The following is a 230,686-nucleotide window of genomic DNA, read 5'->3' on the forward strand; positions in this document are numbered from 1 at the left end:
CATTCTGCCTGGGTAAAAAGCAAAGGTAGTACCCACAAAACAGAAGGTACAACCCGACAAAAGGCAGCCATCTTTTGGGTTGCACCTAGTTGCACCTTTGTAACCACTGGGTTTATTCTCGCGCCTGCTTTGCAGCGCATAAACACAATAGGACTCCAGATGGCCACTACAACACTTGGCGTTAAACTAGACGATGCAACCCGCGACCGCCTCAAGCAGGCCGCGCACGCCATCGACCGCACTCCTCACTGGCTGATCAAGCAGGCGATCTTCAACTATCTGGAGCAGCTCGAAAACGGCCTTTCGCCAACCGAGATGTCAGCTGTCAGCGCCGCCGCACTGGGTGATGAGTCCCCGGAATTGCTGAGCGAACAAAGCCTGCAGTGCTTCCTCGAATTTGCCGAGCACATCCTGCCGCAATCGGTTCTGCGCGCCTCGATCACCGCCGCCTACCGCCGCCCTGAAGAAGAAGTGGTGCCGGTATTGCTGGAACAGGCTCGCCTGTCCAAAGAAATGGCCGATGGCTCACAGAAGCTGGCGCTGAAAATCGCTGAAAAACTGCGCAACCAGAAGAGCGCTGGCGGCCGCCAGGGCCTGGTTCAAGGCCTGCTGCAAGAATTCTCGCTGTCGTCGCAGGAAGGTGTAGCCCTGATGTGTCTGGCTGAAGCGCTGTTGCGCATCCCGGACAAAGGCACCCGCGACGCCCTGATTCGCGACAAGATCAGCAACGGTAACTGGAGCACCCACCTCGGCCAGAGCCCGTCGATGTTCGTCAACGCCGCTTCGTGGGGCCTGTTGATCACCGGCAAACTGGTGTCGACACACAACGAAGCCGGCATGAGCTCGACCCTCAATCGCCTGATCGGCAAGAGCGGCGAGCCGGTGATCCGCAAAGGCGTGGACATGGCGATGCGCCTGATGGGCGAGCAGTTCGTCACCGGCGAAACCATTGCCGAAGCACTGGCCAATGCAACCAAGCTCGAAGACAAAGGCTTCCGTTATTCCTACGACATGCTCGGTGAAGCCGCGCTCACCGAAGAAGACGCCAAGCGTTATCTGGCCTCTTACGAGCAAGCCATTCACGCCATCGGTAAAGCCTCGCACGGTCGCGGCATTTACGAAGGCCCGGGCATCTCGATCAAGCTGTCGGCGATTCACCCGCGTTACAGCCGCGCCCAATACGAGCGCGTGATGGACGAGTTGTACCCGACACTGCTGAGCCTGACTCAACTGGCCAAGCAGTACGACATCGGCATCAACATCGACGCCGAAGAAGCAGACCGTCTGGAGCTGTCGCTCGACCTGCTCGAGCGCCTGTGTTTCGAGCCGTCGCTGAGTGGCTGGAACGGTATCGGCTTTGTGATTCAGGCCTACCAAAAGCGCTGCCCGTTCGTTATCGATTACCTGATTGATCTGGCCAAGCGCAGCCGTCATCGCCTGATGATTCGTCTGGTTAAAGGGGCTTACTGGGACAGCGAGATCAAGCTGGCGCAGGTCAATGGCCTCGAAGGTTATCCGGTTTACACCCGCAAGCCTTACACCGATGTTTCCTACATTGCCTGCGCGCGCAAACTGCTCGCCGTGCCGGAAGCCATCTACCCGCAATTCGCAACACACAACGCCCACAGCCTTTCGGCGATCTATCATCTGGCCGGCCAGAACTACTACCCGGGCCAATATGAATTCCAGTGCCTGCACGGCATGGGTGAGCCACTTTACGAGCAGGTTGTCGGCAAGATCAGCGACGGCAAACTGAACCGTCCGTGCCGTATTTATGCACCGGTTGGCAGCCACGAAACTCTGCTGGCATATCTGGTGCGTCGCCTGCTGGAAAACGGCGCCAACACTTCGTTCGTCAACCGCATTGCCGACCAGAGCATCTCGCTCAAAGAGCTGGTGCTGGACCCGGTCACCCAGATCGAGCAGATGGCTGCACACGAAGGCGGCCTCGGCCTGCCGCACCCGCGCATCCCGCTGCCGCGTGATCTGTACGGTGACAAACGCGCCAACTCTAGCGGTCTGGACATGGCCAACGAACACCGCCTTGCCTCGCTGTCTTCGGCGCTGCTGAGCAGCACCAACAACGCCTACATCGCGCAGCCGATGCTGGGTTGTGAAGCCTCGACTGCCAGCGCCGCGCAAGCGATCAAGAACCCGGCCGAACACCGCGACATCGTCGGTCAGGTCATTGAAGCCAGCGTTGAAGATGCACACAACGCCGTGCTGTGCGCCGTGTCGAGCGGCCAGATCTGGCAATCGACCCAGCCTGCCGAGCGCGCCGCCGTGCTTGAACGCGCAGCCGATCAGATGGAAGCAGAAATGCAACAACTGATGGGCCTGCTGGTGCGCGAGTCCGGCAAGACCTTCAACAACGCGATTGCCGAAGTTCGCGAAGCCGTCGACTTCCTGCGTTACTACGCGGTGCAGGCGCGTGATTTCTTCGCCAACGACAGCCACCGCCCGCTGGGCCCGGTTGTGTGCATCAGCCCGTGGAACTTCCCGCTGGCAATTTTCAGCGGCCAGGTGGCGGCAGCATTGGCAGCCGGTAACACCGTGCTCGCCAAGCCAGCCGAACAAACTCCGCTGATCGCCGCACAGGCGGTGCGCATTCTGCGTGAAGCCGGCGTACCGGAAGGTGCAGTCCAACTGCTGCCGGGCCAAGGCGAGACTGTTGGCGCGGCATTGATTGCCGACGAACGTGTTCGCGGCGTGATGTTCACCGGCTCCACCGAAGTTGCGCGGATTATTGCGCGCAACCTCGCCGGCCGCCTGGACGCTCATGGCCGGGCGATTCCGCTGATCGCAGAAACCGGCGGTCAGAACGCAATGATCGTCGACTCCTCGGCGCTCACGGAACAGGTAGTCATCGACGTTGTTACATCGGCATTCGACAGCGCCGGTCAGCGCTGCTCGGCGATGCGCGTTCTGTGTGTACAGGACGACGTGGCCGATCGCGTGCTGGAAATGCTTAAAGGCGCCATGGCGGAATACACCATGGGCAACCCTGAGCATCTCAACACTGACATTGGCCCGGTGATTGATGCCGAAGCCAAGGGCAACATCGAGCGTCACATTCAGGGCATGCGCGACAAAGGTCGCAAGGTATTCCAGTTGGCTCGCGTGGCCGGCGATGTGATGCAGCGCGGTACTTTTGTTACCCCGACCCTGATCGAACTCGAAAGCTTCGCCGAGCTTGAGCGTGAAATTTTTGGCCCGGTACTGCACGTCGTGCGTTACCAGCGCAACGAACTGCCTGCCCTGCTCGACCAGATCAACGCCAGCGGTTATGGCCTGACGCTGGGCGTGCACACGCGCATCGACGAGACCATCAGCCAGGTTGTCAGCACCGCCAAGGTCGGCAACATGTACGTTAACCGCAACATTGTTGGCGCCGTGGTTGGCGTGCAGCCGTTCGGTGGCGAAGGCCTGTCTGGCACCGGCCCGAAAGCGGGCGGACCGCTGTATCTGTATCGCCTGCTGTCGCAGCGCCCACAAGATGCACTGGTGCAGCAACTGCGCAGCGATGCCCCAGACGCAACGCCAGCGCAACTGCCGGCCACCCAGAGCAAGGCCTTTGCTGCGCTGTGCGAATGGGCTGCCAAGGAGCGTCCTGAGCTGGCAATCCAGGCCGAGAAACTTGCAGCACTGGCGCAAAGCGGTATCAGCCAACTGCTGCCTGGCCCGACCGGTGAGCGTAACTCGTATAGCCTGATCGCCCGCGAGCACGTGCTGTGCCTGGCCGATGACGAGCAAGACCTGCTGTTGCAACTGGCGGCGGTACTGGCCGTGGGCAGCATTGCTCTGTGGCCGGAAAACCACAGCGAACTGCACGCCAAGTTGCCGAAAGAGGTGCAGCAACGCATTCAGCTGATCACCGACTGGACCACCTGCGATAACGCGTTCGACTCGATTATCCACCACGGAGACTCCGACCAACTGCGCGAAGTCTGCCTGCAAGCAGCCCAGCGTCCGGGTGCAATCATTGGAGTTAACGGCCTCAACAAAGGCGAGACCGACATTCCGATGGAGCGTCTGCTGGTCGAGCACTCGTTGAGCGTCAACACCGCAGCAGCAGGCGGCAACGCCAGCCTGATGACCATCGGCTAAACCGCGCAACACAGCGTGTGCGGACACAATCTGCACACGCAATCTCCCGCAAAGCTGCAACGCTGAACGGGAGTTTCCTGAAGGCACTTTGCTGCCAGGCGCTAACTCATCAGGTCGGCGCAGAAGCCCGAGCGCCTCGTCTTCGTAACCGAAGGCGCGGCGCTCGCTTCACATCTGCATCCCGCAATTAGCCCTCAGGCGCCCAGCACAATCAGCCGAATCTGTTCCTCGTCCGGCCAAACCCTGCCTCGAAAAAAGCCCTGCGCGCTCACACACTGTTTATTGCAATGATTAGCTTGAAGGCTACGCGCGTTTCTGGGCGATCCAGATGGTGTGCCGTGTGCCGCGATTACCGTGGGCATAGACCTGCACCGGCTCGACACTGAAACCGGCGCGGCTGACCATTTCAGTAAACTTGCGATCCGCCGATGAAGACCACACTGCCAACATGCCTCCCGCGCGCAATGCACGATGGCACTGATGCAGACCGGCGGCCGAGTACAGCCAACTGTTGGACTTCTGCGTCAGACCTTCGGGGCCGTTATCCACATCGAGCATGATTGCGTCGTAGGCAGCGTTCTGGCTTTTCAGCACCTCGGCGACATCGCCTTGAATCAGCCGGGTGCGCGGATCATTCAACGGGTAGGAGGACTTGGCGCCCAGCGGCCCGCGATTCCACTCGACCACACCCGGCACCAACTCGGCCACAGCCACTTCGGCATCTGCGCGTAAATGCGCCAGCGCCGAAGCCAGTGTGAAACCCATGCCGAGCCCGCCGATCAGTACGCGGGCATTGGCGCGTGAGGCAATTTTCTTGCAGGGGATGGCGGCCAGCGCGTCTTCAGAGCCATGCATGCGCGTGTTCATCAATTGGCCGCCATCGCCACCGGCAATTTTGATGACAAAATCATCGCCGTATTCAAACAGGCACAGCGCACCTTGCGTGCCAGGGATTTCAGCGGTATCCAGCAGCACAAAACGCTTCATGGCAGGCTCTTATAACAGTGGGATCGACCCGAAGCGCGCACCATACAGCAGCGTCGCCAGCGCTGCACAGGTTAGCCGATGAATATCAGACGGTGACCGGCTCGACCCCGTGAATCCAGTCGCGGGCCTGCTGCAACTGGCTCAGCTCAAAATGGCGAACCTCTCCCGGAATCATTGGCTTGACCATTTTACTCAGCCAGCCAATCCACTTCTGGTCTGCGACCACCGCCACCTGAGAAAAATGCTTGAGGTGTTTGGGCGCGAACTTGAAGTCCTCCCAAAGCGCCGACGGTTCGATCGAACCAATACTGCGCACAATCTCGATCAGCTTGATTGTGCCGTACTGATCAATCAGCGCCTCCATCTGCTGGGCGACCTGATCGAAATCGGCGCGGCTGAAATCGCCATCCAGGGTGAACTCAAGGATATTGCTGTTCTCTACGTGCGTGAGGGTCAGCATGGCTGTGTCTCCTTATCCATGGGCGCCTGAGCAAACGGCTCGGCGGCGCTAAGACTGAATAACGGGCTGTGTGCTTTTAAGGTTTGCAGAGCAAGCACAACCCGTTAACTTTGACCACATAGACAACGTGTAGTTTGCTTTATAGAGAGTAGAACCCGCCCACGCCCCGAACAATCCAGCCGGAGAATTGCCCGCATGGCTATCGCCCAGTTGATCAGCGCAGCTGAACTTGAGCAGTTGCTTGATGATAAAAACCGCAAAGTAATTGTCATCGATTGCCGCTTCGCCCTGGAAGACCCTGCCTATGGTCTTGCCAGTTTTCAGCAGGAGCATATTGCCACGGCCCATTTTGCCGATCTGGAGCAGGATCTGTCCGGACCGGTCAGCAAGGGCGTTACCGGTCGCCATCCGCTGCCGGACCCGGCAACACTGAGTGCAAAGCTGCAAGCCTGGGGTGTGGATGACGACTCGCAGATTGTGCTGTACGACGATGGCCCAGGTGCATTTGCAGCACGCGCTTGGTGGTTGTTGGCATGGCTGGGCAAACGCAGCGGCGTGGCGTTACTCGACGGCGGTTTACGCGCCTGGCGTGAGGCAGGCTTGCCGCTGACTGCTGAAGTGAAGCGCGTCGAGCCTGGCAATTTCATTGCCCGCCCGGATAACCAACTGCTGATCAGCGCAGCGCAGTTGCAGCATCGCCTGCAAGACACCCAATTGACGCTGTTGGACGCCCGCGCCCTGCCGCGCTTTCGTGGTGAAGTCGAACCGCTCGATCCGGTTGCCGGGCATATCCCTGGCGCGCAGTGCGCGACCTTCACCGAAAACCTCGATGCACAAGGCCGTTTTCTGGCGCCGGCGCAATTGCAAGAGCGCTTCGCGACATTGCTCGGCAGCCGGCCTGCCAGTGATCTGGTTGCCTATTGCGGTTCCGGTGTAACGGCATGCCACAACTTGTTCGCCCTGTGCCTGGCAGGCTACCCGCTTGCGCCGCTCTACGCCGGCTCCTGGAGCGAGTGGATCACCCAACCAGAGCGTCCCGTGGCAGTGGGTGATTAAAGGGCTTACAGGCGCTTGTGCTGGCATATAGACATGCCGACTTTACCCGTCGTGCTAAGCACGATGCGCTATATAGGCAATAACCTAAAGCTGAAAACAATTTAAAAACAGTCCTTTACAGCACAAAGGTCGCACTACACTTGAGAATGAGTGGCTAACCCCACTCCCGGTGGGGCAATAGTAAAAGAATCAAAAGCTGCCACGCGCCCTGCTCCACCGGTCCATTTTCTCGAGGTTGATATGGGTATTGCAGCGAGTGAACTCTGTCAGCACGTAATCCGGCCAACCCTGATCTATCTTGGCCGTCACTGTGCCGCCGCCGAAGCCCTGCTGTTAGGCGCGGCGGCTTGTCAGTCGGGGCTGGGAACCGCACTCGACTGCCGCCACGGCCACGGCTTGTATCGCATTGCCGAGCGCAGCCATCAAGAGTTGTGGGACCGCCATCTGGCCCATGATCCCGATCTGGCCAGCCAGATTCGCGGCCTTGCCAGCCAGCATGCCTTTCTTGCCTCGCCGCATATCGAGCTCACAGTCAACCTGCGCTACGCCACAGCCATTGCCTGGATGATGATTGAGGTCAAGCGCAACGACTTACCCGATGCGGCCGACTTGCTGGGTCTTGCACGAATTTGGCGCGAGGTATTTCACCCGCACGGCAGGCAACGCGACTTTATGGATGCCTGGCAACGTTGCGTGGGCAATGTGCAAACGCCGTTATCCGCCGCGTGAACCACTGGAAAGATCAGAGAACAAGTGTTCACATTTTCGTAGATGACGGCACTTTGCCTCTATTATTCCCGAGGATTGCTACAAAACAGAACACGTCTAAATCTTGGCAAGCACCGCTAAAGGCTGGTAGTTTTGCCGCCCCTGCTTCCATCTGGAGTCATCCGTGAGCAATAAAATCCTAAAAAGCACTCTCGCACTCGCCATTTCAGCTGTCTCGAGCTACAGCCTGGCCAGCGGTTTCGCCATCAACGAACAAAGCATCAGTTCGTTGGGTATGTCCAACGCCGGCCGTGCTTCCAGCGCAAGCGATGCCAGCACTGTTTATGGCAACCCGGCTGGTATGGCGCTGATCGAGCGCGAGCAGGTTACCGCAGGCGCCGCTGTTATTTTTGCCAAGGCCGATATCACCAATGCAAGCGGCTTCCCTGGCGGCAGCAACGATGGCGACATGGTTCCGACCGTTGCCATTCCGATGGGCTACTATGTTAAGCCGATCGACGAAAACTGGGCATTCGGTCTGGGCGTATATGTCCCGTTCGGCCTGGCGACTGACTATGAAAACGGCTTTGCCGGTCGCTACTACGGTGACAAGAGCGAAGTGAACGTCATCACCATTCAGCCAACTGTCAGCTACCGCTTCAACGATCAGCTGTCGATCGGTTTTGGTCCGACGATCAACCGTATCGAAGGTGAACTGACGTCAGAGGTGCCAAACCTTGCACCGGCAGGCGCTCCAGATGGCGAAGTTGATATCAAAGGCGATGACGTCGGCTACGGTTACAACTTCGGCCTGATGTACGAAATCACCCCGTCGACCCGTCTTGGCGTTACCTACCACTCGAAGGTTGAGTACAGCCTCGAAGGTCACACCACTGTCAGCGGTGTTGGTGCAGTGGGCACCTCAGCAGGTCGTTACGGCGCATCTCTCGATGTGACTACGCCTGAAGCGGTCGACTTCTCCCTCACTCATCAGTTGAACAACGGCTGGACCGTACACGCAGGCGCGACCTGGACTCGCTGGAGCCGCTTCGACAAGCTGGTGGTTGAGAACGATCAAGTGGGCGGCGCCTACGGCGGTGCTTTGACCACAATCACCGAAGAAGAAAACTGGCATGACACCTGGGCAGTTGCTGCAGGCGCTGAATACCAGTTGAACAAGCAGTGGGTATTGCGCACCGGTATCGCATTGGATCAGGCACCGACCAACAACACCGACCTGTCCCCGCGCATCCCAACTGGCGACCGCACGATTTACAGCATCGGCGCAGGCTGGAGCCCGAACGACGACATCACAGTTGACGTCGCGTACTCCTACCTCAACGAAGAAGATGTACACATCGATCGCGTAAGCGCTACTAAAGGCTCGTACAGCGCCACGTACCGTAACAGCGCACACGCGCTGGGCGCTCAGGTTACTTACCGCTTCTAATCGAAACGGTTAGCCAGCCACTTTGGCGGTCAGAACAAGCACAATAATCGTGCCGCCAGAGTTAACCGTTTTGCCTACTCCTGCGTACTGGCAATCGCCTTCTCGACCGCAGCAATCAACTGCGGATCATCCGGCTTGATACTGCTGGGAAAGCTCGCCACAACCTTGCCCTTACGGTCGACCACATACTTGGTGAAGTTCCAGCGCGGCGCCTGACTCTGCTCGGCAAGGCCCTTGAACAAGGCGACTGCATGCTCGCCCATGACCTGCTGCGGCTGGGTCATATCGAATGTCACCCCGTAATTCACAAAGCACACCTTGGCGGTTTCCTTCGCATCAGCAGACTCCTGTTTGAAGTCATCCGAGGGCACGCCCAGCACTTTAAGGCCTTGCTCGGCATAGCGCTGTTGCAACGCCTCAAGCCCTTTGAACTGCGGGGTATAACCGCAGAAGCTGGCCGTATTGACCACCACCAATGGCTGACCGCCGAAGGTCTTGCACAGGTCGATGGTGTCTTTACTGCGCAAACGCGGCAGTTCGCCCTGCAACAGTTGCGGGCAGCTATCGGCATAACTCATCGAGCTTACGCCAACGGCCAAAGTTGCTACGACCAGCCATGCCTGTGTTTTCATCGACCACGCTCCTGCCATTAATAGCCCCGCACATGGCGAAGCCCTTCTAAACATAATAGAGCACCAGGCCGATAAACAGAGCCTGCTGAGCGTGAACTTAGCGGACTGACTCCAGGCGCTGAGCGGCACGCTGCTGCCAACTCAGGTAACCAACCAGAGCGATGATGACCACCAGAAATATCTCGCTGGTGCCCACCGTACCCAGACCCAGCCCACCTTTGGCGACCGAGTGAGACAGCCAGTCGCCGCAGGATGCACCAAACGGGCGAGTCAGGATGTAGGCAATCCAGAATGTCGCAACCGAGTTAAGGCCGAACAGGTAGTGGGCAATCGCAACCACGCCGATAGCCGCCGCAAACAACAGCGCCGACACGGCATAACCAAGGCCCATTTCCTCACCCAACAAGTCACCAGCTGCGGTGCCAAGCGCGAACGTCACCAGAATCGCCAACCAATAGAAATACTCGCGCCGGCCTCGGTAAATGCTCAGAATCGACAAGCTTTTTTCGCTGGCGTACCAGCAACTAAAGGTGACCAGCAATGCCACGCTGAACAGCACCGTGGTGGTGACCAGAGATACGCCGTAGGTATCCACTAAACTGTCACAAATAAGCGTGCCGACGATACTCACCAGCACCACCGCCAGCCAATATTTCCAAGGCACGTAACGGTCTGCACGCAGCTGAATGGCGATGGCCAAAACCAGCACCGCACTCATCAGTACAGAGGTCAGCGGCAGGCCGAAATGCAGTTTGAAGATCAGGTAATCCGCACCTGTTTCACCCACTGTGGTCGACAAGATCTTGATGATCCAGAAGATCAGGGTGACCGCAGGGACTTTGTTCAGCAGGCTGTTAGCGGACGCGTTTGCATGGCTCATGATGGGCTCACGACAGTCAAAAAGTGGGTTGATCCAACTGCGTCAAACGATGGCCTCCGGCAAAACGCCAACGCCCATCGTGCAGTTCATACACAGCCAATGTATTCGCCCTCAGGTGAATTTTATGTGCTGAGAATGTGAACGATTGCTGGTTGGCAACGTGGCTGCGCACCTCTTCAACCGGCAAGAATGAGCGCAACCGCCAGCACCCGGCCAACGGTTGCTGGCGTTCTTAGTGGCTCATTTGCGGCTGTAGGGCTTTTGGCCGGGCAGTCAGCCAACCCAGCCCCAGAATCACGCTCAGGCAGGCGAGATAGGCCAGCACTTGCACGCCTGAAGGCTGCGCGGTGTAGCCGATCAGGGTGTGCAGCAACTTACCGGTGATGCTGTGCTCGCTCAGCAGTGCAGAAGTGTCCCACAGCGTGTCGCCAAGGGCTGGCAACCAGTCTGCCGCCACCAGAAACCCGGCACACTGGCTGGCCATACCGGCAGCCATCAGGATTACCAAGGCATTGGTTACCTTGAACAAATGGCGCATGGCCATGCGCATCAGCCCGAAGTAGATCGCCACGCCAACTGCAATCCCGGCGGTGATACCCAGCAGCCCGCCCGCCATCATTGGCCAGGCCTGCCCCGGCTCGCTCACCGCGATGCCATACAAGAACAGCACGGTTTCCGAGCCTTCACGCAATATCGCCAGCGCCACAACAATTGCCATGGCGGCGAGGGATTTATTGCCGGTGACAACCGCCTGCCCCATCTCATTCAACTGGGCAGACATTTCCCGGCCATGCTGGCCCATCCAGATGCTGTGCCAGCCAAGCATGACCACCGCGATCAGCATCACCAGGGCATTGAATACTTCCTGGCCCATGCCGCTGGCCAGCTCACTGAGCGCATCGGCAAACAACGCCAGTAACCCGGCGCCGCCGATCCCGGCAAGCACACCGCCGCCAACCCAACGGCCGCGGCTAGCAACGCCGCGTGTGGCCGCCAACACGATCGAGACAACCAGTGCGGCTTCTACAATTTCACGAAACACGATCAACGCGGTAGAGAGCATGGGTCAGGCACCGATTACTGGACGATCAATTGCGTCTTCGACGCCGCTTCGTGGTACTCGTCATAAAAGCTGTAAGTACCGGCCTTGAGCGGGCCGATAAAGAAGCTCACGGTCTTGCCGCCTTTGGCCAACTTGCCGCCCTTGAAGTCATCGCTGATGAATTCGGCCGTGGTCGTGTCCTGATTGGTCAGGGTGATCTTGACTTTGGTGTCTGCCGGGATAGTCAGCGGAGCGGGTGAAAACTGGTGATTCTTTACCGTCAGTTCGTACGCGCTGTCCTGCGCGAAGGCGCTGGATGCAGCGACACTCAACAAGGCGCAGGTGGTGATGACTGACGAGTTAATGAGACGTTTAAACTTCATGATTAGCATTCCTATTAAGTGAATGCGCGCAATATGACCGTGCCGGTGTGAAAGATTCGTTGATTAGTCGTCAAGAAAGCGCAAACAAGGCGCGGCAAAACGCAGAAAGGTACGACGAGTTGAGCTACTCAAAACTCAGTGCAGTGGCTGAACGCCCTTCATAGAAGCGCAGGAGTTGGGGCGTGAAGCGCGTGTACACCTCGGCGGGCAACCAACGTTGGTGCAGCGCCATGAAGGCTTGATTGTTGCGGGTAGCCTCGCGAACGGCTTGATCAATCCGCTTGGCCATTTCCAGCCCCCACGGAGTACGCGGGCAGTAAACTCCAACTGGCAGTAATTCCTTGCTCTCTTTCAGCGGCACACTGATCAACGGGTCACTGAGCGTATAGTTGCTGGCCACTTCGCTGTAGGCCATCGGGTAGTCGAAGGCATAATCGAGCCGGTGGTAGCTGACCATCAGCAACAGGTTTTCGCCGGACAGGCTGCCGGTCAATTCTTGCAGGGTTCCGCTGTCACGCGCTTTGATCAATTGCGCGCTGATGTCATCCGGGTATTGGCGGGCAGTGGCAATAGCGCCACGCAGATAAGGGTTGGCAAACAGCCAGTCGAGGCTTACCTCGCCGTTCTCCAAAAGCAGTTGATTCAGGGTTGGCTGACGCACCAACAGATGCATCGGCGTGGATAACAGATACGGAATGAAATATCCCTGCTTATCGCGTGCCGGGGTTTGCAGCAGGCCATTGCTGCACAGCTGCAATTGTTTGCGCAGGCTCTGGCGCATGCGCAGCAAAGACATCACCTGATAACGCACCTGCACTTCGGGCATTTGCGCATCGATAAGCTGGGTGGCTTCGTACAAAGCACCGGATACAGGCTTGCCCCCTTCAACATTGAAGATGCCGGGCATCGGCACAATCGCCCAGTTCAGCGACTGCGGTTGCGGCTGCGCCTGCAAGGGCTGGCAACTCAAAACGATACCCAACAGAAAGGCTAGCGGTAACCGCATCAAGCGAGTGCTCTGAATTATTATTGTGGACTATTGGGGGATGCACTCAGCAGCTAAATGGCCAAGGCGACTAATACCCCACATTCTATCAATTCAAGCACAGCGCCAGCGGTATCACCCGTCATTCCTGCAATTCGCCGGATCATTGCGCGCCGCAGTACCAATAAGACAAAACCAGCGACCAGCAGCCCAACCCCACCCGCAACGCCAAACAGCAGCACCAGCACAGCGGCGTTGAGCAGCAACACCCGCGTCATCATCGTGCCCGGCAAATTCGCCGCCAGCGCCGCGCCCAAGCCATTGGCTCGCACATACGGCGTGGTCATGAACAACAATGGCATGGCGCAGCGGGCAATCCAGGGTGCAAGCAGTAACCACATGCCATGCCCCGCCTCGATCAGCGCCACCAGTGCAGCGAACTTGAGCAACAGCACCACCACCAGCACGGCTACGGCTACCGGACCGCTGCGCGGGTCTTTCATGATGCTCAGGGTTCGCTCGCGATCGCCCAGCCCGCCAACCCAGGCATCAGCGCAATCGGCCAGCCCATCGAGATGCAAGGCGCCGCTGATTGCCACCCACACCGCTAATAACAGAGCGGCCTGGAGCAAACTGTGGGTGTTCGCCAAGCACCATTGCAGGAGCACCAGCAAGGCGCCGATGAGCAACCCAACCAGCGGATACCAAAGCAGCGAACGGCCCAGTTGCTGATCACTCGGCATCGCTTGTAAACGTACCGGCAGGCGCGTGAGAAACTGCACGGCGATCAGTAGAGGCAAGCTCAGACCAGACACAAGCGGCCCTCCGTGTTGCGTTGCAGGTGCACACACTCGCCATGGCCAACCACCACTTGCAGCAACTGCTCACGCGGCAAGCCACGGGCGAACGCAGAGAGCAGACGGATTACCCCGCCATGCGTCACAAGCAAAACGCGCTCTCCGTCAAAGCGTGCTTGCAGGCGATCCAGGGCGCCGAACACGCGCGCAGAAAACTCTGCAACGGGCTCACCGCCTGGCGGTGTATAGGCATAGGGATCGGCCCAGAACTGCCCGAGTTGCTGCTCATGGGTAAGCATCAAATCGGCAGGGCTGCGCCCTTCCCATTCGCCAAAATGCAGTTCTTGTAAATCTGCCTCAATACTCAAGGGCGCACCGCTGCTTTGCGCCAGCGCTTCGGCGAATAAACGACAGCGCTGCAAGGGCGAACTGACCAGTCGATCCCAACGCGGCAGTTGGCTGGCAGTGGCGTGCATCTGCTCCCAGCCCAGCGCTGTGAGTGCATCATCAATGCTGCCGCGCAGCCCGCCACCGCGTTCGGTTTCACCGTGGCGCAGCAAGTCGATCAGCAGATTCATCAGCTGCGATTCGCCACAGCGGCCTGATCAAAGGTGGCCATTTGGCCATGGAGTTTACAGGCCATTTGCAGCAGAGGCGTGGCCAGTGCCGCACCACTGCCCTCGCCCAGTCGCAGCCCCAATTGCAGCAAAGGCGTGGCTTCAAGTGCTTGCAATACCCGGGCATGGCCGGGCTCTGCACCTTGATGAGCAAACAGTAACCACGCCCGGCACGATGGATTGAGACGCACGGCAAGCAAGGCGGCAACGCTGCAAATAAAGCCATCGACCAGCACAGTGATTCCGCCTTGTGCGGCGGCGAGATACGCCCCGACTAACGCCGCAATCTCAAACCCGCCCAGGCACTGCAAAATCGCTAACGGATCGTCCAACTGCGGGCGATGCAGCGCCAGCGCAGCTTCGATCACTGCAATCTTGTGCAGCACGCCAGCGTGATCCAACCCAGCGCCCGGGCCGGTTAAATCTGCCACGGGGCAATCCAGTAACGCGCAGGCCAGCGCCGTGGCCGAGGTGGTATTGGCGATGCCCATTTCGCCGCCGATGAACAGCTGAGATTTCGGCACATCAGCTTGCAGTACGGCGTCACGTCCAGCAGCCAATGCCGCGCGGCACTGCTCCGTAGTCATGGCGCGGGTTTGGGCGAAATTTGCCGTGCCCTTGCCCAGCGCCAGATGCTTCACGCCCGCCAGTTCAGGCAACGCTGTAGCGGTGCCCAGATCAATCACCTGCATGTACGCGCCAAGGCTGCGCGCCAGCACGCTGATCGCCGCACCGCCATTAACAAAGTTTGCCAGCATCTGGCCGGTAACGGCTTGCGGGTACGCCGATACGCCTTCAGCGGCAATACCGTGATCACCGGCAAATACACAGATCGAAACCGCATCAACCTGCGGCAGCTCAAGGCCCTGCATACCGGCGAGTTCAATTGCCAGTTGCTCCAGCTGGCCGAGCGAGCCGCTGGGTTTGGTCAGTACCTGCTGGCGGGCTTGAGCCTGTGCACGCGCGGCCTGATCAATTGCTTTCGCTGGTTGTTGCCACCACGCCTGACTACTCATAACTGCCCTTTTAAAACCATCGGTAAACCTGCCACACAAAACACCACGCGCTCGCTGCGCTCGGCCAGCGCCTGATGCAACCAGCCGGCTTCATCCACAAAACGCCGGCTGAGTTGGCCCATCGGTACCACGCCCAGACCGGTCTCGTTACTCACCAAAATAATCCGCCCGGGCAAATCGGCCAGCGTCGCCAGCAGCGCATCACGCTCGCTTGCCAGACGCTGCGGATCATCAAGCAGCAACAAATTACTCAGCCACAACGTCAGGCAATCGACCAGCAGGCAACGCTGCTCAGCGGCGTTTTCACGCAGCACACGGGCCAGCTCCAGCGGCTCCTCACATAATTGCCAATGGCCGGGGCGACGTTCGCGATGATGACGAATACGCTCACTCATCTCGCCATCCAGCGCCTCGCTGGTGGCGATATAAGTCACCTGCAGCCCGCTCTCAGATGCCAGCTTTTCAGCCAATTTGCTCTTACCGGAACGGGCGCCGCCGAGAATCAAATCAACCATGGACAGCACTCGCTGCAGGCAGGCCGCAAAGTGCGCGCAGTTTTGCAGTATCCAAGTGATCAACGACCATGTCCGCCAGCCGCTCGATATCGCGCTCGCGCAGAGCGTGGTAATCAACCGCCTCGACCTCACGCAAACCAGCCCAACCGAGCAACGCCGTGGTAGCAGCAGTGGACTCAAACAAGCCGTGAAGATAGGTGCCCAACACGTTTCCATCGGCGCTGATGGCGCCATCGGTGCGGCCGTCATCCAGGTTCACGGCGGGTTGCAAAAGCCCGGCGCCCGTGGTCACTCCCGCATGAATTTCATAACCGCTGACAGCGGCACTTTCGAGGCACAGGCGGCCCTGCACATTGCGCAGTTGCTTGTGCTCGCGCAGCACCGTGTCGATTTCAAGCAAGCCCAAACCCTGACTACTGCCAGCCGTGCCTTCGATGGCATCGAGGTCATCAATCGACTGACCAAGCATCTGCATGCCACCACAAATGCCGATGACTTTTCCGCCATAACGCAGATGCTTGCTGAGCGCTTGATCCCAGCCCTGCTCGCGCAAGAAATGCAGGTCGGCACGCACGCTTTTCGAGCCCGGCAAAATAATCAGATCTGCCGGCGGAATGGCCTGACCGGGGCCGACAAATACCAACTCGACTTGCGGATGCAAGCGCAGCGGGTCGAAATCGGTGTGGTTGCTGATGCGCGGCAGCACCGGCACAACCACCTTGAGTTGCTCGCAGGCTTTGACGCTTTGACGTTGGTCGATTGCGTCTTCGGCTTCAAGATGAAAATCCATCAGGTACGGCAGCACGCCCAACACCGGCTTGCCGGTGCGTGCCTCCAACCAGTCGAGGCCGGGCTGCAGCAAGGCAATGTCGCCACGAAAGCGATTGATCACAAACCCCTTTACCCGCGCCTGCTCGCTCGGTGAAAGCAACTCTAGCGTGCCCACCAGATGCGCAAATACGCCGCCCTTGTCGATGTCTGCAATGATGATGACCGGGCAATCCACAGCCTCGGCAAAACCCATGTTGGCGATATCACCGGCGCGTAAATTAATCTCGGCAGGCGAACCGGCGCCCTCCACCATGACCACCTGATAAGCCGCGCTGAGGCGTTGGTGAGATTCGAGCACGGCATTCATCGCGACCTTCTTGTAATCGTGATAAGCCACCGCATCCATGTTGCTCAGCGCCCGCCCATGGATAATCACCTGGGCGCCAACATCACTATTGGGCTTGAGCAGAATCGGATTCATGTCGGTGTGCGTGGCCAGCTTCGCGGCCTGTGCCTGTACAGCCTGCGCACGGCCAATCTCGCCGCCGTCGGCAGTCACCGCACTGTTCAACGCCATGTTTTGCGGTTTGAACGGCACGACGCTAACGCCCTCGCGCACCAGCCAGCGACACAACGCCGTTACCAGCGTGCTCTTGCCAGCATCCGAAGTTGTGCCCTGCACCATCAGGGTATGAGCTGTTTGGATCATCTTAATCTCTGCTGAAATTCGCTTAAGCCACGTGCCAGCCGCTGCCAGCCGGGTTCATCGGCAGGCAAGCCAAAACGGATAGCTGGAGGTGTATTGAAGAGCCGCACCAGCACGCCGCGCTCGGCCAGAAACCCATGCAACTGCTCGGCATCGGCCAACTCGACCCGCTGAAACAATGCGCAGCCGCCGCTTGGTTCGAGGCCGTTAACCGTTAGCAGTTGCTGCAAACGCGCGCTGTCGATCAACAGCCGCTGACGTTGCAGGTGCTGAGCAGGTCTGTCGGCCAGCACGCTGCTGGCTATCTGCCGCGTAGGCCCGCTGATGGTCCAGGGTCCGAGTATCGCATCGAGCGCCGCCAGCACTTTGGGCTCCGCCAACACAAAGCCCAAACGCGCACCGGCCAAGCCAAAGAACTTGCCCAGCGAACGGAGCACGATCAAGCCGGGCTTCGCTGTTTGCGCCGCCACACTCAGCTCGGGGGTGCAGTCGATAAAGGCCTCATCGACCACCAGCCAGCCGCCCCGCCCGGCAAGCTGTCGATGCCAGCCCAACAACTGCTGCGGTGAATAGAAGGTTCCGGTCGGATTGCCCGGATTGATCAGCACCAGCACATCGACTTGCCCGACATAAGCGTCGATTGCCGATGCTTCGATTTCGTTAACCTGATGGCCTTCACGCAGCCAGGCGGCGGGATGCTCGGCGTACGCAGGCGAGACAATCGCCACCTGCTGGTTCTTACGCAAGCGTGGCAGCGCTTGGATTGCCGCCTGCGAACCGGCCACTGGCAATAGTTGCGGCGCGCTGTAAAACGCGCAAGCCGCCGCCTCAAGGCCGTCATCCAGCTCGGGTAAACGACGCCATGCATCAGCGCTGACCGTCGCCAGTTTTGGCGTATACGGGGCAATACCGGTCGACAAGTCCAGCCACAGCGAAAGCGCAATGTTGTACTTCTGCGCAGCTTCGCGCAGCCGGCCGCCATGCTCAAGCAAGGGTCAGCTCGACGCCAAGTACGATAAGCAACCACAACAGCACCCCGGCCCAGACGCGATTCATTGCTCGTTCGATATCACGTGCCCGCGGCTGCGGACCGTCGCCCAACTCGGGCCGCTCATGCAACTCGCCGTGGTAATAAGCCGGCCCGCCCAAGGTGACATTAAGCGCTCCCGCACCGGCAGCCATTACCGGCCCGGCATTGGGGCTGTCCCACAGTGGCGCCTGGGTTCGCCAGCAGTGCAGCGCCTGCCGCGTGCGCCCGCACAGCGCGTAAGTCAGGGCCACCAGCCGCGCGGGAATATAGTTGAGCAGGTCATCTATCTTGGCCGCGGCCCAACCGAAACGCTCGAAGCGCTCGGTGCGATAACCCCACATCGCATCGAGGGTATTGCTCAGCCGGCACAACACCACGCCGGGAGCGCCCGCAACAAGAAACCAGAACAGGCTGGCAAACACCGCGTCACTGCCGTTTTCAAGTACAGACTCAGTACCTGCACGGGCCACCCCGGTCGCGTCCAGCTCACGGGTATTGCGGCTGACCATATAACCGACACGCTCACGCGCCAGCGACAGATCACCCAGACGCAATGCTTTAACCACTGCATGCGCATGCTCGCCAAGGCTTTTCAGGCCGAGGGCGAAATACAGGGCGAAAATCTCCACACACCAGCCAAACGCCGGGACCTGCGCAAGCAGGCCGACCACCAGCGTAATCGGCAGTACAGCGATGCACCACGCGCTCACGCCATGGCTGCGCCAACCGCCACCCGACTGATTGAAGCGCTGCTCGATACGCTCCGCCATCTGGCCGAAAGCGACCAGCGGATGCCAGCCCTTTGGCTCACCGAATACTGCATCCAGCGCGACACCTGCTGCGCTCGCAAGGAACAGGCTCATGGGCATCGCGCCCGACTATTTGACGCAGACAAGGCGTTCATTACTGGTGATTTCCCCATTGATTATTAAACAGTAGCTCACTCAGCGGCCGGGTCTTTGCCCAACCTTCCTGGACCAGCATTGGCTTACTGTAGAACTCGGCAACCGGCCCCAGACACAGAACCCCAAGGGGTTTGCTGCCAGTCGGCATGCCTAGCAATTGCGCCATTGCCTGTGGTTCAAACAGTGAGACCCAACCCATGCCAAGATTCTCGGCACGTGCTGCCAGCCATAGATTTTGAATGGCGCACGACATGGATGCCAGATCCATTTCCGGCAATGTCCTGCGGCCAAACACGTGAGTTTCACGTCCATCCATCAATGCGACAACCAAAACTTCGGCGCAGTCGGCAATTCCCTCCACCTTGAGGCGCATGAATTCATCGCTGCGCTCCCCTAACGCCTGCGCGGTACGCAGCCTTTCCTCCTCAACCAGCGCCTGAATCTTCCCCCGCAACGCGCGGTCGGTAATGCGGATAAACCGCCACGGCTGCATCAACCCAACACTCGGCGCCTGATGAGCCGCCTCCAGCAGATTCGCCAGAATTGCCGGGGGCACTTCGCCGCCGACAAAGTGGCGCATGTCACGCCGCTCGGCAATCACCCGATAGACCGCGTCGCGCTCTTGCTCGGTGAAGTGTTGATCGCTCATGTTGGCTCCCTTCAACTCACCGTCATGGCCGCAATAAAGCGGCAGCAGCCGCAGGATTGGACGGCATATAGAAGTGGATATACGAGGCGCACAGGCGGCCCTCGCGATACACCGGTTCTGCCGTGCGTTTGTAGTTCGGGCATTCACCCAAGGCCAGCGGTTGCAGTGCAGTGTGCATGCTGGAGTGGTGAAAGGTGTGGCCGCGCAATACACCTTCCGGCAGTTCGACCGATTGCAACGCCAAAGCCGTCAGGCGCTTTTGTAAGGATGCCTGCCCTTGGAGAATCCCGAGCATGGCGGCGCCATGACCGTCCTTGTCGGTCAGCCTTTCAAGTAAATAAAGCATGCCGCCGCACTCGGCGAGTATTGGCTTGCCTGCCGCGTGATGGCTTTTTATGGCTTGCGCCATAGACTGATTGGCGGCTAGTTGCGGCAGATGCAACTCGGGATAACCGCCCGGCAAATACAGGCTGTCGACCTCGGGCAGATACTGATCAGTGACCGGCGAGAACAGGCACAACTCGGCGCCCATCGCCTGCAACAGATCGAGATTAGCCTGATAAATAAAGGCGAACGAGCTGTCGCGGGCGACGCCAATTCTGACCCCTGCCAACAGCGGCTGAATATCTCTCGGTGGCGGCGCCGCAAAGCTGACCGCGGGCGGCAACTCGACCGACGCGCTGGCTTGCAGGGCATCGGCGGCGGCATCGAGTCGTGCATCGAGATCGTCCAGTTCATCGGCCTGAACCAGGCCCAGATGCCGACTCGGCAATCCAAAGCCGACACTGCGCGGCAAGCCGCCGTACCAGCGAATCGATGTTGGCAGAGCGTCGCGCAAAATCTCGCCGTGACGGGCACTGCCCAGACGATTGGCCAGCACCCCGGAGAATGGCAAATCTGCCTGATACGTCGCCAGACCATGTGCCAGCGCGGCGAAGGTTTGCGCCATGGCCGAGGCATCAATCACCGCCATCACCGGCACGTCGAAATGTCGCGCCAAGTCCGCGGCCGAAGGGTTGCCATCGAACAAGCCCATGACGCCTTCGATCAAAATCAGATCAGCTTCCTCCGCAGCCTCCCACAACAGGCGACGGCTTTCGGCTTCGCCGACCATCCACAGGTCCAGCTGATAGACCGGCTGGCCAGAGGCGCGAGCCAGAACCATCGGATCGAGAAAGTCAGGCCCGCATTTGAACACCCGCACGCGCTTGCCGGCGCGGCTGTATAACCGCGCCAGCGCAGCAGTGACGGTCGTCTTGCCCTGCCCCGAGGCTGGCGCTGCGACCAACAGAGCCGGACACTTGCGAATACTCATAGCTTGTCACCTTCTCCTGTTATGGCGCCGACGTAGAATGCTCAAGGCCCTCGTCTCGCCGCTAAGCCGCCTAGTATTCGACTCCGGGCTGGGCCTTCACACCGTTTTTGTAAGCGTGTTTGATCAAGCCCATTTCAGTCACGGTATCAGCCGCTTCGATCATCGCCGGCGGTGCGCCGCGACCGGTTACAACAACGTGCTGCAACATCGGCCGGGCTTCAATATCGGCAAGCACTTCGCTCAATTCCAGATACCCGTACTTGAGCGCGATATTCAGCTCATCAAGCACCACCAAGCCAATCTCCGGGTCGCTCATTAGCTCTACAGCAATTGCCCAGGCTGCCTTGGCCATGCTGATATCACGCTGGCGATCCTGGGTTTCCCAGGTAAAGCCGCCGCCCATCACGTGGTACCGGACCTCTTGCGGAAAGCGCCGGAAGAACGCCTCCTCGCCAGTAGTCGCCGAACCCTTGATGAACTGCACGATACCGACCTTGATCCCGTGACCCAGCGCACGGGCAACCATGCCGAATGCCGAACTGCTTTTGCCTTTGCCGTTGCCGGTATGCACCAGCAACAAGCCATATTCGTCCTGCGCCTGAGCAATGCGCTCATCAATCAGGGCTTTTTTTCGCTCCATGCGCGCCTTGTGTCGGGCGTCGCGTTCTGCAGATTCACTCATGACTTCACCTCACTCTTTTGCTTGAAGTGGCTGCCCTGCCCGATCAACACAAACAACAGCGCCGCAACGCCGATGTACCAGGCCAGCGTGCCCAGATAACGCGGCAAGTAAACGCTGAAACGCTCCAACAACATGCTCAACGTCGGATCTGCATAGCGGCCGGAGAAAAACAGAAATCCGCCGCCCGAAAACAGGTAGCAGACTGATGCACTGATAATCACCGTAACGGCCAACAGCAGCAGGCTGGAAAATTTGTACTGATGCATGCGCGCGTACAGGCGCCCGCCAAACCACAGCGAGGCATAGGCTGGAACCAGCATCCAGTATGCCGGGGACATGCACCAGTCGCTGACGCCAGCCCACTCAATTGCCGCAAAGTCGAGCAAGGACGCCTCAATAAACAACGCCGGAAAAACCCAGCGAGGCTTAAGCAGAACACCCGCCAGAAAGAACACGGCCCACGAGGCGCTGGGCAAATTCACGGTCGCAAAATGATGGCCCCGGGTAATTGCCATTAACACCGCCAGCGCCAGGCCGATCAGCAATTGATTGCGTGTGCTCAGGTTCATCGTTAACTCCTTGAATCGCTTGGCAGCAAAACGGCTGCGCCGCCGTTAAGGCGCGCAACCGTTTGCACAGGGTTACAGGGCTTGGTAACGCACGGTGAAATACACCGCCTGGCCCGGCTGGTTATAGCCGTCAGCCGTCTCGTAATCGGCATTAAACAGATTGGCGATGCGACTTTGCAGGCGCCATTCTTCTGTGAGGCGATACTCGCCGCGCAGGTCGACATCTGCGTAGCCGGATAGCTCGGTGGTGTTGGCCAGATCGTCATAACGCTGACCTTCCGCGTGCAAGCTGGCACCCACACTGAAGTCGCCAAAACGACGATCCAGATCCAGGTTGAACAGTTGCTTGGCCCGGCGTGCGAGTTCGTTGCCGTCATTGGCACCGCCAGAGCTGTCTTCCGGGTCCATCAACGTGTAGTTGGCATTCCAGTCAACGCCCATCCACTGGCTGGCAAGTACCAACTCGACGCCGCGAATCGTCGCCTCGGCAACGTTTGCCGGGCCTTGAATCGAGGAGTCGTAGGCAATCAGGTCATCAATGCGCGTGCGGAACGCATTAACTTGCCACTGGCCCCAGCTGTGCTCCCCGACCAGGCCGAATTCCAGGCTTTCGGAGGTTTCCGCATCGAGGTCAGGGTTGCCGTAGTTGGGGTAGTACAGTTCATTGAAGGTCGGTGCCTTAAACGCCGTGCCGAAGCTGACAGTGCTGCGCAGCCAGTCGGTCAGTGCGTAGCCGTACGCAATGTTGCCGGTGTCGTGGCGGCCAAACTGCTGGTTATCGTCCTGGCGCAGCGACAGTTGCCAGTCGTGGCGACCCACATTGCCCAGGTATTGCACGAACACGCCGTTGTTATCGCGCGAGTCTTCGGCATAAGCGGTGCTGCCATTGACCTCATCAAGCTGATAATCGACGCCAACTGTCAGGGTCTGGCCAGCGGCGACGGCAAAGTCGTTCTGCCAGCTCAGGCTGTCGCGACGGGTGTCGAAACGCGAGTAGAACGCGGCGTCCTGATAGGCGTCGGATTTGTCTTCGCTGCGCCCGGCTTGCAAGGTGACCTGCCAGGGTTCCAGTGGTGAAAACCGCGCCCGCGTACCAAGCACACGGGTTTCGCCGTCGGCATTGGCATTGAAGCCCGAAGTCCGCGCACGGTTCACCGAGTCGTAATCGTTGTGCGACTTGGCCTGCAGAATGTTCGCGTCCAACTCCAGCCCGTTGTCGAAACGGTAACCACCGCTCAACGAACCGGCGAGATTGCGATAGCCGTCGTCATCACTTTCATAGCCGCTGGTGCCGACCGACTTGACGTTGATGCCGTCGGTGTCCGAGCTGCTCATGCTCAGGTTGTACCAGCCCTTATCGGTGCCGCCCGCTACCCCGGCGCTGCCGGTATAGGTGTCATGTGTGCCGATACCCGCCGAGAAAAACGGTTTGGGGCTACCGTCGGTGCCTTTGCGGGTAAAAATCTGGATAACCCCGCCAATCGCCTCGGAGCCATAAAGGCTTGAGCGTGGCCCGCGAACAACTTCAATGCGATCAATCAGCTCAATCGGCAGGTCTTGCAACGCCGCTCCGCCCGAAGTGGCTGAGCCCACTTTTACGCCGTCGATCATGACCAGAACGTGGTCAGACTCGGTGCCGCGCATAAACAGCGAAGTGCTTTTGCCGGGGCCACCATTGTTGACCAAATTGACGCCGGGCACGCGCTTGAGCAACTCGGGCACCGAGTTGACCTGGCTTTGTTCGATTTTCTTGCGATCAAACACCGTGATCGCCGCCAGATTTTGCTCGGCCGTTTGCGGGGTGCGCGTGGCGGTGATGACGAGGGGTTCGAGTTCGCTGCTGTCGGCAGCGTGAACCTGTGTTACAGCGGCGCACAGCAAGGCAACTGCTGGCGTGAAAAGGGACTTACTCATTTCTAGGTATGCTCCGTCGCTCTCACCCGTGCGACATAGGCTTAGGGAGACATACGGAGAACAGACGCGCACGCGCAACAACACAGGGCCGCACGTACGCCAGACAAAGCCCTCCGCTATGCCGTGAACTGCGACAGGCCGGTCTCCGGGCTTACGAGTTGTCTGCTGAGGATCAGCACACCAGCGAACGCACCTTCCCATGCTGAGCACAGTGGTTGAAAAAGCGTTGGCTTGACTCGTCTACCGTTGCGGGGGCAGCGTCGGAATTGTCAGATCGATATCTGGCGCACCGACTTCCCTGTTTCACCCCTGACTAAATGTCGGGGCACCTGAAGCAAGGCGCGCAGAGTAGTGGCTTGATGCCAGAAGGTCAATTGCTACGATTAATGCCGCGGCATGAAACCGGCGGGCTTGGTCGCTAACCACTCGACGAAGGTTCGCAGGCGCTCATCCGTTAACAGCGCCTCACGGCTGTGATACGTCAGCGCCAGTTGCTTCTCGCTGAACAGCCGGTGAATCTGGTTATGGCAGGCCCGGCAGACCCAAAGCGTGGCGCTGATGCACTGTTGCTTGCTGAAGCGTTTTTGCACATACGCTTTGTCATGCAGGGCTTTGGGGATCAGATGATGGCGCGTCAATGCCGCCGCCCGCTGGCACAATTCGCAGACATCGGGTTGCGGGGGCAGGCGAATCGGTTCGGGCATGATCGGACGCAGGTTTGCTCAGCGCTTGCGGCACAGCGTCAGGCCGTCGCCAATCGGCAGCAACGACAGATCAATTCGCGTATCGAGTTTAAGTGCGCTGTTGAGCATCTGGATCGCCCGCGTATCGGCGCTCTCAGCATATATCTCAAGCACCCGGCCGCTCCACAGGGTGTTATCGAACAGCAACAACCCACCCTGACGCAGAAGCCGCAGACCGTGTTCGAGATACGCCGGGTAATTGGCTTTGTCGGCATCGACAAAAACCAGATCAAATGTGTCATCGGCAAGTTGCGCCAGCGTCTCCAAGGCCGGAGCCAGGCGCTGTTCGATGCGCGAATCTACTCCCGCCTCCTGCCAATAACGCTCGGCGATGCGGTTGTAGTCCGCAGCCAGATCGCAACAAATCATCTGCCCGTCAGCCGGCATTGCCTGCGCCATGCACAATGCGCTGTAACCGGTGAACGTGCCGACTTCGACGATGCGCTTAGCGCCGGTGAGCTGCACCAGCAACGCCATGAACTGACCTTGCTCGGGCGCGATTTGCCAGCGCGCAGTGGGCATTTGCGCGGTCTCGTCGCGCAGACGCTTTAACAGCGGCGTCTCGCGCAGGGAGACATCAAGCAGGTAGTTATAGAGTGAATCGTCGAGATTCAAGGTTCGATTGGTCATATCGCAAAACCCGTTCTATCAAGGGTTGTGAGCAATATCCGCAGTGAACACGCGCTTGGCGTTGAGGTAGGCGCGCTGCCAGTAAACATTGCTCAGGCTATCAAGACGCACGGTACCACCACTTGAAGGCGCATGCACAAAGCGCCCTTCGCCGACATAAATACCGGCATGGCTGACCTTGTTGCCGCCAGCGGTCGCGAAGAACACCAGATCGCCACTTTGCAGGGCATTGCGCGAAACACTCGGGCCACGCAGATTGATCAGTTGCGAGGTGGTACGCGGCAACTGGATACCCGCAGCATCGCGGTAGACGAAGCCGATAAGGCCGCTGCAGTCAAAACCGCCTTGCGGGGTGTTGCCACCGTAAACATAAGGCGTGCCGACCAGGCCGATGGCGCGCATCAGCACATCATCTGCATTGCCGTTGAAACTGTGGCTGACAATAGGCTGAACCGGTTGGGGAGCCGGCGCCTGGCTGGCGCAACCGGCCAGCAAAGCGAGAACAAGTAATAGGGCGTTACGGGTCGTTGCTACCATGCGAGTTCGATCCTGAGCCTTGCAAAATTACTGAGTCGAGCTAAGAGCGATGCGACACACGTGACCGAGAGGCTAGTACAGGCTGTTCGCGATTGCCACGATCGGTCTTGCTGCTGGCTACGCGAGAGGCCGCACTGGCCCCGCCGAGAAAGCGCTTGGCACCGATGTAATGGCGGCTCCAATACGCGCTGTCCAGCTTGGAAATACGGATTGTCTTGCCGGTACGCGGAGCATGAATGAAGCGCCCGCCGCCGATATACAGCCCCATGTGGCTGACCCGACCGCCACCGTTGTGGTTGAAGAACACCACATCCCCTGCCCGCAGGCTGGAGCGCGCAACAGTTGGCGCTTTGGTCGAGTGCAGCATTTGCTGGGTCGTGCGCGGCAAGTGAATGTTCGCCTCGCTGCCAAACAGATACACGATCAGGCCGCTGCAATCGAACCCGCGATGAACACTGGTGCCGCCCCAGCGATACGGAATCCCTAACAACTCACGGGCGCGATCAACAATGGCATCGGCCTTGGGCAACTCAACCTTGGCCGCTCGGGCTGCCGGGGCTGCATGAGCCTGGAATGCGGTGCTCACGGTCAAAGAGAGCAACAACAATGATTTTATTAAAAAGTGACGCATAAACTTAACAACCTGAATCTGGCAGCATACCAACGACGACGCTGCAAAAATTTAATGTGATCGCGGCTCACCACCTAAGACCGCACCTTGTTGAAAGATAAAAGCGGCCAAACACAAATGAAAAAAGGCGCCTAAGCGCCTTTGAAAAACACTACCGAACGGAGGACTGTTCTGTGGAAGCCATTGCCAGAACTCGTTTGGCTTCAAGATAATTTCGCTTCCAATAACTGTCCTTCAGGCTGTCGATCCGCACACCGTTGCGTCGGCTTGCGGAGTGGATGAATTGATCATCCCCCAAGTAAATACCAGCGTGGCTGACACGGCCCCGGCCATTGGTGCTGAAAAACACCACATCGCCCGGTTCAAGCTCACTGCGCTTAACGACAGGTGCATCTACTTGAATCATTTCACGCGTCGAGCGCGGCAACTGCAGGCCCGCCTCTTCTTCAAACAGATAACCGATAAAGCCACTGCAGTCGAAGCCGGTTTGCACCGAGCTACCGCCCCAGCGATAACGAGTACCCAGAAGTGAACGACCGTGAGAGAGAATGCTGTCTGCCAGTTCAGGCAGTTTGTAGGCTGTTTCATCACTGAATGATGGAACGTTTTCCGGTTCTGGCAGCGAGTCCAAGTCAATTGCAACCGTCGGGGCTTTGACTGCCTCCGTCATTGGCGGTTGCTGAGGCGCCTGGCTTGCACAAGCAGCCAGGAGGACAGTGAGTGCAATCGGCACGAGGGGCGATAGGCGTTTTAGCATAGGGCGCGTACGTGTCAAAATTCAGATATTCGCGAAACTATGCCTTCTATAGCGCCCATTTGCAAATTCTATTGAACTAAATGTGACTTACCAGTGCCGGCAGAACATCTAAGGCAGTTCCTTGCAGGTGAACATCAACGGTTTCGCTAAGCGCCGTTACGGTCGGATTGACCTCTACGGTGAAGCCTCCGGCGAAGCGCGTACGCAGGATTGGCTCGGTAATATAGCCGAAGCTTGCCGTGGTGCCGACACTCATTACCAGGTCAAAACCCTGCATCATTTGCTCCTGCAATTGCGCTAATGCGCGCGTTGGCAGCATTTCCTCAAACAGCACCACCGGCGGGCGTAAAATCCCACCACAGTGTTTGCACAACGGCGGTAACGGCCTTTGCAGATGCTCGGCCAGTTGCGCATCGACCTCACCACAGGCCTGACAGAACAGCGGCGCTATTTCGCCGTGAATTTCAATCAATCGCTCGTCAGGGCTGCCCGCTACCCGGTGATAACCGTCAATATTCTGGGTCAGCACCCAGCATTCGGGCTTCAACTGCTGCAGTTTTGCCAGCGCATAATGCCCGGCATTGGGCTCTGCCTGCATACAGGCGCGCGCCAGTTCAGCCAGATATTTCCAGCACAGCGCCGGATCACGCCTGAGCATTGGCCCGGACAATGCCGTCTCGATGGCCAGCCCTTCAGCCGTTTTACCGTTGTACAGCCCGCCAAGGCCGCGATACGTCGGCAAACCGGAATCAGCCGACAAGCCTGCCCCGGTGATGACCAGAATCCGTTTGGCCGCCCTGATGGCGCTGACAACTTGCTCGACAGACGATTGCACGGCCGCTCCAGACTCAGTGATTAACCGTGTGCGCGAGCATGACAGACAACTGGCACAGCGGCCGCCCGCTTTGTTCCTGCCAACTGTTGAAGAGTGCCTGCACCGCTGCCAGCTCTTTGAGGCTGGTGGGCGCTTTATCCACGACTTTCTGCGCCTTGAGCGCCGCCACCATGTCATCCGTCGGCACAAAGGTGTCTTTACCGACCATACGCAGAAAACGCGGCGCCGATAAGCCGCCCAATTGCGTGCCCTGCTTGGCCAGGTATTTCCACAATCCCACGATGTCGCTGCTCGGCCAGTCGGCGATCAGCGCGCCAAAATTGCCACGACGCTGGCGCTCATCGAGAATGAACTGGGCATTGCGCGGCACGCTCTTGAGTTTGCCGAGGTGGCGAATGATGCGCGCATCCTGCATCAGGTTTTCCAGCCGCTCCGCCCCCATCAGCACCACTTTTTCGGGGTCGAAGCCGAAGAACACCTGCTCGAAAGCAGGCCATTTGGCGTCCACAAGGCTGTGTTTAAGCCCAGCGCGGAATATCCTCAGGCTCATGGTCGACAGATAACGGTCATCACTCAGCTCACGCAGGTACTGTTCGCTCTGCGGCTGCGGCAGGCGCGCTTCCAGCGCCCGGCTTGAGCCAAAGCGGTTCAGGCAGTATTCGTGGAGCCATTGGTAGTCGTGCATTGCATGCTCTGTTGCCAACAAATCAGCAGCAGAGCATGCCTGAGCAGGCGCAGGCTGAAAAGGTCAATCGAGGGTTCAGAGCTTGTTGAACAGGTTCAGGCCACTGATTTTCACGTAGCTCTGCTGCGCTGCTTCGAGAATGATCGACTGGAACGACAGGCGTGACAGCGCCTCGGCGTAATCCAGCTCACGCAGGTCTGCCTGCACCGACTTGTTGACCAGCGAGACATCGTCATTATCAGTCTGGGTAGATTCAATAGTGTTCAGGCGCGCACCGATCTTGCCTCGCGTGAGGTCGATAGTGGTCATGCCGTTGTCGAGATTGGTAATGGCCAGTGCCACGGCATCGCGGGTCTGGCGGTTGCCGGCCTCCGAGTCCGGCGCGGACTCCAGCGCTTTACGCAAATCAGCGATGGTGTTGAGAATACTCACCTTGTTCGGCGGCGGGCTCGCCGGATTGGCATCCGGACCGGCTACCACAAAACTTGCACCGCCAGGCGGTGTGCCATTAACGAACAGCGACGTACCGGCATATTTGACCTGCGTATCCTTGCCCTCTTCCAGCACACCATTGGTCACTTCACCGGTATCAAGATTAGTGATGGAGTACTTGGTCGGGTCAGTCGGATCAAAATCCAACTGAATACCGGCCGCTGGGAAATTGGCAAACGCGACCTCATCCTCAATCAGCATACCGCTGACGGTCGAGGCAGGCGCCGCCGGTGTTGAGTTGTCGGTAAGCGACAGGCGACCAGCGTTGACGGCACTCTGGAAGATCGCCAGACCGTTATCGCTGATCGGAACATTCAGTGAGGCAGAAATCTGCAGCGTGCGCTGGCCTTCATCGCCGGTATAGCTGTAGCTGCCATCCGGATTGCGCACGAACGGCTGGCTCTTGCCCTGAAAACCGGCAAACAGGTATTCACCACGGGCGTTGCGCGTATTCATCAAGCCCAGCAGTTCATCCTCACGCTGGCCCAACTCGGCAGAAATAGACTGCCGGTCAGCCTGGCTCAATGCGCCGTTACCGGCCTGAACGGCCAGTTCACGCACGCGCTGCATGATCGTGTTGACCGAGTTCAGGGTGACCTCTTCCTGCGTCAGGCTGCTGTTGGCCGCCGTCAGGTTGCTGCTGTACTGGCCCAGCACATTCTGCTGCTGCTCAAGTTGCAGCAGGCGCACCGATGCCACCGGATCATCGGCCGGGGTCAGAATCCGGTTACCGGTACTGATCTGCTCTTGCGTGCGAGTGGCGTCGGCATAATTGCGCTGCAGCCCGGAAACCCCGTTGTTAAACGCCTGAATAGTGGAAATACGCATAGGGCCTCCTTAAGCAGTTTTGGGTAATTAGCGGAACGTGCCAATCAGGGTATCGAACAACGAGCGCGCAACTTGAATCACCTGCGCCGAGGCGTTGTAGTACTGCTCGAACTTGATCAGGTTGGCCGCCTCTTCATCGAGGTTGACCGCCGACAGCGAATCGCGGTTATCGGTGGCCTGCTTGAGAATCGCGGTGGTTGCCTCGCTATCCTGACGCGCCTGCGCCGTCAGCGTGCCGACCCGCTCCACTGTGTCGCCGTAGCTGTCGGTGAAACTGGAGCCGGTGGCAATTCCGGTTACGGTCGGGTCAACCCCGATCACCTGTTTGTTTTGCAGATCGACCAGTTGCAGCGCGTTGCGGTTATCCGAAACGCCGGTGGCATTGAATGCCAATGTGAAGGTGTCGCCCTGCTGCGGCCTGCCGCTGATGGTGAACTCAATGGTCTGGCCGCCCGAGGTCAGCGTGTAGGTATTCACCTGCCCCGGCACGAAACTGCCGCCACCCTTGAGCGTAAGCGTGTCTGGCGCGGCCACCGTGAAGCCGGTTGTTGCGTCGTAGCTCAACTCTTTGCTGAAACCTTGCAACGCAGCGATATCTAGCGCGCTGCCGTTGGACACCAACGTCGGCTGGGACATAACGCCCGTGCCGCGGTTATCACCGATGATGTTGCCGTTGGCATCAAGCGAGCCGTTAATCGAGCGGATCGGCGCGGCGAACGCCAGTTGGTCCGGCTGATCCAGTGTGACTTCGATCGTACCGGCAGCGCGACGCGTTGGCTGCAACTGGAACACGTCACCCTTCTGCACGGCAGACGGGTCAATTTGTACATTGAAGCCTTGATCGCGACCGGCGCTGTCGGTGAACGTCAGGCTGACCTCAGTGCTCGGCGCCGGCAGTGCAGTAACCTGCACATCGATCTTGGCGCCGTCACTGATACGCCGCGCCGTATAATTGGTGCCATCGAACTCCAGCCGATAATCGCTGGTGGTCAACGACTCGGTGTCGCCGATGTACAACGCAGGCGACGCCGTACCGGTATTGCCCGACGCACTTTTGACCCTTAAGGCTGCCAGATCGGCCGTGTTGTAGTCGCCAAACAGCGACGACCCGGCCTGCCCTTTAAGGTCGACACCCTGGCCCAACTGCGAATTGATCTGGTCACTGATCGACAGCGCCAGACGCCCGAGCGAGTTCAGCGTCGGGTCTAGCGTTTCAGAGCGATAGCGCACCAACCCGCCGAGTTCACCGCCGCTGATCAAACTGGTCACGCCCTGGCGGGAGGTGCCGCTGACAAACTCGATCTCGAAACGGCTCGGGTCTTCCTTGCCGGCAGTCGCTTCAAGCCGGTTGGCGCTGCTGCCAACAACCAGCGGCTGGCCAGTGCCAATAAATATATTCACCGTGTTGTCGTCTTGCGGCACGGTGGTAACGCCAACATAGGTTGCCAACTGACGCACGGCTTCCTCACGCGCATCAAGCAAATCGTTGGGCTGCTGGCCGTTGGCGGCTGATTTGGCAATTGCATCGTTGAGGCTGGCGATCGAGCCGGCCAGGCGGTTGACCTGATCGGTCACCGCACTCATCTGAGTGTTGATGAAGCTGTTCTGCTCGGTGATCCGGTCGCTCACGGTATTGAAGCGCCGCGCCAGCCCCTCGGCCTGAGACAGCACCAATTGCCGAGCCGGGATATTCGACGGGTCTTCGGCCGCTGTTTGCAGCGCTGAAAAGAAATTCTGCATGGCCGGCGAGATACCGGTTGTGGAGCCTGCCAGCAATGAATCGAGCTGTTCGATCTGGGCTTTATAGGCTTCCACATCGCTGCTCAGCGAGGTGCTGCTGCGCACCTGATTGGTCAGAAACTCACTGTAGCTGCGGCGCACGTCGGTCAGGGTCGTGCCCGAACCGATGAAACCGGCGCCGGTGTATTGCGGCGTGCGGGCGCCCTGCACCGTGCTCTGACGGGTAAAACCTGGCGTGTTTACGTTGGTAATATTGTGCCCGGTGACCGCCAGCGAAGTCTTGTTCGAGGACAGCCCGGACAGGCCAATATTCAGTAGGTCAGCCATGGCTTAACTCATCCCTGCGTTGAAAGATTGCCCGCGGCGGCAATGGTTTGATAGGTCGCCATCTTGCGCGCGATCTGCGACACCTTACGGGCGTAGTTCGGGTCGGTGGCATAACCGGCCTGTTGCAGTTTTTGCACGAAACGCTCGGGGTTGGCCGTCGAGTTCAACGCCCCTTCGTAGCGGCCATTGTTCTGCAAAAAGCTCACGTAATCGTCGAAGCTCTGGGCAAACGAGTCATAGGCGCGGAACGATGCGGGCTCTTTGACCGCCACCCCGTTTTCATATTCGGTGGTCATGACCTTGGCCGAATCACCGCCCCAACTGTTGTGGCTCTTGATGCCGAACAGATTGTGACTGGTCGAGCCATCTTGCTGACGGATGATTGACTTGCCCCAACCGGTTTCAAGCGCCGCCTGAGCCACCAGATAACGCGCTTCGACGCCAATCTTGGCAGCCGCTTTTTCCGCCATCGGCATCATGGTCGCGATGAAGTCGGCCGGTGACGAGAACACTGATTTCTTCGAGGCAGCGCTTTCAGGCTCCTGACCGTTAATGCTCAGGCCTTTGTCTGGCGGCGCTGCGTAAGCACTGGCAGCCACCCAATCCTGCTTGGCCAATGGCTGGCCGACGCTGTCTGCGCTCGGCGTGATGCCGGCCATCAGGCGATCACTCAATTTGCTCGGTAACGACAGGCGACGGCGGTTCAGCAGCGCCGAATCATCACGAGAGGCGTCGGTTTTGCTCGATGTCGTGGCCACTACCTGAGCGCCGCTAACAGCAGCCGTACCGGTAACAGCCGCTGCATCCGTAACCTCGGTAACCGCCTTGGCAAATGGATTAGGGCGATCGCTGCCGCTCTTCATTCCAGCCATCTGCCGCGCCAGCACTTCAGCCAAACCGATGCCATTCTGGTTGTTCGACAGGCTCACCGAGAGCTGCTGGTCGTACATATCCTGATAGGTTTTGCTTTCGCTGCTGTTCATGAAATTGCCTTCACCAAAGCCTGCGTTAGCGGCACGCATGGCTTTGAGCATTTCATTGAGAAACAGCGACTCGAACTCTTTGGCCACTTTCTCGATATTGGCCTGACTGTCGCCACCAACCTTGAGGTTGTTCAGGCGATTGAGATCAGTGAACGCGCCAGTGTCCGGGCCAGCGGTGCTGGCGCCGAGGAGTCCGGCCTGCAGTCGAGATTCCATGAGCCTAACCTGCTTAAATCACGATCAGGTCGGCTTGCAACGCACCGGCCTGCTTCAACGCTTCAAGAATGGCCATCAGGTCGGATGGCGCTGCGCCCACCTGATTAACCGCACGTACAATTTCATCCAGCGTGGTGCCAGGGCCAAACTTGAACATCGGTTTGGTTTCTTGCGTGGCATCGACCCGCGAGCGCGGCACAACGGCCGTCTGGCCACCGGACAAGGCATTCGGCTGGCTGACAATCGGGTCTTCGGTAATGGTTACGGTCAAGCTGCCATGCGTGACTGCCGCAGGCTGCACGCGCACATTCTGGCCAATAACAATGGTGCCGGTACGCGAGTTGATGATGACCTTGGCCACGGCCTGACCCGGTTTGACCTCGATATTTTCCAGCACCGACAAATAGTCGACGCGCTGGCTGGTATCCAGCGGCGCACTGACCCGCACCGACCCGCCATCAATTGCCTGCGCCACACCTGGCCCGAGCAGATCGTTGATCTGGTCGACAATATGCTTGGCGGTGGTGAAATCCGGGCGATTGAGGTTGAGTGTCAGCGTGTTGCCCTGATCAAAACCGCTCGGCACAGTCCGCTCGACCGTAGCGCCGCCCGGAATACGCCCGGCGGATGGCACGTTCACAGTGATTTTCGATCCGTCGCCACCTTCGGCGTCAAAGCCGCCGACCACCAGATTGCCCTGCGCGATGGCGTAAACATTGCCATCGATACCTTTAAGCGGCGCCATCAACAGGCTACCGCCGCGCAAACTTTTCGAGTTACCAATCGAAGACACAGTGATGTCGATCGTCTGCCCCGGCTTGGCGAATGCAGGCAGGTCAGCATGAATGGAAACCGCCGCGACGTTCTTCAACTGCACGTTGCCACCGGCCGGCACCTTGATGCCGAACTGGGCCAACATATTGTTGAAGGTCTGCACCGTGAATGGCGTCTGGGTGGTCTGGTCGCCCGTGCCATTCAGGCCCACAACCAAACCGTAGCCGATCAGCTGGTTAGTGCGCACGCCCTGAATAGTGGCGATATCCTTGAGCCGTTCAGCTTGCGCCATTGCAGCCAGCGACAGGGCCAAAACACCGAGCAACCATTTCGACAAGGTATTCATCGGCAACCTCAAAATGGCCACAGCGGGCTTATGAAAAACTGATCAAGCCAACCGGGTTGGCTGGCATCGGCGAAGGCGCCGGTACCGGAATAAGTGATGCGCGCATCAGCAACCCGGGTCGAGGAAATGGTGTTATCGGTGGCCACGTCGTCCGAGCGCACCAAGCCGGCAATGCGTACCAGCTCATCGCCGGTATTGAGCGTCAGCCACTTTTCGCCGCGTACAGAGAGAATCCCGTTCGGCAGCACTTCGGCGACGGTAACGGTGATCGAGCCGCTCAAGCTGTTGCTCTGGTCCGCCTGACTGTCACCTTTGGTCGCCCGGTTGCCGCCGTATTCGGCGCCCAAGGTCAGGCTGTTATCCGAGAACGGGTTAGAGCCGCTGACGGTGCCGCCAAACAGCGAGGTCAGGCCAAGCTTGGTGCTGCTGTCTTTTTTGATCTGCGAGCCGGCATTTTTGCTGGCCTGGGTTTTCTCGTTGAGCGTGATGGTGATGATGTCGCCCACGCGGTAAGCCTTGCGGTCACCGTACAGATTGTTCTCGAAACCTGACTGATAGATCGAGCCATTGTTCTGCGCCGCCGGCAGTGGCGTGCGCGGCAAAACCGGCGCGTAATACGGGTCGTTAGCCTTGGGCGGTGGCGAAATACAACCACTCAGGGCGACCGCGCTTAACGCTGCGAATATCAAATTTAACCGGTTCATTACTGCATCCTCGCGGCGCGTTCAATCAGTGTGTCTGGCGAAGCCAATCAGCATTAAAGGTTCTGGGAAACAAAGCTCAGCATCTGGTCTGCGGTGGAAATCACTTTCGAGTTCATCTCGTAAGCACGCTGAGTGGTGATCATGTTCACCAACTCCTCAACCACGCTGACGTTGGAGTTCTCCAAGGTGTTCTGCAATGTGGTGCCCAAGCCGTTCAAGCCCGGAGTCCCCACCTGCGGCGCACCACTTGAAGAGGTTTCCAGGAACAGGTTGTTGCCCATTGCCTGCAAACCAGCCGGGTTGATGAAGTCGGCAATCTGCAAGTTGCCCACGACCTGCTGCTGCGGGCTGTCTGGGGTGGTTATCGAAACCGTGCCGTCTTCACCCACGGTGAAGGTGCTGACGTTATTCGGCAGAACAATCGCCGGCTCAAGCGCAAAACCGTTGGAGGTAACGATCTGGCCATCCGAATCCAGGTGAAAGGTGCCGTCACGGGTGTAAGACACCGTGCCATCGGGCTGCAATACCTGAAAGAAGCCGCGACCGTTAACCGCCAGATCCAGCGGCTGATCGGTGGTTTGCAGGCTGCCAGCGGTAAAGTTTTTCTGGGTGCCGACAATGCGCACACCGGTGCCCAGCTGGAGGCCGGAAGGAAGTTGGCTGTCCTGGCTGGACTGACCGCCAGGTTGCCGGCGGATCTGGTACAGCAAGTCCTCGAACTCGGCGCGATCACGCTTGAAGCCTGTGGTCGAAACGTTGGCCAGGTTGTTGGAAATGGTGGTCAGGTTCATGTCCTGTGCGGACAAACCTGTCTTGCTGACCCACAAAGCCGGAAGCATATCGAATCTCCTCTAGCGACGTTTTCACGGCGCTATGTACTGTTGATTAGCTAAGTTGCAAAACCCGCGCCATCGACGAAGCATTGTCTTCGGCGGTGCGCATCATCTTCACTTGCAGTTCGAATTGACGGGACAGAGACAGGATGGCGGTCATCTCTTCCACCGCGTTGACGTTGCTGGACTCAAGGAAGCCCGACGTCACGCTGACAGCGCCATCCGCCAGCAGCGGCTGCGCGCCTTTGTAATGGATCATGCCGTCAGTGCCCTTCTCCATCTGCTTGAGATCCGGGTTAACCAGCTTCAGGCGGTCGACTTCAGCCAGCACACTTGGTCCCTCGCCCAAGGCACGGATACTGATAGTGCCGTCTTGGCCGATCTCGACTTTTTGCTCTGGCGGCACGGCAATCGGTCCGGCATTGCCCATCACCGGCAAACCGTTGCCGGTGCGCAATACGCCCAGCGCATCGACGTTCAGGCTGGCGGTGCGCACATACGCTTCGCTGCCATCCGGCGCCTGCACCGCCAACCAGCCGTCACCGCCCACGGCTACATCCAGGTCGCGCCCAGTTTCCTGCAACGAGCCGGGGGTGAAGTCGGTGCCTGGCCGCTCGCTCATGGCAAAAACACGGGATGGAAAAGTGTCGCCAAACATCGGCATCGAACGCGCCTGCTCGAAATCGCGGCGAAAGCCACTGGTCGAGATGTTCGCCAAATTGTTGGCGTGGGCACGTTGTGCAAGGGTGTTGTTTTGGGCTCCAGTCATGGAGACGTACAGCATCTTGTCCATGTTCTTCTCCGAGATAGGCTTGCCGCCTGCTGCTCTATACAAGCAATACAGCAAAGGCTGTGCCAACCCTCGAATAAAAACAATAAACCACTGATTTACAACGATTTTATAAACAAAAAAAGACGCCAAAAGGCGTCTTTTAAAATGGCTGTCGGCGATCGTTTGCCGCTACCGGCAACGCGCTTTGCCAAGCCGGCACCGCCCGGCTCAGGTGACCCAAGCCGGACGGGAGCCGAGACTATCAACGCAGGTTGATGATGGTCTGGGTGACTGCACTTTCGGTTTCGATGGTTTTGGCATTGGCCTGATAGTTACGCTGCGCAACGATCAGGTTAACCAACTGATCAGACAGCTCCACGTTGGAGTCTTCCAGCGCGCCGGCCTGCAACGAACCCAGCGTGCCGCTGCCCGGCGGATTACGCACCGGCTCACCCGACTCGGACGACTGCACCCACTGCGTCTTGCCGATTGGCGACAATCCTTGCACATTCGCAAAGTTGGCCAGTACCACCTGCCCCTGCACCTTCGATTGCCCGTTGGTGTAGCGCGCGAATATCTGCCCGGTCTCATCAATCTGCAAGCCAGCCAGCTCGCCTGTGGTGTAGCCGTTCTGGCTGACACTGTTGACCGCGAACGAGCTGGAGAACTGGGTTGAGCCGCGCATGTCGAACTTGAACCCAGTCGCCGCAGCGGTCGAACCATTGGCTACAAATGTGCCGGAACCGGCAGGCTGCTCAACAGCCGGCGTCCAGCTGCCCGGACCAAAGTCCAGCACGCCTGGAGTGGTGGTGGTTACCGAGGCCGGTGTTGCCACCGGTGTGCCAGGCGCTGGGCCGACCAGCGTATCGGTTGGCACCGCACTGACCAGATTACCCGCGGCATCAAAAGACACGTCAAACGAGTACGGCACGCCCGGATTAGCCGCATCCAAGTCTGGACGCTGGCCATCCACCAGCACCGACATGGTCCACTGGTTGGAAGTACCCTTGGTGAAGTACTGCGTCATCACGTGGGCGTTGCCCTGTGAGTCGTAGATATTGGTCGAGGTCGACGAGTTGTAAGTCGTCGGGTCGGCCGGATTGAACGGCGAGTTGGTCGGCGTGGTGCTGGTCGAGTTGAGGTTGAAAACCTGGCCGACTTCACTGGTCGGCTTCGGCGCCTGACTGGCCGTCTGCACCTGCAGGTTACCAACCACACCCGGCTGCAGAACGCCGTTGGCATCAACGGTGTAGCCCTGCAAGTTGTTGCCGGTGTTATCGACAATAAAGCCATTGGTATCGGTACCGAAATAGCCGGCACGGGTGTAGCTCAACGCACCGTTATTACTGACCTGAAAGAAACCGTTGCCGTTAATGGCAAGGTCCAGCGCGTTCTGGGTGTAATTGATGTTGCCCTGATTGAACAGCTGCGCAACGTTGCTCAGCAGCACGCCGCTGCCGGTGGCATTCTTACCCGTACCCAAAACCGATGAGGCATACACATCGGCAAACTCGGCCCGCGACTGCTTGAAGCCTGCGGTGCCGGCGTTGGCGATGTTGTTGCCCGTGATATTGAGGTCACTGGTTGCCGCGCGCAGGCCGCTGAGACCAATATTAAACGCCATGCAATACTCCTTTGCCGGCAAAACCGGCGATTAAATACCTGGATTACTCACCAATGACCTGCACTGAAGACAGAGCAACGCTGCCCAGCCCCGCGAGGTTGAGCATCAATTCGCTGCCACCCAAGGTGACGCTGTCGACGTTCGCCGGCAGCATCGTGTAGAGCCCCTGATTACCGTCTGGGTAACTTGCCTGCGCCTCGAACTTGTATTTGCCGGGCGGCATCAAATTGCCGTCGCTGTCCTTGCCATCCCAAATGAAGCTGACATTGCCAGCCTCTTGCGCCCCCATGTTGATCCGGCCCACCGCCGCACCCGTAGAGTCGGTGATGTTGACGAACACGTTACTGCTGCTGACCGGCAACAACAGGCTGGCCTTGAAGCTCTGGCTGGTATCGACCACCGCGCTGTCGGTCGGCACAATCACCTTGCGCCCCACCAGAGACGAGGCCTGCAAGGCCTGCGAAGACTGGTAGCCGGAAACCAGCGAATCGACGCTGCCGTTAAGTTGCTGGATCCCTTCTACCTGGCTGAACTGCGCCAGCTGGGCGATGAACTCGCCGTTACCTTGCGGCTCCAGCGGGTTCTGGTTATTCAGTTGCGCCACCAGAAGGTTAAGGAACTGGTCCTTGCCCAACTCCTCGCCGCTGCCGGATTGCTGCTTGACCGAGTACTGGTCAAGCACCGAAGCGCTAACACCACTTGTGCTATCAATGCTCATGGACTTCCCTCACGGATGGCTCACTGACCCAGGGTCAGGACCTTCTGCAACATTTGTTTGGCGGTATTCATCATTTCGGCGTTGGTCTGAAAAGCCCGGCTGGCAGAGATCATGTCGGCCATTTCTTCAACCACATTGACGTTCGGGTAGTAGACGTAGCCGTCTTTATCCGCCGCCGGATGGTTCGGCTCGTAACGCGGCATCAAGGTGCTTTGATCTTCGACAATACCCAGCACCTGCACACCACGACCGGCTTCATCCTGCTCGGCGAACAGCGAGCCACGGTCACCGCCTGCCGCCTGCTGGCCGAGCACGGTGGCAAACACCGGGTGGCGCGCGCGATAGGTCTGATCCAGGCTTGAGGACACGGTTTCGGCGTTGGCGATGTTGCTCGAAATGGTATTGAGGCGCGTGCTCTGAGCACTCATACCGGTACCGGCAATATTGAATACGCTTGCTAGTGACATGGCATCAGGCTCCTTTATTCGCCGCGCAGGGCGCTGACGAGCCCTTTGAATTTACTGTTGAGCAAGGTAAAGCTGGCCTGGAAATCCACCGCGTTCTGCGCGTAGTTGGATTGCTCAAGCTGCTCATCGACGGTGTTCTGATCCAGCGAAGGGCTAAGCGGTGTGCGGTACTTTAGGCTCTCAGTGCTGAACGACACCGTGTCGGCGGCAATGTGCCGGCTGTTGGTCACGTTGAGGCCGCTCATGGCGTTCTTGTTGGCGCCCGCCTGCTCGGCGAGTACCGAGGCAAAGTCGAGATCACGCGCCTTGTAGTTAGGCGTGTCAGCGTTAGCCATGTTGTTGGCCAGCACTTCTGCACGCTGAGCGCGGAAGCCCAGTGCTTTTTCGTGGATGCCGAGAGCGCTTTCGAAGCTGATGCTCATACTCAGGAACCTTTGCCGTTAGCCTTGCCAGTTGATCTGTGCAAGTCATATAGCAAACCCTGTGCCAGTATTAAAAACCCATATAAATCAGCATCTTGGATATTTAAAGCAGCAAATAAAGAGGCAAAGCGGCAAGGCTTTTCCGCATGCGGCAAGCAGATTCGCCAACCTTGCCGCCCATCACATCGAAGCAAAACCAATCCAAACCGCCCCCAAACCAACCCAAACCGGAGGATGGATAGCCCCATCGGGGCAATCCGTCAGGCGATATCGGCAACAACACATAAATCACCCAAGGAGGCATCACGGCGCACGCCCCGAATTCCGAGCCATACACCCCGCATCGAGCATAATCAGCCGCAACCGACAGATCGCCATGACGGATTAGCCTGCGGCTTATTCATCCTCCGGTTTGGTCCGCCGTGGTCCGCCGTTGGCGGGGCGCAGGATTTACGTTGGCGCAGCGATCACCACACATCCGGAGGATGGATAGCCCCTACGGGGCAATCCGTCGGGCGATATTGGCGGCAATGCATGGTTCACGCGAAGGGGTATCACGGCGCACGCCCGCATTTCGAGCCATGCACCCTGCCCCCAGCAATATCCAGCCGCAACCGGTAGATCGCTATGACGGATTAGCCTGCGGTTTATCCATCCTCCGTCGTGGTCCGCCGTGGTCCGCCGCGGGTGGGGCGCAAAATTTACGCTGGAGCAGCGCTCACCACACAACCGGAGGATGGATAGCCCCAACGGGGCAATCCGTCGGGCGATATTGGCGTCAATGCATGGTTCACGTGAAGGAGGCATCACGGCGCACGCCCCGAATTCCGAGCCATACACCTCGCATCGAGCACAATCAGCCGCAACCGACAGATCGCTATGACGGATTAGCCTGCGGCTTATCCATCCTCCGTCTTGGTCAGCCGTAGTCCGTCATGGTCCGCCGTGGGTGGGGCGCAGGATTTACGCTGTTGCAGCGTTCGTCGCACAACCGGAGGATGGATAGCCCCTGCGGGGCAATCCGTCGGCCGATATTGGCGGCAATACATGGTTCACGCGAAGGGTGCATCACAGGTCTCGCATCAAGCAAAACCCGTGCATACCCCGAATACAAAAATGACGGATTAACCAGCGGTTAATCCGTCATTCATCAAACATCAGCAAAGCACCGGGTGTAACGGGCGAATCACTTAACCTTATAAATGATGCCCGGGCTGCACTGCACCATCTGGAACAATTCCGGCAGGCCGTTAAGCGCCTCCGATGCGCCCAACACCAGATAACCGCCCGGCTTCAATGTGGCGTGCATGCGGGTGAGGATGTCGCGTTTTACCTCGGCCGAGAAGTAAATCAGCACGTTGCGGCAAAACACGATGTCGAACTTGCCCAACCCGGCGTAGCTGTCGAGCAGGTTTAACGGGCGAAACTCGACACGGCTTTTGATTGCCGGCTTAACCTGCCAGCGACCTGGCGCCTTCACATCGAAATAACGATTGAGCCGGTCTGGCGACAAGCCACGGCCAATGGCCAGGCTGTCGTACTCGCCGGTCTTGCAGTTTGCCAGCATCGACGGCGACAGGTCGGTCGCGACAATCTGCACGCCGCCGCGCAACTGACCGATGTTGCTCTTCTCGAATTCATCGATGCTCATCGACAGCGAATAGGGCTCCTGCCCCGACGAACAGGCGGCCGACCAGATGCGCAAACGCTGGCCGGGGAACGTCTTGATCATCTCGGGCAACAGACGCTTCTTCAGCACTTCGAAGGGGTACGTATCTCGAAACCACAGCGTTTCGTTAGTGGTCATGGCATCCACAACCTGCTCGCGCAAACCACTGCGTGGAGCGCTCTGCATGCGCTGAACCAACTCACCGAGCGTTGTGATGCCGTGCTGGGCCATCAACTTGTTCAGCCGGCTGGACACCAGATACTGCTTGTTGGCACCCAACAGAATGCCGCAAGCCTTTTCCAGAAAAGCCCGGAACTGATCAAAATCCAAATTACCTGAAGACAATCGTCAGCCCTGCTTAATATGAAAGTCTTGGCGACTTTACATGAGTTGTATAACAAATGACCAATATCCGGCAGCGTACTGCCGCCGGATGCTCGAGCCAGCTTACGCGGGCTCGACGGCACCATTGATGCGCTCGACGACTCGCATCGCCAGATCATCGGGGCGGAACTTGGCCAGGAAATCATCCGCGCCAACCTTCTTGACCATTGCCTGGTTGAAGACACCAGACAACGAGGTGTGCAGCAGAATGTGCAAACCAGCCAAACGGCTGTCCTCACGAATAGCCGCAGTCAGGGTGTAGCCGTCCATTTCCGGCATTTCGATGTCGGATATCAGCATCAACAATTCATCGCTGGGCGAGCGGCCTTGATCGAGCATGCCGCGCAGATAATCCAGCGCCTGACGCCCATCATTCAGGGCCGTGACCTCAACACCCACAGTCTGCAGACAACGCATGACCTGCTTGCGCGCCACCGATGAGTCATCGACGATCAACACATGCTTGTTCACCGCAAGGTCCTGGGTCTGCTGATCGACAACCCCGACCGAGATAACCTCGGATGTCGGCGACACTTCAGCCAGAACCTTTTCGACGTCAATGATCTCGACCAGATTATTCTCCAGCTGCGTCACTGCCGTCAGGTAATGGTCGCGGCCGGTTCCCTTGGGTGGTGGATGAATCGCTTCCCAGTTCATGTTGACGATGCGTTCTACCGCACCGACCAGAAACCCCTGAACCTTGGTGTTGTATTCGGTGATGATCACAAAGCTGCTTTCAAGGTCTGCCAGCGCACGTTTGCCGGTTGCCATCGACAGGTCAATAATCGGAATCGTGCCGCCACGAATATTCGCAACGCCACGCACCACAGGGTTCGAGCGCGGCATGCAGGTGAGTTTCGGGCACTGCAGCACCTCTTTCACCTTGAACACGTTAATCCCGTAGATCTGCTTGCCGTTAAGGCGAAACAGCAACAGCTCCAGGCGATTCTGGCCGACCAGCTGCGTGCGCTGGTTGACTGAATCCATGATACCGACCATACCCAAACTCCTTTGCCTGAGTAACCAACATTGCGCTCAGTCGTGCAGACGGCACGGGGCTTGCTTTTGACTTCGCATGAATGCAAAAACGACGACATACTGGCGCCGATCACTTCAAGGCCGCTACCTGACAGGCGCATTAATTGGCGCGCTGAGCCTTTCAGCACAGGCAACAACCTTGTCTGACCAGCTTATCGGCGCGACCCGCGAGTTTCTTGAGCTGTCCGTGAGCGACTATTTACAGCGCAGCTCTATCAGCGGCCGTCATGAGATCGAGATCAAGCGCATAGACCCGCGTTTGCGCCTGCCGACCTGCGACAATGATTTGACTGTCACCCTCGAAAGCCCCAGCGAGCCCGTGGGCCGTGTCACCATGCGCGTGCGCTGTGACAGCACAGCCCGTTGGACGGTGTTTGTACCGGGCGAGGTACATCTGTATCGCGACGTGGTGATCGCCCAGCGCCCACTTAAACGACGAGCGGTATTAAGTTCGGCAGATATTGCACTGGCCGAACGCGACATCGGCAGCCTCAATCAAGGCTATCTGACCTCGCTTAATCAGGCGCTCGGCAAAAAACTGACGCGCACCCTGCGCCCGGATCAAGTGCTTACACCGGCCACAATCGAACTGGCAGAAGCGGTCCGGCGCGGCGATCAAGTCACCATCACCGCCAGCTCGGGTGGCATTCAGGTCAGAATGCCCGGAGAAGCGTTGTCTGATGGCGCAGTCGGCCGCCAGATCAACGTGCGTAATGTGCGCTCGAGTCGGGTGGTCAAGGCACGCGTAACCGGGCCGGGACAGGTTGAGGTCAACATGTAAGTGGCGCGCGTCTGGTTAATGGAGGTGCAGGCTGTCGGTTAAGCGCTTGCTGGATTAAACTGCGCGACAGGCATCACCCGAAATACCGGCTTCGCCTTGCCAATGAGATTTTTTATCAAAAAGGCTAAAGTTTTTGCGAATGAGACCGAAATACTGTGTAAGCGTCCATTCACTGCCTGAGGTTTCGAACTATGGTCATCGACTTAAATCGCCCAATCAACGCACCTACTCCGGGTAATACCGGCCGTACCGGCGCAGCCAAATCTGGCACTGATACGATTAAAGACCCGGCCACCAGCGCTGCCGAAACCGGCAAGGCCGCAGGCGGCGAGTCCGTCAAGCTCAGCAGTGAAGCCCAGCACATGCAAAAAGCCACGGAAGACCTGAAATCAACGCCGGTTGTCGACAGCGAGCGTGTAGCCAAACTCAAGCAAGCCATTGCCGACGGCAGCTACCAAATAGACAATCAGCGAGTTGCCAGCAAACTGCTGAACCTAGAATCCCAGCGCTAGCCCACGGGCGGCCCTGGTGTGTTGGACGCCTGACAGCCGGAAACACAGGCAGTTACTGCCTGCGCGACCGTCTGCAACTACCTAGAGCCTGTGATGCACGACACCAAACTGTTGCAGTTGATTCACGCCGACATAATCACTGCCGAGCAACTTGCCGAATTGATCGACCGCGAGTTCACGGCCCTTGGCGAGCGTGACCTGAAACAACTCGACAGCCTTCTGAGCGCGAAAACGCCGCTGCTGGCGCTGCTCGATCAGAATGCCAAGGCCCGTAGCCAATTGTTACTGGAACTGGGCCTGACGGCAGATCGCGCCGGCCTGCAAAGCGTCGCCGCCAACAGTGGCGTCGGTGCTGACTTGCTGACACAAAGCGAAGCCCTGTCCCTGTTGCTCGAACGTTGCCAAGCTGGCAATCTTCGCAACGGCCGTTTGATCCGCACCAGCCAGGCATCGACCCGATCAATGCTCGGCATCCTGCGCGGCAACGACAGCGCCCCAACGCTCTACGACAGCACCGGTGGCACCTCTCGCACCGGGCAGCAACGACCACTGAGCCAAGCTTAAATAATAAGACGCCGCCGACCTGATGCACTCGCTGCGTCCGACCACGGCATGTCATGGAGAATTATCTAGCGTGTCCAGCCCTTTCCAAGATGCAGACGGCCCGCAGCCACCGAAGCTGCTTAAAGCCCATGCAGAGATCGTCGCCAACTTGCGCCTCCTGCAAGACAGCAATCAGCCGTTGGTACTCAGCTTCAATGGTCGCAACCAGCGCTTCCAGAGTTTCATTGTGGAGGTCGACAGTGACAACGGACGCCTGGTCCTGGACGAGCTAGTGCCCAACGATGGCGAGCGTTTCCTCAAAAACGGCGAGCAATATGCGGTTCAGGCGTTTCATGATGGCGTGCGCATCGCCTGGGAATGTAACCGCGCAACCCAAATCACCGATAAGGGAGACTCGCGCTGCTACATCGCCCCTTTGCCGCTGGAAATAAGCTACTACCAGCGCCGCAGCGCCTATCGCGCACCACTCAAGCAATCGGACGTAGTCGAGATTGAACTGGCGGGAAACAAACTGCGCAAAGCCCTCAATGGGGGACTTCAGGATATCTCGGCGACGGGCTGCAAGCTGAAGATCAAGGGCGATGTCAGCGAGTCACTGCAATCCGGCCAGGTGTATGAAAAGTTCACCGCCAAACTGCCGTTTGGCGCGATCACCACGGCGGTGGAACTGCGCCATATCAGCTATGACGAAAAACTTGATACGACCATCGTTGGCGCCCGCTTCTACCGGATGGAAGGATTGATTCAGCGCAATATCGAGCGTTTCGTCTACCAACTCCAGCGTGAGGCACGCCGCTTCGAAAGCGAAAGCTTTCTCTGAGCAGACTCACACCTCGATGCGAATCCCCAGGCTTGCCAAGCGTGGCAAGTCTTCCGGGCGATCGACATCCCATAACGGGTCCAGCAGATGATGCGCCCAACCGAGCTGGCGCAAACGCTGGCAGGTTTTGCGTAAAACCTTCTCTGTGCCCCAAGGCATATCACTGAACAGCAGCGGATCGAGCTGGCGCAAGCCGAGCAACACATAACCGCCATCTTCGGCCGGGCCAATCACCGCAGGATTCTTGCTCAGCGCGGAACAGGCTTGTTGCAGGTATTCGCCATCCAGCGCGGGGCAGTCATTGCCGATCAGCATGACCGCGTCGCTACCGGCGAGCCCCAAGGCAGCAATGGTTCGCATACGCTCGCCAAGATCACCGGCCGGCTGCTCCACCAGCGTCCAGCCATGCTCATCGGCAAGCTCCTGAACGCTTTCATCCGGGCCGTCGTCCAGCCAGATAAAACGGTCACTGAAACCCTCTGCCGGCAGGCGCATCGCCCGCTCCAGCATCAGGCGCTGCAAGTCGCATGAACCCTCAGGCCCCAACGCCGGGATCAACCGGGTCTTTACGCGCCCGGGAATGGGCGAGCGTGCGAGCATGTGCAGTGAAATCGACAAACTCATGAGCGAGAACCTCGCTGATAGTCGCGCGCTAATTGATCGGGATTAGCGCCGCAATAATAGGCCAAACGCAGCCTCCACATTAGCCATACAGTACGCCAAACTCCGTTGGTCTCCCAACGCCGGCTTGAGGTCAGCAAGGCCGGACGCAAGCAGACTGGGCGCTGCAGACGCTTCATGCGGCGACTCAGTTCGATGTCTTCCATCAGGGCAATATCGGCAAAACCGGCATGTTGCGCAAACGCCTCGCGCTTGATGAATATCGCCTGATCACCGCTGGCGACACCGGTCAGCCGCGAGCGCAGATTGATCATCGTCGCAATCAGGCGCAAAGACGGCCCGGCGCCGGAGAGCCGCACATCAAATCGCCCCCAAAGCGGACGTTCACGCAGGGTATCAAGCAAACGTTGCAATGCGGCTGCACTCACACGCGTATCGGCGTGAACAAACCACAGGTACTCGCCGCTGGCAGCCGCCGCACCGGCATTCATCTGCCGGGCGCGGCCAGGCGCACTTTGCAGCAATTTATCGACCAGTGGCGCGACCCGCTCAGGGGTGCCATCGGTGCTGCCGCCATCGACCACGATGATCTCGGCACCGGCGCTGCGTAACGGCGCCAGGTCGTTCAGCAGCAGCGGCAACGCCTCTCGCTCATTACGCGCAGGAATCACGATACTGAGCAGCTCAGCCATTATTAATCCCGCTTATCAGGGTTGGCGGGCGCATCGTTCTCGGTTCCAACCGAGTTGGCGCCGTCAATCGCCTCACCCTGCGACAGCGTACCGGCGAGAGGCGTGCCTGCCGCTGGAATGCTCACTTGCGGTTCTGCCGAGCCGGGCTCTTCTGGCTCAGAGGAAGCGTCAGCTTGCTGTTCATCGGTCTCGCCAAGGGGAATGTCGGTGTAAAGATCCTGAATACTGGCGCTGTCTATCTGGGTGGTGCCAGCCGCCCAGACCTCGCTCACCTCAGGCTCTACAACGGCCAGATCCACGCTGGCCAAATGCACGTTACCGACATCGGTTGCCGCGCCGATAACCACCTCGGCGGCCGCAGCAGCCTCGGCTTCGAAGATCGCCGCAGCGGCTTCATCTGCTTCGCGCTGTGCGCAAATCTCTTCAGGCTCATCGCACATTTGCTCCTGCACGAAGTGCTCGTCGATACGCGGGTCGAGCGCGGCAACCAACGGCGAACTGGAGATGGCATCGGGCATGGCAATGTGGTGCAACGGCGCTTCCTGTACCTGATGATCGTTGGTGACGTTCTTGCACTTAACCCGCCAGAACAACAGCAGGCCACAGCCGACAAAGAATGCGTAAAGCATATTTGGGCCGTAGAAGCGCATTAGTACGCCTACCAGCAGCGGGCCAATCGCCGCTCCCAGGCCGAATGTCACCAGCAGCATTACGGTGAGCGAAACCCGACGCTCGTTCTCGACGTGATCGTTAGCAAACGCCACAGCCAACGGATAAAGACAGAACAGCAACATGCTCACGGCAAAGCCGGCGGCAAACAGGCCCCAAATAGGTAACTGCGCAAAAATCGCCAACGGCAGCGCGGCGATAGCCAAAAGCCCCGAGCAGGTACGAATCAATTTAACCCGGTCAATCCGGTCCGAAAGCCAACCCAGCGGCCACTGAACGATAAGCCCGGCAAAAATACAGCAGCCCATGAACATACCGATTTGCTCGGTCGTGAGGCCATAGCGCGCGCCGTATAAAGGTGCGAGACCATAGAACGAGCCAATCATCAAACCGGCAACCGCAATCGTCAGCAAAGACAGCGGCAAACGCTTAAGGAAGAAGCGCATCTCGATAGGCGCCGGATGCAGCGCGGCCGGGTGGAGTTTTTGCGTGAGCGCGACCGGCACCAGACACAAGGCAAAACACAGAGCGATGATCATTAAGAGATCAGTGCCCAAACCGGGGTGCACGACCAGCACCAACTGACCAAAAATAAGCCCCATATAGGAGGCGCCCATGTAACAGGCGAAAACCTGGCCACGCTGCTGGGTATCGGCCTGCTCATTGAGCCAGCTCTCGACCACCATGTACTGGCACATCATGCACACACCCACCAGCAAACGCAGGGCGATCCATATCGGCAGGGAATCCGTCAGGCCGTGCACCAATACAGCTGCTGTCACCACGCCCGCGCAGGCAACATAGGCGCGGATATGCCCGACCCGGGCAATCAGGTGATGGCCAAGTTTGCCGCCCACCACCAGACCCAGATAGTTGGCCGCCATCAAGGCACCCACCCAAAAACCATCGGCTGTTTCTGCAAGGCGCAAGCCCAAATACGTACTTAGCAAGCCCGAACCGAAAAGCATCAACAGACTGGCGAAATACAATGAACTAAACGACTTCAAAATCAGGGTCATGGCCGCTGAAAAACTCCTAAGTAGCAGCTGCGCGAGCAACAGGGCTCAAACACAGAGATGGGCACGCATGTGCAGGCGATATGAGGATAGACGCAGCGTAAGGATGCGAGGTTACGTGAAAGCGCGCAGCCTAACGAATTAGCGGTTCAAACGCCGTATAAATCTGAAAAATCACCTCACAACAGGGATTCATCATGAAAAAAGCCAGTTGCAGAGTGTGCAACTGGCTTTTTTGAAGCGGTCAGGTGACTGAACCAATGACGCTAATCAGGCATGAGCCGCCAGTACGCGGCGCTCCCAAGGCGTGATCTCTTCAAAGAAGCTGGTCAGCTCCATGTTTTTGGTGGCGATGTAGCCTTCGACAAACTCGGCGCCAAAAGTTTCGACAGCCAACTGACTATTCTGCAGGCGTTCAATAGCCGACTGCATATTGTTCGGCAGCTTCATCTCGCGCGGCACATCGAAGTCGCCCTGAATCGGCGGGGTCGGCTGCAACTCGCGCTCAAGACCGTGCAGGCCCGCCGCCAAGCTGGCAGCCAGCGCCAGATACGGGTTGGCGTCAGCACCGGCCAGACGGTTCTCGACCCGTCGCGCAACCGGCGAACTTGCCGGAATACGCAAGCCTGCCGCGCGGTTGTCTTCCGACCAGCACGCATTGTTGGGCGATGCATAGGGGTGGAACAGGCGCTGATAGGAGTTCACGTGAGGCGCAAACAGCAAGGTGAAATCGGCCATCGCAGCCTGCTGGCCGCCAATAAAGTGATAGAACGCCGGTGTAGCCTCACCATTAGCAGCGGTAAAGATATTCTTGCCGGTGCCCTGCTCGACCACGCTCTGGTGAATGTGCATCGAGCTGCCCGGCGTGTTGGCCAACGGCTTGGCCATGCACACCACGGTCAGGCCGTGCTTGAGGGCAACCTCTTTAAGCAGGTGCTTGAACAGGAACGTCTGGTCGGCGAGCAGGAGCGGATCACCGTGCAGCAGGTTGATCTCGAACTGACTAACACCCATCTCATGCATAAAGGTGTCACGCGGCAGGCCTACCGCCTCCATGCATTTATACACTTCGCTGAAGAACGGTCGCAGGCCACTGTTCGAGCTGACGCTGAACGCGCTGCCGCCATCTTCACGGCGGCCATCAAGACCAACCGGCGGCTGAAACGGTTTTTGCGGATCCGGGTTGGCGGCAAAGATGAAAAACTCAAGCTCGGTAGCGACCACGGGCTGCCAGCCGTGCGCGGCATAACGCGCCACTATTTTCTTCAGCAGTCCACGGGTCGAAAGGCCTGAGCTGTTGCCATCAAACTCATCCGCATCACAGATGGCGAAGGCACGCGGCGTGTCACTCCAAGGCAGGCGATGAATTTGCCCGGCCACTGCATTGAGGGCCAGATCGCTGTCATCACTGCCATAAAACTTGGCTTCGGGGTATCCACCCATCATGCACTGCAGCAATACGCCGCGTGCCAATTGCAAACGACGGCCTTCGAGAAAGCCATCGGCGGTCATCACCTTCCCGCGCGGAACACCATTGAGGTCAGGGGTTACGCATTCAATTTCATCAACGCCGCGAAGTAGTTCTTCCAGTGCAGGGCGGCTAGCGGTGCTCATGTTTTCTTATCCTTATTTGCGCGAAAAACGGGGGTTTAGAGACTGCGCGTACAAAATACGCACCAGCTGTTCAAGATATCAAGCACATACACCGTACTTTTGCGGGTTGTGTGCGCTGCGAGATCAATTTCATCAATTAATTCGATATTTAAAACCTATCTTAAAAATCCCACAAGCGCTTAAAAAAACGCCTCAAAAAACCCATAGAAGGCCGCGCTAGAGCGGCCATAACCAACTATTAAAAACATTGATAATTACCATGCTCACTCGTGTCTTCTTGATCAAATTCTTTTAAGTGAAACTAAACCCATCAACTTACATCGCCCCCACGAGGAGCAACACAATGAAAAAGCAAATCCTAGCTAGCGTGATCCTGGCCACCCTTACCACCAGCGCTTTTGCCTTGCCACTGACTACCCCAACAGTGGACTCCGCCACCATCAGCATCGCGGCTGACGGCGCAGACCATGTTGGCGTCAACCGTGTTGCCGAAGACGGTTTCGACCGCACCAGCATTAACCGTATTGCCGAAGATGGCTTTGATCGTACCGGCGCTAACCGCGTAGCCGAAGACGGTTTTGACCGCACCGGCGTCAATCGCGTCGCTGAAGATGGCTTCGACCGTACCGGCGCTAACCGCGTAGCCGAAGATGGTTTTGACCGCACTGGCGCTAATCGCGTCGCTGAAGATGGCTTCGACCGCACCGGCGCTAACCGCGTTGCCGAAGATGGTTTTGACCGCACTGGCGCTAATCGCGTCGCTGAAGATGGCTTCGACCGCACCGGCGCTAACCGCGTTGCTGAAGACGGCTTTGACCGCACTGGCGCCAACCGCGTAGCCGAAGACGGTTTCGACCGCACTAGCGTGAACCGCGTTGCTGAAGATGGTTTCGACCGCACTGGCGCTAACCGCGTAGCTGAAGACGGTTTCGACCGCACTGGCGCTAACCGCGTAGCCGAAGACGGCTTTGACCGTACCGGCGTCAACCGCGTTGCCGAAGACGGTTTCGACCGCACTGGCGTTAACCGCGTTGCCGAAGACGGTTTCGACCGTACCGGCGCTAACCGCATCAGCTAAGCAGTACCCAGGCTCCTCGCCATTACCCAGGCGTGCTGTTAGCCAGATTAAAAAGGCGCCCTACCCGGCGCCTTTTTTACGTCTGCATGAATCTGCTTTTAACCCTTAGCGATTACCTTGAATGGCCTCACGATAACGGTCTGGCTTGCATATACGCCAAAATGACTTAATAAATGAAGTGTCCCCACTCAAGGTGAACACCATGACTTTTGTCGCACAGTTTTCCGAAGAGCAATTGCCGCTCGAGCGCATGCAGGAACAAGAAGTGTGTTTCGAGTGTGGCGGCAAGCTGTCCAACAGCGCCGTTTACTACAACGGGTTCGCCAATCATCACCATCAAAAATCGATCCTGCTCCACCCCGGTTGCGCGGCGGTGATGGGCCAGCGACTGATAACCGATGGCTACCCCAATCGCCGCAAAAGCTGATTGAGTAACACCGCTAAAAGCGTTGCCGGAACGGATTGCACAAGCGCCCCGTCCCGACAGTTCGGTCCGACAGTTCAGTCGAAGTTATGAGACCGAGCGCAGGCGTCGTGCTTCAATGATATTCGGCAACTGCGAGATGCGCCCAAGCAAGCGACCCAAGGCATCCAACCCCGGAATCTCGACGGTAATCGACATGGTCGCGGTGTTGTCGTTTTTGTTGGACTGGGTGTTAACCGCCAACACATTGAGCTTCTCGTTGAGCAGAATCTGCGTGACGTCACGCAGCAACCCCGAGCGGTCGTATGCCTTGATGACCACATCCACCGGATAGGTTTGTACCGGCACCGGGCCCCATGTCACCTGAATGATCCGCTCCGGCTCGCGCCCGGCCAGTTGCAGCACCGAGGCACAGTCCTGACGGTGGATACTGACGCCACGCCCCTGAGTGATGTAGCCCACAATCGGATCGCCCGGCAATGGCTGACAGCATCCCGCCATCTGTGTAAGCAGGTTGCCGACGCCCTGAATCTGAATATCGCCGCGTTTGCCCGGCTTGAAGCCCAGCGCTTTACGTGGAATAAGCTCCAGTTGCTCGCTGCGCTCCGGCTCGACCATCTGCTGGGCAAGGTGCATCACATGCACCACGCGCACATCACCTGCCCCGAGTGATGCGAACAGGTCTTCGGCGGTCTTCAGATTGGCTTTCTCAGCCAACTTCTCAAAGTCGACAGAGGGCAAGCCCAGCCGGCCCAACTCACGCTCAAGCATGGCTTTACCCGCCGCCACGTTCTGGTCGCGGTCCTGCATCTTGAACCAGTGAACGATCTTCGCCCGCGCCCGTGACGTGGTCACATAGCCGAGGTTGGAGTTCAACCAGTCACGGCTTGGCGTGCCATGCTTGCTGGTGATGATTTCGACTTGCTCGCCGGTCTGCAGGCTGTAAGTGAGCGGCACAATGCGCCCGTTGATCTTTGCGCCCCGGCAGTTATGGCCAATCTCGGTGTGCACCCGATAAGCGAAGTCCAGCGGCGTGGCGCCTTTGGGCAAATCGATTGCGTGGCCATCCGGGGTGAATACATACACCCGGTCGGGTTCGATATCCACGCGCAACTGCTCAGCCAACCCGCCGATATCACCCAGTTCTTCATGCCACTCGAGCACCTGACGCAGCCAAGAGATTTTCTCTTCGTAATGGTTGGAGCTCGAGTTGACGTCGGTGCCCTTGTAGCGCCAGTGCGCACAAACACCCAGCTCAGCCTCTTCGTGCATGGCGTGGGTACGAATCTGTACCTCCAGCACCTTGCCTTCCGGGCCAAGCACGGCGGTGTGCAGCGAGCGGTAACCGTTCTCTTTGGGGTTGGCGATGTAGTCGTCAAACTCCTTGGGAATGTGCCGCCACAGGGTGTGCACGATACCCAGCGCGGTGTAGCAATCGCGCACGGCGGGCACCAGCACACGAACTGCACGGACATCGTATATCTGACTGAACTGCAGGCCTTTGCGCTGCATCTTCCGCCAGATGGAATAGATATGCTTGGCACGCCCGCTGATATCGGCCTCGATGCCGGTATCGGTCAACTCCGAGCGCAGCTGGCTCATGACCTCGTTAATGTAATGCTCGCGGTCGAGGCGGCGCTCATGCAGCAGAGTTGCGATCTGCTTGTACTGTTCCGGCTCAAGGTAGCGGAACGACAAGTCCTCCAGTTCCCACTTGATATGGCCGATGCCGAGGCGGTGCGCGAGCGGCGCATAGATGTCGAACACTTCACGGGCAACACGCTGGCGCTTCTCGTCGTCAGCTTGCTTGACGGCGCGAATGGCGCAGGTGCGTTCGGCCAGTTTGATCAGTGCCACGCGCACATCATCGACCATTGCGATGAGCATTTTGCGCAGGTTCTCGACCTGAGCCTGCGAGCCCAGAACCAATGAATCACGCGGGTTCATACTGGCGCTGATGGCGGCCATGCGCAGCACGCCGTCGATCAGTTTGGAAACCACCGGCCCGAAACGCTGATGAACATCGGCCAGGCTGAAAGTGCCCTCGCGAACACCCCGGTAGATGAGTGCAGCGACCAGGGAGTCCTGATCTAGGCGCAGGTCGGCGAGAATTTCGGCAATCTCCAGCCCCACGCGGAAACTCGACGCGCCCTCGGCCCAGAGATTCTGCGCCGCGTTGGCTTGCTGTTCAGCTTCGCGAGCAAACACGCAGGCCTCACGCAAAGCATTGCGGTCAAGTGCCGGATCAACGCTCAGCACGTGATCCAGCCAGGCCTCAAGGTTGATGCTGCCGTCTTCGTTGATCGGCTGATGCGCTCTCACTTGAACCATGTCACTTACCTTCCCTACGGTGTACATCTGTTACACCGAGTCATACCCAGCCTTCTTCGGGCCGGTGGTTAAACCACGTCAGACGGATCCTTCACGTCCGTGAACGTCATAAGCTGTGATCAATCAATATAGGCCCTTGCAAGGCCAGCGCAATCACAAAACGGCCACAACTTATAACTGTATTTACCGCACTTACCGGGTTTAATCGCTGCTCAATCCACAACAGCGCTTAACCCTTTACAAATAACGCCATCGCCTCGACATGCGCCGTTTGCGGGAACATGTCGAGAATGCCGGCACGCTCCAGTCGATAGCCCTGCGCCTGCAACTCAAGGCTGTCGCGGGCCAGCGTCGTCGGGTTGCACGACACATAAACCACCCGCTGCGCACCCAGACTCGCCATCTGCTTGACCACCTGATACGCGCCATCACGCGGCGGATCGAGCAGCACGGCAGCAAAACCACCGGAGGCCCAATCAGCCGCTGCCAATGGCTCGGACAAATCCGCGCAATGCACCTCAACGTTTTCCAACTGATTGCTGCGGGCATTCTCGCGAGCCCGCTCAACCATGCCTTCAACGCCTTCAACCGCCACAACCTGATCGGCGAAACGCGCCAACGGCAAGGCAAAATTACCCAGACCGCAGTACAGATCCAGCACCCGCTCACCGGCTTTAGGCGCGAGCCAGGCTAATGCCTGAGCGACCATTGCCTGATTCACCTGTTCATTGACCTGAACAAAGTCACCTGGCCGATAGGCGAGTTCGACATTCCACTCGGACAATGCAAACGCCAATTGGTGCTCAGGATTTAACGGCGCCGGATCACCCGCGCCTTGCAACCAGAGCTGCGCATCGTGAGCGGCGCAAAAATCCTGCAACCGCGCCGTGTCGGCATCGCTTAACGCCTGGGTGTGGCGCACCAGAACCGCGCAGGCGGTGCCACTGAATAACTCGACATGACCAATCGACTGCGGCTTTTCAAGGGCCGACAGCGTCTCGGGCAGCGCACGCAAAATTGGCTGCAAGGGCTGTACCAGTACCGGACAGTCGTCTATCGAAATGATGTCCTGACTGGAAGCCGCGCGAAAACCCACACTCAACTGACGACTTTTACTGTCCATGCGCACGGCAATCCGGCAGCGCCGGCGATAGCCAAACTCGGCGCCAGACAACGGCTCGGCCCACGTTTGCGGTGCGAGGCCTTCAGCCAGGCGACTGAATTGCTCGGCCAACAGGCGCTGCTTGAGCGCCAACTGATCGGCGTGGCTCATGTGCTGCACGCTGCAACCGCCGCAGGTTTTAGCGTACTGACACGGCTCGTCGCGGCGCTCGGCACTGGCCTGCAACACCCGCTCGGTACGCGCCTCGACGACCTGACTGCGCGCGCCGACAACCCGCGCCTCAACCTGTTCGCCAGGCAACGCGCCGGAAACAAACCAAGTGCGGCCCTCGATAAAGGCAATGCCACGGCCATCGTTGGCCAGCCGCTCAACCGCCAGCTTCTGCTTTTTGCCCACAGGGACTTGTGGCGCACGCGTGCCGCCGCTCGGCTGGAAGCGCAGGCCCGAGGTTTTCTTGGCCATCAGGCGTGCGGCGTGTCGTACACGCCCGTCGAAAGATAACGGTCGCCACGGTCACAGATAATCGCCACCATCACCGCGTTTTCTACCTGCTTCGACAACTCCAGCATCGCGGCTACGGCGCCACCGGACGAGACGCCACAGAAAATACCTTCTTCACGGGCCAAGCGGCGCATGACGTTCTCGGCTTCGAGCTGGGTCATGTCGACAATTTGATCAACCCGCTCAGACTGGAAAATCTTCGGCAGGTATTCTTCCGGCCAGCGGCGGATGCCCGGAATGGCGGAGCCTTCCTGCGGCTGCAAGCCAATAATCTGCACGTTGGGGTTTTGCTCTTTGAGGTAATGCGAAACCCCCATGATCGTGCCGGTGGTGCCCATCGAGCTGATGAAATGCGTCACCTGCCCCTGGGTTTGCCGCCAGATTTCCGGGCCGGTGCCGGTGTAATGCGCTTGTGGGTTATCGGTGTTGCCGAACTGGTCGAGCACCTTGCCACGGCCGCCGCGCTGCAGGCTTTCAGCCAGATCCCGCGCACCTTCCATACCGTCTTCGCGCGATACCAGAATCAGCTCGGCGCCATAGGCCGTCATGGCCGCCTTGCGCTCGGCTGTCGAGTTGTCCGGCATGATCAGGATCATCTTGTAACCCTTGATCGCCGCCGCCATCGCCAGCGCAATACCGGTGTTACCGGAGGTCGCCTCAATCAGCGTATCGCCCGGCTGAATATCGCCGCGCAACTCCGCTCGGGTAATCATTGAAAGCGCCGGACGGTCTTTTACCGAGCCCGCCGGGTTATTGCCTTCAAGCTTGACCAGCAACGTATTGGAGGTTTCCCCTGGCAAGCGCTGCAAGCGCACCAGCGGGGTCTCACCGATACAATCGGCGATAGTCGGAAACTGCAAAGTCATGGCGTCAATCGAGTCCGGGCAACAACAGGGGCGCCTATAATACCGGCAAACAGCGCCAGCCGATAATCGACTAAAGCCCTGCCCTGCATTTCAGCCAGATTTGCGGACGATTAACCGGCAGATCGCGCGTTAATACCGCGCGCCATGAAACACCCGAATACGCTTTTGGCCACGCTGTATAGGGTCATCAAGCAAGAAAGTGGTTTAATCACGCTCTGGCGGCCACCAGTACGCCACCACTCATTTCAAGGAACGTTAGCGTGTTCAACGACCTCGGCATTAAAGGCCGCGTCCTCATGCTCACCCTGCTACCAACCAGCCTGTTGGCGTTGGTTCTGGGCGGGTATTTCACTTGGCTGCAGCTGTCCAGCTTGCAGGAGCAACTGCAGCAGCGCGGCCAGATGATCAGCGAGCAGTTGGCCACACTGGCCGCGCCAGCACTCAAAAGCACTGACCGGGCCCTGCTCCAGCGCGTCGCCAATCACGGCCTTGACCAACCCGATGTGCGCTCCATCAGCTTTCAAGGCATGGACCGCTCACCGCTGGCACATGCCGGACCGAATATGCTCGGCCCTTCCCCGTTCGCGGGCGAAGCGATTCTGGGTGAGGTCAACCTGGAAGACACCACGCGCATCATGTACCCGGTGTTCGACTTCCACATGAGCCTGAGTGGCGACAACAATGCCGAGCGCAAACACGACCAGCTCGGCTGGGTCGAGCTGGAAATGTCGCGCCACAGCACGCTGATTGCCGGTTACCGCAGCCTGCTCACCACCCTGCTGTTGACCCTGGCCGGTTTGCTGGTAACCGCCATGTTGGCGTTCCGCATGAGCCGCACGATTAACGAGCCGCTGTTGCTGATCAAGCAACGGGTTGCCCAGCTTAAAGAAGGCAAGCTCGACACACGCTTGCCGTTGCTCGGCAGTCACGAATTGGACGAGCTGGCGTCGGGCATCAACCGCATGGCCGAGGCCCTGCAAAATGCTCAGGAGGAAATGCAGCACAGCATCGACCAGGCCACGGAAGATGTGCGCCAGAACCTCGAAACCATCGAAATCCAGAACATCGAACTGGATTTCGCGCGCAAGGAAGCACTGGAAGCCAGCCGCATCAAATCCGAATTTCTGGCCAACATGAGCCATGAAATTCGCACGCCACTGAATGGCATTCTGGGCTTCACCAACCTGCTGCTGAAAAGTGAACTGACCCCACGCCAATACGATTACCTTGGCACCATCGAAAAGTCAGCCGACAGCCTGCTGAGCATCATTAACGAGATTCTCGACTTCTCGAAGATCGAAGCCGGCAAACTGGTGCTGGAAAACATGCCGTTCAACCTGCGCGACCTGCTGCAGGAAACCCTGACCATTCTGGCGCCCACGGCGCACGAGAAGCAGCTCGAATTGCTGAGCCTGGTGTATCGCGATGCGCCAATGTCGGTGGTCGGCGACCCGCTTCGCCTCAAGCAGGTGTTGATCAATCTGGTCAGCAATGCGATCAAGTTCACCCGTGAAGGCAGCATCGTGATTCGGGCCATGCTCGAAGATGAAACCCAGGACCGGGCGCAACTGCGGATCAGCGTACAAGACACCGGCATCGGCCTCAGTGAAGAAGACCTGCGCGCACTGTTTCAGGCATTCAGTCAGGCGGACAACTCGATGTCCCGCCAAGCTGGCGGCAGCGGTCTGGGACTGGTGATCTCGAAGCGCCTGATCGAGCAGATGGGCGGCGAAATTGGCGTCGACAGCACGCCGGGGCAAGGCTCCGAATTCTGGATCAGCATCAACCTGCCCAAAGCCCGCAACGACATCGAAGACCTGCCCCGACCGCTGCTGCAAGGCCGCCGCGTGGCCATGATGGAAAGCCGCGAGCTGGCGCGTCAGGCCCTGCAACATCAGCTCGAAGATTGCGCGCTGGTCGCCGAAGCCTACGCCACGCCAGACCTGCTGCTGGACGCCGTCGCCAGCTCGCAACACAGCGCGGAGCCCATCGGACTGGCCGTGATTGGCGCCAGCACGCTGGAACTGCCGCCCGAGCAACTGGATAAATGCATCCGCGCACTCGAGCAGTTGTCCTGCAACAGCATCGTGCTTTGTCCGACCACCGAGCTTGCGATCTACCAGCAGATTCTGCAGTCAACGCAAACCCAGTTGCAGGCAAAACCGGCCTGCACGCGCAAGCTGCAACGCGCAATGATCGAACTGATCAGCCCGCGCCAGCCCATCAGTGAACAACCAACACTGGCACCAAGCCGCGCCCCGCTGGTGCTCTGCGTCGATGACAACCCGGCCAACTTGTTGCTGGTAAAGACCCTGCTGAGTGACATGGGCGCCAACGTTGCCACGGCCGGCAATGGCTTTGATGCAATCAAGCTGACCAAGCAGAACGTCTACGACCTGATCCTCATGGACGTGCAAATGCCCGGCCTGGATGGTCGCCAAACCACCGAACAGATTCGCCAGTGGGAACAGGATCATCAGCGCCAGCCGCTGCCGATCGTGGCACTCACCGCACATGCGATGTCCAACGAGAAGCGCGCCCTGCTGCAATGCGGCATGGACGACTACCTGACCAAACCGGTGAGCGAGCGCCAACTGGCGCAAGTGGTGCTCAAGTGGACCGGTTTGGGCCTGCGCCAATATGCAACAGAACCGTCGCCGGAACCTGTGGTCTCAATTGCCAGCGCCAGAGTGCTCGACAACGAGGAAGGTCTGCGCCTGGCTGCGGGCAAAGCGGACTTGGCTGCTGACATGTTGAGCATGCTGATCGCGGGGCTGCCCGCTGATAAACAGGCGATTCGCCAAGCGCGCAAGGATGCCGACCGCAATGAGCTGCTTGAGCGCGTGCATCGCCTGCACGGCGCCACGCGGTACTGCGGCGTGCCGCAATTGCGCGCGGCCTGTCAGCGCAGCGAAACTTTTCTCAAACAGGAAAATCCCGAGGTCGACAGCGCACTGGACGCACTTGAGGCGGCCATAGAAACACTGGCCAGGGAAGTCTCGGCGGTGCAGCAGTAGCCCGGATCTGAAACCAAGGAGCTGAGATGCGCATCATTTTGTTTAGCTGCAAGCCCTATGACACCGAAAGCTTTGCCAGCGCCGAAATGCCGGCTGCCTGGCACGTGCAAATGCAGGAGGCGCGCCTTTCGGCCGAAACAGCTGCACTGGCTGAGGGCTACGACGTGGTTTGCGCATTTATTAATGATGACCTCAGCGCACCGGTTCTGGAACGCCTGGCCGCTGGCGGTACACGCCTGATTGCCTTGCGTTCGGCGGGTTTCAACCATGTCGACCTGCACGCGGCCAGCCAGCTAGGCCTGCCAGTTGTGCGTGTGCCCGCCTACTCGCCCTATGCGGTTGCCGAACATGCGGTCGCGTTAATCATGACGCTCAACCGGCGCACTCACCGCGCATTCAACCGCACCCGTGAAGGCGACTTCTCGCTGCATGGCCTCACCGGCTTTGACTTGCACGGCAAAACTGTCGGGATAATCGGCTGCGGCAAGATCGGCCTGTCACTTGCCCGGATCATGCGCGGCTTTGGCTGCGCGGTTCTGCTCTACGACCCTTATCCGGTCAGCGGCTTGAGTGAACTGGGCGCCCGCCAGGTGAGCTTGGAAACACTGATCAGCAGCAGCGACATCATGAGCCTGCATTGCCCGCTCACCGAAGGCACGCATCACCTGATCAATGCCGATCGCCTGGCGCAGATGAAAACCGGCGCCATGCTGATCAACACCGGCCGCGGCGCGCTGATCGACACAGTCGCCGTGATTAGCGCCCTGAAAAGCGGCCAGCTCGGTTATCTCGGCCTGGATGTGTACGAAGAAGAGGCCGATGTGTTCTTCGAGGACTATTCGGATCGGCCCTTGCAGGATGACGTGCTGGCGCGACTGCTGACCTTCCCCAATGTGATTTTGACCGCGCATCAGGCTTTTCTGACCCGTGAGGCATTGTCGGGCATTGCCCAAACCACGTTCGACAACATCGAGGCTTGGGCCAAAGGCACACCAATCAATCAGGTTGAGCCCTGCGCGTGATAGCATTTGCTTCCAGCTGGAGGAACCATGGCCGAACACGATTTTCGCTACAACCTGCTCAACCCTGAGCACACCCTGATTGAATGCAAAGCACTCGCTGCTGGTCGTTATCAAGTAACCGGCAACGGAGGCTCGATTCACAACGGCGACACCTTGCAAGTCACCCTCAAAGGCAGCCGTGATCTGAGCATGCGCCTGACGGTGGAGAAAGTCCGTCACCTGATCACCCCGCCCGGCCAATGGGTCGCCGTCGCCAAAGGCCCGGCCTTCAAAGAACTGGCGATCCATAACTGGCAGGTCACCTGCGACAGCTGTGGCAAACAGCTAGACTTTGAATTTGCCGTGGATACCGCGCTTGGCAAACAAGCCGAAGCAGGCGCTGCCGAAGCGCGGATTAGCGAGCTGGGTTGGCTGCGTCGCGACGCCAAACACCTTTGCCCGAAATGTCAGAAGGAATGACGATGAAAGCACTCATAGCTACAAGTCTACTCAGTGTCAGCCTCATTGGATGCTCAGCCATGCCCGTGACTCTGGAAACCGACAAGACCTATCAAGTTGAATGGATCGGCGAACGTCCGCTGATCGACAACAGCCACCTGACGATTACCCTCGGCGCCGACGGCCGTGCTTACGGCAGCGCCGGCTGCAACCACTGGTTCTCGGGTTATAACCGCAATGGCGAAGCCATCAACTTCGTTCAGGCCGGCAGTACCCGTAAAATGTGCCCGCCTGCATTGATGGAGCAAGAGACTCGCTTCCTCAAGGCACTGGCTGAGGTGCAGCGCTGGGACTTCTCCGAGAACGACCAGCTGCGTTTGTGGCCCGCCCAAGGCAAGCCTATTCGCCTGTGGCCGGTTAACGACTGATCCACGCCAGAATCTGCGCGCCGGCTCTGCTTGCAGCCGGGCGCAGGTTTTGCCTCACGCGCTAACGTTCAAACAACTCCAGTTGCTCATGCCGGCCGCGCAAATCCTGCAGCCGCACCCCCACGCCGAGCAATCGCACCGGCTTATTGCCTCGCGCATAGGCGCCACTCAACAACAGCTGATAGCTATCCAGTGATCGCTGCGCCCCGGCCTGCTCCAGCGTGGTTTGGGTGAAGTCATGGAATTTGACCTTCACAAACGGTTTATCCGGTCGATAGCTGGAGTCCAAACGCGCCATGCGCTTTTCCAGTTCAGCCAACAACTCCGGCAATTGCTCAAGGCACGCCTTTAAGTCTGGCAGGTCTTGCAGGTAGGTATTCTCGACGCTCACAGACTGGCGGCGGCTGTCGGTTTGCACAGGGCGATCATCAATCCCGCGCGCCAGCCCCCAGAGCCGCTCACCAAAACTGCCGAACTCGCGCACCAAGCCGAGCTTGTCCCAGGCACGTAAATCGGCACAGGTCGAAATGCCCTGACGAGCGAGTTTCTCGGCGGTGACCTTGCCGACACCGTGCAGTTTGCTCACCGCTAACTCAGCGACGAAGGCATCCACCTCGGGCGGTGTTATCACAAATAAACCATCGGGCTTGCGCCAGTCGCTGGCGATCTTGGCGAGAAATTTGTTCGGCGCCACACCCGCCGACACGGTGATGTGCAAGGTCTGCGAAACGCGCCGGCGAATGTCCGCGGCGATGCGCGTTGCACTGCCGGAAAAAAGCTCGCAGTCAGTGACATCGAGAAATGCTTCATCTAGCGACAGCGGCTCGATAATGTCGGTGTAATCACGAAAGATTGCATGGATCTCCCGCGATACCGCTTTATAAACATCGAAGCGCGGCTTGACGATATACAAGTCCGGACACAGCTTCAGTGCATGCCCGGTGGCCATTGCCGAGCGCACACCATAGGCCCGTGCCTCATAATTGCAGGTCGCAATGACTCCGCGCCGGTCTGCTGCGCCGCCGACAGCCAGCGGTTTGCTCGCCAGGTTTGGATCATCACGCATCTCTACCGCGGCGTAGAAACAGTCGCAGTCGATGTGGATGATTTTTCGTTGCTTCGCGACCAATTAGTCCAGCCACCCAAGAATATGCACGCCGATAGATGCCAACCAAGCCGTGTCTGCGGCCTGTGTGACCGGCAAGGCGCAAATGCACCAGTCTTTACAGCAGCTGATAATACCAACTCTCAAGCGCCATGAGACCTTGAATGACGACCTTGAGGGTGCGCTTGGGCTGGCCAAACCCTGAGCGTGCGCCGCCGTGGCGGAAAACCATCAAGACTGGTTTGGCTCTGCCACGCGGTGTGTCGATCAGCCGTGCTTGGCCAGCGACTCGAGCCATTGGCTGTCGAATTGGGTTTGATCAATCGGCAGGTTCAACGCCTGCATCGCAGTTTTATGCTGATCGATTTCAGCGAGCATCTGCACGTGATCGCTGGAGTTACCGTCCAGACGGTGCATTTGGCTGACGCCCAAATGATAGAAACGCAGCAGCTTGAAACTCAGCGGATCGCCCGCCGCAACGCCGGCTTTCACGTCGTGCATGACATTGGTAATGCGCAGCAGGCTACGCTTGAGTTGCCAGCCATAGACTGCCGACGCCATCCACGGCTGCGACCAGAACACCTGGCGCACCAACGCGATAGTCAGCAGCAAGGCGACAATGACCCCGCCCAGATTCCAATAGAAGTTGTCGCCTCCCGGCTGACCGAACAGCTGCACCGACAGAGTTGAGAATGCCAGGGCAAGCAGCACAAACAACAGCGCAATGCTCCAAGTGCTGCGCCGGGTCTGCTGGCGGTAAACCAGCGGGTCGATTTCCTTGATTGTGAATAGCACCTGCAGCGCACCTTAGTTAATCAGCGTTGATTCGAGCGGGCATTATCACCCGCTCAGTCGCTCACCGGTACTACGCACGCGCAAATTCAATCGCGCAGATACACGCATTTGCGCCTCTCTCAACCTTGCTCAGAGCACAAAACTCAGCACCAGGTTGAACACCAATGCCGCGACAAACCCCAAGGGCGCAGCGCGGAACAGCAGCTTCGGAAAGAACTCGGCACGGCTTTTTTCGGTCGGGCACGAGCCCAGCAGCAAGCTGCCACCGGATGAGAATGGCGAGATAGAGGTTGCCTGCGCGCCGACCACAATGCAGATAAAGATCAACAAAGGATCAATCCCCAGAGACGCTGCAATCGGCGGCACAATCGGGAACAGCGCCGGGGTTACCACGCCCAGCGTGCTGGCAAACAGCGACATCAAAGCTGCCACCACACCAAAGGCGACTGGCACCAACACCGGCGGAATCGAGGTACCAATCCAGGAGGCCAGCAGATCAATCGTGCCCGCCTTGATCGCAATGGCGATGAGCATGCCGACGCCACAAATCATCACCAGTGTCGACCACGGCACAGCCGCCATCGCTTTGCGCTCATCGCCCAGTTTCAGCAGCAAGGCGATGACCGAGAACACACTGGCAATCAGGCCAATGTCCATCTTCGAGTTGATGAAGGTGACTGTCTGGTTGTCTGGAAAAACAATGTGGGCGATTGGCGCCAGCAGCACCAGCGCCATCATCAGCAACGTGAGTTGCAGCGTGACTCTTTGCTCTCTGTTCAGCGGGGTTGGCGGGGTAATGGTGTACGTGGAGCTTTGCATCGACTTCTTATGACCGGTAAACAACATAAAGCCGGTAATCACCAGCAATGGAATGGCCACGGTGCTGGCGAAGATGCCGAAACTGTTAATGAAGGCGGTGTTTTCTGGAATACCCGAATTGACCATCAGGGTGCGGAAAATAATCCCGCTCTGGCTCGATACAAAGTTGGCGCCACCCAGCGCCCCGTAGTTCACCGCCATCGCCCCGAGAATCAAGCTCATGCGGGTGCGCTCGCACAGTAACAAGGTGATTGGCGCCATAAAGGCCAGCACCGTGTAGTAACCAGCGCCCAATGCAGCGATCAACGCCGAGGTAATGAATACTGCGTAAGGCAGCAGGTGCGGGAACCGCCGGCAACTGTAGAGCAGATGCTCAGCTAGCTTTTCCAACGTGCCGTTGACGATGGCAAAGCTGTAGAAAAGGCAGACCGAAAAGATGATAAAGAACATCTTAAGTGGCCACATCATGATCACATCGGAAGGGCTCAGGCCCATCGCGAAGCAGCCGATCAAGTACGCAAATGCAATGGCAAACAAACCAATATTGATCTTGGTCTTGTAGCCCAAAGCTATCGAAATCACGATCGCCGCAATCACCAACAAACTCATCATTGTTCTAGTCGCCTTTTATTGTTCTGTTGCGTCAGCTTGTTGCTGAAATTTAAATAGCTGTGCCGGGTTTTCCAGCAACACCTGGCGGCGCTCAGCAGGATCGGGCAGCAATGCAGTGATCTCGGCAAACTGCGCGACATAATCGGTTTCATGTTCATGGCGGGTATGTGGCCAGTCGCTTCCCCAGAGGAAGCGGTCAACACCGCCACAAGTCGAACGCAATACGCTGACCGACTGCTGCGCCTGTGCACGCGAGGCTTTGCAGCGGTAGGCAGCAGAGAGTTTGATATACAGCTGCGGGCTGCTTGCCAGCAGTTGCATGAATGCTTGATGCGCTGGCAGTTCGGGGTCGATTTGCCCTTCGGGCAGGCCGAAATGATCAATCACCACAGTGACGCCGCTGGCCAGAATTGCCGGCAAAATAGGCGCAAGATCGACCATCGGCCGCTGAATTTCCACTTGCCATTGGCGCCGTGCAAGTCGCGCAAAAAAATCCTGCCACAGCGCACTGCTGTAATCGGCGAGCGGCTTGCCCAGCAGATTCAACCTTACACCGACCACACCGCACGCCTGCATCGCGTCCAACTGCACCTCACTGATGCCCGGTTCAACCACCGCAATCGCGCGCAAACGCTGCGGATACTTGCGCAGCGCCGCGCACAGAAAACTATTGTCAGTCCCGAGAAAACTGGGCTGCACCAGCACCCCGTGAGACAACCCAACGGAGTCTAGCTGGCGCAGATAATCCTCAATCCACGCATCATAGTCGGGGCTGTAACGGCGCCCGTCGGCGAGCGGCAGGTCGCGGCTGAAAATATGCGCGTGGGTGTCAATCCCGGTCAGGGGCGGCAGATGTGAAGTGATCATATAGCAACACTCTGGCTGATTTATTGGTAAGCGCACTGCTCAGAGCACACCTTTTATACAGTCACGAATTCATATATATGTTTATATGACCATATATTCAGAGCTACAGCCTGTCAACCAATGCACCCCGCCATCGGTCGGTGCTAAAGTATGAAAAATTGATTGTCTGGATCTCTATATGCCTTCTTCAAGCTTTAGCTCAGACCAACGCTTGCCGCTGTATCAGCAGCTTCGAGATGAAATGCTGGCCAAGATTGCAGCCGGGGAATGGCGGCCGGGCGAACCGATTCCAACCGAGCAAGAACTGACCAAGAGTTACGGGGTGGCCATTGGCACCATCAGAAAAGCGGTCGACACTCTGGTTGCCGATGGACTGCTGCAACGCAGTCAGGGCCGCGGCACCTTTGTCCGGCGCCCAGATTTCACCTCTTCGCTGTTGCGGTTTTTCCGCCAGGTAAATAGTCAGGGCGAAAAGCAGATTCCCGACAGCCAGATTCTGGCGCGGCAGTTGCTGACGCCCACCGAACAGGTGCGCAAGGCCTTGCAACTTGAGGCAGAGGAGTCGGTGGTGTACCTGCAACGCACCCGCACACTGGATTCGCGCGCAGTGTTCAGCGAGGACATCTGGTTACCCGCTTCGCGTTTCGGCAAGTTGCTTGAGCTGGACCTTGCGGCATTCGGCAACCTGCTTTATCCGTTTTACGAGCAGGAATGCGGGCAAATGATCGCCTCGGCGCAGGAAACCCTCAGCGTCGAGCCGGCAAACAGCAGCGCAGCGGCGCTCCTCGGCATCGCCGACAACGCGCCAGTGGTGGTGATAGAACGGATCGCCCTGAGCTATGACCGCAGCCCACTGGAGTACCGCATCTCGCGCGGAGCGGCCGATACCTTTCGCTATCAGGTCGAGATTTCCTAGACCGCTCCAGTGGCAAGAGGGAGTTACTGAGCTTGAGCGGCCGGCGTTGCAGCAGCAGGCGCTTGAGTATCGCTCTCGGGTTTATCCATATAGGCGCGGATAACCAGGATCACGATCAGGAAAAAGGCCGCCATGGGCAATAACTTGCTCGGCGCGGGCAACTCGACTCCGCAAGCGGGGCAATGCGTCTGCCCGCGCCCTACTTTGGCGCCACACCCTTTACATTTTGCTTGCATCAATATTGTCTCCTTTAAAACCAACGCCGTTTTACCCGATACCGGCCCAAGCGTCACGCACTGGCGATTTACTTGACTGCAACAGCAGGGCTAGCAGGCATACGCCTAAGCCAGCACGACCTTTAATCTTAGCCACTCGCGAATGACCGTTTTATGACCTATAAACTGCACCGAAACCCAGCGCTGGCAGGGGCCCAAGCAATTCGGAGCAATCCATATTGACGCTAAGCGATTGAAGATAAAATAGTTTTTCCAACGTTAGCGGTTGACAGCAAGCCTCAGAAGCATAGAATGGCGACCGCGGGATGGAGCAGTCTGGTAGCTCGTCGGGCTCATAACCCGAAGGTCGTCGGTTCAAATCCGGCTCCCGCAACCAGATTCATGCATGAGGCCTCGACAGTGAAAACTGCCGGGGCCTTTTGCTATCTGCGATATACACAAACAGAGTCTCCCCCTACTTCAAGCGCACATCGATAAACCTGGCTCTCACGCTTCTCTTTCTAGCGGGCTGCGCACTGGCGCTGGCACCTGCACTGAATCCTTACCCAACCAAGCCCACTCAAACGCAGGCCTTCTGGCTGATAAACAGGGGCTTTCCCATATAAAAGTTGACAGCCGGGTTAAAGACGCTAGAATGGCGGCCGCGGGATGGAGCAGTCTGGTAGCTCGTCGGGCTCATAACCCGAAGGTCGTCGGTTCAAATCCGGCTCCCGCAACCAGATTCATGCATAAGGCCTCGACAGTGAAAGCTGCCGGGGCCTTTTGCTGTGCGGCGCATTTCAGTTGCCGCCATGCGGTTCACTTTTCCAAACTGCAGCTCTCCTGTAGCACTCGGGGCATGTCACCTATTTGCTACGTGCCAGTACGCGAAATGCACTCCGGCGTCGTCTGGAAATATATCTCCAGCACCGCTCAGCAAGCGCAAATACATCGCTTAACGCCTGACCTGTGCGCTAAATAATTGAAGATAAAACAGTTTTTTCCGCCCTCACGGTTGACACACACACTCAGAAGCATAGAATGGCGGCCGCGGGATGGAGCAGTCTGGTAGCTCGTCGGGCTCATAACCCGAAGGTCGTCGGTTCAAATCCGGCTCCCGCAACCAGATTCATGCATGAGGCCTCGACAGTGAAAACTGCCGGGGCCTTTTGCTGTGTGGGCTATTTTATTCGCGCGTGTTTGTCGGCTATGTTTTCGCTTTAGCGGATAACAAAAGCGCATCGCGCCCGAAGCAGAACATCGACAAAAGAGTCGGGCCTGTGTTTTTCGCCCAGCAAAAAGGCCGCACACGGCGACCTTTGCAAAACAGCCAATTACGCCTCAGCCACCTGTGGCATTCATGAAGCGCACCACCTGAATGTCGTTGTCATGGGTGAACTCATGGCGCTCTGGCTTGCGCTGTAGCCCTGCCCCCACCGCGTCGAGCAACGGCTGATCGTTCTCGGGATAACGGCGCAGCAGAGCGCGCAGATCAACCGAGTTCTCATGGCCCAAACACAGGAGCAGCCGCCCTTCTACGGTCAGGCGCACACGGTTGCAGGTGGCGCAGAAGTTATGCGAGTGCGGCGAGATAAAGCCAATACGGCTTTGCGCAAACCCTTCAAGGCGAATGTAACGTGCAGGGCCGCCACTTTGCTCGGCGCTGTCGATAATCGAGTAGCGCTCGGCAATCAGGTCTCGCACCTGATCACTGGCAAAGAAGCTCTCGCCGCGCGAGCGCCCGACATCGCCCAGCGGCATTTCCTCGATAAAGGTGATATCAAGGTCTCGGGCCAGGGCAAACTCAACCAGGTCGAGTACTTCATCTTCATTGCGTCCGGCCATGGCCACAGTGTTCAGCTTGATTCGCTCAAAGCCGGCCTGGCGCGCAGCCTCAATGCCATCGAGCACCTGCTGGAGATCGCCAGTGCGGGTGATCGCGTGAAATTTATCGGCCTGCAAACTATCCAGGCTGATATTCAGTCGCTTGACCCCGGCGTCTGCCAACGGCTTCGCCAGCTTGACCAACTGCGAACCATTGGTGGTCATCACCAGTTCGCGCAAACCTGGCAGTGCTGCGATTTGCTCGCAAAGCCCGACGATGCCCCGGCGTACCAGAGGCTCTCCACCGGTCAGGCGGATCTTCTTTACGCCTTGCCCGACAAACAGTGCGGCCAGACGATAAAGTTCTTCCAGAGAAAGGATTTGCTCACGCGGCAGAAACGTCATTTCTTCCGCCATGCAATAGACACAGCGAAAATCACAGCGATCAGTCACCGACATTCGCAAGTAGTCGATATGCCGACCAAATCCATCCTGCATCGAACCGTGCATCTGTGACTCCTGTTAATGACTCATGCGCACACGCCCTGAGGGTCTGTTATTTCGCTGAACAAGGCAACATCCATGTCGCCGACTTTGAAGGTTATTGCACCAAAGGAGAATCCGCTCCTTCAAGCAAAATACCTTGTATGTCTGCCTGCCCAATCAAACCCTTGATGTACTGCACCAGCGCCACCTGCCAAACACGCTGATCAAGCTCGGTGCGAATCGAGCCGACAACTGCAGTATAGGGCAGTAACTCACCTTCGATTCGTTGATCGATCCAGACCACATGGTAACCATAGCGGCTCTCGATTGGTTGCGCAGCCAAGCCCAGCGGCAAACGAAACAGTTGCCGCTCAAACTCAGGCACGGTCTGGCCTTTACTGATCTGGCCCAGCGCGCCGCCTTGTTGCTTTGACGGACAATCGGAATGAGCCAATGCCAGTTCAGCGAAGCGTTTTTTATCGCTTTGCAGTTGCACAATCAAGGCATCCGCCTGCTCACGCGCCTTGCTGCATGCCATCGCATCTTCCGGGTCGGCCGCGAGCAATATATGCCGCGCTGCTATCAGAGGCGCACTGGAATAACGCTTACGGTTTTTATCGAAGTACTGCTGACAGGCCGCCTCATCAGCACGCGGCAATTCAATCTCCCGTTCGATCAGCGCGCTGATTTGCGCCTCCTCTTCGCTCTCCGCCCCTTGCCTCATTACCTTTAAGTTGAGCGCATTGACGCGCTGGCGGAGCAACTCTCGAATCACCAGCGCCTGGCTTGCCAAGAACACCGCCTCATTGCGCGTGGGAGCGGCGTGGTATTGCAGCTCCAACGCAATCTGCTCTTGCTCGATAACAATGCCGTTGACCTTGATCCGCGGCCATTCCTGCTCGCTGCTGGCGATCAACTCTACCGGCGCAGCACTGGGTTCAACTGCAGCCGGAACAAATGTCTGGACGCCGGCCCCTTGGGCAACCGCAGCGTTGCTGCCGTTGCACGAGCCGCTATGCCCATTGTGAGGTTGTTGAATACTCATCAGCCACTCCTCAGCCTTTCTGGCGAACGATTTGATAACGACGACCCAAGTACCAGATTGGCGCGCTGACCATGTGCACCAGACGGGTAAAGGGGAACAGTACGAACAAGGTCATGCCGAGGAATACGTGCAGCTTGTAGACCAAGCCGACGCCGGCAATATTTTCCGCCGCCACCATGGGTTGCAATGTGACCAAGGCTTGCGCCCAGTTACCCAGCAGAATCATCACCGAGCCATCGAGGTGAGCGGTCGAGGCAAAGATGGTGCCGAGACCGAGCAGCAACTGCGCCAGCAGCACCAGCAGAATCATCACATCCGAGAAGCTCGACGAAGCGCGCACCCGAGGGTCAGTGAGACGGCGATGGATCAGCATGAGCAAACCGACCAGGCAGATCACACCGAATATGCCACCCGAGACCATTGCCAGCAGTTGCTTGTTTTCAGTGCTGATCACATGGTGATACAGCGCAGGCGGTGTCAGCAGTCCGACAAAATGTCCGGCCAGTACAAACAGAACCCCGACATGGAACATGTTGCTGGCCATGCGCATGCCTTTGTTACTGAGCATTTGGCTTGAACCGGTCTTCCAGGTGTACTGCGAAAGGTCAAACCGCGCCCAACTGCCAATCAGGCAAATAGCCAGCGCAACGTAGGGATAAACCCCGAATAACAGCAAGTTTGTGTTAGACATCCTGCACCTCCCGAAACTGTGGCTCGCGCTTATCGTCCGTATTGAAATCGACCCAATGCATGGGCACCGGCAGCTCTTCGCGAGCTTTGCCGGGCGCGGTGGTCTGGCTTGGGCAACGGTCTTGTTGCTCGGCCTGAAGGAAGTCGACGGCCTCCTCCTCCCAGACCTTGTCCAGTGCTTCGAGCGAGTCGTCGCGTACTTCTGCGGCAACCTGTTCACGCACTTCGGCAACAGCCGCGCTGGGCTCTGCCCCCGCAATCTGCAGCAGTGCCCGCATGCAACTGGCGTAGCTGCTCTCACGCTCATCAAGGCGCGCGGCCAGCAATGCCAGTAAATGCGCGACATCGGCCAGCCCTTCACGGGCTTTCAAGTCTTCACAGGTCGACAGATATTCGAGATACAACGGGATGTAATCGGGCAACTCCTTGACCCCGATATCAAACCCGTCGGCCTCGTACTGCGCCATCATGTCGACCATGGCCTGGCCGCGGTCACGCGACTCGCCATGCACATGTTCAAACAACAAAAGAGACAGTGAACGACCCCGACCAAACAGCGCGCTGTAATGCTCCTGGCTGTCCATCAGGTCGCCGCCGGTGATGTCTTCCAGTAACACCTGCACCGCCGCACGTTGCTGCGGGCTGATCTCACGCGATGCGTTAATGGCGGCGCTCAACTCAGTGCGCGCCTCGACCAGTTGCTCGGTCGGGTAATCCAGCAGCAGGGAAATCACTTTGAGAATTTGCATGCTCAATCCTCCCAGATCTGCACGGTTTTCAGGATGTCGCGCTGGGTGGCCTTTTTAGCGCCAAACATGTTGGTATCCGAACTGCCATTGCAGCCACTGCCGAAGCTGAAACCACAGCCCGAGCGCTCGGCGAATGCGTCGCTCATGGCCTCTTCGCGGTGCGCACTCGGGATCACGTAGCGATCCTCGTAATTGGCGATGGCCAGATAGCGGTACATATCTTCGACCTGCAATTCCGTCAGGCCCACGTCTTCCAACACTTTCAGGTCGCGCACACCGTCTACTTGCTGCGCACGCTTATAGGCACGCATGGCCAGCAAACGCTTGAGCGCCAGCTTCACCGGTTTTTCGTCACCGGCAGTCAGCAGATTGGCCAGATAACGCAGCGGAATGCGCAGGCTATCGACGTCCGGCAGCACACCATCCATGCTGATGTGACCGGCTTGTGCGGCGTTCTGGATCGGCGACAGTGGCGGCACATACCAGACCATCGGCAAGGTGCGATATTCCGGGTGCAGCGGCAGCGCCAACTGCCAGTCGACAGCAAGCTTGTAAACCGGCGACTTCTGCGCCGCTTCGATCACTGACATCGCCACTCCATCGGCCAGCGCCTGCTTGATCACAGCCGGATCGTTCGGGTCGAGAAAGATCTCCAACTGCTTCTGATACAGGTCCTGCTCACTGGCAGTACTCGCCACTTCGGCGATACGGTCTGCGTCATACAACAACACGCCGAGATAACGGATACGCCCGACGCAGGTTTCGGAGCACACGGTAGGCATACCCGCTTCAATACGCGGATAACAGAAGATGCACTTCTCGGACTTACCGCTTTTCCAGTTGTAGTAAATCTTCTTGTAAGGGCAACCGCTGATGCACATGCGCCAGCCACGGCATTTTTCCTGATCGATCAGGACGATGCCGTCTTCTTCACGCTTGTAGATCGCACCACTCGGGCACGAAGCAGCGCAGGCGGGATTCAGGCAGTGCTCGCACAGGCGCGGCAGGTACATCATGAAAGTATTTTCATACTCGCCATAGATATCCGCCTGGATATTGTCGAAGTTGCGGTCCTTGCGGCGCTTGGCGAACTCGGTGCCGAGAATTTCTTCCCAGTTCGGCCCCCATTCAATCTTTTCCATGCGCTTGCCGCTGATCAACGAGCGTGGCCGGGCAATCGGCTGATGTTGACCTAGCGGCGCGGTGTGCAGGTGCTGATAGTCAAAGTCGAATGGCTCGTAGTAATCATCAATCACCGGCAAATCGGGGTTGGCAAAAATGTTCGCCAACACTCGAAATTTACCGCCAATTTTTGGGTTGATCGAACCATCGGCGTTACGAATCCAGCCGCCTTTCCACTTGTCCTGGTTTTCCCACTCTTTGGGGTAACCAATGCCGGGTTTGGTTTCGACGTTATTGAACCAGGCGTATTCCATCCCTTCACGGCTGGTCCAAACGTTCTTACAGGTCACCGAACAGGTGTGGCAACCGATGCATTTGTCCAGGTTCAGGACCATGCCAACTTGTGAGCGAATCTTCATGGCAACTTCCCTCAAATATTCTGTGGCAGTGGTTGTGGCAAAGCGTCGTCACCCAAACCGCCAACATCGGTGCCATCGAGCCAGTCAACCTTGTGCATCTTGCGCACCACGACGAATTCGTCGCGGTTACAGCCCACCGTGCCGTAATAGTTAAAGCCGTACGATTGCTGCGCATAACCGCCAATCATGTGGGTCGGTTTGAGCACCACACGGGTGACCGAGTTATGGTGGCCGCCACGGGTTTTAGTGGTTTCCGCGCCGGGCAGATTCACGATCCGTTCCTGGGCGTGGTACATCATCACCATGCCGTCTTTAACCCGCTGGCTGACCACTGCACGCGCGGTCAAGGCGCCGTTGGCGTTAAAGCATTCGACCCAATCGTTGTCTTCAATCCCGGCGCTTTTCGCATCGTTCTCAGACAGCCAGATAATCGGTCCGCCACGGCTCAGCGTGAGCATCAACAAGTTATCTGTGTACGTGCTGTGAATGCCCCATTTCTGGTGCGGCGTGATCCAGTTGAGAACGATTTCTTTGTTGCCGTTGGGCCGCTGATCCTTCACCACTTCAATCGTGCGGGTGTTGACTGGCGGCCGATAACTCATCATCTGCTCGCCGAAAGCCTCCATCCACGGATGGTCCTGATAGAACTGCTGACGCCCGGTAATCGTGCGCCACGGGATGAACTCGTGAACGTTGGTGTAACCAGCGTTGTAGCTGACGTTCTCGTCTTCCAGCCCCGACCACGTCGGGCTGGAAATAATCTTGCGCGGCTGCGCTTGAATATCGCGGAAGCGGATCGCTTCGTGCGCCTTTGGCTTGGCCAAATGGGTGTGATCGAGACCGGTGAACTCCGACAGCGCAGCCCACGCCTTAACGGCCACATGACCATTGGTTTCTGGCGCCAGCGAGAGGATGACTTCGGCTGCATCAATTGCCGTTTGAATCTGCGGGCGACCTTTGCTGACGCCTTCATCGGTGACCTTGTGATTCAAGCTGCCGAGGAAATCGACCTCATGCTGGGTGTTCCAGCTAATGCCCTTACCGCCATTACCCAACTTGTCGAGTAACGGGCCGAGCGAGGTGAATTGCTTGTAGATATTCGGGTAGTCGCGCTCAACCACCATCATGTTCGGGCAGTTCTTGCCCGGCACCGGATCTTCACCGGCGGTTTTCCAATCGGTGCCGCCATACGGCTGAGCCAACTCTCCCGGGGTATCGTGAAGCAGCGGCACGGTGACCAGATCCTGCTCGACACCCAAATGGCCCTCGGCCATTTTCGAGAAATGCTTGGCGATGCCTTTGTATATTTCCCAGTCGGAACGCGACTCCCAGGCCGGATCAATTGCCGCGGACAGCGGGTGAATGAACGGGTGCATGTCGGACGTGTTCATGTCGTCCTTCTCGTACCAGGTGGCCGTTGGCAGAACGATGTCTGAGTAAACACAGGTTGATGACATGCGGAAATCGAGAGTCGTGACCAAATCGATCTTGCCGATTGCACCCTCCTCGACCCACTCGACTTCCTTGGGAATAGCGCCGCCGGTTTTGCCGATGTCTTCGTTCATCACACCGTTCTTGGTACCGAGGAAATACTTGAGCATGTACTCATGGCCCTTGCCGGAAGAACCCAGCAAGTTAGAGCGCCAAATGAACATATTGCGCGGGAAGTTATCGGGATTATCCGGCTGCTCACAGGCAAAGCGCAGGCTGCCATCTTTCAGCGACTGAGTGACGTAATCGACCGGCGACAACCCTGCAGCCGCCGCATCACGGGTGATCTGCAACGGGTTACGGTTAAGCTGCGGCGCGCTTGGCAACCAGCCGCCACGCTCGGCCTGAATGTTGTAGTCGAGCGCGTGCTCTGGGAACTTCGACTTGTCGGCCATTGGCGAGAGCACGTCGTGCATGTTGAGCTTCTCGTGGCGCCACTGCGAACTGTGGTTGTAGAAGAAACTGGTGCCGTTCATTTGGCGTGGCGGACGGCTCCAGTCCAGTCCAAATGCCAACGGTAACCAGCCACACTGCGGCCGCAGTTTTTCCTGCCCGACATAATGCGCCCAACCGCCGCCAGTCTGGCCCACACAGCCGCAGAGCATGAGCATGTTGATCAGCCCGCGGTAGTTCATGTCCATGTGATACCAGTGGTTCATCGCCGCTCCGACGATGATCATGGAGCGACCTTTGGTCTTGTCGGCGTTATCCGCAAATTCGCGGGCAATCTGAATCGCTTTCTCGCGGCTGACACCAGTAATCTGCTCTTGCCAAGCCGGGGTGCCCGGCACGGTGGCATCGTCATAGCTGCAGGCCACATTGCTGCCGCCGATCCCGCGGTCGATGCCCAGATTAGCGGCCATCAAGTCAAACACGCTGGCCACTTTGGCTGTGCTGCCATCGGCAAGGGTGATGCTGCGAGTCGGCACGCGACGTAGCTGGATCTCTTCGCCTTGAACATGCTGAAAGTAGTCGTGGGTCTGGCCGCCGAAATACGGAAACGCCACGTCACTGGACTCTCCGCTGTCTATCAGGCTGAGCGTGAGATCGACCTCACGGCCGGCGCCACCCTCACGCGCCTCAATGTTCCACTTGCCCTTCTCACCCCAGCGATAACCAATCGAGCCTTGCGGTGAAACCAGCTCGCCACTGGCATCAATGGCGATTGTTTTCCACTCGGGGTTATTCTCCTGACCGAGGTTATCGGCCAGATCAGAGGCGCGCAGGAAACGCCCGGCGCTGTAGCCTTCATCACGTGACTCCAGCAGAACCAGCACCGGCAAGTCGGTGTAGCGTTTGGCGTAATCAGTGAAATAAGCGCTGGGCTTTTCCAGGTGAAATTCTTTGAAGATCACATGGGCAAACGACTGCGCCAGTGCCGCATCCGTGCCCTGCTTCGGGTTCAGCCACTGATCGGTCAGCTTGGCGACTTCGGCATAGTCCGGCGTAATTGCCACGGTCTTGGTGCCTTTGTAACGAACCTCGGTAAAGAAGTGCGCATCGGGCGTACGTGTCTGCGGTACGTTAGAGCCCCAGGCAATGATGTAGTTGGAGTTGTACCAGTCAGCCGATTCCGGCACGTCGGTTTGCTCACCCCACACCTGCGGTGAGGCCGGTGGCAAATCGCAGTACCAGTCGTAGAAGCTCAGGCACACACCGCCGATCATCGACAGATAACGCGCGCCTGCGGCGTAGCTGACCATCGACATCGCCGGAATGGGCGAGAAGCCAACCACGCGATCCGGGCCATATTGCTTGGTGGTGTATACGTTGGCAGCGGCGATGATTTTATTGACTTCATCCCAATGCGAACGGATGAAACCGCCCATGCCGCGCTTGCTTTTGTAGCTCTCAGCCTTGACCGGGTCTTCAACAATGCTCTGCCACGCCTCAACCGGCGCCATCGTTGCGCGGGCTTCGCGCCAGAGTTTGAGCAGCGGCTTGCGCACCTTCGGATACTTGAGGCGGTTGGCGCTGTATATGTACCAGCTGTAACTGGCGCCTCGCGGGCAACCACGTGGCTCGTGGTTAGGCAAGTCATTGCGCGTACGCGGATAATCGGTCTGCTGGGTTTCCCAGGTGATCAATCCATTCTTGACGTAAATCTTCCACGAACAAGAACCGGTGCAGTTAACCCCGTGCGTTGAGCGTACGATTTTGTCGTACTGCCAACGGGCGCGATAAACGTTTTCCCAGTCCCGGGACTCCTTGCGCGTTTCGCCGTGTCCATTGGCGAACTCACCCTGCTTGCGTTTAAAAAAGCGCAGCTGATCGAGTATATGGCTCATTTATCAATCCTCTCAGGTTTGGCGCCAGCTCTTACCTAACGCCCGCATGACTAACGGTTAGGTATTAACAAGGCGTCTCTGCGCCTTTGCGTGCGTACCACCACCAAGTCACGCCAATGCAACTCAGGTAGTAAGTAATGAAGATGTACATGGCCACTTCCGGGCCGCCGGCATCCGCCATTGCAGTGGCGAAAGCGATGGGGATGAAGAAGCCGCCGAAGGCACCAATCGCCGAGGTGAAGCCGACCACAGCAGCAGACTCCATACCCGCCTGCTGCTTGGCCTGTGCTTGCGCCTCCTGATCCTTGCCCGCACTCCAGCGTTGATGCAGCGTGCGGAAAATCACCGGAATCATGCGAAAGGTTGAGCCATTGCCAATGCCGGTGGTGATGAACAGCAGCATGAACATGCTCAGAAAGCCGTAGAAACTCCCAGGGTTATCGCCCTGAGGCAGGAAATGCAGGACGCCGAAAATCGAGCCGATCATCACCACGAAATTCCACAGGGTGACGCGGGCGCCGCCAAGGCGATCAGCCACCCAGCCGCCCAAAGGACGCACAGCCGCGCCTACAAACGGCCCGAGGAAGGCGAATTTAAGGGCGTCGACGTCTGGAAATGAGGTTTTGATCAGCATCGGAAATGCTGCGGCAAAGCCGATAAACGAGCCGAATGTGGCGAGGTATAACCAGCACATCAGCCAGTTATCCTTACGCTTGAAAATCACCGCCTGTTCGCTGAATGACGCCTTGGCGCTGGTCAGGTCGTTCATGCCGAACCACGCGGCAATCGCCAGCAACGCAATCAGCGGCACCCACACATAACCGGCGTTTTGCAGCCACAGTTGAGTGCCATCTTTTAACTCTTGCGGCGCACCGGCAATGCCGCCAAACAAGCTGACGCCGATTACCAGCGGCACGGTGAACTGCATCACCGACACACCCAGGTTACCCAAACCGGCGTTCAACCCCAGCGCGGTGCCCTGCTGCGCTTTAGGGTAAAAGAAGCTGATATTGGACATCGACGAGGCGAAGTTGCCGCCACCAAAACCACACAGCAGCGCGATCAGCACAAACACACTGTAAGGCGTATCCGGGTTCTGTACCGCAATGCCCATCCAGATGGCCGGAAGCAACAGCGAGGCGGTGCTGATGGCGGTCCAGCGACGCCCACCAAACACCGGCACCATAAACGAGTAGAACACCCGCAAGGTGGCACCCGAAAGCGCTGGCAGAGCCGTCAGCCAGAACAGCTGGTCAGTACCAAAGTTGAAACCGATGGCGTTGAGCCGCACGATCACCGTGCTCCAGACCATCCAGACGGCAAACGCCAGCAATAGCGCGGGAATCGAGATCCACAGATTACGCGTGGCCACACGCTTACCAATGCGCTCCCAAAACTCTGGGTCTTCTGGACGCCAGTCATCAATCACAGGCCCCACTTTGCTCGGCGCGGGCTTCGGTGTTGGGGTGTTATTGGGTGTACTCATTGCGAGTCTCCTGAACCTTGACTATCAAATCCGTTGATTGGCTGCGTCGCTTTGATCGCGCCCCATGACAGGTGCCCGGCGCACTTCGCTCAGATACATCCAGATCAACGAGACCCAGACCACGCCGTACATGAGCATGAAGCACGAGGAGCGCACGCCGGTGAGGTCAACCAGCGCGCCAAACATGATTGGCAAAATGAAACCGCCCAGACCGCCGGCTAAACCGACGATTCCGCTGACAGCGCCCATCTCTTTGGGGTAGTCGTTGGCGATGTACTTGAAGACCGACGCCTTGCCGAAGGCGAAGGCAATACCGAGGACAAACATCAGCAGCGTGAACAGCCACGCGCTGAGGCCGATGTGAAAACTGACAGTGCCATCGACGGTCGCAACGGTGAGGTCGGTTGGCGGATACGAGAGCACAAACAGGCACACCCAACTAACCCACAACACCCACCAGGTAACGCTGTGCGCGCCCCACTTATCCGACATCCAGCCGCCAGCTGCGCGCAGGATTCCGCCCGGCAGCGAGAAACAAGCAGCGAACAAGGCCGCCCGTTGCAGGCTGAAGCCGTATTCGTTGACATAAAACTCGGTCATCCATAAGGCCAGCGCCACATAGCCGCCGAAAACGATCGAGTAATACTGGCAGTAGCGCCACACACGCGGGTCTTTCAGGGTGCGCAGCTGCTCGCGTAGCGGCACGCTGGCTGGCGCGTGATGGGCCTTGTTGTCATAGCTGAGAAACCAGAACAGCAAGGCGGTGATGAACATGATGGCCGAATAGACTTTCGGCACCATTTGCCAGCTGGCAGCGGCAATGATCGCCGGGGCTAAAAACTTGGTCAGGGCTGCGCCCGCATTACCGGCGCCGAAAATACCCATGGCGAAACCTTGCCGGGACGGTTCGAACCATTTGGCGACATAGGCGATACCCACGGAAAACGAACCGCCAGCGAGGCCCACAAACAAACCCAAGAGCAAAAACTGCCAATACTCAGTGGCGTGACCGACCATATAAATGGGCAAAACACACACCAGCATCAGCACAAAGAACACCACCCGACCGCCAAAACGATCAGCCAGTAAACCAAGGGGTAAACGCGACAAGGAGCCAGTCAGCACGGGGGTAGAAGCCAGCAAACCGAACTGGGTTTCGCTCAGGTGGAGCATTTCTTTGACGGGCACACCCAACACCGCGAACATCATCCACACCATGAAACACATGGTGAACGCGAAGGTGCTCATTCCGAGAACTAGGTTTTGCTGGGTCTTGAAGCTTGGCATCGGCTTATCTGCATAAGTGACAATGCCTGCAGACTAAATAACGCAGTGGCTATATTGATGATCCATATCAATAGGCCATCTTCTGAAAAAGGCCACGGTATTGGCATGTACTTCTAAAGAGGTAGTCCAAATAATTTAAAAATATGAGCTAATTCATAAGGTTAAATACATACAACAGCACTTGCGGGCTGTTTCCCCCGCCACCGACTATTAAGAGGTAGGCCGCATGGCCCCTTGGTTCAGAAGCTCTTTACCAGCCAAAGCGGGCCTGGCTGTAGTGATTATTTCGGCGCTTGCGCTGTGCAGCGCCTTGAGTGCGGTGGTGATTGCCAATAACAGTGAAAACGACGCCGCGGCGATTAACGTTGCAGGCTCCTTGCGCATGGCCACGTATCGCCTCAACTGGCAGATAGAGGCGCAGGCGCCCGATAGCGCCTTAAGTGAACTGGCTGCCGATATGCAGCAGCGCCTTGAAAGCCCAGAACTGCTGCGCGTGGTTGGCGGGCAGCAGCACTCGGCTATCAGCACCGCCTATCAGGCGATTCACAGGCAATGGCAAAGCGTCATGCTGCCGGCGGTGCAACAGGGCGACGGCGCAACATTCATGCAAGAGTCCCGGGTATTCGTTGAGGCGCTTGAACAGTTCGTATCGCAACTGCAGCAGCAAAGTGAAAACCGGCAAAACTGGCAGCAAGGGATTCAGGGCACAGCGCTGATCATTACCGTATTAATCTTGATGGTCGGCTTGTACCAACTGCAAAGCCTGGTGATTCATCCACTCAAGCAACTTGTAGACACGGCCAGGCGTTTCAGTGCGGGCGACTTGGACGCCCGCATTGCCTATCGTTCAGACGATGAGTTGGGCCAGATGGCGCGAAGTTTCAACGCCATGGCCGAAGCGATCAAACAATCCCACTTAACCCTTGAAAGCCGCATCAGCGAGAAAACCCGCGACCTTGAGCAGAGCAACTCCGCGCTGCAAATGCTCTATCAAAGCAGCCGCAGTATTGCCAGCTCGCCGGCCAGCGCCGAGCAACTCGACAACTTGGTGAATGGTTTTCAGCAACGCCTGCCGCACCTGCACCTGACCCTGTGCCTGAATGGCAGCTCCGGCGCGGGACGTTCGCAACTCATCGTGCTGCATGGTGATCGTCAGCGCGAAATCTGCCTCGACAACAGCTGCGCCAATTGCGAGCGCCATCAACACCCCTCGGTCAAAACCTTTGCCATCACCTCGCAAGGAAACAGCCTGGGCGAATTGCGCGCCATATTCAGCGACGGGCACCCGTTACGCGACTGGGAAAGTGAGTTGATCGGCGCTTTGGCTAACCTCATCGGCACGTCACTGTCACTTGAGCAACAGCGCGAGCAAGAGAACCGTTTACTGCTGCTGGCTGAGCGCACCACCATTGCCCGGGAACTGCATGATTCGCTGGCGCAGGCGCTTTCTTATATGAAGCTACAGGTCAGCCGAATGAGTACGCTGATTCGCCGTGGAGAGCCGACCGAGCAATTGGCTGAGGTCAACGATGAGCTACGCGATGGCCTGAATAGTGCCTACCGGCAGCTGCGCGAACTGCTCACCACCTTCCGCTTGCAAATCCAGGGTGGATTGCAGGATGCCTTGCAGCAAACTGTCGATGAGTTTGCCCAGCGCGGCAGCATGCAGGTGATTCTCGATCAACAGAACCTGAGTTTCAGCCTCTGCGCCAGTGAGCAGATTCACCTGCTGCAGATCGTTCGCGAAGCGCTTTCAAACTGCGCACGCCATGCAGCTGCCGACCATGCATGGGTGACTATCAGTCAGTTGGGCGAGTCTGTCAGGCTGCTGATCGAGGACGATGGTTGTAGCATCAATCACGATTTTGATACACGCCAGCATCATGGCATCAGCATCATGCGTGAGCGCGCCCGCAGCATCGGTGGAACCTTGCAGATCAGCCGCAGGCAACCCACTGGCACACGAATCGAGATGGAGTTCAAAGCGATGTTTTTCAGCGACCTAGCCGACACGAGCCGCACATGAGCCAGAAGCCTTATACCTTGTTACTGGTCGATGACCACCCGATGATGCGCCGCGGTTTGCGCCAACTTATCGAGCTGGAAGATGACCTCAGCGTTATCGGCGAAGCCAGCGATGGTCTTGAGGCGTTAGCGCTCGCCGAGCAGCTCAAACCTGACCTTATTTTGCTTGATAACAACATGCCGAATCTCAACGGCATCGAGACGCTGAAGCAGTTGCGCCTTAACCAATGTCAGGCAAAAGTGCTGATGTTTACTGTGTCCGACGCTCAGGAGGATGTCAGCGATGCGATGCGTTATGAGGCCGACGGTTTCTTGCTCAAGGACATGGAGCCCGAGCAATTGATCGAACAACTGCGGGAGGCCCTCAAAGGCCATCTGGTCATTAGCCCTGCCCTGACCCAGACACTGGCCAGCGCGCTGCGCCCTGCCAATGCTGACGCTACACCAAGCCTGACGGATCGCGAGCAGCAAGTTCTGCGCATGATCGCCAAAGGACTAAGCAATAAAATGCTTGGCAACAAGCTGGGGATTACCGAGGGCACGGTGAAGGTTCATGTAAAGAACCTGTTGCATAAGCTTGGTCTGCGCTCGCGGGTTGAGGCGGCTGTCTGGGCCTTGGAACACCTCAAATAAACGGCCTTACCAGGCAAACATCATGCTCTTGGCCAAGACCACAATGCAGATCATTTGCGTGAGTACGCTCAGGTGAATGATCCGCGAGCGTTTCGGGGTGCTTCGTCCGGTGCGCATCAGCCACACCACCACGATAAAGTGGCCCAGAATACTCAGGGCGAAGAGTATTTTCAGGCTCAGTAAAAAGCTGAAGCTGCTGGCGAACGGATGGGCCAACACCGCCCGATAATTCCACGCCAGTGCAAGCCCTGCGCCGTACAAAGCCAACACCACCCAATGCATCACCTTTCGCGCCCGGGCGCCCAGCGCCGTGCTCAACTGCGCACGCGCCTCAGCCGGTAATTGACTGCTGGCGTGGCTAAGAATCATCACCTCAAAAAACACCCCGCCAATAAAAAAAGCGGCAGCGCACAAATGAATAATCTTGATCAGTAAATAACTCACGGCGACTCCTTAGCCCGGATGGCCGTCAGCGCGCCCTTTGCACAACATCGGGCCGTAACACCAGACGTACTGAGCAAAGGCCAGCGACCAAAACAGTGCGCCAACACTAAGCGCCGGCATGTACCAACCGCCAACCCCAAACACCCGCGCAACGGCGCCAAGGTTGAGGCATACAAATGCCAGCCAGAAGCCCTTCGGCAGCACCAACGGGCGCCCTGTATGGCCCAGCGAAACACGCGACAACATGGCCAAGATCAAGCCGCCGATGCAGCCGACCGTCAATGCATGCAACGCAGGGCTTGGGCTAGACAATACGTTGAAATGCCACAGGGCCATTCCCGCGCAGGCCACAATCAGCCAGCCATAAGCGAGATGCAGAGACCACAGCAAAGCGACCTTGAACACACCCACATCGAACCAACGCACCAGCCGGATTAAATGCGCCAGCGCCAACAGCAAGAACAATTGGCCAATCCAGCCGTGCGGCTGCAGGCCAACTCCGCCAGCTTCAAGTAGCGCAATCAGCAGCATGCCAATCAGCAAACACCAATCCAGCCAGGGCCAGGGCGACAATGGCTCTTTCCGGCCGAGGCCCTTTTGGGTGAAGAACGGTATGACCCGCCCGCCGATCAGGGTAATCAATGCAGCCACCAACCAGGCAGCCGCCAGTACGCCACGGCGCTGCAACTCCGGACTCTGCAGGATTACACCGCTGAGGTTGAGCGCTTCAGCCAGCATGAGTAATGAAAGAATCAGCACTATCGGATAATTGCGCACCTGGCGAACCGCCCATAACAGGCGAGCCATATTCACCGTGACCAGCAGCAAAAACAGCAGGTTCAGTACCAGCAACAACGGAGCTGGCATCGCTAGAAACCAGCTTAAGCGCGCCAGCAGCCAGACCATGATCAGCAATAAAAGCGGCTTGCCACTCAGGCTCGGCTGGCCGGTCCAGGTTTGCACGGCCGTGAGCAGAAAACCGGCGATGATGGCACTGGTAAAACCAAACAGCATTTCGTGTTGATGCCACGCAAGCCAGCCCCCCACAGGCTGCCAATGCAAAAAAGTGCCTTTGAATGCAGCGATCCACAGCGGCACCGCAATGACCGCAAACACACTGCCCAGCAGGAAGAAACCACGAAACGCCAGGCGCAGTAGCGGCGCAATTGCCAGTGCTCTACGCTTATCCAGAATCTGCATGATTGTTCTTGCTCCTTAGAAGCGTCGCAGCCTTTAGTCATCGTCTACTGTGCGACAAGCGCGCAAGCCGAGTCGTGATATGGATCATAGCCGCTCAAGTAAAACCAATTACTATTTGAGTGGATGGCCATTTCAGCAATCCTTAAGCTTGAGCCATTATCATAAGGACTTCATTAACCTGTTTGAGTCGAGATCATGACCTGGAAAAACACTGAAAATCGCTACGGAAGCCTCTCGATAAGTTTGCACTGGCTAATGCTGGTACTGATTGCGGCGGTGTATGCGTGCATTGAGCTGAAGGGTAACTTCCCCAAAGGCAGCGAGACGCGTGACCTGCTCAAAGAGTGGCACTTCATGCTTGGGCTTTCAGTGTTTGCCTTGGTCTGGCTGCGTATCCTGGCGCGAATTATTGCACCGACACCGAAAATTCAACCGGCGATTCCACAGTGGCAAGCCATACCGGCAAAGCTTATGCATCTGGCGTTGTATGCACTGATGCTCGGTGCGCCGTTTGCGGGCTGGTTGATCTTGAGTGCCGCAGGCAAACCCATCCCGTTTTTCGGCATGGAACTGCCGCCATTGGTGGGTAAAAATCCGGACCTCGCCAAAGAGATCAAATACTGGCATGAGTTGGCCGGCACCACCGGCTATTGGCTGATTGGCCTGCACGCGCTCGCCGGCCTGTTCCACCACTATGTCAGCCGCGACAACACCCTGACACGCATGCTGCCAGAGCGCAAAAGCTCATAAAGGCGCAAAGCCGCGACTCTTAAGAAAGCGCCCGAACAACTCGGCCTGGGAAGCCACGCCGAGTTTGCGGTACAGATGCCGCCGGTGAATCTTCACCGTCTCCGGGCTGATATTCAGCTGCCGCGCAATCGCCTTCCCGGCAAAGCCGCGCAAGATCAGTTGCGCCACCTGCTGCTCACGCGGACTCAACGCCTCCTGCCCCTCCAGCTCCCCTAGCAACTCAGGCACACTTTCCGATACATCGGCCAACACCAGATTGCCCGCTGCCTCCTTGATGAATGCGCCGAGCAACGGTTGCACGTGGCTTAGCTGCTGTTTCAGGCCACGCGGGCTGCGACAACCGTAAAAGCCCAGCGATAACACCAGCACCACCGATTCCATGCTGTAGCACAGCATCAGCTCGTCTTGCAGGGCGATGCTCGCGTAATAGTGGCGGTAGTAATCGGAATGGCGAAAGCCTTCCGGCATCAACTGATCCAGCGTAACCAGACCGTCTTGCGGAAAACGAATGGCGTGGTGATAGAGCGGGTCCAGCAAATACATGCCGTCGATATAAGGGTCGATGACCGCCTTGCGGTTCTCTTCACCCAGATTATCCACCAGGCAGATGGGTGCCCGATCAGGGCGGAACAAGAACAGCGCAAAGCTGCAGTTGGCAAAAGCCTCTGCCATCACGCTTGGCAGCACCTCAAAGACACGCCCCTGGCGCACGGCGGCAACCAGAGGCGTGAATGGGCTTAGGTCAGATGAATTAGTCATCTGCTAAGCATGTCAGCCAGCCGAGATATCGTCCAGATGACCTTGCAAGGATTCAATCAATGCCAGCTGATGCGGTTGCACATTTTGCCCACCCCAGCGACTGACGTCTTCGGCGGCCGGGTCGACGACTGCTGTTTTGATTCCGGACAACGTCTCCAGAACCGCCTGCGCGCAAAACGGTACATAGCCTTCCGAATAACCACCTTCGTGAGTCATGACCAGACGACCCGCACATAGACGCTCGGCGGCCTCGATCAACTGACCGGTCATCCACGCGTAATCAAGGCTGGTCAGCAACATGGTGCCCAGTGGATCGAATGCAGCGGCATCGAAGCCACACGCCACCACGATCATGTCCGGCTGGAAACGCTCCAGCGCCGGCAACACCAGCTTCTCGAATGCGGCGCGGTATGCCCCGCCACCACAGCCAGGCGGCAATGGAATATTCAGGTTATAGCCAAAGCCATCACCCTCGCCGCGATCACAGGCATCACCACTGTCCACCGGATAGTTGTGCTCGTGATGCAGGGAAATCGTCAGCACCTCGGCGTTGTCGTAAAACGCCTGCTCGGTGCCGTTGCCGTGGTGCACATCCCAATCGACAACCGCTACCCGCTTGACCAGACCTTCCGCACGCACGGTTTCGATTGCCACCGGAATATTGCCGAGCAAGCAGAAACCACGGCCACGATCACGTTCGGCGTGATGGCTTGGCGGACGAGTCAGGGCGTAAGCGTTATCCGCCTCGCCTTTCAAGACATGGCGCATGGCATCAATCGCCAGCCCAGCAGAGTGGCTGGCAATCTCAAAGGCATCCTGACGGAACGGCGCGCAATCGCCGGCATCGCCGAAGTTCTTCTTGCTCTCGGCTTGCAGCCAGTCGAGATAGCGCTGAGTGTGAAAGCGCGCCAGATCTTCCATCCGTGCCGGAGTGCTGCGCGGTTGCTGCAACTGCTCAAGCAAACCACTGACTTCGAGCAGGTTGCGAATCCGCCGCTTGGTTTCAGGATGCTCGGCTGCTGCCAATGGCTGGATAAAACCACCCGGCTTGTCGAACGGACCGCAAGGGCCCGGATCGTGCCAAAAACAGATTTCCTTGCTGAAAAACGCTGTGCGTCGCATAAGCCGCTCCTTAAGCCATCACGATAAATAGAACAGTGCTAAGCCCGGCGGCAATCAGCACATAAGGCAGTTGTGTCAGTGCATGCTGCAGCGCGGTACAGCCGCTGCCCTTGGCCGACAACACCGTAGCATCGCCATAGAAACAGGCGTGGCTGCCAAAGGCGCCTGCCGATACGATCGCGCCAATGGTCAACGGCATGCTGGCATCCAGCGCACCGGCCAGCGGCAGAATGATCGGGAACGCAACAGCGAACGTGCCCCAGAACGAGCCGGTGGTGAACGTGATCAGGCTCAGAGTGAGGAACGCTACGGCGGGCAGCCAGTTACCCGTCATCAGCGGCTCCAGCCCCTGAATAACGAAGTCTGTCAGGCCCAGTTGCTCATTGATGTCCTGCAACACGAACGAAGACACCACGATGCCGAGCGGCATCAACATGCTCTGAAAACCCTTTTGCACCGCGTCGAACAGCTGCTCATGGGTGGCAAGGCGCTGCGCTGCGTAAAGCATAATAGTCAGCAGCAATGCGCATACCGTGCCCTTGAGCGCATCGACATCGAAAAACAGGGTGAAGCCAATCAACGAGGCCAGAGGTAGGAAGAAGTTGATCAGACGCGGCGTGGCCTGCGAGGCGGGAATATCAAGATCGGAATCTTCAATAACCGCTTTGCCTTCAGCAGTCAGGCGCTCAGCGGTACGCATCGGACCCAACGCCGGAATCAGGCCGATGGCAACCAGTGGCACCATCAACAAGGCAATCCAGGCGTAGAACATGTAAGGCACCGCCTCCATGTACAAGGCCAGCCCCTGCCCTTTTTCCGCAACACCGTTGCCTTCAAGCAGGCCGGCACTGTAGATCGCCCACGTTGAGAGGGGCACCAATACACACATCGGAGCGGCAGTTGAGTCGACCACATAAGCCAGCATGGGCCGGGAGATCTTGAAGCGGTCGCACAGCTTGCGCATCGAGGCGCTTACGGCCAAGGCGTTGAGGTAGTCGTCAATGAAGATCACCAAACCCAGGCCCCAGGCACTGAGCAAGGTCATGCGACGACCTTTGACGCGATCACCCAGCCAATTGCTGAATGCTTGCGTGGCGCCCGACAAACCCAGCAGCGCGATCAGGCTGCCGAGAAATCCGCAGACCAGAATGATCCAGCCAATGGTCGGATTACCCATGACCTTGAGGCCAGTGTCGGCAAACTGCACCATAAAGTCCGTGCCGCCGAGCATCAGATACCCGAACAGGCAGCCACCGACCAACGCCTCTAGTGTGCGGCGCATGGTCAACGCCAGCACCAGCACCATAAAGGTTGGCAGCAAGCTCAGCCAGCCGGCATGCGCCGCCTCACCTTTGTCGAGCGGGCCAAGCCACAGCGTTATAAGTACGGTAACGATGAGCAACGCCCAGCCGAGATATCCGCGTGAGGGAAGTTCTGGCGTTTGTACGCCACTGTCTGCCAATCCTGCCATGAGGGATGACCTCTGATTTATGGTTATTTGGAGGTTTTAGCGAGACTAGGGCGATTTGCCAGCAAGACCAATAACCCCAGGGGGTTATGCGCAATACCGCAAAAATGTGTCAGTTAAGCGAGCAACAGCCAATTTAGCGCCTGAATACCCGCCCTGAAGCGCTTGCATCAGCAAAAAACTCGACACATAGCCCTTCTCTTACGCGCGCTTCGCCGCTAAAATTGCGCACTTTTTGATCAACGGACGCTCTCTGTGTCCGCCGCTCGTAGCCAGAGGTTCGCCGCATGTCCACCACCGCTCCTAAAGTCGGATTCGTTTCACTGGGTTGCCCAAAGGCACTGGTGGACTCCGAACGTATCCTGACCCAGTTGCGCATGGAAGGTTACGAAGTCGTGCCGACTTACGAAGACGCCGACGTCGTGGTGGTAAACACCTGCGGCTTCATCGACAGCGCCAAGGCCGAATCGCTTGAAGTGATCGGCGAAGCCATTGCCGAAAACGGCAAAGTAATCGTCACCGGCTGCATGGGCGTCGAAGAAGGCTCGATCCGTGACGTGCACCCAAGCGTGCTGTCTGTCACTGGCCCGCAGCAGTACGAGCAAGTGGTTAATGCCGTGCATGAAGTCGTACCACCGCGCCAGGATCACAATCCGTTAATCGACCTGGTGCCGCCACAGGGCATCAAGCTGACGCCGCGCCATTACGCCTACCTGAAAATATCCGAAGGCTGTAACCACACGTGCAGCTTCTGCATCATTCCATCCATGCGCGGCAGGCTGGTCAGCCGCCCGGTGGGTGACGTACTGAGCGAGGCCGAGCGCTTGGTTAAAGCCGGCGTTAAAGAGCTGCTGGTAATCTCGCAAGACACCAGTGCCTACGGCGTTGACGTGAAGTACAAGACCGACTTCTGGAACGGCCAGCCGGTGAAAACCCGCATGACCGAGATGTGCGAAGCGCTGTCGAGCATGGGCGTCTGGGTGCGTCTGCATTACGTGTACCCGTACCCGCACGTGGACGAGCTGATTCCGCTGATGGCCGCCGGTAAGATCCTGCCGTACCTGGATATCCCGTTCCAGCACGCCAGCCCGAAAGTGCTCAAAGCCATGAAGCGTCCGGCGTTTGAAGACAAGACCCTGGCGCGCATCAAGAAATGGCGTGAAATCTGCCCTGAGCTGACCATTCGCTCGACCTTCATCGTCGGCTTCCCCGGCGAAACCGAAGAGGACTTCCAGTACCTGCTCGACTGGCTGACCGAAGCTCAGCTGGATCGCGTCGGCTGCTTCCAGTATTCGCCGGTTGAAGGCGCTTCCGCCAACCTGCTCGACAACCACGTACCTGCAGACGTCATGCAGGATCGCTGGGACCGCTTCATGGCGCACCAGCAAGCGATCAGCGCGGCGCGCCTGCAACTGAAAGTCGGCAAGGAAATGGAAGTATTGATCGACGAGGTTGATGATCAGGGCGCCGTAGCTCGCTGCTACGCCGATGCCCCGGAAATCGACGGCAGCGTATTCCTCAACACCACAGACGTGAAACCGGGCGACAAAGTCCGCGTAGTCATCGTCGACGCCGACGAATACGACATGTGGGGCGAGCTGGTCTGAGCTGATAACAGGCCATAGTTAATCAGCGATGGTCTGGTTTTATGCCGGAGGTTGGAATCCGCGATGCGGCTTCCAACATGGTGATTTGACGGGTTCACTCGACGGCCTCGACGCCGGTGAAATCGCCCGACGGATTGCGTTGCTTCGCGCCGCTATCCATCCTCCGTTCGGTCGAGATATGCGCCGAATTTTCGAATGGTGGCCGCCGGAGGTTGGAATCCGCACCGCGGCTTCCGACATGGCGGTCTAACTGATTCACTCGGCTGCATCGGCGCCTGCGTAATCGCTCGACGGATTGCGTTGCTGCTCGGTTTTTAAACGCTGGCGCTAAGCCGGAATGGTTGGTGTTCTTTGGTCACCTTTTCGCCTTTACGGCGAGTGACTTTCTCTTTGTTTGCGCAAAGAGAAGAGTAACCAAAGAGAAAACGCACCCGGCATGCGGGTTTTGCTGCGCAAAACTTCCCTCACTCCGGCGCCGTTCCGTTGGTCGCCATCAAGGGACGTCCCTGTCCCTTGATGGCTCATTTGGCGTCCTTGCCAAATGCCCAACTCCACACCACCTCCACTCAGCCTCCTGACGGGCCAGATGACCGAGTTGTTTGGGAAAAATTCGCTGTGCAGGATTACAAGCAAAGCTGTACCTGCTCACCTGAATTCCTGCAACTCTCGTACGCGATAGCCCAGACACCGCCAACGCCCCTTGCCAGCAGGCCAAATGTAATCGTTGTGCAGTGGGTTGAGCAGCATGGATGCTGCGAGAGTCGCGCTGGGCCAAGGACGGCCCATCGCGGCGTGCCCACGGAGCAACGATGGAATGCGGGAAGCCGAGCGCAGCGAGGCCCAATGGAGGGGCATAGAATTTTGGGTTACTTTTGCTTCGCTTGGCAAAAGTGACTCGCCGTAAGGGCGAAAAAGTGACCAGAGAACGCCCAAAAATCAGGCTTAGCGTCAGCGTTTACGACCGAAAATACACACCCCAATCATACGGAGGATGGATAGCGGCGCGCAGCAACGCAATCCGTCGAGCAATTTCACAGGCGCCGATGCCGCCGAGTGAACCCATCGAATCGCCATGTCGGAAGCCGCGATGCGGATTCCAACCTCCGAAAAAACCCACCATTCGAAATTCTGCGCAAAACCCAATCACACGGAGGATGGATAGCGGCGCGAAGCAACGCAATCCGTCAGGCGATTTCACAGGCGCCGATGCCGCCGAGAGAACCCGTCGAATCGTCATGTCGGAAGCCGCGATGCGGATTCCAACCTCCGGCAGAAAGTAAAATCACAACCCAACTGTCGCAAACGCTGGCAACGGCTCACCGCGCTCTGCGAAAGCAGCTATCTGCTCAATCAACGGCTCCAACTCAAACCCCTGCGCCTTGAGCCACGCGTCGTCGTAATACGTACTGGCATAACGCTCTCCGCCGTCACATAAAATGGCCACGATCGAACCCGACTGACCACTGGCAACCATCCGCTCGGCGACAATTAGCGAGCCGATCAAATTGGTTCCGCTCGAACCACCCACCCGACGCCCAAGGCGCTGCGCCAGATAATGCATGGCCGCCAGCGACCAGGCATCCGGCACTTTACCCATCGCATCGATCACAGAGGGTAAAAAAGAGGCCTCAACGCGCGGCCGGCCAATGCCTTCAATTCGCGAACCACAATCCAGCGTCAGGCTGCTATCTGCGGTGCGATACGCATCAAAGAACACCGAGCGCTCGGCGTCGGCACAAAATACCCGAGTGCAGTGCTGTCGGTAGCGTACATACCGAACCAGCGTTGCAAGCGTACCGCCAGTGCCGGGGCTGGAAACCAACCATGTCGGCTCGGGATGGCGCTCAAACCGTAGCTGTTGGAATATCGACTCGGCGATGTTGTTGTTGGCCCGCCAGTCCGTCGCGCGTTCGGCGTAGGTGAACTGATCCATGAAATGGCCGCCGGTTTCCCGGGCCAGTCGCTCGGACTCGCTGTAGATCTGCATCGGGTCATCGACCAGATGGCATTGGCCGCCATAGAAGCTGATCTGATCGATCTTGGCTTTGGACGTGCTGGCTGGCATGACCGCAATAAACGGCAAGCCCAAGAGCCGTGCGAAATACGCTTCCGATACCGCGGTTGAGCCACTCGACGCCTCGATAACCGGCGCATCCGGCTTGAGCCAGCCGTTACACAGTGCATACAGAAACAGCGAGCGGGCCAGACGATGCTTAAGGCTGCCAGTGGGATGGCTGGACTCGTCCTTGAAGTACAGTTCGATTCCGGGCAACCCCGCCATCGCCAGCGGAATCAAATGGGTATCGGCGCTGCGCTGAAAATCCGCTTCGATAATGCGGATGGCCTCCCGGGCCCACTCTCTGCAATCCATCTTTAGTTCCTCAGTCCAGAACGCCAGCCGGAACCGGCGGTGTACTGCGCCACTGGCTCAGCGCAACACCCGCGAATACCAGCACGGCAGCACACATTTGCGTCACGTTAAGGCTCTCGCCAAGGAGCAGCATGGCAAATATGAGGGTGAACACCGGAATCAGATTGATGAACCCGGACGCCTGACTCGCAGGCAACCGGCTCACCCCAAAGTTGTAGAGGCCATAGGCGCCAACGGTGACAATAATCCCCAGATACAACAGCGCACCGATGCCCTGAGCGGATACTTGCTCGGGAAAAGGAGCCTGTGCCACCGCCAGCGGCAGGAAAAACAGCGCGCCGATGAAAGCCTGCATGGCCGTGAGGATGAATGCCGAATAACGGCCGCTAAGGTGCTTGAGCAGCAAGGTGTAACCCATTGCGCAGACCATCGCCAGAAACTCGTAGAAGTTTCCCAGCAGCGGATTGCTGGCATGCTCATCGGCACTGCCCGCCAAACTCAGCCATACGGCCCCCACTACCGCAACAATGAAGCCTGCCAGCGTGGTGCGCGTAATGCGCTCACGCAGGAAGGCGTAGGCGCCTACAGCAACCAGCAAAGGCAGCAAGGCAGTGATCATGCCGGCTTGCGACGCGCTGGTGTTCTGCAGCGCCAGTGCCTCGAAAATGAAGTACAAGCAGGGTTCGCACGCCGCCAGACCGAGCAGGTATTTCCAGTCGCCTTTACGGTATTCGATGCGTCCACGCCAGCGCCAGGCAAGCAGAAAGATCAAACTACCGAGCAGCATCCGCGCAAAGATGACCCACATTGTCGGAAGCTCGGCAAAAGCCAACTTGAGGGCGATAAACGAGCTGCCCCACAAGGCCATCGCGACCAACAAGCAGAATACTGCCACCCCTCTACCCTGCGCACCCATGTCTGACCCCGGCAAAATACGCCAGTGTAATAGAGCGAATGGAGGCTGCACAGGTACAGTCACGCACAGGAACTGTGCGCAAGAACCAAGAAAAACTAGAGATGAATAAACACCGGAGGATGGATAGCGGCGCGCAGCAACGCAATCCGTCGGGCCATTTCACAGGCGCCGATGCCGCCGAGTGAACCAGTTAAATCGCCATGTCGGAAGCCGCGATGCGGATTCCAACCCCCGGCCACAAGCACACGATGAGGCAGGAATAAAAGACCGGAGGATGGATAGCGGCGCGAAGGAACGCAATCCGTCGGGCCATTTCACAGGCGCAGATGCCGTCGAGTGAATCAGTCAGACCGTCATGTCAGAAGCCGCAAGCGGATTCCAACCTCCAGCGACAAACATTCGATGAGGCAGGAATAAAAGACCGGAGGATGGATAGCGGCTCAGCAACGCAATCCGTCGAGCCATTTCACAGGCGCCGATGCCGCCGAGTGAATCAGTTGGATCGCCATGTCGGAAGCCGCGATGCGGATTCCAACCTCCGGCGCAAACACACAATGAGGCAGAAATAAAAGACCGGAGGATGGATAGCGGCGCGCAGCAACGCAATCCGTCGAGCCATTTCGCAGGCGCCGATGACGCCGAGTGAATGAGTTAGATCGCCATGTCGGAAGCCGCAAGCGGATTCCAACCTCCGGCCCTCAAAGACTCACTGTTCCCAGGGCTTCCCGCGGGTCTGCTCGCTGATGGACAGCTTTTGCTGCATGGCAGCCTTGGCCAGCATGTGTGCGCTGACGGGCGCGGTGATAAACAGAAACAGGGTAATCAGCAGCTCATGCAAACTGATGCCTTGCTCTTGACCGGCAAAGTAGATCATCGAGGCGATGACCATTCCGCCCACGCCAAGGGTTGTGGCTTTTGTCGGGCCGTGCAAGCGCATGAAAAAGTCAGGCAGGCGGTAAAGCCCGATAGCGCCGACCAGGCTAAATACGCTGCCGAGCAACAGAAAGATTGCGACCAAAATTTCCATCCAGGTACTCATACGCACACCTCCCTATTCAATGATGTCGCCGCGCAGCAGGTATTTAGCCACGGCCACGGTGCCGATGAAGCCCATAACGGCAATCAGCAGTGCAGCTTCAAAATAAAGATCGCTGCCCAGCCAAACCCCAAATAACACCAACAAGGCAATCGAATTGATGTAGAGCGTGTCCAACGCGAGAATCCGGTCTGGCAAATCCGGCCCTTTGATCAGCCGCGCCAACGTCAATATCAGGGCGATACCAAGCATCAGCAGGCACAGCGCAATTACGTAGTCGAGCATGTGAACACCTCCAACAGCGGCGCTTCATAGCGACTTTTAATTTCAGCAATCAACTGCTCATCGTCCGCCACATCGAGCGTGTGCACCAACAAGGTTTTACGGTCGTCGCTGAGATCGGCGGAAACAGTGCCAGGCGTCAGCGAGATGATGCTGGCGAGCATGGTCAGCGCCAACTCGTCTTCAAGCAGCATGGGAATCTCGACAAATGCCGGACGCAGTTTCGAGGTCGGCCCCAGAATCAATTTGGCCACTTGCAGGTTGGCGACAACGATGTCGCCGAGCACCAAGAAGAAAAACCGGAACAGGCGGAACGGCCGATAGATCCGCGGCGGGGTAATCCAGAAAACCTGAGTCACCAACGGAATCAACCAGCCCAATATGGCCCCAAGCAGCAAATGGCCGAAGGTCATGTCATTCATCAACAGCATCCATACGCCCATCAAGCACAGGCTGAGGAGTGGATGCGGGAGGAATCGCCGCGCTTTCATGCGCCACCTCCTGGCTGAACCAACTGGTAATAGAGCGACAGGTTGTGCAGTTGAGCAACCGTTGCACGGATGTAATCAAGCAGCGGCGCGGCAACAGCAACCAGTACGGGACTGAGCAGCAACAGACACGCGCAGGCAAACAGGCGACCGTAATCCAGCTCGGCGCTGTCGAGTTGGCTAACCCCAACCCGCCAAAACAGCATACTGCCCGCGCGGCTGAGGGCGATCATGGTCATCAGCCCGCCAATGAGCACCGTCGGCCACAGGAACAACCCCTGCAAATCGGGATCGACCGAGCGCAGCAACAGTATCTTGCCAAGGAAGCCTGAGAACGGCGGCAAGCCGGCGATGCTGATCGCACCGATAAAGAACAGGCTGCCAAGCAGATAAGGATTTTGCAGCTCAGCACCCTGAATCAACTCGGTGGTTTTCACCCCACGCTGACGCGAAATCAAGTCGGCCAACAGGAACAAGCCTGCCGAAATCCAGGTGCTGTGAACCAGGTAATAAAGCGCAGCGGTAAGCGAGTCAGGGGTGCCGAGCGCAATGCCTGCGAGCAAGGTGCCGACCGAGACTACCACCAGATAGGCGATCAACCGGTGCAGATTACGCGCAGCCAGTGCGCCAATTGCGCCGAGGCCGATAGTCAGCAATGCCAATGGCCAGAGCCAGTCCTGCGCCATGTTGGCGAGCGGGCCTGCGTCATCGCCGAAGATCAGCGTATAGACGCGCAAAATCGAATACAGCCCCACTTTGGTCATGACCGCAAACAGCGCGGCAACCGGCGCACTGGCTGCAGCGTACGCACGCGGCAACCAGAAATACAGCGGCAGGAACGCCGCTTTCAAGCCAAACACCACCAGCAACAGCATGCCAGCCGCGCCAAGCAACGGCGCTTCTTGCGGCCCGGCTTCTGCTACACGCAGCGCCATGTCGGCCATGTTCAGGGTGCCGGTAATGCCGTACAGCACGCCCACGGCGATGAGGAAGAACGAGGACCCCACCAGGTTAAGTACGACATAGTGCAGACCCGACTTGACCCGCTCGGCCCCACCGCCGTGCAGCAACAGCGAGTAGGAGGCGATCAGCAGAATCTCGAAGAACACGAACAGGTTGAACAGGTCGCCGGTGAGGAATGCACCGTTGATGCCCATCAACTGAAACTGGAACAACGCATGAAAGTTACGCCCGCGCTCATCATCGCCGCGCATGGCATAAAACATGGCAAAGAAGCTCAGCACCGCCGTGACCACCAGCATCAGCGCGCTAAGCCGATCGAGCATCAGAATGATGCCGAACGGCGCCGGCCAGTTGCCCAGCGAGTAAACGGTCAGGTCGCCGCTGTTGGCTTCGGCCAACAACCAGAAACTCAGCACCACCAGCACACTCACCACGGCAAACGAGATCATTCGCTTAACCGGCATACTCAGACGCGCACCGAACAACAACAGGCTGCCAGCAAACATCGGCAGCAGAATAGGCACAATTACCGCATGATTCATTTGCCAGGCTCCTGGCCGTCTACATGGTCGGATTCCGTTTCACCGACGCTGCGAAGTGCCAGCACCACAACGAACGCGGTCATGGCGAAACCAATCACAATGGCCGTCAGCACCAACGCTTGCGGCAAGGGGTCGGCATAATCGGCGCCTTCGCTGATGACGGTGGTCACGCCTGTTTGCAGGCGCCCCATGGCAAACAGAAACAGGTTCACCGCGTAGGAGATCAGCGTTAAGCCCATGACGACCGGGAATGTGCGGCCGCGCAGGAGCAGGTAAATACCGCTGCTGGTGAGGATGCCCAGTGCACTGGCAAATATGGCTTCCATCAAAGTACCTCTTTTCCAGGCTTGTCCTGAGTCAGCTTGCCCAGGTTAGCGAGTATCAACAGGGTGGCCCCGACTACGGTCAGGTAGACGCCAAGATCAAACAGCATGGCGGTCGCCAACTCCACCTCACCCACCAACGGGATGTGGAAGTGGCCGAACGCCGTGGTCAAAAATGGTTTGCCGAATACCCAACTGCCCAGACCGGTCAGGCCAGCCAGCAATACGCCGGCGCCCGCCATGCGGTGATAGTTGAGCGGCAGGCGCGACTGGGTCCACTGCACGCCGCTGGCGACGTACTGCAAAATCAGTGCAACCGAAGTTACCAGGCCTGCGATGAAGCCGCCGCCCGGCAAATTGTGCCCGCGCAGGAAGATGAATACCGAGATCAGCAGCGCCATCGGCAACAGGACCCGCGACAATGTCGCCAGAATCAGCGGATGCCGATCACGTGCCCAATTGCGGCCATCGGCATCGGCAATCGGCTGGATCAGTTTGAGGCCATCAAGCATGGCGTAGATGCCGACACCGGCAATCGCCAGAACGCTGATTTCGCCCAGCGTATCGAAGCCACGGAAGTCGACCAGAATCACGTTGACCACGTTGCTGCCGCCGCCACCGGACATACTGTTGGCGAGGAAGAAACCAGCGATGCTGTCATACGGCCGCGTGAGTACCGCAAAGGCGAGCATGGCAACGGTTACACCGCCGCCAATGGCCAGCACAAAGTCACGCAGGCCGCGGATACTGCTCGACTCGACGCGGGTCACGGCTGGCAGGAAGAACAGCGCCAGCATCAGCAAGACCACTGTCACGACTTCGACAGAAAGCTGGGTCAGGGCCAGATCGGGCGCCGAATAGCGCGCGAATGCCAAGGCAACCATCAAGCCGACCACACTGAGCATCAGCAACGAAACCAGGCGTTGGCGATGGAAGATCACGGTGACCAGCGCCGCCAGCGCCATGATGCCCAGTCCAAGTGCGGTAATGCCGTCAATCGGGCTGAGCGCAACCGGCCCCTGCAGCGTCGGCAAACTGCCCAGGCCGATCACCAGCACGATCATGCCGCTGGCCAGCAATAGCGAAATGTAGCGTTGCAATGAGCCGTTTTCGAGACCGCCGGTAATGCCCCGGCAAAAGCCGACGAAGCCTCTCATGCAATCTTCAAATACATCCTTGGCATCCATGCTGGGTAAGCCTGCATACCAGCGAAACAGCGGCTGCCGGAAGGTGTACACCAGAATACCGAACAGCAAGGCGACGAAACTCATCATCAAGGGCAGGTTCAAACCATGCCAGATGGCCAGGCTGTATTCCGGTAACTCACCGCCAAGCGAGGCCGAAGCGGCAGCAGCCAGTAACGGCGCCACAGTGTATGCCGGCGCAATGCCCACCAGCAGACACAGGAACACCAGAATCTCGACCGGCACTTTCATATAGCGCGGCGGTTCGTGCGGCGGATATTTGGGCAGGTTGATCGGCTCGCCGTTGAAGAACACGTCGTGAATAAACCGCAGCGAGTAAGCCACCGAGAACACTGCCGCCAAGGTCGCCAGCGCGGGCACCGCCCAATCGAAGCTGCCCAACTTGTGCTGGTTGAGGGTTTGGCTGAAGAACATCTCTTTGCTGAGGAAGCCATTGAGCAACGGCACCCCGGCCATCGCCAGCGCGGCCACCATCGCCAGCATTGCGGTGTGCGGCATGTATTTCCACATGCCGTTAATCCGGCGCATGTCGCGGCTGCCGGTTTCATGGTCGATGATGCCGGCCGCCATGAACAACGACGCCTTGAAGGTCGCGTGGTTGATGATATGGAATATGCCGGCGACCGCGCCAAGGCGCGTATCGAGGCCGAACAGCATGGTAATCAGGCCCAGATGGCTGATGGTCGAATACGCCAGCAATCCCTTCAGGTCATGCTGGAAAAGCGCCATGCATGCGCCCACCAACATGGTGGTGAGGCCGGTAAACGTGACGATGTAGAACCACCAGTCGGTGCCCGCCAGCACCGGATACAGCCGCGCCAGCAGAAATACACCGGCCTTGACCATAGTGGCCGAGTGCAGATACGCCGACACCGGCGTCGGCGCGGCCATGGCATGCGGTAACCAGAAGTGGAACGGGAACTGCGCGGACTTGGTGAACACCCCAAGTAAAATCAGGATCAGCGCCACCGGATACAATTCATGCGCGCGAATCGCGTAGCCGGCAGCCAGCACTTGAGACAACTCGAAACTGCCGGCGATATGCCCAAGCAGGAGCACGCCTGCAAGCAACGCCAGGCCGCCACCACCGGTGATGGTCAACGCCATGCGTGCGCCACGACGGGCATCCGAGCGGTTGTTCCAGTAACTGATGAGCAAGAATGATGAAAGGCTGGTGAGCTCCCAGAACACCATCATTAACAGCAGGTTTTCCGACAGCACCACACCGAGCATGGCGCCCATGAACAGCAGCAGAAAGGCGAAGAAGCGCCCCATCGGCTCTTTTTTCGCCAGGTAATAGCGCGCGTAGAGAATCACCAGCAAGCCAATGCCGAGAATCAGCAAGGCGAACAGGAAGCCAAGGCCGTCAAGGCGCAGGCTGAGATTAAGCCCCAACTCCGGCAGCCACTGAACCTTGGCCCGCAGAATTTCGCCTGAGAACACCCGCGACTGTTCGGAGAGCAACATGACCAGCGCGATCAGCGGCGCGATTGCCGTGGCAACTGCGCATGCAGAACGCCCCAGTCGTTCTGCAAGTAGCGGCAGGATCACCCCAAGAAATGGCAAGGCGATTATCAGCGCGAGCGCCATAGACGAAACCCCTTAAACACACCCGGCACAAAAAATTCGCCGGGCCAATAGACTTCAAAAACTCCACACTGATAGCGTCAGCTAAAAACTGTTGAGCCATCCGTTGCAGTTCGAACAAGACTGTCTGCACTTGACGCACAGAGCTAAACCTTTGCTACAGCACAATAATTTATAGATTATTCGCGGCTATGAGCACCGCGTCATGAATAGAATTATTACTAAAAGCTATTGGCCCACACCTTGGGCCAATTCACACTTGAATATAGGGCCTGCACATTACCAGCCGATATGGTGCGCGGCACTATACCGCGAACAGCCGCTTAAATTTAACTGCTGCGGCATTTACGTCAATTTCTGACCTGCCGGCCACAACCAAACAGCACGCATGAAAAAGCCGGATCACCGAAGCAGCCGCTGAAAAAGCTAACGCGCGCATGAGCAGCTGGGCAAAAGTTGCAGATGGCAACTTCGCCCAGCCAATCTTCTACGACGTACGATCTCAGCGCTTGCTCAAGATTGATCCGGCTTCAGGTTGCTTAATGCGTGACGCGGCTGTTGCCGTTAACGCTCATGATTCGGACGCGTTCGCCGACGCGGAAGATTTCGTTCTCTTCAACTTCCTGCACATAAGCACGCATGCTGCCATCGTCTTCACGCACGGTGATTTCCACACCCTGCGTACGGGTCAAGCCCTCTTCTGCTGCCGCGCCCAAAAGGCCGCCCGCCACTGCACCGATCACCGCAGCCACTGCGCTGCCGGTACCGTGGCCAATGCTGCTGGCTGCAACACCGCCAGCGATAGCACCGGCACCGGAGCCGATTGGTGTCTTGGTGCCCTCAATCTTCACCGGACGTAACGACTCGATCGTGCCCAGCCGAACGGTTTGCACTGCCCGCGCTTCGTCACGCGAATAAGTGTCACCGGTCAGGCTCGAGGCGCAGCCGCCGAGCGTTAAGGCCACGGCAGCGAATGAAGCGATGATAAAACTGGAATTGCGCATAGGTATAACTCCCGTGGGTTTCTACTATTAGAACGCGCCAGCGAGCAAAATGTCACGCAACGCCACATAAACGCCAGTGCGCCTATCGGTTAACGAGCCGACCGGGCCATGCGCCATACACGGGCAACATCGGCTGCCCGGGCAGTTAATTCAGAAGCCGCCTGGGCGCAGGCCTGCTCCAGTGTAATCGGCCCGGGGGCCAGGCTGAATGCAGCGTCGATACCCACCGGGTACATCCGCTGATAACCCTCGCCAAGGCTTCCGGCCAGCGCAATCACCGGCACACCGGCTGCCTGCGCCACGCGTGCAACGCCCACCGGGGTTTTGCCATGCAGGCTCTGCGCATCCAGGCGCCCTTCTCCGGTAATCACCAGATCAGCGCCCTGAACGGCCTCAGCCAAACCCGACAACTCGGCAACCAATTCGATACCCGGCCTGAAGCCTGCCCGCAGGAACGCCTTGGCGGCAAAACCAAGCCCACCGGCCGCCCCTACGCCCGGCACCTGACTGAAGTCTTGGCCCAAGGTTGCCGCCACCACATTTGCCATGGATTGCAATGCCGCGTCCAAGCTGGCGACTTGCTCGGGGCTCGCACCTTTCTGCGGGCCAAACACGGCGGAAGCGCCGCGCGGACCACACAGTGGATTATCCACATCGGCGGCAACGTCGACCTGCACCCCGAGCAAACGCGAATCGAGGCCAGCCATGTCAATCTGATACAACTGGGCGAGCGCTGCGCCACCGGCAGCCAACTCAGCCCCATCGCGATCGAGCAGGCGCATGCCCAACGCTTGCAGCAAACCAGCGCCGCCGTCGTTGGTTGCGCTACCGCCCAAACCAAGAATGATGCGCTTGGCGCCACCGTCCAGTGCTTCGCGAATCAACTCACCGGTGCCGTAACTGCTGGTGACCGTCGCATCACGCTGGCCACTCGGCACCCAATGCAGGCCACTGGCTGCGGCCATTTCAATAACCGCCGTGTTACCAGCAAGCCAACCCCAATGCGCCTGAACCGGCGCGCCGAGCGGGCCGCGAACCTGACACTCGCGGCGCTCGCCGCCTGTGGCTGCCAACAAGGCATCAACCGTACCTTCGCCGCCATCAGCCATTGGCAGCAGGCAAATTTCAGCATCCGGATAAACCGACGCCCAGCCTTTGGCAATCGCCTCGGCCACTTCCAGCGCGCTCAGACTTTCCTTGAATGAGTCCGGTGCAATCACAATCTTCATAAAACCTCTCACGTGCAAATGGCGCCACGCAGGCGCCATAAGTTGGCAGGATCAGAGCAGCACGAAGCTGAGCAGCCAGACGGTCAACATGCCGACGACACCTTGCACCAAAGTCGCCATGGTCTGCGCGCGGTAAGCGGTTGATACCTTCATGCGACTGAACTGGCTCACGACCCAGAAGAAGCTGTCGTTGGCGTGCGACACGGTCATTGCACCCGCGCCGATTGCCATGACGGTGAGTACGCGGCCCATTTCGCTGTCCAGCCCCAGATTACCCAGCAGCGGGGCCACCATTGCCGAGGTCGTGACCAGCGCGACGGTTGAGGAGCCCTGCGCAGTTTTCAAAGCGGCAGCCACGAGGAAGGGCATAAACAAGCCAATGCCCAGCGCCGACAGGCTTTCGCCCAGATAGCTGCCCAGCGGGGTGATTTTCAGCATGGCGCCAAACGCACCACCGGCGCCGGTAATCAACAGGATCGGCGCAGCCGCCTTGAGGCCTTCCGCTACCTGATCGTGGAACTGCTGACGCTTGCCCTCGCCCTTGAGCAGGGTGCAGGCCAGTGCCAAACCAACCAGCAAGGCAACAACTGGCTGACCGAGGAAGTTGAGCAGCGTGAATAAGCCGCCCTCGCCCACGGGCTTGCTTGGAAATGCCGCAACCGAGCCCAGGCAGATCAGCACAATCGGCAGAAAAATCGGCGCAAACGCCTGCCAGGCAGTTGGCAGCGTGCCGTAACTGGCTTTGAGCTGATCAAAGTCGATATCGTCCGCCAGCAGTTCGCTTGGCGCTTCTTCGAGCAGATCATCGTCGGAGCACTTGAGAAAACGATTAGCCCAGAGCATGCCAGCGAGCGCCGTCACCATCGCCACGAACAAGCCAACAGCAATGACTAATCCGAGGGACGACTCAAGGCCCAGATTACCGGCAGCGGCAATCGGCCCCGGCGTTGGCGGTACAAAGGTGTGGGTCGCGTACAAACCGGTCGCAAGCGCCACGCTCATGGCGACCACGGATATTTTCATCCGCGCGGCCAGCGCATTTTTCAGCGAGTTGAGAATCACATAACCGGAGTCACAGAACACCGGGATAGACACCAGATAACCGATGATGCTCATGGTCAGCGTGGGGAAGCGCTCGCCGAGGATGCGAATAACCGTTTCAGCCATGGTAATAGCCGCGCCACTGCGCTCGAGAATCACACCAATGATGGTGCCCAGCACAATGACGATACCGATGTAGCCGAGAATCCCGCCAAAACCTGCGGTGATGGTTTTGACGATTTCAACTGCCGGCACCTGATAGGCAAAACCTGCGAGGAACGCCGCCGCCAATAACGCCAGAAATGGGTGCAGTTTGAGGCGGGTTGTCGAGAGCACAATAAATGCAATCAATGCCACCAGAATTAGAACCAGTACCATGCAAGTCTCCTCGTTGTTGTTATGGGGTTGCCACTCAAGCGCAGCATTGTCGCCCAGACACGCCACACGACGCCCTGTGCACAGGCACTATCGGCACGCTGTCGACCCCGGGCGAAACTGTGCAGACGCACACGCCCGTAATCAGCCTTGCGGTGTCAGTAGCCCCAACCCCAACGATAACTGTAGCCGTTGATCGAAACGAGCAAGCTCGATTCCACTCAACTCCGCGATCCGCTCAAGGCGGTAACGCAAGGTATTGCGATGAATCCCCAGCGCCTGTGCGCACACCTGCGCCTGGCCATCATGGCGGCACCACACACTCAGCGTAGTCATCAAAACACCTGTGCGATCCTGCGCCTGTAATTGCTGCAGCGGCTGTAGCCAGCCTTTGAGCAACCAACTGTTGCGCTGCGAATGCAGCAGTGTGGCCAATCGGTGTTCAGACAACTCCAACAAGCGCTGGCCAGGCAATTGTTCAGCACTGAAAGCCTTTAGCGCCTGCAGTGCCTGGCTTGCCTGACGCAACTCATCCAGATTGCTTACCGGATCACTGACCAGCAGGCGCGCGACGCCCCACTCGCGCTCATCGGCCTGCGCCAACCACGCACGGTCATCGCGCCGGGCACTGTACGGCCGACACCAAAGGACCTCGGTTGCAGACAACGGCGCGCACAGGCAATCACTGATACTGCGTAACGCCGTGAGAATCCGCGCCTGCCCCGCTGCGACCTGATGCGTGGCGTTGAGCTCAAGGACACAGACCTGGCTTGGCCAGTGCAAACTCAGTTGCAGCCGGTCGGCCTCAACCTGCAGGCTGGGCAGGCTTACTTGCGGATCAAACAAGTGGCGCAACCACGCCTCCAGCTGATGACGCTGCCAATCCCGCTCGGCATGCAACTGACGCTGCTCAACCAGCATTTCTGCGGCCATGCGCAGCAGCTCGGCATAGGGCCGGACGATAGCCGGCTCACCGGTAATGCCCAGCACGCCAATTAACTGATCGCCCTGCACCAGCGGTACGTTGACGCCCGGCCTGACGCCGCGCAAACAGGCCGCGGCCTGTTCATCAACTTCAACCATCCGCCGGTTGGCCAACACCAACTGCGCACCTTCGTGACGCGTATGCAGCCGCTGCGGATCACCACTGCCGATGATCATGCCTTGGGCGTCCATCACATTGATGTTGTAAGGCACGATCGCCATGGCGCGATCAACAATGTGCTGCGCCAAAGGCAAATCAAGTTCGAGCATGGAATGTCCTGATTACGGTGACTGACTAACAGCGCGACAGCGTGGCGATGGGCATTCAGGGCGCCAGTCGCTCACGCGCCCATTGGCCATCTTGCAGACGATAGTTGAGCCGGTCATGCAAGCGACTGGCGCGCCCCTGCCAGAACTCAACCCGCTCGGGCAGCAAGCGATAGCCACCCCAGTGCGGCGGACAATGCGGGGCCTTGTCGGCAAATTGCAGCTGAATATTTTCCAGCAGTGACTCAAGTTCGGCCCGGTCCTTGATGACCCGACTTTGTGGTGAAGCCCAGGCGCCAAGACGACTGCCCATTGGCCGCACCTGAAAATAGGCATCGGAATCGGCTGGACTGACGCGCTCGATCTGCCCTTCTATGCGCACTTGGCGCTCCAGTGCCGGCCAGAAAAATGTCATGGCAGCATACGGCCGCGCAGCGAGTTGCTCACCCTTGGCACTTTCGTAGTTGGTGAAGAAGGTAAAGCCGCTGGCATCCAGCCCTTTAAGCAGCAAGACACGGCAATGCGGACGGCCTTGCGCATCAACTGTGGCAAGGGTCATTGCGTTGGGTTCTACGGGGGGTTGTTCAGTTTTCAGCGCATCCGCAAACCACTGCTCGAACAAGCTGAGTGGTTCAAGTGGAGCGTTTTCTTCGCTCAAACCATCGCGGGTATAGTCACGGCGCATATCCGCCAGCGTATGGGTCATTGCCAGAGCCTCCAAAAAGAAGAAGGCCTAGCTTACCCGAGCGCCGCTACGCTGGCATGATCTGTCGCAATGCACTGCCGTTTGCAGTGCATTGCTCAATACATTCAGGGCTTAGCTGGCGTGGTAGGCGTGGTTTTAGCCACAACCTGAACGTTTTCCGGCGTGATCGGCTGATTGTATTTGGCAACCAGTGCCGCCATGGTTTCCTTGGCAGTCAAAACCATCTCGACGCGACGATTCAACGCACGACCAGCCACACTGTCGTTGGCTGCGCGTGGCATGTCCGGGCCCATGCCTTTAACCATCAGACGGTCACTGCGCAGGCCGCTCATGCGGAAAATCGAGGTAAAGGCACGTGCACGTTCCTGGCTCAGGGTGCGGTTCAGCTCCAGCTTACCGGTGCTGTCGGCGTGACCCAGCACCAGAACAGCCATATCAGGATCGGTTTCGAGCAACTTGGCAACCCGGCTGATTGGACCCAAGGATGATGGCATCAGCATGCTTGGACGATCAGGGTTGAATGAACTGTCGACCGGCGCCGTTACCACCAACACAGCGCCCTGGCGCTCTACTTCAAACTTACTGCCTTTAACCGCTTCACGCACTTTCGGTTCGTAATCATCCAGCCAGGCTTTAGCCACTTTAGGGGTCGGCATGGTTGGCTTTTCAGGCGCGGGGGTAAACATTGAAGACAAATCCGGCATCTTCATCCCGGCACAGCCAGTCACCAGCAAAGACAGTGCAACAGGAATAAACTTTTTGATAATCATTGGTATCCACACCTAAAGCAGTAAGTTTGTTATCGGTAGTAAGCGCTAACAGACGACAGGTTCACGTTAGCGCGCAGTTTAGCTGAGGTCACGCCAGACATTCAGCTAACACTGCAGCAAGTTTTTGCGCTCGTGGGTCCATTAAGACGAACGGCCCTAGATTATTTACAACAAAACCAAAAGCAACCCCACTTTGTGGGTCTGCAAAGCCTATGGAGCCGCCTGCACCGGGGTGTCCAAACGCTGAAGCCCCCATACCATACGTGGCATTTGCTACAGCCGGTTGATCCAGCATGCAGCCCAACCCGAAACGCGTTGAAGTCAGCAGGGTCTTATCCTCACCTACCGCGTGCTCACGGGTCAGTTCAGCAAGCATTTCAGGTTCAAGCAAGCTGCCATCAAGTAATCCACTGTAAAAACCGGCCAAACTTCGCGCGTTGCCGTGCCCATTTGCCGCGGGTTGTTGCATGCGTCGCCATTCGGGCTTGTTGGTACTGGTCATGATTGAGGGTGGATTGGCAAATGCCCGCGTGGTTAATGCATTAGGCTCGGTCATCATCACCTTTAACAGGCGTTGCGCGGCGGCATCGCCCATATTGCCTTTGCCACGGGTGATGGTGGCGACCCGGTCAAACTCGCTTTCGGCCAGGCCAACATGAAAGTCGAGACCGAGCGGTTGGCTGATTCTCGCAACTATCGATTCACCAGGCCCGCGCCCATCAACACGACGGATTAATTCGCCCACAAGCCAGCCATAAGTAATGGGGGCATAACCATGGCCATGCCCCAATGGCCACCATGGCTGCTCGGCTGCCAATGCGCTGGTCATAGCGCTCCAGTCATAGAGGGCTTCAGCGGGCAACATCTCGCGCAGGGCCGGCAAACCCGCCTGATGACTGAGCAGGTGACGCAAGGTGATGTGCTCCTTGCCGGCGGCTGCAAATTCCGGCCAGTAGCGCGCAACGGGGGCATCGAGTTGCAATTTGCCTTCCGCAACCAATTGCAGGGCCGTTACAGCGGTGAAGGTTTTGGTGCAGGAAAACAGATTGGCAATGGTGTCTGAATGCCAGGCCTGCTGGCCGTCTTTATCAGCGACGCCAGCCCAGATATCGATAACCGTTTCACCTTCGATCTGCACACACAGGGCGCCGCCGCGTTCCTGCGTGTTGTCGAACAGTTCAGCGAAAGCATCTTTCAGTGCTTCAAATTTGAGATCGAAATAACCCTGAATTTGCATGCGACGTCCTTAAATCGTTTGCCTGACTTTGACCCAATTGGAAACAGCCTACAGGATTATTGGTCATCCGCAGACCGGGCGTCCGGCGTTTCCAGCTGTTTGTATAGCTGCCAGTTGGTTTTGCGCACGGCGTCAACAAAGCCTGCAAAGGGACGGTCGGTGATCGCCACCAATCCCAAATGGCCGTTTTCACCGTCGAGCAAGCGCCCGGTTACTGGCTGATCCAGGTATTGGAACCAATGCGCACCGACGATTACCGGCTCGGCAAAGGCGCGCTGCATAAAGTGCGCGTAGGCCGGCGCCCGTTCCTGCTCTTTATAGACACTGTTGACCCCGGCCCAGAATGGCCCGCGGTCATTCGAGCCAAAGTGGAACTCGGTGATCATCACCGGCTTGTCGAGCGCTGCAAGTGCCTTGAAGTCGTATCCCTGCTGCGGTTCAGGCGCGTAAATATTGAAGCTGAGTACATCACAGTATTTGGCGCAGGCCGCAACGGCCTCCGGCGTGCTGATAGCAAATCGTCCGCCCAGCAACATGTGATTCGGCGCGTGCCACTTCAAAGAGTCGGCGATGGTCTTGAAGTAGGTCTCGGCAAACAGCTTCTGGAAGTTTTGCAGGTCGGCTTCAATGGCCGGGTACTGTTCACTTGGCAAGGGGGCTTCGAAACCCGGGTCTTCCATTAACTCCCAGGCCGGCAACTCGATGCCCCAGGCTTTGGAGAGGCCTTGCTGATTGCGGTACTTATCGCGCAATTGCTTGAGGAATGCACGCTTGGCCGGTACATCGGTGGTCGCCCGCAGGGTGTTGTACGCCAGCGCGTACCGCCCTTTGGGGCCAGCGACCGAATGCGCCCAGGCCAGTTCGTTATCGGCGAAATAGCCCAAGACCCAGGGATCATTGCGATGGTCACGGGCGGCAATTGCGACAGCGCGCTCGGTGGCCATGGCAAAACGCGGATCGAACGGGTCGGGCATGCCGCCCCACCAATCGTCACCGGTGCTGATGGTCTGATAATCGCCACTGATAGAAAGCGGCACGGTGTAGGCCATTCTTTGCGAAGCGCCCAACGCTGGATGGCTCCAGTTGCCAACCGTGTTGAAGCCCCAGCCCTTGAGACGATCAAGTGTGTGAGTCGTCCAGCGTTTGTCATCCAGGCCTTGCGGGCAGGCCGGCGTCGTTGCTGGTGGCTGCGCAGCTTGCTCTGCCGGCTTCGCCTTCTGGCATTGTGCCGTGGCGTAGGTGCGCTCAAGGTTCGCCTGATAGAAGTCGAACCAACGCCCTTGTGCAAAGGCGCGGCCTTTATTGGCGCCGGTATCGGATCGCGAATCAGCGGTGCCGTAATAGCGGTTTAAGGGTTCACCCTGTTCAGGCAGTTTTGCAAACATCTGCTCGCGATTTTCGATGTAGGTCTGGCTCTGGTCCGGGGTCACAGCGTTAACGCCCAAGGAGAAGAATGCATGCCCTTCTGGTGTGACCAGATACCAGCGACCCGCTTTTTTCTCGGTGTGAAAATACCCGGATGCCGTCAGCTCCGGCCCGTTAAGCAGGCCGCCAAACTGATCCACCGTATGCGGCTCACCCAGCCATTGCTTGAGTTGCTCGTGCTCCTTGGCGGCGGCAGCCTGCAACTCCTCAGTCTTTTTGATCTTGCCCGGCCAATCGGCGCGCGTGTATTGGCCAAACTCATCGACTATGGCGGTGTAGGCCGCTTGCTCAACTTTGTCGTCTGTCATCAGACCAGCACGCCCAAGCATGATGCTCTGCGGCGAGTCTGGCTGATCCATAAACAGGGTAACTTTATTGATCTGGCTTGAATCGAGTTCACCCTCAACTTGAGTCGCCAACAGCACTGAATGGCCCGCGTACTTCCACGGCATCGGCGGCGCAGCCCGCATGCCATGTGCGCGCGGTGAATCCGCATGCAATGGCACCACCAAGGTTTGCGCAGGCCCTGCAGGCAACGCAATGCGGGTAACGAGCACCTTGCCATCGGCGCTTTCAATGCGCACGTTGAGGGTCAGCGCCCAATCCATTGCATTCTGCACGCGCAGCGTCAGGCTGGAAGCCTTTGACCAGTCCCAGTGACCGCTGGCGGGTTGCAGGTGCAGACTCGGTTGCTTTTCAGGGGCGAAGACCACCCGCCGCAGAATCTCTCCACCGGCAGCTTCTTCAGCCTGAGACTGGGCAAAGTTGGCCCCGGCGCTTTCCACTCGCAACGCATCGGTTGGGCTAATGAAGCTATACAACGGCTGCTGCCCATCCAGAGCGGCAATCGCCGACGCCGAACACAGCCAGGTAACCACTAACAACATCAAACGCATTTTTACCGCCCTCAGAGTGACCTGCCCAAGACACCAGGCCAAGCAAATGGACAACCGAATGGAGAGGATTACTTAACTTATTTCACGGCGAAATGGCGGCAGCGCATTGAGAATGGCCTTGCCGTAGCGCTGAGTGACAACGCGCCGATCCAATAACGTGATGGTGCCACGATCCTGTTCTGTACGCAGCAGGCGTCCGCAGGCCTGAACTAGGCGCAATGAAGCATCTGGTACGGCGATTTCCATAAATGGATTACCACCGCGCGCCTCGATCCACTCCGCCAGCGCTGCTTCCACCGGATCATCGGGCACCGCAAACGGAATTTTTGCGATGACCACGTGCTCACAATATGCCCCCGGCAAGTCGACGCCTTCAGCGAAACTTGCCAGGCCGAACAGCACGCTGTCTTCACCGCTATCAACACGCGCTTTGTGCTTGTTGAGGGTCTCTTGTTTGGACAAGTTACCCTGAATGAACACGCGCTTGCGCCAGTCCCGCTCCAGCCCGTCGAATACGTCCTGCATCTGCTTACGCGACGAGAACAGCACCAGCGTGCCGCGCGAACCTTCCACCAAAGAAGGCAGATCACGAATAATCGCGGCAGTGTGCGCGGTGGCATCGCGCGGATCAGCCTTGAGATCCGGTACTTTGAGCACACCAGCATCACTGTGATGGAACGGGCTGGGCACAACTGCGGTGACCGCCACCTTGGGCAGACCGGCACGCATGCGATAGCGATCAAATGTACCCAGCGCGGTCAGCGTGGCAGAGGTCACCAGCGCGCCGTATGCCACGTTCCACAGACTGCGACGCAAGGTTTCGGCAGCCAGAATCGGGCTGGCATTGACCTCGATATCGAACAAGGCGCCACTTTCAGCCAGCGTCAGCCAACGCGCCATGGGCGGGCTGTCTTCGGGATCATCGGCGGTAAATGCCAGCCACAACTCCCAATTGCCCTGAGCGCGGGCGAGCAAACTGCCAAACAACGGATACCACTCTTCGGCCTGATGGCTGGCAATGCCAATCTTGGCCTCACCGTCCATAGCCTCTTTAAGATGCTCGGTAACGCCGGTGTACAACTCGGTCAGCTTGGAGAAGCCTTTCTTCAGCTCAACGCCCAGCTCAACCAGATGCTCGGGAACCATGCCGCCGACAAACCGATGGCGCGGCCGCTCGCGGCCTTCCATGTCTTCACCCGGCTTAAAGTCTGCGACCTGCTCACAGGCGTTAAACATGAACTGCTGCTGGGTTTTGATCTCGCGGGCCAGCTCTGGCACTTGCTCGATCAAGCGACCCAGATCACCCGGCAAAGGGTGCTGAGCCAGCAACTTGGTGAGGTTCTTGGCACTCTGCTCCAGCCAGTCAGCGGTTGAGCGCAAACGGGTGAAGTGGGCGAAGTGACCGATTGCCTTGTCTGGCAAATGATGGCCTTCGTCGAACACATAAAGGGTTTCACGCGGATCAGGCAGCACCGCACCACCGCCCAACGCGAGATCCGCGAGAACCATGTCGTGATTGGTGACAATCACGTCAACCTTGCCCATGCCTTCACGCGCCTTGTAGAAGGCACACTGCTGGAAGTTCGGGCAATGACGGTTGGTGCACTGGCTGTGATCGGTGGTCAGTCGCGCCCAGTCATTATCAGCCAGCTCTTGCGGCCAACTGTCACGATCACCGTCCCACTTGTTGCCCGCAAGCTTCTCGATCATCGACGTGAAGAGCTTCTGGCTTTGCTCATCCACATCAATCTTGAAGCCTTCTTCCTCGAACAACTGCGCGGTCGCACTTTGCGCATCGCCTTCCTGCAACAGCAAATCGAGTTTCGACAAACACAGATAACGGCCACGGCCCTTGGCCAGGGCGAAAGAGAAATTGAGCCCGCTGTTACGCATCAGATCCGGCAAATCTTTGTGCACGATCTGCTCTTGCAGCGCCACCGTTGCGGTGGCAATAACCAGCCGCTTGCCCGCCGCCTTTGCAGTGGGAATGGCCGCCAGACAATAAGCCACGGTTTTACCCGTACCCGTGCCCGCCTCTACCGCCACAACTGCCGCGTCGCTGCTGCGCTTGCCTTCGTCATCGGTCTTGATGGTGCCTAGCACTTTGGCTATTTCGGCAATCATCAAACGCTGGCCGTAACGAGGCTTCAACGACTTAGCCTCAAGGAAACGACTATAGGCGCCCTGAATTTGGGTTTTGAGTTCGGTACTAAGCATGATGATCTGAGCGCAAAAGGCTGGATAAATTTTCAGTGTCGGTAAACGGCCGCTATCATAGCGCGCTAATTGATCCAGTGCTGGGCTGCGTGCAAATCGAGCCGCCCAACAGTAGGTTTTTTTTGCAACTTGAGCTGTACACAGGAGCTACAAATGACCGCTTATTCAGCGCTCTATGCATTACATGTGCTGGCCGCGATGGTCTGGGTGGGCGGTATGTTTTTCGCCTGGATGATTCTGCGCCCCGCTGCTGCCGGGGTGTTGGCAGCGCCGGAACGCCTGCAGTTGTGGCAGGAAGTATTTCGCCGGTTCTTTCTCTGGGTCTGGGCGGCGGTGCTGATTTTACCGATTGGCGGCATGGGCATGCTGCATATGCGTTTCGCGGGCTTTGATACTGCGCCGCAGTACGTGCAAATCATGATGGGTTTGTTCATTGCCATGCTGGCGCTGTTCCTGCGCATTCAGCTGCTGCAACTACCAGAACTGCGCAAGACGATTGCCGAACAGAACTGGAGCGAAGCCGGCGCCGCGCTGGCGCGTATTCGCAAGGTTGTGGGTATCAATCTGATTCTGGGCCTGCTGGTCGTCAGCATCGCCGCTATTCGCCCAAGCTTTTAAGGCCGGACCGGCAAGCGCAGCACTTGCCGGTCAACTGATCAGAAGCGCACCAGATCCATCGAGCCATCCGGGCCCGGCAAGCCGGCTTGCCCGGAACGGCCCGCTTGGCCAGCCTTGGCACCCTGCGCACTGTAAATCCAGCATCCCTCATCCATCGCCTTGGCGCCGCCCTGCCCAGCTTCGCCGGCTCTACCGCCAGAACCGCCTTCTAGGCGGGTGAGAATATGCTCGGCAGGGAAATCCTGCGGCACTTCGATACGAACCTTGCCGCCCGCCGCGCCGGTTTGGCCATCACTGCCGTCACCACCATCAGCGCCGCTCAGCGACTGCCCCCAGAGACAACCGCCCGGTTTCCCATTGGCACCATGCAGGCCATTAAAGCCGGGAGAGCCGGTGCCCCCACGCGCATCAATCAGCAATGATTGCGTCACGACGCGCTCAAGTCGCACGGTTAGCGTACGCCCGGCAATCGCCGGTTTTAACGCTGTGCCAGGCGCACCGCGAGCGGTGATTTGCGCGCCCGTGGCGATCTCGCCCTGCAGCACATGCAGATAGAACGGCTGCTGGCTGGCAGCAATCGCAATGCGCCCCTCGGGCTCAAGCAGCAGCTCGCTGACGCGCACTTCGGTCACGCTCGCCGGCACCATCAAGGTGGCGTGCTCGCCAATATGCAGCCGCTCGATTTCCAGCACCTGAGCGCTGGGCGCCAATTGCAGCATCGAATTGGCGGCGACATGAATCAGCGCCTGCGCCGATGCCAGCGGGCTGGCCAGCGCCAGTAAAAACAGTGCGCTACGCATGTTTGGGCTCCAACTCAGGTTCAATCGACAACGCCAATTGCTGCGGCTCAGCCTCTGCATGCTGAGAGTCGGCGGTGTCTGCCACAGCTTGCGCTTCAGGTTCAACGGGAACTGGCGTTGCTGCCTCAACGGCGGTCGCAGCCGCGGGCACTGGTGCGGGTGCTGGAGGGAGCGTCAGTGCATGAAAAACGCCGAACAAAAGAACCTGCAACCGTGCAGAAAAGGGCGCGGCAGTGTTCTTGATGCGTGCGCTGAACCAGCGCAACTCCAGGATGTGCAGGAGCAGTACAAAGCCACCGGCGAAATTGAGCAAATCGGCAAAAGGTTGCGCAACCGGCTGCAGCCAATTACCTGCAACAACTGCCCAAAAGGCCACAGTCAGGAGCTTTCCAAGCCCCATAAGCACTTTCATTGATGCCCCCACCGCTAGTTATTTGCCCGCACATTAACCGCTTTCGCACTGCCGGGGAAAGCCTCCCACACCGACGCGAGCAGCCAGATAATTCGCCTAGAGATTGAATTATGACTAATTGGCAAATTTGCCAATCACGTCACATATCAAACAGGCTGTCATCGTCAGTTGCAGCGTGAAACGAACAACATTTCTACGCCCACACAAAAAACCGCCAATTGGCGGTGCATTGAAAATAGCTGGATTAACTTGTGATCGAGCCTGCGCCCGTACGATGTGCAACCACTCGCAAGGAATCCCACAGGTACCCGACTTACGCCGAGTACCTGTGAGCAAGTCTGCGGCAGACATCTTGCAGACATTTTTTCTGAGACTCGCAGCCTACAAACGGCCCTTGGCAGTGCATAAACTGCCAAGAACCTGTCTAACGTCGCTTAAGGCTGAGCTTCCACTGCAGCTTCTACACGACGGTTGATTGCGCGGCCTTCGGCAGTCGCGTTATCCGCAACTGGACGGCTTTCACCGTAACCCACCGAATCAACACGGGTTGCGCCCACGCCATACTGTTGAACCAGCACGTCACGAACGGCACTTGCGCGGCGCTCAGACAGTTTCTGGTTGTAAGCATCGGTACCCACCGAGTCAGTGTGACCTTCTACAACGGTAGAGGTTTGTGGGAACTGAGTCATGAAGTCAGCCAGGTTCTTGATGTCGCCATAGCTTTCTTCTTTAACCTGAGCCTTGTCGAAATCGAACTTAACGTCCAATTCAACGCGTACAGGTTCTGCAGCTGGTTCTTCTTCTACGACAACAACTTCTTCAACCATCGGCTCTGGAGGAACCGCGCCATGCACCCAGCAATACGCTGCAGCCAGACCAGCACCCACTGCGGCGCCGCCACCAGCCCATGCAGAGCTTTCAATCGCACCCAAACCTGCACCGCCGATACCACCGACAATGGCGCAAGTTGGCCAATCTGATTTTTGAATCCCTGCGCAGCCTGTTAGCAATGTTGAGGCCAAAATCAGGGGTACTGCTTTCCTTGTGATGCTCATAGACAAAGTCTCCTGTTATTAATCGGCCAAAAACCGATATATGGATTAAAGACGCCAGCTCTAAATTCCACAAGATCGGATTTACACAGATGTGCATAACATTCAGCTATAGGACAAAAGTCGCCCTCGGGGTAGTCTTTGCCAATAACTTCGAGGTTTTTGCATGACACTGAGCCCATCATCGCGCTCGCCGTTACAGGCGATCGCCGCGCTATTAGAGCGCTACAGCCCGAAACGCCTGCTTCTGATCGGTGCCAGCGAGCTACCAGCAGTTACTGCTTTCAGCGAAGCTCATCCTGACTGCCAGATTTGCCACACCCAAACCGTGCCATTGCCAAGCGACATTGCCGGACAGCGCTTTGATCTGGCCCTGGTCGTCGATTGCCTCGAACACCTGAGTAAACGCCAGGGCTTAGAGCTGTTGGGCGGTATTCGCAACCTCAATGCCAGTCGAATGGCGGTGCTGGTCGACCTTGATGCAAGCGAATGGCAAGAGACCGATATGTTTTCGCTGGCAATGCAGGCCAGCGAGCAATTTCAACGCGACTCGCAAACGCTGACCCTGTTTACCTACGACTTACTCGACTACAAACAGGTACCGGACTGGCTCAATGCCAAGTTCTGGGCTAATCCTGAAAATTTCGGAAAGTACTGGTGGTAAGCCTATGAACGCAAGCCCAGCCTGCCCATGCGGAAGCGGCAGTTCACTGAATGAATGTTGCGGCCACTTACACTCAGGCACCGCAGCGCCCAGCGCATTGCTGCTCATGCGATCGCGCTACAGTGCTTATGTATTGGGGCAAATTGACTATTTAATCGCGACCACCCTGCCCGCCCAGCAGGCGCAGCTTGATCGCCAGTCCATCAGCGACTGGAGCTTGAGCAGCACGTGGCTGGGTCTGGAGGTTGAGTCGAACGAGGTGCTGGGCGGGCAACCTGAACATGCGTTCGTCACGTTCAATGTGCGCTGGCATGACAACACGGGCGAACACAGCCACCGCGAGCGCTCAGCGTTCGTTCAGGTTGGCGAAAAATGGTATTTCATCGACCCGACTGTTGAGCTCAAGGCCGGTCGCAACGACCCGTGTCCCTGTAGCAGTGGGCAAAAATTCAAGAAGTGCTGCGCACCCTTCATTTGAGTGCGCATCATGCACCCGCTAACGGTGCTGCTGTGAATACTTTAAGGCTGCAACTTGATGTGCGACGTATCAGGCGCCGGAGCCGCTGGCGGGGCTTTCTGCTGACCCATGTCGCTGCCAACCGGAGCCAGGCTGAACTCGGACAAGTCCAACGGAAGCTCGGCCACTTCGGTTTTCTCTTCCAGCAAATCAGCGCCCACTGGGGCAATGTCGAAGTCCGGCGCGTCTACTTCACTGAAAGCTGCCATGTACTCGTCGCGCGGCAATAATCGCTTGCCGGACGCGGCAGTTGTTTGCGGTGTGTCGGCAGCGGATGCTGTTGGGGCGGATTGCGGAGTGGCTTCTGCTGGAGGTTCTGAAACAGGGGACTCTGGCGCAGGGTTGCCTGCCGCACTTCGTACAGCAGCAACTTGTTCTGTTGCAGCGACTTCGGCGACTTCGACAACAGCCCCAGCGCGTTCGATGGTGGCGCGGTATTTTTCTGCCGTCGCGGCGTCGAGACCGGTTTTGATCACGATGCGTCGCCCGGAAAACAACAAGGCAATCCGCTGTTCATCGGCCTGAAACAGCTTGGCCAGATTGGCCTTTACCTTCACAGGCTCCGCGCCCGGTACCAGTTGCCCGGCAAAAGCAATCTCAAAACGCAGCATCGTCACACTCCTGTCCTTGTCATACTTCAGTATGACGTAAGTTTTTTTAACCTCACAACATCTTGCAGCCGAGCAGTTGCTTGTTACACTGGGGCGTCTTACGGAGTATGAAATGTCATTTCAGGCCAAAACTATAAGAATCTTCAGCCTACTCGCGCTATTTGGCTTGCTCGCAGGCCTGGGCGGCTGTTCCACATGGATGACCGGCAACTTTAAAGACCCGGAGATTCGCCTGGTCAAAGTTGACGTAGTCAAAGCCAAACTGCTCGAACAGCAGTTTGTCCTGCGCTTCAGTATCAATAACCCCAACGATGTCAGCTTGCCAGTGCGCGGCCTCGATTATTCGGTGTTCCTCAACGATATAAAGCTGGCGGAAGGCGAATCTGATGTCTGGTTCACGGTTCCTGCCAATGGCACGCAAACCTTCAAGGTTCCGGTGCGCACCAACCTGTGGCGCCACGTGCGGCAGATCGTGAAAATGCTCGAAAGCCCGGACGAGGCAATCAAGTACAGTTTCTCGGGTGAAGTAAAAACCGGTTTATTATTCGGCCGCAGCGTGCATCTGTCGCGAGATGGCGAGATAATTCCCGGAGATTTCATCCCGGAGTAGTTTTGCATGACCCAACAACCTCACGTCCACGGCCCTGACTGCAACCATGATCACGATCACCACGATCATGATCACGGCCATGTGCACGGCCCGAACTGCGGCCACGCCCATCAGGAACCTGTGCGCAACGCGCTGAAAGATGTCGGCCGTAACGACCCTTGCCCATGCGGCAGCCAGAAGAAGTTCAAAAAGTGCCACGGCGCCTGATCCGCGCATGAGTACAACCAACCTGTTGTTGCTGCTCGCCGGAACTGCCGTTGTTCTGGCGCTGGCGGCTTACGCCCTGCACTTGTGGCGCCGGGTCTGGCTGCGCCAGCAGCAGCAAAAAGCAGCAAATGACGCCCAGCACATTCGCCTCAGGGATGATTTGCGTGTGCTTGCCAGCAGCCTGCTCGATGAGCAATTGCCGCTGATTGAGGGTGCGATCCGCATCAAGGTGCTGCTCGACAACTATGATCTCGGTCTCAGCAATGATGCGCGGTGTCAGGTGTTCCAGACGCTGTTTGCCGCCACCGAGCATGTGCCGACACATGCTGGCTGGAAAGCCCTGAGCAAAGAACAACGGCGTCAGCATGAGAAGGATTTCTCCGCCCTTGAGCTGCAACACAAAGCAGCAGCCCGCACGGCTGCACGCTGGTTGCTGGACGAGGGTTTAAGCGCCGCGTGAGAACAGCGTCTGACAATCTGCAACAACGCTTGTCAGGCGCCTCGCCGCTCACTACCTTACGCATCCGCCGAACGCTACATAGCCAAAGGCCTGAGGACTGAACTCAAACGCCCACCGCGCGGTCCAGTCTTTGCATCGTCTGCCCGGCATCACTGCTAGGCTTTGCTCCCAATAAACTTATTATCCTGCGTTCTGCAAGGAGTCCGTTGCATGCAATCGCGCGTGTTTCGTCCCACCACTGGTTTTGGCCTTGGCGCCACTCTTATCGGCGCCATCACCCTCAGCGGTTGCCAATCGTTTCTCGACAGTCGCTACGGCGACAGTGTTGCGCCAGACCACGGCACCTTTGCCATCAAAGGGCTGGCGCAAAATGCAGTGGTCAGGCGTAACGCGTTGGGCATGCCCCTCATCGAGACCAACACCTTCCACGACGCGCTGTTCACGATGGGTTACATACACGCCAGCGACCGCCTCAGCCAAATGGTCGGCATGCGCTTGATGGCGGAAGGTCGGCTGGCAGAAATGGTCGGCCCCGGCGCATTGGAAACAGACCGTTTGATGCGTGCTGTGAATCTGCGCAAAAGTGCCGACACGCTTTATAAAGAAGCCTCGCCACGCCTTAAGAAGTTCTTTGAGGTTTACGCCCGGGGTGTGAACGCCTACCTGTACCGCTACCGCGACAAGTTGCCGATGGATCTGGCCGAGTCTGGCTACCGTCCGGCTTATTGGAAACCGGAAGACTCTGCGCTGATTTTCAGCCTGATGAACTTCGGCCTGGCGGTGAATCTGCAGGAAGAAGTCGCCGCGCTGATCATGGCGCAGAAAGTCGGCAGCGATCAGCTCGCCTGGCTGCTGCCAACCTATCCGGACGAGCCGCTGCCGTTTGCCGAGGCCGAGAAACTCAAAGGCCTCAAGCTAAATGGCCAAATTGCCGGGTTGGCTGCGGTTGAGAATGCCGCTGGGCAATTTGCCCAACAGCACATGCTCAGCGTCGCAGCCTCCAACAACTGGGCGATTGCGCCGCAGAACAGCCGCAGCGGCAAAAGCTTGCTGGCCAACGACACCCACTTACCTATCGCCCTGCCCTCGGCCTGGAATTTTGTGCAGATCAACGCGCCAAAATACAAGGTCGCCGGCGTTTCCATCGCCGGTATCCCAACGGTCGTCGCCGGCTTCAATGGCTCGCTCGGCTGGGGCATGACCATGGTCATGGGCGACAATCAGGATCTGTTCCTCGAACAGATAAAACGCCAGGGCAGCGGTTTGTCCTACCTTGCGGACGGTAAATGGGTGCCAGCGCAGGAGCGCAAGGAAACCTTTTTTATCAAGGGTGAGCGGCCGATTCGTGAAACCATTTACGAGACCCGCCACGGCGTACTGTTGAACTCGGTTCTGGGCGAGCGGAAAAATCCGCTGCAACCCCTGCAGGTTCAGTCGGGTTATGGCTTGGCGCTGAAAACCACCCAGTTCGAAGCGGACAAGAGCCTTGATGCCTTCTTCGACTTGTCGCGGGCGCAGAATGTCGATCAAGCCTTCGAGGCTGCCCGAGAAATTCGCGCCACCCCGTTGAATATGGTGTTTGCCGACTCCCAGCACATTGGCTGGCAAGTCACCGGTCGCTTCCCCAACCGCCTTGCAGGCCAGGGCCTGATTCCCTCGCCGGGCTGGAACAGCCAATATGAGTGGGACGGTTTCGCCGAACCGATGCTGCATCCATATGATCAGGATCCGCCGCAGGGCTGGCTGGGCACCGCCAACCAGCGCACAGTGCCACGCGGTTACGGCATGCAGCTGTCCAACTCCTGGTATTACCCGGAGCGTGCCGAGCGCATGGCTGAAATGGCGGCGAGCGGCAAGCACGACACGCAAAGCATGATCCGCATGCAATACGACCAGAAGTCCAACTTCGTCGCTAAATTGCAGGCCATGTTCACCGCCCCCGGCATGGCAGAGTCACTGCAAGGTGCGATATCTGCATTGCCAGCAGCCGAGCGCAGTAAAGCCAAGGAAGCACTGAAAAGGCTGATGGCGTTCGATGGCAACCTGACCGCCACCTCCGCTGATGCGGCGCTTTACGAGAGTTTCCTGCAAGAAAGTGCCAGGCAGATATTCCTCGATCAACTCGGCCCATTGAACAGCCCGGCCTGGACGGCGCTGGTCGAGACCGCCAACAGTTCCTACTCGGCGCAGGCAGATCACCTGCTCGGCCGCGATGACAGCCCGTTCTGGGATGACATCAGCACCGCGCAAAAAGAAACCAAACCACAGATTCTGGCGCGCAGCCTCGCCGCATCTGTTACCTCGCTGGAAAGCGCACTGCGCAGTAATCGCAGCAACTGGCAATGGGGCAAACTGCACCAATACCAGTGGCTGAGCGATGCCAGCAAAATGGCGCCGAACATGAGCGCCAGCCAGCGCGCCAATATCAACTCGATCAAGAGTTATCTGGACCGCGGCCCTTATCCGGCCGGTGGCGACCACACCACCCTGAACGTGTCGGCGTACCGCTGGGGACAGGATTTTGATACCTGGCTGATTCCGGCCATGCGCATCATTGTCGACTTTGGTCGCGACGAGCCGTTCATTGGTCTCAACAGTTCCGGCCAGTCCGGGAACCCGGCAAGCGATCACTACGCCGACGGCATTGATGCCTGGCTCAAAGGCGGATATGTGAGCTTCCCTTTCAAATCGCAGAACGTCGACAAGGTCTACGGCAATAAACGTTTGATGCTGACACCGAGCCGCTAATGACCGTTCGTCGGCTTTTGAGTAACCGACTGTGAACCTTTTATGGAGTTAGCCACTCAGAGATAGTGGACTTACTCCATAGATCATCGTTTAGGGCGCTTTATAGCGCCCTTTCTTTTGCCCCGAATTTACCCAGGCAGCCCTCCAGCCCCCTGCTCGCGGCCATTCAACGCCTGCATGCGCCTGCACATAATTAAATCCGGCCTCCGCCCATTGAGTCGACAAACCCTGCGACAATGGGCAGCACCTTTGATTGATCAATAATTTGAACTTTCAATGAGGCGCCGGGCTCTATGGGCAGCCAGACATATCCCCTATCTTTTATAGGCTTATTCTCGCCCGGCGGGACGCATCTGCCTGTTATCGAAAAATCTGGCAACTCATTTAAATAGTCTCAGAGGGCCACTGGATTTCTGACCAACGGCTACACTGTTCTCATCGTCTACTTTAAAGACGCGCTCATCTCACGTTGTATGGCCCCTGCTCAGCCACTTAGAAAGGAACTCATATGTCGCTCACTCCGCCACCAGACCTGCAATTCTCGCGAAACTTACTGGATACATTTATCCGCGCTGCGCTGATCGCCATTCTGGTTTACGGCTGCTATCAGGTTTTCCATCCGTTTCTGGGCATGATGCTCTGGGCACTGATTCTGGGCGTAACACTGTATCCGCTGCAGGGCATGATCAAGGCGCGCTTGGGCAATCACGATGGTCGCGCCGCATCCTTGCTCGTGGTGCTGGCAATTGCTGTGCTGCTGGTTCCGGTGTACTTCCTTGGCACATCACTCACCGAGTCTGTGCAAGCCGCCATCGAGACGGTGAAGAGTGGCACTGTGCATATTCCCGCACCGCCCGCTTCGGTTGAAGAATGGCCGCTGATTGGTAAATCGCTGTATAGCTTTTGGGCCAATGCAGCGTCGGATCTGACCAGCGTGCTGCAGAGCCTCGCCCCTCACCTGAAAGGTTTCACTCTGGGTTTACTGAGTAAGCTGGCCGGCGTGGGCGCAGGTTTTCTGGTCTTCATCGGTTCGCTGATCATTGCCGGCATCATGATGGCTTATGGCGAAAGCGGCCACAGAAGCGCTGTGCGCATTGCCGACCGTATTATCGGCCCAGACCGTAGTCATAGCTTTATCACCCTGTGCACCGCCACCATTCGTGCCGTGGCGCAAGGCGTGATTGGTATTGCCTTCATTCAGATGGTGGTGATTGGCATAGGCTTCGTGGTGATGGGTATTCCGGGCGCGGGCTTGCTGGCCATGGTTGTGTTGTTGCTGGGCATCATGCAGTTGCCGGTCCCTCTGCTGACCATTCCGGTAATCGCCTTTGTGTTCTTCACCGAAGGCACCTCGCTGGCCACTATCATCTTCGCCATTTACACCTTTATCGGCGGCTTGCTGGATAACATCCTCAAGCCAATGTTGCTTGGCCGGGGTGTCGATGTACCGATGCCGGTGATTCTGATCGGCGCATTGGGCGGCATGCTTGCAGGCGGCATCATCGGCCTGTTCATTGGCCCGGTTGTGCTGGCCGTTGGCTACAAGTTGTTCTGGCAGTGGATTGATGCTGGCCAGACGGCGACGCCGACGATTGTTGAAGCCGAAAGCGTTAAGCAGGATGCGCAGTAAGCGCATCAAGTCAGCGCTCACTGGACCCACCCGATTTACCCTGCCGCTGCTGTATGGCTGTGTACTCTCGGGCTGTGTCCAGCTTGGCCCTGATTTCACATCGCCTACCGAGCCCTGGGTCGATGGCTGGAGCAGTCAGTCGATCAGCGCGGTCACCGACCATCAGCCGCAGGCCGCCAATGTGCAATGGTGGTCGGCGTTTGACGACCCGTTGCTCGACCGCCTTATCAGCGAGGCCGATGCGCACAACTCCAGCCTGCGCATTGCCGGCCTGAGCATTCTTGAATCACGCGCGCGCCTGGGCATCGCTCAGGCGGGTCGCCTGCCGCAAGCCCGAATCGCCAGTGCCGATGCGTTCTACGTAGACCGCAATCAGTCTGGTGGCAGCAACCCGCAAGACAGTCACTTCGCCCAATACAGCGCCGGTGTTGATGTTGGCTGGGAGCTGGACTTCTGGGGTCGTTACAGCCGCGCCATCGAGTCATCCAACGCCGCCTATTTTGCCGCCCAGGCCAATTATCAGGACTTACTGGTATTGCTTCGCGCGCAGGTGGCCACCAATTACTTTGCCCTGCGCACCGCCGAGGCTCGCCTGCGGATTGCCCGGGACAACGCCGAACGGCAAAAGCGCAGCTATGAAATCACGGAGCGCTTGTTCAAAAGCGGCAACAGCGCCGAGCTGGACCTGCAACAAGCCAAGAGCCAATACCTGGGAACCTTGAGCAGCATCCCCGACTTCGAAGCGCAGGTGGCCAGCACGCGCAATGCACTGGCCGTATTGATTGGCCGGCCGCCCAGTGATCTACCTGAGCTAGCCGAACAGACCGGTTTGATTCCACTGGTCGATAGCGCCGCAATCAATGAAGTACCGGCGAACCTGCTGCTGCGTCGCCCGGATATTCGCGCCGCACAGTGGCAAGTTGCAGCGCAGTCGGCATTGGTTGGCGTCGCCGAAACCGACCTGTATCCCTCGCTGACCCTGCTCGGCACTATTGGCTGGTCGGCAAGCTCGCTGAGCGCGGCCTCCGACAGCCTGACACTGGGCGCCGGTCCCAGCTTGAGCTGGAATATTTTTGACCAAGGCCTGCTGCGCAATAACGTGCGCGTGCAAGACGCCCGCCTACAGCAGTTGATCGTGGCCTACCGCGACAGCGTGCGCCAAGCCGCTCGCGAGGCCGACGACGCCGCAACCGGCCTGATCAAATCGCTGGAGCGCGAACGTATTCTGCATGAAGCCGCCGCCGCAGCCGAACGCTCGCTGGAGCTTGCCACCGCGCAATACCGCGAGGGTTATTCCGACTTCCAGCGTGTCCTCGACGCACAACGGGCGCTGGCCAGTCAGCAAGACAGCTATTTGCTCAGCCGCAGCGCCGCCGTGAGCAATCTGATCAGCCTGTACAAGTCGCTCGGCGGCGGCTGGCAGAACCAGCAACCGCTGATAGATGACGCCACTCGCGAACAAATGTCGCAACGCACCGACTGGGGCGATCTGCTGGATGAAAGCAGCCCCACCTCCAATAAGGCCCAAGCCAATGACTGAATCTCAACAGCGCGTGGAGCAACCCGCCACCGAGCCCGCAGCCGCCCAGGCGCCAGATCCGAGCCGTAAAGGCGTACTGATTGTCGGCGTGCTGATCATTGTCAGCCTGATCTGGTATTTGCTCGCCGATCGCTTCACGCCTTACACCCAGCAAGCCCGGGTGCAGGCTTATATCGTTGCCGTAGCGCCAGAAGTTGCCGGACGTGTTACGCAAGTGGCCATCCGCAACAACCAGACGGTCGAGAAAGGCCAGTTGCTGTTCAAAATCGATCCTCAGCCCTACCAGATCGCCCTTGACCGAGCCCTTGCCGATCAAGCCAACGTACGCACTCAAGTCGGCGCGAGTACCGCCGGCATCGATTCGGCACTGGCCTCGTTGCGCGCTGCGCAGGCCAATGAACTCAAAGCCCGACAGGACCGCGACCGTTTGGAGCGTTTGTACCGCGAAGACGCCGGAACCATCTCTCTGCGCCGCCTGGAAATCTCCCGCGCAACGCTTGAGCAATCGACCAGTCAGGTTGCCGCCGCACGTGCCGAAGTCCAGCGCGCTCGCGAGCAGGAAGGCGGCAGCGGCGATGACAACGCCAAACTGCGCAGCGCCGCCAGCGCGGTCGAAAAAGCCCGTCTCGACCTGAGCAAGACCGAGGTGCACGCCAACTCGGCAGGCTTGATCACAGACCTGCGCATCGATGTCGGCCAGTTTGCCGCCGCCGGTGCCGCGCAAATGACCCTGATCGCCTTGAATGACGTGTGGATCAGCGCAGACATGACCGAAAACAACCTCGGTCATATGCAAACCGGCACACCCGTCTCCATCGTGCTCGACTCCATGCCCGGGCACGTATTGAGCGGCAAAGTGCGCAGCATCGGTTACGGCGTCAGCGTCAGCCAGAGCACTCCGCCAGGCGCCCTGCCGACAGTGCAGAATAGCCGCGACTGGCTGCGCGCCGCCCAGCGTTTCCCGGTGATTGTCGGAATAGACGAAGGCCAGTTGGACAACTATGAAGGCTTGCGCGTTGGCGGTCAGGCCGAGGTAATGGCCTTTCCAATGGAAGGCAACCCGCTGAACCTGCTCGGGCACGCATTCCTGCGTTTCATGAGCTGGCTCTCCTACGCATACTGATGAACAGCACAACTGTCGATCCACGTCCGCGGCGCGCTTTACGCGTCGCGGTCGGTACAGCACTGTCGCTGGCCGTGAGCTTTTCGCTAGCCCTGCCACTGCCGTTTCTGGCGCCCATGTTAACCCTGTTTCTGCTGGTCATGCGTAACCAGCCACTGCCGCTTAAGGGCGGCATCGCGCTGGCTGTTGTGGTGGCGCTTACGACCAGCAGCGGCTTGCTGGTGACGCCGCTGCTGCAGTATTACCCCTTAAGCGGTGTGCTGGTTATCGCCCTCAGCCTGTTTGGCTGTTTTCACTACGCCTTGCGCGGCGGCAACAACCTGCTGTCGACTTTCGTGGTGATCGGTCTGACGATGATCGCTGCCGCAGGCGCCACCTCGTTCGCATTGGCGCTGATGGTCATCGAAGGGCTAATAAAGAGCGTTCTGGTGACAACCATTATGGTGATGATCAGCCACTGGCTGTTCCCCGAGCCGAAAGGCCTGCCAGCCCCCGCTCCCCCGGCGAAATCGACGCCCGATGAAGCTAAGTGGATTGCCTTGCGCGCCGCCCTGGTGGTGATGCCATCGTTTCTGATGGCCCTGATTGATCCGGCCAGCTACATGCCGCTGATTATGAAATCAGTCAACTTGGGCCAGCAGGTGTGCATTACCAGTTCACGCAATGCCGGTCGCGAGATAATCGGCTCGACCCTGCTAGGCGGTTTGCTGGCTATCGGGTTCTGGACGCTGCTGAGCATCCTGCCGCACATCTGGATGTTTTTTATTCTCACTCTGTTCTTCATTCTGCTGCTGGCCCGTCGCCTATACCGCCTGGTGCAGAACACCCTGTCACCGAGTTTCTGGCTCAACACCGCCAGCACCATGATCATCCTGCTTGGCCAATCGGTGCAGGACAGCGCTACCGGCAAGGATGTTTACACCGCGTTTGCCGTCCGCATGGGCCTGTTTACCGCCGTTACGCTGTATGCCTGCGCCGCCATCTACGTGATTGACAGCCGCCGCATGCATCGCCTGAAAAACCAACTTTCCGGATAACCCGAAATGCTTATGAACCTACTTGTTGGTATCCCCGTGATGCTGATCTGCCTGATATTCCAGGCGATATTCGTTGCCTTGTGCTTGCGTGCCTACATCACTCATCGCAAAAAAATCATCGATCTCGAAAGGCCATTCGTTAACAATATCGTGTTGCTGTCACTGATCATGATCCTGATGCTGGTCGGCAACTTCGTGCAGATGGCCATCTGGGCGCAGGTATTTATCTGGCTCGGAGAGTTCAGTGACTTCACCACCGCGCTGTACCACTCCGGGGTGAATTTCGCGACGTTGGGCTACGGCGATATCGTCATGTCCGAACAATGGCGCCTGCTCGGCCCACTGGAGGCCTCCAACGGTATCCTGATGTTTGGTGTATCGACCTCGGTGATGACCGCCGCCGTCATGGACATCATCAAACAGTCTCTGGGCAGGGCCAACTTCCCTTTATAAGGCGCTCTGAGTCGCGGAAGAACTCGCACTCCATTCATCCCGGTGGATGGGTAGAGCCAAGCGAAACCCGTCGCGCGATAGCTGGTTTTACCAGCAACGAGACTATCGATTCAAAAACGGCTGCGCTCACGGCAAGGTTGGTTCTAGAAGTCCGTAAACTGCGCGCACAAAAAAGCCGAGCAAATGCTCGGCTTTTTGCATTGCAGCGCGGGATCAGGCTTTTGGCAGGGTAACGCCCTGCTGGCCCTGATACTTGCCGCCACGGTCTTTATAAGAGACTTCGCAGGCCTCGTCAGACTCAAGGAACAACATCTGCGCCACACCTTCGTTGGCGTAAATCTTTGCTGGCAGCGTCGTGGTGTTGGAGAACTCCAGCGTCACGTGACCTTCCCACTCAGGTTCCAGCGGGGTGACGTTGACGATAATCCCACAACGCGCGTAAGTGCTTTTACCCAGGCAGATAGTCAGTACGTTGCGCGGAATGCGGAAGTACTCAACCGTGCGCGCCAGTGCAAATGAGTTTGGCGGGATGATGCAAACATCACTTTTAACGTCAACAAAACTTTTTTCATCAAAGTTTTTAGGGTCGACCGTTGCCGAGTTGATGTTGGTAAAAACTTTGAATTCATCTGCGCAACGCACGTCGTAGCCGTAGCTCGAAACGCCGTAGGAGATCAGCCGCTCGCTGCCTTCAGTCCGTACCTGGCGCTCGACAAACGGCTCTATCATGCCGTTTTCCTGGGCCATGCGGCGAATCCACTTATCCGATTTGATGCTCATGGCTGATGTCCTGAATGAGGTTATGAATGAACAATGCGCGCATCTTACCGGTGCTTGCCTTGAGGTTCAAAGTCTGTTGACGAGTGTCGCCATTGGCCGGTTATTTCGCGCCATCAGTCAATAAATAACAGAAAGGTGCACAGAGCATTCGCTCTTAGCGCAAAAAAGGGGTATGGTGCTTCCACTGTGCTGCATGTGTCACCGCGAATCGCTACTTGATGCCTAGATTTCGATCCAAACATCGTCCGACTCCTAGTACTCGTTGCACTCAGTCCCGGCCTGGTTTTTTCCAGGGCTGTAATTACTTTTGTTAGGAGATTTCACATGTCTAATCGTCAAACTGGCACCGTTAAGTGGTTCAACGATGAGAAAGGCTACGGCTTCATCACTCCACAATCTGGTGATGACCTGTTCGTACACTTCAAAGCTATCCAGAGCGATGGCTTCAAGAGCCTGAAAGAAGGCCAGCAAGTGACTTTCGTGGCCACCCGTGGTCAGAAAGGCATGCAAGCTGAGGAAGTACAAGTTATCTAACTTGTCCTCCCTATAAAAAACCCCGCTTCGGCGGGGTTTTTTTATACCTGCAGTAAACCTAATCATGCGGCGAGGCAATGATTGCCCGACGGATTGCGTATGGCACAAATAAGGCCGCGTCCCGACGGAGGATGGTTAACCCGAAGGGTAAACCGTCATGGCGTTCTGTGGGATGTACACGGCTGCGTTTTGCAGGTGCGGCAGGTGGCCGGTTAATCAATACGGTCCAAATCATGCGGCGCTTCACCAATCGCCCGACGGATTGCGGCGAAAGCGCCGCAATCCATCCTCCGTGTTGCGCACGGCACGAATAGGTTCGCGTCCCGTGGAGGATGGTTAACCCAAAGGGTAAACCGTCATGGCGGTTTGTGGGGTGTACACCGTCGCGCTTTGCAGATACCGCAGTTGGCCGGTTAATAAACTCGACTCGCATCATGCGGCGATTCACCAATCGCCCGACGGATTGCGGCGCAAGCGCCGCTATCCATCCTCCATGTTTAGTACGGCACGAATAGGTTCGCGTCCCGACGGAGGATGGTTAACCCAAAGGGTAAACCGTCATGGCGGTTTGTTGGTTGTACACCGTCGCGCGTTGCAGGGGCGGCCGGTGGCCGGTTGATCAATGCGACCCACATTATGCAGCGACCCATCAATCGCCTGACGGATTGCGGCGCATAGCGCCGCTATCCATCCTCCGTGTTGCACGCGTCAGGTTGATTGCTGTCAGTCGTCGCTGACGGAGATGGTCGGCATGGCCTGGGCGTTTGCGTCGCCCTGAGCGATGCGTGCGCCAACCTTTCTTGCGGTTTCCTGATAGATCATTGCGATCTGGCTTTCAGGGTCGGCAATGGTGGTTGGCTTGCCGCCATCGGACTGCATGCGGATGGCCATCGACAACGGCATTGAGGCCAACAGATCAACGTCAAACTGCGCCGCCAGCTTCTCACCGCCGCCTTCACCGAACAGGTGCTCGGCATGGCCGCAATTCGAGCAGATGTGCACGGCCATATTCTCGACCACACCCAGCACCGGAATATTGACCTTGCGGAACATCTCGACGCCCTTCTTGGCATCCAGCAACGCCAAATCTTGCGGCGTAGTCACGATTACAGCACCAGCAACCGGCACCTTTTGCGCCAACGTGAGTTGAATATCGCCGGTGCCTGGCGGCATATCGACGATCAGGTAATCAAGGTTATCCCAGGCGGTTTGGGTAATCAGTTGCAGCAAGGCACCCGAAACCATCGGCCCGCGCCAGACCACAGGCGTATTCTCGTCGGTGAGAAAGGCCATCGACATAACCTCAACGCCATGCGCCTTGATCGGCACAAACCACTTCTGATCTTTGACCAGTGGCCGCGTGCCTTCAGCAATACCGAACATGATGCCCTGGCTAGGCCCGTAGATATCCGCATCGAGAATACCGACGCGCGCACCTTCGCGAGCCAGCGCCAGTGCAAGGTTGGCCGCGGTAGTGGATTTACCCACACCGCCTTTGCCCGACGCCACAGCAATCACATTCTTCACGTTTTCCAGCGCGGGCACCTGGGCCTGCGCCTTATGCGCCTGCACCACGCAATCGACTGTCACCACCGCGCTATCAACGCCGTCGAGATTGCTCAGGGCCATTTCCAGCATTTGCGCCCAGCCGCTTTTGAACAGGCCGGCGGAATACGGCAACTCAAGGCGCACAGACACCTTGGCACCTTGTACATCCACTTCGCGCAGACACCCGGAAGTGACCGGATCCTGATTCAGGTGTGGATCGGTGTACTGACGAAGGGTGGCTTCAACCACTTCACGGGTGACAGACATGAAAACTCCCAAACTGAGGTCAAGTAACGCAAGCAGTCATCTTACCGCAAAGCCACTGTTGCGCCAGAACCAGACTTTTACTGCGCAAAATCCTGCGCAGGATGAAAAAAATCGTCCGGCGCTATATAGTTACCGACCTCCTTTGTTTTACCAGTGCAGCGAATTCTATGTCTGAAGCCCGCAAGATTCTCGTTACCAGTGCCCTGCCCTACGCCAATGGTTCAATCCACCTTGGCCACATGCTCGAGTACATCCAGACCGACATGTGGGTACGCTTCCAGAAACTGCGCGGCAATCAGTGCATCTATGTTTGCGCGGATGACGCTCACGGCTCGGCCATCATGCTGCGCGCCGAAAAGGAAGGCATCACTGCCGAGCAGTTGATCGACAACGTCAAGGCTGAACACACCGCCGACTTTGCCGAGTTCCTGGTCGACTTCGACAACTTCCACTCGACACATTCGGAAGAGAACCGCGAGCTGTCTGCCGGTATTTACCAGACGCTCGCCGAACGCGGCCATATCGCCACCCGCTCGGTTACCCAGTACTTCGACCCTGAGAAGGGCATGTTTCTGGCGGACCGGTTCATCAAAGGCACCTGCCCCAAGTGTGCGGCCGAAGACCAGTACGGCGACAACTGCGAAAAGTGCGGTGCCACTTATGAGCCGACCGAGCTGAAAAACCCGCGCTCAGCCATCTCCGGCGCCGTGCCGGTGCTCAAGGACTCCAAGCACTTCTTCTTCAAGCTGCCTGAATTCACCGCCATGCTCAAGCAGTGGACCCGCGGCGGCGCGCTGCAGGATGCTGTGGCCAACAAGATTGCCGAGTGGCTGGACTCTGGCCTGCACGAGTGGGACATCAGCCGTGACGCGCCGTATTTCGGTTTCGAAATCCCTGGCGAGCCGGGCAAATACTTCTACGTTTGGCTGGACGCCCCAATCGGCTACATGGCCAGCTTCAAGAATCTCTGCTCGCGCCGCCCTGAGTTGGACTTCCAGGAATTTTGGTGCAAGGACTCGACGGCCGAGCTGTATCACTTCATCGGCAAGGACATCGTCAACTTCCACGCCCTGTTCTGGCCAGCCATGCTCGAAGGCGCGGGTTTCCGTAAGCCGACTGCGGTCAACGTACACGGCTATCTGACTGTGAACGGCCAGAAAATGTCGAAGTCTCGCGGCACCTTCATCAAGGCGCGCACCTACCTGGACCACCTGAACCCGGAATACCTGCGTTATTACTACGCAGCCAAGCTGGGCCGTGGCGTGGATGACCTCGACTTGAACCTCGAAGACTTCGTACAGAAGGTCAACTCGGATCTGGTCGGCAAGGTCGTCAATATCGCCAGCCGCTGTGCAGGGTTCATTCACAAGGGCAATAACGGTTTGATGGCGACCGGCAACGCCGCGCCAGAGCTGACCGACGCCTTCCAGGCCGCCGCACCAAGCATTGCCGAAGCCTACGAGAACCGTGACTTTGCCCGCGCCATGCGCGAGATCATGGGTCTTGCCGATCGCGCCAACGCCTGGATCGCCGACAAAGCGCCGTGGTCGCTGAACAAGCAAGAAGGCAAGCAGGAAGAAGTACAAGCCATCTGCTCGCTGGCGATCAACCTGTTCCGCCAGTTGGTGATCTTCCTCAAGCCGGTTCTGCCGAAGTTGGCCAGCGACGCCGAGCAGTTCCTCAATGTCGCACCGCTGACCTGGGACGACCATAAGACGCTGCTGGGCGCTCACCAACTGAATCCGTTCAGCGCACTGCTGACCCGAATTGAACCTGCGAAAATTGAAGCCATGATCGAAGCCTCGAAAGAAGACCTCGCCGCCGCTGAAGCCGGCAACCAGCCTGCTGCTACCGGCAATGGCGAGCTGAGCAAAGAGCCCATCGCGGCGGAAATCGCCTTTGATGCCTTCGCTGCCGTCGACCTGCGCGTTGCCTTGATCGAGAAGTGCGAATTCGTGGAGGGTGCCGACAAACTGCTGCGCCTGACTCTGGATATCGGCGATGCCAAGCGCAACGTGTTCTCCGGCATCAAGAGCGCCTATCCGGACCCAAGCAAGCTCGAAGGCCGCCTGACCCTGTACGTGGCCAACCTGGCGGCGCGCAAGATGAAGTTCGGCGTGTCCGAAGGCATGGTGCTGGCAGCCGGCCCTGGCGGAGAAGAGATTTACCTGCTGAGCCCGGACAACGGCGCCAAGCCTGGCCAACGCGTCAAGTAAACCGCTTGCAATCGGCGTTACCCGGCAACCCCGAGTAACGCCAACCAGCCCCGCAGCAGCCGCCACCAGCGGTGCTAGGCTTATGGGCGGATAACACGCCAGACAATGCTGACTTGTCTGCAAGTGCCAGCTTAACGATAATACGCGCCCTTTTTATACGGCCTTTGCCCGTCCAAACGGTACCTGCAATGACCGAACTCGCTCTGATTCTGGTTAGCGCCATCCTGGTAAACAACTTCGTGTTGGTGCAGTTTCTTGGCCTGTGCCCCTTCATGGGCGTGTCCAAGAAAATCGAGACCGCTATCGGCCTGTCACTGGCCACCACCTTCGTGCTGACACTCGCTGCCATGTGCAGCTACCTCGTCCAGCAATACGTGCTCAAGCCACTCGATATCGAGTTCCTGCGCACCATCAGTTTCATTCTGGTGATCGCCGTCGTGGTGCAGTTCACTGAAATGGTGGTGAACAAGACCAGCCCGCTGCTCTATCGGGTACTGGGGATTTTCCTGCCACTGATCACCACCAATTGCATCGTCCTCGGCGTGGCCCTGCTCAACGCCAACAAGAGTGAGTTCACCTTTATCACCGCCACCGCCAACGGCTTTGGCGCGGGGCTGGGCTTCTCTTTGGTGCTGGTACTGTTCGCCGCCATGCGCGAGCGTATCGCGATTGCCGATGTACCCAAGTCGTTCCAGGGCGCCGCGATAGGCATGGTCACCGCCGGCCTGATGTCGCTGGCGTTCATGGGCTTTACCGGTTTGATCAAGCTATGAGTCTGGTCATCAGTGCAATTCTGGCGCTGCTCGGCCTGTGCCTGATCTGCGGCGCGATTCTCGGCTACGCGGCCGTGCGTTTTAAGGTCGAAGGCGACCCGATTGCCGAACAAGTCAACGCCCTGCTCCCGCAAACTCAATGCGGCCAGTGCGGTTACCCGGGCTGCAAGCCTTACGCCGAAGCCATAGCCGGCGGCGACAAGATCAACAAGTGCCCGCCGGGTGGTGAAGCCACGATTCAGGCGCTGGCCGATTTGCTCGACGTCGAGCCCGAGCCGCTGGACGCCGTTGAAGGTGAAAAGCCGCAAATGGTTGCCTTCATTCGCGAAGCCGAATGCATCGGCTGCACCAAGTGCATTCAGGCCTGCCCGGTTGACGCCATCGTCGGTGCCGCCAAGCAGATGCACACGGTAATTGTCAGCGAGTGCACTGGTTGCGACCTCTGCGTCGAACCGTGCCCGGTGGATTGTATCGACATGATTGAAGTAGGCCGCACCGTGCAAACCTGGAAATGGGAACAGCCGCTGGCACCGGGCCAGTTGATCGCCAGTGATCGCGATGACAGCGACCGGGGCAAAGCCGCATGAGCAGCCTGAAAATCTGGGACATTCCGGGCGGCATCCATCCTCCCGAGCGCAAAGAACTCTCCAACCGCACGCCGATCCAGACTGCGCCGCTGGCCAAGCGTCTGGTGCTGCCACTCAACCAGCACATTGGTGCGCCTGCCGAGCCGATTGTTGCTGTCGGCGACAACGTGCTCAAGGGCCAGTTGATTGCCAAGGCCAATGGTTTTGTCAGTGCACCGGTACACGCCCCCACTTCCGGCACCGTCAGCTTCATCGGCCCGCAACCGTACCCGCACGTCTCGGGCATGGACGCGATGGCGATTGTGATAGACAGCGATGGCAATGACGCCTGGGCCGCGCTGACACCGCATCCGGGTTATGCGCAACTGGAAACTACCGAGTTGCTGGGAATTATTCGCCAGGCCGGTATCAGCGGCTTGGGCGGCGCGGGCTTTCCCAGTGCAGTCAAACTGACCTCACGACCGACGCAGAAGATTCATACGCTGGTGATTAACGGCACCGAATGCGAGCCGTATATCACCGCCGATGATGTACTAATGCGTGAGCGCGCCGAGGCGATGCTCAGCGGTATCGAAATTCTTGCGCAGCTGATTCAGCCCGAGCAGGTGTTGATTGGCATTGAAGACAACAAACCAGAAGCCATTGCTGCCGTAAAAGCGGCCTTGGGCGAGCGCCCGTTTCAGGTTTGCGTGTTCCCGACCAAATACCCCTCTGGCGGCGAAAAGCAGCTAATCCAGATCCTAACAGGCGTTGAAGTACCGAGCGGCGGCCTGCCTGCCGACATCGGCATTCTGTGTCAGAACGTCGGTACGGCCGTCGCCGTGCATGATGCAGTCGTACTGGGCAAGCCGCTGATCTCGCGCATCACCACCCTCACCGGCGAAGCGCTGGCAAGGCCGATGAACGTTGAAGTGCTGCTCGGCACGCCCGTGCGCGAACTGCTCGAATTTGCCGGCTTGGAACAAGCCAAACTCAGCCGCCTGATCATGGGCGGGCCGATGATGGGCTTCACCCTGCCCAACATTGATGTACCGATTATCAAGACCACCAACTGCTTGCTGGCCTCGACTGCAGCCGAGTTGCCAGCACCGCCCAAAGCCATGCCCTGCATCCGTTGCGGTGATTGCGCCGAAGTCTGCCCGGCCAGCTTGCTGCCGCAGCAACTGCACTTTTTTGCAATCGGCCAGGAACACGAACAACTGCGGGCGCATAACCTGTTCGACTGCATCGAGTGTGGTGCATGTGCTTACGTATGCCCGTCGAGCATTCCGCTGGTGCAGTATTACCGTGCCGCCAAAGGTGAGATTCGCGAGCTTGAGCAAAAGCAGCTCAAGGCCGAACAGTCCAAACAGCGCTTCGAGTTGCGCCAGGAGCGTCTGCGTCGCGCTGAAGAACAGAAAGAAGCCGAACGCAAGGCACGCTCAGAGCGCGCCGCCAAAGCCAAGGCCGCACAGGCTGAAGCCAGCACCAGCACTCCAGCGAGTGACGCCGCGCCTGCCGGCAAATCCGCCGGGCTCAGCGATGTGCAGAAGAAGCTCAAAATCGAAGCCAGCATGGCCAATGTCGCCCTGAAAAAGGCACAGAAGCAGCTGGAAGCTCACGACACAGCGGAACTGCAAGCGCAGGTCAGTGCACTTACGCTTGCCGCCGAAGCCGCGCAAAAAGCACTGGACGAAGCCATGGCCAGCGCTGCACCCGCAGCGGCCAAACCGGTGGATGACGCGGCGCTGAAAAAGGCCAAGATCGACGCTGCCATGCTCCGCGCTCAAGTGCGCAAACTGGAGAAAGTCGAAGCGCCAGACGCCGAGCAGCAATCCGAGCTGGAAAAACTGCGCAGCCAACTGGCCGCCGCCGAGCAACAAGTCGCCAGCCTGCAACCAACTGAATCTGCAGCGCCTGCTGCGGCCAAACCGGTGGATGACGCGGCGCTGAAAAAGGCCAAGATTGACGCCGCCATGCTTCGCGCGCAGGTGCGCAAGCTGGAGAAAGTCGAAGCGCCAGACGCCGAGCAGCAAGCCGAGCTGGAAAAACTGCGCAGCCAATTGGCCGCCGCCGAGCAGCAAGTCGCCAGCCTGCAGCCAACTGAATCTACAGCGCCTGCTGCGGCCAAGCCAGTTGATGATGCGGCGCTGAAAAAGGCCAAGATCGACGCCGCCATGCTCCGCGCTCAAGTGCGCAAGCTGGAGAAAGTAGAAGCTCCAGATGCCGAGCAGCAAGCCGAGCTGGAAAAACTGCGCAGCCAACTGGCTGCCGCCGAGCAACAGGTCGCCAGCCTGCAGCCAACTGAATCTGCAGCGCCTGCTGCGGCCAAGCCAGTCGACGACGCGGCGCTGAAAAAGGCCAAGATCGACGCCGCCATGCTTCGCGCGCAAGTGCGTAAGCTGGAGAAAGTCGAAGCGCCAGATGCCGAGCAGCAAGCCGAGCTGGAAAAACTGCGCAGCCAACTGGTCGCCGCCGAGCAACAGCTCGCCAGCCTGCAACCAACTGAAGCGGCGACGCCTGCAGCGACTAAGCCGGTTGATGATGGCGGCCTGAAGAAAGCCAAAATCGAATTGGCGATGAAACGTGCCGAGCTGAAAAAGGCCGAGAAAGCCGAGGCCAGTGAAGAGCTGCTGATGCCGTTGCGCGAGGCAGTCAAGCAAGCTGAGCAACAGTTGCATGCGGCCGAGCAAAACTCGAACAAGCCAGCACCCGTGCTGGAGCGCAAGGACAAGCAGCCGATTGATGAAACGACCCGTGCACTAAAGACCGAAGTGGCTTTTGCCCGTGCGGACTTGCGCAAGCTGGAACGCGATGACAATAGCGCTGCTGAGGCGCTTGAGTCCGCCCGCGCGCGGCTAGCCGATGCAGAACAAAAGCTTGCAGAACACAGCAACGCCTAACGAGAGATGCCAATAGCGCCCGACGCTATAGCCTTGACACTCAAGGGCCCGCTGCACCGCTAATAGGTGCAGTGGCAACCCCGACGTAGAGCAACTGGAGCAACGATGGCCCTGCCACGTATTACATCGCCGCATGCCAAAGGCAACAACCGTACTCAGCAGGTGATGCTGCAAGTGCTGCTGGCCACCGTGCCGGGCATTCTAGCCCTGACCTGGCTGTATGGCTTTGGCACGCTGATCAATCTGCTCTGGGCCTGTCTCTGCGCCATCGGCTTTGAGGCGTTGATACTGGCGCTGCGCAAGCGTCCGCTGGGGTTCTTCCTCAAGGATTACAGCGCCGTAGTCACGGCCGTATTGCTGGCACTGGCATTGCCGCCCTACTCGCCCTGGTGGCTGACACTGGTTGCGGTGGGCTTTGCGATTGTATTGGGCAAGCAACTCTACGGCGGCCTTGGTCAGAACCCATTCAACCCGGCGATGATTGGCTATGTTGTGGTGCTGGTGTCGTTCCCGGTAGAGATGACCACCTGGCCAGCACCGCACATGACCGGGCCGCTGAGTGCGCTGCAGCACATCTTCGGCTTTGCCAACCTGCCAGATGGCTGGGTGCAAGCCACCGCGCTGGATACGCTGAAGATCAATAAAAGCCTGACCGTCGATGAGCTGTGGACACAGAATCCGGCGTTTGGCTATATCGGCGGTGCGGGCAGCGAAGTGGTTAACCTCGGCTTTTTGCTGGGCGGCCTGTACCTCCTGCGCAAGCGCCTTTTTACTTGGCACGCGCCCGTAGGAATGCTCGCGGCGCTGGCCATCATGAGCCTGATCTTCTGGAACGGCAGCGGCTCTGACTCACACGGATCGCCGCTGTTTCATTTGCTTAGCGGCGCGACCATGCTCGGCGCATTCTTTATCGTCACCGATCCTGTATCCGGCGCCACCAGCAATCTCGGCCGCCTGATATTCGGCGCAGGTGTGGGCATTCTGGTTTACGTGATCCGCGCCTGGGGCGGTTATCCTGACGGCATCGCCTTCGGCGTGCTGTTAATGAACCTGGCGGCACCCACTATCGATTACTACACACGACCACGCACGTACGGCCATCGCAAGCCGACGCGTGGCTTCAAGCTGGGCGAATAAGCATGGCACTCCCTGAAATCAGCCGCTCGATGCTCAAGAACAGCCTGGTACTGGGCTTGTTCGCGATCGTGACCGTTGGCGTTGTCGCCCTCACCCAACTCGGCACCCGTGACCGGATTGCCGCCGCCGAGCGCGATGCACAGGCACGCGCACTCAGCGAGATCCTGCCGGCTGGCAGTTACGATAATCACCTGCTCGATAACAGCATCAGCGTGTTCGACCCTGAACTGCTCGGCAACAAAACCGCGCAAGATGCCTACATTGCACTTAAGGGCCCCCAGCCGACAGCCGTGATTCTCAAGGTCACTGCGCCCGACGGTTACGGCGGCGCGATTCACCTGCTGGTTGGTGTACAGGCCAGCGGCTCTTTGGCGGGCGTACGCGCGCTGAGCCACAAGGAAACACCGGGGCTGGGCGACAAGATCGATCTGGCCAAGAGCCAGTGGATTCGCGCTTTTGACGGCAAGTCGCTGAGCAATCCGGGCGCCGATGGCTGGGCGGTTAAAAAAGACCGTGGCCAGTTCGATCAGTTTGCCGGGGCAACCATCACCCCACGCGCCGTGGTAAAAGCAGTGCACAAGGCGTTGCAATATGTGGATGCGCACAAAAACGAACTGTTCGCCGCCAAATCATCTGAATCGGGGGCTAACTGATGAGCGTCAGCTACCGCGAAATAACCATCAATGGCCTGTGGAAGAACAACCCGGGGTTGGTGCAGCTGCTGGGGCTATGTCCGCTGCTGGGTACCAGTAACTCGACGGTAAACGCCTTGGGCCTGGCACTGGCTAGCGCATTGGTGCTGATCTGCTCCAACACCGCGGTGTCGCTGGTTCGTGGCGTAGTCAACACGGCAGTGCGCTTGCCGGCGTTCGTCATGATTATCGCCGCGCTCACCACCTGCATTGAGCTGCTTATGCAGGCTTACACCTATGAGCTGTATCAGATTCTCGGCATTTTCATCCCGCTGATCACCACCAACTGCGTGATCCTTGGCCGCGCCGATGCCTTTGCCGCCAAGAACGATCCCGCCCGCGCGGCCTACGACGGCTTGATGATGGGCTTGGGTTTTGGTGCGGTGCTGGTCGTGATTGGAGCGCTGCGCGAGCTGTTTGGCACCGGCGCGTTGTTTGCCAACATGCAGTTGTTGTTCGGCCCTTCTGCAGCCAACTGGCAAGTTACCGTATTCAGCGATTACAAAGGCTTCTTGCTGGCCATTCTGCCGCCGGGCGCATTTATTGTTTTGGGCCTGCTGATTGCCCTGAAGAACCGTATTGATGAGTCGCTGGCCGAGCGCGCAAAGGCCCGCGAGCCCGCGGTTGCGGCACAAAGCCGACGCGTACGCGTGACCGGAGTTGTCGAGTGAACGCCGCCAAACGTTATGAGATATTCCGCCGGTTGCGCGAAGACCTGCCCGAGCCGAAAACCGAGCTGGCGTACAGCACGCCATTCGAACTGCTGATTGCGGTGATTCTGTCGGCGCAAGCCACCGATGTCGGCGTCAACAAAGCTACTGCCAAGCTGTTCCCGGTTGCCAATACCCCGGAAGCCATTTATGCGCTCGGATATGACGGTCTGTGCAGCTACATCAAAACCATCGGTTTGTACCCGAGCAAGGCCAAAAACGTTATCGAAACCTGCCGCATGCTGGTCGAGCTGCACGGCAGCCAGGTACCCGAAACACGCGAAGCACTCGAAGCCTTGCCCGGCGTTGGCCGCAAGACCGCCAACGTGGTGCTCAATACCGCGTTTCGGCAATTGACCATGGCGGTCGATACGCACATTTTTCGCTTCGCCAATCGCACCGGCGTAGCCCCAGGCAAGAACGTGCTTGAGGTCGAAATGAAACTGTTGAAGTTCGTCCCCAAGGAATTTTTGCTGGATGCCCACCACTGGATGATCCTGCACGGCCGCTACGTTTGCCTGGCTAGAAAGCCGCGCTGTGGCAGTTGCCGGATCGAAGATCTGTGCGAGTTCAAGCAGAAAACTTCGGACGATTGATTTTTCCCTGAGTTTTTGTCTTATCCGATTGAAAAAATCTTTTTTACCCGCTCATGTTTTACCGCTATAAGGTGCGCAAATGGCCTGTGTAGCCGGGAGTGAAACATATGAGCACTGATAAAGAAGACCTTGAGCTCGACGACGACTTTGTCTCTGAAGACAGCGACGACACTGAAGCACCGATCGAGGTGGCAAAAACCAACCTGACCAAGCGTCGCATCATTGATAATTTTCTTGATGAGCGCCGTTTGAACAAGCAGTTGGCAGAGTACGACTTCGACCTGTAAACCGCTTTGCGTCACCGATTTACCAAGCAGTACCGCGCCAACCAAAGGCGCCGCAAGACTTAGATTTACACAACGGCTGTCAACGCCAGAACAGCGCATGGCAACGATTGTGGCTGTACCAACCGCGACTCCCGGGTTGTAGAAACCCGGGAGAGACTGTTTTTTACAGCAAATTTACCCCGCCAGAACCTGATCCAGCGCCTGCGCCAGCGTGTCGATCGTACGGTCGATGTTGTAGAGCTTATCGAGCCCGAACAAACCGATCCGGAAGGTCTGGAAATCAGCGCCCTCATCACACTGCAACGGCACGCCCGCCGCAATTTGCAGGCCTTGTGCTGCAAACTTTTTACCGGTCTTGATATCGGCATCATCGGTGTAGCAAACCACCACGCCAGGCGCTTCATAGCCTTGCGCGGCAACACTGTTGATACCTTTGCTGGCCAGTAAGGCACGAACCCGGTCACCCAACTCCTGCTGGTTGGCACGCAGCGCAGCGAAACCGTAGTTTTCAGCTTCGCGCATCACATCGCGAAAACGCACCAGCGAGTCGCTCGGCATGGTCGCATGGTAAGCATGGCCGCCCTGCTCATAGGCCTGCATGATCTGCAGCCATTTTTTCAGGTCGCAAGCGAAGCTGCTGCTTTCAGTGTCAGCAATCCGCGCCAGCGCTTCGCCACTGAACATTACCAGGGCGCAGCAAGGCGATGCGCTCCAGCCCTTTTGCGGCGCGCTAATCAACAGATCGACACCAATGTCCTGCATGTCGACCCACAGCGTTCCGGAGGCAATGCAGTCGAGCACAAACAGGCCACCGACCGCGTGCACGGCCTCGGCAATCGCACGCATGTAAGCATCCGGCAAGATAATCCCGGAAGAGGTCTCAACGTGCGGCGCAAACACCACATCAGGCTTGTTGGCATGGATGGCGGCGACCACCTCATCAATCGGTGGCGGCGCAAAAGGCGCTTGCTTGTCGGCAGATTGCGGGCGGGCCTTGAGCACCGTGGTCTCGCTGGAAATGCGCCCCATGTCGAGAATCTGCGTCCAGCGGAAACTGAACCAGCCGTTACGCACGATCAAGCATTTCTTGTCACCGGCAAACTGGCGGGCAACCGCTTCCATGCCGTAGGTACCACTGCCCGGCACAACCGCAACCGCTTCGGCGTTATACACCTGCTTGAGGGTTTGCGAGATGTCGCGCATGACTTGCTGAAATGCTTGCGACATGTGATTGAGCGAGCGGTCGGTATAGACCACGGAATATTCGAGTAACCCTTCCGGATCGACCGCAGAAACTGAGTTATGCATAAAGGCACCTCTAGACGTGGGCAGTAAATTCAACGCGCCGTTTGCGCAAAACCTGATAGAACCGCACAAACGGGGCGTTTTGCAACCTTAGTCAGCTCAGTCGTTGCGCGAAGGTGACAACAACTCGATCTTGTAGCCGTCCGGATCTTCGACAAACGCCAGAATGCTGTTGCCGTGCATCATCGGGCCCGGCTCGCGGGTGATCTTGCCGCCCCGCGCGCGAATGTCTTCGCAGGCCTTATAAACATCTTCGACTTCGAGCGCGATGTGACCGTAACCATTGCCCAACTCGTAGCTTTCTACGCCCCAGTTTTGAGTCAGCTCGATCACCGAGTTGTGCGCTTCATCGCCGTAGCCGACAAATGCCAGAGTGAATTTACCGTCGGGATAATCTTTGCGGCGCAGCAGGGTCATGCCCAACACTTCTGTATAAAAAGCGATGGACTTGTCCATATCGCCAACGCGCAGCATGGTATGCAACAGGCGCATGATCAGGGTTCCATAGAAAAATTGCAGGTAAAGACCAAAGGCCACATCGGTTTGTGGCCTTTGGCACTGCACATATTGTGAGCCCACATGGCTGAGCTGACCACCCTCACAAGCCTGTTGTGAATATGGCCGCCAGGTTCACCGCCCTTCGATTCTGAGGATCATCATTAAGCTGAGGTATTTGGAGCGGCTAATCGAGGCAGCCTTCCGGGCTAAACAAGCGACGCTAGTTCAGCCTCGCGGTGAAGGATGGCCTGCTCCAACTCCGGGGAGCGCATTGCCCATTTTGCAGGGGATAGCGGTTTGGACCATTCGATGACTTCAGGGGCGGTGAGGTCGGGGACGACAACCATTTTTTTGCGCAAGCAATAGTCATATAGAATGCTATTGAAAATAATTTCGCCCAGAAATGCATCCCAAACTAAAGCCAGAAACCAACCCCGATCTTTAGCCGCTTGCTTAACATCAAACAAATAGCTCTGCCAGGTGCTCATATCGCGATGACGAAATACTGAAGCCTCCGGCACAACATCTGGGCCAATCTCCATAAAGCTGCGTATACACTCCCACTGCGCCATCGATGAAATCCCACCGCCGGGATTTACCATCAATATCCAACCTTTTACATCCGGCGCATAGGCTTTGTGTTCTAAGCCTTCAAGTGGAAACCACAGTAAGAGACTGCCATGTTTTGTGGCGCCACCAGTATTTAAACTAGTAACACTGGGCGCGATGGCATGCACCTTTTCCCACGGCACAAACCAATAACTACCATCTGGCTTGGTAATGCACACTTCTCTACGTTGCCGATTAAAGCGTACTGGAGGAAGTAGAGGTTTTCGCCATTGTTTTATGAAAAAGTACCAGAGGGTGCCCATTAGGCCACCGCCAAACAAAGCTAGTATTGTAAGCCCCGCCCAATAATCTCCCGTATACCAAGCTACGTATGCAGCACTAGAGATGAAGACAAATGTCAAACAATGCAAAGTGAGCCAGCCAGCCCCCATTGCGAAACTTCCAATATCTAAGAACACTTGATTCTTGCGCCAAATGATATTCATCAAATCACTGGCAGGCTGGCCTGTGGGGATGGGTAAGGGTGCAAGATGCTCTTGCTTCCACAGAAAGCCTTGCTTGATGTCGTCTGCCTGCTCGGTCATGAAGCATCCTTGCCTTTGATGATGTAGCGCATGCTTTCTGGGAGCAAACAGTTAGAGTTGTGATGCCAACTCAGCCTCGCGCTGAAGGATGGCCTGCTCCAATTCAGAGGAGCGTTTGGTCCATAGTTCAGTTGGCAGCGGTTTAGACCATTCGATTACCTCTGGAGCGGTGAGGTCGGGGATGTGCTTGAGTTTTTTCTGAGTTATCCAGTGTGCACCCATAGGGTTGAATATAAGACTCATAAGCCCAGCCTCCCAAACAAGTGTCAGGAACAGGCCTCTTTCCTGGCGGGCGACTTCAAATTCGCGGCAAAAAATTTGCCAAAGACTAAGACCGCAAATATTTTCAAGCGCCTGCGGTACAACGTCAGGGCCGACCTCCATAAAGCTGCGTATACATTCCCACTGCGCCATTGATGAAATCCCGCCGCCGGGATTTACCATTAATACCCAGCCCTCTACCTCTGGCCCGTAGGTTTCATGCTCTAGACCTTCAAGCGGAAACCATAAGAGCAAGCTACCGTGCTGGCTGGCCCCCCCAGTATTCAAGTTAGTCACACTGGGCGCAATGGCATGCACTTTTTCCCACGGTACAAACCAATAACTGCCATCAGGTTTGGTGATACAAACTTCCCTGCGTTGCCGGTTGAAGCGAATGGGTGGAACAAGTGGCTTGCGCCATTGTTTAATGAAAAAGTACCAGAGGGTGCCCATTAGCCCCCCTCCCATGAAGGCTAACAAACCAAGGCTTAGCCAGATATCTCCTAATAGCATCACCCATGTACAAATTGAAAGTATAAGCACTGAGCCCATATGCAAAGTAAGCCAGCCTGCACCCATTGCGAAGCTTCCAATATCTAAGAACACTTGATTCTTGCGCCAAATGATATTCATCAAATCACTGGCAGACTGGCCTGTAGGTATTGGTAAAGGCGCAAGATGTTCTTGCTTCCACAGAAAACCTCGTTTGATGTCGCCTGCTTGCTCGGTCATGGAGCATCCTTGGGTTTTAGTTTTTCCGGGCTGACGAGTTGGCTTTTAAAACGGTCGATAACCAAGGAGCCATCATTTGATTTGTGCTCGGTGACCGCACTGCCTTTGATGATGTAGCGCATGCCCATACCGCCACCTATTACCAGTTTTTCGGGCTCTGTAGAGAGCGCACCGGTTTGGAGCGCCAATGGGCTGTGGTAGAGCACTTGAACCTGCCAATAGCGAGTATTCAGGCACTCAGGCAATTTGCCACTTAGGCTTAGGCCCATGCCATTGTGGTATGGCATCCACTCACTGTTGAGCTTTTCCAGCCATTGCAGGGTACAGTCAGTTGCCGAGCCGTAATTATTGACTGCGACCAAACATAGGTAGAGCTGAGTACGTTGAGGTTCTGCACCGGGTAACAGTATTTGCAGGTGGTCTGTTTCGCTGCCAAGCAAAATGCTATTACCGCCTCCCCCCAGTTGACGGCTGGTTATATGACCGTCGGAAATGACTTTAGGTTTGAACAGCAGATCAACTAGGGTTTGTAACTCTGCACTTTGCTGCTCAGGACTGCTTCCCCAGCGCCGCTGATTGCCCCAGCAGCATTGCTCAAGGAATAATTGCAGTTCGCTGTCCTTAAAATAGTTCCAAGCTAAATATAAGCCTTCAACGATGAGGAGCAGCCACCCTACAGGGGAAAGGCGAAGGGTGAACCATGCTATGGCATCTTTAGTTAGCCACTCACCGATGAGAACCATATAGGTTGCATAACCGCCCAGTCCTGTTTGTGCCGCCATCAAGTTCATGACTGCGCTGTCGTGGCTTAAGCGAGCCCAGTGATCATCTGTCCAGTAATTGCCTTCTTTTTGCATTTCTGCTGAAAGCTTGGATAGGTCAGTGAAGCTAGCAGCTACGGCTAAAAATCCTGTAGTGAAACCAAATAATGTAATAATTGGAGCTTTCGTACCGAGCATTTTCATTTCAACCTGCCCCGTAGCCTCCCATGCAGTCCCTATCACTGCCGACAATGCAGCACCGACTTTCAGGTTTTCTGAAATGTGTTCTCGAAAACGCACATCATCATTCTCACGCCCCTGATCTCGCTTATTGATCGACGCCACATTACTCACGTGCAGCAACAAAGCCGCCAGCGGTAACAAGCCTCCAAACTTATTCAGGCTTTTAATTTGATTGGCTACGGGCGTTAAGCCCTTTTGCAGTTGCTTGCCAGCATATTGGCTCCAGTCCCATATTTTTTGGCCGGCACTTCCGCTTAAGTGAAAGCCCAGTGAGCCCGCTTTAAAGACAGTGTCTGAGCCTAAGCGCAGTATCAGCAACATGCCGCTCAGGGATGGTGGAAAGCGCTGAATCAGGTTTGATGAAGAGCCTGCCCCTGTGAGGTGTTCGGCTTGTAGCGCAGTGAATGCTGCGGATAATCGCGATACGGCTTGGCTCCAGTCAGTGCCGTTGGGGCCACCAAGGCCGCTCAGCCAGGTCAGCTTTCCAGCGGCAACCAGGCTGCCGAGTAATTTGCCAACGGCCTCCTGCGTGGGACTTTCCAGCGCCGCTTGAATATCCACCGTCCGGTCAGTGAGGTCCATGAGTGAGGGGCTAAAACCTGCACTGAGCATGCTCAATGGCTGATTGACTGAAGGGGCGCGCAATAAATTCATGGCCAGCTGTGTGCCGGGCCCAGTGCTGCATAATTCACTTAAGGTATTGAGCGACAGCTCGCTGAGCCACGTGCAGTGCTCTTCGCTGTCGAAATCGGCATACCACAGGGTAGGCCCGTGGCGGTCGAGATAGGCCTCAGTATCGGCGAGTAACACGCTACGTCGATCGACTAACCACTGTTGATGCGGCTCAGCAGTTTGGCTGATCCATTGCTGCATACCGACCAGATCAACCCGCTCACTGACTTGCGCGCCGCTTCTGGCGTCGGTCATGTTGGTCTCTTTGGTTGTCACGTAGTTCATGATTACCAGCTGCACCTGATTTTGCAGGTCAGCTGGAATAAATGCTCGAACCGGGGCCATCACTATTTCTTGTTCTTGCTTTATCTCAGCAAGACGCGCGTCCGCAGCGCTGTGGCCAAGCGCGCGGCGCATATCGCGATTAACTTGAGTCTCCTCGTCCATCAAGGCTTCAAGCTTGTGCCGCTGTTGCAATAAGGTTTCACCCTGCTCAGGCGTCAGTTCTAGATCACGCTCGCGGTATATGTAATTGAATTGATTGCTGAGTTCTGCGCCATCTTCGTTAATCAAGCTGTTGATGAAGCCTGCGACCATGCCTTTGAGAGCGTTGTTATGGTCCCATTCTTCTTCCGCGAGGTTTACGCTGACTTGTTCAAAGTTCAAGTCGCGCAGCACGCCTAGATCGTCATCGACCGCTGCAAACACTGGCCATAAATCTGCCGCTTGGCTTTTGGCCTGCTGCAGCCACGCATCAGTACCGGCGACATCCCACGGCACGACACTCCATTCACCGATGGGGTGTTCGCTGGCGTCGGGGTATTGGGCAGATGCTTCATCCAACTGCGCTTGCCATAGCATGGCGTCGGTATAAGGTTTGATGGTTTCGTACGATGGGTTGTCTATCATCTGTTGGCTGAGTTGATCAATCCCTGCTTTATGGGCGGCAGCATTTTTCTGCTGATCCTGCGCCATCGCTTGCTCGCGAACTTCGGGCATCAGCTCTGCAAGCAGTTTCTCGGCCTGGGTAAGTGGCGGGCAATGTTCGGTTTCAAGCTCGCGCGCCACGCGTGGCAAGGCAATTTTGCGCATGTGCGTTGAGCGCTGCTGCGGATCTTCCAGCTGCTGATACTGCTCGGCGCCGATGGGTCTCTCGGTATAGAGCAGCCAAGCGTCCTGATCTTTCTTAAGGCTAATGCCTGCATCGCTGCCGCTTGCCAGCTCGCTGTGTGGTGCGTCCAGACCTTGCAGTTGCAAGCGTCCATCAGCGGCAACGGCATAGCGTTTTAACGGGCCTTGAGCATGCCAAAGGTACAAGTAACCAACCCGCAAACGACGCAATGCCATTGGGTGGCTTGCGGTCTTGGTGGCCGGGCTAAAGCAACTGTGTTGCGCTGGCTGCTCAGACAAAGCGTAACGTGCGGGCACGATAAAAACATCGGGCTGCCGTGCTGGGCATAAGCTGATGGGACTTTTGACGTCACGGGTACTTTTATCAGCGAGGCTTGGGCTGCTCATCGAACAACTCCTTGGGAAAGTTGTTCCGGGATGGGCAATAATTTCTGGGCCCGCAACTGGGCGATCTGAGCGGCAAACTCAATACGCTGGGAAGGGGTTCTACTGGAGGATTCAAGCACCAGCGCGGCAATATCGTGATGCTCCTGCAGCGCATTTTCACCCAGCAACGCATGGATTCTGGCGTACTGGGTGATGTCGAGCGCACTGCAGAACCCCTGAGCGTATGCCTGGGTGGCAAGGGTATGGATATGCTGCCAGCGTTGATCCGGCTCTAGGTGTTCGGCATAGCTGGGAAAGCTTTGCAGCAGATAACTATTAAGTTCGATCACATTCTGGCGAAAACTGACTGCTCCTAAGGCGTTAATTTGCTCATCAGAAAGCGTGTATGGCGTTGGTATTTTGAGGGTTACATGGCGTTGCGATCGGGTGTGAATACGCCACTGGTTGCTGATGCGATCAGGCGTGACCACGGTGATGATAGGGCCTAGAAGATGGCTGCTACTTTCGAGCGTCAGCAAAGCGTCAATGGTGGCGGGATCAGCGACGCGCAGGTACGCAGGTTGGCCGTTGACTTTAACGTGCAACAGCGCCCGCAAATGCGCCATTAGCTCGACTTGCGAGGCGTCTGAAAAAATCAGATAGCCCCATTCTTGCTGAGCATTGTTCAGAAATTGACGAAGCCCCGGATCATCAGGGCCAGACAAACGGATAAGGCACGGCGAAATATCCGCCAGCGGCTCCAGCGCGGTCGTACGGTAGAGCAATTCAAAGTCAGGGTTCTCGTACCATTGATAGATGCACTGCAACAGCTGCTCAACGCTCACCCCATCAATCAACAGATAAGCCGATAGTTGCCACGGCAGGTCGCTGCTCAGACCGGGCATTTCAACTCGCTCCATGGGTTGCCTCCTGCTCAGCCGCTTCGCAGGCTGCGCAAATCGATTGCTTTTTCAGCATTGTTTGTTTCTGTGCTGCAATTAGTACTTCACCAGGCACATCGGTATCCGCCGGTAAAGCCAGCCCCGGCAATAGCGGTGCAGCGCCGGAGCCAATACCAGGACTACCGCCGCTGTTGAGATACACATCGGGACTGACCAGCGTGAGGCCGCTGGGGTCTATTTTGATGAAGCTGCCGCCCACTTTGAGCGTTAGCTCGCTGCCGGCCTCAAACACTATTTTCTGGCCGCTGGACAAGTGGATCTCTTGGCCGGCATCGACGAACTGCGAGTTGTCGATTTTTACGTGCTGGTTATTGGCGACAGTCAGGTGGTCATTGGCGCGAACCTCAACCTTGCGGTCCGCATGGGTGGTGCGGTGTTCTTCGGCTTTGAATGCGCTGTAACTGTTGGCCGTGACGGTGTCGTGGCGCTCGTTGTGCACGGTGATTTTCTGGTCGTGCTCAATCGTTTGATCCCAATTGCGCTCGGCATGTATGAAAATCTGCTCTTGGCCGGTTTTGTCTTCGATGCGCAACTCGTTAAAGCCAGCGCCACCCGGCGAGCTAAGCGTTTTGAAAGTGCTCACGGTTTTGTTGGCGGGCAGCGGATAAGGCACGCTGTTTTCCTTGTGGTACAGGCAACCGCTTATCAGAGGCTGATCCGGATCGCCTTCCAGGAAACTGACCAACACCTCCATGCCGATTCGCGGAATGACAATGCCGCCGTATTTAGCCCCCGACCAGCTGGATGAAACACGCAGCCAGCAACTGCTTTTATCAGTAACGATGCCGGCGCGATCCCAATGAAAAACCACTTTGACCCGGCCATATTCGTCGCAGTGAATCTCATCCCCTTCGGGGCCGGTAACCACGGCACTTTGGCTGCCGAGAATGCGCGGCTTTTGATGAATTAGCGGCGGCCGATGAATCACTTCCCACGGCGTCGCAGTGAAGGTATTGCGATAGCCGTGGTCAAAATCATCTGGGCTATCGTCCGTATCGCTGGTGACCGACTCTTCGAGTACTTGCGGCTGCTTGCCTTCGTGGCGCACCTCATTGATCAGCCACAAATCATTCCATTGTGCGTTGGGATGATTGCTCAATGTGATGAAATGGCCACTGCGCAAACTCGGCTGATCACTGCGCCCATGAGCTAATGCGTAGTCACTGCGGTGGCGCTCAAGGGCACGACTGGCCAGCAGGTTGCCGCGCGCCTGCTTAGTAAAGCGACCGGGATAATCGTAATCCTCAAGGTCGGGTAATACTTGGGATTGCGCGGCACCTTCAAGCGTGAGGCTGGGCTTTTCAAAGTCATAATCGCGGCGGGTTACGCGCGATGAGCGAGTTTCCTGACGCAAGCTGAAACGCTTGATCACCGGGTTGTCTGCAACCATGCCAGCGTCTTGCTGATAAGCAATGGGCGCTAGCGTTGGGAAACCGACTTGATCGTCGCCAAAGGCCAGAATGTGCCCCTGCGCGCTATGCTGAAAGTGGTAGTGAATACCCTCCTCTTCACACAAACGCTGGATGAAATGCAGGTCTGTTTCATCGTACTGCACGCAATATTCACGCGGCGGATATGTTCCACCAAGCTGAAACTGATAGGCCGTACTCAAGATGCCGTGCGCCTCAAGCACCTGCACGATAATTTGCTCAACCGTTAAGTGTTGGAAAATGCGCTGGTTAACACTGTGTTCGAGATAGGCCAGGTGTGGGCGCAGGGTGATTTCATAACGGGTTAACCGTTTACCCGCATCGCCCTGCGCCACACGGTACAACAGGCCGTGAATACCACTGCCGCCGGGGGACATCTGCAAGAACGCAGGCTTGTGCAGCAGGTTCTCAAGCTCAAGGCTGGGCTGCTCACTGACCAGCTCAACATCGAAAGAATACGGCTGATTGAGCGCTTCGCGGCCGGTGAACCCCAGCACTTTGAAGTCGTGATCTAGCCCTTCGATGGCCAAGGTGAATGAGGCCTGATTGGCTGGCGCGAACATTCCATGTTCCTTATCTGATACGCGGTAATCCACATCGGAAAAGCCCCATCCAGCCTAGTGCGTTCATTGCTGAACGCGGGCCAGATGAGGCGTAAGACTTTTCCGAAAACGCCTAATTACTTAGCGCCTAGGCGGCGACAGGCGTGCGCCAATCGTCCGAGCCCGAAGTGCCAGAGACTTCGTGGGTCCAGATGATTTTGCGGTAGGTGAAATACACATCTTCAAGGTGGGTGAAATGCGACAGGCCCGGGTCCTGACAATTTGGCATGCGTGACTGGATATCCACCAGGATGGCGTCTTCCAGTTCAATGGTGAAGTAGTGTTCCTGAGTGCCGGCTGCCGAGGTGCGGTACCACTCAAGGCGGCACTTGTTGAGCTTCTCGCCCGAGGTGAGTGCACTGAACAGCAACGGTGAAGACTTATCGAACACCTTGGTAATCATCAACGGCTTGTGCACCCGTTGGCCCGTCGGCTGACCGGATTGCGGGTCACGCGGGATAATCACCTGATGCTCAAAGGCCTCAACCAGAACCTGGTCTTCGTGGCCTTCTTGATAGATATTGCCAACAGAGTCCTGAGTGAAGGTGCCAGCAGTAATCAAACCTTGCTTGGTGCCTTCGATGGAGAGATACGCGGGAGTAGGCATTAGTACATTCCTTGAACTAATTAAAGAGTGAACGTCGCCCGTAAAATTGGCTGACGTTGCCCACTTCAGTAACAAGAAATATGCCGCTCAATAAAAATATTATTATAATCAACCACTTACGATTGTACTGATAATTTACAGGCAGCTATCACGCCCGAAACCGGTGAAAAGCGCGCAAGTTGTTGCTCAACAGCATACGAAAAATTGCCATAGCAATCCGGCTCAGTCATAGGTGCTTTGGGATGTGTATCTCAGATGCAAATGACTGCACGCAGTTAGAAACTTGCACAGTAGTGGAGCTGCGCGATTAGCCGAACCTTGCCACGTCGAGCCCACACTCGACATGCCGATTAACAGCAACAGCTCAGCCTGCAGCAGTCATCGCCCGGCAGCTTTTGGAGAGACACTGCCGGGCGATATGCAGCGGTTTAGTTGATGGCTTTTTTCAGCGCTTTACGGCCCGCGTCGTCTTTGGCGTCGCCGATATTGTCCTTGGCATCATCAACTGCGTCTTTCTTGTCATCCAGACCCATGGAGTCTGCGGCGGCCTCTTTCGCGTCACAGCGCCCGCCCACTCCAACGGTTGCCTTCATGGCAGCGCTTTTTGCGGCTTTCTCTGCTGTGCAATCCGGGTCAATCACGCCCGCCTGAGCGCTTAAGCAAACCAGACTCAAACTTGCTAACAGTAATACCTTACGCATTTTCACTTCCTTTTCTGAGTACATAGAAATACCGGAGCTTTGGCGCTCGCAGCAAACCTGTCCGAGCTTTGAGTGTGGCTGGCAACCTTTGCCTTGGCCAGTCGAGCCGATTATTGGTGCCAATAAAGGCAATGCATGCAGCGAAAATAACGGATTGAAGGCAATAAAAAACCCCGCACGATCAGAGCCGTGCGGGGCCAAAGGGACAAGCGACTAATAAATCAGATCAGCTTGCGGCCCTTGTTCGCGGCAATGCGCATGCGCAGTGCATTGAGCTTGATGAAACCTGCTGCGTCCTGCTGGTTGTATGCACCGCCATCTTCTTCGAAGGTCGCGATGTTGGCATCAAACAGCGATTCGTCAGACTTACGGCCAACAATGATCACGTTGCCTTTGTACAGCTTCATGCGGACCACGCCATTAACGTTAGCCTGCGAAGCATCAATCATTTGCTGCAGCATGGTGCGCTCTGGGCTCCACCAGAAACCGTTGTAGATCAGGCTGGCGTACTTAGGCATCAACTCGTCTTTGAGGTGAGCGACTTCACGGTCCAGGGTGATCGACTCAATGGCGCGGTGGCCCTTGAGCATGATGGTGCCGCCCGGGGTCTCGTAGCAGCCACGCGACTTCATGCCGACGAAACGGTTCTCAACGATGTCGAGACGGCCGATACCGTGCTCACCACCAATGCGGTTCAGTTCAGCCAGCACAGTAGCCGGGGTCATTTCTTTACCGTCGATGGCGACGATATCGCCTTTGCGGTAAGTCAGTTCCAGATACTGCGGGGTGTCAGGCGCGTTCTCCGGGGAGACAGTCCAACGCCACATGTCTTCTTCGTGCTCGGTCCAGGTGTCTTCCAGCACGCCGCCTTCATAGGAGATGTGCAGCAGGTTGGCATCCATCGAGTACGGGGATTTTTTCTTGCCGTGACGCTCGATTGGGATGGCATGCTTTTCAGCGTAATCCATCAGTTTTTCGCGGGACATCAAGTCCCACTCACGCCATGGTGCAATCACTTTAACGCCCGGCTTGAGTGCATAAGCGCCCAGCTCAAAACGAACCTGATCGTTGCCTTTACCGGTTGCGCCGTGGGAGATCGCATCGGCACCCGTCTCGTTGGCAATTTCGATCAGACGTTTGGCAATCAGCGGACGCGCGATCGAAGTACCCAGCAGGTATTCGCCTTCGTAAACGGTGTTAGCACGGAACATTGGGAACACGAAATCGCGCACAAATTCTTCGCGCAGATCGTCGATATAAATCTCTTTGACGCCCATGGCCTGGGCTTTAGCACGGGCAGGCTCGACTTCTTCTCCCTGGCCAAGATCTGCAGTGAAAGTCACCACTTCGCAGTTGTACGTATCTTGCAGCCACTTGAGAATTACTGAAGTGTCCAGGCCACCAGAATAAGCCAGAACCACCTTGTTTACATCGGCCATGCCATCAACTCCACGGGGTTGTACGGAAAACCGCCTATTCTACTGACCCTTAGCGTGAATTTACAGTGGCGCGACAGCTTCTGATCAACAAGCGACAATACCTTTCATCGGAGCGACCATCCGTCACAGCTCAGGAAGCGGTGGCCAATGCTTTGGTTTCGCTACTTTCAGCAGGTTTATCCGGGGTTTGCGGCAGGCGCTCAAGCTGGATCGCCACCCGGCGGTTTTTCGCCCGATTGGCATTGTTGGTATTCGGCACCAGCGGATAACGTTCACCGTGAAAGCGCATGGTCAGTTGATCGTCTGCTACGCCATGCGCCTTGAGATAGTTGACCACCGCCTCTGCGCGGCGTCTTGAGAGATCGCGATTGGTCAGGCGCGAACCACTGTTGTCGGCATGGCCCTCAATCAGCAGATGATTGATGCTCGGATCGGCCTTGAGGTAGGCCAGCAGTGCATCCAGCCTGGCCTGGCCTGCCGGATCCAGATCCACGCCACCGCCGGGAAAACCGATGCGGCTCTGCCTGAGCTGATCAAAGTTTTCCGGCAGCAACTTGGCCGCGCAGTCCAAATATTTATCGTAGGCCTGACTGAAACGCACCGGCAGCAAACGCACTTCAAGCGACTCACCACCGCGCGCGCTGTAGCGCACCAGCGGGCTCCGCCCTTCGAGCAAGCCGGCGAGCAGTCGCCCACTCTGATTGAACGATGCATTGAATGGCGTAGCCCCGCCGGTCGTACGCACCGCCCCCAGATTGATATCGCCACGACCTGGCTGCCAGGGCGCGGCGGCGGCAATCAGGGTGGCCGAGCCAGCGCTCAGGCTATTTTGCGCCGAATGCAAGCGAAACACCGCGCGCTCACCCGCCCGGCGCACAAATTCGCCACTGCCAAAACCAGTCACCGGCTGGCTCAGGCGACACTCGAACTGATCACCACTAACTGTCCACTCGGCCTTTTCCAGGCGCGTTTGAAAACTCACGCCCCAGGCACTCGCGACGAGTGGCAGGTTGAGTAATAAACAGCAGAGAGCAAGTCGCGACCGGGGCACGTTAAGTTCCACAATGACAGACAAAGTTGCCTGTACTGTCGGCCCTGCAACGCAAAACTTTAAACCGCAAACGCTGGTAACTTTGGCCTCGTTAGCCGGTAAAGCCATGAACAAAGACGCTCAGATGGCTCTGAAATGTACTAAATGCTGATCCATATCGGCTTTAGTCGCCCGCCCTGCGTGCCCTGCATAGGCTTTTCCGGTAGCATTCGTGCCATGTTATACCCGCCTGGATACCTCCATGACTGACCGCCTTACTCTGCTGCGTCCTGACGACTGGCATATTCACCTGCGCGATGGCGCTGTGTTGAACCACACGGTGGCTGATGCCGCGCGTACGTTTGCCCGCGCCATCATCATGCCAAACCTGGTGCCGCCGGTGCGCAACACCGAGCAAGCCGACGCCTACCGTCAGCGCATTCTGGCTGCACGTCCGGCCGATAGCCGCTTCGAGCCCCTGATGGTGCTGTACCTCACCGACCTGACCAGCCCTGCCGATGTGCGCGCGGCCAAGGCCAGTGGTTTTATCCATGCGGCCAAGCTGTATCCGGCTGGTGCCACGACTAACTCGGACTCTGGCGTGACCAGCGTCGACAAGATTTTCCCGACGCTTGAAGCCATGGCCGAGGTTGGCCTGCCGCTTCTGGTTCACGGTGAAGTGACGCGTGGTGAGATCGATGTCTTCGACCGCGAAAAAGTCTTTATTGATGAGCACCTGAGCCGCGTTGTCGAGCGCTTCCCGACACTTAAAGTGGTGTTCGAGCACATCACCACACGCGATGCAGTCGAGTTCGTCAAAGCCGCTCCGGCCAACGTTGGCGCGACCATCACCGCTCACCACCTGCTGTATAACCGCAACCACATGCTGGTTGGCGGGATTCGTCCGCACTTCTATTGCCTGCCGATTCTTAAGCGCAACGTACACCAGGAAGCCCTGCTGGACGCGGCCACGAGCGACAGCACCAAATTCTTCCTCGGCACGGATTCTGCGCCGCACACCCAGCAAGCCAAGGAAACCTCTTGTGGTTGCGCGGGCTGCTACACCGCCTATGCTGCAATCGAGTTGTATGCCGAGGCATTCGAGCAGCGCAACGCCCTACACAAACTTGAAGCATTCGCCAGCCAGAATGGCCCGGACTTCTACGGTTTACCGCGTAACACCGACACCATCACCCTGGTTCGCGAGCCTTGGCAAGCCCCTGCCACCTTGCCGCTGGGCGACAACAGCGTAATTCCCCTGCGAGCGGGCGAAACCCTTAACTGGCGCCTGCTGGAGGCAACCGAGTGAGTGAAGATCAGTACGACGACGAACAGGAAGACACCGGCCCAAGCGGCCCGCGTCACCCGATGGCGGCACGCTTTCGTGGTTACCTGCCGGTAGTGGTGGATGTTGAGACCGGTGGCTTCAATAGCGCCACCGACGCCTTGCTGGAGATTGCGGCGACCACCGTTGCAATGGACGAACAAGGCTTTCTCTATCCGGATCACACCCACTTTTTCCGGATTGAACCGTTCGAAGGCGCCAACATCGAACAGGCGGCGCTGGAGTTCACCGGCATCAAGCTTGATCATCCGCTGCGCATGGCCGTGACTGAAGAGCACGCGCTCACCGAGATCTTCCGTGGCCTGCGCAAGTCGCTGAAAGCCAACGGCTGCAAACGCGCCATTCTGGTGGGACACAACAGCAGCTTCGACTTGGGCTTTCTCAACGCGGCCGTCGCGCGTACCGGTATCAAACGCAACCCGTTCCATCCGTTCTCAAGCTTCGACACTGCCACACTGGCCGGTCTGGCGTATGGCCAAACCGTATTGGCCAAAGCTTGTCAGGCAGCAGCAATCGAGTTTGACGGTCGCGAGGCGCACTCAGCGCGCTACGACACCGAAAAAACTGCCGAGCTGTTTTGCGGCATCGTCAATCGCTGGAAGGAAATGGGCGGTTGGATGGACTTCGACGACTAGTCTGAGGCCCTTACGCGTGCATAAAAAAACCGGCTTTGCGCCGGTTTTTTTTATGTCCATACCTTAGAACTTCACGCGTAAACCCACCGTGCCATTAACGCCGGTGCTGTCGCCGAAGTTATTCAAGCTGGTGTCTACCGAGACCTCGCCATACAGCGACAACTTGTCATCGTTCCAGTTGTAGCTGCCGCCCACGCCTACATCGGCCCGCATGCGCGCGGCCCGGTTGTTGAATTTGACATCAGCAACATCGACTTGGGTGCCGTCCAAGAACTCGTAGTACAGGTTGGTAATACCGTACACATGGCTGCGGCGGAGTTTATCGGCATCGTCCTTCCAGGCGGCATTCCGGTCGACCGAGATTCCCACGCGGGCTTCCAAACTGTCGGCATCATCCATCGACACGTCAGCGCCAAAAGTGTCGTCGAAACTGTCGAAGTCCACCTGCGAGTAAATCAATTGCGCCTGCGGGGTCAGGGTTGTCTCGTTGTCGACCACGTATTTCTTACCGCTCTCAATCGACACCGCGTAACCTTTGCCATCGTTATCACTGGTTAATGTTCGCTCGGCGGTATCCGAGTCCAGGTCAGAATCGAACCAGGTAACGGCCGCCTGCCCGTCGACATAGAAACCGTTCTCTTTTAACCAGGTCAGCGTTAATCCGGCGCCATAGCCGCGAATATTAATGTTGCCATCGCCATCCAAAGCATCGACGTCAGTCCGCGAGCCGCCGTAGTGAGCGGTCAGACCGCCGAATAACTTGCTGCCATCATCACGCTCTTTCAGCAGTGCATCGATGCCCGCTTGCGCCATCCAGTTATGGCTTTCGGTGTTGGCTTTAGCGGTGGACACGTTGTAGTGATCGCGCCGATGACTGCCTTCTACGCGAATCCAACTGGCACCGTCTTCAATGCTCGGCTCTTCTGCCTCAAGGCCTTCAGTATTAACAGCCAGTTCACTTTGATTAATCGCCACCGGCCAATAACGGTTACCAATTCGCTGCTGCATGGTGGGCAATGTTGCCAACCCCAAAAGCGCCTGAGCGTATTGCTCATACAAGGGCACGCCAGGGCTGTAACGCGGCCCAAGATTCTCAACGGGTGCAGGCTCCGACGGCGCCGGCGGGGTAACTGGACTGGTCGGCGAGCCCGGGTCAGTCGGGGTGCCTGGAGCTGTTGGATTATTTGGCGCAGGCGGTAACGTAGGCGTTATCGGCGTCGCGGGACGCCGCTGCGAAGTCAAATACCAGTCTCCGTCTGCCGGATCGGCCGGGCTATTTTTATGCAGGGTATATGCATAAGCGCCGCCCACAACGGCCTGTTGATTGTCCGGGGTAACGAAGTCTCCCTTCAACAGAAAACCGCCGTTCGATGCGCCATCAACCTGCACCACTTGAATACCGTTGGTGGTTAGCGCGCCTCGCCCGCCGAGGTTGTTGACGGTTAGCGTGGTATTGCCGGCAGTGCTGCCATTGACTACCAACTTATCGGTGGCCGAGTTGTCATTGCCGAGCACGGTATCAATCAACAAATCTGAGCCGGCGCGATAATTGTTGGTCACGGTCAACACGTTGTTGGCAGAGCTGTTCTGCAGGTCGATGGTGCCTAAATTGGTGACGTCGCCCATCACCGTGGCCAGCGTGGAGGCCAAGCGCAGCGTCGAACCATCCTCGATCCACAAGCCCAAACCGTCCGCACCAAGTCCTGCGCCAGTACCGGTTGCCAGCGTGCCTGAAAGCGCTAAATTGCTGCCACTCACTAGCCGGACCCGCTCCCAGTTGGTCAGCAAGCTACCGTCTACCACGCGCGTGCCAGCTAGAAATTTCAGCTCATCTTCAGCGCCATCGGCAATGCTGAGATCATCGCCACCGTTGGCCACCAGCAGGCCCGACATGTCGGCAGCCGCAGCAACCAATGCGGTGTCTGAGCCATCACCCATGTTTATGGTCGAGTCGATAGCGCCCGCATTCCAGTTGAGAACATCAGCCCCGGCAGCCGTGGTAATACCATTACGAATAGTGCCCGATGTGGTGATGGTGGCCGCGCCTCCTTCAGCGACAATACCGGCTGCACCTGCTGAACCATCTATGACAGCTGCTTGAGCAATATCGATATTACCGCCCGCCGCCGCGACGCCACGAATACCGGCACCACCTGCACTGCCACCCGTTGCCAGGCCTCCGGTTGCGGACACCGAATAGCGCCCAGTACCCGTCACCTCAGCCCGCAGTGCATCAGCGTTGCCTCCGCTGGTAGTGATTGTGGTTTGGTTACTGACAACCGCATTTCCAGAGCCCGCGTTGGTAGCAAACAAACCATGTGCGAGCGCCCCCGAGGTATTTAAGGTGCCACCGGTTGCATTTACAGTTGCGGCAGCGCTGGAGGCTGCATTACTGACTTCTGCGGCCACGCCATACGCGGAGCTTCCTTGAGTGGTTGCAGTACCGCCAGCGAGATTGGCGGTTGCGGCACCCGCGCCCTCCGTTGTTGCTATTACGCCGTGGGCGGTGCTGTCCGCGGTGGTCAGCGTACCGCCATACAATCCGGATATTGCCGCTCCCGCGCCTCGGTTGACTGCCCGAGCGCCCGCCGACCGTTGCCCGGTAGTTTGCACAGTGCCACCTTCAATACGCGACTCGGCTGCGCTGCCGTTGGAAGCGGAAGTAATTAAGGTAGACACACCATTGGAGCCCAAGCCCGCGGTGCTAATAACACCGTCAGTGATTATTGCAGTGGCCGCGCCTACTGTGCCGGTTCCACCGTGACTGGCGAGAATCGCATCTGCCCCCCTGTCCTTGGTTGTAACGCTTCCGCCGCTCATCAAAATGTTTGCAGAACCGGTCACATCGGTCTGGCTACCGTGGGTCGCCAAAAGTCCAGTCGCACCGCGTCCTTCAGTCGTGACGGCTCCTCCTCTCATATTGATAAAAGTCGAGGTTCTGCTGCCGGCCAGCGCTTCTGCGCCAAAAGCCGAGCTGCCCACCGTATCGATGGTGCCGCCATTGATATTGATGATCAGACTGCCATCATTTCCGCCAGCTTGTCGGTCGGAACGAGTGAAAATACCGGGAGCATTACCCGCGAATGTAGTCCGGATCGAACCTCCATTAAGGGTGATAGCAACGTCACCAGGCCCTGACTTGACCGACAAAACGCCACCCCTTTCCCCAATCAACTCACCGTCATCAATCACGACGTTGCCAGTACCCACGGTATTGGTATTAATCATTGCGAGTCTGACAACATTGCCTTCAGTCGCGGATATCTGGCCACCGGTAATATGAATAGTTGCTGAGCCCGTACCGGAGTTACGTGCAGACACACCGTTCGAATTGCCCTGCGCTTCAATTTTACCGCCCGAAAAAGTGGTAATCGCATCCGCGATACTTTGTCCGTTGCCTACGATTGTTTCGAGGCCACTGGCACTGTTTCCTCGTACCAAAATTGAGCCACCGGTCATGGTTGCGACCGCACCGCCCCCAGTGCCCGCTGCTTCTGCGACAACACCACTCGAGGCGCTGCTTCCTGTGGTCTCAATTGAGCCACCGCTCATCAGGGCTGAGGCTAACCCTGCATTGGCATTATCTGTCCGTGCATAGGCGCCGAATGAACTGTTGCCTTCCGTGGTTAATGTGCCGCCAGCTACTTCCACCGATGCATTGCCCTGGCCCAAATTTCGGGCGAACACGGCATGAGCCTGTGATTGCGTCGGACCTGTAATCGCGACACTGCCCCCCGTCACCGTGACCGACACATCACCCGTTCCCCGTTTGATGGCAACGAGGCCTGTGCCATCTACGGTGGTGACAAACGGTGCAAAATTGCGCGCTTCAATGCTGAGATTACCGGTTGAGGTGGCATCAGCCTCGAGGGATACACCGCCCTCACCCACGATGATGCCAGCATCATCCAGAATAAGGGTCAGGCCATCTGCGACCTGGTACTTGATACCCGACGCATACGGACCCGCACTGCAACTGATAGTGCTTTGACCTGCGCCATCCGCGCCACATTCATCGACGGCGAACGCGGCAACGGGTAGTGCTGATACCACGATGAAAGTAATTGATTCGACTAGACAACTAGGGCCTTGGCGCAACAACATAAAACGGCTTACACAGGGATTCCTTGTGTCGGTATCCATAGTGCGTTTGCTCCATGCGGGCCGCGATTTAGCGCATGTTCAAAATGACATCGGCATAACGACCGCAACCTGAGGCTAGCCCAACAACTTAATTTGTACGCATTTTCCGGGCGCACAACACTGCGAATTACCGACCAACGGGCTTACATTGGCATCCGATCCAGCCTTAAGGGTGTTGTCATCGCAAATGCTTTATAAAATTTATCGCGCTGGCTTTGCGCGTGATCTCGACCAATACCCTGCCGTTCAAACAAAACAGTCGCGCAATAAAAAACCGGCACAAGGCCGGTTTTTTATTGCAGTAGCAAAGGCAACGTATTGTTACCCGTGCGTACTGACAGCGTCGAAGTGCTTACAGGTTGGAAGCGTTCTCAGACAGATACGCAGCAACGCCTTCTGGCGATGCAGTCATGCCCTTGTCACCTTTCTTCCAGTTAGCCGGGCAAACTTCGCCGTGCTCTTCGGTGAACTGCAGCGCGTCAACCAAACGCAGCAGCTCGTCCATGTTACGGCCCAGCGGCAGGTCGTTAACAATCTGCGAGCGAACAACGCCGTTCAGGTCGATCAGGAAAGCGCCACGGAAAGCTACGCCGCCTTCGGACTCAACGTCGTAGGCCTTGCAGATTTCGTGGTTGATGTCGGCTGCCAGGGTGTAAGAAACCTGACCGATGCCGCCCTTGTCGACTGGGGTGTTGCGCCATGCGTTGTGGGTGAAGTGGGAGTCGATGGACACACCAACAACTTCAACGTTGCGCGCTTTGAATTCAGGAATGCGGTGATCCAGAGCGATCAGCTCGGACGGGCATACGAAGGTGAAATCCAGAGGATAGAAAAACACCAGGCCATATTTGCCTTTGATCGCAGTAGACAGGCTGAAATCTTCAACGATTTCGCCATTGCCCAGTACCGCTGCAACGTTGAAATCCGGGGCTTTCTTACCTACGAGTACGCTCATTCGATATCTCCTTGGATGATTAGGTGAACCGCGAGCCGTTAAATTTGCATGATCGCAAGACAGCACAATGACACGGCCCGCGTCACTTGAACGAAATATGATACACCTCGATTTTAGGCCTCGCCCACCGCTTTTTGTGCCGCTTGGTGTGCGATGCCCTAGCCGCGACGAAGCAATAGGTAATAAGCGCACGACCGTTAATCGAGTTTTGCTCTATAAATGAGAACGTTCGCATTCGGTCTTTGACAAGCATTCTCATTAGCATTAGTATCTTGGTCACTTACTACTGCTTAGCAGCGAGTCTTTCTTATGTATGTTTGTCTCTGCGAAGGTGTCACCGACGGCAAGATCCGCGAAGCCATTTATGATGGCTGCTGCAGCTACCGTGATGTCCGTGAAGCCACCGGTGTTGCCAGCCAGTGCGGCAAATGTGCATGCCTTGCCAAGAAAGTCGTTCGCGAAACACTGAGTGAAATGCACAGCAGCCAGAGCGCTTTGGCCTTTCCGGCAAATTTTATTAGCGCCTGATTGAATGCAGTGAAAAAGACCGGATGCCATGTCCGGTTTTTTTATGCCTGAAATTCAGATACTTAGCGCTTTAATGCAGAAGTAAAGTATTCGTATTGCGATTAATTTTCACTTTACTTTCAGATACTTAGGTTTGACAGCTAGCAGAGTCAGGGCCAAAATCGATAGTCAAATTCCCTCGACACTCAGCAGGCCCGGACATGAAAGGCGACAAGAAAGTCATCCAGCATCTGAACAAGATCCTCGGTAACGAGTTGGTCGCGATCAACCAGTACTTTCTGCATGCGCGCATGTACGAGGATTGGGGTCTGAAGAAGCTTGGTGAGCACGAGTACCATGAATCCATCGACGAGATGAAGCATGCAGACAAGCTGATCAAGCGCATTCTGTTTCTTGAAGGCCTGCCGAACCTGCAAGACCTGGGCAAGATTCTCATCGGTGAAAACACTCAGGAAATGCTCGAGTGTGACCTGAAGATCGAACACAAAGCCCATGGCGACCTGAAAGATGCCATCGCCTACTGCGAGAGCATTGGTGACTTCGCCAGCCGCGAATTGCTCGAAGATATTCTTTGCTCAGAAGAAGAACACATCGACTGGCTGGAAACTCAGCTGAGCCTGATCAAGGCAGTGGGCTTGCAGAATTACCTGCAGTCGCAGATGGACGAGTAAATCGTCAGCAACGTTAAAACAGGAGCCAATGGCTCCTGTTTTTGTTTGGGCTGAATGTGCGGATTGATTCGGTTGCATCTGCGCCCGTGCAATCGCCCGATGGATAGCGTTGCTGCGCACGCTATCCATCCTCCGGGTGTTGAATTTTCAACGGAGGATGGAATCCGCATCGCGGCTTCCGTCATTGCAATTTATCGGATTCACTCGGCGGCATTTGCGCCTGCACAATCGCCCGACGGATTGCGTTGCTACGCGCCGCTATCCATCCTCCGGGATTGATTCGGCGGAGGATGGAATCCGCCTCGCGGCTTCCTTCATTGCAATTTATCGGGTTCACTCGGGGGCATCTGCGCCCGCACAATCGCTCGACGGATTGCGTTGCTGCGCACGCTATCCATCCTCCGGGTGTTGGGTTTTCGACGGAGGATGGAATCCGCGTCGCGGCTTCCGTCATTGCAATTTGCCGGGTTCACTCGGGGGCATCTGCGCCCGCACAATCGCTCGACGGATTGCGTTGCTGCGCGCCGCTATCCATCCTCCGGGTGTTGGGTTTTCGACGGAGGATGGAATCCGCATCGCGGCTTCCGTCATTGCGATTTGTCGGATTCACTCGGGAGGTATCTGCTCCTGAACAATCGCCTGACGGATTGCGTTGCTGCGCGCCGCTATCCATCCTCCGGGGTTGATTCGGCGGGGGATGGAATCCGCATCGCGGTTTGCGTCATGACGATTTGCCGGATTCACTCGGCGGCATCTGCGCCTGCACAATCGCCCGACGGATTGCGTTGCTGCGCACGCTATCCATCCTCCGGGTGTTGGGTTTTCGACGGAGGATGGAATCCGCATCGCGGTTTGCGTCATGACGATTTGCCGGATTCACTCGGGGGCATTTGTGCCTGCACAATCGCCCGACGGATTGCGTTGCTGCGCGTCGCTATCCATCCTCCGGGTACAGGGTTCTGTTTTCGGGCGGGGCTGGGATACGCGGCAATAAAAACGGGAGCCATTGGCTCCCGTTTTTGTCTGAGTAACTTGTTACTCAGCTTGCTGAGGAAAACTTAGGCTTCAGCTTTTTGCACGGCGTCTTTGATCAGGGTCTGCAGCTCGCCCTTATCAAACATCTCGGCAAGGATGTCGCTACCGCCGACCAGCTCGCCGCCAACCCACAGTTGCGGGAAGGTTGGCCAGTTGGCGTACTTTGGCAGGTTGGCGCGGATTTCCGGGTTTTGCAGAATATCGACGTAAGCGAATTTCTCGCCGCACGCCATCACAACCTGCGAAGCCTTCGACGAGAAGCCGCACTGCGGGGCATTCGGCGAGCCTTTCATGTAAAGCAGAACAGTGTTGTTAGCGATCTGCTCTTTGATAGTTTCGATGATATCCATTGGGCACCTCAGGTCTTAACTTTTCGACTCATACGTCGACACGGTGGCTGCATTGTAACGAAAAACCGAGCGCCATGCTCGGCTTTGAAAACGCCACGGCAGCCACCCTCAGGCCGCCACCACCTCGACCGGCACACCGTTCAATGCCGCGTTACCTGAAAGCTTATCCAACTGACGCTCATCTGTCAGGTCATTGGCGCTGGCGCCCGGCTGCTCCGTCGCAGTGGCCAATTGCACACCGGGCCGCGCGTGTCCCCAGCCATGCGGCAGGCTGATAACACCCGGCATCATGTCTTCACTGGCGACCACCTCGACCTCAATTTGTCCGATGCGCGAACGCACTCGCACGCGCTGGTTATCAGTCAATCCCCGCGCCGCCATGTCTGCGCTGTTCATCAATAGTTGGTGACGCGGCTTGCCCTTCACCAGCCGGTGATAGTTATGCATCCAGGAGTTATTGCTGCGCACATGGCGCCGGCCAATCAGCAACAGCTGGTTCTCGGCTGGCACCGGCTCCGCGGCGAAACGTTGCAGGTCGGCAAGAATGACCTCTGGCGCTGCATTGATGTGTTTATCGGCGGTTTTCAAGCGCCCCGCCAGATTCGGTTTTAGCGGCCCCAGATCCAGCCCATGCGGATGATCGGCCAGGGTTTGCAGCGATAGTTTATGCGCGGAACGGTCGCCATAAGCCCCTGCCCGCAACCCCATATCAATCATTTGCGAAGGCGCCATGGTTGGCTTTAACTGAGCGTCGGTCTTCTCGGCGAAAGCCTTGGCCAAGCCGACGAATATTTCCCAGTCGTGCAACGCGCCCGCCGGTTTCGCCAAAACCGGCTGATTGAAGCGGGTGACGTTACGCACCGCGAACATATTAAAAGTGGTGTCGTAATGATCATGCTCCAGCGGCCCGGTTGGCGGCAGAATCAGGTCGGCGTAGCGCGTGGTTTCGTTGATGTAGAAATCGATGCTGAGCATAAACTCCAGACCGTCCAGCGCCTGTTCCATCTGCCGACCGTTAGGCGTCGACAACACCGGATTACCGGCCACAGTGATCATCGCCCGAATCTGCCCTTCGCCTTCGGTGAGCATTTCTTCTGCCAGCGCCGCCACGGGTAATTCGCCGCCGTATTCGGGCAAACCGGACACGCGGCTCTGCCAGACGTTGAAGTGCCCGCCCGAAGTGGCCGCAACCAGATCGACAGCCGGCTCGGTGCACAGCGCGCCGCCCACCGAGTCAAGGTTGCCAGTGACCATATTGATCAGTTGCACCAACCACTGGCACAACGTGCCGAATGCCTGTGTCGATACGCCCATGCGCCCGTAACACACCGCCTTTTCAGCGCTGGCAAAGTCGCGCGCCAACTGGCGGATTGTTTGCGCGGGTACGCCGCAACGAACACTCATGGCTTCAGCGGTGAAGTCTGCAATCGCCGTCTTCACCTGATCGATGCCGGCAATTTGCAGGTGGCTCTGACGGGTCAGGTTTTCACTGAACAAGGTGTTCAGCAGGCCAAACAGCAAGGCGGCATCCTGCCCGGGACGGACGAATACATGCTGGTCGGCAATTGCTGCGGTCTCGCTGCGACGCGGGTCAACTACCACAAACTTGCCGCCACGCGTCTTGATCGCCTTGAGGCGTTTCTCCACGTCCGGCACGGTCATAATGCTGCCGTTCGACGCCAGCGGGTTGCCGCCCAGAATCAGCATGAAGTCTGTGTTGTCGATGTCCGGAATCGGGATTAACAGCCCGTGTCCGTACATCAGATAACTGGTGAGATGATGCGGCAGTTGATCGACCGAGGTCGCCGAAAACCGATTGCGGGTTTTCAACTGGCCAAGGAAATAGTTGCTGTGGGTCATCAACCCGTAGTTATGCACGCTCGGGTTGCCCTGATAAATGCCCACAGCATTTTTGCCGTAGCGCATCTGAATCTCGCTTAAGCGCTCAGCAACCAGCGTGAACGCCTCATCCCATTCGATCGCCTGCCACTCGCTGCCAACGCGGCGCATGGGGCGGTGCAAGCGATCAGGGTCATTCTGGATATCCTGCAGGGCCACTGCTTTTGGGCAGATATGGCCGCGACTGAAGGTGTCCTGCGCATCACCCTTGATTGAGACAATGCGCTCGGAGCCGTCTTCGGCGGGCGCAGTTTCGATAGTTAATCCGCATATCGCTTCGCACAGATGGCACGCACGGTGATGCTGGGTATGGGTCATGGCCAAGCCTCTGATTTTTATTCTGGCAGTTTCAGTACCGACTACAACAACTATGCCGCGCGCAGGGCCTCGCCGCCAGCAGCGTTCGTCTCATGAATCGACCTCTATCAGGCCAGCCGATTGCAGCGGTTATAAGCCCGGCAAAAACAGCCCAACGGCGGGCTATAACACGCTTTATTGCAGGGTTTAAGCCGACAATTTGCGCCGGATCGCCATTTCCTTATAAGATTTCGCCTTTCCCCGTTTCGTCGCACGCTGCGGCCTTCTGCTGCTGGCTCTGCTATTCCCGGATTACCACCGGCCCAATGAGCCTGCACCCTGTTGCAAAAAGGTATGTGAGTTATGAGCGCAAGACACTTTCTCTCGATGATGGATTGCACACCAACCGAGCTGGTGAGCCTGATCCGCCGAGGCATGGAGCTGAAGGACTTGCGCAATCGCGGCGTCTTGTTCGAGCCTTTGAAAAACCGCGTACTGGGCATGATTTTCGAGAAAGCCTCGACCCGCACCCGCGTCTCGTTCGAAGCCGGCATGATCCAGCTCGGCGGCCAGGCGATCTTCCTTTCGCCGCGTGATACGCAACTCGGCCGTGGCGAGCCAATCGGCGACGCGGCGATTGTCATGTCGCGCATGCTCGACGTGGTGATGATCCGCACCTTCGCCCACAGCACCCTCACCGAGTTTGCTGCCAACTCACGCGTACCGGTAATCAACGGCCTGTCGGATGACTTGCATCCGTGCCAGTTGCTGGCCGACATGCAGACCTTTTTCGAACATCGCGGCAGCATTGCCGGCAAAACCGTGGCCTGGATCGGCGACGGCAACAATATGTGCAACTCCTACATCGAGGCCGCCGAGCAATTCGACTTCCAGCTGCGCGTTGCCTGCCCGCAAGGCTACGAGCCCAGCGCTGAGTTGCTGGCCAAATACGGCGATCGCGTATTGGTCACTCAGGACCCGATGGAAGCCGTTCGCGGCGCGGATCTGGTCAGCACCGACGTCTGGGCCTCGATGGGGCAGGAAGAAGAAGCCGAGCAGCGTATGGCGCGCTTCAAGCCTTACCAAGTGACCCGTGAGCTTCTCGACGCGGCCGCCGAGGATGTGCTGTTCATGCACTGCTTGCCGGCACACCGTGGCGAGGAAATCAGCGAAGACCTGCTCGACGATCCGCGCTCCGTGGCATGGGATCAGGCCGAGAACCGCCTGCACGCACAAAAAGCGCTGCTGGAGTTTCTCGTAGAGCCGGCGTACCACCACGCATGAGCCAGTCATTGCTGCTCAACCTGCACAACCTGAGCTGTGGTTATCACGAGCACAAGGTTGTGCAAGATCTCAACCTGCACCTCAATGCCGGTGACATCGGCTGCCTGCTCGGCCCATCCGGCTGCGGCAAGACCACAACCCTGCGCGCAATCGCAGGCTTTGAGCCGGTTCATACAGGCGAAATCCAGCTCGCAGGCGATGTTATCTCCAGCCCGGGTTTCACCCTCGCCCCGGAAAAACGCCGGATTGGCATGGTGTTTCAGGATTACGCGCTGTTCCCGCACCTGAGCGTCGCCGAGAACGTCGCATTCGGCATTCGCAAGCTCGCCGACTGTGCGCGCAGAACTGAAGAGCTACTCGAACTGGTCAACCTTGCGCACCTGAGCAAGCGCTATCCGCATGAGTTGTCTGGCGGCCAGCAACAGCGTGTATCACTGGCCCGTGCCCTGGCACCGGATCCAAGCCTGCTGTTGTTGGACGAGCCGTTCTCTAATCTCGATGGCGAACTGCGCCGCCGCCTCAGCCAGGAAGTTCGCGAGATCCTCAAGGCACGCGGCACCAGCGCCATTCTGGTCACCCATGATCAAGAAGAAGCCTTTGCGGTTAGCGATCACGTTGGCGTCTTCAACAACGGCAAACTCGAACAATGGGATACGCCCTACAACCTTTACCACGAGCCGCACACGCCGTTTGTGGCGAGTTTTATCGGCCAGGGCTACTTCATTCGCGGCCAGTTGCTCACCCCGGACACAGTGCAAACCGAACTGGGCGTGATTGGCGGCAACCGCGCCTATATCTGGCCAGTGGGCAGTGCAGTCGATGTATTGCTGCGCCCTGACGATATTGTCTACGCCCCGGACAGCCAGCTACAGGCACGTATTATCGGCAAGACCTTCCTCGGCGCAGCCACCTTGTACCGCCTGCAAATGAATACCGGCAGCCAGCTAGAAGCCATCTTCCCCAGCCACGCCGATCACCAGCCCGGTGAAAACGTGGGCATCCGCGTAGCAGCCGATCATCTGGTCGCCTTCCCCGCGCCGGGCAGCATTGCCGCCCACGCCGACCTCTCGGAATCCGGCGTTCGCCGCTACAGCAGCTCCACACGCTAACGCACAGCAATACATACCTGCGAGGCCTGCAAAGGCTTCGCAGAATACTGAACTGTGGAAATGATAATCACGATGCGCAGAAAAGCGCCGGGCAGTGATTGCTGCATTTTTCGTGCAGCAATGCACCTGAAAGATGGCGTCCCCTACTGGAGTCGAACCAGTATCTAACCCTTAGGAGGGGTTTATTCTATCCATTGAACTAAGGAGACGAGGTATTGCAAACAACGGCCGGCATCTTAACCATGATCGACCGTTTTGTCATGCCACTGCCACAACACAATTGCCATACTGAGAATACTCACTGGAGGAAATCAGCATGTCGCAGCCAATTGCCCAGCTTGTCCCCGACTCGCCCTTCGCCAACTTCAGCGTGCGTGCAGCCTGCGCGACCGACGCCCATGCGCTCGCCTCACTGCTCCAACAGTTGGGGGATGATGAGCCAAGGCCAGATCCCGTCATTCTGGTGATGCGCCTCAACGAGCTGAATCAGGGCCGTGTAGTGCTGGTCGCCGAACGCGAAGGCAAACTGTTGGGCACCTGCACCGTGCATTTAATAGAGCATCTGGCCCACAACTTCGCCCGCTCGGCGATCCTTGAAGATGTCGTGGTCGATGCCAATATGCGCGGTTTGGGAGTGGGTCAGGCTTTGGTACACAAAGCCGCTGAACGAGCGCGCAACTGGGGCTGTTACAAATTGGCGCTATCCAGCCGGAACAACCGTGCCGATGCCCAGCGCTTTTATCAAACGCTGGGCTATCAGTTGCACGGCGTTAGCCTGACGCTGCAGCCTGTTTAAAGCTGCAGCGGCTCGTTTAGCGAACGCTGAATCTTTGCACGGCGATGGCATCAGCCACAGCAGTGGTGGTTCTGCCCTGCTGCTGCGCCTGTACGAAGACCTGTTTAAGGGTGTCGCCGATACCGTCCAGATGCGCTTTTAATTGCTCAGTAGTACCGCCACTGCGCTCGTAGTAAATATCGATAATACCGCCTGCGTTAATCACGTAATCCGGCGCGTAAAGCACGTTATTGAGCTGCAACTCCTCTGCGACGGAGGCATCGGCCAACTGATTGTTGGCAGCGCCGGCGATGATGGGTGCGCGCAATGCCTCAAGCACCTGACGATTGATGATTCCACCCATCGCGCACGGAGCGAACACATCGACATCAAGGCCGTAGATATCCGTAGCGCTGACCGCAATCGCGCCCAGCTCAGTAACGGCGCGGCGCATATTGGCCTCGACGATGTCGGTCACCCACAGTTCGGCGCCAGCCTCTTTAAGGTGCCTGGCCAGCGTAAAGCCCACTTGCCCGACGCCCTGAATCGCCACCTTGAGCCCACGCAGATCTTCACGTTGCAGACGTTGCTGCACAGCCACCTTGATCCCGCAAAAAACCCCGTAAGCCGTTGCTGGTGACGGATCGCCACTGCGCTGACCGCCTCCGATCGCCTCACGCGCATTGGCGCCGGCAACATGGCGGGTACGCTCGGCCATTATCTGCATTTCGGCAACGCCAGTGCCCGAGTCAGCAGCGGTGATATAGCGACCGCCGAGGCTCTCGACAAAGTCGCCCATCGCCTGAAACAGCGCGGTGCTTTTGCCCGTGTGCGGATCACCGATGATTACGGCTTTGCCGCCACCCAACGGCAGGTTGGCCATCGCCGATTTGTAGGTCATGCCGCGCGACAAACGCAACACATCACGCAATGCTGCTTCTTCATCGGCATACGGCCACATCCGGCAGCCGCCAAGCGCGGGGCCAAGATTGGTGTTGTGGATGGCAATAATAGCTTTCAGGCCGCTGGCCTTGTCGTGACCGTAGACAACGTGCTGATGCTGGTCGAAATCAACGTGTGTAAACACCGACATGGTGTACCTCGATAAATCAATAAAGTTAAAAATTGAAGGCTGAATAGAAAGCATGAGGGCTGCGCTGGCAGCCCTCATGCATCACTCAAGCGGCGGGTTCGAAGACCTGAACAGCAGGAATCTCGGCACTGGTCAGGCGTTGCTGCAACTGCTTGGCATGCTCACGAGCCTTGAGCAGTGCTTGCTCTTTAACGTGGCCATAACCACGAATGGACTCGGGCAACTCGGCAATCGCCACGGCTGTGCGGTAATTGGCGGGCGTGAGCACCTTGAGCAATCCATCGATGCTTTGCTCGTACTCAGCAATCAACTGCTGCTCCACCCGGCGCTCGGCGCTGTAGCCAAAGGGATCGAACGGGGTTGCGCGCAAGAATTTGAACTTGGCCAAAACTGCAAAAGCCTTAAGCATCCACGGGCCGAATTGACGCTTGCGTGGCTGGCCGCTGAGCGGATCACGCTTGGCCAACCATGACGGTGCCAAGTGAAACTCAAGTCGCAAATCGCCCTCGAACTGCGCTTGCAGTTGCTTGACGAATTTACCGTCGCTATACAGCCGGGCCACCTCGTATTCATCCTTGTAGGCGAGCACCTTGAAGTAATAACGCGCCACGGCCTTGCTCAACAGCTGCTCTTCACTGACATCAGCCTTGCGCACGCGTTCGACCAACTTCTGATAGCGCCGCGCATAACCGGCGCTCTGGTACAGACGCAGTTGCTCGACCCGATAGGCAATGATTTCATCGAGGGTCTTGGCCATCGGCTCGTCAGCAATAGCCGGACGCGCCAACTTCTCGACCGCCGCCAAATCGTGTGCGGCGCGGCGGCCCCAGAGAAACGCTCGCTGGTTGAGTTGCACAGCCACGTTATTCAACTCGATGGCCTTGTTGATGGCCTCGGCTGAAACCGGCACGAAACCTTTCTGGTAGGCATAACCGAGCATGAACAGGTTGGTTGCAATGCTGTCGCCCAACAAGCGAGTGGCGAGACGCGTTGCATCAACGAACCAGGTTTTCTTCGCGCCAACGGCTTCAACCAAGGCCTCACGCATGGCAGCGCCTGGCACTTGAGCATCTGGGTTGCGGGTAAACTCTGCTGTGGCCGCCTCGAAACTGTTGACCACCGCAAAGGCAATCTGATCATTGAGCTTGGCCAGCGACTCCTCGCTCGCTGCCACCACCAGATCACAGCCCAGCAGCAGGTCAGCTTCACCGGCGGCTATGCGCACCGCGTAAATATCATCCTGTTTGGCCGCCACCCGGATGTGGGTGATTACCGGACCAAATTTCTGCGCCAGACCGGCCTGGTCGAGCACGCTGCAGCCTTTGCCTTCAATGTGCGCCGCCATGCCCAGCAACGCGCCAACTGTAGTGACACCGCTGCCGCCAACGCCCGGCAAAAGAATATTCCACGGCCGCTCCAGGCTCGGTTGCTTGGGCTCCGGCAGCGCAATAAACAGCGCATTAACACCTACAGCCTCAGGCTTGCGCAAAGCGCCGCCGTGCACGGTGACAAAGCTTGGGCAAAAGCCTTCGACGCAGCTGAAGTCCTTGTTGCAACTGTTCTGGTCAATCTCGCGCTTGCGCCCCAGCTCCGTTTCCAGCGGCAGGATCGACAGGCAGTTGGACTTTACACTGCAATCGCCGCAGCCTTCGCACACCGCCGAGTTGATGACCGCACGTTTAGCCGGATCGACCAGCTTGCCGCGCTTGCGCCGGCGACGCTTCTCAGTGGCGCAGGTCTGATCGTAGATAAGCACCGACACGCCTTTGAACTCGCGCAATTCACGCTGCACCGCATCCAGATCACGGCGATGGTGGAAACTAACAATCGGCGCGAAGGTGCTGCGGTCCGGATACTTCTCCGGCTCATCGGTGACCAGCGCAATGCGTTTCACACCTTCAAAGAACACTTGCTGGCTGAGTTGATCTACGCGCAGCTCGCCATCAATCGGCTGCCCGCCGGTCATGGCCACGGCGTCGTTGTAGAGAATCTTGTAGGTGATATTGACCCCGGCAGCCACCGCCGCACGAACGGCCAGATGGCCCGAATGGAAATAGGTGCCATCGCCAAGGTTCTGGAAAATATGCGGGGTTTCGGTAAATGCCGCCTGGCCGATCCAGGTCGCGCCCTCACCGCCCATCTGGGTGAAGGTGTCGGTATTGCGGTCCATCCATTGGGTCATGTAGTGACAACCAATGCCGCCTTGCGCGCGGCTGCCTTCAGGCAGGTTGGTCGAGGTGTTATGCGGGCAACCCGAGCAGAAATGTGGTGTGCGCACAGTCGTGTGTTTGGGCGCTGCCAGAGCAGCTTCTTTTGCCGCCAGGAACTCCAGACGCGACTGAATCTGCGCGCTGCTGTAGATCGGCTGAAGACGCTTGGCGATCACCCGGGCGATCATCGCAGGCGTGAGTTCGCTGAGGTTAGGCAGCAGCGAACGGCCTTGCTCATCAAACTCACCGACAACCCGTGGACGTTTGCCCACCGGCCAGTTGTAGAGTTGGCCGGTGAGTTGGTCTTCGATGATGCTGCGCTTCTCTTCGACCACCAAAATTTCGTCCAGCCCCTCGGCAAATTCATGCACCGAAACCGGCTCCAGCGGCCAGCTCATGCCGATCTTGAGCACGCGCAGGCCAACCTTGGCGCACAGTTCGTCGTCCAGCCCGAGGTCTTCCAGCGCCTGACGCACGTCCAGATAAGACTTGCCGGTGGTGATAATGCCCAGCCGCGGGTTCGGCGAGTCGAGCATCAGCGGATTGAGATTGTTGGCGCGGGCAAAGGCGCGAGCCGCGTAGATCTTGAAGGTATTCAGGCGCTTTTCCTGCACCAACGGCGGATCTGGCCAGCAAATGTGCACACCGTCTTCCGGCAGATCAAAATCTTCAGGCACCTTGATATTGATGCGCAGCGGGTCAACGTCGACCACAGCCGAAGAGTCGACGTTTTCGGCGATGGTTTTCAGCGCCACCCAGCAACCGCTGTAGCGCGAAAGCTCCCAGCCGATGATGCCGTAGTCGAGAATTTCCTGAACGTTTGCCGGATTGAGTACCGGAATCGAAGCGGCAATAAACGCATGCTCGCTCTGGTTGGCGATACTCGAAGACTTGCAGCCGTGATCATCCCCCGCCAGCAACAGCACACCGCCCTTGGGCGAAACACCGGCCGAGTTGCCGTGTTTGAACACGTCACCACAACGGTCCACGCCCGGCCCTTTGCCGTACCACAAGGCAAACACGCCATCGTAACGCGCCCCTGGAAACAGCGAAGTCTGCTGGCTGCCCCACACGGCGGTGGCGGCTAACTCTTCGTTAACACCGGGTTGGAAATGAATGGCGTTGGACTCAAGGAAGCTTTTGGCCTCCCACAAACTCTTGTCCAGATTACCCAGCGGCGAGCCGCGGTAACCGGAAATAAAGCAGGCGGTGTTTAAACCGTTGGCAGTGTCACGCTGTTTTTGCAGCATGGGCAAGCGGGTTAGCGCTTGGGTGCCAGTGAGGTACAGATGACCCGTTGCAAGACGGTATTTGTCATCCAGGCGGATCTCGGCCAGAGACATGCGGGCGCTCCTTTTATTTTTTTAGGCGACCTGTGGGCAATACGGCTAGGTATTCCCGATTACTCACCCGCAGGATCACTGCAGGTGGCTCATGGCAACAATATGACTGCTCGGTACTGATTTTTTATTTCTTTTTTGAGGGCAAAACGCTAATACTGCGCATGAACCTTCCAATAAAAACAAATATTCAGGGCTATTCATGCAGGAAAAATTGAGCAGCATCGATCGCAAGATTTTGCGCCTGCTGCAACACAACGCGGATTTGTCCGCTGCCGAGATCGCCGAGCGGGTCGAATTATCGCAATCGCCTTGCTGGCGACGGATAAACCGAATGCAGGAAGAAGGCCTGATTGAGCGCAAGGTAGCGCTGCTCAATCACAAGCTGCTCGGTTTTAGCATCACGGTGTTTGTGGACATCAAATTGTCGGCGCATGGGCGCAGTAATCTGGACGAATTCGAAAAGGCAATTGTCGGGTATCCCGAGGTGTTGGAATGCCACACGATGGCGGGAAGTTCGGATTATCTGCTCAAGGTAATCGCCAAGGACATCGACAGTTATGAGCGGTTTTTGCGAGATCATTTGTTGCAGCGCCCGCACGTGCAGGAAGCGCATTCGAATATTGCGATGAGTGAAGTCAAACGCACGACGGAATTGCCGTTGGATTAAGCGGCCATGTGCTGAATTGTCGATGGGGCGGAGGTTGGAATCCGCGTCGCGGCTTCCGACATGACGGTCTAACTGATTCACTCGACGGCATCCGCGCCCGCGCAATCGCCCGACGGATTGCGTTGCTGTGCGCCGCTATCCATCCTCCGTTGGTTCGAGATGTGCGCCGAATTTTCGAATGGTTGGCTGCTGGAGGTTGGAATCCGCACCGCGGCTTCCGACATGGCGATTCGACGGGTTAACTCGGCTGTATCGGCGCCCGCGCAATCGCCCGACGGATTGCGTTGCTGCGCGCCGCTATCCATCCTCCGCTGGTTCGAGATGTGCGCCGAACTTTCGAATGGTTGGCTGCTGGAGGTTGGAATCCGCATCGCGGCTTCCGACATGACGATTTGACGGGTTCACTCGGGTGCATCGGCGCCTGCGAAATTGTTCGACGGATTGCGTTGCTTCGCGCCGCTATCCATCCTCCGGGTGTTTTGCCTTTGGGGGCTTCTCGGTTTTTTGAACGCTGGCGCTAAGCCGTCATTGTTGGTGTTCTCTATTCACCTTTTCGCCTTTACGGCGAGTGACTTTCTCTTTGTTTGCGCAAAGAGAAGAGTAACCAAAGAGAAAACGCACCCGGCATGCGGGTTTTGCTGCGCAAAACTTCCCTCGCTCCGGCGCCGTTCCGTTGGTCGCCATCAAGGGACGTCCCTGTCCCTTGATGGCTCATTTGGCGTCCTTGCCAAATGCCCAACTCCACACCACCTCCACTCAGCCTCCTGACGGGCCAGATGACCGAGTTGTTTGGGAAAAATTCGCTGTGCAGGATTACAAGCAAAGCTGTACCTGCTCACCTGAATTCCTGCAACTCTCGTACGCGATAGCCCAGACACCGCCAACGCCCCTTGCCAGCAGGCCAAATGTAATCGTTGTGCAGTGGGTTGAGCAGCATGGATGCTGCGAGAGTCGCGCTGGGCCAAGGACGGCCCATCGCGGCGTGCCCACGGAGCAACGATGGAATGCGGGAAGCCGAGCGCAGCGAGGCCCAATGGAGGGGCATAGAATTTTGGGTTACTTTTGCTTCGCTTGGCAAAAGTGACTCGCCGTAAGGGCGAAAAGGTGACCAGAGAACGCCCAAAAAACCAGGCTTAGCGCCAGCGTTCAAGACTGAAATTCCCCGACGCTATATGGTCTTCGTAAGCCGTAATCTTTACCTATGCTCGAAAGAAATCAGCGCAACTCAACCTTACTCAGCCCCTCAAAAAACCAACCCCACCTCACCTCCCAACAACCAGCCCATCTCTAGCCACAACCACCCCCTCCGGCAACGCCCACGCATTCCCCAGCAACCAACTATCAAACGTATGCCCAACATGCGTCAGAACCGTTTGCTTCGGCCGTAAATCCTCAACAATAGCCAACGCCCGCGTCAGGTCATTATGGTTACGCGGCTCATGCGCTTGCGGCGGCAACGAACAATCCAGCACCAGCCAATCCAACAACTCCCCGCCACGTAAATACTCGGCTGTAGCCACCGGCAAACCAACCGTATCGGTTAAATAGGCAATCCGCTGGCCTTGCGCTTCAAACAAATAACCAAAGGTCATTTTCGAATGCTGCAGCGGCAACGCTGTCACCTTTAAACAACCGAATGTACGCGCTTCGAACGCGCTGAAAGGTTGCGAGAAATCGAGGATTCCCGGGTGTTTGTACAAGTCGGCCAACCCTTCGGGATCGGCCGGGCCATGCACGGGAATTGTCAGCCCTTGCCCCCAGCGCAACTGCAGCAAACCCTGCGCATGATCGGCGTGATAATGGGTCTGCAAAATACCGCTGAGTGTATGCGGCGCAAACCGCTCGGCCAGGTCCGTCAGGCCGCTGTCGATCAGCCAGCGCTGATCATCCACCTCCAGCAACGCGCAACATGGGCCGCGCCGTAACGTGGGGTCTGAATGTGCGCTGCTACATGCAGCACACGCACAGTTGTATACCGGCAACTGTCGCGCATCACCGGTGCCGAGCAGGGTCAGGCGCATGCGGGCGCGCGCTGCACCAGCGCCAGCAGTTGCTCTACGGTTTGCTCAAAGTGGCTGGAATTATCCAACAGTTGCAGGTTGGCGTGCTGCTTTAGCATGTCACTCTCGAACTGCGCATTTCGTGCGAGACGCGCCTCAATCTCTGCCAGTGGCTCACGCCCACGCTCCAGCAACCGCTGGCGCAGCACGTCCATCTCGACCGTCAGTAAAACCGCCAGCAGCGTTGGATAGCGCTGCAAGGCTTCGGGCAAGTATGCCCGCGAGCCATTTACCAACACGTCGTGACCTTGCATCAGCCAGTCGTCAATCTGCTTGGGAATGCCGTAAGCCAGCCCGTTGGCGCGCCAGCTCATGGCGAACTCGCCGCCCGCCTCCATGCGCTCGAATTCTGCCAGCGTAACGGCGACTGCATCTTCACCTACCGCCTCAGCCGAACGGGTAATCACCCGCCGGGCGATCTTGCAGCCGCGCGCATTCAACTGCACGCGTGCTGCATTGAGCAGGCTGTCCTTGCCTGAACCGGAGGGGCCTATCAGATAGATCAATCTGGCGCTCATCAATACACCCTTTTGGCCTGACGCCACACTTGTTGCACCACCACTTGCTTGTCGTGCAGACGCGCCTGAACCAGATCAGCGCGCAAGCCTGTACGAATTTCACCGCGATCATCCAGCCCGGCAGCGCGGGCCGGATTGAGGCTGACCGTGGCAATCGCCTTGGCTATATCATAGTCGTTGTCGAGGTCTGCAAGTTGCAGCGCCGCTTGCAGCAAACTGGCCGGATAGTAGTCACTCGAAAGGATATCAAGAACACCTAAGCGGGCTAATTCTGCGGCGGCTATGTTACCCGAGTGCGAACCGCCGCGAACGATATTCGGTGCGCCCATCAGCACACTCAAGCCGAGCGAATGGCTGGCCTTGGCCGCCTCCAGCGTGGTAGGGAACTCGGCAATGGCCATGCCCAGACTCGCTGATTCCTGCACGTGCGCAAGCGTTGCATCATCGTGGCTGGCGATCGACAGACCGCGCAGATGGCACTCCTGCACAATCTGCTGACGATGGAGGTCGCTGTACTGCTTGGAGTTGGCAATTTGCTCCTCAATGAACGCGTCCATCTCGGCGACAGAAAGGTGGTATTTGCCCATGTAGTACTCGCGGTACTTGGCTTCCTTGGCAAACTGGCGCTGCCCCGGCGAGTGATCCATGACCGAGACGAGCTGCACCAGCGGGTCTTCGACCAGATCGCGGAAGACGCTGAGCACGTCCGGGTGACAAACTTCACAGCGCAGGTGCAGGCGATGCTCGGCGCGGGTATTGCCCTGGCTTTGTGCCTGCGTAATCGCCGCGAGCATTTGCGGCAGTTGCTGCATGCGTTTGCCACGCGGATTGATGTCGCCGATCGACAAGGCATCGAATACCGTGGTGATCCCGGCGGCGATGATTTGTGCGTCATGGCTGAGCACTGCCGAGGCCGACGGCCAGTCGACGCCCGGCCGCGGGCTCATGTGTTTTTCGAGGTTATCGGTGTGCAACTCGACCAGCCCCGGCAACAGATAGCTGCCCTGCATATCTTCAGCACCCGGCACCTGGCTGACACCCGGCTGCACATCGAATACCTTGCCATCGCGCAACACCACGCTGCCATCGAAGACCTCATTGGCGGTCACTACGCGGGCATTGCTGAGTATCGTTTCAACCGGCATAAACAAACTCCTGATCGGCGGTGCATGGCGCCTGCATGTCGAGATAACGGTCAGCAACGGCTTCACGTGCGTGACGGTCATGGAAGATGGCAATCAATGCGCTGCCCGCGGCCTTGGCCTCGTTGATCAGCTCGAGTACCACCCGCTGATTGCGCTCATCGAGCGATGCGGTGGGCTCATCCAGCAGCATCACCGGCCAGTCGACCATGAAGCCGCGGGCGATGTTGACCCGCTGCTGCTCGCCGCCGGAAAAAGTCCCGGGCGCGAGTTGCCAGAGGGTTTGCGGAATATTCAGGCGGGTGAGCAATTCACTGGCGCGCGCCTTGGCCGCCTCCTTGCCCCAGCCCCGCGCCAGTGCGGGTTCCATCACCACATCGAGCGTGGCGACACGTGGGATCACGCGTAAGAACTGGCTGACATAGCCAAGTGTTTGCCGGCGCACATCCAGCACCTGCAACGGCGCACCGCCCACCAACTCGACCCACTGCTGCTGATGACGCACACGAATGCTGCCGCCAGCGGCCAGATAGTTGCCATAAAGCGTGCGCAGCAGCGTCGATTTACCGGCTCCGGAGTTGCCCATCAGCACCAGGCACTCGCCAGCTTCCACGCTAAAACTCAGGTTGCGCAGCACCTTGAGCACGATGCCGTGTTGTTGGTGCAGGGTGAACGTCTTGCTCAGTTCGGTGACTTCAATCAGGTTATTCATGGCATCTGTCCTGGGCCGTGATATTCCGGGCGTTGGCGCTGCGAGACTCATGGCTGCAACACCGAGGAGACCAGCAACTGGGTGTACGGGTGCTGCGGATCATCAAGAATCTGATCGGTCAGGCCGCTTTCGACCACGCGCGAGTTGCGCATCACCAGCAACCGATCTGCGAGCAAACGCGCCACCGCCAGATCGTGGGTTACGATAACCACGGCCAGGCCCAGCTCGCGCACCAGCCCACGCAGCAGATCGAGCAAGCGCGCCTGCACCGACACATCAAGGCCACCGGTGGGTTCATCCATGAAAATCAGTCGCGGGCTGGAGACCAGATTGCGTGCAATTTGCAGGCGCTGCTGCATGCCGCCAGAGAAGGTGCGCGGCAGGTCGTCAATCCGCTGCGGATCGATTTCCACCTGCTTCAGCCAGCTGATACCCGCACCGCGCAGCTCGCCGTAATTGCGTACGCCTTGCGCCATCAGGCGCTCGCCAATATTGGCGCCGGCCGATACCCCCATGCGCAAACCATCGCGTGGGTTCTGTTCAACAAAGCCCCACTCGGTGCGCAGTAAAGTGCGCCGCTGCGCTTCGCTGCTGGCATACAGATCGAGCAGTTGACCGTCTTCACGCAAATAGCTGATCTGCCCTTCATCAGGCAGGCAACGCCCGGCCAACAGACTCAATAGCGTCGACTTGCCCGAGCCGGATTCGCCGACGATACCCAGCACCTCCCCCGGATACAGGTCGAACGAAACCTGCTGGCAGCCCTTGTCCGGGCCATACAACTTGCTCACATTGTTGACGGAAAACAGCGGCTCGAGCGCTGCCAGCTCACGATTTACACGTACGGCGGCGGTCATTGCGCGCCCTCCCCGGATAGCTGCTGGTCACGGCGTTGCAGGCAATAGTCGGTATCGGAACAGACAAACTGTTTGCTGCCGGCATCATCGACAATCAGCTCGTCCAGATAAGAATCGGCGCTGCCGCAAATCGCGCAGTTGTGTTCCCAGCTCTGCACCTCGAACGGATGATCCTCAAAGTCCAGACTCTCGACCCGCGTGTAAGGCGGCACGGCGTACAAACGCTTTTCACGCCCGGCACCGAACAGCATCAGCGCGGGGCTCATGTGCAGTTTCGGGTTGTCGAATTTGGGAATCGGCGACGGGTCCATCACGTAGTTGTCATCAACCGTGACGGGATAGGCGTAACTTGTGGCGATGTGGCCGAAGGTAGCAATGTCTTCATACAGCTTGACGTGCATAACCCCGTAATCCCCCAACGCGTGCATGGTGCGCGTCTCGCTTTCAGAGGGTTCGATAAAGCGCAAAGGCTCAGGAATCGGCACCTGATAGACCATGATCTGATCGGCGCTGAGCGGCGTTTCCGGGATGCGGTGACGGGTTTGAATCACCGTGGCTTCCGGCGTGCGCAAAGTGGTTGCAACGCCTGCGGTGCGCCCGAAGAAGCGGCGAATCGACACCGCATTGGTGGTGTCATCCGCGCCCTGATCGATGACTTTAAGCACATCGTCGCGGCCCAGAATCGCCGCAGTGAGCTGCATGCCGCCTGTGCCCCAGCCGTACGGCAAAGGCATCTCACGGCCGGCAAATGGCACCTGATAGCCAGGAATCGCCACCGCCTTCAACAGGCCACGGCGGATCATGCGTTTGCTCTGTTCATCGAGATAGGCAAAGTTGTAGCCACTGTCGGCTTGCTGTTGTGCGTTGTGCAATGAGGTCATGGCGTTTGCTCCTGCTGAGAGCCTGGCTGAGCGCGTAATTTGCGGATCAGCTCGAGTTCGGATTGGAAGTCGACGTAGTGCGGCAGCTTCAGGTGCGAGACAAAACCGGCCGCCTCGACGTTGTCGCAATGCGCCAGCACAAACTCTTCTTGCTGCGCCGGGCCTTGTACCTCCTCGCCGAACTCCTCTGCGCGTAATGCGCGATCCACCAGCGCCATGCCCATCGCCTTACGCTCGGCGTAGCCAAACGCCAGACCGTAGCCACGGGTGAATTGGGCCTCGATGCCTTTGCCGCCGATGAACTGATTGACCATCTCGCACTCGGTCACTTCGATGTCACCCAACGGCACGGCAAAATCCAGCTCCTCGGGCTCGATCCACACCTCAAGTTCGCCGATGCGTATTTCGCCGGCGAACGGGTGATTGCGACCGTAGCCGCGCTGCGTCGAATAACTCAGCGCCAGCAAAAAACCTTCATCACCGCGCGCCAATGCCTGCAAGCGCTGGGCACGATTGGCCGGAAACTCCAGCGGCTCGCGGGTGATGTCCGGCACCGCTGCCGAACTGTCGCCGTCGCGGCTCATCAGCCCTTCATCCACCAGAAAGTCGAGCACCCGAGGGCATTTCTCAATGGCGGCTTGCGGGTCAATTTCGGGGCCAGGCTGCTCGCCTTCTGCGAGCAAAGCAAAGTCGAGCAAGCGGTGCGTGTAGTCATAGGTCGGGCCAAGCAACTGGCCGCCCGGCAAATCCTTGAAGGTGGCCGAGATGCGCCGTGACAACTGCATGGCACTGGTGTCGATCGGCATGCTGGAGGCAAAGCGCGGCAACGTGGTGCGATAGGCACGCAAGAGGAATATTGCTTCCATCAGATCGCCCGCCGCCTGCTTGATCGCCAGCGCGGCCAATTGCGGGTCGTAAAGCGAGCCTTCGCTCATCACCCGTGAGACGGCAAACGGCATTTGCTCGCGCACCTGATCGACGGTCAGCTCGGGAATGTCGGTAGCGCCACGGCGCTTCTTGGCCAACAACGCATGGGCGTTGTCGATGGCGCGCTCGCCTCCTTTAACGGCAACGTACATCAGGCAGCCTCCTCGTGGTTGTTGTGCAGAACGTGGGTACTGCGTGGCAAACCCATCACGTGTTCGCCTGCGGCAAAGAACACATCAAGACCGCGCGGGAAGTTGCTGCGCGCTTTGCGTTGTGCCCAAAACCCGGCAGGAACCGGCAATTCGACCGCCTGCACATCCTTGATGCCAGGGCCGCGCCAGCGCAGTTGAGGGCCGTTATCCAGAGAGGACAACTGCACCAGCAACGTGCAGGACTGATCGGGATAACGCTCGCTGCCGTTGTCGAAATCACTGAGGTCGAGCAACTCGCTTTCATCGAGCAAACCGAACAGTGCCATCTCGCGTTCGGCAACAATCGGGCAACCGCAATGGAAGGCCAGATTGGCGCGGATCATCGGCGTATCAAAACGCGGTGCCAGCCATAAAGGTGTGTCGCCATCCAAAAAGGACAGGCACAGGGCATAAGTCGCCGGCTGCAAACTGTCGAGTTCCAGTGCGCGATCCATGGTCTGTACCAGACCCGGTTCGGCCAGGGCTTTGAGCGCTGTTCTGAAACTCAACTGTGCATCGAGCACCGGATCACTAAAGGCTGCCTGCAACCATTCTGAGCTGTGAGCCTGGACCATCAATCTTCTCCTCGAACCAGGGTGAAGAACTCCACCTGGGTGGTTGCGGTTTCGGCAGCCTGTGCCGCCTTGCCAGCCTGCTGTTGTGCCGCCAGCGGTTCGATCAACTCGCGCAGCCAGTGTTGCTGCTGGCTGCCTTGCAAATGCGCGTCTGCCAACGCGGCCAACTCCGCGTGTTGCTTGTCGCGGCCGCTGACATAGCTGAAACCGATGCGCCCATCTTCAAGACGAACCACACAACGGGTGACGCTCATCTCGCCTAGATTGAAAGCCTCGCCGGTGCCACCGATGCGCCCGCGCACCAGCGTCATGCCGATTTCCGGGTGGCGAATGTGGCTGTATTGCGCGTCTTTCAAAGCATCTGCATAGGGTTGCAACTGTTGCGCGGCACGGGCCAGAACGCCCATCCAGTGCTGTCGCTTGGCGACATTGGGGTCGCTGTGCATGGTGAATGTCTCCATCAGGGGGCAACTTGATACTGAAAGCGATCGGCGCGGCTGGTGGACAACGCAAGCTCCACCGGTTGCCCGGCCGTATCGCAGGAAAGAGTGAGCACGCTGAGCAGTGGTGCATGCAGCGGCATGAGTAATTGCGCGGCCTCTTCACGGCTCGGCAAGCGGGCGCCAATCAGGCTGTAAGTGCGGTTGAGCCCGAGTGATTGCTCAAGCAAATACTCACGCAATGAGCCGCCGTTGTAGCGCTCAAGTGCTGGCGCGTGGCTTGCACAAAAGCGATGGCGAATCAGGCTGACTGGCTGCTCGTCGAGCAAGCGCAAGGTCGTCAACTCGATAAGCATGGCGCCCTCGGGCAATTGCAGGCGCTGGCTTTCATCGCCCGTGGCCTTGCGCTTTTTGCGCTCCAGCAACACCGCCTCTACTCGCAGGCCGAGTGCCGACAGCGAATCGCTGAACGCATTGTTTGCCTGCAACGGATACACCAGCGGTCTGGCCAAAACCTGGGTGCCTTTGCCCTGACGGCGCAGAACCAGGCCTTCAAGCACGAGTTCATCCACCGCGCGGCGCAACGTGTGACGGTTGACTGAAAAACGCGCGGCCAATTGAACTTCGCTGGGCAGCAAATCACCCGGGCAAAACTGTTGCAGTTCATCGCGCAGCACGCTGGCCAACTCGCGGTATAACGGCTCAATTTGTCTAGACAAGTTCATGGCAAAAAAAGGACGCATCAAGGCGTCTCGCTCAGGTCAGATGAACAATTTGCGCAAGCGCTGGGAAAGGATGTCGATGACGCTGACAACCACGATGATGACGATCAGAAGTGCGCAGGTTTGTTGAAACTGAAAGCCACGAATCGACTCCCACAGAATCACCCCGATGCCCCCCGCGCCGACCATGCCGACCACGGTTGCCGAGCGCACGTTGGATTCGAAGCGGTACAGCGAATAGGAAATCCACAGCGGCAAGACTTGCGGGATCACCCCGAAAATCACTTCTTGCAGCGCGCTGGCACCGGTTGCCCGAACACCTTCGATCGGCCCCGGATCAATCGCCTCGACCGCTTCAGCAAAGAGCTTGGCAAGAACGCCTACCGTGCCGATGAACAACGCCAGCACCCCGGCGAACGGGCCTAAACCCACGGCCACAACGAAGAGCATGGCGAAGACCATCTCGTTGATCGAACGGAACGCATCCATCACCCGGCGCACCGGCTGATAAACCCACCACGGCACGATGTTTTCGGAACACAGGATGCCCAGCGGTATCGCGCAGACGATGGCCATCGCCGTACCCCAAATGGCGATCTGTACGGTTACGACCATTTCTTTCAGATACAGGTGCCAGTGGCTGAAATCCGGCGGAAAGAAGTCACTGGCGAAGGTGGCCATGTTGCCGCTGTCACGAATCAGCCCGAACGGGTTCATTTCTGCGCCATTCCAGGACCACGCCAGCAACGCAATAACGCCGCCCCACATGAACAACTTGAGCCAGGATTGCTTGGCTGTAGCCTGAGCGTTAACAGCCGGGTTGAGTGTTGTCATAGGTACATCTCTTGAAGTGCAACAGGTGACTCATCAGACCGGTCCAGTCGCTCGAGACCGGCCTGATGGCAGCGCATTAACACGTAACTGATTAGCTGGCTTGCTTGAGGTTCTTGCTTTCAAGCTCAGCCATGCGCTTTTCCAGGGTTGCCAGTTCGGCATCGATGGCGTCCAGCTTGGCCTGCTTGTCGGCAGCAGACAGGTTGCTGTTGTTGGCGATTTCGGAGCGTTGCTTGAACAACTCAAGCTGGCGGATCGGCAGCAGTTGGTCGTTAGTCGAGGCGCGGAACTGGCCCCACTGCAGCGCGGCCAGAACTTGCTTCTCGGCCGGTTTGGCGCCGTAGGACATGAAGAACTTCTGCAGTTTGGCCTTGGTTTCGCCATCCAGATTCTTGCGCCATACCATCGGGTCGGCCGGGATCAGCGGCGATGTCCAGATCACCTTGAGTTGCGCGGCTTTCTCCGGCGCAGTGATCTCCAGACGCTCCATGCCTTCACTGTTGAAGGTGCCGACATCGACCTGCTTGTTAGCCACCGACAATGCGTTGACTTCGTGGCTGCCGTTCATGGTGCGCTTGAAGATCGTATTGGCGTCGACCTTGTTCTTGGCGAACACGTAATAGCCAGGTACCAGAAAACCCGAGGTGCTGTTTGGGTCACCGTTGGCGAAGGTCAGTTGCTTGGCGTTTTTCAGCATGTCGTCGACGTTGTTGATCGAACTGTCCTTGTTCGCAACCATCAGGCTGTAATAACCCTGCGCACCGCTGAGGGCGGTGGTCTGGGCAAAGATTTCACCGCCGGCACGGTCCACAGCTTCCATTGCCGCCTTGTTGCCGTACCACGCCACATCAACCTTGTCGAAGCGCATACCCTGAATCACACCGGCATAGTCCGGGGCGAAGAAGGCGTTGATTTTCATGCCGGTCTGCTTGCTCATGTCCGCCAGAAACGGGTCCCATAAGGTGCGCAGATTCTGCGAAGACTCGGTAGAGATGATGCCGAACGTCAGTGACTCCTGAGCCGCCTGCGCGGTGCCCATGATGGAGCCGGTAATTAATGCAGATGCCGCCAGAACACGACCAAGACGATTGAACATGGAGCACACTCCTGTTGCTTGATAAGGGTTGCGTTGATTTTGTTGGGTTTATGCTTTAACCAGTGCCAAGGGCTGCTGGTATTGCTTGGCACGCGCCTCAATACCGGGCAGCAACAGGCTGGTATCGAGTTCGGCGCCGTAAAGGTCATTGAGAAAATCGGGGTTGAGTTGCTCGGTAGAGCCGTCGAAATGAATACGCCCGGCCTTGAGCGCCACTGCTCGCTTGCAGTAGCGGGCGGCGTAATCGACTTGATGCAACGTCACGACAACGGTCTTGCCGTCGCGCGAATTGATGTCGGCGAGAATTTCCATGACCTTGCGCGCGGACTCGGGGTCGAGTGAGGCAATCGGCTCATCCGCCAGAATCACTTCGGCGCGCTGGCACAGGGCGCGGGCAATCGCCACGCGTTGCTGTTGGCCACCCGACAAGGTCGATGCCCGCTGCGCCGCCAGATCACCCAGACCGACACGCTCCAGCGACTCTTGCGCACGCTGGCGTTCTTCGCTGTTGAACATGCCCAGCGAACCGCGCCAGCGCGGCATACGCCCCAGACAACCGAGCAATACGTTGTGCAGCACGCTCAGTCGGCCAACCAGATTGAATTGCTGAAAGATGTAGCCAATGTCGGCCCGCAAGTGACGGACTTCATCGCTCAGGCGCCCGCAATCCTGCATCGGCCGGCCAAGCACCTGAATGTTGCCAGTCACCGACTTGTCGCATCGGGCCAGCCCGGCAACATGGCGCAGCAAGGTTGACTTGCCGGAACCTGAAGCACCGATCAATGCGACCATTTCGCCTGGCTTAACCGCTAAAGAGAGACCGTGCAGTGCCTGTTTGCGGCCAAAGGTCTTGTTTAAACTGTCTACTTGAATTGCCGCGCTCATGGCTTAGCCTCATTTTTGAGTAAGGCAAAGCCACCTGCGCTTCGCCATCTGGTGTAGACCAAGCTAGGCGAAGACTGTGTCAGGTCAGTTAATGAGTCATGACACTTCGGTGACGATTGATTATGCTTAAGCGATAAAGGCCTTCAGGCTGTTGTCCTTTTGAGCGCATGCGCAGCAACGGGACGAACCGCCAGATTGCGAGCGGAATTTTCATAGTTTTGTGTAGGACCACTCGCATTAACCCATTGGGTCTATGGCCAAACGCGCCAATACCAACGAGAATCCCGCTGGTTTTACTGGCTTCAAATCAAGGATGGTATTCAGGTCATAATGCCGCAGTTAAACGCTTCGGCTGAACGGTTGATGAATAAGGTTGTCACAGCATGTGAGAATCAAGTTGCATGCCAGTATCGCTCCCCTGAACTAACCGGTTTAATGTATGCGCCCTATGAAACAGGCTATCTATTCCAGCCGAACGGCTGACAAGTTTGTCGTACGCTTGCCCGATGGCATGCGTGAACGCATCGCTGATGTAGCACGCAATCATCATCGCAGCATGAATTCAGAAATCATTGCTCGTCTTGAGCAGAGCATGCTCCAGGAAGGCGCTCTGAGTGATGATTCGAGTCTGCGTCTGGACAGCCCGGAACTGTCTCTGCATGAGCGCGAGCTTCTGCAGCAATTCCGCCAGCTGACACGCCGCCAGCAAAATGCGCTGGTCGCCCTGATTGCCCACGACGCCGAAATGACAGCCGAAGAGGCTTGAGGTTTACCCATAAAAAAACCGGCCAGTTGGCCGGTTTTTTTATGGGAGAAGAAAATACTCCTCTGCACAGGCAATCGCCTTAGCCAACAAAGTTGAGCAACACGCCCGCCGCAACAGCCGAGCCGATAACGCCGGCCACATTTGGCCCCATCGCATGCATCAGCAGGAAGTTTTGCGGATTGGCTTCAAGCCCGACCCTGTTCGAAACACGCGCCGCCATTGGCACCGCCGAGACGCCAGCCGAACCGATTAGCGGATTGATCTTGTTGGCGCTGAACATGTTCATCACCTTGGCCATCAATACGCCAGCCGCTGTACCACCACAGAACGCGACCATGCCCAGCAGCAGGATTCCCAGAGTTTTCAGTTGCAGGAATGCCTCGGCGGAAAGCTTCGAACCCACGGTAAGGCCCAGACAAATAGTCACCACGTTGATCAGCGCATTGCGTGACGTATCAGCCAGGCGCTCGACCACACCGGCTTCGCGCAGCAGGTTACCGAAGGCGAACATGCCCACCAGCGGCGCTGCATCCGGCAGCAACATGCCGACCAGCAGGCACAGCACCAACGGGAAGACGATTTTCTCGACCTGACTAACAGGGCGCAGCTGCTTCATAACAATGGCGCGCTCAGCCTTGGTGGTCAGCGCACGCATGATCGGCGGCTGAATCAATGGCACCAACGCCATATACGAGTAAGCAGCCACGGCAATCGGCCCCAGCAGATCTGGGGCGAGCTTGGAGGTTACAAAGATCGACGTCGGCCCGTCCGCCCCACCGATGATGGCAATCGATGCCGCCTCGCGCAGGGTGAACTCCATTCCCGGAATGCCCATTGCGGTGATCGCCAGCGCGCCGATCAGCGTCGCGAAAATACCGAATTGCGCCGCAGCGCCGAGGATCAGGGTTTTCGGGTTTGCCAGCATCGGTCCAAAATCAGTCATCGCGCCCACGCCCATAAAGATCAGCAGTGGAAATACGCTGGTGGGCAGACCAATTTCGTAGAACAGATGCAAAATGCCGTTGCCTTCGGCCATGCCGGCAACCGGAATATTGGCGAGCAGACCACCAAAACCAATCGGGATCAGTAGCAGCGGCTCAAAACCCTTGCGAATAGCCAGATAAATCAGACCCAGACAGATCGCGATCATCAGCGCCTGTCCCGGCTCCAGATGATACAGGCCGGTGCTTTGCCACAGTTTGAGGAGCTTCTCCATAATCCGCCCCTCAGCCGATGGTCAGCAGGCTGTCGCCCACCGCCACAGAGTCACCTACCTTGATATTGACGGCACCGATGGTGCCGGCCTTGAACGCACGAATTTCGGTTTCCATCTTCATGGCTTCAAGAATGATCACCAGCTCACCCTCTTCTACCACTTGGCCCGGCTTGATCAGAACCTTGAAGATGTTGCCCGCCAGCGGAGCAACTTGCGGCTCGCCAGCGCCAACCGGGGAGCTGACCGGAGCCGCATCCGCAGCGCCGCTGTTGAGCGACTTGATACCGCTGATGTCGCCACCCTCGTTAACCTGCACCACGTAAGACTTGCCACTGACCTCGACGGTGTAAACCTCGGGCTTGCCGGCCTCGAGTGCAGGCAACGACTTGGCATTTGGCGCCGGCTCGAACGCGGCTGGGTTGCCGCGATTCTCGAGAAACTTCAGGCCAATTTGCGGGAACAAGGCATAAGTGAGCACGTCGTCGATTTCATCGGCGGCCAGTCGAATGCCCTTCTCGGCCGCAATGCCGCGCAATTCGGCGGTGAGTTTGTCCATCTCATCCGTGAGCAGGTCAGCCGGACGACAGGTAATCGCCTCGCTGCCATCAAGCACCCGCGCCTGCAATGCGGCGTTGAACGGCGCAGGCGCCGCGCCGTACTCTCCTTTGAGAATGCCGGCGGTCTCTTTGGTGATCGACTTGTAGCGCTCGCCCGTGAGGATATTGATAACGGCCTGAGTGCCGACAATCTGCGAGGTCGGCGTCACCAGTGGAATAAAGCCGAGGTCTTCGCGGACTCGCGGAATTTCCGCCAGCACTTCGTCGAACTTGTCTTGGGCGCCCTGCTCTTTCAGCTGGCTTTCCATGTTGGTCAACATGCCGCCCGGCACTTGGGCGACCAGAATGCGTGAGTCGACGCCTTTGAGATTGCCCTCAAACTTGGCGTACTTTTTCCGCACTTCGCGAAAATATGCTGCAATTTCTTCGAGCAGCAACAGATCAAGACCGGTGTCGCGCTCGCTGTCTTTAAAAATGGCCACCACCGATTCAGTCGGAGAATGGCCGTAGGTCATCGACAGTGACGAGATGGCGGTGTCGACGTTGTCGATTCCAGCCTCAACCGCTTTGACAATCGCGGCGGTGGACAGACCTGCCGTGGCGTGGCACTGCATATGAATCGGGATCGACAGCGTCGCCTTGAGCCGCGTCACCAACTCGAACGCGGTGTAGGGATTGAGAATCCCGGCCATGTCCTTGATGGCCACCGAATCGGCGCCCATGTCTTCGATCTGCTTGGCCAGATCCACCCACATGTCCAGGGTATGAACCGGGCTTGTGGTGTAGGAAATAGTGCCTTGGGCATGCTTGCCCTGCTGCTTGACCGCTTTCAGTGCAGTCGCCAGATTACGCGGGTCGTTCATGGCGTCGAAAACCCGGAACACATCAACGCCATTGATGGCGGCGCGTTCAACGAATTTGTTCACCACGTCATCGGCGTAATGGCGATAACCCAACAGGTTCTGCCCGCGCAGCAACATCTGCTGGCGAGTATTGGGCATGGCTTTCTTCAGTTCGCGAATGCGTTCCCACGGGTCTTCACCCAGGTAGCGAATGCAGGCGTCGAAGGTCGCGCCACCCCAGGACTCAACCGACCAAAAACCGACCTGATCGAGCTTTGGCGCGATGGGCAGCATGTCTTCAAGGCGCACCCGGGTGGCCAGAATCGATTGATGAGCGTCACGCAGCACAACGTCGGTGATACCGAGCGGATTCTTCACAGCAGTCATACACAAACTCCGTCAGGCTGGGTCAGTCGCGGCGGGCGCGATGTTGAGAAATGGCAGCCTGAATGGCAGCGAGAACATCCGGTTCCGGGCCCTGGGCCTGAACAGCAGGTGTGGCGGGTGTGACAGCAGCAGCGGCAGCTGGCGGCGCTATTCGCCCGAGCAGGCGCGCCATCAGATGTATAGAGAGGATTAACAGGGTCAGGAAAACAAACACCGAACCCATGCCATAAAGCATGAGTTCAACGCCTTCGGAGAGGAGTTGGCTTGGGGTCATCATGACTCCTTTATTTATTGTTTAGGGACTTCCAGGTCGCATTTTTTATAGCCTTATACGCCCGAATGGAGCCAAAAGCCGGGAAAGGTTATCCCTAAACGATGACTCCAGGCAAACCTTGGGCCGGGCCTTGCGGCCCGAGGGGCTGGCGCACTTACATGAGAAAGAGCGTGGCCAGGCCCAAAAAGATAAAGAAACCGCCGCTGTCGGTCACCGCGGTGATCATCACACTGGCGCCCATGGCCGGATCGCGGCCCATGCGCACCAGCGTCATGGGAATCAAAACCCCCATCAGCGCGGCCAGCAACAGGTTGAGGGTCATTGCCGCCGTCATCACCAGCCCCAGCGACCAACTGTCATACAGCACCCACGCCACAATGCCGATCACGCCACCCCAAATAACGCCGTTAATCAGCGAAACAGCGAGCTCTTTGCGGATCAGCCGCGAGGTATTGCCGGTACTCAATTGGTCCAGCGCCATGGCGCGCACAATCATGGTAATGGTCTGGTTACCGGAGTTGCCGCCGATGCCCGCAACGATTGGCATCAAGGCCGCCAGCGCCACGAGTTTTTCGATTGAGCCTTCAAACAGGCCAATTACCCGCGACGCGAGGAAGGCCGTAATCAGGTTGATCGCAAGCCAGGCCCAACGGTTGCGCAGTGAGCGCCAGACCGAGGCGAAGATGTCTTCTTCTTCGCGCAGACCGGCCATGTTGAGCACTTCGGCTTCGCTTTCTTCACGGATCAGGTCAACCATCTCGTCGATGGTCAGACGGCCGATCAGCTTGCCGTTCTTATCGACCACCGGGGTCGAAATCAAGTCGTAACGCTCGAACGCCTGAGCGGCTTCCAGCGCTTCCTCGTCGGGATGGAAACTCACCGGATCGGTGGCCATTACATCCACCACCAGACGCTCCGGATCATTCACCAGCAAACGCTTGATCGGCAGGACGCCCTTGAGCACGCCGTCGTAATCGACCACGAAGAGTTTGTCGGTGTGCCCCGGCAGCTCTTTCAGGCGGCGCAGGTAACGCAAGACCACTTCGAGGGTGACGTCCTCACGAATCGTCACCATCTCGAAGTCCATCAATGCACCGACCTGATCTTCCTCGTAGGACAACGCCGAGCGAACACGCTCGCGCTGTTGTGCATCGAGGGTTTCCATCAGCTCATGAACGACATCGCGCGGCAGTTCAGCCGCAAGGTCAGCCAGTTCATCGGCGTCGAGGTCTTTGGCGGCCGCGAGAATTTCGTGGTCGTCCATGTCCGCGATCAGGGTTTCGCGGACCGAATCGGATACTTCAAGAAGAATGTCGCCGTCGCGCTCGGCCTTGACCAGCTGCCAGACGGCCAGACGGTCTTCAAGCGGCAGGGCTTCAAGGATGTAGGCGACGTCTGCGCTGTGCAGGTCTTCGAGCTTGCGTTGCAGCTCAGCGAGGTTCTGGCGGTGTACCAGATTCTCGACCAGATCGCTGTGCTGGCCTTCCTGACGCTGCGTCAGGTCTTCAACTACTTTGTGCCGCTGCAATAGCTCGACCACCTGCGCCAGGCGATCCTGCAGGCTTTCTTGCGGCTTTTTGGCTTCTACTTCAGTCATGGCGCGCTCCACCCCCAGTGACGGCGCACGCCAAGGAGGGTCAATCAGTCAATTCTTGATTGCACAATCGAGTTGCAGAGTAACTACTGGGTAAGTCCATGGTGCTGTCCACAAGCCCCGACGGGGCTGATACTGCGAATAATAACATCACCTAGCAGGATTGCGCGTTACAAAAACACGGCAAGAACAAGCGCTTGCATCGCAATCCTGAATTATTTCTGTAGATATTCTGTTACGACGCGGGCAACTCAGCACAAGGCACGCCACCCGCCAAAATACCTGACTAAGCTTAGCCTCCTGTCACGGAGGACACCGATATGCTTTATCCAAGCATCGTCACCGCCATCCTGTTAGTGCTGGTCACAGGCACGCCGTGGGCGGCCCGCCTGTATCGCTGCGAAGATAATCAAGGCCAGATCAGCTTCACCGGGCACGGCTGCCCCGCTCAGCACCAAGGGCAATTGCTCGATGATCGCAGCCGTGTCGTCAACTCAATAGCGGCGCCGGCAGAAGTCCAGCCGAAAGCACTGCCCGAGCTGGAGTCGCCCCGCCAGAGCGCTGAGATTGTGGTGGTCGGTGAGCGCGACGACGGCTGCGGCAACCTTCTCAGCGCCCGCCAGCGGCGCAATGCGCGCATCAAGCAGCTCATCCCGGCTGGCATGTCATTACAGGACGTAGAGCGAGCCTTGGGCTCACCGGAGCGGATTAGCCGAGTCAACGGCCGCACTCGCTATTACTACAGCGACAGGCGCGGCAACAAACGTCAGGTCAGCTTTGACCAGAACGGCTGTAGCGAAAAATAATCGGAATGAAAAACTGGGGACGAAAAAAAACCCGCATTTCTGCGGGTCTTTTCGGTGTTGCTATATGGTGCACTCAGGAGGATTCGAACCTCCGACCGCTCGGTTCGTAGCCGAGTACTCTATCCAGCTGAGCTATGAGTGCAAATGGCGCTTGGTAGACCAGATCACCTCTGGTTGAATCAGAACGCCAGCCTTAGCAGGTCGCTCTAAATATGGTGCACTCAGGAGGATTCGAACCTCCGACCGCTCGGTTCGTAGCCGAGTACTCTATCCAGCTGAGCTATGAGTGCAACAATCGGTGCGCATTATAGGGATCGTAAAACTTTTTACAAGCAATTTTTTCAAGTAATTCAACAACTTACTGAAAAAATCCTGACCCACCCTATACAGCTTAATAATGGCGGAGAAGGGGGGATTCGAACCCCCGACACCCTTTTGAGATGTACTCCCTTAGCAGGGGAGCGCCTTCGGCCACTCGGCCACCTCTCCGCAACACGGGGCGCATGATACCCATGTTTTCCCCGTTTGCAAAGCCAAAATTTCAATTAAATTAGTGGCTTGGTTCGTCGTCCTTTTCTTTCTGTATGCGCTGGTAGATCTCTTCGCGGTGCACAGCCACTTCTTTCGGGGCGTTAACCCCTATGCGCACCTGATTTCCCTTAACGCCAAGCACAGTGACGGTGACTTCATCACCCACCATTAGGGTCTCTCCGACCCGACGAGTCAGAATCAACATTCCATTCACCTCACGGATTAAATTCAGTACAAACAGTCTGCAAAATTAAAATGATGCCGAGCCAACCCAATTACAAGTCAACCCATCACCTAAGTATTGACCAGAGTAGCCGGAAAGATAGCGCCGTCCACCCCAAGCAAAAAAAGACAGAAGGCGCTCATTTTAATTAGCGCCTTCCGGTTACAGCTTTACTCGCTCTTCGCGGCTGGAGCATCCAGCTCAAAGGCGGTGTGCAATGCACGCACGGCAAGTTCCAGATATTTTTCTTCAATCACCACCGAGACCTTAATCTCGGAAGTCGAAATCATCTGAATGTTGATGTTCTCCTTGGCCAGCGCCTCGAACATCTGACTTGCAACACCTGCATGTGAACGCATGCCCACACCCACAATCGATACTTTGGCGATTTTGGTATCACCGGACACTTCGCGAGCGCCCAGTTCACGTGCGGTATTTTCCAGTACCTGCAGCGCATTCTGATAATCATTGCGGTGCACAGTGAAGGTGAAATCGGTGGTGTTATCGTGCGCAACGTTCTGCACGATCATGTCCACTTCAACATTGGCCGAGCTGATCGGGCCAAGAATCTTGAAGGCCACACCCGGAATATCCGGCACACCACGGATTGTCAGCTTGGCTTCGTCGCGATTGAAAGCGATGCCGGAGATGATCGGCTGTTCCATGGATTCCTCTTCATCAATAGTAATGAGGGTACCTGGCCCCTCCTTAAAGCTGTGCAGAACGCGCAGCGGTACGTTGTACTTGCCGGCGAACTCCACCGAGCGAATTTGCAAAACCTTGGAGCCCAGGCTGGCCATTTCGAGCATTTCCTCGAACGTGATCTTCTCCAGACGCTGAGCTTGCGGAACCACACGCGGGTCGGTGGTGTAGACGCCATCTACGTCAGTGTAGATCTGGCACTCATCAGCCTTCAGCGCAGCGGCCAGCGCAACGCCTGTGGTGTCGGAACCGCCACGGCCCAACGTGGTGATGTTGCCGTTCTCGTCGACACCCTGGAAACCTGCAACAACCACGACGCGACCGGCCTTGAGATCGGTGCGCAGCTTGTGGTCATCAATCTGCAAGATACGCGCTTTATTGTGCGCGCTATCAGTGAGAATCCGTACTTGATTACCGGTGTACGAAACCGCCGGCACATTACGCTTCATCAGCGCCATGGCAAGCAAGGCAATCGTCACCTGCTCACCGGTCGAAACCAGCACGTCCAACTCACGCGGTACGGGCTGGTCACCAATCTGTTTGGCCAGATCAATCAGGCGATTGGTCTCACCGCTCATGGCGGAAACCACCACGACGATGTCATCACCGCCCTCGCGAAACTTTTTGATTTTCTCCGCCACCTGCTCGATACGTTCGACAGTGCCGACGGATGTGCCGCCAAATTTTTGTACGATCAAAGCCATTTCAAAGCCGCCTAAGCCCGTGAAGGGCGCCCATTAATCATGCAACCAAAATGACTGCTTCTGGCCCACTGCGCGCGCAGTGGGCACACCTTGTGTTTCCTCAAGCCTTCTCGACGAAAGCCTGCGCCAGCAGCAGTGCCTGATCCAGCGCCGCCGCGTCAACACCGCCGCCTTGCGCCATATCAGGACGACCACCGCCCTTGCCACCGACTGCCGCAGCAGCCTGTTTCATCAGATCGCCAGCCTTGAAGCGAGCGGTCAGATCTGCCGTTACACCGGCAACCAGAACAACTTTGTCATCCAAAACGCCGCCCAGCAGGATAACCGCACTGCCCAGCTTGTTCTTCAGCTGGTCGACCAACGCCAGCAGCGCTTTGCCGTCGGCACCGTCGATACGCGCACTGAGAACCTTAACGCCGTTAACTTCCTGCGCCGAAGCTGCAAGGTCATTACCGGCCGCACTCGCCGCTTTGGCCTTGAGCTGCTCAAGGTCTTTTTCCAACTGACGATTGCGCTCCAGCACAGCAGTCAGCTTGTCGAGCAGGTTGTCGCGGCTGCCTTTTACCAACTGTGCGGCTTCTTTGAGCTGCTCTTCGGCACCGTTCAGGTAAGCCAGCGCCTGAGCACCGGTTACCGCTTCGATACGGCGCACACCGGCGGCCACACCCGCTTCGCTGGTGATCTTAAACACGCCGATGTCACCGGTTCGTGAAACGTGAGTACCGCCACACAGCTCGACAGAGAAACCCTCGCCCATGGTCAGTACGCGAACCTGATCGCCGTATTTCTCACCAAACAGCGCCATTGCGCCCTTGGCCTTGGCCGTTTCGATGTCGGTCTCGAGGGTTTCGACTTCGCTGTTCAGACGAATCTGCTGATTAACGCGATCTTCCAATGCGCGCAGTTGCTCTGGCTTGATCGCTTCAAAGTGACTGAAGTCGAAGCGCAGACGCTGACTATCAACCAACGAGCCCTTCTGCTGCACATGCTCGCCAATCACTTCACGCAATGCCGCGTGCAGCAAGTGAGTCGCCGAGTGATTCAGCGCGGTGGCTTTACGCACCTCGGCAGAGACTTCTGCGTTAACCGAGGTATCAACCGCCAGGCTGCCCTTGGTAACGATACCGTGGTGCAGGAAGGCACCGCCCGCCTTGGTGGTGTCGCGCACATCGAAGCGAACGCCTGGCCCTTCAAGGAAACCGCTGTCACCCACCTGACCACCGGATTCAGCGTAGAACGGCGTCTGATCGAGGACGACTACGCCCTCCTCGCCTTCTGCCAGGCTGGACACTGCTGCGCCATCCTTGAACAACGCGATGATCGTACCGCTGCCATTGGTGGCGCTGTAACCGAGGAAACGCGTGTCGCTGTCGACCTTGACGACGCTGTTGTAGTCCATGCCGAAGGCACTGGCGGAACGGGCACGCTCGCGCTGAGCCTGCATTTCACGCTCAAAGCCTTCTTCATCGATGGTCAGGTCGCGTTCACGGGCGATATCGCCCGTCAGGTCAACCGGGAAACCAAAGGTGTCATACAGTTTGAACACAACATCGCCTGGCACTACGGTGCCTTTGAGTTCGGCGAGGTCCTGTTCAAGAATCTTCAGGCCCTGTTCCAGGGTCTTGGCGAACTGCTCTTCTTCAGTTTTCAGTACGCGCTCGATGTGTGCCTGCTGTTGCTTGAGTTCGGTGAACGCATCACCCATCTCGGCAACCAGCGCGGCCACGATCTGATAGAAGAAGCTACCCTTGGCACCCAGCTTGTTACCGTGACGGCAAGCGCGACGGATAATACGGCGCAGCACATAGCCGCGGCCTTCATTCGATGGCGTCACGCCGTCGGCGATCAGGAAGCCGCACGAACGAATGTGGTCAGCCACAACTTTCAGTGAAGCCTGGCCTTCGTTCTGGCAGCCGATAGCTGTTGCCGAGGCGTCGAGCAAGCGCTGGAACAGGTCAATTTCGTAGTTCGAGTTGACGTGCTGCAACACCGCACTGATGCGCTCAAGGCCCATGCCGGTATCAACGCTTGGCGCAGGCAGCGCGTGCATCACGCCATCAGCGGTGCGGTTGAACTGCATGAATACGTTGTTCCAGATCTCGATGTAACGGTCGCCGTCTTCTTCAGGCGAGCCAGGAGGACCGCCCCAGATGTGCTCGCCGTGATCGAAGAAGATTTCAGTGCACGGACCGCAAGGCCCGGTATCACCCATCGCCCAGAAGTTATCCGAGGCGTATGGCGCGCCTTTATTGTCGCCAATACGGATCATGCGCTCGGTTGGTACACCGACTTCTTTGGTCCAGATGTCATAGGCTTCGTCGTCGCTGGCGTAAACCGTTACCCAGAGTTTCTCTTTCGGCAGGTTCAACCACTGCTCGGACGTCAGGAACTCCCAGGCAAAGGTAATTGCGTCGCGCTTGAAGTAGTCGCCAAAGCTGAAGTTACCCAGCATTTCGAAGAAAGTATGATGACGCGCGGTGTAGCCAACGTTCTCCAGGTCATTGTGCTTGCCACCGGCGCGCACACACTTCTGGCTGGTAGTGGCGCGCGTGTAGGCGCGCTTTTCCAGGCCCAGGAAGCAGTCCTTGAACTGGTTCATACCGGCGTTGGTGAACAATAACGTTGGGTCGTTAGCCGGAATCAGGGAACTGGAGGCTACGCGGGTGTGCCCCTTCTCTTCGAAGAAGCGGAGGAAGGCTTCACGGATTTCTGCGCTTTTCATAGGTCATCCACGGAAATAGGCGATTACGCTGGCTTCTTAAAACCCCGTATGACACTCAGCCAGGCTGACAAAAAATATGAATGACGTCTTAACAGGTCATTTCAGGCATTTATTGGCGCAAAAGGCGCATATCTGACGGGTAATATGTCCGGCAAAGGGCCGCATTATATAGGCCCTGACAGTCGCGGCTAGTGTATTTGCGCGATAGTTCTTGACTATTACCCACGCACATCCATAAGACAACCGCGTGAGAAAGTAGCCGACTGGGCTTTTTTACCCTGCCAGCGCAGGGCAAAAAGCCTTAACTGAAGAATATTAAGCCGACCGAAAGCTTGCAAACGCCTCGATTACCCGCGTAATTGCGTCGCAGCTAACATCAAGATGGGTGACCATGCGCAACCGCGCAGCAGCCGACAAAATAATCCCTTGCTCGGCGCAATGGGCCTTGAGCGCGGCGGCCTGACCACCGACATCAACATAAACCATGTTGGTTTGCACCGGCTCAACGCTGTAGCCCAGCTCACTCAGCCCATCGGCCAGCGCTTGAGCATTGGCATGATCCTCGCTCAGACGCGAAACCTGATGCTCCAGCGCGTACAACCCGGCAGCCGCCAAAACACCGGCCTGACGCATGCCGCCGCCGACCATCTTGCGCAACCGGCGCGCTTTTCCAATAAACGGCTCACTGCCACACAACACCGAGCCGACCGGCGCACCCAGCCCCTTGGACAAGCACACCGAGACTGAATCGAAATGCTCAGTAATCGCACGCGGGGCCACGCCCAGTTTGACCGAGGCATTAAACAAACGCGCCCCGTCCAGGTGCAGCGCCAAACCATGCAAGCCACAGAACTCATGCGCCGAGGCCAGATAAGCCAGCGGCAATACCTTGCCCTGCATGGTGTTTTCCAGCGCCAGCAACCGGCTGCGGGCGAAGTGGAAGTCATCCTGTTTTATAGCGGCGCAAACGCGGGCCAGATCAATACTGCCATCGGCTTCCATCTCCAGCGGTTGAGGCTGGATTGAACCGAGCACGGCGGCACCACCGCCTTCGTATTTGTAGGTGTGCGCCTGCTGGCCAACGATGTATTCGTCGCCACGCTCGCAATGCGCCATCAGCCCAAGCAGGTTACTCATGGTGCCGGTTGGCACGAACAATCCGGCAGCAAAACCGAGCTGACCGGCCAGCGTGGCCTCAAGCAGGTTGACGGTCGGGTCTTCGCCATACACGTCATCGCCCAACGGCGCCGCCATCATTGCATCACGCATACCGGCAGTCGGCTGGGTTACGGTATCGCTGCGCAAATCAATAACAGTCATGGTTCGGGCCTTAAGTGGATATTACGGCGAGCCAGGCGGAACACTGCCCGCCTGGCTGAACAATGCGTGTTCAAGCAAGCTGGGCGTTATCGCTCGGCACAATCAATATGCCAGCGCGCTGGCCATTTTTGACTTTGGGATTAGGGAAGATAATGCGAGCGCCCGCCTCCTCAATGGTCCAGCGAACGCCTCCGCGATCCTCAGCCAACAGATAACCGACGTCAAGCTCAGTAAAGTTCTCGATATCGGCCGGCAGGTGCAGCTGGAACTCATCGCTCTGCTTGATCACCTCACGCGCCACCGCAAACAGCTGCAGGCCATCAAGCCCCTGCTCATCTTCATCGGGCTCAGTGGCTTCGATGATGTGCTGCAAACGCGCCTCGAGCAGGTCGAGATTAACCATCTCGTTTTGCCCGAATGGCCGCGCCTTGCCCAATTCCAGCGTAAAGGCTTCTGCGCCCAACGCCGAGTAGGTGTAGGCACTGAAGGTGATCGAGCTTTTGCTTTGCAGCAGCGCCGCCTCCATACCCGCCGCATTCAGACGCGCCAGCTCCCGACGCGAATGCAGACGCCCTTCGGCCCACGGATAGAGCGCGAACTGCTCGATCTTGGAGGCGCGGATTGCGGTGTGCAGGTCGTAATGCAGATGCTGGCGCTCAGGCGAGCTGAAGAAACTAGCCGCCAGACGCTCGAGTTCGCCGGCACGTAACGCTTCATAGCCTTCGCTGTATTCATGACGGCCATTGAACAGACGGTTGATGTCTTGCTCGATATAACGCTCGCCATGGCGCATCGCCGCTGGATTACCCAGCAACAGCAAGATACGCACACGTGGTTGCAGCTGATTATTGGCAATCGAGCGAAGCAGACGATCAAGCAGTTCGATCGGTGCGGTTTCGTTGCCGTGAATTCCGGCAGACAACAGTAAGTCGAGGCCAGTATCGCGCGCCTCTGGCGGGGTGATTTCCAGCGCGCCTTCTGCCAGCCAACGTAAACGCGTGCCCTCGGGCGTCAGTTGAATTTTCGCCGCTGGCTCACGTCCAGCCAGGGTCAGTTCAAGCAGTTGTCCAAGTGCAAGCATAACGACTCCATTATTGCCATCCAGGTGCCGCGATCGTGCACCCTTACATTGAAAACGCTATGACTGTGACAGCGGCCTCTGACAGCTTAATACGGCGCAAAAGCACCGACGCATTAGCGCTGCAGAGGCCTCACGCAATCAGTCGTGGTTGCAATCCGGGCCATGCACGTGACCGGCAACACCGTCTTCATCAACATCGGCCGGCTCGATTTCCAGCTCAAGACTGACCAGATTGGTCGCCAACGGGCGCAGTACCAGATTGGCGTACTCGGTATCGCCTTCCGCGACATCGACACCGATCATCAGCTGGTTGTTACCCACTTGCTGAATCCACACTTCCTTGCCCTGCCACATAACGGCAAAACGAGTGCAGGAAGTTTCCAGCTGGGTGCCGTCGGTGTCTTCGAGGATAAGTTGCAGGGCGTCAGACATTGTAGGAACTCTCTATTCAGGGCAATTGGAATGGATAAACCGAGCCTAGTTTAAGGATCTGCGTCAGTTCATCCAATGCCGTCCGGCACTCAATCAGTAAATTCGGGTCTGCCAGATCGTTTTCAGTCAAACGGTCACGGTAGTGTTTATCGACCCAAACGGTCAGCGTGTCATACAAAGCCGGGGTCATGATTACACCCTGATTGACTGCCGCCAACTCGTTTTCCTTGAGCGCAACACGCAGCCGCAGGCACGCCGGCCCGCCGCCGTTCTGCATGCTTTGCTTGAGGTCAAAAACCTTCACATCACGAATCGGGCCGTTGCTGCTCGTCAGCTGCTGCAGGTAGTTCCATACATTGCTGTTGTTGCGGCACTCCTCCGGCACAATCAGCAGCATGCTGCCATCACCGCGGCTGAGTAGTTGGCTGTTGAACAGGTAAGACTTCACCGCATCATCCACACCCACCGCATCACGCGGCACACACACGGAGTGGAATTCAGCGCCGACACGCGCCAGTTTTTCGCGCAGCTCAGCCATGACCGCATCGCTATTGAGGAAGGCATCCTGATGATGGAACAGCACTTCACCGTTGCCGACTGCAATCACGTCGTTATGGAACACACCCTGATCAATCACAGCCGGCGTTTGCTGGGCGTAAACCACACCGCTCTCGCTCAGACCGTGCAGACGGGCAATGGCTTGAGAGGCTTCCAGCGTCTGCCGCGCCGGGTAATTCTGCGGGGCAGGCAAACGACTGTCGAAGGCACTGCGACCGTAAACAAAAAACTCGACACCGGCAGCGCCATATTCTTTGCAAAACCGCGTGTGGTTAGCCGCACCTTCATCACCAAACTGGCCCACAGCGGGCAGCGCCGCGTGATGAGCAAAGTGCTGAGAATCTGCAAACATGGCGCCCAGCACCCGGCTGGTGGTCGGGTGTTCGATTGAGCGGTGGAATTTGCAGTTGAGGTTGGCAGCGGTGAAATGCACACGGCCATCGGCCGTGTCGGCACTCGGGCTCACCGTGCAGGCGTTTGCCGTCCACATGCTCGACGCCGAGCAGCTTGCCACCAACAGCGGCATAGCCTCTTTGGCGGCCTTGGCGATGACCTGCGCATCGGTGCCGGCAAAACCCAGGCTGCGCAACGCGTTCAAATCAGGGCGTTCTTGCGGCGCCAGCACGCCCTGCTTGAAGCCCATTTCCATCAGCGCCTTCATTTTCGCCAGGCCTTGCTTGGCGGCTTCTTTAGGGCTGGAGGCGACGTTGCTGTTGCTCTGCGAGGCGACGTTGCCGTAGGACAAACCGCCGTAGTTGTGCGTCGGCCCGACCAGCCCGTCGAAGTTCACTTCAAAAGCATTGCTCACAGGCTTACTCCTGGCGTCAGCGTGGCGGGTAGGCTCAGGCTCTCGCTCTCAAGCGAGGCAACCGGATAGGCGCAATAGTCGGCCGCGTAATAGGCGCTGGCACGATGATTACCGGAGGCGCCCACACCACCGAATGGTGCACTGCTGGCCGCGCCAGTGAGCTGCTTGTTCCAGTTAACGATACCGGCACGGCTGTGCAGCCAGAACTGCTCGTAGCGGCCCTTGGAATCCGACAACAGGCCAGCGGCCAAGCCGTACTGGGTGTTATTGGCCTCGGCGATGGCCTGATCAAAATCAGCGTAGCGAATCACTTGCAGCAGCGGGCCGAAGAATTCTTCGTCCGGGCGATCCGCTACCGCCGTCACATCAATAATGCCTGGCGTGAGCAAAGCTGCGCCGGCCTCTGGCTGGCGCATTTCAAGCAGGGAAACCGCGCCTTTGCCCAATAAGTCTTGCTGCGCATCAATCAACTGCTGCGCTGCCGCCAGCGAAATCACCGAGCCCATGAAAGGCGCAGGCTGAGCGTCGTAGGCACCCACTTTGATGTTGGCGGCCACAGTAACCAGACGCGCCAGCAAGCTGTCACCCCATTCGCCAGCCGGAACCAGCAGGCGACGCGCACAGGTGCAACGCTGACCCGCAGAAATAAACGCCGACTGAATGATGGTGTACACCGCCGCTTCGACATCATTGACCTGATCCACTACCAGCGGGTTGTTGCCGCCCATTTCCAGGGCAAGAATCTTGTCGGGACGACCGGCAAACTGACTGTGCAGCAAATTGCCGGTGCGGCTTGAGCCGGTGAAGAACAAGCCGTCGATGTCACGATTCGAGGCCAGCGCCACGCCCGTCTCACGTGCGCCCTGAACCAGATTCAAGACGCCGGTTGGCAGGCCGGCAGCGATCCAGCACTTGACCGTCAACTCGGCCACTTTAGGGGTCAGTTCGCTTGGCTTGAACACCACGGTGTTACCCGCCAACAGCGCAGGAACAATGTGCCCGTTAGGCAAATGGCCCGGGAAGTTATACGGCCCGAACACCGCAACCACACCGTGCGGTTTGTGCCGCAGAACAGCGGTAGCGTCTGCCAGCGGGCCACTCTTCTCGCCCGTGCGCTCGCGGTAGCTCTGCACTGAAATGGCGATTTTATTAACCATGCTGGTGGCCTCGGTAGCCGACTCCCAGAGCGGCTTACCGGTTTCCTGACCAATGGTACGAGCCAGCTCATCTGCATGTTCCTTGAGGCTTACGGCAAATCGCTCAAGCAGCGCAATACGCTGATCGAGTGACTGTGCAGCCCAGCCCGGCAACGCTGCACGCGCAGCTGCTACCGCGCTGTCGACCTGAGCGGCCGTGGCACCACGGCCCTGCCAAAGAACGTCCTGAGTGACTGGGTTGAGCGACTCGAATGCGTCGCCCTCACCTGCCAGCCAGTTTCCTGCAATGAAATGAGTGCTCATTTTGTTTTACCACTCCCAGCAATTTGGCAACCGGCCAGGCCGGATGCAGAATTCAATCAATTAACCACGTGCAGACAAGCGCACCGCGCGAACCAGATCGCCCGCCGACATTTGCAGGCGCTTGGCGGTTAGCGCATCCACCACCAGCGTGCCAGCGGCCACGCGTGCCGGGGCGGCAGTGATCCGGCAATCTTCACGCTTGCGGTTATGAATCACGAACGGCGGTGCATCATCGCCAGGCGTGCCGATGGCCAGCACCAGCGTTTCACTGTCGCGCACGGCACGGATTTTCTGCGTCTCGGCTTCAATTGCCGGGCCGGCATCAAAAATATCGACGTAGCCCTGATAGCTGAAACCTTCACCTTTGAGCATCGCCAACGCTGGCTCAGTGTCCGGGTGCACACGGCCGATGGTGTTGCGCGCACCTTCAGAGAGAAAGCATGTGTACAGCGGAAACTTGGGCATCAACTCGGCGATGAACGCCTTGTTGCCGACCCCGGTCAGATAATCGGCCTGGCTGAATTCCATTTTGAAGAAGTGGCGGCCCAGACATTCCCAGAACGGCGACTGGCCTTGCTCATCCGAGACGCCGCGCATTTCCGCGATGACCTTGTCACCAAACAACTCGGGGAATTCAGCGATAAACAGAAAGCGCGCTTTCGACAGCATTCGACCGTTAAGGCCGCTGCGCTTGTCACTGCGCAAAAACAGCGAGCACAGCTCTGAGTTGCCGGTCAGGTCATTCGCCAGAAACAGGGTCGGTACCTGACGATGAATATTCAACTCTTGCGAGGCGCTGACCGTCAGGCCAAGGCGATAGTTGTACCAAGGCTCACGCAAGCCGACAGCACCGGCAATCGCCGATATGCCAACCACACCGCCGTCGTCGTCTTCGAGCACGAACAGGTAATCGGCATCAGCGCGCTCGGCCGTGCCGGCAAAGGTTTTCTCAGCCCAGCCGACCCGGTGCGCGAGGCGCTCTTCATTGGCCGGCAAAGTGGTCAGGCCGGCACCCGTGCTACGTGCCAGGTCAATCAGGGCCGGTAAATCGGCGCTGCGTACGGGACGAACGATCATAAATCCTCCAGATAGCTGCAAGCGTTCAAGCGCCTGAGGCTGCTAAGTGCAATGCGCGCAGTCGCCCGCCATTACACGCTCACCGCTAATGGTTAAACCGCAACCAGACGCACGCTGGCGCCTTCGCCGACGCCCAGGGCTTCGGCGGTTTCAAGATCAAGCTCGACAGGATTGCCTGGCACCCAGTCCAGCTCGGTGACCAGCGCACGGAAGTCTTGGAGCTGGCCGTTGGCGACCAGATACTGTCGGCCGCCCGTCGCTTTGGCGCCGATATGCACGGGCACAACGCGGCTGTCGGCGATAGAACGAATGCCCGACGTACGCGCATGCAAAGTTGGGCCGCCGTCAAAAATGTCGATGTAATGATCGGTCTCGAAACCCTCACGCATCAGGATGTCGAACGTCACCTGCGCACGCGGATGCACCTGCCCCATGGCTTCCTGGGCATAGTCTGGCAACAGCGGCACGTAAATCGGGTAATGCGGCATCAGCTCGGCGAGGAATGTGCGGCTCTTAAGGCCACACAAACGCTCAGCTTCGGCGTAGTTCATATCAAAGAAGTTGCGCCCCACAGCATCCCAGAACGGCGAGTCGCCCGCCTCGTCGCTGTGGCCGACAATTTCGACCACCACAGCGTCGGCAAACCGCTCGGGATGTGCGGCCACAAACAGCAGGCGCGCACGTGAATTGAGCTCACCTGCGGGAGTGTTGACCAACGGCCGTTCGACATAAAAACTGGTGAGCAAGCTGTTGCCGGTCAGGTCGTGGCACAACGACAGGACATGAATCTTGTTGTGGATCTTCAGCTCTCGCGAGTGATGCACAAAGGTCTCGTTGCGAAAACTGTAAAACGGCTCCGAATAACCGGTAGAAGCAACAATTCCCGAGCAACCAACCAGCTTGCCGGTTTCGGTATCTTCGAGCACGAAGAAGTAACTCTCTTCGCCATTGAAGCTGACTTCAGCGGCAAATGAAGTTTCCGAGGCGGCGATCTTGTCGCTCAGGCGTTCACTGTCATCCGGCAGTGAAGTCACACCAACCGGGCTATCCGCGGCCAGACGCTGGACTTCAGCGAGATCAGCCATTTGCGCGGGGCGCATCACCAGCATGGTGCCACTCCTTTCTCAAGAAAAGCCCCGAGCACCTGCATTGAGCGCTCAGGGAAACCGCAGCAGTGCTGCGGATAATCGAAATAAGCCATCCCGTGCGAGGAACCCGGCACTTCCTGTGCCGGGCCTGTACTCAGTTAAGCCTGAGTAACCTTGGCGACAGCACGCTCGAACCGTGCCAGACCTTCATTGATCTCGGCTTCAGTCACAACCAGGCTCGGTGCAAAACGCACCACGTCGGGGCCGGCCTGCAGCACCATCAAACCTTCCTGGGCGGCGGCATCGAGAATGACTTTGGCCTTGCCTTTCCAGGCATCGGTAAGCACACAGCCAATCAGCAAGCCCAAGCCACGCACTTCACTGAACACTGCATATTGCTGGCCAATCTTCTCCAGCGCGGTCTTGAACTGTTGATGCTTGGTTTTGACGCCTTCCAGCACCTCAGGGGTGTTGATGGTGTCGACGACCGCCTCGGCCACCGCGCACGCCAGCGGGTTGCCGCCGTAGGTAGTGCCGTGGGTGCCGACGGCCAGATGCTTGGCCAGTTCGGTGGTGGTGAGCATCGCACCGATTGGGAAACCACCGCCCAGGCTCTTGGCGCTGGAGAGGATGTCCGGGGTTACGCCGTAATGCTGGTAAGTGAACAGCGAACCGCTGCGGCCCATGCCGCTCTGCACTTCATCGAACACCAGCAACGCATTGTGTTTGTCGCAAAGCTCGCGGGCGCCTTGCAGGTAAGCCAGATCGGCCGGCAGTACGCCGCCTTCGCCCTGAATTGGCTCAAGCACTACGGCGCAGGTCTTGTCGCTGACAGCGGCCTTAAGTGCCTCAAGGTCGTTGTACGGAACGTGGCTGATGCCTTGGATTTTCGGGCCGAAACCATCGGAATACTTCGGCTGGCCACCCACGCTTACGGTAAACAGAGTCCGGCCGTGGAAGCTGTTGACCGCCGCGATGATTTCGCACTTCTCCTCGCCGAACTTATCGAACGCAACCCGACGCGCCAACTTGAAAGCCGCCTCGTTGGCTTCCGCACCGGAGTTACAGAAAAACACCCGCTCAGCGAAGGTAGCGTCAGTCAGCTTTTTAGCCAGACGCAGCGCCGGCTCGTTGGTGAAGACGTTAGACACATGCCACAGCGCATTGGCTTGTTCAGTCAGCGCCTTCACCAGCACCGGGTGCGCGTGACCAAGTACGTTAACCGCGATGCCGCCAGCGAAGTCGAGCAGTTCTCGACCGGTTTGATCCCACACGCGCGAACCTTCGCCACGCACCGGAATGAAAGCGGCAGGCGAATAGTTGGGGACCATGAACTGATCGAAGTCGGCGCGTTGAACCGGGTCGTGCTGAACTGACATCTGAACTCTCCTAACGAGGAACACCCAAACAGGGTGACAGGCGATTTAACGATTGTAGGGACTGAACACCGGCTGGCATTGCCGCTATGCGACAACTTCTTATAGCGCCAACCCGAGTGAAAACGGCGCTTATGCAAATGCGACAGAAAGCGTCATGAAGGCGCAGTTTAAACGCAGCCAATAGCTCAGGGATAAATTATTGAAATAATGACCAGCAAGTCATACCTGCCCGCAAGCCTGCTTACAGACCCGGGCAAGATTGAGACTTATGCCGGTATCGACACTTCACCGGCAACCGTGGCCGGCTGGATATTCAGAAAACTGCAAAGTTTGGCCTTTTGCGCCATTGCATCCTTATAGCCGAGCTCGATCAACTCGCTGCAATAGCTTGCCTCGAACAGCAGATAACTGAGTACACCCGCACCGCTTGCATGCGTAGCGCCGGGCCCGCGCAAGAACAGGCGCAAAGCCGCCGGCAGCTCGCGGCGGTGGCGAGCTGCGATTACGTCGAGCGGCTGGCTGGGGGCAATGACCAGCACTTCAACCGGTTTGATGACATGACCAACCTGCTGATCGGCCGGCACCAGGCGGGCCATCTGATTGAGCCGCTCGAGCAATTCGATATCACTTTCAAGGCTGTCGATAAACGTGCTGTTAAGCATATGCCCGGCAATCTGCGCCAAGCTTGGTTGCTTGGCATTGTGCGGGCGAAACTCGTTGGGGCTGGTTGTTTCATCTTGCAGGTTGCCACTCACGCCCACCACCAACACCCGGCTGGCACCGAGATGCAGCGCCGGGCTGATCGGTGCACTTTGACGCACCGCACCATCACCAAAGTATTCACGCTGAATTTTAACCGGCGGAAACAGCAGCGGGATCGAAGCACTCGCCATCAGATGCTCACACGCCAACCGCGTCGGTATACCCACGCGACGATGACGAAACCACGGTTCGATGGCGGCGCGACCCTGATAGAAGGTGACCGCTTGCCCGGTGTCATAACCAAATGCTGACACCGCCACCGCGCGCAATTTACGCTGCCGAACCGCAGCCGAGATGCCGCTGAAATCGAGCCTTTCCTTGATCAACTCCGCCAATGGCGCGCTATCGAGCAAGGCGACCGGCACTTGCGAACCCAGGCCAAGCAAGCTGTGACCCAAGAAACGACTGGCCTGACGAATCACCCCGGGCCAATCACTGCGGTAGACCTGATCAGTTGAAAACCCCTGCCAGACCTGAGTAAGACGCTGCACCGCCTGGCCAAAATGCAAGGCACCACAGGCCAGACTCACCGCGTTGATTGCACCGGCAGAGGTGCCGACAATAACGGGAAAGGGATTGTGCTCGGGATCTGGCAGCAAATCGGCAATTGCCGCCAGTACGCCCACTTGATAAGCCGCTCGCGCACCACCCCCTGACAGAATCAACCCGGTAATCGGTTCATGGGTTTGGGGTGCTGGGCTCATGAATAATCCTTAGCTTGTTAGAGGCAGTATAGAAAAGCGCCTTGCCGGCGTGCGCTATTTCCTCTTGCGCTTGGGGTAAAGCCGCGCCTCACCCTCGGGGCGGGTCTTGAAGCGCCGATGCGCCCACAGATACTGCTGCGGACATTCCTTGATTGCCGTTTCGACCCATTGATTGATCAACAGGCAATCTGCCTCTTCACTGTCGGCCGGGAAACCCTCGAGCGGCGAATGAATAACCAGGCGATAGCCAGCACCGTCCGGCAGGCGCTGCTGAGTGAACGGCAACACGCGGGCACGTCCCAGACGGGCAAACTTGGTCGTCGCCGTAACAGTTGCCGCCTGAATACCAAACAACGGCACAAACACACTCTGCTTGCGGCCATAGTCCTGATCCGGCGCATACCAAATAGCCCGACCCGCGCGCAGAACCTTGAGCATGGCACGAACATCTTCACGTTCGATCGCAGTTGCATCCATATTGTGCCGCTCACGGCCGCGGCGCTGGATATAGTCGAACAACGGGTTGTCATGCTCGCGGTACATGCCGTCGATTGTATGCACCTGCCCCAGCAAGGCAGCGCCTATCTCAAGTGTGGTGAAATGCAGGGCCATGAGGATTACGCCCTGCCCCTCAGTCTGAGCCTGCTGCAAGTGCTGCAACCCTTCGATGTGCGCCAGCTTGGCCAGACGCGCCTGTGGCCACCACCAGCTCATGGCCATTTCGAAAAACGCGATGCCGGTCGACGCAAAGTTTTCGCGCAGCAATTGCTCGCGCTCATCTGCACTTTTCTCTGGAAAACAGAGCTCCAGATTGCGCGCAACGATCTCACGGCGCTCACGGGCGAATACCCGCATCACTGCACCCAGCGCACTCCCCAACCCGAGCAGGGCCCGATAAGGCAATTGCACAATCAGCCAGAGCAGGCCCAATCCCAGCCATAACGGCCAATATTTGGGGTGCAGAAAAGCGCGACTAAAAACAGGACGTTCCATGAACACTTCCGATCAGAGCATCAAGTGCGACATTCTATAGGACTTTTTTGCCGGCCTGCGGTCTATGCCGTGAGCGACGAAAAAACCCGGCCCTCTGCAACAGGTATCGCGCGGCAGAAACACAATGCACAAAAGGTCAGCATTCACCTGGCCAATGCAGCGTACGTCAGCCATTTGAACCAGGACATGGCCAGCAATTTCAAGTCTTTAGCGCCCTGAGCATCCGGCAAAAACGGGTAGCCGCTTGCGGGCCAACGTAGTTCTCGCTATAAGAGCCACAGTGAAATAATCACAGTTTAGAAATTTCAGCGGTAAGCAGGTCTGTTTGTCCGCAAGCCCAACCGAAAAGGCGCCCCAGGCACACCATGAGTCAAGCCGACCTCCTCGACCAAGCCCCTGTATTCCAACTTAAAGGCAGTATGCTGGCCATCACCGTAATGGAGTTGGCGCAGTATTCGATTGAGCAACTCGATCAGCAACTGGCCGAAAAAGTAGCCCAAGCCCCGAATTTTTTCAGCAACACCCCGCTTATTCTGGCGCTCGACAAATTGCCCGAAAGCGAAGAAGAGCTGGATTTGGCTGCGCTGATGGCCGTATGCCGCAAGCACGGCCTGCGCACATTGGCGGTTCGCGCCAGCAATGAGGCGCACATAGCTGCCGCCAACGCCCTCGACTTGCCGGTATTGCCTCCTTCTGGCGCGCGCGAACGCGTTATCGATCCGACCGCAGGTCAGGCCGAGAAAAAACCTGAAAAGCCGCCAGCCCCGGCAGAGCCCGAACATAAACCGACCAAAATCATCACCAGCCCCGTGCGCGGCGGCCAGCAGGTTTATGCACAAGGCGGTGACTTGATCGTATTGGCGGCTGTCAGCTCGGGCGCGGAACTTCTCGCCGACGGCAACATCCATGTCTATGGGCCTATGCGTGGCCGGGCACTGGCTGGCGTAAAAGGTAATTTGAAAGCACGAATTTTCTGTAAACAGCTGGGCGCGGAAATGCTTTCCATCGCCGGCCATTACAAGGTTGCAGAAGACTTGAGACGCGATCCACTGTGGGGCGATGCGGTTCATGTCTGCCTGTCGGGTGAGCTGTTGAACATCACTCGTCTTTAACGGATACTGCCGCAAATTCTGGACACAATAAGGGCATCAGGAAGCCTCAATCGGCCGAAAGATCCCGCTTTAATCTTATATTTTGGGGTGAAACACCTTGGCCAAGATCCTCGTAGTCACTTCCGGCAAAGGTGGCGTAGGTAAAACCACCACCAGCGCTGCCATCGGTACCGGCCTCGCTCTGCGCGGGCACAAAACAGTCATCGTCGACTTCGACGTCGGCTTGCGTAACCTTGACCTGATCATGGGTTGCGAGCGCCGCGTAGTGTATGACTTCGTCAACGTTGTTAACGGCGAAGCCACACTGACCCAGGCCCTGATCAAAGACAAACGCCTGGAAAACCTCTTCGTACTGGCCGCAAGCCAGACCCGTGACAAAGACGCGCTGACCGTTGAAGGCGTTGAAAAGGTCATGAAAGAGCTGTCCGAAAACTTTGAATACGTGGTTTGCGACTCGCCAGCCGGTATCGAGAAAGGCGCTCACCTGGCCATGTACTTCGCTGACGAAGCGATTGTCGTGACCAACCCTGAAGTCTCGTCGGTACGTGACTCCGACCGCATGCTGGGCTTGCTTGCGAGCAAATCACGCCGCGCCGAAGAAGGCGGAGACCCGATCAAGGAGCACTTGCTGCTCACCCGTTACAACCCAGAGCGCGTCACCAAAGGTGAAATGCTCGGCGTTGACGACGTAGAAGAAATTCTCGCGATTCGCCTCATCGGCGTCATTCCGGAGTCACAAGCTGTACTGAAAGCATCCAACCAGGGTGTTCCGGTGATTCTCGACGACCAGAGCGATGCGGGCCAAGCCTACAGCGACGCAGTTGACCGCCTGCTAGGCAAAGAAGTGGCGCATCGTTTCCTTGATGTACAGAAGAAAGGATTCTTACAACGTCTGTTTGGAGGTCGTGAATGAATATTTTTGACTTCTTTCGTGAGCGCAAGAAAGGCTCCACTGCTTCGATCGCGAAAGAACGCCTGCAAATTATCGTCGCCCACGAGCGCGGCCAACGCAGCAAGCCGGACTACCTGCCGGCCTTGCAGCAAGAATTGGTCGACGTGATTCGCAAGTACGTCAATATCGAATCTGACCAAGTGCAGGTTGCCCTGGAGAATCAGGGCAGCTGTTCGATTCTGGAATTGAACATCACCCTGCCCGATCGTTAATCGCCGGGGTTCGCGCAAGCTCTGAGCTCTCGCCAACCGGTAACAACACGATCGACAGTTATGAAAATGGCGGCCCTGTTGGCCGCCGTTTCATTTTCACCCCGCAACAAACCGCTAACGCAAGAATCGCCAATGCCTCTCAGCCAGATCGAAATACTCCACCAAGACGCCGCCCTGCTGGTGATCAACAAGCCCACCCTGCTGCTCTCGGTGCCCGGTCGCGCAGAAGACAACAAGGACTGCCTGGTGACTCGCCTGCAAGAAAACGGCTTCCCCGAAGCACGTATCGTGCATCGACTGGACTGGGAAACCTCGGGAATTATCGTGCTCGCACGCGACCCGGACAGCCACCGCGAACTGTCGCGCCAATTCCATGATCGTGAGACAGAAAAAGCCTACATGGCGCTGTGCTGGGGCCAACCCGAACAGGACAGCGGCTCGATCGACCTGCCGCTGCGCTATGATCCGCCAACCAAGCCGCGTCACGTGGTCGACTTTGAGCAGGGTAAACACGCGCAGACCTTCTGGCGGATTATCGAGCGCTGTGGCGACTATTGCCGTGTCGAGCTGACGCCGATTACCGGCCGCTCACACCAACTGCGCGTGCACATGCTCTCTATCGGTCACCCGTTGCTGGGTGACGGCCTGTATGCGCATGAGCAAGCGCTACAGGCCTATCCGCGCCTCTGCTTGCACGCCTGCATGCTCAGCCTGACTCACCCGCAAACAGGTGAGCGGATGCGTTTCGAGTGTCCTGCACCTTTCTAACGGTGCAAAAGCAAAAAGGCCGGAGCATTCTCCTGCCTTTTCAGCACTTCAAAGTCACGCTCAGCGGTTAACCACGATCCGCTGCGGCAGTGATCAACTGCTTCATTTCCACGACTGCCTGCTTGAAGCCAACGAACAAGGCGTGGGCAACCAGCGCATGGCCGATGTTGAGTTCATTGATCCCGGCAATCGCCGCGACAGGCTCGACGTTGTGATAATGCAGCCCGTGACCGGCGTTAACGATAAGCCCATTGGCCAGGCCGCAAGCCACACCCTGGCGAATACGCTCAAGCTCGTGCGCAGTCTCTTGCGGGGTATGGGCATCGGCGTAACGCCCGGTGTGCAACTCGATAGCGGGCGCACCGACACGCTTGGACGCTTCGATCTGAGCGGTGTCCGGATCAATGAACAGCGACACCTCACAGCCAATCTTGCTCAAGCGCTCAACCGCCGCGCGAATCCGCTCCTCTTGCCCCGCCACATCAAGCCCGCCTTCGGTGGTGAGCTCCTGACGTGTTTCCGGCACCAGGCATACGTGCGCCGGGCAAATGCTCTCGGCGAACGCGAGCATTTCCTCAGTCACACCCATTTCGAAGTTCATGCGCGTTTGCAGCACGTCCTTGAGCACGCGCACATCGCGTTCCTGAATGTGCCGGCGATCTTCACGCAGGTGCACGGTAATGCCATCAGCGCCCGCCTCTTCGGCGTCCAGCGCTGCCTTTACCGGATCGGGGTAACGTGTACCGCGCGCCTGGCGCAGCGTCGCCACATGGTCAATATTTACCCCAAGCAATACACGATTGGCATCAGTCACGAACAGGCTCCTTGAGCGTCATAAACAATTCACGGCTCACCAACGGTTTGCCGCCTAAATGAGGGGCCAGCGCCTGGCGCATGAGGCGTTTTGCCGCCGCGAGCGCGCCGACAGCCGACCAATCGGCTTCGGCCATGGCCAATAATTCTTTGCCCTGAAATACGCCAGGCTGAAACTGCCCGACAGGCACCATCCCCTCTTCGGTTTGCAGGCGATACAGGCCTTCTGGGGCAATCGGCTCGCCTTGCACATCACTATCAAGGGCAAAACCATAGCCCAGCTCACCCAGCAAACGCCATTCAAATGAGCGCAGCAAGGGTTCAATAGCACGCCCTTCAGCGAGCGCCTGCAAGGTCATGGCGTAGTGATCGAAGAGCAACGGATGCGGGTCTTCGGCGGGTAACAGGCGAATAAGCAGTTCATTGAGGTAGAGCCCACTGAACAAAGCCTGCCCGGCGATCAGCATGGGAAAGCCGGTGGCTTCAAGGCGTGAGACATTCTTCAGCTCGCTGCGCCCGCGGAATTCGGCATCCAGCGCTACGAAGGGTCTGGCCAGCGTGCCGGCCTTGCCTCTGGCGCCGCGCAATACCGCGCGCAGGCGACCTTGCGGAGTGAGGAAATCGACCAGCGCACTGCTTTCGCGATAGGCGCGGCTGTGAAGCACGAAAGCGGGTTGGCTGAGCGCAAGCATGGCAGATGCAGACTCAAGAGAGAATGGGGGCGCCTGCGCCCGACGCGATTACTCGGTCAGGCGCGGGTTGCGCGGTGTGAAACATCGCCCGCCGTTGCAGGCGATCGTGCCGCGCGCCTGAGGTGTTAAATATCGTCATAGCCGAGCGAGCGCAGTGCTCGCTCATCGTCGGACCAGCCGCCTTTAACCTTGACCCACAGGTTGAGCATGACCTTGGAGTCAAACAGCACTTCCATGTCCTTGCGCGCTTCCTGACCCACACGCTTGATGCGCTCACCCTTGTCGCCGATGATGATTTTCTTCTGCCCGTCGCGCTCAACCAGAATCAGCGCATGGATATGCAGAATGCGCCCTTCCTTCTTGAACTCTTCAATCTCGACCGTTATCTGATAAGGCAACTCGGCGCCCAGCTGACGCATAATCTTTTCACGCACCAGCTCAGCGGCGAAGAAACGGCTGGAGCGGTCGGTGACCTGGTCTTCCGGGAAGAAGTGCACGCCTTCCGGCAAACGCTCGCCAACCAGTTTTTCCAGCGTTTCGAGGTTGTGCCCATGCTGCGCCGAGATCGGCACGATTTCAGCATTCGGCAACTGCTCAGCCAGCCACTCAAGGTGCGGCATCAGCTCGGCTTTATCTTCAAGGCGATCAGTTTTGTTGATGGCCAGAATCACCGGGCCTTCAACATACTGAATGCGCTCGAGAACCATCTGGTCTTCATCGGTCCAACGGGTGCGATCCACTACAAAAATAACCACATCGACATCTTTCAGTGCCGAAGACGCATTCTTGTTCATGTAGCGGTTAAGCGCTTTCTCGTTGTTCTTGTGCAGGCCCGGCGTGTCGACGTAAATCGCCTGCACCTCACCCTCGGTTTTAATCCCGAGCATGTTGTGACGAGTGGTTTGCGGCTTGCGCGAGGTGATCGCCAGCTTCTGCCCGAGGATGTGGTTGAGCAATGTCGATTTACCCACATTCGGCCGGCCAACGATGGCGACATAGCCGCAACGCAATACAGGTGAATCAGTCATGGCCGTTCTCCACGCCCAAGGCGATCAATGCAGCGGCAGCTGCAACCTGCTCGGCAATACGCCGACTGGCGCCCTGTCCGAGGGTTTTTTCATTCAATAAAGTCACCTGACATTCAACAATGAATGTCCGGCAATGCGGCTCGCCCTGAATATCCACGACTTCATAGCGTGGCAGTTCACAGGCGCGCGACTGCAGAAACTCTTGCAGCCGCGTTTTCGGATCTTTGTTGGTGTCGACCAACGTCAGGCTTTCGAACTCATTGGCCAGCCATGCCAGCACGCGGTCGCGGGCGACTTCCATGCCGGCATCAAGGTAAATGGCACCAATCAGGCCTTCCAGCGCATCGGCCAGAATCGACTCGCGGCGAAAACCGCCACTCTTCAACTCACCTGAGCCTAGTCGCAAATACTCGCCAAGGTCGAAACCACGCGCCAGTACGGCCAGGGTCTCGCCTTTAACCAGACGCGCGCGCAGGCGTGACAGCTGGCCTTCACGCGCCTGTGGAAAGCGCTCGAACAACGCTTCCCCGGCGACAAAATTAAGGATTGCATCACCGAGGAATTCAAGGCGTTCGTTATTGCGCCCAGCGAAACTACGATGGGTCAATGCCAGAACCATAAGGTCCTGGTCTTTGAACTGATAACCGAGCTGGCGCTCGAGGCGGGCTAACGAAGCAGTCACGGCATACGCACACGGAATTCTTTGTCAAAATTAGCCACCAGATCGAGGTTCTCGATCAGTGGTTCACGCTTCTCGTATTTCAGATGAGCGTGAAATTCGTTGTTCTCGATTTTCACTTTTAGTATGTCTTCCAGCTTAACGTCGCGAATGCTGTTTACGGTCATGCCACTGTTCACATAACTGTAAAAATCACCGACGGTGGTGATTTCGCGACCTTTCTCGGTTTCAACCGAGGTAATGATCTTTTCCAGGGACATGTAGTCCATGTAGTGCGGCAGCATCTTGAACGCAGTACTGGCGAAAAAAGCCACCAGCGCCAGAACGAAGAGCCAACCAATAATCGACATCCCTTTCTGTGAACGGGTGTATGTCATTTTAGTCCCCAAATCTTAGAGTTTTTAGAAAGCCAGAATGGCTAAACACAAGACTATATATAGCTAGCGGCGCTGACTTGAACAGCGCCACAATTATTCAAATTAATGAATAAGGCCGACACGGCTGAAATTCGGCAGATTTTTCGATTTCGGGTCAGGCCAGCTCATCCACACCGCAAATGCCTTACCGACGATATTCTGGTCAGGCACCATGCCCAGCAAGGGCTTGGGGATATTAGGATCGTTCCAGTAACGGCTGTCATTGGAGTTGTCACGGTTATCGCCCATCATGAAGTAATGGCCGGCAGGCACTGTCCACTCACCACCCGGAACGGCGTGATAACGCTTCATTTCCTTGCGGATCAGGTGCTCAACCTCACCCAGCTTCTCGTCATAAAGCATAACGCTGCCCAGGCTGCCGGCCTCTTCGCCGAGCAATTCCTGAGCAACTGGTTTGCCGTTAACAAACAAGTGCTTGTCCGGCGTGTACCGCACCACGTCGCCCGGCACACCGACTACACGCTTGATGTAGTTGATGGAAGGGTCGCTCGGGTAACGGAACACCATGACATCGCCGCGCTGCGGGTCATCAATCTGGATAATCTTGGTGTCGATCACCGGCAGGCGGATGCCGTAGGCAAACTTGTTGACCAGAATGAAGTCGCCAACTTCAAGGGTCGGACGCATCGAGCCCGATGGAATCTGGAACGGTTCCACCAGAAACGAGCGCAAGACCAGCACAATCGCCAGCACCGGGAAGAACGACTTACCGTACTCCACCAGCATCGGCTCTTTGTTGAGTCGCTCAATTACCGCTTCATCAGGCTCGCTGACCTGACCATGATAGTGGCTGATGGCCGCGCGGCGACGCGGGGCCAACACCAATAAATCGAACAGCGCCAGCACGCCGCAAACAGCGACGGCCAGTACAAGCACAAGCGGGAAATTGATCGACATAGGCCCTAACTATCCACCTTGAGAACTGCAAGGAAGGCTTCTTGTGGAATCTCCACGTTGCCCACCTGCTTCATCCTTTTCTTACCGGCCTTCTGCTTTTCAAGCAGCTTGCGCTTACGGCTAACGTCACCACCGTAGCACTTGGCCAGTACGTTCTTCCTGAGTGCCTTGACCGTGGTGCGAGCAACAATCTGCCCCCCAATCGCAGCCTGAATCGCGACGTCGAACATCTGACGCGGGATCAGTTCCTTCATTTTTTCGGTCAACTGACGGCCCTTGTAGTGAGCCTTGTCGCGGTGAACGATCAATGCCAGAGCATCAACCTTCTCACCGTTGATCAGCACATCCAGCTTGACCAGATTGGCCGACTGGAAGCGATCGAAACTGTAATCCAGCGAGGCATAACCACGGCTTACGGACTTCAAGCGGTCGAAGAAGTCGAGTACCACTTCGTTCATCGGCAAGTCATAAGAGACCTGCACCTGACTGCTCAGGTATTGCATGTCACGCTGCACACCGCGCTTTTCGATACACAGGGTAATGACGTTACCCAGGTGTTCTTGCGGCACCAGAATGTTGGCACGCACGATGGGTTCGCGCATGTCTTCGATGGTCGAGATGTCCGGCAATTTGGATGGGTTATCGACGTAAATCGTCTCACCGGTCTTCAGCACAACCTCAAACACTACGGTTGGCGCTGTGGTGATCAGGTCGAGATCGTATTCACGCTCCAGACGCTCCTGAATGATCTCCATGTGGAGCATGCCGAGGAAGCCGATACGGAAGCCAAAACCCAGTGCATCCGAGCTTTCCGGCTCGTATTGCAGGGCGGCATCGTTCAATGTCAGCTTTTGCAGGGCTTCACGGAAGTCTTCGAAGTCGTCCGAACTCACCGGGAACAGGCCAGCGTAAACCTGAGGTTTAACGCGCTGGAAACCTGGCAGCATGTCTACGTCCGGCGTGGTCGACAGGGTCAGGGTGTCGCCCACTGGCGCGCCGTGAATGTCTTTGATGCCGGCGATGATAAAGCCCACTTCACCGGCTTTAAGATCAGCGGTGGCTGTGTGCTTTGGATTGAACACACCCACGCTATCGACCTGGTGCATCTTGCCGGTCGATTTAACCAGGACCTTGTCGCCCTTCTTGATGCGGCCGTGACGTACGCGCACCAAGGACACTACGCCCAGGTAGTTATCAAACCAAGAGTCGATGATCAGCGCCTGCAACGGTGCGTCGATGTCACCGGTCGGCGCCGGAATGGTCGCCACCAGGCGCTCAAGCACCTCGTCAACGCCCATACCGCTCTTGGCACTACAGGCCACAGCGTCGGTGGCATCGATACCGATGATGTGTTCGATCTCTTCTTTAACCCGCTCAGGCTCAGCCTGCGGCAGGTCCATCTTGTTCAGCACCGGCATGACCTCAAGGCCCTGCTCGATCGCCGTGTAGCAGTTGGCTACCGACTGCGCTTCCACGCCCTGACCGGCGTCAACCACCAGCAATGCACCTTCACAGGCCGCCAGCGAACGGCTGACTTCGTAGGTGAAGTCAACGTGGCCTGGCGTATCAATGAAGTTCAATTGATAGGTTTTGCCATCGCGCGCGGTGTAATACAAGGTAACGCTGTGCGCCTTGATGGTGATCCCACGCTCACGCTCCAGATCCATGGAGTCCAGTACCTGGGCCTCCATTTCACGCTCAGTCAACCCGCCGCACATTTGAATGAAGCGGTCGGCGAGCGTGGACTTGCCGTGGTCAATATGGGCAATAATGCTGAAATTACGTATGTGGCTCAGGTCACTCACAAGACAACACTCAAAAAAGTTCGCAGGCGACTGCCCGCCGAAAATAGCCGCGGAGTGTACTCGATTTTGCCCCGCCAAGTCATCAATAGCGCCACAAGCTGTGATCTAAGGTCCCTCAATCGTAGCTCGGGCGCAGGCTGCGGGCCGATACTCAGGCCAATAAAGCGCCCTGCGGTCATCTAAGCGCATTGCAGCCACCTTCAGTTATAGCGGTGCAGACAGCAGGCACAAAAAAGGGGCGATCAAATCGCCCCTTTTCTTGCTGCCGAAATTACTCGGAAAGCTTGAAGGTAATGAAGCTTGCGCGGCCTTTACGCAGCACTCGCATCGATACCGAACGATCTTTTGGCAGCGCCTTGGCGACCTTCTCGAAAGTCGAGGCTGTCAGAATTGGCTCGTTGTTCAGGTGTGTAATCACATCACCCGGACGCAGACCAATCAAAGCTGCCGGACCGTCAAGGACTTCGCTGATGACAACGCCACCTTTGAGATCCAGGCCTTTCTTCTGCTCTGCGCTCAGCTCGACAACTTTCACCCCAAGGCGATTGCTGTGGCTTTCGGCAGACTGGCCAGTGGCACTCGCCAGCGCTTCAGAATCTTCCGGGAGCGATCCAATGGTCAGCGTCAGCTTCTTGTGATCGCCTTCGCGCACCACATCCATTTCAGCTTTTTCGCCAGGCTTCAGCGCGCCAACCAAATGCGGCAGGTCTGCCGACATATCAATCGGCTTGCCATTGAGCGAGAGAATCACATCGCCGACTTGCAGACCGCCTTTGGCAGCCGGGCCGTCGTCAAGAATCTGCGCGACCAGAGCGCCCGCTGGTTTCTCCAGACCAAACGATTCAGCCAGATCCTTATTGACCTCCTGAATCACCACGCCAAGCCAGCCACGACTGACCTTGCCGCTGTTCTTCAACTGGTCAGCCACATCCATCGCAACACTCATCGGAATGGCGAAAGACAGGCCCATGAAACCGCCGGAACGGGTGAAAATCTGTGAGTTGATACCCACAACCTCGCCCTTCAGGTTGAACAACGGGCCGCCGGAGTTACCCGGGTTGATCGCCACGTCGGTCTGAATGAACGGCACATAGCTCTCATTTGGCAGGCTGCGGCCCTTGGCGCTGACGATACCGGCAGTTACCGAGTGATCGAAGCCAAATGGCGAACCGATGGCCAACACCCACTCACCCACCTGCAAGTCTTCCGACTTACCCAGGCGCACTGTCGGCAGGTCTTTGGCGTCGACCTTGAGCAGCGCTACGTCGCTACGCGGATCGGCGCCCACCACCTTGGCTTCCAACTCACTGCGATCAGACAGGCGCACGACAACTTCGTCGGCATCCGCGATCACGTGATTGTTGGTCATGATGTAGCCATCGGAGGAAATGATGAAACCGGAGCCAAGCGACTGAGCCTCACGCTGATGACCTTTAGGCGCACTCGGTTGACGCGGAATGCTGCGCTCAAAGAACTCGCGGAACATGGGCGGCAGCCCTTCCAGATCCGGCACAGACATGCCACCCGAGTTGGCGGCGACATTGTCCGGTATTTTTTGTCGGGTACTGATATTGACCACAGCGGGCGAAGCTTCCTTGACCAGCTCGGTGAAGTCAGGCAGTTCCGCATGCGCGGTAACCGCTTGCCCCAGGAGCAGCACTGACAACAGTGCAGACCAACATAGCTTCAGGCTAGGCATCGACATACAACTCTCCCATCCAGAAATACTAAAGACACGGCTTAAACCCCCGCAGCACCTACCAACAAGGCACGCAATACTACGGGCTGCAACGCAGGATCATCAGACACACGCCTACTGCGCCAGCGCACCCCGAACCAGGATGCAACCAACCCGAATAGACCCGAAAGAATGACCAGCGATTCACTCAAGGACATTGCATAAGCCAACAGCGCGGCCGCAAACAATCCTAATAATGGGATCAGGTAAACCAGTAGCGAGCCGCGAACAAGTAAGTCTTCGCGCACCCCTATTACTACCGAGTCTCCAACATTCAACTGCAGATCGCTTAGCGCGCGCACCAAACCGCGGCGGCTGTCGACACCAAGCTTGTCCATCAAACCCTGGCCACAACCGGCTTGGGCAGAGCAACTGGAGCAGGTACTTTTTCGCAGTGTTTCAACCCAGACAGCGCCGGATTCAACTGCAATCACCCGCCCCGTCTCTTCAATCATTGAACAGCTTTCTCCGCGCCGGGACGCACCGACAAGGCGACCCGCTCTGCTGTACCGAGGGGTATTTCACCGACCACGGTGACCATCATGCCGCCATCGCTGGTGACCAGCTTGCGCGACACCGCAACGGTTGGCCCAAGCTGGCTGCGGGCATCTTCGACCGTCGCACCATGCAAGGCCTCAAGAAAGACCGAGAAGCGCGCCAGTCCGTCGTCATACACCAGACATTCGACCGTATCATCGGATACAGGACTGCGCCGGCGGGTAACGCTGGTGAGGTTGAAACCTGTAGGAAGCCAATCCGAATGCCAAGACTGCGTGACGACTTTATCGCTTTCAAGCGCGTCGACAGGCTTGCAGTTGTCACTCGGCGCAAGGCCTGCAGTGACAGCAGCGGCATCGGTGGTGAAATCAGTGAACTGGAAGCGTTCGAGCATTTGCCCGCGGTCATTGACCAACAGGGACTTCAACGGGATCGCCGTTTCGCTATCAAGATGCAACTCAACCCCGAAACGGTGCTGATCGCGCGGTGCAAGGCCAAGAATGACCGCACTGCGCCCCGCCACTCGGGATTCACCCATCAGCCGCAGCTCGTAGGATTTAGCCAGTTGCTCGGGATTCAGCCCACGCTCGGACCACGCCTGACCTGCAACCACCGGGTCTGCCAACTCGCCGCTGGCGCAGCGAGTGACGCCATTACTGCGGACGACCTCCTGAGCGTCGCCGTCGAGCTGCAACAAGCGCTCCTGAACAGCACCCTCCGCCGCCACCTGATGCCAGATGCTATGCGTAGAAAAGCTACCGTTACGCTCGTAAACGAAGCGACCACGGTAGCTTTGCGTGTGTTCAGCACTTGCCAAACGATCCAGCCAAGCCTTTGCATCTGCAGCAAAGGCAGGCAGAACAGTAAAGCTGCCCAGCAATAGGACAGCAACAGGAATAAAGCGCATGCGCCTCCTTAACGGCTTTCCAGACTTGCTGCGCGTGCATAAGGCAATGCACTTTCGGTCACGCTCATAGCGGCTTGCTGAGCATGCTGACGCAAGTAGGAAGGCAGACGCTGTTCATGCCAGCCTTGCTGAACTTTGCTCGGGTCAATCTCGACACTGGCCGGATCATCACTCGACAGGTTGAAGCCTGCCAGCATTGCCGGGCCGTGCGACTGTGGCATCACCAGCGAAGGCTGATTGCTCTGCTGCGCCAACTGCGTGCTCAGCGCATCATTCTGGTTGTACATGCGTACACCTACCAGAACGGCTGCGGTGACCGATGCTGCCACGGCAATTCGACCGACCGTGCGCCAAGGGCCTTTGACCACTTTGTCGGAAACGACAACCGGCTGCGGTTCATCCGCCAGAGCAGCAGAAACTGCTGAGGCAATATCCAGATTCAGACGCGGTTCAATGAACTCCTTGTGCATGGCTGCACGCGCAATCTGATAACGCGACCAGGTAGCTCGCAAATCAGCATCGCCGCTTGCACCCAGTACGCGTCTAAGCTCCATTTCATCCGCTTCGTTATCCATCACCGCGGACAGCGATTCCTGCAGGGCTTCACGACTCATGACGGTTCCTCTCTTGGCTGTCGCCGCTGTCTTGTGGGGTCTTTGAAAAGTACTGCGCGGGTATGGCAAGACTTGAAAGCAGCTCAATCTGCACACTTACCACCTGTAAGCTGTACGGCTCGAACTTTTGCGCTTTGCAGCTTGATACTCGCACCCTTCTCCAAGACTCCTTAGCTATCCTGCAGCAACGGCTGCAGGATCTTGTCAATTGCTTCACGCGCCCGGAATATCCGTGAGCGCACCGTTCCCACCGGACACTGCATGACGCTGGCAATGTCTTCATAACTAAGACCATCAAATTCACGCAATGTTAGGGCGGTGCGTAAATCTTCTGGTAACTGCTGAATGCACTTGTGCACGGTGTTTTCAATTTCGTCGCGCAGTAATGAGCGTTCTGGCGACTCGATATCCTTGAGGGCGTGATCGCCATCGTAGAACTCGGCATCTTCAGCACTTACATCACTGTCCGGCGGCCTTCTACCGCGTGACACCAGGTGATTTTTTGCGGTGTTGATCGCGATTCGATACAACCATGTGTAGAACGCGCTCTCACCCCTGAAATTACCTAAAGCCCGGTAGGCCTTAACAAAAGCTTCCTGGGCCACATCCTGTGCTTCATGGGTGTCGTGCACAAAACGCACGATCAACCCGAGAATCTTGTGCTGATACTTCAGCACCAACAGATCAAAAGCTCGCTTATCGCCACGCTGCACGCGCTCGACCAGCTGCTGATCCTCTTCCTGGGTTAGCATGAACACTCCTCGTTAACTTTTGAGGAGCCTTGCGCTAGCCAAATAACCGACCTGCAAAAATAGACTCGAACATTGCGCAAAAGTTCTCCCCTCCAACCAAGCTTCCTGCAAAACAATTTTGAATTTTGCACGGAACAACACAGCAACCCGTAGCCCTTGCTGTGCAATTAAGTCTTTAATCATCTGTAGAACCGCATCAAACCAGCAGCATGTTTGATAGACGATCACGTTTCACAGACATTGTCCCTCTTCGGGTGACTAGTTATGGAACACAATCTGCTAAGAAAGTTCCCAAACACCATAGCCAGTCATAAGCCTGCTATTGTGCCGCCCCACCCCTCTATATACTAGGGGCAGGATTCACGCGGATTCAGCTAATGAGCCAGCATTATCAACACGATGTACTAGTAATAGGCAGCGGTGCTGCGGGCCTGACCCTTGCACTGACGCTGCCAGAGCACTTGAGAATAGGCGTATTGAGCAAGGGCAACCTCGCCAACGGCTCAACTTTTTGGGCGCAAGGCGGTGTAGCAGCAGTGCTCGATGACACCGACACGGTGGAATCTCACGTCGAGGACACGCTCAACTCAGGCGCCGGACTGTGCCGCGAAGACGCAGTGCGCTTCACGGTCGAGCACAGCCGCGAGGCCATTCAGTGGCTGATCGAACAAGGCGTGCCGTTTACCCGGGACGATGAAACCGCTCGCGAAGACGGCGGCTTCGAGTTTCACCTGACCCGAGAAGGCGGCCACAGTCATCGGCGCATCATTCATGCTGCTGATGCAACTGGCGCGGCTATATTCAAGGCGCTTCTGGATCAAGCCAGAGCGCGGCACAATATTGAATTGCTTGAACAGCGCGTTGCCGTTGATCTGATTACCGAGCGCAAGCTTGGACAGTCCGGTCAGCGCTGCCTCGGCGCTTACGTGCTGAACCGCAACACCGGTGAAGTCGACACCTACGCCGCCCGCTTCGTGATTCTGGCGACCGGCGGCGCGGCCAAAGTTTATCTGTACACCAGCAATCCGGACGGCGCCTGCGGCGATGGCATTGCCATGGCTTGGCGCGCGGGTTGTCGGGTCGGCAATCTGGAGTTCAACCAGTTCCACCCAACCTGCCTTTATCACCCGAAGGCGAAAAGCTTTCTGGTCACTGAAGCGCTGCGTGGCGAAGGCGCGTTACTGCGCCTGCCCAATGGCGATCGCTTCATGCAACGCTTCGACGCACGTGCAGAACTGGCGCCGCGCGATATCGTCGCTCGCGCCATCGACCACGAAATGAAGCGCCTGGGGGTTGATTGCGTTTATCTCGACATCAGCCACAAAGACGCCAACTTCATCAAAACCCACTTCCCGACCGTTTATGAGCGCTGCCTTGAGTTCGGCATCGACATAACCCGCGAGCCGATTCCAGTGGTACCGGCTGCGCACTACACCTGCGGCGGAGTCGTGGTTGATCAGCACGGTCATACCGATGTGCCGGGCCTGTACGCCATTGGCGAAACCAGCTTTACCGGCCTGCATGGCGCCAACCGTATGGCCAGTAACTCGCTGCTTGAGTGCTTCGTCTATGCACGCTCGGCGGCAGCAGACATCACTGCGCAACTCGAACAGATCAGCATGCCCGGCCGCTTGCCAACATGGGATGCCAGCCAGGTAACTGACTCGGATGAAGACGTCATCATCGCCCACAACTGGGACGAGCTGCGCCGATTCATGTGGGACTACGTGGGCATTGTGCGCACCAACAAGCGCCTGCAACGCGCGCAACACCGCGTACGCCTGCTACTCGACGAAATCGACGAGTTCTACAGTAATTATCGGGTCAGCCGGGATTTGATTGAGTTACGTAACCTGGCGCAAGTGGCTGAGCTGATGATTATCTCGGCCATGCAGCGCAAGGAATCTCGCGGCCTGCACTACACACTGGACTATCCGGAGCAGCTGACCGAAGCCAAGGACACTATCCTGCAGCCGCGCCTGGGTGCCAACTGAACTTCAGGCGCACGCGCAAACGCCGATGATCGGTAAACGACAGGGAGTCGTGAACAATGCACAGGCCGCTGACCCACCAGCGGCCCGGCAACCGATAACGCAAAATCACGCAATAAGGCAGCGCCAGACAATCACGACGCAACTCTATTGGCTGCCAGCCAGTTGCCCGCGAGTACAGATACCAGCCATCGGGATCAGCGCGCAAACGGCTCACGGCATATTTCGAGCTAAGCAGTATCGCGCGCGGCAGCGTCCACAGCGCATGCGCCAGGCACAACCCGCAGCCCGCGAGTCGCAACCAGAGCGCAAGGTCGAGCCTTACCAGGACCACGACCGTCACCAGCAGCAAAGTCAGGTACGCCACCAGCAAACGCCGCGAAGGCTGCCAGTGGCATTCGAAGCGATTACTTCGGTTGGACACGGTCCAGAATCATCCGCACCATGCGCTGAATATCCGGATCATCGGATTCGCCGCGCTGCATGAACCAGCCGAACATATCCTGATCTTCGCACTCAAGCAGCCTGCGATAACGCGCCTGATCGTCCGCATCGAGCGAGGAGTAAACCTCTTTGACGAAAGGCACCAGCAGTACATCCAGTTCCAGCATGCCGCGACGGCTGTGCCAAAACAGGCGATTGAGTTCAGTCGAGTCGACCATCTGATGAATCCTTGATAAAGCAGACATTGATTAAGCCGGCCAGTATAACGGCGAAATGGCCCGCTGTTGACCCGCGCAGACGACGAGCAGAATTTAGCAGCGCCGCGATCGACATCCGCACTGACAATTACCCTATAGGCGCACTATCATTACGCCCTCTCTTTTCATTCAGTGATAAGCAGTTTCCCATGGCCGATACCGCGTTTTTTTGCACCCTCAGCCACGAAGGCGTCATGTCCGTTCGCGGCGCCGATGCCAATAAATTCCTGCAGGGCCAGATCACCTGCAACCTCAATTACTTGAACCCGACGGTTTCCAGCGTTGGCGCCCGCTGCAACCCCAAAGGGCGCATGCTCTCAAGCTTTCGCGTGCTGGCGGTAGACGATGGCTATCTGCTGGCGATGGCCAGTGAATTGCTCGAAAAGCAACTGGCGGATCTCAAGAAATACGCCGTCTTCTCCAAGTCGAAGCTGCTCGACGAAAGCGCCGAATGGACCCGTTTTGGTCTGTACAAAGGTGACGGCGCCCTGCTCGCGCTGGGCTTTGAGCTAAACCCGACGCCGGGGAGCGTGAGCAGCGCGCACAACTTAATGGCCGTGCACCTGGGCAATGAACGTGTCGAGCTCTGGGTTCCGGCAAGCGAAGCCGACGAAATAAAGCTGCGCCTGAGCGCTCAATTGCCAGAAGCCCCCGTTAACGACTGGCTACTGGGGCAGATTCGCGCCGGTATCGGCCAGGTCTTCGGGCCGGCGTTCGAGCTGTTTATCCCACAGATGATCAACTTGCAGGCCGTCGGCGGCGTCAGCTTCAAAAAGGGCTGCTACACCGGCCAGGAAATCGTGGCGCGCATGCAGTATCTGGGCAAACTCAAACGCCGCATGTATCGCCTGAGTGTTGCGGCGAGTGAACTGCCAGAACCTGCAACGGCACTGTTCTCTCCTGAACGAACTTCGGCCGTGGGCGAAGTGGTCATGGCGGCACGCAGCGAGACAGCCATCGAATTGCTCGCCGTGGTGCAGGAAGACGCCATCAGCGATGGCCGCATCCTGCTTGGCGCACCGGACGGCGAGGCGCTGACACTGCTTGACCTGCCTTACACGCTGAATTCGGACCTGGAAATCCAGCGCTAGAAAAAACCATTGCTGATCACTGGCTCACAAAACCAGCCATCTAAATGTTTGAATTTGGCAGAATTAATTACACTGCGGCTGGCTGAAGCCCTATAGAGAATCGTCATGAGCAGTACCCTCGCAGAAAAAGTCCAAGCGCAATTAATTCAAGCCATCGACAATGATGCGCTGACCCTGCCGACACTGCCCGAAGTTGCGCTGCGCGTGCGCGAAGCGGCTGAAGATCCGGATGTTGGTGCGGCTGACATCGCTAAGGTGCTGGCTAACGACGCGGCCATCAGCGCACGTCTGATCAAGGTGGTGAATAGCCCGCTGCTGCGCGCCGCCGGGGTCATCACCGACCTGCAAATGGCCGTCTCACGTTTGGGCATTAACTACACCTGCAATCTGGCGACAGGCTTGGCAATGGAGCAGATGTTTCAAGCCACCACCGACATCATCGACCAGAAAATGCGTGAAGTCTGGAACAAGAGCACTGAAATTGCCGGTATCAGCCACGTTCTGTGCCGTCATTACACGCGCCTGATGCCGGATCAGGCGACTCTGGCGGGCTTGGTCCATCAAATTGGTATTCTGCCGATTCTGACCTTCGCAGAAGAACACGAAGAACTGCTGGCCGACCCGCAAACGCTGGACGCCGTAATCAATGCGATTCACCCGGTGTTGGGCGAGAAGATTTTGCGCACCTGGCAATTCCCCGAACAAATCGCCACTGTGCCAGGTCAGTTACTCAACTTCTCACGCAACAGCGCGAAAACCGACTACACCGACATCGTCCAGGTCGCCATGCTGCAAAGCTACATCGGCACCGATCATCCATTTGCCCAAATGGACTGGTCAGACATCAGTTCATTCCACAAGCTCGGGCTGGACCCGCAAGTGGACATGCAAGATGACGAAGACCTCAGCGCATCGATGGAAGCTGCCATGAGCATGCTTCAGTAATAACGGATAAACGGGCCATGACGCGAACCTGCATCATGGCCCGTGTTCTGGCGCCAGCTGACTAAACTCAACGCGCACCAACAAGCCGTGTGGCACGACTTGCTGCAGGCTGATCCGCGCCTGATGCGCTGAACATATCTCGCCGACAATAGCCAAGCCCAAACCGGCACCCAAGCCTTCGTTACGGCTGCGATAAAAGCGCTTGAACACCTGCTCGCGCTCTGCTTCGGGAATCCCCGGGCCATCATCCTCGACCTCAAGCACGCCATCAGATTTGACCCGCAAGATAACCGTGCTGCCAGGCGGCGAGTGGGCAATGGCGTTATCTACCAGATTGCTCAGCAACTCGTTAAGCAAAGTCGGCTCACCGCGCAGCCACACCGGCGCGTCGGCCTCCAGCGCCAACGCCACGCCACGGGCATGGGCAAGCGGCGCCAGTGCCATGCCCAGCTCACGCGCTAACTGACTGAGGTCGAGGCGCAGAGCACCGCCTTCGGTCAGCGCACGCGCGCCACTTTCGATCCGCGCCAGTGACAGTAACTGATTAGCCAGATGGGTGAGTTTTTCGGCGCTCTGCGCAGCCTGCGCCAATGTCGAGCGCCAGGTTTCAGGGTCTTGCGCACGCAGGCCCAACTCGACCCGCGCTTTAAGCGCCGCCAGAGGCGTGCGTAACTCATGCGAGGCATCGGCAATAAACTGCGACTGACGCTCGAACAAACCGCGCAGGCGATCATTGAACTGATTGATCGCTCCCACCAAAGGTTTCAACTCCAGCGGCAGCTCGGTATCGGGCAACGGTTTCAGATCATCACTGGCCCGCGCAGCAACTGCCTGGCGCAGGCTGTTAAGAGGACGCAGGGTTGCACTCACGGCCAACCAGACCAGCCCGAGCGCAATCAACGACATCAGCCCGATGCGTAACAGTGTGCCGAGCAACAAATCACGCGCCATGCGCTCGCGCGCGCCCTGAGTCTCAGCCACGCGAATTTCCGCAATACCATTAACCTGCGGCTCACTCACCGGCTGCCACAAGCTCACCACCCGCACGCCCTGTCCGCGATATTGCGCATCGTAAAAATGCGCCAACGCTGGATAGTCATCGGTCCGTTTGGTGCCTTTGGGGGCGGCAGGCAAGTCTTCGTAACCCGAGACCAGGCTGCCGTCGAGGTCGATCACCTGATAGTAAATGCGCCCCGCGCTGTCATAGGCAAAGGTGTCGAGCGCCACATACGGCACATTCGAAAGCAGCCGGCCTTCCTTGGTGTAAAGACCTGCCGCAATCGCCCGCGCCGAGGCCAGCAAAGTGCGGTCGTAAGCCGTGTCGGCGGCTCGCCGCGCACTGAAATAGGCGCTGAAACTGCTTACCAGTACGACAATCGCCAGCAACAGGGCCAGCCGGGTCAATAACCGCCCGCGCAAGCTGCCGCGACTATTCACTCACCTCCTCCAGCAAGTAGCCGAGGCCGCGGAAGGTGACGATTCGCACCCCGCGATTTTCCAGTTTCTTGCGCAGCCGATGCACATAAATCTCGATAGCATCGGCGCTGGCCTCCTCGTCCAGACCAAACACGTGCGAAGCCAACTGCTCCTTGCTCATCACCCTCCCCGGCCGCGCAATCATGGCTTCGAGCACGGCCTGCTCGCGTGAGGTCAGGGTGAGCGCATTGCCTTGCAAGATGAAGCGCCGGGTTGCCAGTTCATAAACCAACTCGCCGCAACGCTGCTGTTTCTCGCCGCCCAGCACGGAGCGGCGCAGCAGGGCTTTAACCCGCGCTTCAAGTTCGGTCAGTTCAAAGGGTTTGGCCAGGTAATCATCGGCGCCCAGATTCAAGCCATGCACGCGGTCCTTGACCTCGCTGCGGGCAGTCAGCATCAGCACCGGTGTGGTGTTGGCGCGATCCCGCAGGCGCGCCAACACCTCGAAACCATCGAGGCGCGGCAGGCCCACATCAAGAATCGCCAAGGCGTATTCCTCGGTGCTCAGCGCCAGATCGGCGGCAACTCCATCGTGCAAAACATCCACGCTCCAGCCCGCGCCTTTAAGCGCTTGGGCGATGCTTTCAGCGAGTTGCAGATGGTCTTCCACCAACAGAATTCGCACTCGAACCTCCGACTCTGGCCAAGGCCTATGCCCTGAATATTAGCCGCGCAGTTTAACGCGCAGCGCCTTGCAGTAAATCGCAGATTGCACCGAAACGTATCCGCATAAATATTTCTGCAATGAAAGGTTGGTGAAAGCTTGGGCTTTTAGCATCGCTGTAAGTGGCTCGATCCACTGACTAAAACGACCGCACAGTGGCGTGCGGCCGTTACAAAAACAACAATGGAGACCACACGATGCCCTCAGCATCTCGTCAGGCGAATTTGCCTGCACACCTGCTTAGCCTAGCTGTTAGCGCAGCACTTCTGTCACCTGCCGCTCATGCCGAGTTCATCAAAGACAGCTCGGGAACCCTGACAGCCAACAACATCTACCTCAATCGCGATTTCCGTGAAGGCACTGGCCAGAACAAGCGTGAGGAATGGGCACAAGGCTTCATCTTCGATATTCAATCTGGCTACACCGAAGGCACCGTAGGCTTTGGTGTTGATGCCTTGGGCTTGCTGGGTATCAAACTCGACTCCAGCCCGGATCGCACCGGTACCGGCTTGCTGCCAACCCACGATGACGGCCGCGCCGCCGATGAATATTCGCATCTGGGCCTGACCGGCAAAATGAAAATTTCTGCCAGCGAGCTGAAAATCGGCACGCTGATGCCGGAACTGCCAACGCTTAAAAGCAACGACAGCCGCATCCTGCCGCAAACCTTTGAAGGCGGTTTGCTGACCTCGAAGGAAATCAGCAACCTGACCCTGCTCGGTGGCCGCATTGAGGAAACCAAGCAGCGCGACTCCAGCGACAACGAAGACCTGGCGATCAATAACAAGAATCGCCGTTTCGCCAGCGCCGCCACAGCCGATCACATCGACCTGGCCGGTGCCGACTATAAATTTACCGATCGCATCACTGGCCGCTATCACTACGCCAAACTGCAGGACATCTACAGCCAGCACTTCTTTGGCCTTGCCGCCAGCCAGCCGCTGGGCGCCGGTGTGCTTGCCGCCGACATGCGCCTTTCTGTGAGCAACGACGAAGGCTCGGCCAACGCCGGCAATGTCGATAACCAGGCGCTTAATGGCCTGTTCAGCTAAGCCCTGAGCGGTCACAAGGTCAGCCTCGCTTATCAGCGCATGTATGGCGACACCGGCTTTGCCTATGTCGACGGCACCGACCCGTTTTTGGTCAACTTCGTGCAGATCAATGACTTCGCCAACGCCGAAGAGCGCTCATGGCAAGCACGCTACGATTATGACTTCAGCAAGGTTGGTGTACCCGGCTTGAGCTTCCTGACCCGCTACATCAGCGGCAGCGATGCACAGATAACCGGCTCAACCGAAACTGGCGATGAGTGGGAGCGCGATATCGAACTGAAATATGTAGTCCAGAGTGGTCCGATGAAAGACCTTTACGTACGCCTGCGTAATGCCTCGTTCCGTTCTGATTTTGCCCGCAATGCCGACGAAAACC

The 230,686-nt window shown here is 57.6% G+C and carries 209 protein-coding genes, 7 tRNA genes, 3 pseudogenes and 1 riboswitch (1 of these 220 cut by a window edge); of the genes and pseudogenes, 63 read left to right on the forward strand and 156 right to left on the reverse strand.

Annotated elements, in window-relative coordinates:
- Positions 1–159: 159 nt before the first annotated feature.
- Complete coding sequence (gene putA, locus BM395_RS01675; RefSeq protein WP_090508651.1) at positions 160–4,107, forward strand: trifunctional transcriptional regulator/proline dehydrogenase/L-glutamate gamma-semialdehyde dehydrogenase; 3,948 nt, start codon at positions 160–162, stop codon at positions 4,105–4,107.
- Positions 4,108–4,410: 303 nt separating this feature from the next.
- Here the strand turns inward: putA and BM395_RS01680 are convergent, their stop codons facing one another.
- The gene (locus BM395_RS01680) at positions 4,411–5,094 is read right to left on the reverse strand and encodes a spermidine synthase (protein WP_069899120.1); all 684 of its coding nucleotides are present in this window, start codon (positions 5,092–5,094) and stop codon (positions 4,411–4,413) included.
- A gap of 85 nt (positions 5,095–5,179) precedes the next feature.
- Positions 5,180–5,554 carry a SpoIIAA family protein gene (locus BM395_RS01685; RefSeq protein WP_090508652.1) on the reverse strand — a complete coding sequence of 125 codons (375 nt, stop codon included), beginning with the start codon at positions 5,552–5,554 and terminating at the stop codon, positions 5,180–5,182.
- Between the two features lie 195 nt (positions 5,555–5,749).
- On the opposite strand from BM395_RS01685, the gene BM395_RS01690 reads away from it, so the two are divergent.
- The 3 genes from BM395_RS01690 to BM395_RS01700 all read left to right on the forward strand — a co-directional run bounded on the left by BM395_RS01690 (position 5,750) and on the right by BM395_RS01700 (position 8,768).
- The gene (locus BM395_RS01690) at positions 5,750–6,610 is read left to right on the forward strand and encodes a sulfurtransferase (RefSeq protein ID WP_090508653.1); all 861 of its coding nucleotides are present in this window, start codon (positions 5,750–5,752) and stop codon (positions 6,608–6,610) included.
- Positions 6,611–6,850: 240 nt separating this feature from the next.
- Entirely contained in the window at positions 6,851–7,339 is a 489-nt protein-coding gene (locus tag BM395_RS01695; protein WP_090508654.1) for a hypothetical protein, read from the forward strand.
- Positions 7,340–7,502: 163 nt separating this feature from the next.
- Positions 7,503–8,768: an OmpP1/FadL family transporter gene (locus BM395_RS01700; protein ID WP_069899125.1), complete on the forward strand. Its 1,266-nt coding sequence runs from the start codon at positions 7,503–7,505 to the stop codon at positions 8,766–8,768.
- A 74-nt stretch (positions 8,769–8,842) separates the two neighbouring features.
- Here BM395_RS01700 and BM395_RS01705 read toward each other — a convergent pair whose 3' ends face one another.
- From BM395_RS01705 to BM395_RS01890, 37 genes are all read right to left on the reverse strand, one after another.
- Positions 8,843–9,346 (reverse strand): glutathione peroxidase, encoded by a 504-nt coding sequence (locus BM395_RS01705; protein ID WP_425287577.1) that lies wholly within the window; start codon positions 9,344–9,346, stop codon positions 8,843–8,845.
- A gap of 151 nt (positions 9,347–9,497) precedes the next feature.
- A complete protein-coding gene (locus BM395_RS01710) occupies positions 9,498–10,280 on the reverse strand; it encodes a COG4705 family protein (RefSeq protein WP_090508656.1) in 783 nt (260 codons plus the stop codon).
- A gap of 232 nt (positions 10,281–10,512) precedes the next feature.
- Positions 10,513–11,343: an FTR1 family iron permease gene (locus tag BM395_RS01720; protein ID WP_090508658.1), complete on the reverse strand. Its 831-nt coding sequence runs from the start codon at positions 11,341–11,343 to the stop codon at positions 10,513–10,515.
- A gap of 14 nt (positions 11,344–11,357) precedes the next feature.
- Positions 11,358–11,705, reverse strand: a complete 348-nt coding sequence (locus tag BM395_RS01725) for a cupredoxin domain-containing protein (RefSeq protein WP_069899133.1) — start codon at positions 11,703–11,705, stop codon at positions 11,358–11,360.
- 124 nt (positions 11,706–11,829) lie between these two features.
- Positions 11,830–12,711, reverse strand: coding sequence for a hypothetical protein (locus tag BM395_RS01730; RefSeq protein WP_090508659.1), 882 nt, complete (start codon positions 12,709–12,711; stop codon positions 11,830–11,832).
- 53 nt (positions 12,712–12,764) lie between these two features.
- Positions 12,765–13,505, reverse strand: a complete 741-nt coding sequence (locus BM395_RS01735; protein WP_090508660.1) for an adenosylcobinamide-GDP ribazoletransferase — start codon at positions 13,503–13,505, stop codon at positions 12,765–12,767.
- On the reverse strand, positions 13,493–14,065 hold the full coding sequence (gene cobC, locus BM395_RS01740; RefSeq protein WP_090508661.1) for an alpha-ribazole phosphatase family protein: 573 nt from the start codon (positions 14,063–14,065) through the stop codon (positions 13,493–13,495). The genes BM395_RS01735 and cobC overlap by 13 nt, the downstream gene beginning before the upstream one ends.
- Positions 14,065–15,120, reverse strand: coding sequence for a nicotinate-nucleotide--dimethylbenzimidazole phosphoribosyltransferase (gene cobT / locus BM395_RS01745; protein WP_090508662.1), 1,056 nt, complete (start codon positions 15,118–15,120; stop codon positions 14,065–14,067). Before cobT ends, cobC begins: the two co-directional genes overlap by 1 nt.
- Positions 15,117–15,635, reverse strand: coding sequence for a bifunctional adenosylcobinamide kinase/adenosylcobinamide-phosphate guanylyltransferase (gene cobU / locus BM395_RS01750; RefSeq protein ID WP_090508663.1), 519 nt, complete (start codon positions 15,633–15,635; stop codon positions 15,117–15,119). Before cobU ends, cobT begins: the two co-directional genes overlap by 4 nt.
- On the reverse strand, positions 15,628–17,115 hold the full coding sequence (locus tag BM395_RS01755; RefSeq protein ID WP_090508664.1) for a cobyric acid synthase: 1,488 nt from the start codon (positions 17,113–17,115) through the stop codon (positions 15,628–15,630). Before BM395_RS01755 ends, cobU begins: the two co-directional genes overlap by 8 nt.
- Positions 17,112–18,104, reverse strand: a complete 993-nt coding sequence (gene cobD, locus BM395_RS01760) for a threonine-phosphate decarboxylase CobD (protein WP_090508665.1) — start codon at positions 18,102–18,104, stop codon at positions 17,112–17,114. The genes BM395_RS01755 and cobD overlap by 4 nt, the downstream gene beginning before the upstream one ends.
- Positions 18,097–19,005, reverse strand: coding sequence for an adenosylcobinamide-phosphate synthase CbiB (gene cbiB, locus BM395_RS01765; protein ID WP_090509191.1), 909 nt, complete (start codon positions 19,003–19,005; stop codon positions 18,097–18,099). Before cbiB ends, cobD begins: the two co-directional genes overlap by 8 nt.
- Before the next feature lie 40 nt (positions 19,006–19,045).
- On the reverse strand, positions 19,046–19,696 hold the full coding sequence (bluB, locus tag BM395_RS01770; RefSeq protein ID WP_090508666.1) for a 5,6-dimethylbenzimidazole synthase: 651 nt from the start codon (positions 19,694–19,696) through the stop codon (positions 19,046–19,048).
- 22 nt (positions 19,697–19,718) lie between these two features.
- Positions 19,719–21,011, reverse strand: coding sequence for a cobyrinic acid a,c-diamide synthase CobB (locus BM395_RS01775; protein WP_090508667.1), 1,293 nt, complete (start codon positions 21,009–21,011; stop codon positions 19,719–19,721).
- A 70-nt stretch (positions 21,012–21,081) separates the two neighbouring features.
- Entirely contained in the window at positions 21,082–21,693 is a 612-nt protein-coding gene (gene cobO, locus BM395_RS01780) for a cob(I)yrinic acid a,c-diamide adenosyltransferase (RefSeq protein ID WP_069899150.1), read from the reverse strand.
- Entirely contained in the window at positions 21,690–22,262 is a 573-nt protein-coding gene (locus tag BM395_RS01785; RefSeq protein WP_090508668.1) for a hypothetical protein, read from the reverse strand. The genes cobO and BM395_RS01785 overlap by 4 nt, the downstream gene beginning before the upstream one ends.
- 72 nt (positions 22,263–22,334) lie before the next feature.
- A complete protein-coding gene (gene btuB, locus BM395_RS01790; RefSeq protein WP_090508669.1) occupies positions 22,335–24,176 on the reverse strand; it encodes a TonB-dependent vitamin B12 receptor in 1,842 nt (613 codons plus the stop codon).
- Between the two features lie 119 nt (positions 24,177–24,295).
- A riboswitch (cobalamin riboswitch) is annotated at positions 24,296–24,524 on the reverse strand.
- A 35-nt stretch (positions 24,525–24,559) separates the two neighbouring features.
- On the reverse strand, positions 24,560–24,880 hold the full coding sequence (locus BM395_RS01795) for a hypothetical protein (protein WP_069899156.1): 321 nt from the start codon (positions 24,878–24,880) through the stop codon (positions 24,560–24,562).
- An 18-nt stretch (positions 24,881–24,898) separates the two neighbouring features.
- Positions 24,899–25,549, reverse strand: a complete 651-nt coding sequence (locus BM395_RS01800; RefSeq protein WP_090508670.1) for a class I SAM-dependent methyltransferase — start codon at positions 25,547–25,549, stop codon at positions 24,899–24,901.
- Positions 25,550–25,567: 18 nt separating this feature from the next.
- The gene (locus BM395_RS01805; protein ID WP_069899160.1) at positions 25,568–26,086 is read right to left on the reverse strand and encodes a C40 family peptidase; all 519 of its coding nucleotides are present in this window, start codon (positions 26,084–26,086) and stop codon (positions 25,568–25,570) included.
- A 40-nt stretch (positions 26,087–26,126) separates the two neighbouring features.
- Complete coding sequence (locus BM395_RS01810; RefSeq protein WP_090508671.1) at positions 26,127–26,717, reverse strand: C40 family peptidase; 591 nt, start codon at positions 26,715–26,717, stop codon at positions 26,127–26,129.
- A 151-nt stretch (positions 26,718–26,868) separates the two neighbouring features.
- The gene (locus tag BM395_RS01815) at positions 26,869–27,474 is read right to left on the reverse strand and encodes a C40 family peptidase (protein ID WP_069899163.1); all 606 of its coding nucleotides are present in this window, start codon (positions 27,472–27,474) and stop codon (positions 26,869–26,871) included.
- A gap of 76 nt (positions 27,475–27,550) precedes the next feature.
- Positions 27,551–28,309, reverse strand: a complete 759-nt coding sequence (locus BM395_RS01820) for an NAD-dependent deacylase (protein WP_090508672.1) — start codon at positions 28,307–28,309, stop codon at positions 27,551–27,553.
- Positions 28,310–28,322: 13 nt separating this feature from the next.
- Positions 28,323–28,994 carry a DNA-3-methyladenine glycosylase I gene (locus BM395_RS01825; protein ID WP_090508673.1) on the reverse strand — a complete coding sequence of 224 codons (672 nt, stop codon included), beginning with the start codon at positions 28,992–28,994 and terminating at the stop codon, positions 28,323–28,325.
- A 75-nt stretch (positions 28,995–29,069) separates the two neighbouring features.
- A complete protein-coding gene (gene flgL, locus BM395_RS01830; protein ID WP_090508674.1) occupies positions 29,070–30,314 on the reverse strand; it encodes a flagellar hook-associated protein FlgL in 1,245 nt (414 codons plus the stop codon).
- 27 nt (positions 30,315–30,341) lie between these two features.
- On the reverse strand, positions 30,342–32,381 hold the full coding sequence (gene flgK, locus BM395_RS01835) for a flagellar hook-associated protein FlgK (RefSeq protein ID WP_090508675.1): 2,040 nt from the start codon (positions 32,379–32,381) through the stop codon (positions 30,342–30,344).
- An 8-nt stretch (positions 32,382–32,389) separates the two neighbouring features.
- A complete protein-coding gene (flgJ, locus tag BM395_RS01840; protein ID WP_090508676.1) occupies positions 32,390–33,580 on the reverse strand; it encodes a flagellar assembly peptidoglycan hydrolase FlgJ in 1,191 nt (396 codons plus the stop codon).
- A 13-nt stretch (positions 33,581–33,593) separates the two neighbouring features.
- A complete protein-coding gene (locus BM395_RS01845; protein WP_069899175.1) occupies positions 33,594–34,700 on the reverse strand; it encodes a flagellar basal body P-ring protein FlgI in 1,107 nt (368 codons plus the stop codon).
- An 8-nt stretch (positions 34,701–34,708) separates the two neighbouring features.
- Positions 34,709–35,404 carry a flagellar basal body L-ring protein FlgH gene (flgH, locus tag BM395_RS01850; RefSeq protein ID WP_090508677.1) on the reverse strand — a complete coding sequence of 232 codons (696 nt, stop codon included), beginning with the start codon at positions 35,402–35,404 and terminating at the stop codon, positions 34,709–34,711.
- Positions 35,405–35,457: 53 nt separating this feature from the next.
- A complete protein-coding gene (gene flgG / locus BM395_RS01855) occupies positions 35,458–36,243 on the reverse strand; it encodes a flagellar basal-body rod protein FlgG (RefSeq protein ID WP_069899179.1) in 786 nt (261 codons plus the stop codon).
- Between the two features lie 46 nt (positions 36,244–36,289).
- Positions 36,290–37,030 (reverse strand): flagellar basal body rod protein FlgF, encoded by a 741-nt coding sequence (locus tag BM395_RS01860; RefSeq protein WP_090508678.1) that lies wholly within the window; start codon positions 37,028–37,030, stop codon positions 36,290–36,292.
- A 241-nt stretch (positions 37,031–37,271) separates the two neighbouring features.
- Positions 37,272–38,633, reverse strand: coding sequence for a flagellar hook protein FlgE (gene flgE / locus BM395_RS01865; protein ID WP_069899183.1), 1,362 nt, complete (start codon positions 38,631–38,633; stop codon positions 37,272–37,274).
- 43 nt (positions 38,634–38,676) lie between these two features.
- Positions 38,677–39,351, reverse strand: a complete 675-nt coding sequence (flgD, locus tag BM395_RS01870) for a flagellar hook assembly protein FlgD (RefSeq protein WP_069899185.1) — start codon at positions 39,349–39,351, stop codon at positions 38,677–38,679.
- Between the two features lie 20 nt (positions 39,352–39,371).
- Positions 39,372–39,818: a flagellar basal body rod protein FlgC gene (gene flgC / locus BM395_RS01875; protein ID WP_069899187.1), complete on the reverse strand. Its 447-nt coding sequence runs from the start codon at positions 39,816–39,818 to the stop codon at positions 39,372–39,374.
- A 14-nt stretch (positions 39,819–39,832) separates the two neighbouring features.
- Entirely contained in the window at positions 39,833–40,240 is a 408-nt protein-coding gene (gene flgB, locus BM395_RS01880; protein ID WP_090508679.1) for a flagellar basal body rod protein FlgB, read from the reverse strand.
- 1,186 nt (positions 40,241–41,426) lie between these two features.
- Complete coding sequence (gene cheR / locus BM395_RS01885; RefSeq protein WP_069899191.1) at positions 41,427–42,254, reverse strand: protein-glutamate O-methyltransferase CheR; 828 nt, start codon at positions 42,252–42,254, stop codon at positions 41,427–41,429.
- Between the two features lie 102 nt (positions 42,255–42,356).
- On the reverse strand, positions 42,357–43,292 hold the full coding sequence (locus tag BM395_RS01890; RefSeq protein WP_069899193.1) for a chemotaxis protein CheV: 936 nt from the start codon (positions 43,290–43,292) through the stop codon (positions 42,357–42,359).
- Positions 43,293–43,368: 76 nt separating this feature from the next.
- Between BM395_RS01890 and flgA the strand changes: the two genes are divergently transcribed.
- The 4 genes from flgA (at position 43,369) to BM395_RS01910 (ending at position 46,008) form a co-directional block, all read left to right on the forward strand.
- A complete protein-coding gene (flgA, locus tag BM395_RS01895) occupies positions 43,369–44,112 on the forward strand; it encodes a flagellar basal body P-ring formation chaperone FlgA (RefSeq protein WP_090508680.1) in 744 nt (247 codons plus the stop codon).
- Between the two features lie 191 nt (positions 44,113–44,303).
- Positions 44,304–44,624: a flagellar biosynthesis anti-sigma factor FlgM gene (gene flgM, locus BM395_RS01900; protein WP_069899197.1), complete on the forward strand. Its 321-nt coding sequence runs from the start codon at positions 44,304–44,306 to the stop codon at positions 44,622–44,624.
- A 93-nt stretch (positions 44,625–44,717) separates the two neighbouring features.
- Positions 44,718–45,188, forward strand: a complete 471-nt coding sequence (locus BM395_RS01905; RefSeq protein WP_090508681.1) for a flagella synthesis protein FlgN — start codon at positions 44,718–44,720, stop codon at positions 45,186–45,188.
- A 70-nt stretch (positions 45,189–45,258) separates the two neighbouring features.
- Positions 45,259–46,008, forward strand: a complete 750-nt coding sequence (locus tag BM395_RS01910) for a flagellar brake protein (protein ID WP_090508682.1) — start codon at positions 45,259–45,261, stop codon at positions 46,006–46,008.
- 6 nt (positions 46,009–46,014) lie between these two features.
- Here BM395_RS01910 and BM395_RS01915 read toward each other — a convergent pair whose 3' ends face one another.
- From BM395_RS01915 to BM395_RS01930, 4 genes and pseudogenes are all read right to left on the reverse strand, one after another.
- Positions 46,015–46,632: a TIGR04282 family arsenosugar biosynthesis glycosyltransferase gene (locus BM395_RS01915; protein ID WP_090508683.1), complete on the reverse strand. Its 618-nt coding sequence runs from the start codon at positions 46,630–46,632 to the stop codon at positions 46,015–46,017.
- The gene (locus BM395_RS01920) at positions 46,629–47,321 is read right to left on the reverse strand and encodes a TIGR04283 family arsenosugar biosynthesis glycosyltransferase (RefSeq protein ID WP_090508684.1); all 693 of its coding nucleotides are present in this window, start codon (positions 47,319–47,321) and stop codon (positions 46,629–46,631) included. Before BM395_RS01920 ends, BM395_RS01915 begins: the two co-directional genes overlap by 4 nt.
- 383 nt (positions 47,322–47,704) lie before the next feature.
- Positions 47,705–49,009 (reverse strand): annotated as a pseudogene (locus tag BM395_RS01925) (MFS transporter); the annotation flags it as partial.
- 267 nt (positions 49,010–49,276) lie between these two features.
- The gene (locus BM395_RS01930; protein ID WP_170860548.1) at positions 49,277–50,518 is read right to left on the reverse strand and encodes a glutamine synthetase family protein; all 1,242 of its coding nucleotides are present in this window, start codon (positions 50,516–50,518) and stop codon (positions 49,277–49,279) included.
- A gap of 445 nt (positions 50,519–50,963) precedes the next feature.
- On the opposite strand from BM395_RS01930, the gene BM395_RS01935 reads away from it, so the two are divergent.
- Positions 50,964–51,698 (forward strand): hypothetical protein, encoded by a 735-nt coding sequence (locus tag BM395_RS01935; RefSeq protein ID WP_244528910.1) that lies wholly within the window; start codon positions 50,964–50,966, stop codon positions 51,696–51,698.
- 202 nt (positions 51,699–51,900) lie between these two features.
- Positions 51,901–52,125 carry a hypothetical protein gene (locus tag BM395_RS01940; protein ID WP_090508687.1) on the forward strand — a complete coding sequence of 75 codons (225 nt, stop codon included), beginning with the start codon at positions 51,901–51,903 and terminating at the stop codon, positions 52,123–52,125.
- Between the two features lie 84 nt (positions 52,126–52,209).
- Here BM395_RS01940 and relA read toward each other — a convergent pair whose 3' ends face one another.
- The 3 genes from relA to cysM all read right to left on the reverse strand — a co-directional run bounded on the left by relA (position 52,210) and on the right by cysM (position 56,943).
- On the reverse strand, positions 52,210–54,453 hold the full coding sequence (gene relA, locus BM395_RS01945) for a GTP diphosphokinase (protein ID WP_090508688.1): 2,244 nt from the start codon (positions 54,451–54,453) through the stop codon (positions 52,210–52,212).
- Between the two features lie 229 nt (positions 54,454–54,682).
- Complete coding sequence (gene rlmD, locus BM395_RS01950) at positions 54,683–56,038, reverse strand: 23S rRNA (uracil(1939)-C(5))-methyltransferase RlmD (protein ID WP_090508689.1); 1,356 nt, start codon at positions 56,036–56,038, stop codon at positions 54,683–54,685.
- On the reverse strand, positions 56,038–56,943 hold the full coding sequence (gene cysM, locus BM395_RS01955) for a cysteine synthase CysM (RefSeq protein WP_090508690.1): 906 nt from the start codon (positions 56,941–56,943) through the stop codon (positions 56,038–56,040). Before cysM ends, rlmD begins: the two co-directional genes overlap by 1 nt.
- Positions 56,944–57,203: 260 nt before the next feature.
- Between cysM and BM395_RS01960 the strand changes: the two genes are divergently transcribed.
- Genes BM395_RS01960 through BM395_RS01975 form a run of 4 tightly spaced genes read left to right on the forward strand, consistent with a single transcriptional unit; the run spans position 57,204 to position 61,848 of the window.
- A complete protein-coding gene (locus tag BM395_RS01960; RefSeq protein WP_090508691.1) occupies positions 57,204–59,960 on the forward strand; it encodes an ATP-binding protein in 2,757 nt (918 codons plus the stop codon).
- A 26-nt stretch (positions 59,961–59,986) separates the two neighbouring features.
- Positions 59,987–60,982, forward strand: coding sequence for a 2-hydroxyacid dehydrogenase (locus BM395_RS01965; protein WP_090508692.1), 996 nt, complete (start codon positions 59,987–59,989; stop codon positions 60,980–60,982).
- 27 nt (positions 60,983–61,009) lie between these two features.
- On the forward strand, positions 61,010–61,441 hold the full coding sequence (locus tag BM395_RS01970) for a hypothetical protein (protein ID WP_069899223.1): 432 nt from the start codon (positions 61,010–61,012) through the stop codon (positions 61,439–61,441).
- A 2-nt stretch (positions 61,442–61,443) separates the two neighbouring features.
- Entirely contained in the window at positions 61,444–61,848 is a 405-nt protein-coding gene (locus BM395_RS01975; RefSeq protein WP_090508693.1) for an META domain-containing protein, read from the forward strand.
- 61 nt (positions 61,849–61,909) lie between these two features.
- Here BM395_RS01975 and dinB read toward each other — a convergent pair whose 3' ends face one another.
- From dinB to BM395_RS01995, 5 genes are all read right to left on the reverse strand, one after another.
- A complete protein-coding gene (dinB, locus tag BM395_RS01980; RefSeq protein ID WP_090508694.1) occupies positions 61,910–62,977 on the reverse strand; it encodes a DNA polymerase IV in 1,068 nt (355 codons plus the stop codon).
- 94 nt (positions 62,978–63,071) lie between these two features.
- Positions 63,072–63,251 (reverse strand): hypothetical protein, encoded by a 180-nt coding sequence (locus tag BM395_RS23095; protein WP_141124069.1) that lies wholly within the window; start codon positions 63,249–63,251, stop codon positions 63,072–63,074.
- Positions 63,221–63,748 (reverse strand): DUF3087 domain-containing protein, encoded by a 528-nt coding sequence (locus BM395_RS01985; protein ID WP_090508695.1) that lies wholly within the window; start codon positions 63,746–63,748, stop codon positions 63,221–63,223. The genes BM395_RS23095 and BM395_RS01985 overlap by 31 nt, the downstream gene beginning before the upstream one ends.
- Before the next feature lie 129 nt (positions 63,749–63,877).
- The gene (locus BM395_RS01990) at positions 63,878–65,179 is read right to left on the reverse strand and encodes an SLC13 family permease (RefSeq protein ID WP_069899231.1); all 1,302 of its coding nucleotides are present in this window, start codon (positions 65,177–65,179) and stop codon (positions 63,878–63,880) included.
- Between the two features lie 15 nt (positions 65,180–65,194).
- Entirely contained in the window at positions 65,195–66,046 is an 852-nt protein-coding gene (locus tag BM395_RS01995) for an amidohydrolase family protein (protein WP_090508696.1), read from the reverse strand.
- 178 nt (positions 66,047–66,224) lie between these two features.
- Here BM395_RS01995 and BM395_RS02000 point away from each other — a divergent pair, with 178 nt between their 5' ends.
- Positions 66,225–66,962, forward strand: coding sequence for a GntR family transcriptional regulator (locus tag BM395_RS02000; RefSeq protein WP_090508697.1), 738 nt, complete (start codon positions 66,225–66,227; stop codon positions 66,960–66,962).
- Positions 66,963–66,985: 23 nt separating this feature from the next.
- Here BM395_RS02000 and BM395_RS02005 read toward each other — a convergent pair whose 3' ends face one another.
- Positions 66,986–67,198 carry a hypothetical protein gene (locus tag BM395_RS02005; RefSeq protein ID WP_090508698.1) on the reverse strand — a complete coding sequence of 71 codons (213 nt, stop codon included), beginning with the start codon at positions 67,196–67,198 and terminating at the stop codon, positions 66,986–66,988.
- 299 nt (positions 67,199–67,497) lie between these two features.
- Between BM395_RS02005 and BM395_RS02010 the strand changes: the two genes are divergently transcribed.
- The 3 genes from BM395_RS02010 to BM395_RS02020 all read left to right on the forward strand — a co-directional run bounded on the left by BM395_RS02010 (position 67,498) and on the right by BM395_RS02020 (position 68,303).
- Positions 67,498–67,574 (forward strand) — tRNA-Met (locus tag BM395_RS02010).
- Between the two features lie 266 nt (positions 67,575–67,840).
- Positions 67,841–67,917 (forward strand) — tRNA-Met (locus tag BM395_RS02015).
- Positions 67,918–68,226: 309 nt separating this feature from the next.
- Positions 68,227–68,303: transfer RNA gene (locus BM395_RS02020), tRNA-Met, on the forward strand.
- Positions 68,304–68,518: 215 nt separating this feature from the next.
- Here BM395_RS02020 and moaA read toward each other — a convergent pair.
- From moaA to BM395_RS02060, 8 genes are all read right to left on the reverse strand, one after another.
- Positions 68,519–69,511 carry a GTP 3',8-cyclase MoaA gene (gene moaA / locus BM395_RS02025; protein WP_069899243.1) on the reverse strand — a complete coding sequence of 331 codons (993 nt, stop codon included), beginning with the start codon at positions 69,509–69,511 and terminating at the stop codon, positions 68,519–68,521.
- A 91-nt stretch (positions 69,512–69,602) separates the two neighbouring features.
- Entirely contained in the window at positions 69,603–70,532 is a 930-nt protein-coding gene (locus tag BM395_RS02030; RefSeq protein WP_090508699.1) for a peptidylprolyl isomerase, read from the reverse strand.
- 10 nt (positions 70,533–70,542) lie between these two features.
- Positions 70,543–71,223, reverse strand: coding sequence for a respiratory nitrate reductase subunit gamma (gene narI / locus BM395_RS02035; protein WP_090508700.1), 681 nt, complete (start codon positions 71,221–71,223; stop codon positions 70,543–70,545).
- On the reverse strand, positions 71,216–71,971 hold the full coding sequence (gene narJ / locus BM395_RS02040; RefSeq protein WP_090508701.1) for a nitrate reductase molybdenum cofactor assembly chaperone: 756 nt from the start codon (positions 71,969–71,971) through the stop codon (positions 71,216–71,218). Before narJ ends, narI begins: the two co-directional genes overlap by 8 nt.
- A 2-nt stretch (positions 71,972–71,973) precedes the next feature.
- Positions 71,974–73,512: a nitrate reductase subunit beta gene (narH, locus tag BM395_RS02045; protein ID WP_069899249.1), complete on the reverse strand. Its 1,539-nt coding sequence runs from the start codon at positions 73,510–73,512 to the stop codon at positions 71,974–71,976.
- Positions 73,513–73,523: 11 nt separating this feature from the next.
- On the reverse strand, positions 73,524–77,291 hold the full coding sequence (locus BM395_RS02050) for a nitrate reductase subunit alpha (RefSeq protein ID WP_090508702.1): 3,768 nt from the start codon (positions 77,289–77,291) through the stop codon (positions 73,524–73,526).
- A 64-nt stretch (positions 77,292–77,355) separates the two neighbouring features.
- Positions 77,356–78,777 carry a NarK family nitrate/nitrite MFS transporter gene (locus BM395_RS02055; protein WP_069899253.1) on the reverse strand — a complete coding sequence of 474 codons (1,422 nt, stop codon included), beginning with the start codon at positions 78,775–78,777 and terminating at the stop codon, positions 77,356–77,358.
- A 24-nt stretch (positions 78,778–78,801) separates the two neighbouring features.
- The gene (locus tag BM395_RS02060; RefSeq protein ID WP_090508703.1) at positions 78,802–80,064 is read right to left on the reverse strand and encodes an MFS transporter; all 1,263 of its coding nucleotides are present in this window, start codon (positions 80,062–80,064) and stop codon (positions 78,802–78,804) included.
- A gap of 226 nt (positions 80,065–80,290) precedes the next feature.
- Here BM395_RS02060 and BM395_RS02065 point away from each other — a divergent pair, with 226 nt between their 5' ends.
- Both BM395_RS02065 and narL read left to right on the forward strand, forming a co-directional pair.
- Positions 80,291–82,090, forward strand: a complete 1,800-nt coding sequence (locus BM395_RS02065; protein ID WP_090508704.1) for a HAMP domain-containing protein — start codon at positions 80,291–80,293, stop codon at positions 82,088–82,090.
- Positions 82,087–82,722 (forward strand): two-component system response regulator NarL, encoded by a 636-nt coding sequence (narL, locus tag BM395_RS02070; RefSeq protein WP_090508705.1) that lies wholly within the window; start codon positions 82,087–82,089, stop codon positions 82,720–82,722. Before BM395_RS02065 ends, narL begins: the two co-directional genes overlap by 4 nt.
- Before the next feature lie 6 nt (positions 82,723–82,728).
- Here narL and BM395_RS02075 read toward each other — a convergent pair whose 3' ends face one another.
- Positions 82,729–83,166: a CopD family copper resistance protein gene (locus BM395_RS02075; protein WP_090508706.1), complete on the reverse strand. Its 438-nt coding sequence runs from the start codon at positions 83,164–83,166 to the stop codon at positions 82,729–82,731.
- Between the two features lie 9 nt (positions 83,167–83,175).
- A complete protein-coding gene (locus tag BM395_RS02080) occupies positions 83,176–84,366 on the reverse strand; it encodes an NnrS family protein (protein WP_090508707.1) in 1,191 nt (396 codons plus the stop codon).
- A 195-nt stretch (positions 84,367–84,561) separates the two neighbouring features.
- Between BM395_RS02080 and BM395_RS02085 the strand changes: the two genes are divergently transcribed.
- A complete protein-coding gene (locus BM395_RS02085; RefSeq protein WP_069899265.1) occupies positions 84,562–85,116 on the forward strand; it encodes a cytochrome b in 555 nt (184 codons plus the stop codon).
- Here BM395_RS02085 and BM395_RS02090 read toward each other — a convergent pair.
- The 3 genes from BM395_RS02090 to BM395_RS02100 are packed head-to-tail and all read right to left on the reverse strand — an operon-like array spanning position 85,111 to position 88,468.
- Positions 85,111–85,875 (reverse strand): response regulator transcription factor, encoded by a 765-nt coding sequence (locus BM395_RS02090; protein WP_069899267.1) that lies wholly within the window; start codon positions 85,873–85,875, stop codon positions 85,111–85,113. The two genes, BM395_RS02085 and BM395_RS02090, sit on opposite strands and share 6 nt — an antisense overlap.
- Before the next feature lie 12 nt (positions 85,876–85,887).
- A complete protein-coding gene (locus BM395_RS02095) occupies positions 85,888–86,997 on the reverse strand; it encodes a class II histone deacetylase (RefSeq protein ID WP_069899269.1) in 1,110 nt (369 codons plus the stop codon).
- Between the two features lie 10 nt (positions 86,998–87,007).
- The gene (locus BM395_RS02100; RefSeq protein ID WP_244528912.1) at positions 87,008–88,468 is read right to left on the reverse strand and encodes a Na+/H+ antiporter NhaC family protein; all 1,461 of its coding nucleotides are present in this window, start codon (positions 88,466–88,468) and stop codon (positions 87,008–87,010) included.
- Between the two features lie 284 nt (positions 88,469–88,752).
- On the opposite strand from BM395_RS02100, the gene rimO reads away from it, so the two are divergent.
- Complete coding sequence (rimO, locus tag BM395_RS02105) at positions 88,753–90,072, forward strand: 30S ribosomal protein S12 methylthiotransferase RimO (RefSeq protein ID WP_090508708.1); 1,320 nt, start codon at positions 88,753–88,755, stop codon at positions 90,070–90,072.
- Between the two features lie 1,282 nt (positions 90,073–91,354).
- On the opposite strand, the gene BM395_RS02115 is transcribed toward rimO, so the two are convergent.
- The 17 genes from BM395_RS02115 to dinG form a co-directional block, all read right to left on the reverse strand.
- Positions 91,355–92,443: a PLP-dependent cysteine synthase family protein gene (locus tag BM395_RS02115; protein WP_090508710.1), complete on the reverse strand. Its 1,089-nt coding sequence runs from the start codon at positions 92,441–92,443 to the stop codon at positions 91,355–91,357.
- A 10-nt stretch (positions 92,444–92,453) separates the two neighbouring features.
- Positions 92,454–93,359: a DMT family transporter gene (locus BM395_RS02120; RefSeq protein WP_090508711.1), complete on the reverse strand. Its 906-nt coding sequence runs from the start codon at positions 93,357–93,359 to the stop codon at positions 92,454–92,456.
- A gap of 706 nt (positions 93,360–94,065) precedes the next feature.
- Positions 94,066–94,398, reverse strand: a complete 333-nt coding sequence (locus BM395_RS02125; RefSeq protein WP_090508712.1) for a Na+/H+ antiporter subunit G — start codon at positions 94,396–94,398, stop codon at positions 94,066–94,068.
- Positions 94,399–94,410: 12 nt separating this feature from the next.
- On the reverse strand, positions 94,411–94,680 hold the full coding sequence (locus tag BM395_RS02130; protein ID WP_069899281.1) for a K+/H+ antiporter subunit F: 270 nt from the start codon (positions 94,678–94,680) through the stop codon (positions 94,411–94,413).
- Positions 94,665–95,168 (reverse strand): Na+/H+ antiporter subunit E, encoded by a 504-nt coding sequence (locus tag BM395_RS02135; RefSeq protein ID WP_069899283.1) that lies wholly within the window; start codon positions 95,166–95,168, stop codon positions 94,665–94,667. The genes BM395_RS02130 and BM395_RS02135 overlap by 16 nt, the downstream gene beginning before the upstream one ends.
- Positions 95,165–96,670 carry a monovalent cation/H+ antiporter subunit D gene (locus BM395_RS02140; RefSeq protein ID WP_090508713.1) on the reverse strand — a complete coding sequence of 502 codons (1,506 nt, stop codon included), beginning with the start codon at positions 96,668–96,670 and terminating at the stop codon, positions 95,165–95,167. The genes BM395_RS02135 and BM395_RS02140 overlap by 4 nt, the downstream gene beginning before the upstream one ends.
- Positions 96,667–96,996: a Na+/H+ antiporter subunit C gene (locus BM395_RS02145; protein WP_090508714.1), complete on the reverse strand. Its 330-nt coding sequence runs from the start codon at positions 96,994–96,996 to the stop codon at positions 96,667–96,669. Before BM395_RS02145 ends, BM395_RS02140 begins: the two co-directional genes overlap by 4 nt.
- Positions 96,996–99,788 (reverse strand): monovalent cation/H+ antiporter subunit A, encoded by a 2,793-nt coding sequence (locus BM395_RS02150; RefSeq protein ID WP_069899286.1) that lies wholly within the window; start codon positions 99,786–99,788, stop codon positions 96,996–96,998. The genes BM395_RS02145 and BM395_RS02150 overlap by 1 nt, the downstream gene beginning before the upstream one ends.
- A gap of 536 nt (positions 99,789–100,324) precedes the next feature.
- Positions 100,325–100,789 carry an outer membrane lipoprotein gene (locus tag BM395_RS02155; RefSeq protein ID WP_090508715.1) on the reverse strand — a complete coding sequence of 155 codons (465 nt, stop codon included), beginning with the start codon at positions 100,787–100,789 and terminating at the stop codon, positions 100,325–100,327.
- A gap of 89 nt (positions 100,790–100,878) precedes the next feature.
- On the reverse strand, positions 100,879–102,018 hold the full coding sequence (locus BM395_RS02160; protein WP_090508716.1) for a glycerate kinase: 1,140 nt from the start codon (positions 102,016–102,018) through the stop codon (positions 100,879–100,881).
- A 51-nt stretch (positions 102,019–102,069) separates the two neighbouring features.
- Positions 102,070–103,437 (reverse strand): GntP family permease, encoded by a 1,368-nt coding sequence (locus BM395_RS02165; protein ID WP_069899292.1) that lies wholly within the window; start codon positions 103,435–103,437, stop codon positions 102,070–102,072.
- Between the two features lie 141 nt (positions 103,438–103,578).
- The gene (locus BM395_RS02170) at positions 103,579–104,688 is read right to left on the reverse strand and encodes a sugar diacid recognition domain-containing protein (RefSeq protein ID WP_090508717.1); all 1,110 of its coding nucleotides are present in this window, start codon (positions 104,686–104,688) and stop codon (positions 103,579–103,581) included.
- Between the two features lie 55 nt (positions 104,689–104,743).
- Positions 104,744–105,391: a pyridoxamine 5'-phosphate oxidase gene (gene pdxH, locus BM395_RS02175; RefSeq protein ID WP_090508718.1), complete on the reverse strand. Its 648-nt coding sequence runs from the start codon at positions 105,389–105,391 to the stop codon at positions 104,744–104,746.
- Positions 105,392–105,495: 104 nt separating this feature from the next.
- Entirely contained in the window at positions 105,496–106,161 is a 666-nt protein-coding gene (locus BM395_RS02180; RefSeq protein WP_090508719.1) for an OmpA family protein, read from the reverse strand.
- Between the two features lie 88 nt (positions 106,162–106,249).
- Positions 106,250–107,398: a serine hydrolase domain-containing protein gene (locus BM395_RS02185; RefSeq protein ID WP_090508720.1), complete on the reverse strand. Its 1,149-nt coding sequence runs from the start codon at positions 107,396–107,398 to the stop codon at positions 106,250–106,252.
- 56 nt (positions 107,399–107,454) lie between these two features.
- Positions 107,455–109,719 carry a beta-agarase gene (locus tag BM395_RS02190; protein ID WP_090508721.1) on the reverse strand — a complete coding sequence of 755 codons (2,265 nt, stop codon included), beginning with the start codon at positions 109,717–109,719 and terminating at the stop codon, positions 107,455–107,457.
- Between the two features lie 72 nt (positions 109,720–109,791).
- Complete coding sequence (gene dinG, locus BM395_RS02195; protein ID WP_069899304.1) at positions 109,792–111,936, reverse strand: ATP-dependent DNA helicase DinG; 2,145 nt, start codon at positions 111,934–111,936, stop codon at positions 109,792–109,794.
- Positions 111,937–112,089: 153 nt separating this feature from the next.
- On the opposite strand from dinG, the gene BM395_RS02200 reads away from it, so the two are divergent.
- On the forward strand, positions 112,090–112,554 hold the full coding sequence (locus tag BM395_RS02200; protein ID WP_090508722.1) for a CopD family protein: 465 nt from the start codon (positions 112,090–112,092) through the stop codon (positions 112,552–112,554).
- 38 nt (positions 112,555–112,592) lie between these two features.
- Here the strand turns inward: BM395_RS02200 and BM395_RS02205 are convergent, their stop codons facing one another.
- From BM395_RS02205 to BM395_RS23520, 3 genes and pseudogenes are all read right to left on the reverse strand, one after another.
- Positions 112,593–113,354: a collagen-like domain-containing protein gene (locus BM395_RS02205; RefSeq protein WP_090508723.1), complete on the reverse strand. Its 762-nt coding sequence runs from the start codon at positions 113,352–113,354 to the stop codon at positions 112,593–112,595.
- Positions 113,347–113,766, reverse strand: coding sequence for a DUF1145 domain-containing protein (locus BM395_RS23795; RefSeq protein ID WP_090508724.1), 420 nt, complete (start codon positions 113,764–113,766; stop codon positions 113,347–113,349). Before BM395_RS23795 ends, BM395_RS02205 begins: the two co-directional genes overlap by 8 nt.
- A gap of 434 nt (positions 113,767–114,200) precedes the next feature.
- Positions 114,201–114,554: pseudogene (locus BM395_RS23520) on the reverse strand (OmpA family protein); the annotation flags it as partial.
- A gap of 430 nt (positions 114,555–114,984) precedes the next feature.
- Between BM395_RS23520 and BM395_RS02220 the strand changes: the two are divergent.
- Together BM395_RS02220 and BM395_RS02225 are read left to right on the forward strand one after the other, a co-directional pair.
- The gene (locus BM395_RS02220; RefSeq protein WP_090508725.1) at positions 114,985–115,482 is read left to right on the forward strand and encodes a DUF6231 family protein; all 498 of its coding nucleotides are present in this window, start codon (positions 114,985–114,987) and stop codon (positions 115,480–115,482) included.
- A gap of 4 nt (positions 115,483–115,486) precedes the next feature.
- A complete protein-coding gene (locus BM395_RS02225; protein ID WP_090508726.1) occupies positions 115,487–115,960 on the forward strand; it encodes a YchJ family protein in 474 nt (157 codons plus the stop codon).
- Between the two features lie 41 nt (positions 115,961–116,001).
- Here BM395_RS02225 and BM395_RS02230 read toward each other — a convergent pair whose 3' ends face one another.
- A complete protein-coding gene (locus BM395_RS02230) occupies positions 116,002–116,610 on the reverse strand; it encodes a hypothetical protein (RefSeq protein ID WP_090508727.1) in 609 nt (202 codons plus the stop codon).
- 112 nt (positions 116,611–116,722) lie between these two features.
- Here BM395_RS02230 and BM395_RS02235 point away from each other — a divergent pair, with 112 nt between their 5' ends.
- The 9 genes from BM395_RS02235 (at position 116,723) to BM395_RS02275 (ending at position 126,418) form a co-directional block, all read left to right on the forward strand.
- Positions 116,723–117,220: an LEA/WHy family protein gene (locus BM395_RS02235; protein ID WP_069899316.1), complete on the forward strand. Its 498-nt coding sequence runs from the start codon at positions 116,723–116,725 to the stop codon at positions 117,218–117,220.
- A gap of 6 nt (positions 117,221–117,226) precedes the next feature.
- Entirely contained in the window at positions 117,227–117,427 is a 201-nt protein-coding gene (locus tag BM395_RS02240; RefSeq protein ID WP_069899317.1) for an SEC-C metal-binding domain-containing protein, read from the forward strand.
- A 7-nt stretch (positions 117,428–117,434) separates the two neighbouring features.
- Complete coding sequence (locus BM395_RS02245) at positions 117,435–117,887, forward strand: DUF2489 domain-containing protein (RefSeq protein ID WP_069899318.1); 453 nt, start codon at positions 117,435–117,437, stop codon at positions 117,885–117,887.
- Between the two features lie 210 nt (positions 117,888–118,097).
- Complete coding sequence (locus BM395_RS02250) at positions 118,098–120,635, forward strand: penicillin acylase family protein (protein WP_090508728.1); 2,538 nt, start codon at positions 118,098–118,100, stop codon at positions 120,633–120,635.
- Between the two features lie 508 nt (positions 120,636–121,143).
- On the forward strand, positions 121,144–122,265 hold the full coding sequence (locus BM395_RS02255; protein WP_069899320.1) for an AI-2E family transporter: 1,122 nt from the start codon (positions 121,144–121,146) through the stop codon (positions 122,263–122,265).
- On the forward strand, positions 122,255–123,805 hold the full coding sequence (locus tag BM395_RS02260) for an efflux transporter outer membrane subunit (protein WP_090508729.1): 1,551 nt from the start codon (positions 122,255–122,257) through the stop codon (positions 123,803–123,805). The genes BM395_RS02255 and BM395_RS02260 overlap by 11 nt, the downstream gene beginning before the upstream one ends.
- Entirely contained in the window at positions 123,798–124,928 is a 1,131-nt protein-coding gene (locus BM395_RS02265) for an HlyD family secretion protein (RefSeq protein ID WP_090508730.1), read from the forward strand. Before BM395_RS02260 ends, BM395_RS02265 begins: the two co-directional genes overlap by 8 nt.
- The gene (locus BM395_RS02270) at positions 124,928–125,965 is read left to right on the forward strand and encodes a DUF2955 domain-containing protein (RefSeq protein WP_090508731.1); all 1,038 of its coding nucleotides are present in this window, start codon (positions 124,928–124,930) and stop codon (positions 125,963–125,965) included. Before BM395_RS02265 ends, BM395_RS02270 begins: the two co-directional genes overlap by 1 nt.
- Positions 125,966–125,971: 6 nt before the next feature.
- Positions 125,972–126,418: a potassium channel family protein gene (locus BM395_RS02275; protein WP_090508732.1), complete on the forward strand. Its 447-nt coding sequence runs from the start codon at positions 125,972–125,974 to the stop codon at positions 126,416–126,418.
- A gap of 213 nt (positions 126,419–126,631) precedes the next feature.
- Here the strand turns inward: BM395_RS02275 and dcd are convergent, their stop codons facing one another.
- Entirely contained in the window at positions 126,632–127,198 is a 567-nt protein-coding gene (gene dcd, locus BM395_RS02280; RefSeq protein ID WP_069899325.1) for a dCTP deaminase, read from the reverse strand.
- 324 nt (positions 127,199–127,522) lie between these two features.
- On the opposite strand from dcd, the gene BM395_RS02285 reads away from it, so the two are divergent.
- Positions 127,523–127,732 (forward strand): cold-shock protein, encoded by a 210-nt coding sequence (locus tag BM395_RS02285; RefSeq protein WP_010484518.1) that lies wholly within the window; start codon positions 127,523–127,525, stop codon positions 127,730–127,732.
- A 723-nt stretch (positions 127,733–128,455) separates the two neighbouring features.
- Here BM395_RS02285 and apbC read toward each other — a convergent pair.
- Positions 128,456–129,547 (reverse strand): iron-sulfur cluster carrier protein ApbC, encoded by a 1,092-nt coding sequence (gene apbC, locus BM395_RS02290; RefSeq protein ID WP_090508733.1) that lies wholly within the window; start codon positions 129,545–129,547, stop codon positions 128,456–128,458.
- Positions 129,548–129,648: 101 nt separating this feature from the next.
- Here apbC and metG point away from each other — a divergent pair, with 101 nt between their 5' ends.
- The 9 genes from metG (at position 129,649) to BM395_RS02335 (ending at position 139,427) form a co-directional block, all read left to right on the forward strand.
- Positions 129,649–131,763 carry a methionine--tRNA ligase gene (gene metG / locus BM395_RS02295; protein WP_141124070.1) on the forward strand — a complete coding sequence of 705 codons (2,115 nt, stop codon included), beginning with the start codon at positions 129,649–129,651 and terminating at the stop codon, positions 131,761–131,763.
- Positions 131,764–131,951: 188 nt separating this feature from the next.
- Positions 131,952–132,536 carry an electron transport complex subunit RsxA gene (rsxA, locus tag BM395_RS02300; protein WP_069899328.1) on the forward strand — a complete coding sequence of 195 codons (585 nt, stop codon included), beginning with the start codon at positions 131,952–131,954 and terminating at the stop codon, positions 132,534–132,536.
- The gene (gene rsxB / locus BM395_RS02305) at positions 132,533–133,123 is read left to right on the forward strand and encodes an electron transport complex subunit RsxB (protein ID WP_069899329.1); all 591 of its coding nucleotides are present in this window, start codon (positions 132,533–132,535) and stop codon (positions 133,121–133,123) included. Before rsxA ends, rsxB begins: the two co-directional genes overlap by 4 nt.
- On the forward strand, positions 133,120–136,005 hold the full coding sequence (gene rsxC, locus BM395_RS02310; protein WP_090508735.1) for an electron transport complex subunit RsxC: 2,886 nt from the start codon (positions 133,120–133,122) through the stop codon (positions 136,003–136,005). The genes rsxB and rsxC overlap by 4 nt, the downstream gene beginning before the upstream one ends.
- Positions 136,006–136,110: 105 nt before the next feature.
- Complete coding sequence (locus BM395_RS02315; RefSeq protein WP_090508736.1) at positions 136,111–137,142, forward strand: RnfABCDGE type electron transport complex subunit D; 1,032 nt, start codon at positions 136,111–136,113, stop codon at positions 137,140–137,142.
- Positions 137,143–137,144: 2 nt separating this feature from the next.
- Positions 137,145–137,795: an electron transport complex subunit RsxG gene (gene rsxG / locus BM395_RS02320; protein ID WP_090508737.1), complete on the forward strand. Its 651-nt coding sequence runs from the start codon at positions 137,145–137,147 to the stop codon at positions 137,793–137,795.
- Positions 137,795–138,505: an electron transport complex subunit E gene (locus BM395_RS02325; protein ID WP_090508738.1), complete on the forward strand. Its 711-nt coding sequence runs from the start codon at positions 137,795–137,797 to the stop codon at positions 138,503–138,505. The genes rsxG and BM395_RS02325 overlap by 1 nt, the downstream gene beginning before the upstream one ends.
- Complete coding sequence (gene nth, locus BM395_RS02330) at positions 138,502–139,140, forward strand: endonuclease III (RefSeq protein WP_090508739.1); 639 nt, start codon at positions 138,502–138,504, stop codon at positions 139,138–139,140. Before BM395_RS02325 ends, nth begins: the two co-directional genes overlap by 4 nt.
- Positions 139,141–139,247: 107 nt before the next feature.
- On the forward strand, positions 139,248–139,427 hold the full coding sequence (locus tag BM395_RS02335) for a PA3496 family putative envelope integrity protein (RefSeq protein ID WP_069899335.1): 180 nt from the start codon (positions 139,248–139,250) through the stop codon (positions 139,425–139,427).
- 174 nt (positions 139,428–139,601) lie between these two features.
- On the opposite strand, the gene BM395_RS02340 is transcribed toward BM395_RS02335, so the two are convergent.
- From BM395_RS02340 to BM395_RS02390, 11 genes are all read right to left on the reverse strand, one after another.
- Positions 139,602–140,735 (reverse strand): aminotransferase class V-fold PLP-dependent enzyme, encoded by a 1,134-nt coding sequence (locus tag BM395_RS02340; protein ID WP_090508740.1) that lies wholly within the window; start codon positions 140,733–140,735, stop codon positions 139,602–139,604.
- Between the two features lie 96 nt (positions 140,736–140,831).
- Complete coding sequence (gene gloA, locus BM395_RS02345) at positions 140,832–141,224, reverse strand: lactoylglutathione lyase (RefSeq protein ID WP_069899337.1); 393 nt, start codon at positions 141,222–141,224, stop codon at positions 140,832–140,834.
- 212 nt (positions 141,225–141,436) lie between these two features.
- Positions 141,437–142,384 (reverse strand): hypothetical protein, encoded by a 948-nt coding sequence (locus BM395_RS02350; protein WP_090508741.1) that lies wholly within the window; start codon positions 142,382–142,384, stop codon positions 141,437–141,439.
- Between the two features lie 51 nt (positions 142,385–142,435).
- Positions 142,436–143,377, reverse strand: a complete 942-nt coding sequence (locus tag BM395_RS02355) for a hypothetical protein (protein ID WP_090508742.1) — start codon at positions 143,375–143,377, stop codon at positions 142,436–142,438.
- Positions 143,374–146,571 (reverse strand): toxin VasX, encoded by a 3,198-nt coding sequence (locus BM395_RS02360; protein WP_090508743.1) that lies wholly within the window; start codon positions 146,569–146,571, stop codon positions 143,374–143,376. Before BM395_RS02360 ends, BM395_RS02355 begins: the two co-directional genes overlap by 4 nt.
- Positions 146,568–147,470, reverse strand: a complete 903-nt coding sequence (locus BM395_RS02365; RefSeq protein ID WP_090508744.1) for a DUF4123 domain-containing protein — start codon at positions 147,468–147,470, stop codon at positions 146,568–146,570. Before BM395_RS02365 ends, BM395_RS02360 begins: the two co-directional genes overlap by 4 nt.
- Positions 147,457–149,505 (reverse strand): type VI secretion system Vgr family protein, encoded by a 2,049-nt coding sequence (locus BM395_RS02370; protein WP_090508745.1) that lies wholly within the window; start codon positions 149,503–149,505, stop codon positions 147,457–147,459. The genes BM395_RS02365 and BM395_RS02370 overlap by 14 nt, the downstream gene beginning before the upstream one ends.
- Positions 149,506–149,632: 127 nt before the next feature.
- On the reverse strand, positions 149,633–150,151 hold the full coding sequence (locus tag BM395_RS02375; RefSeq protein WP_069899344.1) for an Hcp family type VI secretion system effector: 519 nt from the start codon (positions 150,149–150,151) through the stop codon (positions 149,633–149,635).
- A 428-nt stretch (positions 150,152–150,579) separates the two neighbouring features.
- Entirely contained in the window at positions 150,580–150,852 is a 273-nt protein-coding gene (locus BM395_RS02380) for a hypothetical protein (protein WP_069899345.1), read from the reverse strand.
- Positions 150,853–151,073: 221 nt separating this feature from the next.
- On the reverse strand, positions 151,074–152,291 hold the full coding sequence (locus BM395_RS02385) for an argininosuccinate synthase (protein WP_090508746.1): 1,218 nt from the start codon (positions 152,289–152,291) through the stop codon (positions 151,074–151,076).
- Between the two features lie 130 nt (positions 152,292–152,421).
- On the reverse strand, positions 152,422–153,342 hold the full coding sequence (locus BM395_RS02390) for a flagellar protein MotY (protein ID WP_170860531.1): 921 nt from the start codon (positions 153,340–153,342) through the stop codon (positions 152,422–152,424).
- 241 nt (positions 153,343–153,583) lie between these two features.
- Between BM395_RS02390 and pyrC the strand changes: the two genes are divergently transcribed.
- Complete coding sequence (gene pyrC, locus BM395_RS02395) at positions 153,584–154,630, forward strand: dihydroorotase (protein ID WP_090508748.1); 1,047 nt, start codon at positions 153,584–153,586, stop codon at positions 154,628–154,630.
- Entirely contained in the window at positions 154,627–155,301 is a 675-nt protein-coding gene (gene rnt / locus BM395_RS02400) for a ribonuclease T (RefSeq protein WP_069899348.1), read from the forward strand. The genes pyrC and rnt overlap by 4 nt, the downstream gene beginning before the upstream one ends.
- Before the next feature lie 63 nt (positions 155,302–155,364).
- On the opposite strand, the gene BM395_RS02405 is transcribed toward rnt, so the two are convergent.
- Positions 155,365–159,354: an autotransporter outer membrane beta-barrel domain-containing protein gene (locus BM395_RS02405; RefSeq protein ID WP_170860532.1), complete on the reverse strand. Its 3,990-nt coding sequence runs from the start codon at positions 159,352–159,354 to the stop codon at positions 155,365–155,367.
- Positions 159,355–159,796: 442 nt separating this feature from the next.
- Positions 159,797–160,399, reverse strand: a complete 603-nt coding sequence (locus BM395_RS02410) for a peroxiredoxin (RefSeq protein ID WP_069899350.1) — start codon at positions 160,397–160,399, stop codon at positions 159,797–159,799.
- A 309-nt stretch (positions 160,400–160,708) separates the two neighbouring features.
- Here BM395_RS02410 and BM395_RS02420 point away from each other — a divergent pair, with 309 nt between their 5' ends.
- Together BM395_RS02420 and bfr are read left to right on the forward strand one after the other, a co-directional pair.
- Entirely contained in the window at positions 160,709–160,927 is a 219-nt protein-coding gene (locus tag BM395_RS02420) for a bacterioferritin-associated ferredoxin (protein WP_090508751.1), read from the forward strand.
- A gap of 200 nt (positions 160,928–161,127) precedes the next feature.
- Complete coding sequence (bfr, locus tag BM395_RS02425) at positions 161,128–161,598, forward strand: bacterioferritin (protein ID WP_069899353.1); 471 nt, start codon at positions 161,128–161,130, stop codon at positions 161,596–161,598.
- A 1,058-nt stretch (positions 161,599–162,656) separates the two neighbouring features.
- Here bfr and grxD read toward each other — a convergent pair.
- Entirely contained in the window at positions 162,657–162,983 is a 327-nt protein-coding gene (gene grxD / locus BM395_RS02430) for a Grx4 family monothiol glutaredoxin (protein WP_069899354.1), read from the reverse strand.
- Positions 162,984–163,091: 108 nt separating this feature from the next.
- Positions 163,092–165,200: a molybdopterin oxidoreductase family protein gene (locus BM395_RS02435; protein WP_090508752.1), complete on the reverse strand. Its 2,109-nt coding sequence runs from the start codon at positions 165,198–165,200 to the stop codon at positions 163,092–163,094.
- Positions 165,201–165,542: 342 nt separating this feature from the next.
- On the opposite strand from BM395_RS02435, the gene argF reads away from it, so the two are divergent.
- Together argF and BM395_RS02445 are read left to right on the forward strand one after the other, a co-directional pair.
- Positions 165,543–166,463 carry an ornithine carbamoyltransferase gene (gene argF / locus BM395_RS02440; protein WP_069899356.1) on the forward strand — a complete coding sequence of 307 codons (921 nt, stop codon included), beginning with the start codon at positions 165,543–165,545 and terminating at the stop codon, positions 166,461–166,463.
- Positions 166,460–167,572, forward strand: coding sequence for an ABC transporter ATP-binding protein (locus BM395_RS02445; RefSeq protein WP_069899357.1), 1,113 nt, complete (start codon positions 166,460–166,462; stop codon positions 167,570–167,572). The genes argF and BM395_RS02445 overlap by 4 nt, the downstream gene beginning before the upstream one ends.
- Before the next feature lie 134 nt (positions 167,573–167,706).
- Here BM395_RS02445 and BM395_RS02450 read toward each other — a convergent pair.
- Positions 167,707–167,781: transfer RNA gene (locus tag BM395_RS02450), tRNA-Arg, on the reverse strand.
- Between the two features lie 107 nt (positions 167,782–167,888).
- On the opposite strand from BM395_RS02450, the gene BM395_RS02455 reads away from it, so the two are divergent.
- A complete protein-coding gene (locus BM395_RS02455; protein ID WP_090508753.1) occupies positions 167,889–168,368 on the forward strand; it encodes a GNAT family N-acetyltransferase in 480 nt (159 codons plus the stop codon).
- A gap of 16 nt (positions 168,369–168,384) precedes the next feature.
- Here BM395_RS02455 and BM395_RS02460 read toward each other — a convergent pair whose 3' ends face one another.
- Entirely contained in the window at positions 168,385–169,440 is a 1,056-nt protein-coding gene (locus BM395_RS02460) for a Glu/Leu/Phe/Val dehydrogenase dimerization domain-containing protein (protein WP_090508754.1), read from the reverse strand.
- Between the two features lie 85 nt (positions 169,441–169,525).
- On the reverse strand, positions 169,526–172,993 hold the full coding sequence (locus tag BM395_RS02465; RefSeq protein WP_090508755.1) for an indolepyruvate ferredoxin oxidoreductase family protein: 3,468 nt from the start codon (positions 172,991–172,993) through the stop codon (positions 169,526–169,528).
- 199 nt (positions 172,994–173,192) lie between these two features.
- On the opposite strand from BM395_RS02465, the gene BM395_RS02470 reads away from it, so the two are divergent.
- Entirely contained in the window at positions 173,193–173,660 is a 468-nt protein-coding gene (locus BM395_RS02470; RefSeq protein WP_069899361.1) for an Lrp/AsnC family transcriptional regulator, read from the forward strand.
- Positions 173,661–173,737: 77 nt separating this feature from the next.
- On the opposite strand, the gene BM395_RS02475 is transcribed toward BM395_RS02470, so the two are convergent.
- From BM395_RS02475 to phnC, 14 genes are all read right to left on the reverse strand, one after another.
- Positions 173,738–174,031, reverse strand: coding sequence for a hypothetical protein (locus BM395_RS02475; RefSeq protein WP_141124071.1), 294 nt, complete (start codon positions 174,029–174,031; stop codon positions 173,738–173,740).
- An 891-nt stretch (positions 174,032–174,922) separates the two neighbouring features.
- Entirely contained in the window at positions 174,923–175,681 is a 759-nt protein-coding gene (phnP, locus tag BM395_RS02485; RefSeq protein WP_090508757.1) for a phosphonate metabolism protein PhnP, read from the reverse strand.
- The gene (gene phnN, locus BM395_RS02490; protein ID WP_090508758.1) at positions 175,672–176,238 is read right to left on the reverse strand and encodes a phosphonate metabolism protein/1,5-bisphosphokinase (PRPP-forming) PhnN; all 567 of its coding nucleotides are present in this window, start codon (positions 176,236–176,238) and stop codon (positions 175,672–175,674) included. The genes phnP and phnN overlap by 10 nt, the downstream gene beginning before the upstream one ends.
- Complete coding sequence (locus tag BM395_RS02495) at positions 176,238–177,383, reverse strand: alpha-D-ribose 1-methylphosphonate 5-triphosphate diphosphatase (protein ID WP_090508759.1); 1,146 nt, start codon at positions 177,381–177,383, stop codon at positions 176,238–176,240. The genes phnN and BM395_RS02495 overlap by 1 nt, the downstream gene beginning before the upstream one ends.
- The gene (gene phnL, locus BM395_RS02500) at positions 177,373–178,092 is read right to left on the reverse strand and encodes a phosphonate C-P lyase system protein PhnL (protein WP_090508760.1); all 720 of its coding nucleotides are present in this window, start codon (positions 178,090–178,092) and stop codon (positions 177,373–177,375) included. Before phnL ends, BM395_RS02495 begins: the two co-directional genes overlap by 11 nt.
- A 47-nt stretch (positions 178,093–178,139) precedes the next feature.
- Complete coding sequence (gene phnK, locus BM395_RS02505) at positions 178,140–178,949, reverse strand: phosphonate C-P lyase system protein PhnK (protein ID WP_090508761.1); 810 nt, start codon at positions 178,947–178,949, stop codon at positions 178,140–178,142.
- Positions 178,946–179,830: an alpha-D-ribose 1-methylphosphonate 5-phosphate C-P-lyase PhnJ gene (locus tag BM395_RS02510; RefSeq protein ID WP_090508762.1), complete on the reverse strand. Its 885-nt coding sequence runs from the start codon at positions 179,828–179,830 to the stop codon at positions 178,946–178,948. Before BM395_RS02510 ends, phnK begins: the two co-directional genes overlap by 4 nt.
- Entirely contained in the window at positions 179,827–180,909 is a 1,083-nt protein-coding gene (locus BM395_RS02515) for a carbon-phosphorus lyase complex subunit (protein ID WP_090508763.1), read from the reverse strand. Before BM395_RS02515 ends, BM395_RS02510 begins: the two co-directional genes overlap by 4 nt.
- Positions 180,909–181,523, reverse strand: a complete 615-nt coding sequence (phnH, locus tag BM395_RS02520; RefSeq protein ID WP_090508764.1) for a phosphonate C-P lyase system protein PhnH — start codon at positions 181,521–181,523, stop codon at positions 180,909–180,911. Before phnH ends, BM395_RS02515 begins: the two co-directional genes overlap by 1 nt.
- Positions 181,523–181,969, reverse strand: coding sequence for a phosphonate C-P lyase system protein PhnG (phnG, locus tag BM395_RS02525; RefSeq protein ID WP_069899370.1), 447 nt, complete (start codon positions 181,967–181,969; stop codon positions 181,523–181,525). Before phnG ends, phnH begins: the two co-directional genes overlap by 1 nt.
- 14 nt (positions 181,970–181,983) lie before the next feature.
- Positions 181,984–182,706: a phosphonate metabolism transcriptional regulator PhnF gene (gene phnF, locus BM395_RS02530; RefSeq protein ID WP_244528913.1), complete on the reverse strand. Its 723-nt coding sequence runs from the start codon at positions 182,704–182,706 to the stop codon at positions 181,984–181,986.
- 18 nt (positions 182,707–182,724) lie between these two features.
- The gene (gene phnE / locus BM395_RS02535) at positions 182,725–183,519 is read right to left on the reverse strand and encodes a phosphonate ABC transporter, permease protein PhnE (RefSeq protein WP_090508765.1); all 795 of its coding nucleotides are present in this window, start codon (positions 183,517–183,519) and stop codon (positions 182,725–182,727) included.
- Between the two features lie 91 nt (positions 183,520–183,610).
- The gene (phnD, locus tag BM395_RS02540) at positions 183,611–184,615 is read right to left on the reverse strand and encodes a phosphonate ABC transporter substrate-binding protein (RefSeq protein WP_069899372.1); all 1,005 of its coding nucleotides are present in this window, start codon (positions 184,613–184,615) and stop codon (positions 183,611–183,613) included.
- A gap of 48 nt (positions 184,616–184,663) precedes the next feature.
- Entirely contained in the window at positions 184,664–185,500 is an 837-nt protein-coding gene (gene phnC / locus BM395_RS02545; RefSeq protein ID WP_090508766.1) for a phosphonate ABC transporter ATP-binding protein, read from the reverse strand.
- A 439-nt stretch (positions 185,501–185,939) separates the two neighbouring features.
- Here phnC and BM395_RS02550 point away from each other — a divergent pair, with 439 nt between their 5' ends.
- Positions 185,940–186,266: an Arc family DNA-binding protein gene (locus BM395_RS02550; protein WP_069899374.1), complete on the forward strand. Its 327-nt coding sequence runs from the start codon at positions 185,940–185,942 to the stop codon at positions 186,264–186,266.
- A 79-nt stretch (positions 186,267–186,345) separates the two neighbouring features.
- Here the strand turns inward: BM395_RS02550 and BM395_RS02555 are convergent, their stop codons facing one another.
- From BM395_RS02555 to mgtE, 4 genes are all read right to left on the reverse strand, one after another.
- Positions 186,346–187,482 carry a sodium ion-translocating decarboxylase subunit beta gene (locus BM395_RS02555; RefSeq protein WP_069899375.1) on the reverse strand — a complete coding sequence of 379 codons (1,137 nt, stop codon included), beginning with the start codon at positions 187,480–187,482 and terminating at the stop codon, positions 186,346–186,348.
- 10 nt (positions 187,483–187,492) lie between these two features.
- A complete protein-coding gene (oadA, locus tag BM395_RS02560; RefSeq protein ID WP_090508767.1) occupies positions 187,493–189,268 on the reverse strand; it encodes a sodium-extruding oxaloacetate decarboxylase subunit alpha in 1,776 nt (591 codons plus the stop codon).
- 22 nt (positions 189,269–189,290) lie between these two features.
- Positions 189,291–189,542, reverse strand: a complete 252-nt coding sequence (locus BM395_RS02565; RefSeq protein ID WP_090508768.1) for an OadG family protein — start codon at positions 189,540–189,542, stop codon at positions 189,291–189,293.
- Positions 189,543–189,696: 154 nt separating this feature from the next.
- Positions 189,697–191,139, reverse strand: a complete 1,443-nt coding sequence (mgtE, locus tag BM395_RS02570; RefSeq protein ID WP_069899378.1) for a magnesium transporter — start codon at positions 191,137–191,139, stop codon at positions 189,697–189,699.
- A 317-nt stretch (positions 191,140–191,456) separates the two neighbouring features.
- Between mgtE and BM395_RS02575 the strand changes: the two genes are divergently transcribed.
- Positions 191,457–191,942, forward strand: a complete 486-nt coding sequence (locus BM395_RS02575; RefSeq protein WP_090508769.1) for a DUF4124 domain-containing protein — start codon at positions 191,457–191,459, stop codon at positions 191,940–191,942.
- Between the two features lie 65 nt (positions 191,943–192,007).
- Here BM395_RS02575 and BM395_RS02580 read toward each other — a convergent pair.
- The 16 genes from BM395_RS02580 to BM395_RS02655 form a co-directional block, all read right to left on the reverse strand.
- Positions 192,008–192,084, reverse strand: a tRNA-Arg gene (locus BM395_RS02580).
- Positions 192,085–192,155: 71 nt separating this feature from the next.
- A tRNA-Arg gene (locus tag BM395_RS02585) sits at positions 192,156–192,232 on the reverse strand.
- 108 nt (positions 192,233–192,340) lie between these two features.
- Positions 192,341–192,431: transfer RNA gene (locus tag BM395_RS02590), tRNA-Ser, on the reverse strand.
- Between the two features lie 61 nt (positions 192,432–192,492).
- Positions 192,493–192,678 carry a carbon storage regulator CsrA gene (csrA, locus tag BM395_RS02595; protein WP_069899380.1) on the reverse strand — a complete coding sequence of 62 codons (186 nt, stop codon included), beginning with the start codon at positions 192,676–192,678 and terminating at the stop codon, positions 192,493–192,495.
- Between the two features lie 188 nt (positions 192,679–192,866).
- A complete protein-coding gene (locus BM395_RS02600) occupies positions 192,867–194,102 on the reverse strand; it encodes an aspartate kinase (protein ID WP_069899381.1) in 1,236 nt (411 codons plus the stop codon).
- Between the two features lie 100 nt (positions 194,103–194,202).
- On the reverse strand, positions 194,203–196,824 hold the full coding sequence (gene alaS, locus BM395_RS02605; protein ID WP_090508770.1) for an alanine--tRNA ligase: 2,622 nt from the start codon (positions 196,822–196,824) through the stop codon (positions 194,203–194,205).
- A gap of 315 nt (positions 196,825–197,139) precedes the next feature.
- Positions 197,140–198,144: a low-specificity L-threonine aldolase gene (gene ltaE, locus BM395_RS02610; protein WP_090508771.1), complete on the reverse strand. Its 1,005-nt coding sequence runs from the start codon at positions 198,142–198,144 to the stop codon at positions 197,140–197,142.
- Between the two features lie 70 nt (positions 198,145–198,214).
- Positions 198,215–199,225 (reverse strand): succinylglutamate desuccinylase, encoded by a 1,011-nt coding sequence (gene astE, locus BM395_RS02615; RefSeq protein ID WP_090508772.1) that lies wholly within the window; start codon positions 199,223–199,225, stop codon positions 198,215–198,217.
- 138 nt (positions 199,226–199,363) lie between these two features.
- Positions 199,364–199,657 (reverse strand): topoisomerase II, encoded by a 294-nt coding sequence (locus BM395_RS02620; RefSeq protein ID WP_069899385.1) that lies wholly within the window; start codon positions 199,655–199,657, stop codon positions 199,364–199,366.
- Positions 199,658–199,673: 16 nt separating this feature from the next.
- Positions 199,674–201,023 carry an N-succinylarginine dihydrolase gene (gene astB / locus BM395_RS02625; protein WP_090508773.1) on the reverse strand — a complete coding sequence of 450 codons (1,350 nt, stop codon included), beginning with the start codon at positions 201,021–201,023 and terminating at the stop codon, positions 199,674–199,676.
- Positions 201,020–202,483, reverse strand: a complete 1,464-nt coding sequence (gene astD, locus BM395_RS02630; protein ID WP_090508774.1) for a succinylglutamate-semialdehyde dehydrogenase — start codon at positions 202,481–202,483, stop codon at positions 201,020–201,022. Before astD ends, astB begins: the two co-directional genes overlap by 4 nt.
- A gap of 60 nt (positions 202,484–202,543) precedes the next feature.
- A complete protein-coding gene (gene astA, locus BM395_RS02635; protein ID WP_090508775.1) occupies positions 202,544–203,560 on the reverse strand; it encodes an arginine N-succinyltransferase in 1,017 nt (338 codons plus the stop codon).
- A gap of 92 nt (positions 203,561–203,652) precedes the next feature.
- Positions 203,653–204,669 carry an arginine/ornithine succinyltransferase subunit alpha gene (gene aruF / locus BM395_RS02640; RefSeq protein ID WP_069899389.1) on the reverse strand — a complete coding sequence of 339 codons (1,017 nt, stop codon included), beginning with the start codon at positions 204,667–204,669 and terminating at the stop codon, positions 203,653–203,655.
- 137 nt (positions 204,670–204,806) lie between these two features.
- Positions 204,807–206,027, reverse strand: a complete 1,221-nt coding sequence (locus BM395_RS02645) for an aspartate aminotransferase family protein (RefSeq protein WP_090508776.1) — start codon at positions 206,025–206,027, stop codon at positions 204,807–204,809.
- A 266-nt stretch (positions 206,028–206,293) separates the two neighbouring features.
- A complete protein-coding gene (locus BM395_RS02650) occupies positions 206,294–207,493 on the reverse strand; it encodes a patatin-like phospholipase family protein (protein ID WP_090508777.1) in 1,200 nt (399 codons plus the stop codon).
- 54 nt (positions 207,494–207,547) lie between these two features.
- Positions 207,548–208,486, reverse strand: a complete 939-nt coding sequence (locus BM395_RS02655) for a lipid A biosynthesis lauroyl acyltransferase (RefSeq protein ID WP_090508778.1) — start codon at positions 208,484–208,486, stop codon at positions 207,548–207,550.
- A gap of 69 nt (positions 208,487–208,555) precedes the next feature.
- On the opposite strand from BM395_RS02655, the gene BM395_RS23265 reads away from it, so the two are divergent.
- The 5 genes from BM395_RS23265 (at position 208,556) to BM395_RS02675 (ending at position 211,530) form a co-directional block, all read left to right on the forward strand.
- A complete protein-coding gene (locus BM395_RS23265) occupies positions 208,556–208,705 on the forward strand; it encodes a hypothetical protein (RefSeq protein WP_170860533.1) in 150 nt (49 codons plus the stop codon).
- A gap of 146 nt (positions 208,706–208,851) precedes the next feature.
- Positions 208,852–209,598 (forward strand): septum site-determining protein MinC, encoded by a 747-nt coding sequence (gene minC, locus BM395_RS02660; RefSeq protein WP_069899393.1) that lies wholly within the window; start codon positions 208,852–208,854, stop codon positions 209,596–209,598.
- 97 nt (positions 209,599–209,695) lie between these two features.
- Positions 209,696–210,511 carry a septum site-determining protein MinD gene (gene minD / locus BM395_RS02665; protein WP_069899394.1) on the forward strand — a complete coding sequence of 272 codons (816 nt, stop codon included), beginning with the start codon at positions 209,696–209,698 and terminating at the stop codon, positions 210,509–210,511.
- Entirely contained in the window at positions 210,508–210,762 is a 255-nt protein-coding gene (gene minE / locus BM395_RS02670; protein WP_069899395.1) for a cell division topological specificity factor MinE, read from the forward strand. Before minD ends, minE begins: the two co-directional genes overlap by 4 nt.
- Positions 210,763–210,828: 66 nt before the next feature.
- Positions 210,829–211,530, forward strand: coding sequence for an RluA family pseudouridine synthase (locus BM395_RS02675; protein ID WP_090509195.1), 702 nt, complete (start codon positions 210,829–210,831; stop codon positions 211,528–211,530).
- 67 nt (positions 211,531–211,597) lie between these two features.
- Here the strand turns inward: BM395_RS02675 and pdxJ are convergent, their stop codons facing one another.
- From pdxJ to rpoE, 12 genes are all read right to left on the reverse strand, one after another.
- Positions 211,598–212,344, reverse strand: coding sequence for a pyridoxine 5'-phosphate synthase (pdxJ, locus tag BM395_RS02680; protein ID WP_090508779.1), 747 nt, complete (start codon positions 212,342–212,344; stop codon positions 211,598–211,600).
- A complete protein-coding gene (gene recO, locus BM395_RS02685; protein ID WP_090508780.1) occupies positions 212,337–213,035 on the reverse strand; it encodes a DNA repair protein RecO in 699 nt (232 codons plus the stop codon). The genes pdxJ and recO overlap by 8 nt, the downstream gene beginning before the upstream one ends.
- 125 nt (positions 213,036–213,160) lie before the next feature.
- The gene (gene era / locus BM395_RS02690; protein WP_090508781.1) at positions 213,161–214,063 is read right to left on the reverse strand and encodes a GTPase Era; all 903 of its coding nucleotides are present in this window, start codon (positions 214,061–214,063) and stop codon (positions 213,161–213,163) included.
- Complete coding sequence (gene rnc / locus BM395_RS02695; RefSeq protein WP_069899399.1) at positions 214,056–214,745, reverse strand: ribonuclease III; 690 nt, start codon at positions 214,743–214,745, stop codon at positions 214,056–214,058. Before rnc ends, era begins: the two co-directional genes overlap by 8 nt.
- Positions 214,742–215,119, reverse strand: a complete 378-nt coding sequence (locus BM395_RS02700) for a DUF4845 domain-containing protein (RefSeq protein WP_069899400.1) — start codon at positions 215,117–215,119, stop codon at positions 214,742–214,744. Before BM395_RS02700 ends, rnc begins: the two co-directional genes overlap by 4 nt.
- Before the next feature lie 102 nt (positions 215,120–215,221).
- Complete coding sequence (gene lepB / locus BM395_RS02705) at positions 215,222–216,076, reverse strand: signal peptidase I (protein ID WP_069899401.1); 855 nt, start codon at positions 216,074–216,076, stop codon at positions 215,222–215,224.
- A gap of 5 nt (positions 216,077–216,081) precedes the next feature.
- Positions 216,082–217,881 carry a translation elongation factor 4 gene (gene lepA / locus BM395_RS02710; RefSeq protein ID WP_069899402.1) on the reverse strand — a complete coding sequence of 600 codons (1,800 nt, stop codon included), beginning with the start codon at positions 217,879–217,881 and terminating at the stop codon, positions 216,082–216,084.
- A gap of 271 nt (positions 217,882–218,152) precedes the next feature.
- Complete coding sequence (locus BM395_RS02715; RefSeq protein WP_212633012.1) at positions 218,153–219,580, reverse strand: DegQ family serine endoprotease; 1,428 nt, start codon at positions 219,578–219,580, stop codon at positions 218,153–218,155.
- 41 nt (positions 219,581–219,621) lie between these two features.
- Positions 219,622–220,074, reverse strand: a complete 453-nt coding sequence (locus BM395_RS02720; RefSeq protein ID WP_090508783.1) for a SoxR reducing system RseC family protein — start codon at positions 220,072–220,074, stop codon at positions 219,622–219,624.
- Positions 220,071–221,024, reverse strand: coding sequence for a MucB/RseB C-terminal domain-containing protein (locus BM395_RS02725; protein WP_069899404.1), 954 nt, complete (start codon positions 221,022–221,024; stop codon positions 220,071–220,073). The genes BM395_RS02720 and BM395_RS02725 overlap by 4 nt, the downstream gene beginning before the upstream one ends.
- An 8-nt stretch (positions 221,025–221,032) precedes the next feature.
- Positions 221,033–221,638 (reverse strand): sigma-E factor negative regulatory protein, encoded by a 606-nt coding sequence (locus tag BM395_RS02730; RefSeq protein ID WP_069899405.1) that lies wholly within the window; start codon positions 221,636–221,638, stop codon positions 221,033–221,035.
- A 170-nt stretch (positions 221,639–221,808) separates the two neighbouring features.
- Positions 221,809–222,390 (reverse strand): RNA polymerase sigma factor RpoE/AlgU, encoded by a 582-nt coding sequence (rpoE, locus tag BM395_RS02735; RefSeq protein ID WP_069899406.1) that lies wholly within the window; start codon positions 222,388–222,390, stop codon positions 221,809–221,811.
- Positions 222,391–222,767: 377 nt separating this feature from the next.
- Between rpoE and nadB the strand changes: the two genes are divergently transcribed.
- Positions 222,768–224,384 carry an L-aspartate oxidase gene (nadB, locus tag BM395_RS02740; protein WP_090508784.1) on the forward strand — a complete coding sequence of 539 codons (1,617 nt, stop codon included), beginning with the start codon at positions 222,768–222,770 and terminating at the stop codon, positions 224,382–224,384.
- Here the strand turns inward: nadB and BM395_RS02745 are convergent.
- Together BM395_RS02745 and BM395_RS02750 are read right to left on the reverse strand one after the other, a co-directional pair.
- Entirely contained in the window at positions 224,353–224,805 is a 453-nt protein-coding gene (locus BM395_RS02745; protein WP_090508785.1) for a protein YgfX, read from the reverse strand. The genes nadB and BM395_RS02745 overlap by 32 nt on opposite strands.
- Entirely contained in the window at positions 224,789–225,043 is a 255-nt protein-coding gene (locus BM395_RS02750; protein WP_069899409.1) for an FAD assembly factor SdhE, read from the reverse strand. The genes BM395_RS02745 and BM395_RS02750 overlap by 17 nt, the downstream gene beginning before the upstream one ends.
- Positions 225,044–225,231: 188 nt before the next feature.
- On the opposite strand from BM395_RS02750, the gene ygfZ reads away from it, so the two are divergent.
- Both ygfZ and BM395_RS02760 read left to right on the forward strand, forming a co-directional pair.
- Positions 225,232–226,173, forward strand: a complete 942-nt coding sequence (ygfZ, locus tag BM395_RS02755) for a CAF17-like 4Fe-4S cluster assembly/insertion protein YgfZ (protein WP_090508786.1) — start codon at positions 225,232–225,234, stop codon at positions 226,171–226,173.
- Between the two features lie 105 nt (positions 226,174–226,278).
- Positions 226,279–227,118 (forward strand): HDOD domain-containing protein, encoded by an 840-nt coding sequence (locus BM395_RS02760; protein ID WP_090508787.1) that lies wholly within the window; start codon positions 226,279–226,281, stop codon positions 227,116–227,118.
- 33 nt (positions 227,119–227,151) lie between these two features.
- On the opposite strand, the gene BM395_RS02765 is transcribed toward BM395_RS02760, so the two are convergent.
- The gene (locus tag BM395_RS02765; protein WP_090508788.1) at positions 227,152–228,555 is read right to left on the reverse strand and encodes a sensor histidine kinase; all 1,404 of its coding nucleotides are present in this window, start codon (positions 228,553–228,555) and stop codon (positions 227,152–227,154) included.
- Positions 228,548–229,219 carry a response regulator gene (locus BM395_RS02770; protein ID WP_069899413.1) on the reverse strand — a complete coding sequence of 224 codons (672 nt, stop codon included), beginning with the start codon at positions 229,217–229,219 and terminating at the stop codon, positions 228,548–228,550. The genes BM395_RS02765 and BM395_RS02770 overlap by 8 nt, the downstream gene beginning before the upstream one ends.
- 236 nt (positions 229,220–229,455) lie before the next feature.
- Here BM395_RS02770 and BM395_RS02775 point away from each other — a divergent pair.
- Positions 229,456–230,686 (forward strand): annotated as a pseudogene (locus tag BM395_RS02775) (OprD family porin) (it continues 35 nt past the right edge of the window).

The organism is Pseudomonas marincola (assembly GCF_900116605.1).
Taxonomy (GTDB): Bacteria; Pseudomonadota; Gammaproteobacteria; order Pseudomonadales; family Pseudomonadaceae; genus Aquipseudomonas; species Aquipseudomonas marincola.

Coding starts and splice junctions, on each gene's coding strand:
- BM395_RS02360 (WP_090508743.1), bottom strand. CDS start 146,571: ATGAGCAGCCCAAGCCTCGCTGATAAAAGTACCCGTGACGTCAAAAGT.
- BM395_RS02650 (WP_090508777.1), bottom strand. CDS start 207,493: ATGAGCCCAGCACCCCAAACCCATGAACCGATTACCGGGTTGATTCTG.
- BM395_RS02325 (WP_090508738.1), top strand. CDS start 137,795: ATGAGCGTCAGCTACCGCGAAATAACCATCAATGGCCTGTGGAAGAAC.
- phnP (WP_090508757.1), bottom strand. CDS start 175,681: ATGCGCCTGACCCTGCTCGGCACCGGTGATGCGCGACAGTTGCCGGTA.
- era (WP_090508781.1), bottom strand. CDS start 214,063: ATGACTGATTCACCTGTATTGCGTTGCGGCTATGTCGCCATCGTTGGC.
- BM395_RS02565 (WP_090508768.1), bottom strand. CDS start 189,542: ATGACCCCAAGCCAACTCCTCTCCGAAGGCGTTGAACTCATGCTTTAT.
- ltaE (WP_090508771.1), bottom strand. CDS start 198,144: ATGACTGTTATTGATTTGCGCAGCGATACCGTAACCCAGCCGACTGCC.
- flgL (WP_090508674.1), bottom strand. CDS start 30,314: ATGCGTATTTCCACTATTCAGGCGTTTAACAACGGGGTTTCCGGGCTG.
- BM395_RS02180 (WP_090508719.1), bottom strand. CDS start 106,161: ATGATTATCAAAAAGTTTATTCCTGTTGCACTGTCTTTGCTGGTGACT.
- flgA (WP_090508680.1), top strand. CDS start 43,369: ATGAATGCAAAAACGACGACATACTGGCGCCGATCACTTCAAGGCCGC.
- flgH (WP_090508677.1), bottom strand. CDS start 35,404: ATGAACCGGTTAAATTTGATATTCGCAGCGTTAAGCGCGGTCGCCCTG.
- BM395_RS02550 (WP_069899374.1), top strand. CDS start 185,940: ATGCGCCCTATGAAACAGGCTATCTATTCCAGCCGAACGGCTGACAAG.
- cysM (WP_090508690.1), bottom strand. CDS start 56,943: ATGACTTTGCAGTTTCCGACTATCGCCGATTGTATCGGTGAGACCCCG.
- BM395_RS02205 (WP_090508723.1), bottom strand. CDS start 113,354: ATGCGTAGCGCACTGTTTTTACTGGCGCTGGCCAGCCCGCTGGCATCG.
- phnL (WP_090508760.1), bottom strand. CDS start 178,092: ATGAATAACCTGATTGAAGTCACCGAACTGAGCAAGACGTTCACCCTG.
- astA (WP_090508775.1), bottom strand. CDS start 203,560: ATGATCGTTCGTCCCGTACGCAGCGCCGATTTACCGGCCCTGATTGAC.
- BM395_RS02165 (WP_069899292.1), bottom strand. CDS start 103,437: ATGGTACTGGTTCTAATTCTGGTGGCATTGATTGCATTTATTGTGCTC.
- minC (WP_069899393.1), top strand. CDS start 208,852: ATGAGTCAAGCCGACCTCCTCGACCAAGCCCCTGTATTCCAACTTAAA.
- BM395_RS02435 (WP_090508752.1), bottom strand. CDS start 165,200: ATGACCCATACCCAGCATCACCGTGCGTGCCATCTGTGCGAAGCGATA.
- rsxC (WP_090508735.1), top strand. CDS start 133,120: ATGAGCAGCCTGAAAATCTGGGACATTCCGGGCGGCATCCATCCTCCC.
- BM395_RS02100 (WP_244528912.1), bottom strand. CDS start 88,468: ATGGCAGGATTGGCAGACAGTGGCGTACAAACGCCAGAACTTCCCTCA.
- BM395_RS02145 (WP_090508714.1), bottom strand. CDS start 96,996: ATGGAAGCCATATTTGCCAGTGCACTGGGCATCCTCACCAGCAGCGGT.
- rlmD (WP_090508689.1), bottom strand. CDS start 56,038: ATGGCCAAGAAAACCTCGGGCCTGCGCTTCCAGCCGAGCGGCGGCACG.
- BM395_RS02095 (WP_069899269.1), bottom strand. CDS start 86,997: ATGCGACGCACAGCGTTTTTCAGCAAGGAAATCTGTTTTTGGCACGAT.
- BM395_RS02050 (WP_090508702.1), bottom strand. CDS start 77,291: ATGAGCCATATACTCGATCAGCTGCGCTTTTTTAAACGCAAGCAGGGT.
- BM395_RS02725 (WP_069899404.1), bottom strand. CDS start 221,024: ATGCGCTTTATTCCTGTTGCTGTCCTATTGCTGGGCAGCTTTACTGTT.
- BM395_RS02055 (WP_069899253.1), bottom strand. CDS start 78,777: ATGAGTACACCCAATAACACCCCAACACCGAAGCCCGCGCCGAGCAAA.
- BM395_RS02720 (WP_090508783.1), bottom strand. CDS start 220,074: ATGATTGAAGAGACGGGGCGGGTGATTGCAGTTGAATCCGGCGCTGTC.
- BM395_RS02065 (WP_090508704.1), top strand. CDS start 80,291: ATGGCCCCTTGGTTCAGAAGCTCTTTACCAGCCAAAGCGGGCCTGGCT.
- BM395_RS02760 (WP_090508787.1), top strand. CDS start 226,279: ATGAGCAGTACCCTCGCAGAAAAAGTCCAAGCGCAATTAATTCAAGCC.
- BM395_RS02255 (WP_069899320.1), top strand. CDS start 121,144: ATGTCGCTCACTCCGCCACCAGACCTGCAATTCTCGCGAAACTTACTG.
- BM395_RS02260 (WP_090508729.1), top strand. CDS start 122,255: ATGCGCAGTAAGCGCATCAAGTCAGCGCTCACTGGACCCACCCGATTT.
- phnE (WP_090508765.1), bottom strand. CDS start 183,519: ATGACAACACTCAACCCGGCTGTTAACGCTCAGGCTACAGCCAAGCAA.
- recO (WP_090508780.1), bottom strand. CDS start 213,035: ATGCTTGCGCTCAGCCAACCCGCTTTCGTGCTTCACAGCCGCGCCTAT.
- rsxB (WP_069899329.1), top strand. CDS start 132,533: ATGAGTCTGGTCATCAGTGCAATTCTGGCGCTGCTCGGCCTGTGCCTG.
- BM395_RS02460 (WP_090508754.1), bottom strand. CDS start 169,440: ATGTCGGTGTTTACACACGTTGATTTCGACCAGCATCAGCACGTTGTC.
- BM395_RS02575 (WP_090508769.1), top strand. CDS start 191,457: ATGCTTTATCCAAGCATCGTCACCGCCATCCTGTTAGTGCTGGTCACA.
- BM395_RS02080 (WP_090508707.1), bottom strand. CDS start 84,366: ATGCAGATTCTGGATAAGCGTAGAGCACTGGCAATTGCGCCGCTACTG.
- moaA (WP_069899243.1), bottom strand. CDS start 69,511: ATGCACGGTTCGATGCAGGATGGATTTGGTCGGCATATCGACTACTTG.
- dcd (WP_069899325.1), bottom strand. CDS start 127,198: ATGAGCATCAAATCGGATAAGTGGATTCGCCGCATGGCCCAGGAAAAC.
- BM395_RS01720 (WP_090508658.1), bottom strand. CDS start 11,343: ATGCTCTCTACCGCGTTGATCGTGTTTCGTGAAATTGTAGAAGCCGCA.
- putA (WP_090508651.1), top strand. CDS start 160: ATGGCCACTACAACACTTGGCGTTAAACTAGACGATGCAACCCGCGAC.
- BM395_RS02140 (WP_090508713.1), bottom strand. CDS start 96,670: ATGAATCATGCGGTAATTGTGCCTATTCTGCTGCCGATGTTTGCTGGC.
- BM395_RS02115 (WP_090508710.1), bottom strand. CDS start 92,443: ATGGATTGCAGAGAGTGGGCCCGGGAGGCCATCCGCATTATCGAAGCG.
- BM395_RS02715 (WP_212633012.1), bottom strand. CDS start 219,580: ATGCCTAGCCTGAAGCTATGTTGGTCTGCACTGTTGTCAGTGCTGCTC.
- BM395_RS02445 (WP_069899357.1), top strand. CDS start 166,460: ATGAGCCAGTCATTGCTGCTCAACCTGCACAACCTGAGCTGTGGTTAT.
- BM395_RS02700 (WP_069899400.1), bottom strand. CDS start 215,119: ATGACATACACCCGTTCACAGAAAGGGATGTCGATTATTGGTTGGCTC.
- minE (WP_069899395.1), top strand. CDS start 210,508: ATGAATATTTTTGACTTCTTTCGTGAGCGCAAGAAAGGCTCCACTGCT.
- lepB (WP_069899401.1), bottom strand. CDS start 216,076: ATGTCGATCAATTTCCCGCTTGTGCTTGTACTGGCCGTCGCTGTTTGC.
- cobO (WP_069899150.1), bottom strand. CDS start 21,693: ATGAGTGAATCTGCAGAACGCGACGCCCGACACAAGGCGCGCATGGAG.
- BM395_RS02245 (WP_069899318.1), top strand. CDS start 117,435: ATGAGTACAACCAACCTGTTGTTGCTGCTCGCCGGAACTGCCGTTGTT.
- BM395_RS02250 (WP_090508728.1), top strand. CDS start 118,098: ATGCAATCGCGCGTGTTTCGTCCCACCACTGGTTTTGGCCTTGGCGCC.
- narL (WP_090508705.1), top strand. CDS start 82,087: ATGAGCCAGAAGCCTTATACCTTGTTACTGGTCGATGACCACCCGATG.
- BM395_RS02170 (WP_090508717.1), bottom strand. CDS start 104,688: ATGCTCGAACTTGATTTGCCTTTGGCGCAGCACATTGTTGATCGCGCC.
- alaS (WP_090508770.1), bottom strand. CDS start 196,824: ATGAAAAGCGCAGAAATCCGTGAAGCCTTCCTCCGCTTCTTCGAAGAG.
- BM395_RS01795 (WP_069899156.1), bottom strand. CDS start 24,880: ATGCCCGAACCGATTCGCCTGCCCCCGCAACCCGATGTCTGCGAATTG.
- BM395_RS01940 (WP_090508687.1), top strand. CDS start 51,901: ATGACTTTTGTCGCACAGTTTTCCGAAGAGCAATTGCCGCTCGAGCGC.
- BM395_RS02160 (WP_090508716.1), bottom strand. CDS start 102,018: ATGAAGATTGTGATTGCACCGGACTCATTCAAGGAAAGTCTGAGCGCG.
- BM395_RS02220 (WP_090508725.1), top strand. CDS start 114,985: ATGACACTGAGCCCATCATCGCGCTCGCCGTTACAGGCGATCGCCGCG.
- dinG (WP_069899304.1), bottom strand. CDS start 111,936: ATGCTTAGTACCGAACTCAAAACCCAAATTCAGGGCGCCTATAGTCGT.
- aruF (WP_069899389.1), bottom strand. CDS start 204,669: ATGCTGGTGATGCGCCCCGCGCAAATGGCTGATCTCGCTGAAGTCCAG.
- BM395_RS02420 (WP_090508751.1), top strand. CDS start 160,709: ATGTATGTTTGTCTCTGCGAAGGTGTCACCGACGGCAAGATCCGCGAA.
- BM395_RS02225 (WP_090508726.1), top strand. CDS start 115,487: ATGAACGCAAGCCCAGCCTGCCCATGCGGAAGCGGCAGTTCACTGAAT.
- BM395_RS01775 (WP_090508667.1), bottom strand. CDS start 21,011: ATGAGTATTCGCAAGTGTCCGGCTCTGTTGGTCGCAGCGCCAGCCTCG.
- BM395_RS02285 (WP_010484518.1), top strand. CDS start 127,523: ATGTCTAATCGTCAAACTGGCACCGTTAAGTGGTTCAACGATGAGAAA.
- BM395_RS01690 (WP_090508653.1), top strand. CDS start 5,750: ATGGCTATCGCCCAGTTGATCAGCGCAGCTGAACTTGAGCAGTTGCTT.
- BM395_RS01705 (WP_425287577.1), bottom strand. CDS start 9,346: ATGAGTTATGCCGATAGCTGCCCGCAACTGTTGCAGGGCGAACTGCCG.
- BM395_RS01915 (WP_090508683.1), bottom strand. CDS start 46,632: ATGAGTTTGTCGATTTCACTGCACATGCTCGCACGCTCGCCCATTCCC.
- BM395_RS02475 (WP_141124071.1), bottom strand. CDS start 174,031: ATGCGGATTCCAACCTCCAGCAGCCAACCATTCGAAAGTTCGGCGCAC.
- flgE (WP_069899183.1), bottom strand. CDS start 38,633: ATGGCGTTTAATATTGGTCTCAGCGGCCTGCGCGCGGCAACCAGTGAC.
- rsxA (WP_069899328.1), top strand. CDS start 131,952: ATGACCGAACTCGCTCTGATTCTGGTTAGCGCCATCCTGGTAAACAAC.
- phnH (WP_090508764.1), bottom strand. CDS start 181,523: ATGGTCCAGGCTCACAGCTCAGAATGGTTGCAGGCAGCCTTTAGTGAT.
- BM395_RS02375 (WP_069899344.1), bottom strand. CDS start 150,151: ATGCCTACTCCCGCGTATCTCTCCATCGAAGGCACCAAGCAAGGTTTG.
- BM395_RS01975 (WP_090508693.1), top strand. CDS start 61,444: ATGAAAGCACTCATAGCTACAAGTCTACTCAGTGTCAGCCTCATTGGA.
- phnC (WP_090508766.1), bottom strand. CDS start 185,500: ATGAGCGCGGCAATTCAAGTAGACAGTTTAAACAAGACCTTTGGCCGC.
- BM395_RS02730 (WP_069899405.1), bottom strand. CDS start 221,638: ATGAGTCGTGAAGCCCTGCAGGAATCGCTGTCCGCGGTGATGGATAAC.
- flgD (WP_069899185.1), bottom strand. CDS start 39,351: ATGAGCATTGATAGCACAAGTGGTGTTAGCGCTTCGGTGCTTGACCAG.
- BM395_RS02190 (WP_090508721.1), bottom strand. CDS start 109,719: ATGCGTTTGATGTTGTTAGTGGTTACCTGGCTGTGTTCGGCGTCGGCG.
- BM395_RS01860 (WP_090508678.1), bottom strand. CDS start 37,030: ATGGACAAGATGCTGTACGTCTCCATGACTGGAGCCCAAAACAACACC.
- BM395_RS02200 (WP_090508722.1), top strand. CDS start 112,090: ATGACCGCTTATTCAGCGCTCTATGCATTACATGTGCTGGCCGCGATG.
- BM395_RS02130 (WP_069899281.1), bottom strand. CDS start 94,680: ATGCTCGACTACGTAATTGCGCTGTGCCTGCTGATGCTTGGTATCGCC.
- bluB (WP_090508666.1), bottom strand. CDS start 19,696: ATGAGCGATCAACACTTCACCGAGCAAGAGCGCGACGCGGTCTATCGG.
- BM395_RS02750 (WP_069899409.1), bottom strand. CDS start 225,043: ATGGTCGACTCGACTGAACTCAATCGCCTGTTTTGGCACAGCCGTCGC.
- BM395_RS02465 (WP_090508755.1), bottom strand. CDS start 172,993: ATGTCTCTGGCCGAGATCCGCCTGGATGACAAATACCGTCTTGCAACG.
- pdxH (WP_090508718.1), bottom strand. CDS start 105,391: ATGACCCATACGCTGGCGGATATGCGCCGTGACTATACCCGCGATGGT.
- BM395_RS02495 (WP_090508759.1), bottom strand. CDS start 177,383: ATGCCGGTTGAAACGATACTCAGCAATGCCCGCGTAGTGACCGCCAAT.
- metG (WP_141124070.1), top strand. CDS start 129,649: ATGAAAAAAATCGTCCGGCGCTATATAGTTACCGACCTCCTTTGTTTT.
- BM395_RS02600 (WP_069899381.1), bottom strand. CDS start 194,102: ATGGCTTTGATCGTACAAAAATTTGGCGGCACATCCGTCGGCACTGTC.
- argF (WP_069899356.1), top strand. CDS start 165,543: ATGAGCGCAAGACACTTTCTCTCGATGATGGATTGCACACCAACCGAG.
- BM395_RS01845 (WP_069899175.1), bottom strand. CDS start 34,700: ATGAATACCTTGTCGAAATGGTTGCTCGGTGTTTTGGCCCTGTCGCTG.
- BM395_RS02060 (WP_090508703.1), bottom strand. CDS start 80,064: ATGCCAAGCTTCAAGACCCAGCAAAACCTAGTTCTCGGAATGAGCACC.
- BM395_RS02315 (WP_090508736.1), top strand. CDS start 136,111: ATGGCCCTGCCACGTATTACATCGCCGCATGCCAAAGGCAACAACCGT.
- narI (WP_090508700.1), bottom strand. CDS start 71,223: ATGTCTAACACAAACTTGCTGTTATTCGGGGTTTATCCCTACGTTGCG.
- BM395_RS02555 (WP_069899375.1), bottom strand. CDS start 187,482: ATGGAGAAGCTCCTCAAACTGTGGCAAAGCACCGGCCTGTATCATCTG.
- phnD (WP_069899372.1), bottom strand. CDS start 184,615: ATGTTCAATCGTCTTGGTCGTGTTCTGGCGGCATCTGCATTAATTACC.
- BM395_RS02275 (WP_090508732.1), top strand. CDS start 125,972: ATGCTTATGAACCTACTTGTTGGTATCCCCGTGATGCTGATCTGCCTG.
- BM395_RS02620 (WP_069899385.1), bottom strand. CDS start 199,657: ATGTCTGACGCCCTGCAACTTATCCTCGAAGACACCGACGGCACCCAG.
- BM395_RS02120 (WP_090508711.1), bottom strand. CDS start 93,359: ATGGGTGCGCAGGGTAGAGGGGTGGCAGTATTCTGCTTGTTGGTCGCG.
- BM395_RS01990 (WP_069899231.1), bottom strand. CDS start 65,179: ATGATGAGTTTGTTGGTGATTGCGGCGATCGTGATTTCGATAGCTTTG.
- astD (WP_090508774.1), bottom strand. CDS start 202,483: ATGAGCACTCATTTCATTGCAGGAAACTGGCTGGCAGGTGAGGGCGAC.
- BM395_RS01725 (WP_069899133.1), bottom strand. CDS start 11,705: ATGAAGTTTAAACGTCTCATTAACTCGTCAGTCATCACCACCTGCGCC.
- BM395_RS02455 (WP_090508753.1), top strand. CDS start 167,889: ATGTCGCAGCCAATTGCCCAGCTTGTCCCCGACTCGCCCTTCGCCAAC.
- nadB (WP_090508784.1), top strand. CDS start 222,768: ATGAGCCAGCATTATCAACACGATGTACTAGTAATAGGCAGCGGTGCT.
- oadA (WP_090508767.1), bottom strand. CDS start 189,268: ATGACTGCTGTGAAGAATCCGCTCGGTATCACCGACGTTGTGCTGCGT.
- BM395_RS01995 (WP_090508696.1), bottom strand. CDS start 66,046: ATGATCACTTCACATCTGCCGCCCCTGACCGGGATTGACACCCACGCG.
- BM395_RS01685 (WP_090508652.1), bottom strand. CDS start 5,554: ATGCTGACCCTCACGCACGTAGAGAACAGCAATATCCTTGAGTTCACC.
- BM395_RS02335 (WP_069899335.1), top strand. CDS start 139,248: ATGAGCACTGATAAAGAAGACCTTGAGCTCGACGACGACTTTGTCTCT.
- BM395_RS02005 (WP_090508698.1), bottom strand. CDS start 67,198: ATGCAAGCAAAATGTAAAGGGTGTGGCGCCAAAGTAGGGCGCGGGCAG.
- relA (WP_090508688.1), bottom strand. CDS start 54,453: ATGGTTCAAGTGAGAGCGCATCAGCCGATCAACGAAGACGGCAGCATC.
- BM395_RS02515 (WP_090508763.1), bottom strand. CDS start 180,909: ATGTACGTTGCCGTTAAAGGAGGCGAGCGCGCCATCGACAACGCCCAT.
- rimO (WP_090508708.1), top strand. CDS start 88,753: ATGTCCACCACCGCTCCTAAAGTCGGATTCGTTTCACTGGGTTGCCCA.
- BM395_RS02230 (WP_090508727.1), bottom strand. CDS start 116,610: ATGCTGCGTTTTGAGATTGCTTTTGCCGGGCAACTGGTACCGGGCGCG.
- BM395_RS02645 (WP_090508776.1), bottom strand. CDS start 206,027: ATGTCAGTTCAGCACGACCCGGTTCAACGCGCCGACTTCGATCAGTTC.
- BM395_RS23095 (WP_141124069.1), bottom strand. CDS start 63,251: ATGGCTCGAGTCGCTGGCCAAGCACGGCTGATCGACACACCGCGTGGC.
- BM395_RS02235 (WP_069899316.1), top strand. CDS start 116,723: ATGTCATTTCAGGCCAAAACTATAAGAATCTTCAGCCTACTCGCGCTA.
- BM395_RS02655 (WP_090508778.1), bottom strand. CDS start 208,486: ATGGAACGTCCTGTTTTTAGTCGCGCTTTTCTGCACCCCAAATATTGG.
- cobU (WP_090508663.1), bottom strand. CDS start 15,635: ATGGTTGATTTGATTCTCGGCGGCGCCCGTTCCGGTAAGAGCAAATTG.
- cbiB (WP_090509191.1), bottom strand. CDS start 19,005: ATGAGCCTGTTCCTTGCGAGCGCAGCAGGTGTCGCGCTGGATGCAGTA.
- rpoE (WP_069899406.1), bottom strand. CDS start 222,390: ATGCTAACCCAGGAAGAGGATCAGCAGCTGGTCGAGCGCGTGCAGCGT.
- BM395_RS02355 (WP_090508742.1), bottom strand. CDS start 143,377: ATGACCGAGCAAGCAGGCGACATCAAACGAGGTTTTCTGTGGAAGCAA.
- btuB (WP_090508669.1), bottom strand. CDS start 24,176: ATGAGTAAGTCCCTTTTCACGCCAGCAGTTGCCTTGCTGTGCGCCGCT.
- BM395_RS01710 (WP_090508656.1), bottom strand. CDS start 10,280: ATGAGCCATGCAAACGCGTCCGCTAACAGCCTGCTGAACAAAGTCCCT.
- flgG (WP_069899179.1), bottom strand. CDS start 36,243: ATGCTTCCGGCTTTGTGGGTCAGCAAGACAGGTTTGTCCGCACAGGAC.
- narJ (WP_090508701.1), bottom strand. CDS start 71,971: ATGCAAATTCTCAAAGTGATTTCCCTGCTGCTGGATTACCCGACCGAG.
- flgM (WP_069899197.1), top strand. CDS start 44,304: ATGGTCATCGACTTAAATCGCCCAATCAACGCACCTACTCCGGGTAAT.
- BM395_RS02240 (WP_069899317.1), top strand. CDS start 117,227: ATGACCCAACAACCTCACGTCCACGGCCCTGACTGCAACCATGATCAC.
- grxD (WP_069899354.1), bottom strand. CDS start 162,983: ATGGATATCATCGAAACTATCAAAGAGCAGATCGCTAACAACACTGTT.
- BM395_RS02155 (WP_090508715.1), bottom strand. CDS start 100,789: ATGCGCAATTCCAGTTTTATCATCGCTTCATTCGCTGCCGTGGCCTTA.
- BM395_RS02340 (WP_090508740.1), bottom strand. CDS start 140,735: ATGCATAACTCAGTTTCTGCGGTCGATCCGGAAGGGTTACTCGAATAT.
- mgtE (WP_069899378.1), bottom strand. CDS start 191,139: ATGACTGAAGTAGAAGCCAAAAAGCCGCAAGAAAGCCTGCAGGATCGC.
- cobC (WP_090508661.1), bottom strand. CDS start 14,065: ATGAATCTGCTGATCGACTTGCTGCGCCACGGTGAAACCGAACGCGGT.
- BM395_RS01825 (WP_090508673.1), bottom strand. CDS start 28,994: ATGCACGACTACCAATGGCTCCACGAATACTGCCTGAACCGCTTTGGC.
- BM395_RS01730 (WP_090508659.1), bottom strand. CDS start 12,711: ATGCGGTTACCGCTAGCCTTTCTGTTGGGTATCGTTTTGAGTTGCCAG.
- BM395_RS01680 (WP_069899120.1), bottom strand. CDS start 5,094: ATGAAGCGTTTTGTGCTGCTGGATACCGCTGAAATCCCTGGCACGCAA.
- BM395_RS01920 (WP_090508684.1), bottom strand. CDS start 47,321: ATGGCTGAGCTGCTCAGTATCGTGATTCCTGCGCGTAATGAGCGAGAG.
- BM395_RS02135 (WP_069899283.1), bottom strand. CDS start 95,168: ATGAAAGCGCGGCGATTCCTCCCGCATCCACTCCTCAGCCTGTGCTTG.
- BM395_RS02085 (WP_069899265.1), top strand. CDS start 84,562: ATGACCTGGAAAAACACTGAAAATCGCTACGGAAGCCTCTCGATAAGT.
- BM395_RS01815 (WP_069899163.1), bottom strand. CDS start 27,474: ATGCTAAAACGCCTATCGCCCCTCGTGCCGATTGCACTCACTGTCCTC.
- BM395_RS01805 (WP_069899160.1), bottom strand. CDS start 26,086: ATGGTAGCAACGACCCGTAACGCCCTATTACTTGTTCTCGCTTTGCTG.
- phnK (WP_090508761.1), bottom strand. CDS start 178,949: ATGACCGCCGCCGTACGTGTAAATCGTGAGCTGGCAGCGCTCGAGCCG.
- flgB (WP_090508679.1), bottom strand. CDS start 40,240: ATGAGCATCAGCTTCGAAAGCGCTCTCGGCATCCACGAAAAAGCACTG.
- BM395_RS02270 (WP_090508731.1), top strand. CDS start 124,928: ATGAACAGCACAACTGTCGATCCACGTCCGCGGCGCGCTTTACGCGTC.
- BM395_RS02470 (WP_069899361.1), top strand. CDS start 173,193: ATGCAGGAAAAATTGAGCAGCATCGATCGCAAGATTTTGCGCCTGCTG.
- BM395_RS02030 (WP_090508699.1), bottom strand. CDS start 70,532: ATGAGTATTCAACAACCTCACAATGGGCATAGCGGCTCGTGCAACGGC.
- phnF (WP_244528913.1), bottom strand. CDS start 182,706: ATGCGTCCTTTTTTTGCCATGAACTTGTCTAGACAAATTGAGCCGTTA.
- BM395_RS01785 (WP_090508668.1), bottom strand. CDS start 22,262: ATGAACCTGAGCACACGCAATCAATTGCTGATCGGCCTGGCGCTGGCG.
- BM395_RS02265 (WP_090508730.1), top strand. CDS start 123,798: ATGACTGAATCTCAACAGCGCGTGGAGCAACCCGCCACCGAGCCCGCA.
- narH (WP_069899249.1), bottom strand. CDS start 73,512: ATGAAGATTCGCTCACAAGTTGGCATGGTCCTGAACCTGGACAAATGC.
- gloA (WP_069899337.1), bottom strand. CDS start 141,224: ATGCGCCTGTTGCATACCATGCTGCGCGTTGGCGATATGGACAAGTCC.
- BM395_RS02185 (WP_090508720.1), bottom strand. CDS start 107,398: ATGCAAATTCAGGGTTATTTCGATCTCAAATTTGAAGCACTGAAAGAT.
- BM395_RS01935 (WP_244528910.1), top strand. CDS start 50,964: ATGAAAAAGCAAATCCTAGCTAGCGTGATCCTGGCCACCCTTACCACC.
- BM395_RS01965 (WP_090508692.1), top strand. CDS start 59,987: ATGCGCATCATTTTGTTTAGCTGCAAGCCCTATGACACCGAAAGCTTT.
- BM395_RS02000 (WP_090508697.1), top strand. CDS start 66,225: ATGCCTTCTTCAAGCTTTAGCTCAGACCAACGCTTGCCGCTGTATCAG.
- BM395_RS02365 (WP_090508744.1), bottom strand. CDS start 147,470: ATGGAGCGAGTTGAAATGCCCGGTCTGAGCAGCGACCTGCCGTGGCAA.
- BM395_RS02410 (WP_069899350.1), bottom strand. CDS start 160,399: ATGAGCGTACTCGTAGGTAAGAAAGCCCCGGATTTCAACGTTGCAGCG.
- BM395_RS02370 (WP_090508745.1), bottom strand. CDS start 149,505: ATGTTCGCGCCAGCCAATCAGGCCTCATTCACCTTGGCCATCGAAGGG.
- phnN (WP_090508758.1), bottom strand. CDS start 176,238: ATGAGCGCCAGATTGATCTATCTGATAGGCCCCTCCGGTTCAGGCAAG.
- BM395_RS01970 (WP_069899223.1), top strand. CDS start 61,010: ATGGCCGAACACGATTTTCGCTACAACCTGCTCAACCCTGAGCACACC.
- BM395_RS02150 (WP_069899286.1), bottom strand. CDS start 99,788: ATGGCGCTCGCGCTGATAATCGCCTTGCCATTTCTTGGGGTGATCCTG.
- astE (WP_090508772.1), bottom strand. CDS start 199,225: ATGCTTGCACTTGGACAACTGCTTGAACTGACCCTGGCTGGACGTGAG.
- pyrC (WP_090508748.1), top strand. CDS start 153,584: ATGACTGACCGCCTTACTCTGCTGCGTCCTGACGACTGGCATATTCAC.
- BM395_RS23795 (WP_090508724.1), bottom strand. CDS start 113,766: ATGAAAGTGCTTATGGGGCTTGGAAAGCTCCTGACTGTGGCCTTTTGG.
- BM395_RS02090 (WP_069899267.1), bottom strand. CDS start 85,875: ATGACTAATTCATCTGACCTAAGCCCATTCACGCCTCTGGTTGCCGCC.
- bfr (WP_069899353.1), top strand. CDS start 161,128: ATGAAAGGCGACAAGAAAGTCATCCAGCATCTGAACAAGATCCTCGGT.
- BM395_RS02125 (WP_090508712.1), bottom strand. CDS start 94,398: ATGAGTACCTGGATGGAAATTTTGGTCGCAATCTTTCTGTTGCTCGGC.
- BM395_RS02350 (WP_090508741.1), bottom strand. CDS start 142,384: ATGACCGAGCAGGCAGACGACATCAAGCAAGGCTTTCTGTGGAAGCAA.
- BM395_RS02675 (WP_090509195.1), top strand. CDS start 210,829: ATGGCGGCCCTGTTGGCCGCCGTTTCATTTTCACCCCGCAACAAACCG.
- BM395_RS01905 (WP_090508681.1), top strand. CDS start 44,718: ATGCACGACACCAAACTGTTGCAGTTGATTCACGCCGACATAATCACT.
- rsxG (WP_090508737.1), top strand. CDS start 137,145: ATGGCACTCCCTGAAATCAGCCGCTCGATGCTCAAGAACAGCCTGGTA.
- BM395_RS01755 (WP_090508664.1), bottom strand. CDS start 17,115: ATGATCCAAACAGCTCATACCCTGATGGTGCAGGGCACAACTTCGGAT.
- BM395_RS01695 (WP_090508654.1), top strand. CDS start 6,851: ATGGGTATTGCAGCGAGTGAACTCTGTCAGCACGTAATCCGGCCAACC.
- flgK (WP_090508675.1), bottom strand. CDS start 32,381: ATGGCTGACCTACTGAATATTGGCCTGTCCGGGCTGTCCTCGAACAAG.
- ygfZ (WP_090508786.1), top strand. CDS start 225,232: ATGGCCGATACCGCGTTTTTTTGCACCCTCAGCCACGAAGGCGTCATG.
- phnG (WP_069899370.1), bottom strand. CDS start 181,969: ATGCACAGCGACCCCAATGTCGCCAAGCGACAGCACTGGATGGGCGTT.
- BM395_RS01810 (WP_090508671.1), bottom strand. CDS start 26,717: ATGCGTCACTTTTTAATAAAATCATTGTTGTTGCTCTCTTTGACCGTG.
- BM395_RS02385 (WP_090508746.1), bottom strand. CDS start 152,291: ATGGCCGATGTAAACAAGGTGGTTCTGGCTTATTCTGGTGGCCTGGAC.
- BM395_RS01890 (WP_069899193.1), bottom strand. CDS start 43,292: ATGGTCGGTATCATGGATTCAGTCAACCAGCGCACGCAGCTGGTCGGC.
- BM395_RS01800 (WP_090508670.1), bottom strand. CDS start 25,549: ATGACCAATCGAACCTTGAATCTCGACGATTCACTCTATAACTACCTG.
- BM395_RS02510 (WP_090508762.1), bottom strand. CDS start 179,830: ATGACCTCATTGCACAACGCACAACAGCAAGCCGACAGTGGCTACAAC.
- BM395_RS02380 (WP_069899345.1), bottom strand. CDS start 150,852: ATGCGTAAGGTATTACTGTTAGCAAGTTTGAGTCTGGTTTGCTTAAGC.
- BM395_RS01930 (WP_170860548.1), bottom strand. CDS start 50,518: ATGACCGCCGATGGCTTTCTCGAAGGCCGTCGTTTGCAATTGGCACGC.
- apbC (WP_090508733.1), bottom strand. CDS start 129,547: ATGTCTGTCACCCGTGAAGTGGTTGAAGCCACCCTTCGTCAGTACACC.
- cobT (WP_090508662.1), bottom strand. CDS start 15,120: ATGAGTAGTCAGGCGTGGTGGCAACAACCAGCGAAAGCAATTGATCAG.
- flgC (WP_069899187.1), bottom strand. CDS start 39,818: ATGTCACTAGCAAGCGTATTCAATATTGCCGGTACCGGTATGAGTGCT.
- flgJ (WP_090508676.1), bottom strand. CDS start 33,580: ATGGAATCTCGACTGCAGGCCGGACTCCTCGGCGCCAGCACCGCTGGC.
- csrA (WP_069899380.1), bottom strand. CDS start 192,678: ATGTTGATTCTGACTCGTCGGGTCGGAGAGACCCTAATGGTGGGTGAT.